Raw genomic sequence first — 224013 nt, forward strand, 5'->3', positions numbered from 1 at the left:
GTCAAGGGCGAGAACATCCCCGAGCCGGGCATTCCGGAGTCCTTCAAGGTCCTCATCAAGGAAATGCAGTCGCTGTGCCTCAACGTCGAGGTGCTCTCCAGCGACGGCATGTCCATCGAGATGCGCGACACCGACGAGGACGTCTTCCGCGCGGCGGAGGAACTCGGTATCGATCTGTCCCGGCGTGAGCCGAGCAGCGTGGAAGAAGTCTGAGGGGGAGATCGCACACAATGCTAGACGTCAACTTCTTCGACGAGCTCAGGATCGGTCTTGCGACCGCCGACGACATCCGTCAGTGGTCGCACGGCGAGGTCAAGAAGCCCGAGACCATCAACTACCGGACTCTCAAGCCGGAAAAGGACGGACTCTTCTGCGAGAAGATCTTCGGTCCGACCCGCGACTGGGAGTGCTACTGCGGCAAGTACAAGCGCGTCCGGTTCAAGGGCATCATCTGTGAGCGCTGCGGCGTCGAGGTGACCCGGGCCAAGGTGCGTCGTGAGCGGATGGGCCACATCGAGCTGGCCGCGCCCGTCACGCACATCTGGTACTTCAAGGGCGTGCCGTCGCGCCTCGGCTACCTGCTCGACCTGGCCCCGAAGGACCTGGAGAAGGTCATCTACTTCGCGGCCTACATGATCACGCACGTCGACACCGACATGCGTGAGCGTGACCTGCCCTCGCTGGAGGCGAAGATCTCCGTCGAGCGGCAGCACATCGAGCAGCGCCGTGACGCCGACGTCGAGTCCAGGCAGAAGAAGCTCGAGTCCGACCTGGCCGAGCTGGAGGCCGCCGGTGCCAAGGGCGACCAGCGGCGCAAGGTCCGCGAGGGCGCCGAGCGCGAGATGCGCCAGCTCCGCGACCGTGCCCAGCGCGAGCTGGACCGGCTCGACGAGGTCTGGAGCCGCTTCAAGAACCTCAAGGTCCAGGACCTTGAGGGCGACGAGCTGCTCTACCGCGAGATGCGCGACCGCTTCGGCCGCTACTTCAAGGGCGGCATGGGCGCGCAGGCGATCCAGGACCGCCTGATCAGCTTCGACCTCGACGCCGAGGCCGAGAACCTGCGCGAGACCATCCGCAGCGGCAAGGGCCAGAAGAAGGCCCGCGCCCTCAAGCGGCTCAAGGTCGTGTCGGCGTTCCTGAACACGACCAACTCGCCGCGCGGCATGGTGCTCGACTGCATCCCGGTCATCCCGCCGGACCTGCGCCCGATGGTGCAGCTCGACGGTGGCCGGTTCGCGACCTCCGACCTCAACGACCTGTACCGCCGGGTCATCAACCGGAACAACCGCCTCAAGCGTCTGCTCGACCTCGGCGCCCCCGAGATCATCGTGAACAACGAGAAGCGGATGCTCCAGGAGGCCGTCGACGCGCTGTTCGACAACGGCCGTCGCGGTCGCCCGGTGACCGGCCCCGGCAACCGGCCGCTGAAGTCCCTCAGCGACATGCTGAAGGGCAAGCAGGGTCGTTTCCGCCAGAACCTGCTGGGCAAGCGAGTCGACTACTCCGGCCGTTCGGTCATCGTCGTCGGCCCGCAGCTCAAGCTGCACCAGTGCGGTCTGCCCAAGCAGATGGCGCTGGAGCTGTTCAAGCCGTTCGTGATGAAGCGGCTCGTGGACCTCAACCACGCGCAGAACATCAAGTCGGCCAAGCGGATGGTCGAGCGCGCCCGCCCCGTCGTGTGGGACGTGCTCGAAGAGGTCATCACCGAGCACCCGGTGCTGCTCAACCGCGCTCCGACGCTCCACCGTCTGGGCATCCAGGCGTTCGAGCCGCAGCTGGTCGAGGGCAAGGCCATCCAGATCCACCCGCTCGTCTGCACCGCCTTCAACGCGGACTTCGACGGCGACCAGATGGCCGTGCACCTGCCGCTGTCGGCTGAGGCCCAGGCCGAGGCACGCATCCTGATGCTCTCGACCAACAACATCCTCAAGCCGGCCGACGGCAAGCCCGTGACGATGCCCACCCAGGACATGGTCATCGGCCTCTACTGGCTGACCACCCAGAAGGAAGGCGCAACCGGCGAGGGCCGCGTGTTCGGCTCGATCGCCGAGGCGCAGATGGCCTTCGACCGCCGCGAGCTGGAGATCCAGGCGAAGATCCAGATCCGGGTCAAGGACGTCCTGCCGCCGCGTGACTGGGTCGCGCCGGAGGGCTGGGAGCAGGGTGACCCGATCCGGCTGGAGACGACGTTCGGGCGGTGCCTGTTCAACCAGACGCTCCCCGAGAGCTACCCGTTCGTCAACTTCCAGGTGGGCAAGAAGCAGCTGTCCACGATCGTGAACGAGCTGGCCGACACCTACCCCAAGGTCGAGGTCGCCAACTCGCTCGACGCGCTCAAGGACGCGGGCTTCCGCTGGGCGACCCGCTCCGGCGTCACGATCTCGATCGAGGACGTCGTCGCGCCGCCGAACAAGACCGACATCATGGAGAACTACGAGCGCCGGGCCGACAAGGTCCAGCGCGAGTACGAGCGGGGTCTGATCACCGACGAGGAGCGCCGTCAGGAGCTCATCGAGATCTGGACCCACGCCACGGCCGACGTCGAGACCGACATGGTCAACGCCTTCCCGGCGACCAACCCGGTCTGGATGATGGTCAACTCGGGCGCCCGTGGTAACAAGATGCAGGTCCGGCAGATCGCCGGTATCCGTGGCCTGGTGTCCAACACCAAGGGTGAGACGATCCCGCGGCCGATCAAGGCCTCCTTCCGCGAGGGCCTGTCGGTGCTGGAGTACTTCATCTCCACCCACGGTCAGCGAAAGGGTCTGGCCGACACCGCCCTGCGGACCGCCGACTCGGGTTACCTGACCCGTCGTCTGGTGGACGTCGCCCAGGACGTCATCGTGCGTGAGATCGACTGCGGCACCGACCGCGCGGTCCCGCTGCACGTCGGCGAGCGTGACGCGTCGGGCAACCTGGTCAAGGCGGAGAACGCCGAGTCCAACGTGCACGGCCGCATCATGGCCGAGGACGTCGAGGTCGACGGCAAGGTCATCGTCCCGGCGGGTGTCGACATCAACGACATCCACGTGACGAAGCTGGTCGAGGCCGGCGTCGAGACCGTCCGCACCCGCAGCGCGCTCGTCTGCGAGGCCAAGATCGGTGTCTGCGCGACCTGCTACGGCCGCTCGCTGGCCACCGGCAAGCTCGTGGACGTCGGCGAGGCGGTCGGCATCATCGCCGCCCAGTCGATCGGTGAGCCCGGCACGCAGCTGACGATGCGTACGTTCCACACCGGTGGTGTGGCCGGCGCCGACATCACCCACGGTCTGCCCCGTGTCACGGAGCTGTTCGAGGCGCGCATCCCCAAGGGTGTCGCCCCGATCTCCGAGGCCGAGGGCCGGGCCCGGATCGACGAGACCGACAAGACCAGGAAGATCGTCATCACCCCCGACGACGGGTCGGAGGAGATCGCCTACCCGGTCTCGATGCGTTCGCGCCTGCTCGTCCAGGACGGTCAGCGCGTGACGGTCGGCCAGCAGCTGATCGCGGGTGCGGTCAACCCCAACGAGGTGCTGCGCATCCTCGGCCCGCGGGCCGTGCAGCTGCACCTGGTGGCCGAGGTCCAGCAGGTCTACCGGTCGCAGGGTGTGTCGATCCACGACAAGCACATCGAGATCATCGTGCGGCAGATGCTCAAGCGCGTGAACGTGCTGGAGTCCGGTGACACCGACCTGCTGCCCGGTGAGCTGGTGGAGCGTCCGCGCTTCGAGCAGATGAACCGCGAGACGGTGGCCGAGAGCGGCTCGCCGGCCGCGGGCCGTCCGGTGCTCATGGGCATCACAAAGGCGTCGCTGGCCACCGAGTCGTGGCTGTCGGCGGCCTCCTTCCAGGAGACGACCAGGGTCCTGACGGACGCGGCGATCCACGCCAAGTCCGACTCGCTCCTGGGCCTGAAGGAGAACGTCATCATCGGTAAGCTCATCCCGGCCGGTACGGGCATGCCCCAGTACCGCAACATCCGGGTCGAGCCGACCGAGGAGGCCAAGGCCGCCATGTACACCGTCGGCGGTTACGACGGTTCCGCGGCCGACTACACCTTCGGCACGGGCAGCGGCGAGGCCGTCCCGCTGGAGGAGTACGACTTCGGTCAGTACAACCGCTAGCAGTTTCGCAGGCGCCGCGCCCGGGTCTCTCTCCGAAGAGGCCCGGGCGCGGCGCTTTTCCGGCCGTATGCGCTGCCGTAGACGCTCCCAGACGCCCTGTGGGGGTGGGGCGGGCCCGGGGGAGACGGTCCGCCAGCCTGACGGTCTGTGGGCCGGTTGGGGGGCTCCCCGGCGAATCGGCACACGTCGGTCCCCAGGCCCGGTATCATTGCCGCGGCGCTTCGGATGGGCTGGATGAGACAGGCCCCGGTGGCACGGAGCGGCGAGGCCGACAGGCGTTGCCGTGCCGTTTTGACGTGTCGGCTGGGCCTGGGTAGTCTTGAGCATCGTGCCCGTCTCTAGCGGGCTTTCGGCTGTGCGCTCATATCCATAGGGAGAGCGTCGGCTGGACTCTCAGGCTCGCAAGTCTCCGTGGCTGTGTCTGTGTGAATAGCGCGACACGCCCGACCGCGGGGGCACCGGGACGAGGAAAACCAGCAGGTCATGACACCGGCAGAACCTGCGAAATGCAAGACCCAATGACGTAACACCGGCCAAGGCACGAAACGGAGTGGCAGTGCCCACTATTCAGCAGTTGGTCCGCAAGGGCCGGCAGGACAAGGTCTCCAAGACCAAGACTCCTGCCCTCAAGGGGAGTCCGCAGCGGCGCGGTGTGTGCCAGCGCGTTTACACCACGACCCCGAAGAAGCCCAACTCGGCACTGCGCAAGGTGGCCCGCGTTCGGCTCACGAACGGCATCGAGGTCACGGCTTACATCCCCGGTGTGGGCCACAACCTGCAGGAGCACTCCATCGTGCTCGTGCGTGGCGGTCGTGTGAAGGACCTGCCTGGTGTTCGCTACAAGATCATCCGCGGTTCGCTCGACACCCAGGGTGTCCGCAACCGCAAGCAGGCCCGCAGCCGCTACGGCGCGAAGAAGGAGAAGAGCTAACAATGCCTCGTAAGGGTTCTCCTGGCCGTCGTCAGCTCATGTCTGACCCGGTTTACAGCTCGCCGCTGGTGACCGCCCTGATCAACAAGGTGCTCCTTGACGGCAAGCGCTCCATCGCGCAGTCGATCGTCTACGGCGCCCTCGAAGGCTGCAGGGAGAAGACGGGCAACGACCCGGTCGTCACCCTCAAGCGCGCGCTTGACAACGTCAAGCCCACCCTCGAGGTCCGCAGCCGTCGTGTCGGTGGCGCGACCTACCAGGTGCCGGTCGAGGTGCGCGCCGCGCGCAGCACCACCCTGGCCCTGCGCTGGCTGGTGCAGTACTCCCGCGCCCGCCGCGAGAAGACCATGACCGAGCGCCTCATGAACGAGCTCCTCGACGCCAGCAACGGCCTCGGGGCGAGTGTCAAGAAGCGCGAGGACACCCACAAGATGGCCGAGTCCAACAAGGCCTTCGCCCACTACCGCTGGTAACCCGGCGGGTTCGACGAGACGACGAGGACGCGAGTTAAAGTGGCCGCTACGACCGCTCTTGACCTGGCCAAGGTCCGCAACATCGGGATCATGGCCCACATCGACGCGGGCAAGACCACCACGACCGAGCGCATCCTGTTCTACACCGGTATCAACTACAAGATCGGTGAAGTCCATGAGGGCGCTGCCACCATGGACTGGATGGAGCAGGAGCAGGAGCGCGGCATCACGATCACGTCTGCCGCGACGACCTGTGAGTGGATCGGTCACACCATCAACATCATCGACACTCCGGGTCACGTCGACTTCACCATCGAAGTGGAGCGCTCGCTCCGCGTCCTCGACGGTGCCGTCGCCGTGTTCGACGGTGTCGCCGGTGTCGAGCCGCAGTCGGAGACGGTGTGGCGGCAGGCTGACCGGTACGAGGTCCCGCGCATCTGCTTCGTGAACAAGATGGACCGTGTCGGCGCGGAGTTCCACCGCTGCGTCGAGATGATGGTCAGCCGCCTGGGCGCGACCCCCGCTGTGATCCAGCTTCCGTGGGGTGTCGAGGCCGACTTCAAGGGCGTCATCGACCTCATCAAGATGAAGGGGCTCATCTGGAGCGCCGACGCGGCCAAGGGCGAGATGTACGACACCGTCGACATCCCGGCCGACCACGCCGACGCCGCCCGCGAGTGGCGTGACCGCCTCATCGAGACGGTCGCCGAGAACGACGACGAGCTGATGGAGCTCTTCCTGGAGGGCACCGAGCCCACCGAGGAGCAGCTGGTCGCGGCCATCCGCCGCGCCACGCTGAGCAGCGCCATCAACCCGGTGCTGTGCGGCACCGCGTTCAAGAACAAGGGCGTTCAGCCCCTGCTCGACGCGATCGTCGCCTACCTCCCCGCCCCGACCGACATCCCGGCGTTCAAGGGTTACGCGGTCGGCAACGAGGAGAAGGTGATCGAGCGTCACGCGGACCCGGCCGAGCCGTTCTCCGCGCTGGCCTTCAAGATCGCCAGCGACCCGCACCTGGGCAAGCTCACCTACATCCGCATCTACTCCGGCACCCTCGACACCGGTTCGCAGGTCGTGAACTCGGTGAAGGGCAAGAAGGAGCGGATCGGCAAGATCTACCAGATGCACGCCAACAAGCGCGAAGAGCGCCCGCAGGCGATCGCCGGTCAGATCGTCGCCGTCATGGGTCTGAAGGACACCACGACCGGCGACACCCTTGCCGACCCGGCCAACCCGGTCGTGCTCGAGTCGATGACGTTCCCGGCTCCGGTCATCAACGTCGCCATCGAGCCCAAGACCAAGGGCGACCAGGAGAAGCTGTCCACCGCCATCCAGCGGCTGGCCGAGGAGGACCCGTCCTTCCAGGTCCGTCGTGACGAGGAGACCGGCCAGACGGTCATCTGGGGCATGGGCGAGCTTCACCTGGAGATCCTCGTCGACCGTATGCGTCGCGAGTTCAAGGTCGAGGCCAACGTGGGCCGCCCGCAGGTGGCCTACCGCGAGACCATCCGCCGCAAGGTGGAGAAGGTCGACTACACCCACAAGAAGCAGACCGGTGGTTCCGGTCAGTTCGCGCGGGTGATCATCGACCTGGAGCCGCTGGGCGAGGGCAACGACGGTTACGAGTTCCAGAACAAGGTCTCCGGTGGCCGCGTCCCGAGGGAGTACATCCCCTCGGTCGACGCCGGCGCCCAGGAGGCCGCCGAGTTCGGCGTGCTGGCCGGTTACCCGATGGTGGGCGTGAAGGTTACGCTGACCGACGGTGCCGCCCACGACGTCGACTCCTCGGAAATGGCGTTCAAGATCGCCGGCTCGATGGCCTTCAAGGAGGCCGCGCGCAAGGCGGACGCCGTTCTTCTCGAGCCGATGATGGCCGTCGAGGTCACCACGCCCGAGGACTACATGGGTGACGTCATCGGTGACCTCAACGGTCGCCGCGGGCAGATCCAGGCGATGGACGAGCGGGCCGGCGCCCGTGTCGTCCAGGCGCTCGTGCCGCTGTCTGAGATGTTCGGCTACGTGGGTGACCTGCGTAGCAAGACGCAGGGGCGCGCGAGCTACAGCATGCAGTTCGACTCCTACGCGGAGGTGCCTCCGGGCATCGCCAAGGAGATCGTCGCGAAGGCCCGGGGCGAATAACTTCCCGGTCCCTGGCGGGGTGGTGTGAGCCACCCCGCCGCCTAGGGGTCTGGGATCTCCCGGGCCCGAGTGTGTAGACAAGTCAGTCAGATTCTCAAGGAGAGAACCAGTGGGCAAGGCCAAGTTCGAGCGGACTAAGCCGCACATGAACATCGGCACCATTGGACACATCGACCACGGCAAGACCACGCTGACCGCGGCGATCACCAAGGTGCTTCACGACCGTTTCCCCGAGCTCAACAAGGCGACCCCGTTCGACAAGATCGACAAGGCGCCCGAGGAGAAGGCTCGCGGTATTACGATCTCCATCGCGCACGTCGAGTACCAGACCGAGAAGCGTCACTACGCTCACGTTGACTGCCCCGGTCACGCCGACTACGTGAAGAACATGATCACCGGTGCCGCTCAGATGGACGGCGCGATCCTCGTGGTCGCCGCCACCGACGGCCCGATGCCGCAGACGAAGGAGCACGTCCTCCTGGCCCGCCAGGTCGGCGTCCCCTACATCGTCGTGGCGCTGAACAAGGCCGACATGGTCGACGACGAGGAGATCCTCGAGCTCGTCGAGCTGGAGGTCCGTGAGCTCCTGTCCGCGCAGGAGTTCCCCGGCGACGACCTGCCCGTCGTCCGCGTCTCCGCCCTCAAGGCTCTCGAGGGTGACGAGAAGTGGGCCGACAGCATCATCGAGCTGATGAACGCGGTGGACGAGAACGTCCCCGAGCCTCCCCGTGACACGGAGAAGCCGTTCCTCATGCCCGTCGAGGACGTCTTCTCGATCACCGGTCGCGGCACCGTCGTCACCGGTCGTATCGAGCGCGGCATCGTCAAGGTCAACGAGCAGGTCGACATCATCGGCATCAAGCCGGAGAAGACGACGACCACCGTCACCAGCATCGAGATGTTCAACAAGATGCTCGACGAGGGTCACGCGGGCGACAACGCCGCCCTGCTGCTCCGCGGCATCAAGCGCGACGACGTCGAGCGCGGCCAGTGCATCATCAAGCCGGGCACGACGACCCCGCACACCGAGTTCACCGGCCAGGTCTACATCCTGTCCAAGGACGAGGGCGGCCGCCACACGCCGTTCTTCAACAACTACCGCCCGCAGTTCTACTTCCGTACGACTGACGTGACCGGCGTGGTGAACCTCCCCGAGGGCACCGAGATGGTCATGCCGGGCGACAACACCGAGATGCGCGTTGAGCTGATCCAGCCCATCGCCATGGAGGAAGGCCTCAAGTTCGCGATCCGTGAGGGTGGCCGCACCGTCGGCGCCGGCCGGGTTGTGAAGATCATCAAGTAGCTCGACCGTCGGGGCGGCGGTCGGCCCCACATTCAGGGCCGACCGCCGTACCGCGTCAAGGGCCTCGCGTAAAGCGCCGTGATCCAGCAGTCGCTTCGGCCATAGTGACCGAAGTAACTGCCGGATCACGGAAGAAAAGACAGATCAACAGTGTCTGTCTCGTGGGGTCACGCAGGGTCAGACCTGCAGCAACACAGCGGCACAAGGCCGCACGATACTTTTTCAGACGACAGCGAAGGACACCGAGGCCACTATGGCGGGACAGAAGATCCGCATCCGGCTTAAGGCCTATGACCACGAGGTCATCGACAGCTCGGCCAAGAAGATCGTCGAGACGGTGACGCGGACTGGCGCGAAGGTCGCGGGCCCGGTGCCGCTGCCGACCGAGAAGAACGTGTACTGCGTCATCCGCTCGCCGCACAAGTACAAGGACAGCCGCGAGCACTTCGAGATGCGCACGCACAAGCGGCTGATTGACATCATCGACCCGACCCCCAAGACGGTTGACTCGCTCATGCGGCTCGACCTCCCCGCGGGTGTCGACATTTCGATCAAGCTCTGAGGGAACGCACTGACATGGCTAAGACGATCAAGGGCGTCCTGGGCAAGAAGCTCGGCATGACCCAGGTCTTCGACGCGGACAACCGGATGGTTCCGGTGACCGTGGTCGAGGCCGGTCCGTGCGTGGTGACCCGGGTCCGCACCGCAGACAAGGACGGCTACTCCGCCGTTCAGCTCGGCTTCGGGCAGGTCGACCCCCGGAAGGTCAACAAGCCGCTCGGCGACTACCTGCGTAAGCACGACATCACCCCGCGCCGTTACTTCGCGGAGATCCGCACCGACGACGCGAGCGACTACACCCTGGGCCAGGAGCTGCTGGCCGACACCTTCGAGGCCGGCCAGTTCGTCGACGTGACGGGCAAGAGCAAGGGCAAGGGCTTCGCCGGTGTCATGAAGCGGCACGGCTTCGGTGGTCTGGGCGCGTCGCACGGTACGCAGCGCAAGCACCGCTCGCCGGGTTCCATCGGTGGCTGCGCCACCCCGGGCCGCGTATTCAAGGGCCTGCGCATGGCCGGTCGGATGGGTAACGTCCGCACCACTGTGCAGAGCCTCAAGGTTCACTCCGTCGACGCCGAGAACGGTCTCATCCTGATCAAGGGTGCGATCCCCGGCGCGAACGGCAGCCTGGTCCTCGTCCGCACCGCTGCCAAGAAGGGGGCTGCCAAGTGAGCACCACTATTGACGTCCTCGACGCCAGCGGCGCCAAGGCCGGCACCGTCGAACTGCCCGAAGACGTCTTCGGCACGACGGTCAACGTTCCGCTGATCCACCAGGTGGTCGTGGCCCAGCTCGCCGCTCGCCGGCAGGGCACCCACAAGGCCAAGACCCGTGGCGAGGTCAGCGGTGGCGGCAAGAAGCCGTACCGCCAGAAGGGCACCGGCCGCGCCCGTCAGGGCTCGACCCGCGCGCCGCAGTTCACCGGCGGTGGCACCGTCCACGGGCCCGTGCCGCGTGACTACTCGCAGCGCACGCCCAAGAAGATGAAGGCCGCCGCGCTCCGCGGCGCCCTGTCCGACAGGGCCGGTGGCGGTCGCGTCCACGTGGTCAGCACGCTGGTGACGGGGGAGACCCCCAAGACCAAGGCTGCCCTGGACGCCCTGCGCAAGATCACTCAGGCTCCCCGCGTGCTCGTCGTCGTCGACGAGGCCGACGAGCTGACCTGGATGAGCCTGCGTAACGCTCCCGAGGTCCACCTGCTGGACGCCGGGCAGCTCAACACCTACGACGTGCTCGTGCACGACGACGTGGTCTTCACCCAGGAGGCGTACGACCAGGTCGTCGCGCGGCTGAGCCAGGGCGGGAAGGAAGACGCCTGATGGAGAAGATCGCCGACCCGCGCGACATCATCATCAAGCCGGTCGTCTCTGAGAAGAGCTACGGCCTGATCGATGAGAACAACAAGTACACGTTCCTGGTGAAGAAGACCGCGAACAAGACCCAGGTCAAGATCGCCGTTGAGCAGATCTTCGGGGTCAAGGTCACCAGCGTGAACACCATCAACCGGACGGGCAAGCGCAAGCGCACCCGCACCGGTTTCGGCAAGCGTCCCGACACCAAGCGCGCGATCGTGAGCCTGGTCGAGGGCGATCGGATCGACATCTTCGGTCAGATCGGCTAGCAGCGCCATAGATAGGAAGCGGACCGAAAGGTCTGCGAGGGACGAGACCGTCGCATTTCGGTGCGGCGGGCTCGCCCATGTAACCGACGAAGGATGAACGAAAAAGATGGGCATCCGTAAGTACAAGCCGACGACTCCGGGTCGCCGCGGGTCGAGTGTCTCGGACTTCTCCGAGATCACCCGCAGCACTCCCGAGAAGTCGCTGCTTGCGCCCCTTCACAGCAAGGGCGGCCGGAACGTACACGGCCGGGTGACCGCGCGCCACCAGGGCGGCGGACACAAGCGCGCCTACCGGATCATCGACTTCCGTAGGCATGACAAGGACGGCATCCCGGCGAAGGTCGCTCACATCGAGTACGACCCCAACCGCACCGCCAACATCGCTCTGCTCCACTACGCCGACGGTGAGAAGCGCTACATCATCGCGCCGACCGGCCTCAAGCAGGGCGACCGAATCGAGAACGGCCCCGCTGCCGACATCAAGCCGGGCAACTGCCTGCCGCTGCGCAACATCCCGACCGGTACCTTCATCCACGCGGTGGAGCTCCGTCCGGGCGGCGGCGCGAAGCTCGGTCGTTCCGCGGGCGCCCAGATCCAGCTGCTCGCCAAGGAAGGCCAGTACGCCACCCTGCGTATGCCGTCCGGTGAAATGCGCATGGTCGACGTGCGCTGCCGGGCGTCGGTCGGCCAGGTCGGCAACGCCGAGCAGGCCAACATCAACTGGGGCAAGGCCGGCCGTATGCGGTGGAAGGGCAAGCGCCCGACCGTCCGTGGTGTCGCCATGAACCCCGTTGACCACCCGCACGGTGGTGGTGAGGGCAAGACGTCCGGCGGTCGCCACCCGGTGAACCCCAAGGGCAAGCCCGAGGGCCGCACCCGCCAGGCCAACAAGTCCAGCGACCGGCTGATCATCCGTCGTCGGAGCAAGAGGAAGAAGCGGTAGGAGCAGCCGAAATGCCACGTAGCCTTAAGAAGGGTCCCTTCGTGGACGACCACCTTCAGAAGAAGGTGGACGCCCAGAACGAGAAGGGCACCAAGAACGTCATCAAGACGTGGTCGCGGCGCTCCATGATCGTTCCCGACATGCTCGGGCACACGATCGCCGTGCACGACGGCCGCAAGCACGTCCCGGTGTTCGTCACCGAGTCGATGATCGGCCACAAGCTCGGAGAGTTCGCCCCCACGCGGACGTTCCGCAGCCACGTCAAGGAAGACCGGCGCAGCCGGCGATAGACGCCTTCAGAAGCATTTAGAGGAGTAAGCGATGGAAGCCAGGGCTCAGGCGCGGTTCGTCCGTGTCACGCCCCTCAAGGCCCGCCGCGTGGTGGACCTTATTCGCGGGCTGCCCGCTTCGGAGGCGCAGGCCGTGCTGCAGTTCGCTCCCCAGTCGGCGAGCGAGCCGATCTACAAGGTGCTCAGCAGCGCCATGGCGAACGCCGAGCACAACTTCAACCTCGACCCCAGCACGCTCGTCGTGAGCCGCGCCTGGGTCGACGAGGGCCCGACGCTGAAGCGGTTCCGCCCGCGTGCACAGGGTCGCGCCTATCGGATCAACAAGCGGACGAGCCACATCACCGTGATCGTGGAATCCCGCGAGCCGAAGGGAAGGACCCGATAGTGGGCCAGAAGGTTAACCCGCACGGGTTCCGCCTCGGCATCACGACCGACTTCAAGAGCCGGTGGTACGCCGACAAGCTGTACAAGTCGTACGTCGCCGAGGACGTGGCGATCCGCCGCATGCTGCAGAAGGGCATGGAGCGGGCCGGCATCTCCAAGGTCGAGATCGAGCGCACCACGGACCGTGTGCAGGTGGACATCCACACCGCGCGTCCGGGCATCGTGATCGGCCGCCGCGGCGCCGAGGCGGACCGCATCCGCGGTGACCTCGAGAAGCTGACCAAGAAGCAGGTCCAGCTCAACATCCTCGAGGTCAAGAACCCGGAGATCGACGCCCAGCTCGTCGCTCAGGGCGTCGCCGAGCAGCTGTCCAGCCGTGTCTCGTTCCGCCGCGCCATGCGCAAGGCGATGCAGTCGGCCATGAAGTCCGGCGCCAAGGGCATCCGTGTCCAGTGCGCCGGTCGTCTGGGCGGCGCCGAGATGTCGCGGTCGGAGTTCTACCGTGAGGGTCGCGTGCCGCTGCACACCCTCCGCGCGGACATCGACTACGGCTTCTACGAGGCCCGTACCACCTTCGGCCGCATCGGCGTGAAGGTCTGGATCTACAAGGGCGAGGCTCCGACCAGCCGCGCCGAGCGTGAGGCGGCTGCCGCCGGCGCTCGTGCCGGCCAGCGTCGCGAGCGTGACGACCGTCGTGGTGGCGGCGGCGACCGTCCGCGTCGTGGCGGCGGTGACCGTCCGCGTCGTGGCGGCGGCCGTGGCGACCGCGCCCCCCGTACCGAGGCAGCTTCGCAGGCTGCCCCTGAGACCGGCCCGGCTGCGCAGCCGGGTGCTGAAGGGAGCTGACCATGCTGATCCCGCGCAGGGTCAAGCACCGCAAGCAGCACCGGCCTGACCGCAGCGGAGCCGCCAAGGGCGGCACCAGGGTCGTGTTCGGCGAGTTCGGCATTCAGGCTGTTGAGCACTCCTACGTGACCAACCGCCAGATCGAGTCCGCTCGTATCGCCATGACCCGTCACATCCGCCGTGGCGGCAAGGTGTGGATCAACATCTACCCCGACCGTCCGCTCACCAAGAAGCCGGCCGAGACCCGCATGGGTTCCGGTAAGGGTTCGCCGGAGTGGTGGATCGCCAACGTCAAGCCCGGACGCGTGATGTTCGAGCTGTCCGGCGTGGCGGAGTCGGTCGCGCGTGAGGCGCTCACCAGGGCGATCCACAAGCTGCCGATGAAGTGCAAGATCGTTAAGCGTGAAGTGGGTGAGGCGTGATGGCTAAGGGCCTGACCGCCGGCGAGCTGCGAGTGGAGGACCAGGACACCCTGGTCCAGAAGCTCAAGGAAGCCAAGGAGGAGCTGTTCAACCTCCGCTTCCAGGCAGCGACCGGTCAGTTGGAGAGCCACGGGCGGCTGCGCGCCGTCCGCCGCGAGATCGCCCGTATCTACACCGTGATGCGCGAGCGTGAGCTCGGCATCGTCACGGTCGAGAAGGAGACGAGCGATGGCTGAGACCGAGACCACCGGAACCACCGAGGCGAACGACGCGCGGAACTTCCGCAAGGTCCGTGAGGGCCTGGTCGTCAGCGACAAGATGGACAAGACCGTCGTCGTCGCCGTCGAGGACCGCGTCAAGCACCGTCTGTACGGCAAGGTCATCCGCCGTACGACCAAGTACAAGGCACACGACGAGGCCAACGCCTGCGGCGTCGGCGACCGCGTGCTGCTCATGGAGACCCGCCCCCTCTCCGCCACCAAGCGGTGGAGGGTCGTGGAGATCCTCGAGAAGGCCAAGTAAGGCTCTTCTCGGATATACCGCGCCTCGTGGGGGCCTCAGGGCCCCCATGACGGCGTCCAAGGACGCGAGGTCCTCCGGGCCTCGCGTCGCCTGCGGTGCGGCCCCTTCGTGGACTGTGGCCGTGGGAACAAGACAACGACAGGTTCCGCCAGGCTCAGAGATGAGAACCGGCGCGACTAACAGGAGTTCAAGTGATCCAGCAGGAGTCGCGGCTCAAGGTCGCCGACAACACTGGTGCGAAGGAGATCCTTTGCATCCGTGTTCTCGGTGGCTCGGGCCGACGCTACGCCGGTATCGGCGACATCATCGTCGCCACTGTCAAGGACGCGCTGCCGGGCAGCACGGGCGTCAAGAAGGGCGACGTGGTCAAGGCCGTCGTCGTCCGCACGGTCAAGGAGCGCCGCCGGCCCGACGGCTCCTACATCCGCTTCGACGAGAACGCCGCCGTCATCATCAAGGACAGCGGTGACCCTCGTGGCACTCGTATCTTCGGCCCGGTCGGCCGCGAGCTGCGCGACAAGAAGTTCATGCGCATCATCTCGCTCGCCCCGGAGGTGCTGTAATGCCGAAGCTGCATGTGAAGAAGGGTGACCTGGTTCAGGTCATCGCCGGCAAGGACAAGGGTGCCAAGGGTCACGTCATCGCCACGTACCCGCGCGAGGACCGCGTGGTGATCGAGGGCGTCAACATGATCAAGAAGCACACCAAGGAGTCTCTCCAGGGTCCGCGTGGCGCCAAGACCGGCGGCGTGCAGACGATGGAGGGCCCCATCCACGTGTCCAACGTGAAGAAGCTCAAGGACGAGAAGCCCGCCGACAAGAAGGCCGACAAGGCCGAGGAGACGGGTGAGGACAGCTGATGACCGCCACGACCACTGAGACCGAGCGCCCGACGCCGCGACTCAAGACGAAGTACCGCGAGGAGATCGCGGCCCAGCTTCGCGAGCAGTTCGGCATCGAGAACGTCATGCAGATCCCGGCCCTGACCAAGATCAAGGTCAACATGGGTGTCGGTGAGGCGGCTCGCGACTCCAAGCTCATCGAAGGCGCCGTACGCGACCTCACCGCGATCACCGGCCAGAAGCCGGCCGTCGTCCGGGCGCGCAAGTCCATCGCGCAGTTCAAGCTGCGTGAGGGCATGCCGATCGGCGCGCACGTCACGCTGCGCGGCGACCGTATGTGGGAGTTCCTCGACCGCCTGCTGGCGCTGGCGCTGCCCCGTATCCGGGACTTCCGCGGCCTGTCGCCGAAGCAGTTCGACGGCAACGGCAACTACACGTTCGGTCTGACCGAGCAGGTCATGTTCCACGAGGTCGACCAGGACAAGGTCGACCGCCCGCGGGGCATGGACATCACGGTCGTGACCACCGCGACGAACGACGACCAGGGCCGGGCGCTGCTGAAGCTCCTCGGCTTCCCGTTCAAGGAGGCCTGATCCAATGGCGAAGAAGTCGCTGATCGCCAAGGCGGGGCGCAAGCAGAAGTTCGAGGTCCGGGCCTACACCCGGTGCTCGCGTTGCGGTCGTCCGCGCGCGGTGTACCGCAAGTTCGGTCTGTGCCGCGTGTGCTTCCGCGAGATGGCGCACCGGGGCGAGCTGCCCGGCATCACCAAGTCGAGCTGGTAGATACTCTGGGGGGCGGCTCCGCGTCGTCCCCCGGAGTCCATGTTCAGAAGAAGACAGGACGCTTCGCGTCCATGACCGCGCCGAAGGTCCACCGGCAGAGCGCTGCTTGGCCGACTGGAAACCGCGGCGAGGAAGGCCACTGGCCATGACGATGACCGACCCCATCGCAGACATGCTGACGCGTCTGCGCAATGCGAACTCGGCGTACCACGAGAGCGTGTCGATGCCGTATTCGAAGATCAAGGCGCACATCGCCGAGATCCTCCAGCAGGAGGGTTACATCCAGTCCTGGGCCGTCGAAGACGCCAAGGTCGGAAAGAACCTCGTGGTGGAGCTCAAGTTCGGGCCTACCCGTGAGCGTTCGCTCGCGGGCCTGCGCCGGGTTTCCAAGCCCGGTCTGCGGGTTTATGCGAAGAAGGACAACCTGCCTCGAGTTCTGGGCGGGCTGGGCGTCGCGATCATCTCGACGTCCGCCGGTCTCATGACTGACAAGCAGGCCGGCAAGCGTGGCGTGGGCGGCGAAGTCCTCGCCTACGTCTGGTAGAGGGGAGGAATCACAGCATGTCGAGAATCGGACGGCTGCCCATCCCTGTGCCCAGTGGCGTAGACATCACGATCACCGGCCAGGATGTCCAGGTCAAGGGCCCGAAGGGCACGCTTTCTCACACGGTCGCGGACCCGATTACGGTCGGTCGTGACGACGACGGCGCCATCGCCGTCTCCCGGCCCAACGACGAGAACAAGGTCCGTGCGCTGCACGGCCTGTCCCGGACGCTGATCGCCAACATGGTGCAGGGCGTCACCCAGGGGTACACGAAGTCCCTGGAGATCGTCGGCGTCGGTTACCGCGTCCAGGCCAAGGGCCCGACGCAGCTGGAGTTCTCGCTGGGCTTCAGCCACCCGGTCATCGTCGACGCCCCCGAGGGTGTCTCCTTCCGCGTCGAGAAGCCGACCCTGTTCCACGTGGACGGCATCGACAAGCAGAAGGTCGGCGAGGTCGCGGCCAACATCCGCAAGTTGCGCAAGCCTGACCCGTACAAGGGCAAGGGCGTGCGTTACCAGGGCGAACAGATCCGCCGCAAGGTCGGAAAGGCTGGTAAGTAGGCATGGCTCCGAAGACTGCGTTCAGCAAGCACACGGCTGCCCGCACCGTCTCGCGGGCTCGCCGTCACCGCCGCGTCCGCAAGTTCGTCGTCGGTACGGCCGAGCGTCCGCGCCTGGTCGTCAACCGTTCGACCCGTCACATGTTCGTCCAGATCGTGGACGACTCCGTCGGTCACACGCTGGTGAGCGCCTCCACCATGGACGCCTCGCTGCGCACCCTTGAGGCCGACAAGACGGAGAAGGCCAAGAAGGTCGGCGAGCTCCTCGCTCAGCGGGCCAAGGAAGCCGGGATCACCAAGGTCGTCTTCGACCGCGGTGGCAACCGCTACGCCGGTCGCATCGCGGCTCTGGCGGACAGCGCCCGCGAAGGCGGGCTGGAATTCTGATGGCAACTGAGAAGAGGAACCACTGATGGCTGCAGCTCCGCGTCGCGGTGGCGGCACCGGTGGCGAGCGGCGGGACCGTCGTGACGATCGCCGCGGTGGCGCCGCCGACAAGGGCGTCTCGTACATCGAGCGCGTAGTGAAGATCAACCGAGTGGCCAAGGTCGTGAAGGGTGGTCGTCGCTTCAGCTTCACCGCCCTCGTCGTCGTCGGTGACGGCAACGGCCTGGTCGGCGTCGGTTACGGCAAGGCCAAGGAAGTCCCCGCGGCCATCGCCAAGGGCGTCGAAGAGGCCAAGAAGCACTTCTTCAAGGTGCCCCGCATCCAGGGCACCATCCCGCACACCGTGCAGGGCGAGGAGGCGGCCGGTGTCGTCTTCCTGCGTCCGGCGTCGGCCGGTACCGGCGTCATCGCCGGTGGCCCGGTGCGCGCGGTCCTGGAGTGCGCCGGCATCCATGACGTGCTGTCCAAGTCGCTCGGCTCGGACAACCCGATCAACATCGTGCACGCCACCGTGGCGGCTCTGAAGGGCCTTTCCCGCCCCGAGGAGATCGCCGCCCGCCGTGGCCTGCCGATCGAGGACGTGGCTCCGGCCCGCATGCTCAAGGCTCAGCGCGAGGGCATCGCCGAGGCCGCGGCCGCGAAGGCGGTGAGCTAGTCATGGCACGCCTGAAGATCACTCAGGTTCGCTCGAAGATCGGTGGCAAGCAGAACCAGCGTGACTCGCTGCGTTCGCTTGGCCTGAAGCGAATCGGCGATGTCGTCGTCAAGGAGGACCGTCCCGAGATTCGCGGGATGGTGTCCGTGGTGACGCACCTCGTCGAGGTGGAAGAGGTCGACTAGTCATGACTGACAAGGCTCCGCTCAAGATTCACGACCTGCGTCCTGCTCCGGGTGCCAACAAGTCCAAGATCCGCAAGGGTCGGGGCGAGGCGTCCAAGGGCAAGACGGCCGGTCGCGGCACCAAGGGCAGCCACGCCCGTACCACGGTTCCCCTCGGCTTCGAGGGTGGCCAGGTGCCGCTGCAGAGGCGTCTGCCGAAGCTCAAGGGCTTCTCCAACGCCCTGTTCAAGACGACCTACCAGGTCGTCAACCTGGACAGGCTCGGCGAGCTGTTCCCCGAGGGTGGCGACGTCACCGTCGAGGCCCTGGTGGCCAAGGGCGCCGTTCGCAAGAACCAGCTCGTGAAGGTGCTCGGCACCGGCGAGATCTCCGTCGCTGTGAACGTTACGGCTCACGCCTTCTCGTCCGCCGCGAAGGAGAAGATCGCCGCCGCCGGTGGTTCCGTTACCGAGCTGTAGCTCCGCTATGACGAGGCGTGGGGGTTCCGACAATGGGCCCCCACGCCCTTAGTGCGTTAGAGTTCGGCGAGACGGCAGGATTCTGTCCGGCTCGTTTGACTTGAGACTTGACATGGCAGATCCCCGCACCACCGCATACTCACATCGCCATAAAGGCGCGCAGGAGGGACCGTGCTGACCGCGTTTACCCGGGCGTTCCGGACACCGGACCTGCGCAAGAAGTTGCTCTTCACCCTGGGCATCATCGCGCTGTTCCGTCTCGGCTCGGTTCTTCCGACTCCGGGAGTTCACGTCCAGAACCTCGCGGCCTGTTTCGATCAGGCCCGTAACGGAGCCACCGGCAACATCTATGGGATGGTGCAGCTGTTCAGTGGTGGTGCGCTCCTGAAGCTGTCGGTGTTCGCGCTGGGCATTATGCCGTATATCACCGCGAGCATCATTCTTCAGCTGCTCGTCGTGGTGATTCCACGTCTTGAGGCTCTCAAGAAGGAAGGCCAGGCGGGCCAGGCCAAGATCACGCAGTATACGCGTTATCTGACCATCGGCCTCGGCATCCTCCAGTCGACCGCCTTCATCGCGCTCGCGCGGTCCGGCCAGCTGTTCCCCAACTGCCAGCAGGACGTCCTGCTCGACCCCGACAACATCTTCGGCATCGTCACGATGGTCATCATCATGACGGCCGGCACGTCGGTGATCATGTGGCTCGGTGAGCTCATCACCGACCGCGGCGTCGGCAACGGCATGTCCATCCTGATCTTCACCCAGGTCGTCGCGGTCTTCCCGTCCGAGCTGACCAACATCTTCCAGGCGAACAAGTTCACCTTCGCGGTCGTCATGGTCGTCGGTGTCTTCATGATCGCGGCCGTGGTCTTCGTCGAGCAGGCGCAGCGCCGCATCCCGGTCCAGTACGCCAAGCGCATGGTGGGCCGCAGGATGTACGGCGGCACCTCGACGTACATCCCGCTCAAGGTCAACCAGGCCGGCATCATCCCGGTCATCTTCGCCTCGTCGCTGCTCTACCTGCCGCAGCTGCTGACCTCGCTCTTCCCGACCTCGAACAACGCGGTCGTGCAGTGGATCTCCCAGTACCTGGTCAGGGGCGACCACCCGGTCTACATGATCACGTTCTTCGTGCTGATCGTCTTCTTCACGTACTTCTACGTGTCGATTACGTTCAACCCCGCTGAAGTCGCCGACAACATGAAGAAGTACGGTGGGTTCATTCCGGGCATCCGTCCCGGCCGTCCGACGGCTGAATACCTGAACTTCGTGCTCACCCGTCTGACCGCGCCCGGCGCGCTCTATCTGGGTCTGATCTCCATGATCCCGATCGTCGCGCTGGCGGTGGCCGGGGCTAGCCAGAACTTTCCGTTCGGAGGGACGAGCATTCTGATCATGGTTGGTGTCGGCCTGGACACGGTGAAGCAGATCGAGAGCCAGCTCCAGCAGCGTAACTACGAAGGTTTCCTGCGGTAGTGCGTCTCGTTCTCGTCGGGCCCCCCGGAGCGGGTAAGGGGACACAGGCCCAGTACATCGCATCGAACCTGTCCATCCCGAAGATCTCGACAGGTGACATCTTCCGTGCCAACGTCTCGGGCGGCACGGACCTCGGCAAGCTGGCCAAAACCTACATGGACCGTGGCGATCTCGTGCCCGACGAGGTCACCATCGCCATGGTCCGCGACCGACTGTCCGAGGACGACGCGCAGGACGGGTTCCTGCTCGACGGCTTCCCGAGGAACGTCGCGCAGGCGGAGATCCTGCGCGACATGCTCAAGGACTGGGGTCTGGAGCTCGACCTGGTGCTGGAGCTGGTCGTGGACGACGACGAGGTCGTCCGGCGGCTGGCGGGGCGGCGCACGTGCAGCCAGTGCGGCCGTATCTGGCACGTGGAGTTCGACGACAAGAAGGACGACAAGTGCGACGCCTGCGGCGGCGCGCTGTTCCAGCGGGACGACGACAAGGAAGAGACCGTCAGGCACCGCCTGGAGGTCTACCAGGAGCAGACCGCGCCGCTGGTCTCGTACTACGTCGACGAGGGCATCCTCGTGGGCGTCGACGCGACCGGGCCGGTCGAAGAGGTGACGCAGCGGGCCATGGAGGCGATCCGCCCGTACCTGGGATGACGCCGGACACGATCTCCTGCGAAGGTGGCACGGATCTCCGTGCCACCTTGCTTTTTTGTGTGCGGCTATTGTGGGGGAATTAGGGCTCCCACGAGGCCCGTCAGAAACCCCGGGGGGTGCCGAACAATGTTCAAGAGAAACCGACACGGAATCCAGATCAAGTCGCCCGAGCAGCTGGAGAAGATGCGGGCCGCCGGCCTGGTGGTCGGGCGCACGCTCGATCTGCTGAAGCGCTCCGTCGAGCCGGGCATGACGCCGCTCGACCTCGACTCCATCGCTGAGAAGGCGATCAGGGACGAAGGCGCGATCCCGTCGTTCAAGGGATACCAGGGCTTCCCCGCGACGATCTGCGCATCCGTCAACGACGAAGTGGTGCACGGCATCCCCACGGACGCCCGCAAGCTGCGCGAGGGCGACGTCATCTCCATCGACTGCGGCGCGATCCTGGAGGGCTGGCACGGCGACTCCGCCGTCACGGTGCCGGTCGGCGAGGTCGACCCGAAGCTGACCGAGCTGATGCGGGTCACCGAGGAGGCCATGTGGCGCGGCATCGCCGCGCTGAAGGTCGGCCGCCATCTGTCCGACATCGGCTACGAGATCGAGCGCTACGTCAAGACTCAGGGCCGCTTCGGCATCCCCCCGGAGTACGGCGGCCACGGCATCGGCACCGAGATGCACATGGACCCGTGGATCGCCAACCACGGCAAGCCGGGCCGCGGCCCGCTGCTGGAGGAGGGCATGTGCCTGGCCATCGAGCCCATGGTGAACCTGGGCACCGAGCGCACCCGCGTGCTGTCCGACGACTGGACGGTCGTGACGATCGACGGGAAGGCCTCGGCGCACTTCGAACACAGCGTCGCGGTGACACATAATGGACCTTGGGTGCTTACCGCCCTGGACGGTGGCGAAGAGCGCCTGAGTCACCTTCAGCCCTGACCCCCGGGAGTGGTGGAATGGCGAACAGCCCCGAGATGCGTGCCTCGGACGTCGACCGCGATCGGGTGGCCGCCATCCTCCGGGAGCACACCGCGCAGGGCCGCATCACGATGGACGAGTTCAACGAGCGGCTCGAAGAGCTCTACAAGAGCAAGACCTACGGTGACCTGGCCAAGCTGACCGCCGACCTGCCCGACGTCGACCTGCGCCACCGGCCGGCGAAGCCCGAGGCGGCGCCCGCGACGCGCGGCAACCTGCATCCGGGCATGCGGGCGGCCTGGGGCGCCTGGGCCACGGCCAGCGCCATCAACTGGGTGATCTGGCTGATCGTGAGCGTCTCGTCCGATCACATGATCTATCCGTGGCCGCTGTGGGTCATGGGGCCCTGGGGCGCGATCCTGCTGATGAGCACGATCTTCGGGAACGGGCCGAAGCGCAGTTAGCCCGGAGCCGTGTGTGCCGTAATGCACTGTGTGTATTCCTCCGCAGTGCGGGGCGGCGCTGGTTCCTAGCGTGTGCCGTGTCGGGAACACGACTCACGGAGGAATCAGATGCGCAAGGTCCTCGCAGCCGCCGCCCTCGCCGGCTCGATCGCCGTCACCGGTCTCGCCGTCGCCCCCGCCGCCCAGGCGGCCTCGTCCGGGGGGTGGGGCACGTTCTACGCGGCCAACCACAAGGCGTACACGCACGGCAGCACGTACCGGTCGCACGGCAAGGTCTACACCCACTGGTACGGCAAGGAGGCCACGCCGAAGTTCGGCTACGTGTGGTTCCGGTACTACGCGAACGGCAGCTGGCACCAGTTCTCCCGGAAGTGGGACGGGAGCCACGACGAGACCTGGTCCGGCCGGGGGATCAGGAAGATCTACACCTGGACGTGCTGGGGCGGCTCGTCCACGTACTGCGGTGACCGGCACCGCATCTACTAGGAGCACTCCGCGAAGGGCTCGCCGGTCCGCCCGGCGGGTCCTTCGGTGGAGGGACGAAGGAGTGCGGGCCGTGGGGTAGACTCTTACATGGTTGTGTCAGGACACCTGGCACGCGTTTCGCGTTTTGGGCTCAGGTGTCGTACACTCCTTAGTCGGCTCACTATGACTATCACGCGTCGGCGGTCTTTGCCGATCGCCGCTCTCTTCGAAGCGTGAGGTCGCGGCTGCTTAGTGAACCGGAGCCTCAGACGACCGATCAGTGAAACGCGAGGGATTTTGGCCAAGAAAGACGGCGCCATCGAGATCGAGGGCACTGTGGTTGAGTCGCTCCCGAACGCCATGTTCCGGGTGCAGCTCGACAACGGCCATAAGGTCCTGGCCCACATCAGCGGACGGATGCGGATGCACTACATCCGAATTCTGCCGGACGACAGGGTAGTCGTTGAACTGAGCCCCTACGACCTGAGTCGCGGGCGGATCGTCTACCGATACAAGTAAGACGTCTGAGGAACACGAAGGACAATGAAGGTAAAGCCGAGCGTCAAGAAGATCTGCGACAAGTGCAAGGTGATTCGCCGGCACGGTCGCGTCATGGTGATCTGCGACAACCTGCGCCACAAGCAGCGTCAGGGTTAGTCGTACGCAAGGTTTCTCCGAGTCCGCCCCGATTTAGGGAGCGGGCTCGACGCATGAGGAGCCCGCGACAGTAATCGCGTCTCACACCTGGGCCGGCGGAGCGATCCGTACCACTCAGGAGACCCCCGGTCGGAGGCCGGGGCCCTCACCCCGGGCATGGGGAGGGGTAGTGCGGCGCAAGACCTCCGCCCAAAAGAAGGAGAATGCCCGACCATGGCTCGCCTGGTTGGCGTCGACCTCCCCCGCGAGAAGCGGCTGGAGATCGCTCTCACCTACATCTACGGAATCGGCCGCACCCGCGCCCAGGAGATCCTCCAGGCGACCGGTGTCAGCGGCGACCTCCGCGTGCACCAGCTCTCCGACACCGAGCTCGTCCCGATGCGTGACTACATCGAGGCGAACTTCAAGATCGAGGGTGACCTGCGCCGCGAGGTCCAGGCCGACATCCGTCGCAAGATCGAAATCGGTTGCTACCAGGGCATCCGGCACCGCAAGGGCCTTCCGGTCCACGGTCAGCGCACGCAGACCAACGCGCGTACCCGTAAGGGCAAGAAGAAGACCGTCGCCGGTAAGAAGAAGCCCGGTAAGAAGTAGTCCACAGCCGCGGACCGAAGATCTCAGGAGTAATGGCAAACAATGCCTCCTAAGAGCCGTCAGGGTGCCCCGAAGAAGGTGCGCCGCAAGGAAAAGAAGAACGTCGCTCACGGGCACGCCCACATCAAGAGCACGTTCAACAACACGATCGTCTCGATCACCGACCCGAACGGGAACGTGATCTCCTGGGCCAGCGCCGGCCACGTGGGTTTCAAGGGCTCCCGTAAGTCCACCCCGTTCGCCGCCCAGATGGCCGCCGAGAACGCCGCCCGCCGCGCCATGGAGCACGGCATGCGCAAGGTCGACGTGTTCGTCAAGGGTCCCGGCTCCGGCCGCGAGACCGCGATCCGCTCCCTCCAGGCCACCGGCCTCGAGGTGGGTTCGATCCAGGACGTCACGCCGGTCCCGCACAACGGCTGCCGTCCGCCGAAGCGCCGCCGCGTCTGAATTTCCCCAGGAGATATTGAGAAATGGCTCGTTACACGGGCGCGGACTGCAAGCTCTGCCGTCGCGAGAAGACCAAGCTCTTCCTCAAGGGCAGCAAGTGCGAGTCCGCCAAGTGCCCCATCGAGATCCGTCCTTACCCGCCGGGTGAGCACGGCCGCGGACGCCCCAAGGAGTCCGAGTACCAGCTTCAGCTTCGCGAGAAGCAGAAGACCCGTCGCATCTACGGCGTCCTCGAGAAGCAGTTCCGCAACTACTACGAGGAGGCCGCGGGCAAGAGCGGCAAGTCGGGTGAGGTGCTGCTCCAGATCCTGGAGAGCCGTCTCGACAACGTCGTCTACCGCGCCGGCTTCGCCCAGTCGCGTGACGCCGCCCGCCAGCAGGTGCGCCACGGCCACATCCTGGTGAACGGCAAGAAGGTCGACATCCCGTCGTACCGCGTTCGCGAGCACGACATCATCGAGGTCCGCGAGACCAAGCGCAACCTGCTGCCCTACGAGGTCGCTCGGGCGACCGCGGGCGAGCGCACGGTTCCCGCGTGGCTCGGCGTCGTGCCGGAGAAGCTCCGCGTCCTGGTCCACCAGCTGCCGGTTCGCCAGCAGATCGACACCCAGGTCCAAGAGCAGCTCATCGTCGAGTACTACTCCAAGTAGTCACTGACGTCCTAGTTCGGGTGCGGATTTCCGTACCCGAACTAGACTGTTTATCGGAGTGGCGTCATATAGCGGGCGCCACACGACAAGGGGAGAACCCACCATGCTGATCGCTCAGCGCCCGACTCTTCTCGAAGAGTCGATCGACGAGACCCGGTCCCGGTTCGTCATCGAGCCGCTGGAGCCGGGCTTCGGCTACACCATCGGCAACTCGCTGCGTCGCACGCTGCTGTCGTCCATCCCGGGCGCGGCCGTGACGAGCATCCGCATCGAGGGCGTGCTGCACGAGTTCTCGACCGTTCCCGGGGTCAAGGAAGACGTCACCGACATCATCCTGAACCTCAAGGAGCTGGTCGTCTCCTCCGAGCACGACGAGCCGGTCGTGATGTACCTGCGCAAGCAGGGCCCGGGTGAGGTCACCGCCGCCGACATCGCGCCTCCGGCCGGTGTCGAGGTGCACAACCCCGAGCTGCGCATCGCCACGCTCAACGGCAAGGCGAAGCTGGAGATGGAGCTGACCGTCGAGCGCGGTCGCGGCTACGTCTCCGCCGCCCAGAACAAGCAGCCGGGCCAGGAGATCGGGCGCATCCCGATCGACTCGATCTACTCCCCGGTGCTCAAGGTCACCTACAAGGTCGAGGCGACCCGAGTCGAGCAGCGCACCGACTTCGACCGTCTCATCCTCGACGTCGAGACCAAGCCCGCCATGAAGCCCCGCGACGCGGTGGCCTCGGCCGGCAAGACCCTCGTCGAGCTCTTCGGCCTGGCCCGTGAGCTCAACGTCGAGGCCGAGGGCATCGACATCGGCCCGTCGCCGACCGACGCCGCCCTGGCCGCCGACCTGGCGCTGCCGATCGAGGAGCTGAACCTGACCGTTCGCTCCTACAACTGCCTCAAGCGCGAGGGCATCCACACCGTGGGTGAGCTCGTTGCCCGCAGCGAGCAGGACCTTCTCGACATAAGGAACTTCGGGGCCAAGTCGATCGAAGAGGTCAAGCAGAAGCTGCACGAGATGTCGCTGGCGCTCAAGGACTCCCCGCCCGGGTTCGACCCGAGCGCGGTGGCCGGCGGCGGCTACGACGACGACGACAGCGCGTACGTCGAGACCGAGCAGTACTGAGCCTCGTGCGGAGACCCGTCTCCGCACGTGCCCCGCACGCGCCGAGTGGCCCAGCCGCTCGGCGCGTGACGAACGTAACGGCCCAGTCGTGGTGACTGCGGCCGGCCCGACTCCGGTACCTGGTACGGCCGGGGCGGGTTAACCCAAGAGGAGAAAGCAATGCCCAAGCCCACCAAGGGTGCACGTCTTGGCGGCAGCCCGGCGCACGAGCGGCTGATCCTGGCGAACCTCGCCACGGACCTGTTCCGCCACGGCAAGATCCGCACGACGGTCGCCAAGGCCAAGCGCCTTCGTCCGCTGGCGGAGCGCCTGATCACCAAGGCGAAGAAGGGCGACATCCACAACCGTCGCCAGGTCCTGACCGTGGTCAAGGACAAGGGCGTGGTTCACCACCTGTTCACCGAGATCGCGGTGACGTTCGCCGAGCGTCCGGGTGGTTACACCCGGATCACCAAGGTCGGCGCGCGTAAGGGCGACAACGCTCCGATGGCCGTCATCGAGCTGGTGTTCGAGCCGCTGAACGGTGTCACCACCCGCCGTACCGAGGCTCCGGCCGCCGCTGCCGCTCCGGCTCCGGCCGCCGAGGAGACCGAGGCCGCCGAGACCGAGGCGCCCGAGGCCGCCGCCGAGGAGACCCCGGCTGCCGCCGAGGAGGCTCCGGCCGCCGAGGCCGAGGCGAAGAAGGACGAGGCCTGATCTCTCAGGCTGGTTGAATCGGGCCCGGACCCCCTTCGCGGGGGTCCGGGCCCTTTTCCGTGAACGCGAAAGGGACGATCGTGCTACGGCTCCGGCTGGATCTGGCATACGACGGGACCGACTTCTCCGGATGGGCGAGGCAGCCCGGTCGCCGTACGGTCCAGGGTGAGATCGAGCTGGCGCTCACCAGGATCCTGCGCCTGGGCGAGCCCGCCGCGCTGACCGTGGCCGGGCGTACGGACGCGGGCGTGCACGCGCGCGGCCAGGTGGCGCACGTGGACGTGCCGGCCGCGTCGTTGGCCGAGCTCGACGGCAACCGCGGGCCCCTGGAGCTCGATGAGCGGCTCTCTGCGCTCGTCCGGCGGCTGGGTGGGATTCTGCCGCTGGATGTACGCGTTCATCGGGTCTCGGTGGCTTCTGAGGGCTTTGACGCCCGTTTCTCCGCGATGTTCCGGCGGTACGCGTACCGGGTGTGCGACACGGCGGGCGGGGTCGATCCGCTGCGGCGGCACGAGGTGGTCTGGCACAGCCGTCCGCTGGACCTCGACGCCATGAACGAGGCGGCCCGGCGGCTGGTGGGCGAGCACGACTTCGCGGCGTTCTGCAAGAAGCGCGAGGGCGCCACGACGATCAGGGAGCTGCAGCGCCTGGAGTGGACGCGCGAGGCGGACGGCGTGCTGGTGGCCGCCGTCGTGGCGGACGCGTTCTGCCACTCGATGGTCCGGGCGCTGGTGGGCTCACTGCTGGCCGCGGGCGACGGGCGGCGGCCGGTGGAGTGGCCCGGCCAGGTGCTGACCCGGGCCGTACGGGACTCCGGGGTGCACGTCGCGCCCGCGCACGGGCTGTGCCTGGAGGAGGTGGGCTACCCGGCGGCGGACGAACTCGCCGCGCGGGCCGCCGCCACCCGGCGGGTCCGCACGCTCTCAGCCCTTGGTGACGCGGCCTCAGCCCTTGGTGACGCGGCGCTCCAGGACGAGTGAGGTCTGGTCCCGGAACGCCCCGCTGACCTTGGCCAGCGTCTTGTCGCCGGCGTCCGGGGTGTGGCCGTCGGCGTGGGTGGCGTAGCTGAAGACGATGTACCTGCCCCACACCAGGCCGGCCGCGTAGCCGCCGGCGATGGACACCCGCTCGCCCCCGCTGCCCTTCGCACCCGGCAGCGCGCGGAACCAGACGTTGCGCGGGAGGTTCTTGGCCAGGTCGGTCTGGACGGCGTCCTCCTTGGTCGGCAGCACCGCGATGCCGGTGGTCACGGCGTAGCGGCGCTTGCTGTCGACGAAGGTGGCCCGGATGATCCGGCTGCACTTCCGCTCGCGCAGCGCGTCGGCGAACGCGCCGGTCGCCGCCTTGTCGCAGCTCGTCTCGGTGTCGGTCTTGACCCTGGTGAACGTCGTGCCGGCGGCGGAGACCTTCTTCTTCGGGAACGCCTCCGTCAGGGACATCTTCTTCGGGTCGGTCTCCTCCGAATTGAGCATGGACGCCCCCGGCACGTCGGCGGGCGGGCTGGTGGTCAGCTCCGAGGTGGGCAGCAGCGTGGGCGGGGCGGGGGTGGCGCCTGCGGTCGTGGCGGCCGGCGGGGCGGTGTTCAGCGCGCGGTAGGCGAAGAAGCCGCCGGTCGCGACGCCGGCCAGGGCCAGGGCGCCGAGGGTCACGAGCAGGGCTCGCTTGCTCTTGCCGCGGGCCGGGGGCGGTGGGGGCGGGATCTGGAACGGGGGCTGCCTGAACGCGCCGGGTGGGAAGGTGGGCGTGCCGTGGGGCGGGGTGGGGAGGTCCAGGGCGGTGCCGGGCCTCTTCGTCCACAGGTCCTGGTTGAAGGGCAGGTCGGGGAGTTTGTCCTGGGTGGGGGACGGGTCCTGACGCGGCTCTGGTGAAGGCTGGGGCTTGGCCTGCCTGTCGTCCTGGCTCTGTTCTGCTGGGTGGGTGTTCTGTGCGGGCGCGTCGGAAGAGTGGCCGGTTGCGCGGTGCGTCGCCTCGTCGGGGCTTTCGTCCGGGTGCCTGTCCTCCGGGCGCTTCTCCTCGGCGGGGGGCATGGGGGGCCATACGGGGACGTCGCCCGGCTCCGGGGGGCGGCCCGTCGGGTTGGTGGGGTGGGGTTCGACGTAGTGGGCCGTCCGCATGGGGCCGGTGGGCTCCTCGCGGGGGTCGGACGCGCGCATGCCCTGAGGCGGGGTGTCCAGGGCTGCCGGGTCGTGCTCCTCGTGGGGAGGGGGCGGGGTGGCGTGCTGCTGGACGGTGGCGGCGGCGTCGCGCTTGGCGGCCTCGGGGTCGAAGTAGTGGGCCGCCTTGGGGATGCCGCCCGGACGGGTGGCATCGGGGTCGTACGAACCGGCATCGGGCTCGTATGACCCGGCATCGGGCTCGTACGAACCGGCGTCCGGCTCGTATGAACCGGCCTCGGGGGCGAAGCGTCCGGCGTCGGGGCCGAACTGTGCGGGCTCGGAACCGAACCGTGCGGCGTCAGGGCCGTCGTGTGGTGCGGCGTCCGGGGTGTCGAGGGCGTCGGCGGGGTACGGCGGGTGGCTGGAGGCGTACGGGGCGGCGTCCTGGTCGTACGGCGTGGCGGGGTCGTACGGCGTGGCGGGGTCGTGGGGGAACGCCGGTGCGGTGGCGTTCGGGTCGGCGGGCACGCCGGAGGCGGCGGTGCCGGTCGCGGCGGTCGACGGGGTGACCGGCGGCTCTGTGGGGCGGCCGGCCTGGGTGGTCGGGAATCGGGCGGTGGGATCGCCAAGGGCCGGGTCGTCGGTGTCCGGCTCGGCTACGAGTTCGCCCGTGGCGGCGGGCCAGGGAGGCATGACGTGCGGGTCGGCGACCGGGGCGGGCCACACCTGAAGGCCCGCGGCGGCGGCCGTGAACGCGGGAGGCGGCTCCCACGGCGGCGCACCCGGTACGACCGGCCCTGGCTGCTCCCACGGCGGCGCACCCGGCGCGGCCGACTGGCCTCGCCAGGCGGGAGGGTCTTCCTCCGGGACGGCGGCCCACTGGCCAGGGGCAGGGGTCCAGGAGGCGTCGTCCTCCGGCTGCGGACCTCGGGTGGGGTTCTGCGCGGGCTGCGGACCTCGGGTGGGGTTCTGCGCGGGTTGCGGACCTCGGGTGGGGTTCTCCGCGGGTTGCGGGCCCCGGCTGGCGTCGTTCTGAGGTTGCCGACTCCAGGAGGCGTCGTCCTCTGGCTGCGAGCCCTGGGCGGGGTTGCCCCCTTGGTGCTGGTTCCAGCTGGCGTCGTTCACGGGCTGTGGGCCCCAGGTGGCTTCGGTGGCGTTTCTGGGGGTCCAGGCGGCTTGGTCGGGGGTTTGGGGAGCCCAGGCGGGTGTGTCGGTGGTGCCTGCGCTCGGCCCGGTCTCGCTGGACGGCCTGGGGCCCCAGCCGGCTTCGGTTGGGGTGCCGAGGGGGCGTCCGGGGTCGGTGACGGCTCTGGGCGGCGAGGCGGCCTGGTCGGGGGCTTGGGGGGCCCAGGCGGGCTGGGCGGACGACCGGGACGGCTCGCCGGCTGCGTCGGAGATCTGGGGGGCCCAGGCGGGCCTCGTCGGGGCGTCAACAGCCCACTCGGGGGCACCGGCAATCCCCGCGGGGTCGGAAGCCGAGACGGGCCTTCCGGGCATGTGGGACGTGGAGGCAGGCGTTCCCGAGGTGCCGGGGGCGGAGGTGGGGGCTCCCGGGTTGGGGCCGGGCAAGGGTGTGCCGGGGATGCCGGAACCGGAGGCCGCGGGGCCCGAGGCCGAGGCTGGGGTGGGGGGAGCGCCGGTGGGAGCTGGGGAAGCGCCGGTGGGGGTGTTCGGCGTGCCGGTTGGCCAGGGGCCGGTGTCTCTGCGGGGGACCCGTATGGCGGCGACGGTGTCTTCGTCGATACTCGGGCCCTGGGGGGCGCCGGCCTCGGGAGGCGCGAAGGGGGCGCCGGTGGTGGGGACGGGCGCTCCGTAGGGGGCGTGATGCCCAGGGACGTTGAAGGGGCCAGAAGCTTCGGAGGAGCCCCCCGCGCGGTGGCCGGAGGTCGCGGAAAGGGCACTGGGCCCTGAGGCGGCGTTTGGGGCCGCGGGCCCTGAGGCGGCGCTTGGCGAGCGAAGCCCGGAGGACGCGCCTGGGGCATGGGGTCCGGAGGAGGCGACTGGGGTGCCGAAGGGGGTGCTGATGGAGGGGTGGGGAGCGGAGGCGGGGGAGGTCGGGGATGGTGGAGCGGTGGTGTCGGGGGCGTCGTCGGCGAACCAGTCGTAGGGGGCCGAGTCGTCGTCGGCCACCTCCCACGGCTGTACGCCGGTGGACGTCTCCTCGGGCTCCGGTGGAGTGCCACCTGGAACCCGCGTCTCGTCGCCGGTCGGCTCACCTGACGGAGAGAACGCCGACGGGACGCCGCTGCCGATGCGGCCGAAACTCGGCGGTGGCATCGGTGATGCGGTCGTACGGTCGGCTTCCCTGCGATCGTGCTCAGACCCGGGTTCCTGGCCACGCATGAGGCGAGCCTAGCGAGAGTAGCGAGATCGTTATGTCGGTATGGGGGTTCCCCACGGGATCCGCTGCCCTCTTTGGGGGGTTATCGGGTGAGATGCCGGTTCAGCTGAGCGCGCTCCCCGTCATCGAACGGTTGTCCAGAGCCTTGAAGACGGTCGCGTCGCTGAGGTCCTTGATGGCTTCGAGGATGCGCTTCGATTCCTTCTTGTCCGGCTTGCTGCCGTCCTTGTTCTGGAACCACACCATGATCGCGTAGTGGCCGTGGGCCGAGATCTTGGCGCCGCCGCTGCCCGAGCCGAGCATCTTGGTGACGCTGTCCTTGCCGGCCAGCGGCTTGACGTAGTTGCTCGCGTCGCCGACCTTGGCCACCTTGCTGGCGGTGCCGCTCGTCTTGAGGTTGGCCACGCCGATCGTGCCGATCACCTTGCCGGACTTGTCGCGGAAGCTGGCCCGGAGGAGCTGGGTGCACTTGCCCGACTTGAGTGCCTTCTGGAGCTTGTCGCCCAGGGCGCCGTCGGTGCACTTCTTGTCCTTGCTGGTGACCGTCATCTCGTACGAGCGGCCCGAGACGTTGATCTTCTTGGTCGAGCCGAAGATCTCCTTGACCGTGATCGGGTCGGGGTCGGTCTTGCGCTCGGCGGCGAAGCCGTACTTGCCGGGCGGGGCAGAGGGGAGCGGCGCGGAGGTCCTGGTGGGGGCGCCGGCCTCGGCGGTGCTGGGGCCGTCCGCGTTCCACATCAGCGCCAGTCCGCCGCCGAGCAGGCCCAGCAGCAGGACGCCGCCGATCGCGAAGTACAGCGGGGCGCGCGAGCGCCGGCCCTCGTCGTAGGGGCTCCAGCCGACCCGGCTCTGCTGTGGCTGCGGCGGCTGCTCGGACTCCGCCGCCTGCCCTGACTGGCCCGCCTGTCCCGGCTGTCCCGACTGCGCCGACTGCTCGGACTGCGACGAATACGGCGGCTGACCGAACGACCCCGACTGGCCGAACGACCCGGACTGGCCGAACGATCCGGACTGACCGAACGGCCCCGGCTGGCCGGGCTGCTCGGGCGGCAGGAACTGGCCGGTGCGGGCGGACTGCGGCGGCTGCGAAGGCCCAGGGAAAGGGGACTGCGAGGACGGAGCCTGCGAGGACGGCGGCGGCGGGAACGGAGACTGCTGAGTGGTCTCGCTCTCGGCGGCGCGCTCCCTGCGCAAACGGCGGGGACCGCTGTCCATGCCACGTTCCTCATTGCCGTTGGAAACCATGCGGAGACATTACCGTGATGTTCGTCATTGAGTTCCGAAGTCCTGGGTCCACCATGGGCCGTCCGGTCCGGCGGCGACGCCGACGCCGATGGCCTTGAGGGTGCAGTCCAGGATGTTCCTGCGGTGGTCGCGGCTGTCCAGCCAGCCGCGTACGGCCTGCTCGGGCGTGCTGTAGCCGTTGCCGATGTTCTCGGCGGCGCCCCAGTGGTAGCCGGCGCGGTCCATGCGGTCCCAGGGGGAGGCGCCGTCGGGGGAGTTGTGGGCGAGCTGCCCGGTGCGCGCCATCTCCAGCGAGTGCTCGCGCGCCGAGCGTCCCAGCCTGCCGTCCACCCGCAGCGGCCCGCAGCCGTGCTCGGCGCGGGCGGCGTTGGTGAGCGTGACGACCCGGGCGGCCATGCCGGGGATCACCTTGGCCTGGTCGCCGCCGCCGGTGAACACCTGGGTGGGGTCGTCCGCGGCGTCGAAGCCGGCGATCTGCCCTTCGGGGGTCTTCGTGTGCCTCGGGGTGGACCTGCCGCGCGGCGTCCTGACCGTGCTGGCCTGTCGCGGGATGCGGTCCAGCTCGGGCCGGGCCTTCTGTCCGGCGGTGGGCGCGGGACGCGCGGTGGCCGCGGCCGGCGGGGCGGTCTCGTTGAGGTAGATGTGGGCGGTGGGCTCGACGTCGTCGGACAGCCGGCCGAGCAGCACGCCGGTGAACAGCGCGGCCATCAGGCAGGCCAGCACGCCCAGGCTGTTCCGGCGCCGCGCGCCCCGCTGGGTTTGCCGGGTGTGAGAGTTCCGCCACATACCGCAGCTAACGATAGAGATGTCGGGTACTGGGAAAGAAGGGATCCCAGGGAAACGAAATGGAACCGTTCTGCTGTCAGGTAGACTCGTGCAGGGTTACCGGTCTTTTGACCTGCGCGCCGATAGGCGGGTAACCTAATCGTTCGTTGTGTGCATAGGTCCAGCGTGACCGATGCGCGGCGCGTCCGGCGTCATCTCCCATCGTCAAGCCCATCGGGCTCGGGAGACGGAAGGTCCGGGCTGCCGTGTGCCCGCACCGACCGACCCATGTAGCTGTCGCATCCGACAGCGCCGAAGACGCGAGCAAAAGAAGGCTACGACCGTGCGCACGTACTCACCGAAGCCCGCCGACGTCCAGCGTCAGTGGTACGTCATCGACGCGACCGATGTCGTGCTGGGCCGGCTGGCCAGCCACGTCGCGAACCTGCTCCGCGGCAAGCACAAGCCGATCTTCGCCAACCACGTCGACACCGGTGACTTCGTCATCGTCATCAACGCCGACAAGATTGCGCTGAGCGGTAACAAGCGTGAGCAGAAGAAGGCGTACCGTCACTCGGGCTACCCGGGCGGTCTGCGTTCCGTCACCTATGGCGAGCTCATGGACAAGCGGCCGGAGAAGGCCGTCGAGAAGGCCGTCAAGGGCATGCTGCCGAAGAACTCCCTCGGCCGGAAGATGGCCAAGAAGCTGAAGGTCTACGCGGGTTCCGACCACCCGCACCAGGCCCAGCAGCCGGTGCAGTTCCAGATCACCCAGATCGCCCAGTAGTAGTTCGAAAGAGTTAGAGGAGAACCGTGGCTGAGCCCACCGGTGTCGAGACGGTCGTCGAGACCGAGCTGGAGGAATTCTCCGGCGAGGACTTCCCGTCCGAGTACACCACCGAGTCCGCTGCCAGCGCTGACGCGCCCGTGCGCAAGCCCGTCACCACGGGTAACTCGTACGGCACCGGTCGCCGCAAGGAGGCGATCGCCCGCGTGCGCATCGTCCCCGGCACCGGCAAGTGGACGATCAACGGTCGTTCGCTGGACGTCTACTTCCCGAACAAGGTCCACCAGCAGATCGTCAACGAGCCCTTCGTGGTCCTCGGCGCCGAAGAGGCGTTCGACGTCATCGCGCGCATCGACGGCGGCGGCGTCACCGGCCAGGCCGGCGCGCTGCGCATGGGCCTGTCCCGCGCCCTGGCGATCCTGGACGTCGACGTCAACCGCCCGCCGCTGAAGAAGGCCGGCTTCCTCACCCGTGACGCCCGCGCCACGGAGCGGAAGAAGTACGGCCTCAAGAAGGCCCGCAAGGCTCCGCAGTACAGCAAGCGCTAAATTGGCGCGCCTTTTCGGCACCGACGGGGTACGTGGGGTCGCTGGTCGCGACCTCACGGCCGAGCTCGCCATGGACCTGTCCGTGGCGGCCGCCCATGTACTCGGTGATGCGGGCGCGTTCGCGGCCACGGGACGTCGTCCCGTGGCCGTCGTGGGCCGGGACCCGCGAGCCTCCGGGGAGTTCCTGGAGGCCGCAGTGGTCGCCGGCCTCGCGGCGTCCGGAGTGGATGTGCTGCGCCTCGGCGTGCTGCCCACCCCGGCCGTCGCCCATCTCACCGCCGCGCTCGGCGCCGACCTCGGCGTCATGCTGTCCGCCTCGCACAACGCGGCGCCGGACAACGGCATCAAGTTCCTGGCCAGGGGCGGCTTCAAGCTGTCCGACGCGGTCGAGGACGAGATCGAGCGACGGCTCGGTGAGAGCTGGTCCTTCCCCGTCGGTTCGGGGGTCGGCCGCGTGCGCGACGCGTACGGCGAGGCCGACCGCTACATCTCGCACGTCCTGACCACGATGACCGCCGCGCTCGACGGCCTGCACGTCGTGGTCGACTGCGCGCACGGCGCCGCCCACATGGTCGCGCCCGAGGCGCTGGTGCGGGCGGGCGCCCGGGTCGAGGCCATCGGAGCCAGACCCGACGGGCTCAACATCAACGCCGGGCACGGCTCCACCCACCTGGACAAGCTCCAGCAGATAGTCGTGTCCAGGGGCGCCGATCTGGGCGTGGCCTACGACGGCGACGCCGACCGCTGCCTGGCGGTCGACCACACCGGCACGGTCGTCGACGGCGACCAGATCATGGCGGTGCTCGCCGCCGCCATGCACGGCGACGGCCTGCTGTCCAAGGACACCGTGGTCGCGACCGTCATGTCCAACCTGGGCTTCAAGCTGGCGATGCGCGAGAGCGGCATCACCGTGATCGAGACCGCGGTCGGCGACCGTTACGTCCTCGAACGCATGAAGTCCGACGGGTTCAACCTGGGCGGCGAGCAGTCCGGTCACGTCATCATGCTCGACCACGCCACCACGGGCGACGGCCTGCTCACCTCGCTCCACCTGCTGGGCGTGGTGGCCAAGTCGGGCGTCCCGCTGAAGGAGCTGGCCTCGGTGATGACCCCGCTGCCGCAGATCCTGATCAACGTCAAGGACGTCGACAAGGGCAAGGCGTCGGTGCCCGAACTCATCGCCGCCGTGGCCGAGGCCGAGGCGGAGCTGGGGGAGACCGGCCGGGTGCTGATCCGGCCGAGCGGCACCGAGCCGATGATCCGGGTGATGGTGGAGGCCGCCTCCGAGGAGCACGCCAACCAGGTGGCGGGCCGCCTGGCCGACGTGGTCCGTACGGCCTGCGCCTCCTGACGCGCCTGGGCGGGTACGGCCTCGTGCCGTACCCGCCGGGCCGCTACTCGTCGCCGGTGAGGGCGAACGCCCGCAGCCTGCGTCCGGCCCAGAAGACCGCGCCCACGGTCACGACGACCAGCGCCGGCACGGCGAAGCCCATCGTGACGTTCGACTGCAGGAACGGCGAGTCGGAGATCTGGTCGGCGATGGCCCTGGCCCACTCCTGGATGGAGAACTTGCGCGCCCCCTCGATGAAGCTGACCACGGTGACCTCCCAGACGAGGGCGTAGATGACGCCGATCGTGACCGCGTGCTTGGTCACGACCCCGAGGAGCAGGAAGAGCGCGGCGTAGGCGATGCCGGCGATCAGGGCGCCGAGGGCGAAGCCGGCCGCGATGCCGTCCTCGCCGCCCACCAGGATCCAGGCCGCCACGTACGTCGGCAGGGCCCCGAACACGGCCATGAGCGAGGCCGCCACCCCGAACTTGGTCAGGGCGATCACGGGCCTGGAGATGGGCTTGGACATCAGGTGGATGACGGTGCCGTCGTCGATCTCCGGCGCGATGACGCCGGTGCCCGCGATGACCCCCAGCAGCGGCAGCATCGCCTTGATGGCGAAGTCCTTCATCAGGTCCACGGCCAGCTTCTGGTCGGCGCCGGTCGCCACGCGCAGCAGCACGGCCAGGGCGATCAGGGCCAGCGGGAGCAGCAGGAGCAGGATGATGCGGCGACGCCCGAGCAGTGAGCGGTACGTGATGCCCGCGACCACGGTGTTCATTCAGGTGCTCCTGTTGATCAGGTAGGCGAAGACGCTCTCCAGGTCCTCGTCGGCGGGGGAGACCTGGTGCAGGCGCACACCCTCGTCGCGGGCGACGCGGGGGAGCAGCCGGGCGAAGCGCCGCAACTCGGTCGCCTGGACCTCCAGGCCGTCCGGGCGGAGCGTGATGCCGCCGGCCGACTCGTCGCGGATCAGGGCCGCGGCTAGCTTCCTGTCGTCGCTGGACCGGATGACGAACAGGTGGGGCCTGTCGGTCATCAGGCGCCTGATCTCGCGGAAGTTGCCCGAGGCGGCGTGCCGGCCGGACACCAGGACCTCGATGTGCTGGGCGACCCGCTCGACCTCCTCCAGGATGTGCGAGCTGAACAGGATCGTCTTGCCGGCGGTGCCCATGGCGCGGATGAGGTCCATCAGGTGGAGGCGCTGGCGCGGGTCCATGCCGTTGAACGGCTCGTCGAGCAGCAGCACGGCCGGGTCGTGGACGAGGGCGGCGGCCACCTTGACCCGCTGGCGCATGCCCTTGGAGTACGTCTCCACCCGGCGGTCCTTCGGCTCCTCCATCTCGACCGTGGCCAGGGCCTTGCGGGCGGCCTCGACGGGGTCGGGGAGGCCGTGCAGGCGGGCGGCGGACAGGACGAACTGCCAGCCGGTGAGGAAGCCGTACACACCCTCGCGTTCCGGGACCAGGCCGATATTTCGGTAGATGTGGTGGTTCTTCCAGACCTGGGTGCCGTCCAGCGTGACCGAGCCGCCGGACGGCGCCAGGAACCCGGCCATCATGTGCAGCAACGTCGACTTGCCCGCGCCGTTGGGCCCGAGCAGGCCGGTGACGCCGGGGCCGATCGTCATGGTCACGTCGTTGACCGCCACCACGTTGCCGTACCAGCGGGACACCTGGGAGAGCTCGATCTTCATCGCGAGGCCGCCTTCCTGTAGCGCAGCGCGAGAGCGGCCAGGCCGACGCCGATCAGCACCACCAGGATCGCCGCCGAGGCGGGACCGCTCGGGTACGGGCCGTCGGCGTGGGACGGGGTGCCGAACAGCCACGACTGCACCGAGTCGACCAGCCAGAACGGGTTCATCAACCAGGCCCAGGCGGCCCCCGACTCGTTCCCGGTGTTGAGCATCGTGCCGTAGAGCAGCGGCACCGACGCCGAGGACAGCAGGTAGACCGTGATCACCGAGGCCACCCCCAGCCCGCGCCGCGGCGTGAACGAGGCGAGGGCCAGGCCGAACGCCGACAGCAGCAGCGCCAGCACCAGCGCCATGAGCAGCGCGCCGAAGTACTCGCCGGTGGCGGGCGGCCCCGGCATGTCCACGACCAGCTCGCCGATCCACAGCAGCGTCAGGGGCCCGCCGACCAGCAGGAACAGCGCGGCGGTCATCGCGATCACCTTGGCGGTCACGTACTGGAAGACCGAGATCGGCCGCGACAGGTACAGGGGCAGCACGCGGTGGCGCAGGTCGGGGGCGACGACCGTGGGGGCCTGGGAGGCCAGGAAGATGGCCACCACGGCCTGCATGACGACGGCGAACCCGCTGTAGGGGATGCCGCGCTGCTTGGCCAGCGCCATGAACGCGATCGACACCACCATGGGCAGCAGCATGATGACGACCAGCGCGAACGGCACGATCTTGCTGCGCGCCGGACGGCCGAGGCCGAAGACGCCGCGCAGGCTGTGGACGGTGAGCGCGCGGGTGGCGTACGCGCCGCCCATACGGGGGCCGTCGTAGTGCCGGTAGCCGATGTCGTAGATCTCAGACATTGGCCGCCTCCTCCCTGAAGACGTCCTCGATGCGGTGGCGTCCCTGTTCGAGGCGGATCAGGCACAGGTCGAGGTCGACGGCGGCGTCGCGGACGGCGTCGTAGGTCTCGGGCCCGAGCACCTTGACCACCAGCAGGCGGCCCTGCTGGGAGACGGTCTGGCCGGTCTCGGTCAGGCGCCGGGCCAGGGGCTCCAGGCCGTCCTCGACCTCCACCGTGACGGTCTGGGTGGCCTGGGTGAACTCCGAGATCGCCGACGAGCGCAGCAGCCGGCCGCCGTCGATGACGATCACGTGATCGCAGATGCGTTCCAGCTCGCCCAGCAGGTGGGAGGTGACCAGCACGCTGATGCCGAACTCGGTGCCGATGCGCCTGATCAGCGTCAGCATCTCGTCGCGGCCGCGCGGGTCGAGCCCGTTGGTGGGCTCGTCCAGGAAGACGAGCTTGGGGTCGTGCACGAGAGCCTGGGCCAGCTTGACCCGCTGCTTCATGCCGGTGGAGTAGCCGCCGATCGGGCGGTAGCGCTCTTCGGCCAGGCCCACGTGGCGCAGCACGTCGGCGGCGCGCTCGCGGGCGGCCGTGCGCGGCAGCCCGGAGATCCTGGCGAGGTGGACGACCAGCTCGGTCGCGGAGACGTCGGGAGGGAGGCATTCGTGCTCGGGCATGTAGCCGACGAGCCGGCGGATCTCGGCGCCCTGCGCGGTCACGTCGAGGTCGAGCACCCGCGCGGCGCCCTGGCTGGGCGGCAGCAGGCCGAGCAGCATCTTGATCAGTGTCGACTTGCCCGCGCCGTTCGCCCCCACCAGCCCGGTGACGCCGGATCCCACGGTCACCGTGAGCCCGTCGACCGCGGTGACGGTGGGGAAACGTTTGGTCAGCCCCTCGGTGGCGAGGATGTGCATGTGGCGGACCCTACCGGGCGCGGGGTGGGCCTGGCCTCGTTCACACGGATGAACGCTGTCCTACTTGAGGCCAGAATTTCCGCTGGACCACGAGCGTGGCGGTGCCCGAGATGACCATGCCGAGGATGTTCACCGCGAGCTGCGAGACCGACCCCGCGACCTCCGCCCAGTCGCCGAGTCCCAGCGCGACGGCGAGGTAGCCGGCCGCCGGGACCGTGGTGACCGAGATGAACACGCCGATCAGCGCCGAGGACTTGCCCGCCGTCACCGACAGGACCCCCGCCGCCCCCGCCAGCAGCGCCACGATGAATGACCACTTGTCCGGCTTGACGATGAACTGCACCTCCGCGTTCACCTTCAGGTTGCCGATGTCGATCCAGCCCAGCCAGTTGGAGACCAGCGCGCAGGCGAAGGTGATGGCGATGGCGACGGTGAAGCCGATGACCAGGGTCCGCAGAGCGGTGGTGATCAGGCGTCCGCGCCGGCCCAGCAGGCCGAAGCAGATCGCGGCGATCGCGCCGAACTCCGGGCCGAGCACCATCGCGCCGACGATCAGGATGGGCGAGTTCTGCAGCACGCCGATGCCCGCGAGCTGCGTCGCGATGGCCAGGAAGGCCAGGTAGGCCCAGGTGATGCGGGACTCGCTGGAGACCTTGTGGGCCAGCTCCTCCCACACCACCGCGTCGTCGGGATCGCCGGGCGCCTCCTCGACCGCCGCCGTGGCGGCCCGGGACAACGACAGGTCCACCTGCTCGATGGCGATCGAGCCGATGTCCTCCACCCACTTGAGCCGGCTGATCACCTCGTTGGCCGCCTCGCGGGCGGCGTCGCAGAGGACGACGTCGCCCGCCGGCTCGCGGGCCGCCCCGGGCAGCACGATGACGTTGGTGACGCCCGTGCACTCCTGCAACAGCGCGACGGCCTCGTCGGTGCGGTCGGCAGGGATGATCAGTCGGAGATGCAGCACTCCGCCATTGTTGTCCATCGGACATTGACGTCGCGTTGACCGCCGTACGCGAGGCTGCCTCACATGACTCGCTTCAGATGCCACGATCATGGTGAGGACTGCTGGTTCGCCGACATCGACGACCAGGAGTGCGCGGGCCGGTTCGCCGCCTATGTCTTCGACGAGGTGTTCAGGTCCGGCGAAGCCGTACCCGCCTGACCGCGTGGTCGGCGCCCTTCTGCAGGACGAGGTCGGCGCGTCCCCTGGTGGGGGCGATGTTCTCGACCAGGTTGCGCTCGTTGATGTCGCGCCAGACGTTGACCGCGAAGTCCGTGGCCTGCTCGTAGGTGAGCTCGGCGATGTACTTGAAGTAGGACTTCGGGTCCTCGAAGGCCGTGCGGCGCAGCTTGTGGAACCGTTCGACGTACCAGGTGCGGATGTCCTCGACCTTGGCGTCCACGTAGATGGAGAAGTCGAAGTAGTCGTTGACGGCCAGGGACGTGGGAGGGGCGGGCTGGAGCACGTTCAGCCCCTCGATGATCAAGATGTCTGGATTTTTCACGACCTGGCGGGCGCCGGGGACGATGTCGTACTCCAGATGGCTGTAGACCGGCGCGTACACCTCGGGAGCGCCCGCCTTGACCTCCGCCACGAACCTGACCAGCGCGCGCCGGTCGTAGCTCTCCGGGAAGCCCTTGCGCTGCATGATGCCCTTGGCCTCCAGCACCGCGTTGGGGTAGAGGAAGCTGTCGGTGGTGATCAGCTCCACGTGCGGGTGCTCGGGCCAGCGGGCCAGCAGGGTGTGCAGCAGCCGCGCCGTGGTCGACTTGCCGACCGCGACGCTCCCGGCGATGCCCAGGATGTACGGCACGCGCGTCCCCGCGTCGCCGAGGAAGGCGCTCAGCACGCTGCTGCGCTGCTTGGACCCGGTGAAGTGCAGGTTGAGCAGCCGGGTCAGGGGGAGATAGATGTCGGTGACCTCGGTGAGGTCGATGGGGTCATCGACGCCGCGCAGGTCTTCCAGCTCGTCTGCGGTGAGAGTCAAGGGCGTGTTCTTGCGGAGCTCGCTCCACTGCTCCCTGCTCAGTTCCACGTAGCCGTTGTTCACCTAGGCAGCGTAGCGATGGGGGACAAATGCGATCATGGGCGGGTGGCGCGCGGCGGACATCCACAGCCTGTGGATAAAAACGTGGGATTACCAAAGCATGATTCCGGGAAGAAAGACCGGTCCTGACGATCCGGGCGTGCCGGAACCGGCGGGCGGCTACTGTTCCGGACGTAGCCTCCCGGGAGGTCTTGTGGATCGCCGTCGCTTCCTCGCCAACGTGCTGGCCGTGGCCGGGCCCTTCACCGGGGTCGCCTGCGCCGGGGCCAGGGGCGGCGTCCGGCCCGCCGTCGGCTACGGGCCGCTGCGACCGGTCGCCGACCTGCGTGACGGCAAGGTGCGCCTGCACCTTCCCGACGGTTTCCGGTACCGCTCGTTCAGCGCCGCGGGCGAGAAGTTCACCGACGGCTCCACCGTCCCTGGCCGGCACGACGGCATGGCGGCCTTCAGCGGCCCCAAAGGCAGCACGATCCTCGTGCGCAACCACGAGGTCACCGGCCCGGTCGGCGCGTTCGGCGACAAGGAGACCGCCTACGACCCGGCGGCCGGCGGCGGCACCTCGACCCTGCACGTCACCCGCCACGGCGAGGTGCTCAGCAGCGGCCCCTCGCTCAACGGCACCATGACCAACTGCTCCGGCGGCCCGATGCCCTGGCGGGCCTGGGTGAGCTGCGAGGAGACGGTCAACGGCCCCGACGTGGGCGACGACCCGTCCGGGAGCGACAACACCAAGCTCAAGCGCAGGCACGGCTACCTGTTCGAGGTGCCGGCCGGCGGGGTCGCGAGCGCGCGCCCGATCAGGTCGGCCGGCCGCTTCCCGCACGAGTCGGCCGCCTTCGACCCCGCCGCCGGAGCCGTCTACCTCACCGAGGACAACTTCTCCTTCCCCTCCGGCTTCTACCGCTACCTGCCGCCCAAGCACCCGATGCGGGAGGGCCGGCTGCTCGACGGCGGCCGGCTGCAGATGCTCGCCGTCGACGGCGTCGAGCGCGCCGACCTGTCGCGCGGGCAGCGGGCGGGGGCCTCCTACGCCACGCGCTGGGTGGACATCGACGAGCCCGACCCCCGCTTCACCGGCAGGCCGCCGTACGAGGAGGCCGTCCAGGCGGTCGGCCGGCAGGGGCGCGCGGGCGGCGCGGCGATCTTCGCCAGGCTGGAGGGCGCGGTCTTCCACCAGGGTGTGGTGTACTTCGTCTCCACCCAGGGCGGGGCCACCGCGCCGGGCGACCGGCCGCCTCCCGGCTTCGGCGACGGGCGGGGCCAGGTGTGGGCGTACGAGACGTGGAGCGGGCGGCTGCGGCTGGTCTACGAGTCGCCGCGCTCGTCGGCGCTCGACCTGCCCGACAACGTGACCGTCAGCCGGCGCGGCACGCTGGTGCTCTGCGAGGACGGCGACGGCGACAACTTCCTGCGCGGCCTCACCAGGACGGGCGAGATCTTCGACTTCTGCCGCCTGCAGCCGATCCCCGGCGATCCGGGCGCCGAGTTCGCCGGCTCGACGTTCGGGCCGGGCGGCCAGACGCTCTACGTCAACGTCCAGGCCGTCCAGGGGCGGTCGTTCGCCATCTGGGGGCCGTGGGAGCGCGGCCTGTTCTGAGTAGCCTGGGACGATGATCCTGGGTATCGGAGTGGACATCGTCGACATCGCCCGCTTCGAGGCGGCTCTCGAACGTACCCCGCAGCTGCGCGAGCGGCTGTTCACCGACCTCGAACGGCCGCTGCCGGCGCACTCGCTGGCCGCCAGGTTCGCCGCCAAGGAGGCCGTGGCCAAGGCGCTCGGCGCGCCCAGGGGGCTCGGGCACCTGGAGGCCGAGGTGCGCTGCGACGAGCTGGGCAAGCCCGAGCTGCACGTGTCGGGCAAGGTCGCCGAGGTGGCCTACGGCCTCGGGGTCAAGCGCTGGCACCTGTCGCTCAGCCATGACGGGGGCGTCGCCGTGGCCTATGTGATCGCGGAGGGATAGTTTCGGATCATGCGCGCCAGGGAGTGCCCTCGCGTGGAGCAGCGACCGGAGCGGGGGAAGGCGGCGGCATATGGCGACCGAGCAGCCGAACGGAGTGAGGCCATGAATACCGCCTACACCGCCGACCAGATCCGGGACGCCGAGCGCACGCTGATGGCGCGCCTGCCCGAGGGCGCCCTCATGCAGCGGGCCGCCCACGGTCTCGCCGCCGCCTGCGCCGACCTGCTGGGCCGGGTGTACGGCGCCCGCGTCGTGCTGCTGGTCGGCAGCGGCGACAACGGCGGCGACGCCCTCTACGCCGGCGAGCGCCTGGCCCGCCGGGGAGCCCGGGTCGAGGCGGTCCTGGCCGGCGCGAAGACGCACGAGGGCGGCCTGCGCGCCTTCCTGGACGCCGGAGGCCGCGTGGCCGGCCCGTCAGCGGTCCAGGAGGTCCAGGACGCCGACCTGATCGTGGACGGGCTGGTGGGCATCGGGGCCGCGGGCGCGCTGCGCGAGCCGTACGCCCGGCTGGCCGAGGAGGCGAACGCGGCCCACGGCACGATCGTCGCGGTCGACGTGCCGAGCGGCGTCGAGGCGAGCACCGGGCGGGTCGCGGGCGCGGCGGTGCGGGCGCGGGTGACGGTGACGATGGGGGCCTGCAAGACGGGGCTGCTGGTCGATCCGGGCGCCGCGCACACGGGCCGGGTCGAGCTGGTCGACATCGGGCTCGGCCCCTTCCTGCCCGACCCCGACGTCGCGGCGCTGACCCGCGCGGACGTGGAGGACCTGCTGCCCAGGCCCGGCAACGAGTCCGACAAATACCGCAGGGGCGTGCTCGGGGTGGCCGCGGGCAGCGACCTGTACACCGGCGCGGCCGTGCTGGCCGTGGGCGGCGCGCTGCGGGCGGGCGCGGGCCTGGTCCGCTACGCGGGCACCCACGAGCCGGTCCAGCAGGTGCGCGCCCACTGGCCGGAAGCGGTGATCACGCCGCTCGACCGGCCGTCCGTCGAGGACGTGGGCCGCGTCCAGGCGTGGCTGCTCGGGCCGGGGCTCGGCACCGGCGACTGGGCGCACGAGCTGGCCGCCCGCGTGCTGGCCTCGGACGTCCCGGTGCTGATCGACGCCGACGGGCTCACCCTGGTGGCCCGCGACCGGTCGTTGCTGCGCAGGCGGGCGCCCGTGCTGATCACGCCGCACGCGGGCGAACTGTCGCGGCTGATCGGCGTGAGCCGCGACGACATCGAGGCCGCCCGGCTGGAGCACGCCCGCCGGGCCGCGGCCGAGCTGGGCGTGACCGTGCTGCTCAAGGGCTCGACCACGGTGGTGGCCGAGGAGGCCAGGCCGGTCCGCGTCAACGAGACCGGCACGTCGTGGCTGGCCACCGGAGGCACCGGCGACGTGCTCTCGGGCGTGGCGGGCGCGCTGCTGGCCCAGGGGTTGTGCTGTTACGACGCGGGCTCGGTCGGCGCGTACGTGCACGGGCTGGCCGGCCGGCTGGCCGCCCGCGGCGCCCCGCTCACCGCGGCCGGGGTGGCGGCGGCCGTCCCTGAGGCCGTCCGGTCCGTCCACGGCGAATCCCGTCCCTGAGGCCGTCCGGTCCGTCCACGGCGAACGCCGTCGCTGAGCGGCGCGAACCGCGCTCGACCACCCGTCTGAGCTGCCACACTGGAGAGATGTACTCCTCGATGGCCACCCCCGCCGAGGCGCGGGTCGACCTGTCCGCGATCCGGCACAACGTGGCCCTGCTCAAGGAGCGGGCGGACGGCGCCGAGCTGATGGGGGCCGTCAAGGCCGACGCCTACGGCCACGGGCTGGTGCCCTCGGCCAGGGCCGTCCTAGAGGGCGGCGCGTCCAGGCTGGGCACGGCCTTCGTCGCCGAGGCGCTGGCGCTGCGCGAGGGCGGCGTCACCGCGCCCGTCCTGGCCTGGCTGATCACGCCCGGCGAGCCCCTCGACCGGGCCGTGGCCCAGGACGTCGAGCTGTCGGCCGCCCACGAGGGCCTGCTCGACGAGATCGCGGCCGCCGCCCGCCGCGTGGGCCGTCCGGCCAAGCTGCACCTGGAGGCCGACACCGGCATGAGCAGGGGCGGCGCGCCGCTGGCCGCCTGGCCGGGCCTGCTGAGCAGGGCGCTCGCGCTGCGGGCGGAGGGCGTCGTCGAGATCGTCGGCCTGTGGTCCCACTTCGCCTGCGCCGACCTGCCCGGCCATCCCTCGGTCGAGCAGCAGCTGGAGGCGTTCGAGAGCGCGCTGAAGCAGGCCGAGCAGGCGGGCGCCGCCGGGTCGTCGGTGATCAGGCACCTGGCCAACTCGGCCGCCGTCCTGACCCTGCCGGCCGCCCGCTTCGACCTGGTCAGGCCGGGCATCGCCATGTACGGCCTGAGCCCCGTCCCCGAGCTGGGCGACTTCGGGCTGCGTCCGGCCATGACCCTGACGGCCAGGATCGCGCTCGTCAAGCGGGTCCCTCAGGAGTCGGGCGTCTCCTACGGTCACCTCTACGTCACCGACCACGAGACCACCCTCGGCCTCGTGCCGCTCGGCTACGCCGACGGCATACTCCGGCACGCGTCGGGAAGAGCCGAGGTGCTGGCGGGCGGGCGCCGCCGGAAAGTGGCGGGCCGGGTGTGCATGGACCAGTTCGTGATCGACGTCGGCGACGACCCCTTGTCGCCGGGCGACGAGGTGGTGCTGTTCGGTCCCGGCGACGGGGGCGAGCCGACCGCCCAGGAATGGGCGGATACCCTCGGCACGATCACGCATGAGATCGTGACCAGGATCGGTTCCCGGGTGCCACGGGTCCACCAGCATGTGACGGCGGGCACTCCGGAGCGGCCATGAGCGGAGAAGGATCGGGGACATGACGACGACAACACGGCGGCGCAGGGTCGGAATCGCCGGCGCGATCGTCGGAGCGGCGTCGGCCGGTGTCGCGGCTGCGGCTCTGGCCAAGCGCTACGCGGTCGGCCGGATCAGGCTGCGGCACGACGAGGAGGCCAGCGAGCCGTTCGGCGAGCTGCGCGGCAGGGAGCGCACGCTCGTCACCTCCGACGGGGTGGCGCTCCACGTCGAGATCGACGGCCCCGAGGACGCGCCGCTGACGATCGTGATGTGCCACGGCTACTGCCTCAACCTCGAATCGTGGCACTACCAGCGCAAGGAGCTGCGCGAGAACCACCGCCTGGTGCTGTGGGACATCCGCTCCCACGGCCGCTCGCAGCGCGGCACGGCCGACGACAGCACGATCGACCGGCTGGGCCAGGACCTCGCCGAGGTGATCGAGGAGTTCGTGCCCGGCCCGTGCGTGGTGGTCGGCCACTCGATGGGCGGCATGACGATCATGGCGCTCGCCGACAGCCGTCCTGAGCTGTTCGGCGACAAGATCCGGGCGGTCGCCCTCATCGCGACCTCGGCGGGCAAGCTGGCCGAGCTGACGCTGGGGCTGCCGGCGATGGTGTCCAAGGCCGTGCACAAGGTGGCGCCGTCCACGGTGTCGCTGCTGGGCAGGAAGGGCGCGCTGGTCGACAGGACCCGGCACGCGGGCAGCGACATCGCGTTCCTGATCACCCGCTACATGGGCTTCGGCGACTCCGCGAACGTGAGCCCGACCGTGGTCGACTTCGCCGAGTCGATGATCAGGCAGACCCCCACCGAGGTGTTCGCCGCCTTCTACCCGGCCCTGATGAACCATGACAAGTTGTCCGCGCTGCACGTCCTCGACCCGGTCCCGACCGCCATCGTCTACGGCGAGCGCGACTGGCTGACCCCGCCCGACCACAGCAGGGCCATCGCGGCGGCGCTGCCCAAGGCGCAGGTCACCGAGATCCCCGACACCTCCCACCTGATCCAGCTGGAGCGCCCGGGGATCGTCAACGACGCGCTGCGCGACCTGATCAAGCGAGTGGAGTTGTAGTGCGACTGGCGACAGCGGAGGACATGCGGGCCTACGGCGCCCGCCTGGCGGCCCACCTGCGGCCCGGTGACCTGATCGTGCTGTCCGGGCCGCTCGGCGCGGGCAAGACCACGCTCGTCCAGGGCATCGCCGAAGGTCTCAAGGTACGCGGGCCGATCACCTCGCCCACCTTCGTAATCGCCAGGGTGCACCCGTCGCTGCAGCAGGGCCCGCCGCTGGTGCACGCCGACGCCTACCGCCTCGGCGGCGACCTGGAGGTCGACGACCTCGACCTCGACGCCTCGCTGGAGGAGTCGGTCACCGTGGTCGAGTGGGGCGAGGGCCTGGTCGAGGGGCTGGCCGAAGACCGGCTGGAGATCCACATCGACCGGGAGACCGGCGACGACGCCCGCCTGGTGACCCTGCGCGGAGTGGGCGACCGGTGGGCCGACACGCCGTCTGATCCGGCCTAAGGCTAAAACCTCCGTCAATTTCCGGCAAAGCTGTCACCCTTGACGTACCGGACCGATGACATAAATCATGATCGTTGGTCAGGGATTTGCCCAGAATTTCTGGGTATCAGGAGGGGCGACATCCACATTTTTGGTGGATGCTGGGTGCAAGACGGCAAAGTGGGGTGCGGCGGTGCTCAGGGTCAGGCGAGTCGCGTACGCGGGTGCCATCATGGTGGTCGGGCTGACCGGGTGTGCGGCCTCGGCCGAGACCACACCGACAGGCACACCGACGGCCACAGCCACGACGTCCACCACCGCCACCACGACGACCACCGCCACGACCACGGCCACCGCGACCGCCCCGCCCACCAAGAGGCCGAGCATCGCGGTCCAGGTCAACCCCGACCGGGTCACCGCGGGGGAGACGTCCAAGGTGTGGATCCTGGCCAACTGCCCGCTGCCGTCCGGCGGACCGGCCCACACCGGCACCGCGACCTCGCGGGCGTTCCTCAACGGCGTCCCGCTCAACCCCGTGCCGGCCGGCTCGGCCACGCCGACCGCGACCAGCAGCCCGGCGAACGGCTCGCCCTGGGTCCGCGGCGAGGCGACGGTCTCCGGCACGGTCAAGCGCGGCTCGTACACCGTCGACGTCAAGTGCGACGGCACCAACGACGTCGGCAAGGCCACGCTCAAGGTGGCCAGGGCCGAGGCCGACCCGACCGGCGTGCCCACCAAGGCGCCCAAGGCGGGCGGCGGCGGCACCTTCGGCCGTGACGTCGACGACGAGTCCTCGATCCCGCTCGGCCCGGCCGGCGCGCTGGTGGCCCTGGTCCTCGTCGGCGGCGCGGTCGTGATGGTCAAGCGGCGCAGCCGGGCCTGATCGATGGCACGTCCAGGACGGGTGGTGCTCGCGGGCGCCGTCACGGGCCTGCTGCTGGTCGCCTTCGGCAAGAGCATGCAGAACTCCTCCACCCCGGCGGCGAGCGTGGTGCCCAAGAGCATCGACATCCCGTCGCTCGACCTTGAGGCCCCGCTGATGAAGCTCGGGCTGAGCAAGGACGGCGAGGTCGAGCTGCCGCCGTACGAGAAGCCGAAGATGGCGGGCTGGTACAGCGGCAGCGCGGTGCCCGGCGAGAAGGGCGCCTCGGTGATCATCGGCCACGTCGACACCAAGACCGCCCCCGCCGTGTTCTACAAGCTCAGGCAGTTACGCAAGGGCGAGACCGTCAAGGTGGAGCGCAGCGACGGCAAGGTCGTCAGCTTCAAGGTGGACGCTATCGAGCAGGTCTCCAAGGACCACTTCCCCGCCCGGCGGGTGTACGTCGACGACGGACTGAAACTCGTCACCTGCGGCGGTAAGTTCGACTACGCCAGAGGCGAATATGTCGACAACATCATCGTCTACGCGTCCCGAGCCTGATCATGGAACGATGAGCACTGACCTCAACCCGCCGGCGTCCGGCGCCCGCGTGCCCTGGCAAGAGGTTCACCCGCTGGTGCGCGAGGCGGTCGAGGGCTTCCTCGGCGGCCGCGTCGTGGAGGCCGTCACCCAGGAGGGCGGCTTCTCCCCGGCGGCCGCGGTGCGCCTGCGGACCGATGACGGCCGGCGCGCGTTCGTCAAGGCCGTCGGCCCCGAGCCCAACCCCGACAGCGTGCGCATCTACCGCTCCGAGCTCAGGAACGCCGCCGCGCTCCCCGAGTCGGTCCCCGCGCCGAAGCTGCTGACGGCGTTCGAGCTGGAGGGCTGGGTCGCCCTGGTCTTCGAGGACGTCGAGGCCGCGCACCCCCAGATGCCGTGGCGGCGCGACGAGCTCGACCGGGTCTTCACGGCCCTGAAGGAGATGTCCGCCGCGCTCACCCCGTCGCCGATCGAGGCCCGCACGATCGGCGAGGTCATGGGCGACTCCTTCCAGGGGTGGCGCAGGCTGCTCGGCGAGGACACCGCCGGGCTCGACCCGTGGGCGCTGCGCCACCTGCCCGAGCTGGCCGAGCTGGAGTCCGGCTGGGAGGCGGCGGCGGCCGGCGACACCCTCGTCCACGCCGATCTGCGGGCCGACAACATCCTGCTCACGCCCGACCGTGTCTATGTGGTGGACTGGCCGTGGGCCTGCCTGGCCGCGCCCTGGTACGACCAGGTGGCCATGCTGCCGTCGGTCGGCATGCAGGGCGGCCCCGCGCCCCACGAGCTGTTCGACGATCCCGACCCGGCGGTCACCGCGGTCGTCGCGGCCCAGACCGGCTACTTCGTCCGGAACGGCCGGCTGCCCGATCCGCCCGGGCTGCCCACGCTCAGGGCGTTCCAGCGGGCGCAGGGAGTGGTCGCGCTGGAGTGGCTGAAACGGCGTACCGGCTGGGTGTGACCCGTCCGGCGGGTAGGCTAAACAGTCGTGCTGGTCCTGGCCTTTGATACCGCGACGCCCGCCGTCACCGCCGCCCTCCACGACGGTGAGCGGGTGCTCGCCGAGTCCACGACGATCGACGCCCGCCGCCACGGCGAGCTGCTCGTCCCCACCATCGAACGCGTGCTGACCGAGTCGGGCGCCGCCCTGCGCGACGTGACGGCCGTCGTCGCGGGCAGCGGCCCCGGGCCCTACACGGGCCTGCGCGTGGGGCTGATGACCGCCCAGGGGCTCGCGACGACGCTCGCCGTGCCCGCGTACGGCATCTGCACCCTCGACGCGGTCGCCTACGGCAGCGGGCTCGGCGAGCCGTTCCTGGTCGCCACCGACGCCCGGCGCAAGGAGGTGTTCTGGGCGCGCTACCAGGACATGCGCACCCGTGCCGGCGGCCCGTTCGTCGACCGGCCCGCCGACGTGCCCGTCGAGGGCCTGCCGGTCGTGGGCGCCGGCGCCGGGCTCTACCCCGACGTCCTGGGCCGCCACGACGCCCCGCCCTACCCCTACGCGGGCGCGCTGGCCGCGCTGGCCGCCGAGCGGCTGGCCGCGGGCGTCCCGCTCGACCCGCCGCGGCCCATCTACCTGCGCAGGCCCGACGCCGTGGTGCCGGGCGCGCCCAAGAGGGTGACGGCGTGAGACTGCGGCCGATGACCCAGGCCGACCTGCCCGCGGTCATGGCGATCGAGCAGGCCACGTTCCCGCTCGACGCGTGGAGCGAGGGCATGATGCGCGGCGAGCTGGCCGACATGCCGCGGTCGCGCCACTACGTGGTGGCCCTGGCCGACGACGAGATCGTCGGCTACAGCGGCATCGCGGTCGCGTCCGACCAGGCCGACGTGCAGACCATCGCCGTGCTGGAGAAGCACCAGGGCACCGGCATCGGCAGCGCGATGCTGACCGAGCTGCTGGCCGAGGCGCGGCGCAGGGGCGCGCGCGAGATCTTCCTGGAGGTACGCGCCGACAACCCGCGCGCCCAGGCGGTCTACCGGCATTTCGAGTTCGAGGAGATCGGCATCCGCCGCCGCTACTACGACGACGGCACCGACGCGATCATGATGAGAAGGAAGCTGGATGGCTGACGCACCCCTGGTCCTGGGCATCGAGACGTCGTGCGACGAGACCGGCATCGGCATCGTCAGAGGCCACACGCTCCTCGCCAACACCATCGCCTCCAGCATGGACGAGCACGCCCGATACGGCGGCGTGGTGCCCGAGGTCGCCTCCCGCGCCCACCTGGAGGCCATGACGCCCACGGTCGAGGCGGCGCTGGCCGAGGCGGGGCTCAAGTTCTCCGACATCGACGCCATCGCCGTCACCGCCGGGCCCGGCCTGGCCGGGGCGCTGCTGGTGGGCGTGGCCGCCGCCAAGTCGTACGCGCTGGGTCTCGGCGTGCCGCTCTACGGCGTCAACCACCTGGCCGCCCATGTGGCCGTCGACCAGCTCGAACACGGGCCGCTGCCCAAGCCGTGCATCGCCATGCTGGTCTCCGGCGGCCACTCCTCGCTGCTGCTGGTGCCCGACGTGGCCGAAGACGTCATCTCGCTCGGCTCGACCGTCGACGACGCGGCCGGCGAGGCGTTCGACAAGGTGGCCCGGGTGCTCGGGCTGCCCTTCCCCGGCGGCCCGCACATCGACCGGGCCGCCCGCGAGGGCTCCGGCACGGCCGTCGCCTTCCCCCGGGGCAAGATCGACGACGGCACGCTCGACTTCTCCTTCTCCGGGCTCAAGACGGCCGTCGCCCGCTGGGTCGAGGCGCGCGAGGCGTCCGGGCAGTCGATCCACGTGCCCGACGTGGCCGCCTCCTTCCAGGAGGCCGTGGTCGACGTGCTGACCCGCAAGGCGTTGCAGGCGTGCAAGAAGTACGACGTGCACGACCTGCTGATCGGCGGCGGCGTGGCGGCCAACTCGCGGCTGCGGGCGCTGGCCCAGGAGCGCTGCGACGCGGCGGGCGTGCGGCTGCGGGTGCCCCGGCCGGGGCTGTGCACCGACAACGGGGCCATGGTCGCGGCTCTGGGATCCGACCTGGTGGCGGCGGGGGTCACCCCCTCGACCCTGGAGATCCCGGCGGACTCGTCGCTGCCGATCACGACGGTCCACGTCTGAGCCCTGGCGGGGCCGGAGGCCGGCGGTGAGGCGCGGGAGGTGCCCCACCGCCGGGCGGGTCAGTCTTTGGTCCTGGTGGGCCGGAGCAGGGCCTCGGCCAGCGCCAGCATGGTCTCCTCCAGCGCGGCCAGCCGCTTGGTGAGGTCGTCGGTGGCCGGCTGCACGATGCCGCTGACCGTCTCGCTCAGCTCGTCGCGGTCGGGCCGGGAGCGCACCAGCTCGGTCAGCGCGTCGGCGGCGGCCGACAGGCGGTCGGCCTGCGCGCCGGCCTGCGACTCGATGAGCTCGCCGACCCGCTCGGGGATGGCCAGGGCCGCCGGGAGCTGGCTGACGTGCTGGTTCATGGCCTCGATGCGGTCGTCGACCGACTCCAGGTGCTCGCCGGCCTGATCGGCGCGGGCGGCCAGGCCGTTGAGGTGGGTGTCGAGGCCGTTGAAGCGGCTGTCGAGCCCGCTGAACTGGCCGTCGAGCGTGTCGAACCGGGTGATCAGGTGCTCCTCCGCCTCGACCAGCCGCTCGTCGATCGACTCCATCTGGTTGTCGAGCTTGTTGAAGCGGCCCTCGCTGCGCACGGCGGTCTCGGCCAGACGCTGGTCGGTGGCCGAGGCGCGGTCGTCGAGCGCGCTCAGGCGGCCGTCGAGGGCGTCGAAGCGGTCGTCGTGGCGGACGAGGTGGCCGTCGATGGCGCCCATGCGCTTGCCGAGGCCGCCGAGCTGGCCGTCGACCGAGGTGAGGCGCTTGTCGACGCCGCTGATGCGGCCGTCGACGCCGTCGAGCCTGGTATCGATGTCGGCCAGGCACTCGTCGGCCGACTCCAGCCGGCCGTCGAACCCGGTGAGCCGGGTGTCGAGCCCCATGAGCCGGCCCTCGACCCGGTCGAGCCGGGAGTCGACGCCGTCGAGCCGCCCGCTGAGCCGCAGCTCGCTCTCCCCGAGCTGGACGGCGAGGTGCTGGTCGGCCTCGTCGAGGCGGGCGGTGAGCCGCTGCTCGACGTCGGCCAGCCGGACCGTGAGCCGCTGGTCGCCCTCGTCGAGCTTGGCGGCCAGGCGCTCGTCGGCGCGGTCGAGCCGCTCGTTCAGGCGCTGGGTCAGCCGCTCGTCGGTCTCGTCGAGGCGGCCGGCCAGGCGTTTGTCGGCCTCGTCGAGGCGGGCGGCGATGTGCAGGTCGGTGTCGTCGAGGCGGCCGGTCAGGCGCTGCTCGGCCGCGTCGATCTTGACGGCGACCTGCTGCGACGTGGCCGCAACGCTCTCGGCCAGCTCGCCGACCACGCTCTCGACCCGCTCGGCGCGGCCCGACAGGTCGGCCACCGACTTGTCGAGCCGGGTGAAGCGGCTGGCCGCGGCCTCCATGCTGGAGTTGAGCTGCGTCAGCTTGGCGGCGAAGCCGGACATGTTCTGGGTGATGCCGTCGGTGGTGTCGAGCACCGACTGCAGGCGTTTGAGCGCCTCGTCGACGGCCTCGCCCACGGTGCCCAGGTCCGCCCACAGGCTCGGCAACTCGGCCACCGGCGCGACCCGGGCGTCGACGTGGCCGATCTTCTCCCCGACGGCGTCGACGTGGTCGCGCACGGCCTCGACGTGCTGGGCCAGGCCCTCCGCCCACATCGGCGGCTTGGCGGTGATGTCGTCGAGCCGCCCGCTCACCGCCTCGAGGGTGCCGCTCAGGCCGCCGAGCTCGCGTTCGCGCACCTCGCGCAGCAGCCACTCCATGCCTTCAAGACGCTGGCGGATCTCGTCGAGCACGGCTCCCTGGGTGCGCTGCTCGTAGACATGGTCCTGGGCGGCGCGCGCGAGGAGGTCTCGCATCCTCTCGGAGATGGCGGACTGGCCGCCTGCCTGAAGAAGGGTGGTGTGGTTGGAATGGTCCACCGAAAGGCTCCTTCGCTCGCCGACGGTCTGCCGCGCAGCGGTGGGATAGGTCCGGTTTGCAGATGAAAGGGCGAGTACGCGGGTTACCGCATAAGGGGGAGAACTCCCGCCCGTCCACCTTAGCCTTTCGATCAAGGTCAGGCGGCGTCGAAGTGAAAGATCGTATTTAGCGGAAGAATGACCGCTTTGGAGTGTTCAGGCAGGTGGGAGGGGGTTGCAGATGATAACTGAAGGCTTATCGAGAATGCGGGTCAGGATAATGACGACCGAGTTCTCGCCGGAAAGGCGGAGATCGGCGCGCAGGCGTTCGATGTCGATCGCCGACGCGCGTTTCTTGATGGTGACATTTCCGATCCGCCGTTCGCGGAGAGCCGCGCGGAGTTTTTTCAGCGAGAACGGCATGACCTCGTCCACCTCGTACCCGGAGGCCCAAGGGGTGTGGCTGGGCTCGTCGGCGGTGATGTAGGCGATCATGGGGTCGGGCAGGCGTCCGCCGACCATCTCGGCCACCTCGCCGACGAGGTGGGCCCGGATCGCGGCGCCGTCGGGCTCGTAGACGTAGCGGCCCATCGGGCCGACGGCGGCCTGGACGCCGGTGGCGGTCAGCGTGTGGCCGCCGGGCAGCAGGGTGGCGCGCCGGGCGGGGCCGACCTGGGGGCCGGTCCAGAGGGTGGCCTCCTTGACCTCGCCCTTGTAGGAGACCCATTCGGCCTCCGCGCCGTCGGGGATGAACTCGTACGGGATGCCGGGGGCGACCTTGAGGCAGGCCCGCGGCGCCCGTGCGACCAGGTCGAGCACGACCGGCCAGGGCGGCGAGTAGGCCATGGGGTCGAACGTGCGGCCCTTGCCGCTGCGCCGGGCCGGGTCGGCGAACAGCGCGTCGTACTCCTCGGGCCGGACCTGCGCCGCGTCGCCCACGCGCACCCGCACCCGGCCGGCCAGCCCGAGCGCGTCGGCGTTGGCGCTGGCCACGGCGACGGTCAGCGGGTCGAGGTCGACGGCGTCGACCTCGCAGCCGGCGCGGGCGAGCGCCAGGAGGTCGCCGCCGACCCCGCAGCAGGCGTCGATCACCCGCCCGGCGCCCATGCGCCGGGCGCGGTGGTCGGCGACCTCCCGGCGGGTGGACTGCTCCAGGCCGTGCGGGGTGAAGTACATGACCGCGGCGTCGGCGCCGAACTTCGCCGCGGCGCGCTCGCGCAGCGCCGCCTGCGTCAGCGCGGCCGAGGTGAGCGCCGCGTCGTAGGTGCGGCGCAGCCTGGTCGCCGCCGCGACCGGATCGGTCCCGGCCAGCTCCGCGGCCTCGGCGAGCGCCCGCTGCCCGCGCGGGGTCAGCAGCTCGCCGAAGGCGTCGAGATCCATGTACGCACTCCGCTCACAACTCGGGATCGCTCACAGGGAGGTGTCGCCCAGGGAGACCAGCAGGCTGCGCAGCAGCCCGGCCAGGGCCTCGCGCTCGCCCTCGGACAGCCCGGCGAGCAGCCGCTCCTCGTTGGCGGCGTGCAGGACGAGCATCTCGTCGGCGACCCTCCTGCCCTCGTCGGTGAGGGCGACCAGCGTCATGCGCCGGTTGTGCGGCGCCGGCCAGCGGTGGACCAGGCCGCGCCGGACCAGGTGGTCCATCCGGTTGGTGAGCGCGCCGGGGCTGACCATGGCCGAGGTGGACAGGTCCTTCATGCACATCGTGGCGTCGGCGCCGCTGCGCAGCAGCGTGGCCAGCATGTCGAACTCCCACGCCTCCAGCCCGTGCTCGGCCAGGAAGTCCTTCACGCCGCGCTCCAGCAGGCGCGAGGCGCGCGAGATCCGGCCGATCACGCCCATCGGGGACACGTCGACGTCGGGCCGTGTCCGCGCCCACTGTCCGAGAATCACGTCCACCGCGTCATCCACGGGGCTCACCCTACCAAAGCTTCGACGTTGAAATGTTCGGCGTCGTGCGGTACTGTCCACGACGTCGAAATGTTCAACGTAGAAATTTTCGAGGTAGGTTCATCATGAAGGTGCTGGTGCTGGGCGCGACGGGGTACATCGGCGGCGCGGTGGTCGAGCGGCTGGCCGAGCAGGGGCACGAGGTGGCCGTCCTGGTGCGGCCCGCCGCCGACGGCTCCCGGCGCGTGCCGGGCGTGGCGGACGAGCGTCACGGAGACCTGGCCGACGTCGCGGGGCTGGCCGCCGCGATCACCCCGGACATCGACGCCATCGTGGTCGCCGCCCAGCTCGGCGGCGACAAGGAGGCCGACCTGGCCGCGATCGGCGTGCTCGCCGCGTCGGGCCGGAAGGTGGTCTTCACCAGCGGCGTGTGGGTGCTGGGCGCCACCGCCGACGGGCACGAGGACAGCCCGGCCGACCCGATTCCGCTCGTGGCGTACCGGCACGAGATCGAGCAGCTGGTCATCGACGGCGGCGGCTCGGTGATCCGGCCCGGCGTCGTCCACGGGCGCGGCGGCGGCATCCCCGCCATGATGCGCGCGCAGGCCGCCGAGCGCGGCGCCGGGGTCTACGTCACCGCCGGCGGCGAGCCGCACACCTGGACGTTCGTGCACGTCGACGACCTGGCCGAGCTCGTCGTGGCCGTCCTGGAGAGGGGCGGCGCCCGCGTCTACCACGGCATCAGCGAGGAGGCCGTGCCGGTCGCCGAGGTGGCCGAGGCGGCGGCCCGGTCGGCGGGCGTCAAGCCGCAGGCCGAGCCCTGGCCGCAGGCCGAGGCGGCCCAGGTGCTGGGGGCGGGCTTCGCCGAGGCCCTGGCGCTCGGCCAGCGCATCAGCGCGACACGCACGCGCGCCGAACTCGGCTGGAACCCCTCCCGGCCCGGCGTCGTCGCCGATCTGACCGAGGGTTCCTACGTCTGATCGCTCTGAGCAGACGCGTTCGTGTTGACTGTCAAGGCCCTCTTGCATATGTTTCCTGTTGGCACTCTCACCTTGAGAGTGCCAACGTGCGACGAGGCAGGTCTGACACCCGCGACGGCAGGCCCCGCTGGTCGCCTCTTCTAGATCATTCAAATCTGAAGGGGAGGTCCGATCGTGACGACCGCCACCAAGGTTCCCGTTAAGCCGCTCGGCGACCGCATCGTGGTTCAGCCGCTTGAGGCAGAGCAGACCACCGCTTCCGGTCTGGTCATCCCGGACACCGCCAAGGAGAAGCCGCAGGAGGGCAAGGTCCTCGCGGTGGGCCCCGGCAACTGGGATGAGGACGGCGACAAGCGTATTCCGCTCGACGTCTCCGAGGGCGACGTCGTCCTCTACAGCAAGTACGGCGGCACCGAGGTCAAGTACGGCGGCGAGGAGTACCTCGTGCTCTCCGCCCGCGACGTTCTCGCGATCATCGAGAAGTAAGCCGGTTGTGTCGAGCCCCGGGCGCTCTTGAGGGCCCGGGGCTTTCGACGCCAGGAGAGGACTTTCAGCATGGCGAAGATCCTGCAGTTCGACGAGGACGCCCGTCGCGCGCTTGAGCGCGGTGTCAACGCCCTCGCGGACGCCGTGAAGGTAACCCTCGGCCCGCGTGGCCGTAACGTCGTCATCGACAAGAAGTTCGGTGCGCCGACGATCACGAACGACGGTGTGACCATCGCTCGTGAGATCGAGCTGGAGGAGCGCTACGAGAACCTCGGCGCCCAGCTCGCCAAGGAAGTTGCCACCAAGACCAACGACATCGCGGGCGACGGCACCACCACCGCCACCGTGCTGGCCCAGGCCATGGTCCGCGAGGGCCTGCGCAACGTGGCCGCCGGCGCCTCGCCGCTGTCGCTCAAGCGTGGCATCGACAAGGCCGCCAAGGAGATCAGCGACCGGCTGCTGGCCAGCGCGCGCGAGGTGGGCGACAAGAAGGAGATCGCCAACGTCGCCACCATCTCCGCCCAGGACGCCAAGATCGGCGAGCTGATCGCCGAGGCGTTCGACAAGGTGGGCAAGGACGGTGTCCTCACCGTCGAAGAGTCCAACGCCATGGGCATGGAGCTCGAGTTCACCGAGGGCATGCAGTTCGACAAGGGCTACCTGTCGGCCTACATGGTGACCGACCCCGAGCGCATGGAGTCCGTCCTGGAGGACGCGTACATCCTGCTCACCCAGGGCAAGATCTCCTCCATCGCCGACTTCCTGCCGCTGCTGGAGAAGGTCGCCCAGACCAAGAAGCCGCTGCTCGTGGTCGCCGAGGACGTCGAGGGCGAGGCCCTGGCCGTCCTGGTCACCAACAAGATCCGCGGCACCTTCACCTCCGTGGCCGTCAAGGCCCCGGGCTTCGGTGACCGCCGCAAGGCGATGCTCCAGGACATGGCGATCCTCACCGGCGGCCAGGTCGTCAGCGAAGAGGTCGGCCTCAAGCTGGAGCACGTCGGCCTCGAGGTGCTCGGCACGGCCCGCCGCGTCGTCGTCACCAAGGACGCCACGACCATCGTCGACGGCGCCGGCGACCAGCAGGCGATCGAGGACCGCGTCAAGGAGATCAAGATTGCCATCGAGCAGTCCGACTCCGACTGGGACCGCGAGAAGCTGCAGGAGCGTCTGGCCAAGCTCGCCGGCGGTGTGTGCGTGCTGCGCGTCGGCGCCGCCACCGAGGTGGAGCTGAAGGAGAAGAAGCACCGCCTCGAGGACGCGATCTCCGCGACCCGCGCCGCGATCGAGGAGGGCATCGTCTCCGGCGGTGGCTCGGCCCTCATCCACGTGGGCAAGGAGCTCGACGACCTCGGCCTGACCGGCGACGAGGCCACCGGTGTCGGCGTCGTGCGCCGCGCGCTGGTCGAGCCGGCCCGCTGGATCGCCGAGAACGCCGGCCTGGAGGGCTACGTGGTGACCCACAAGGTCGCCGAGCTGCCCGCCGGCCAGGGCCTCAACGCCGCCACCGGCGAGTACGTCGACCTGATCGCCCAGGGTGTCATCGACCCCGTCAAGGTGACCCGGTCCGCGGTGCAGAACGCGGCTTCGATCGCGGGCATGCTCCTGACGACCGAGGCGCTCGTGGTGGACAAGCCCGAGGAGGAGGCTCCGGCCGCCGGCCAGGGCCACGGCCACGGTCACGGCCACTGACCCGGCTGTTTCCCCCGCGCCCGTACGGCCCGCCCGGTTCCCTCCGGCGCGGGCCGTCGGCTTCCCACGGCCCGTTCCTGGTTTCGCTGGTGCGGGCTGTCGGCTTTCCACGGCCCGTTCCTGGTTTCGCTGGTGCGGGCTGTCGGCTTTCCACGGCCCGTTCCTGGTTTCGCTGGTGCGGGCTGTCGGCTTTCCCCGGCCCGTCCCCGGTCTCGCCGGTGCGGGCCGTCGGCTTTCAGTCAGACCGTCACGTCCCTGCCACGGCTGCTGCGATCTCTTGCCTAAGGCCAGGGATCAGAACTGGGCTCCCACGGCGTCTTCGCCCTACCGCCGCTGTCCCGCTCTACTTCTGCGACTCGGCCAGCCCCTGGCAGTGAAGCTCCGACGAGGACACCAACGGCCTGCTGCGTAGTACTTCCCCCGAGGGCACCGACTCGGTCCACACCCGCGAGGGCCTCGGTGCCGTCGCCGCAGAGTTGCCCGTCCGACCTCGCAAGACGCTGGGCTGGGACACCCGGCTGAGCGCCTCACGGAGCTCCTGGCGGCCTGCGCCTGAACCCCGAAGCGGCGGGGCCGGTGTGCGCCTGTCTCCGCAACCTTCGGTCACGGCGTCGTTTGCGCGAGTTGCTCAAGCTGCTGGACGACCCTGTCGATCGGCGCAGAAGCGTCGATCTCGAGCGTGGAGGTGGCCCTGAGCAGCGGCTCCACGTGGGTCAGGTCACGCAGGACGGCTTCACGTTCCTCAGGGCGCTTGCCGAAGGGGTTGTTGGTGCGCGTCGCGATGCGGGCAAGCATGACCTCAGCGGGCGCGCTGAGCAGGACGACGTGGTCGAACTGCGGGTAGAACCGGCCCTGATTGGACTTGCAGCCGGCCACGAAGAGTGCGCCCTCACCATGGTTGGTGAGTAGGTCGCTGATGGCCGGCTCACGCCACACCCAATCAGTGGATCCGTCCGGCAAGGTCACCCAGTGGCTCCACTGGTCGGTATCGGTATCGACGGCGTGATGGCCCCGGGCCGCCAGCATCTCCAACGCCGTGGACTTGCCGGTTCCCGACATCCCCGTGACCAAGATCTTCGCCATCGGACGAGACTACCGAACCGTCCCGACCTCGACCGGCTTCAGGTCACCCACGTCGGGATCTGGGGGCGTCCGGTCATGGGCTTCCGCAGTCCCTGCAACTCGGACTACGGAAGCCCGCTCGGCTCGCTTCGCCGGCCGCCGCCAGTAAGTGATCACCGCGTTGCGACGCTCCTTGAACACCCTCTTGGGCGGACCGGTGGCTTTCATGGGCCTTGGCGGCGTCGGTCGTCGCCGTGCGGCGGGCCCGGGGGCGGGTGCGGCGAGGGGCGGGTGGGTTTCGGGTGGTGGGGAAATGTGGCTGGGGCTTACGGGGTGGAAGGGGGTGGGGGCGGGGGAAAATGGGGGAAGAGGTGGATTATTGGAGTAAACCGGCAGTGCCGGTTAAGCGTCGGGGTCTGGCAATTGTCGTGCATTTCAGCTTATGGAGTGAAACATTATGTCAGCTCATCAGGCTTAGTGTGGTCGGCTGATTACTGCTAGTTATCGTCGCTTCAATGTGACCAATCCGTAGCCGTTCGCCATGGGGACAGGCCCGATCAGTGCGGGCATCATGCCTATCGTGAGCGAGGGAAGCGTCGCCGACGCCAAAATTGGGGTAAGGCTCGCGTCGAGACTTCCGGCACGGACGGATGACTCCGACCTTAGGGAACTGACGAGCCTCGCCGTGCAGGGAGATCGCAGTGCGATCGAATCCCTGCTCGGGGAGTTGCGTCCCATGGTGGTGCGGTATTGCCGCGCCAGGCTGGGCAGGGTTTCAGGGCAATATCACATTGCCGATGACGTAGCCCAGGAGGTGTGCATCGCGGTGTTGTCCGCGCTGCCGCGATACCGGGACATGGGGCGGCCTTTCGCGTCCTTCGTGTTCGGGATCGCCTCGCACAAGGTGGCCGACGCGCTGCGCAGTTCGGTGCGCTCGGCCGTGCCCACCCAGGATCTGCCCGACGGGCCCGACGACGGCCCGGGGCCCGAGGAGACGGTGGTCCGCTACATCGAGGTCGAGCATGCGCGCAGGCTGCTGGCCAGGCTGCCCGACAACCAGCGGGAGTTGCTGCTGTTGCGGGTGGTGTCGGGGCTGTCTGCCGAGGAGACCGGTAATGTACTCGGCATGTCACCAGGTGCGGTCCGCGTCGCCCAGCATCGGGCGCTGGCCAGGTTGCGGCAGATGGCCGAGCTGGAGTCGGCTTGACGCCGGAGGACGAGCTCCATGCGCTTCTCGAGGCCGACGACCTGCTCAAGACCGACGAGCTGCTCGACGCGGTCGCGCGGGGCCGGGCGCGGGACTCGTCCGACCCTGCGGTGCGGTTGCTGGGCGTGCTACTGGACGATGTCTCGGAGGAAGTCGATCAGCGGCGCTCCTCCGTGTCGATGACGCCGTCGACATAGCCTCGGGCGTACTCCCAGCTGACGTAGTCGGCGGGGTCGGGGTGGAAGGCCGGCTCGTGCACCTGGGGCTGGCCTTTCTCGATCATCTGGCGAAGGTTGCCGCGCAGCAGCTCCCAGTCGAAGAAGTGCTGCTCGCCGCACTCGGGGCAGTCGAGCACGAGGCCCAGCACCCCCTGCGGTTCGAGCAGGGAGCGAAAGACCTCGACGTCTGCCAGGTCGGTGATGGCCTCGTCGCGCTCGGCCGCGGTGAGTGGCTCGGCGTCGTCGAGAGCGCCCATCGCCGAGGACGGGTCGTTCGGGTCGTCCGCGAACGGGTCGCGGGGGACGTCTTCCAGCACCTTCCCACCATATGACCGAAGCGGCCCCGGCGGAGAGTATTAGCTGAGCCATCCCCGTCTGGCGGCCTCCACGCCGGCGTGGAAGCGCGACTGCGCGCCCAGCTCGGCCATGGCGTCGGCGAACCTCGCCCGCACCGTACGGACCGAGACGCCGAGCTGGCGGGCGATGGAGTCGTCGCACACGCCCTGCGCGGCCAGGCGGAGCACCTGGACCATCCCGTCGCCCCTGCGCCCCCAGGGCAGCGGCACGGCGCGGCCCCAGAGCTCATGGAACAGCGAGCGCAGCATGCCGACGACGATCGGCGTGCGCACCAGGTAGAAGTTGTAGGCGTGGTCGGGCAGGTTGCCGCCCCACAGCGCGGGCAGGCCGGCGACCTCGGGCCCGGCCGTCATGAACCAGCTCGGCACCCGGTCGAGCGTGCGCACCTTGCCGCCGGTGTCGAGGAGCCGGGTGAGCTGATCGCGTACGCCCGGCAGGCTCAGCGTGGAGACCGGAATGATCGCCTGAACGGTAAGAAGTTGCCGTTTTTGCGCATCAATCCATGGGTCCGCAAATTTACGAACAAAATCTGCCATTGTGCGCTCGTCCGGGATTGCGGTCAACAACTCCATGGGCGGCGATTGCACGGCTATGCCGACGACGCTCTCGTAGAGGACGTCCGCGCCGTTCACCATCTCCACCGGGAATGTGCCGCTCTGATAATCGCGGCCGGCGTCGTAGTCGTGGATCAGGCCGCGGATGGAGCCGAGCGCGGAGTCGATCCTGCGGCTCTCCTCGGCCAGCCGGTCGAGCCGCTCGGCGATGACCCGGCCGAGCGCCGCCGCCGGGTGCCTGGCCAGGTACTCGCCGGACTGCTCGTCGACCACCCCCAGCCTGACCAGGTCGTCGAGCTGGCGGCCGACCTTCTCGACGGGGCCGTCCATGGCCTGGGCGAGGTCGGTGCGCGTCGCCCTGTGCAGGCGTAGCAGCGCCGTGTAAAGGGCGGTCTGCGCCGGGTCGAGGCCCAGCGTCTCGAAGGGCTCTGCGACGCGCCTGGGCTGATTACGCATTATGGGCGGCTCCGTCGGGGGGACACGGGCGTGCCGCGAGGATAACCCCGTACCGCCTGCGTGTCCGGGGCTTGCCGCGGAATCGTCGGCGGAACGTGCAACTTCGTGCAATTGCACGTTTTCACATTGCGTCGTGCCGTTGAGTGACGCAGGCTTTACCTAGCGTCGGCACCCTGAAGCGGGGCCTTGCGGCAGCCGCCATCAGGACGCGGAGGGGGGTTCGGTGGCGTGAACACGCCGCCAGGCCTGGGTGTCGGTGGCCGGGGGATGGGACGGATCACCGACCGTCCCATCCCCCTGCACTTTGCGCGTTCCGGACGGCGAGGCCGGGCGCACGACGGGGCGTGGGGCCGTCGTGCTCCCGGCTTCGTTGCGTTTTGGAGGCAGGCCCTAGACTTAGGTCAATCAGCGCAGAGGTCAGGAGGGGGCCGAGGCATGTCCAAGTTCACCGAGATGGGTTTGACCTTCGACGACGTGCTGCTGGTGCCCGGCTACTCCGATCTCCAACCAGGTGAGGCCGACACCAGATCCCGTCTGTCACGGGACATCACGCTGTCCATCCCGCTCGTCTCCGCGGCCATGGACACCGTCACAGAGGCCCGCATGGCGGTCGCCATGGCGCGCCAGGGCGGCATCGGCATCCTCCACCGCAACCTGTCGGTCGAGGAGCAGGCCCAGCAGGTCGACCTGGTCAAGCGGTCCGAGGCCGGAATGGTGACCAACCCGGTGACCTGCAGCCCCGACGACACGCTGGCCGACGTCGAGCGGCTGTGCGCGACGTACCGGATCTCCGGCGTGCCGGTGACGGACGTGGCGGGCACGCTGGTCGGCATCGTGACCAACCGCGACATGCGCTTCGAGACCGACCAGAGCCGTCCGGTGCGCGAGGTCATGACGAAGATGCCGCTGGTCACCGCGCCGGTGGGGGTCTCGCGCGACGACGCGTTCGCGCTGCTGCGGCAGAACAAGATCGAGAAGCTGCCCCTCGTCGACCCCGACGGCAGGCTGCGCGGCCTGATCACGGTGAAGGACTTCACCAAGAGCGAGCAGTACCCGCTGTCCACCAAGGACGCCGACGGCCGCCTGCTGGTCGGCGCGGCCATCGGCGTCGGCGGCGACGCCGAGCTGCGGGCCAAGGCGCTGATCGAGGCCGGGGTCGACGTCGTCGTCGTCGACGTGGCCCACGGTCACTCCAAGGGCCTGGCCGACATGATCGCCAAGCTCAAGGCCAACAGCAAGGTCCAGGTCATCGGCGGCAACATCGCGACCAGGGCGGGCGCCCAGATGCTGGTCGACGCGGGCGCCGACGCGGTCAAGGTCGGCGTCGGCCCCGGCTCCATCTGCACCACCCGCGTGGTGGCCGGCGTAGGCGCGCCGCAGGTCACGGCCATCCACGAGGCGTCCAAGGCGTGCGCACCGGCCGGGGTGCCGGTGATCGGCGACGGCGGCCTCCAGTACTCCGGCGACATCGTCAAGGCCATCGCGGCCGGCGCCGACACGGTCATGCTGGGCTCGCTGCTCGCCGGCTGCGAGGAGTCGCCGGGCGAGCTGATCTTCATCAACGGCAAGCAGTTCAAGTCGTACCGGGGCATGGGGTCGCTCGGCGCGGTGCGCAACCGCGAGCGCGGCGGCACCTCCTTCAGCAAGGACCGCTACGCGCAGGCCGACGTCGGCGGCGACGACAAGTACATCCCCGAGGGCATCGAGGGGCAGGTGCCCTACCGCGGGCCGGTCGCGGCCGTCGCCCACCAGCTCATCGGCGGTCTGCGCCAGGGCATGTGGTACGCCGGCTGCCGCACGATCGAGCAGATGCACACCGACTGCGAGCTCATGCCGATCACGGCAGCGGGCCTCAAGGAGAGCCACCCCCACGACATCCAGATGACCGTGGAAGCTCCGAACTATCACAGAAGGTAAGTTCATGACTCAGCAGGTGGAGATCGGCCGGGGCAAGACCGGGCGGAGGGCGTACGCGCTCGACGAGATCGGGCTCGTGCCCTCGCGACGCACCCGTGACCCGGAAGAGGTGTCGATCGCCTGGCAGATCGACGCCTACCGGTTCGAGCTGCCCGTCGTCGTCGCCCCCATGGACAGCGTGGTCTCGCCCGCCACCGCGATCGAGATCGGCCGGCTCGGCGGCCTGGCCCCCCTCGACCTCGAAGGGCTCTGGACGCGCTACGAAGACCCGTCCCCGCTGCTGGAGGAGTGCGCCGCCCTCGACGCCGCGGCCGCGACCCGGCGGCTCCAGGAGATCTACGACGCGCCGATCAAGGAGGAGCTGATCGGGCGCCGGATCGAGGAGATCCGGGCGTCCGGGGTGACGACGGCCGTCCGGCTTTCGCCGCAGCGCACGGTCCAGTACCACAAGGCCGTGATCGACGCCGGCGTGGACATCTTCGTCATCCGCGGCACCACCGTCTCGGCCGAGCACGTCTCTGGCCGCGCCGAGCCGCTCAACCTCAAGCAGTTCATCTACGAGCTCGACGTGCCGGTCATCGTCGGCGGCTGCGCCACCTACACCGCGGCGCTGCACCTGATGCGCACGGGCGCGGCGGGCGTGCTGGTCGGCTTCGGCGGCGGCGCCTCGCACACCACCCGCAACGTGCTCGGCGTGGCCGTGCCGATGGCCACCGCGATCTCCGACGTGGCCGCGGCGCGCCGCGACTACATGGACGAGTCCGGCGGCCGGTACGTGCACGTGATCGCCGACGGCGGCATGGGCACCTCGGGCGACATCGCCAAGGCCATCGCCTGCGGGGCCGACGCCGTCATGGTGGGCTCGCCGCTGGCCAGGGCGTCCGAGGCCCCCGGCCACGGTTTCCACTGGGGCTCCGAGGCCCACCACCCCGACCTGCCGCGCGGCCGTCGCGTGGAGTTCGGCACGGTCGGGACGCTGGAGCAGATCCTGCACGGCCCCTCCAGCGTGGCCGACGGCTCGATGAACCTGATGGGCGCGCTCAAGCGCACGATGGCCTCCACCGGCTACTCCGACATCAAGGAGTTCCAGCGGGTCGAGGTCGTGGTCGCGCCGATCCAGCGCTGAGGCGGCGGCTGACCGACGTCTGCGACGGCTCCCGGGGGTTGCGACCTCCGGGAGCCGACTGCTTTCCGGGGTCCTCACCGGCCCGCCGGAACCGAGTGCTTCCGGGGTCCCCACCGGCCCGCCGTGTCGAATCGGGACACCGCCGTTCGTGTAGGACGTGCAAGGTGACGCGCGTGTCGGCGAGGTGGTTGCAGGATGTCCGATCAGGTCGAACAGGCCTTCCGGGAGGAGTACGGCCGGGCGGTGGCGGTGCTCGTCCGCGTGTTCGGTGACATCGACGTCGCCGAGGAGGCCGTGCAGGAGGCGTTCGCGATCGCGCTGCGGCAGTGGCCGCAGGCCGGCCCGCCGCCGAGCCCGGCCGGCTGGATCATCACGACCGCCAGGAACCGGGCCGTCGACCGGCTGCGCAGGGAGTCGGGCCGCCAGGACAAGTACGTGCAGGCGGCGCTGCTGCACGCCAGGGACGAGCCCGTCGAGGAGGGGCCCGTACGGGACGAGCGGCTGCGCCTGATCTTCACCTGCTGCCATCCGGCGCTCGCCCCGCACGCGCGGGTGGCGCTCACGCTGCGGCTGCTCGGCGGGCTGACCACGGCCGAGATCGCGCACGCGTTCCTGGTGCCGGAGGCGACCATGGCCCAGCGGCTGGTCAGGGCCAAGAGCAGGATCCGGCAGGCGGGGATCCCGTACCGGGTGCCGGCGGCGGCGGACCTGCCGGACCGGCTGCGCGCGGTGCTGGCGGTGATCTACCTGATCTTCAACGAGGGTTACACGGCCAGTTCGGGCGAGCGGCTGGTGCGCGAGGACCTGTGCGCGGAGGCCGTCCGGCTCGGCCGCCTGCTCGCCGAGCTGATGCCGGACGAGCCCGAGGTGTGGGGCCTGCTGGCGCTGATGCTGCTGGTCCAGGCACGCCGGGCGGCGCGCACCGCGGGCGGCGGCGAGCTGGTGCCGCTGCCCGAGCAGGACCGCGCCCTGTGGGACCGCGCGCTGGTCGAGGAGGGGCAGGCGATCGTACGGCGCTGCCTGCGGTGGGGGCGGCCGGGGCCCTACCAGGTGCAGGCCGCGATCAACGCCGTGCACGGCGACGCGGCGAGCGCGGGGGAGACCGACTGGCGGCAGATCGTCCAGCTCTACGACCTGCTGCTGGCGTTCACGCCGGGGCCGGTCGTGGCGTTGCACCGCGCGGTGGCGGTGGCCGAGGCGGAGGGCCCCGAGGCGGGGCTGGCGCTGGTGGAGGGGCTGGAGGTGACAGGCTATTACCTGTTCCACGCCGTACGGGCCGACCTGCTGCGGCGGCTGGGACGCGACGAGGAGGCGGCGCGGGCGTACGGCGAGGCCATCGCCCGTGCGGGCAACGAGGTCGAGCGGGAGTTCCTGCGGCGCAGACGCGCGACGTTGAGGGGGACGTGAGATGGACCGGGTGTGCGTGGTCACGGGGGCCAACCGGGGGATCGGGCTGGAGGTGGCCAGGCAGCTCGCGGCGGCGGGCGACACGGTGGTGCTGACCGCCAGGGACGAGCGCAAGGCCGTCGAGGCGGCGGCGGGGATCGGCGGCGACGTGCTGGCGCGGCGGCTCGACGTCGCCGACGAGCGGTCGGCGGCCGATCTGGCGCGGGAGCTGGAGAAGAGCCACGGGCGGGTCGACGTGCTGGTCAACAACGCCGCCATCCACTACGACACCTGGCAGCGGGCCTGCGACGCGGACCTGGGCGTGGTGTCGGAGGCGCTGGAGACGAACCTGCTGGGCGCCTGGCGGGTCACGCTCGCGCTGCTGCCGCTGTTGCGCGGCAGCGCGCACGGCCGGATCGTCAACGTCTCCAGCGAGATCGGCTCGCTGGCCTCGATGGGCGGCGGCACGCCCGCGTACACGGTGTCGAAGACGGCGCTGAACGCGCTGACCAGGATGCTCGCGGCCGAGCTGCGCGGGGACGGCATCCTGGTCAACGCCGTCTGCCCGGGGTGGGTGGCGACCGACATGGGCGGTCCCGGCGGGCGGCCGGTCGCCGAGGGCGCGCGGAGCGTGGTGTGGGCCGCGGACCTGCCCGACGACGGCCCGACCGGCGGCTTCTTCCGCGACGGCCTGCCGTTGCCGTGGTGACGGGCGTCGGCTCGTAGGGCAGGCCGTATCCTGCCGTAGCATGGCCGATCTTGTGCACACCCACGTCCTCGACATCGACGGCGACGTCGTCACCAAGCGCTACGTCGACGGCAAGGAGGGCGCGGCCGAGCGCGAGTGGCGGGCGCTCACCCTGCTGGCCGAGCACGCCCCGGGCCTGACCCCGCGGCCGATCGCCTTCGAGGGCGGCGTCGTCCGGATGACCAGGATCGACGGCGTGCCCCTGCGCGGCCTGGCGGCCGGGGAGGCGCCGCTGACCGCCATGGCCGAGGCGCTCACGCAGCTGTACGAGGCCGTCCCGCCCGGCGTGCTGGCGGCCGTCCCGGTACGCCCCTGGCAGGTCGAGGCGGTCACCGGCCAGGTCATGGAATGGCTGGCCGCCTGGCGGCCGCGCGGTCCGGAGGCCGACCGCGCGGCCGAGGAGGGCCTGCGCTGGCTGGCGGGCTGGCGGCCGGGGGAGTCGGGCGTACGTCCGGCGTTCGGGGCGGGCGACGGCAACCTGGCGAACTTCCTGTGGGACGGCGTCCGCGTGCGCATCGTCGACTTCGAGGACTCCGGGCGCAGCGACCTGGCCTTCGAGCTGGCCGAGCTGTCCGAGCACGTCTCCATGTGGGTGGACGGCGAGGTGGAGATCGCCGACCGGTTCGAGCTGAGCGGCCCGCAGGCGCGCCGGCTGCGCGACTGCCGCAGGCTGCAGAGCCTGGTCTGGCTGTTCCTGCTCTCGCACGACAGCCCGCGCAATCCGCCCGGCACCTTCGATCGTCAGGTCGACAGGGTGCTGCGATCATTGGGGGCATGAGACTGGCGCAGGAGGCCGACAGGGCCGCTGTCGAGCAACTCGTCCATGACGCCTACCAGCCATGGGCCGAGATCATCGGCACCCGGCCGCTGCCCATGGAGGCCGACTACGCGGCCCTCATCGCCGCGGGCCGGGTGCACGTCACCGACGGCCTCGAAGGGCTGGTCGTGCTCATCCCCGAGGAGGGCGCGCTGCTGGTGGACAACGTGGCGGTGCGGCCCGACCTGCACGGCAGGGGCATCGGCCGGGGCCTGCTGGCCTATGCCGAGCGGGAGGCCGCCCGGCTCGGCCTGCCCGCCCTGCGCCTCTACACCAACGTCAAGATGGCCTCGAACATCGCGCTGTACACCTCGCTCGGCTACGCCGAGATCGGCCGGGCCGACCTCGACGGCCGGTCGGCCGTGGTGATGCGCAAGGAGCTCAGCCGGTGAGCACGCCCAGCAGGTGACTCACCTCGCGGGCCACGGCGTCGCGGCCCGCGTTGAGGTATTTGCGGGAGTCGACCACCCGCTCGTCGTGGGCCAGGTAGTCGCGGACGGCCCGGGTGAACGCCTTGTTCAGGTGGGTGGCGATATTGATCTTCTTCATGCCGTTGGCCACCGCCTCGCGCAGCACGTCGTCGGGCACGCCGGACGAGCCGTGCAGCACCAGCGGCACCGGCACCGCCGCCCGCAGCTCGGCGATGAGCTCCAGGTCGAGCACGGCGTCCTTGGTGGTCATGGCGTGCGAGGTGCCGACGGCCACGGCGAGCGCGTCGACGCCGGTCCTGGCGACGTAGTCGACCGCCTCGTGGGGCTTGGTGCGGGCGCCGGGCGCGTGCACGCCGTCCTTGCCGCCGACCTCGCCGAGCTCGGCCTCCACCCAGACGCCGCGCTCGTGGCACCAGGCCGCCACCTCGGCCGTGGCCGCCACGTTCTCCTCGTCGGGCAGGGCGGAGGCGTCGTACATCACCGAGCCGAGGCCCAGCGTCACCGCCTCCTCCACCAGCGCGCGGTCGGTGGCGTGGTCGAGGTGGACCGCGACCGGCACGTCCGCGCGGCGCGCGACGGCCAGCGCGGCCAGCGCGACGGGTTCGAGCGCGCCGTGGTAGCGCACGCAGTTCTCGCTGATCTGCAGCACGACCGGCAGGCCGAGCGCCTCGGCGCCGGCCACGATCGCGGTGGCGTGCTCCAACTGGATCACGTTGAACGCGCCCACCCCTGCGGGGGACTGCCGGACGATGTCGCCGATTCCGGCGAGGGCCATGACGAGCTCCTTACGTGATGACGATCTGGGGGTGTATGTCGGCGTAGACCTCGCCGTCGAAGTCACCGGCGACCGGCGCGGCCACGGCGGCCGCGCCCAGCGCCGCCGCCCGCCGCAGCCGGTCGGGCCACGGGGAGCCCTCGACCAGGCCCAGCGCGAGCCCCGCGACCAGCGAGTCGCCGGCCCCGGTCGGGTTTCCCCGCACGGTGTAGGGCATCCGCGCCCGGAAGGTGCCCTCGCCCGTCACGGCGAGCAGCCCGTCGGCGCCCATGGAGACGACCACGGCCTCGGCCCCCCGCTCGCGCAGCGCCTGGGCGCCCTCCTCGGGGGTGCCGCCGGGAACCGCCCTGGCCAGCTCCTCGGCGTTGGGCTTGACGACGGCCGGACGGCCCTCCGGCGCGTGCCGCAGCGGGTCGCCGTCTGCGTCGACGATGGCCGGCACGCCCGCGCGGGCGGCGACGGCGGCCAGCGTCGCGTAGAAGTCGGCGGGGACGCCGCGCGGCAGGCTGCCGGAGACCACCACCGCGTCGGCCCCGGCCAGCAGCGACCTGTAGTGCTCCACGAACGCGGCCAGCTCGGCCGCGCTCACCTCGGGGCCGGGCTCGTTGAACAGCGTGGCCCCGCCCGGCTCGGAGACCACCAGCGTGGTGCGGGACTCGGCGGCGATGCCGGTCAGCGCGGCGGGCAGCCCCGCGGCTTGCAGGTCGTGCTCGATCGCGCGACCCGTGGGCCCGCCCGCCAGCCCCGTGACCAGGACCTCCTGGCCGAGGGCGGCCAGCACGCGGGCCACGTTGACGCCCTTGCCGCCGGCCCGCCGGTGGACGGCGCCGACCCGGTTGACGCCGTCCCAGGCGACGGACGGGACCTCGTAGGTCACGTCGAGCGCGGCGTTGAGCGTCACGGTGATGATCATCAGGGCTCCGTGATCCAGTCGCCGTTCTTCATCACGCCGTCGACCTCCAGCTCGCCGGAGAGCACCACCAGGTCGGCCGCCTTGCCGACGGCGATCGAACCGATCTCCTCGGCCAGGCCGAGCACCCTGGCGGGGGTCAGCGAGGCCACCTGGACCGCGTCGGGCAGCGACATGCCGAGCTCGCGCACGCCGCGGCGGAAGGCGGCGTCCATGGTGAGGGTGGAGCCCGCGATCGAGCCGCCCTCGACCAGCCTGGCCACGCCGTCGGTCACGCGCACCCGCATGGGGCCGAGCACGTAGTCGCCGTCGCCGAGGCCCGTGGCCGCCATCGCGTCGGTGATCAGCACCGTCCGGCCGGGCCCGGCCACCTCGTAGGCCAGGCGCAACATCGCCGCGTGCACGTGGACGCCGTCGTTGACCAGCTCGACCGTGACGCGCTCGTCCTCCAGCAGGGCCGCGATCGGGCCGGGCGCGCGGTGGCCGAGCTGCGGCATCGCGTTGTACAGGTGGGTGGCGACGGTGGCGCCCGCCTCGATGGCGGCGATCGCTTGGTCGTAGTCGGCGTCGCTGTGGCCGAGCGCCGCGATCAGGCCCTCGCCGACGGCCGTGCGGATCGTGTCGAGGCCGCCGGGCAGCTCGGCGGCGACGGTGACCATGCGCGCGTGCCCGCGCGCGGCCTTGACCAGCCCCGACAGCTCCTGCGGCGACGGCTCGCGCAGCAGGGCGGGGTTGTGCGCGCCGCAGCGGGCCTTGGCGATGTACGGCCCCTCGAAGTGGATGCCCGCCAGCAGCCCCTCCTCGCACAGCTCGGCCAGCGAGGAGGCGGCCCTGGACAGCTCGTCGAGCGCGTCGGTGACGAGGCTGGCCATCATCGTGGTCGTGCCGTGCCGCCGGTGCAGGGCCACGGCGTCGCGGGCCTTGTCCTGGTCGCCGGTGGGGAACGACCCGCCCGCGCCGCCGTGGTTGTGGATGTCGACGAAGCCGGGGACGACATGCCGCCCTGCGAGGCTCAGGCCGGGGCTGGGGGCCGATCCGTGGCCGACATGCGTGATGCGGCCGTCTTCGATGGTCAGCCACCCTTCGTGCACCCCTTCGGGGGTCACGATCCGGGCGTCGGCGAGAGTAAGGCTCATGAAGAAAGGATCACAGATCGCGTGAGGTGCATGGGCTCGTCGGGGTTCAGCCCACGGGCGAAGGCCCGCGCGACCGCCACCCGCTGGGCGCGCACCAGCTCGGCCATGGGGTCGAGGCCGCTCTCGAAGAACGTGCCGCCGGTCGCCTCGACCTGCTCGCGCAGGCCCTCGGGGGCGGTGCCGAGCATCCAGGTGACGCGGCCGGGGCCCGCGATGCTGATCGGGCCGTGCCGGTACTCCATCGCCGGGTACGCCTCCGTCCACGACCGGGACGCCTCGCGCATCTTGAGTGCGGCCTCCTGGGCCAGGCCGACCGACCAGCCGCTGCCGAGGAAGCTGAACTGCTCGGCCTCGACGAGCCCGGCGGGCAGCGGCTCGGCCAGGGCCCGCTCGGCGTCGGCGATCGCGCCGGTCAGGTCCTCGCCGAGGCTGGCGCGGAGCATGGCGAGCTGGGTGGTGGCGAAGCGGGTCTGCACGACGGAGCTCTCGTCGGCGTAGTCGAGCACGATGACCTCGTCGGCGGCCGTCATGACCGGCGTCTTCGGGTCGGCGGTGATGGCCGTCGTGCGGGCGCTCGTCCTGGACAGCAGCTCCAGCACCTCGGTCGTGGTGCCGGACCGGGTCAGCGCGAGCACCCTGTCGTAGGAGCGGCCGACCGGCGCCTCGGACGCGGCGAACGCGTCGGTCTCGCCCAGCCCGGCCCGCTCGCGCAGCGTGGCGTAGGCCATCGCGATGAACCAGGACGTGCCGCAGCCGACGACGGCCACCCGCTCGCCGGGCTCGGGCAGCGCGCCCGCGGGCACGTCGGCCACCGCGCGGCGCCAGCAGGACGGCTGGGACTCGATCTCGGCTTCGGTATGGGTGGTCACCGCGTTCCTCCCCGTTGGTGTTTGTTTCTGCCTTTTTTATACAGTAAAAGCGCAGCTTTGTGCAGTGGTCGCTCTCACCTGCCTGCCTGTGCCACGCTTGATCCCGTCCGGATCTCATTGGAGGCTTCGTGTCCCGCTACGATCGCTGGAACGCCATCCTGGAGCTGCTCGCCCAGGAGGGCAGGCTGTCGGTGGAGGAGGCCGCCCAGGCGCTCGACGTCTCGACCGCCACGATCCGGCGTGACTTCGACCAGCTCGCCCAGCAGCAGATGCTCATGCGCACGCGCGGCGGAGCCGTCGCCCAGAGCGTCAGCTACGACCTGCCGCTGCGCTACAAGACGGCCAGGCACGCCGACGAGAAGCACCGCATAGCGGCCGCGGCGGCCGACCTGGTGAGCGCGGGCGCCGTGGTCGGGCTCAACGGCGGCACCACCACCTCCGAGCTGGCCCGCACCCTCGCCACGCTGTCCACGCTGGAGAGCGGGTTCACGATCGTCACCAACGCCCTGAACATCGCCGCCGAGCTGACCGTGCGGCAGCACGTCAAGATCGTGGTCACCGGCGGGGTGGCCAGGCAGCAGTCGTATGAGCTGATCGGGCCGCTGGCCTCGGGCGTGCTCGAACAGGTCACCCTCGACGTGGCCTTCCTCGGCGTCGACGCGATCGACGTCGAGCTGGGCGCCTCGGCCCACCACGAGGGCGAGGCCAGCGTGAACAACCTGCTGATCAGCCGGGCCGCCCAGGTCGTGGTGGTGGCCGACTCCTCCAAGGTGGGCCGGCGGGCCTTCTCCCGCATCTGCCCGATCGAGCAGATCGACACGCTGGTCACCGACGAGCGGCTCTCCGACGAGCTCACCGGCCGGCTCACCGACGCGGGCGTCAAGGTCGTACGCGCCTGAGCCGTCCCTTGCGTTACATGGAACCGGGCGTACGGGTAGGTACTGACCGCAGTCGACGCAAGGGGAGACGATGACGGCGGGTAGGAGCGTGGCCCGGCTCGGGCCCACCGAGCGCGCGGCGGCGCTGGCGGAGATGTCCGCCCAGGAGTTCGACGTGGTCGTGGTCGGCGGCGGCGTGGTGGGGGCGGGCACCGCGCTCGACGCCGCCACCCGGGGCCTCGACGTGGCCCTGCTGGAGGCCCGCGACTTCGCCTCGGGCACCTCGTCGCGCTCGTCCAAGCTCATTCACGGCGGCCTGCGCTACCTGGAGCAGCTCAACTTCGACCTGGTGCGCGAGGCGCTGCAGGAGCGGGCGCTGCTGCTCCAGCGCCTGGCGCCGCACCTCGTCCGGCCGGTGCCGTTCCTGTTCCCGATGACCCATTTCGGGTGGGAACGCGGCTACGTGGGCGCCGGCGTGGCGCTCTACGACACGCTCGGCTTCGCCTCCGGCCTCACCCGCGGGGTGCCGGGGCATCGGCATCTGTCCAGGTCACGAGCGTTGCGGCTGGCCCCGGCGCTGAAGAAGAGCGCACTCACCGGCGCCGTCCAGTACTGGGACGCCCAGGTCGACGACGCCCGATACGTGATGACCATGCTGCGCACCGCCGCCACGTACGGCGCCCGGATCGCGCCGCGCGCCCAGGTGGTCGGGTTCCTGCGGGAGGGCGAGCGGGTCACCGGCGTGCGGGCGCGCGACCTGGAGACCGGCGCCGAGTTCGACGTACGCGCCCAGCAGGTCGTCAACGCCACGGGCGTGTGGACCGACGACATCCAGGAGCTGGTCGGCGGGCGCGGCCAGATCCACGTACGGGCCTCCAAGGGCATCCACCTGCTGGTGCCGCGCGACCGCATCCACTCCCGCACCGGCATCATCCTGCGCACGGAGAAGTCGGTGCTGTTCGTGATCCCGTGGGGCCGCCACTGGATCATCGGCACCACCGACACCGAGTGGACGCTCGACAAGGGCCATCCGGCCGCCTCCCGGGCCGACATCGACTACCTGCTCGACCACGTCAACGCCGTGTTGTCGGTGCCGCTGACCCGCGACGACGTCGAGGGCGTCTACGCCGGGCTGCGCCCGCTGCTGTCGGGGGAGTCCGACGAGACGTCGAAGTTGTCGCGCGAGCACGTCGTGGCGCATCCGGTGCCGGGGCTGGTGATGATCGCCGGCGGGAAGTACACGACGTACCGGGTCATGGCCCGCGACGCGGTGGACGCGGTGGCGCACGGGCTCGACCAGCGGGTGCCGCGCTCGTGCACCGACCGCATCCCGCTGGCCGGGGCCGAGGGCTACCAGGCGCTGTGGAACTCCCGCTACCGCCTCGCCCACACCTCGGGCCTGCACGTCGCCCGGATCGAGCACCTGCTCCAGCGCTACGGCTCGCTCATCGACGAGGTGCTCCAGCTGATCGAGGGCGATCCGTCGCTGGGCCGGCCGCTGGCCGGGGCCGACGACTACCTGCGGGCCGAGATCGTCTACGCCGCCACCCACGAGGGCGCCAGGCACCTCAACGACGTGCTGACCAGGCGCACGCACATCTCCATCGAGACCTTCCACCGCGGCCTGGCCGTGGCGCAGGAGGCCGCCGAGCTGCTGGCCGGGCCGCTCGGCTGGGACGCCGAGCAGGTGAAGCGCGAGGTGGAGTACTACACCAAGCGCGTCGAGGCCGAGCGGCGCTCCCAGGAGCAGGACTCCGACCAGGAGGCCGACGCCATCCGGCTGGGCGCCCCCGAGATCGTGCCCGTGGTCGCGCCGGAGCGCGGGTGACCGGCGGACCGGTCACCCGCCCTCAGGGGGGTCAGCGCAGCGGGATCCAGGCCTGACGGGCCAGCGTCGTGGCGTCGTTGACCTGGAGGCCGTCCCAGGACAGCGTCCAGAGGGCGTCGCCGATGACGATCGAGCGCTGGATGCCGGGCTGGTAGGTGTAGTCCTTGTCCTGGTGGGTGGGGTGCTTGATCATGCCGAGCCTCTTCACGGCCGAGTCGTCGATCTTCAGCACGAGCGCGCCCGACTCCTTGGGGGTCATCAGCGGGAGCACCGACAGGCCGGTCTTCGGCCAGTACAGGAACGCGTGCGGGTCCCACTCGGCCTCGGAGCCCGACTCCTTCTGGAAGAGCTGCGACAGCCTGCGCGGGGCGGCCGGGTCGCTGACGTCGAACAGCGAGACCTGCGTGCCGAGCGTCCTGCCCTTGTCGCTGGCCTCCTGGCCGATGCCGATCAGCCGGCCGTCCGCGCCGGGGTGCAGGTAGGCCGAGTAGCCGGTGATCTTCAGCTCGCCGGTCACCTTGGGGGCGGCCGGGTCGCGCAGGTCGAGCGTGTAGAGCGGGTCCACCTGCTTGAACGTCACGACGTAGCCCACCGGGCCGATGAACCGGACCGAGTAGATGCGCTCGCCCTTCCCGAGGCCGCCGACCTCGCCGGTCTTGGCCATGGTGGCGGCGTCGAGCACGTACACGCTGCTGGCGCTGTTGCCGCCGTCGGTGGCGGTGAGGGTGGTGGCGACGCGGAGGTGGCCCTCGTACTCCGACAGCGAGTACTGGTTCAGCAGGCGGCCGGGGACCTTGCCGGAGGCCACGTACGAGGGGGCGCCGGCGGCGCTGATGTCGAACCGGTGGACCTCGGTCTCCTCGGGCGGAGCCGTGGGGGTGGGCTCGGGCACGGGCTCGGAGGTGGCGGGCGTGGCCGGGGCGCTGCTCGTCACGGCCGGGTCGCTCGGGGTGGGCTCGACGGCCGGGGCGGCGCCGTCGGTGGCCGTCGGCACGGGCTCGACCGGCATCGGCTCGGTGACCACCGGGAACCACCAGCGGGGGTTGCTGGCGACGTACAGGCTCGTGCCGCTGCCGTAGACGGTGTCGCCGTCGGCGGCCAGGCTGATGGGCTCGGTGCCGGTCGCGGCGACGTCCTGGGTCAGGTCGATGCTGTGGACGGTGAGCAGCGAGGTGCCGGTGTAGTCGGCGGGGTGGCTGACCCGCTCGCACTTGACCGTGTCCTTCTTGACCGCGCCGGACCCGCCGGTGATCTCGACCGTGGGCAGCCAGGCGGACAGCGGCGCCCGCCGGACGACGTCCTGGTTGGCCTTCTTGCGGTCGGCCTCGGATGCGTCCGGGCTCTTGGGCTCGGGGAAGGTGATGTCGGGCTGGCTGCGGGTGACGAGCCGGACCGTGGAGCCGATCATCCTGGCGTCCACGTACGAGCCCTGCGCCCGGATCGTGCTGAGCACCTTCGGCTGCCCGGCCAGGTCGACCACGACGTAACGGGTCTCGCCGGGCGGCGCGAAGGACTTGACCATGATGTCGCCGCCGCGGAACAGCACCAGCGCACGGTCGCCGGAGAGCAGCAGGTCGGCGGGGGCGAAGGTCGGCTCGTCCTTCTTGGTGAGCTTGAGCGAGGCGGTGACCTTCTTGGTCGCGGTGTCGATGACCCGCAGGGTGCCGTCCACGACCGTGACGATCCGGTTGCCGTCGGTCTTGACCAGGTCGGGCTCGTCAACGCCCGCCTCGTGCACGTTCGTGGTGGAGTGCTCGGGGGTGTCGGAGGTGGTCTTCGCCCGCGCGGTGGCGGCGGTGTCCTCCATGTACATGATCTGCGGGCCGCCGAACCCCCACGGGCCGACGTTCTCCGCGGCGTGCTCCCGCAGGCCCGACAGCATGTCGTCGCAACTGTCGTAGGCGACCAGGCGGACGGCGTCGAGCGTGACCTTCGGCACGGGCGCCTGGCCGGTGGCCGCCGAGGTGCAGGCCGTCGTGGCCATGGCGAGGGCCGCGGCGGTCACGGCCGTACGGAACAGCGTCTTCATGACCTCCATGACGGCTGCGCGGGCCGGATGGTTCAGGAGCCCTTGGCCGGGTTGGCGGTGAAGACCGGGCTGAAGTCGACGTCTTCGGGCACGTCGAGGATCTTGCGGAGCAGGGTGCCCTTGAGGTCGACGACCTGGATCTCGTCCTTGGTGTTGTTGTCCTGCTCCCAGCAGTAGAGGTGGGTGTCGTCGTACCAGCCGAGCACCTTGTCGCAGTCGGAGGCGAACTTGTGCGTGCGGTCGCCCGACTTGACGTCCCACACGCAGGTGTCGCCGTCGCTGCCGTTGGGGCAGGTGGACAGGAACGACTCGCCCGAGGGGGAGAAGACGTCCTGGGTGCCGGCGGGCAGCGTGCCGATCGAGCGCAGGTCGCGGGTGGCCTTGCCGTCGGCGTCGAAGAAGCGCAGGCTGCGGTTCTTCTCCGGGCCGAAGATGTTGATCACGCCCGTGCCCTCGCCGTCCCAGCCGAAGGCGGTCTTGCGGACGGCGGAGTCGTCCACCATGACGGTCTTCGCCTTCTTCGTGGCGACGTCCACGATGACGAATCCGGGGTAGGTCCAGGTGTCGCCGCTCTTCCGCTCGATGTTGAGCAGGATCCTGGAGCCGTCCTCGGACCAGCCGCGGATGCTGGCGATCAGCGGGCCGCGGACGGTCTTGATCGTGGTGCGCTCGCCCGTCTGGCGGTCGCTGACGATGATGTAGTCGTAGTTGTCGTCGGTGTACTTGCGGCCGCGGGTGGCCAGGTAGCGGCCGCCGGGGGAGACGTTCGACTCCCAGTTGCCGGCGTACTTGCGGAACGGCCCGCGCAGCGAGTCCCTGGCGTGGTCGATCCAGTCCTCCTTCTTCTTGTCGTAGATCTCGTAGGAGGTCAGGACGATCGCGTCGGAGGTGTTCTCGTACAGGCCGATCGCGGCGCCGGGCAGCGCCTTGCGCGGACCCTCCTCGGGGACGGAGACCGGCGCGACCGACGCCGCGACCGACGGCGTGGCGGGCGGCACGCTGCGCCCGGACGGCCGGGCGGAGGCGGGCGTCGTGACGCCGCCGTCGGCGGCCAGGGTCGTCCTGTTGTTGGCGATGAGCACGGCGAGCCCGGCCAGCACGAGTAAGGCGACGGCCAGCGTGGCCCCGATGACCAGCGGCGCCCTGCTCTTGCCGGCCGGCCGCCCGGGGTGGACGCCCGGATGGGTGGGCTGCGCGTACGGGCCCGGCGGGTGCCACTGCTGCTGCGGGTACGGCTGCCGGCCCCCCGGCACCGGCCCGGTCATCGGCCCGTGCGGAGGCCCCTGTGCGGGCCCCTGTGCGGGCCCGTGCGGCGGTCCCTGCGGCGGTCCCTGCGGGTGCTGCTGCGGCGGCCCCGCCATCGGCCCCGCCATCGGCCCGGTCATGGGTGGCCCGGCGGGGCCGGCCTCGGCGGCGGCCGCGGCGAGGATGGGCGAGTTCGCCGGCATCGGGTGCTGGAGCAGGCGCATGATCACCTGCTCGGCCGTCGGCCGCTGCGCCGGGTCCTTGGCCAGGCACGCGGCCACGACGTCACGCAGCGCGCCGTCGAGCACGCCCAGGTCGGGCTGCTGGTTGAGGACCCGGTTGATCACCGCGGGCATGGTGTCGCTGCCGAACGGCGCCCGCCCGGACGCCGCGTAGACCATCGCGCTGGCCCACGAGAACATGTCGGCCGCCGGCCCGGCGGTGTGGCCCATGATCTGCTCGGGCGGCATGTACGACGGCGTGCCCACGACCATGCTGCTGATCGTCGAGGTCGCGTTGAGCGCCCGCGCGATGCCGAAGTCGATCACCCGCGGGCCGTCCGCGCCCAGGATGACGTTGGCGGGCTTGAAGTCGCGGTGGACGATGCCGGCCTGGTGGATGGCGGCCAGCGCGGTCGCGGTGCCGATGGCCAGCCGGTGCAGCGTGGACCCGGTGCGCGGCCCCTCCTCCTGCACCACCCGCTGCAGCGAGGGCCCCTCGATGAACTCGCTGACGATGAACGGCCGGTCCAGCTCGACGCCGGTGCCGAGGACGGCCGCGGTGCAGAACGGCGCCACCTGCTGGGCCACCTGGACCTCGCGCAGGAACCGCTCGACGCTCACGTCGTCGCCGGACAGGTCGGGGCGCAGCCATTTGACGGCGACGTGCGCGCCGGAATGATCTTTCGCGAGGTAGACGACGCCCTGGCCGCCCTCGCCAAGCCTGCCGAGGAGATCCATGCCGGCCAGACTCGCCGGATCTCCCGGGCGTAGCGGAGCGAACGATGGCATAAGAGGATTCTGACCCCACCCCGCGAATCCGCAAAAACTACCCGCCGGTAGCCAAGCGGAATATCCTTCGGGCATGCACGTCACGTCCAGCGGCAAGACCCGGGAGATCACCGCCCCCTTCACCGGCGAGCCGCTCGCCGAGCTGCCCATTTCCACGGCCGACGACGTACGCCTGGCCTACGAGCGCGCCAGGGCCGCCCAGGCCGAGTGGGCGGCCAGGCCCGCCGCGGCGCGGGCCAGACCGTTCCTGCTGCTGCACGACGCCATCCTCGACCGCAGGGACGAGATCCTCGACATCGTCCAGAACGAGACCGGCAAGGCCCGCAAGCACGCCTTCGAGGAGGTGCTCGACGTCGCCGGGTGCAGCCTCTACTACGCCCGGCGGGCGTCCGGCCTGCTCGCGCCGCGCACGCGCAAGGGCATCTTCCCCGGCGCCACCCGGGTGACCGAGCTGCGCCAGCCCAAGGGCGTGGTCGCGCTGATCTCCCCGTGGAACTACCCGCTCTCGCTCGGCGTCACCGACGCCGTGCCGGCGCTGCTGGCCGGGAACGCGCTGGTGCACAAGCCGGACACCCAGACCGCCATGTCCACCTTGTGGACCATCGACCTGCTGGCCGAGCTGGGCATGCCGCGCGAGATCTGGCAGGTCGTGCTGGGCGAGCCCGCCGAGATCGGCGACGCGCTGCTCGACGACGCCGACTACGTCGCGTTCACGGGTTCGACCAGGGGCGGCAGGAAGATCGCTGAGGAGGCGGCCAAGCGGCTCATCGGCTGCTCGCTGGAGCTCGGCGGCAAGAACCCGATGGTGGTGCTCGAAGACGCCGACGTGCCGCTCGCCGTCCAGGGGGCGATCCGGGCCTGCTTCACCAACGCCGGCCAGCTCTGCCTGTCCATCGAGCGGCTGTACGTGCACGCGTCGGTATTCGACGACTTCGCCGCGCGCCTGGTCAGGCAGGTCGGCAACCTCAAGCTCGGCGCGGGCCACGACTGGTCGGTCCAGATGGGCTCGCTCACCTCACAACGCCAGCTCGACGCGGTCAGCGCCCACGTGGACGACGCCGTGGCCAAGGGCGCGACCGTGCTGACCGGCGGCCGGGCCAGGCCCGACCTCGGCCCGCTGTTCTACGAGCCGACCGTGCTCACCGGCGTGCGCGACGACATGGACCTGTGCCGCAACGAGACGTTCGGGCCCGTGGTCGCCCTCTACCCCTTCGACTCGGAGGAGGAGGCGATCGAGCTGGCCAACGACACCATCTACGGCCTGAACGCCTCCATCTGGACCACCGACCCGGCCCGCGGCCGCGCCCTGGCCGCCCGCGTCAAGGCCGGCACGGTCAACATCAACGAGGGGTACGGCTCGGCCTACGCCTCCTACGACGCGCCCATGGGCGGCATGAAGGCGTCGGGCCTCGGCCGCCGGCACGGCGCGGAGGGCCTGCTGCGCTACACCGAGTCCAAGACCGTGGCCTCGCAGGCGTCCTGGCTGGGCTTCGAGCCGCCCTTCGACCTGACGTACGAGACGTGGGCCGACGTCCTGGCCGGCACCCTCAAGGCGATGCGGAAGCTGCGGATCAAGTGACGTTCGACGTTCTGGTCATCGGGTCGGGGTTCGGCGGCAGCGTCTCGGCGCTGCGGCTGAGCGAGAAGGGGTACAAGGTCGGCGTGCTGGAGGCGGGCCGCCGGTTCGACGACTCCGCGCTGCCGGCCACCTCGTGGAAGCTGCGCGACTTCCTGTGGGCGCCCTGGCTCGGCATGAAGGGCATCCAGCGCATCCACGTGCTGCGCGGCGAACCCGGCACCGGCGTGATGGTGCTGGCCGGAGCCGGGGTGGGCGGCGGGTCGCTGGTCTACGCCAACACCCTCTACGAGCCGCTCGACCCGTTCTTCCGCGACCCGCAGTGGGCCGGCATCACCGACTGGAAGGCGGAGCTGGCCCCCCACTACGACCAGGCCAGACGCATGCTCGGCGCGGTCACGAACCCCACCGTCACCCGCGCCGACGACGTCATGCGCCGGGTCGCCGAGAAGATGGGCGTGGGAGACACCTTCCACCTGGCCCCGGTCGGCGTCTATTTCGGCGAGGACGGCGTCGACCCGTACTTCGGCGGCGCCGGGCCTCGGCGGCGCGGCTGCATCGAGTGCGGGCAGTGCATGACCGGCTGCCGCCACGGCGCCAAGAACACGCTGGTCAAGAACTACCTCCACCTGGCCGAGCAGGCAGGCGCCCGGGTCTACGCCGAGTGCACGGTCACCTCGGTGCGCCCGCTGCCCTCCGGCGGCTACCGGGTCGTCGCCCGCCGGACGGGGTCGGCGCTGAGCCGCCGTTCGTTCACGGCCAAGCAGGTGATCTTCGCGGCCGGCACGTACGGCACCCAGCGCCTGCTGCACAAGCTGCGCGCCACCGGCGACCTGCCCGGCCTGTCGCCCACGCTCGGCACGCTGACCAGGACCAACTCCGAGGCCCTGCTCGGCTTCGAGCGCACGTCGGCGGGCGGCGAGAAGCTCAACAAGGGCGTGGCCATCACCTCCTCCATCCACCCCGACGCCGAGACCCACATCGAGCCCGTGCGTTACGGCGACGGCTCCAACGCCATGGGCCTGCTGCGCACCCTGCTCGTGGACGGCGGCCAGCCGAGGTGGCCGGCGCTGTTCCGGGAGATCGCCGCGCGGCCCCTGGAGGCGCTGCGGCTGCTCGACCTGCGCCGCTGGTCGGAACGGACCGTCATCGCGCTGGTCATGCAGGCCAAGGACAACTCGATCACCGTCCGGCGCACCCGCTGGGGTTTGCGGTCGGCCCGCGGTCACGGCGAGCCCAACCCGACCTGGATCCCGGCCGGGCACGAGGCCGTCCGGCACGCGGCGGCCGAGATCGGCGGGGTGCCCGGCGGCACCTGGCTCGACCTGTTCGACATCCCGACGACGGCCCACTTCCTGGGCGGCTGCGTGATCGGCGACTCGCCCGAGACCGGCGTGATCGACGCCTACCACCGCGTCTACGGCCACGAGGGGCTGCACGTCGTGGACGGCTCGGCGGTGTCGGCCAACCTCGGGGTCAACCCGTCGCTCACCATCACCGCGCAGGCCGAGCGGGCCATGTCCCTGTGGCCCAACGCCGGCGACCCCGATCCCAGGCCCGCCACGGGCTCGCCGTACGTCCGGCTGCCCCCGGTGGCGCCCCGCCGGCCCGCCGTGCCGGAGCGGGCGCCGGGAGCACTCCGTCTGTATACACTGTAAACGTGAGCGAACGAGGGACGGCGGCGCGCATCGAGGCCGTGGCCCGGCGGATCCTGCTGGAGGAGGGCGCCGACGCTGTCAGCATGCGGCGGGTCGGCGAGGCCGTGGGCGTCACCGCCATGGCCATCTACCGGCACTTCCCCAACAGGGAGGCGCTGCTGCGCGCCGTCGCCGACGCCGCCGCCCGCGAGCTGGCCGAGGCGTGGACCCGCAGGCCCGGCACGGGCGACGTGGAGGAGCGCATGATGGCGGCGCTCGACGACTTCCTCGACTTCGCGCTCGGCAGCCCCCACCTGTACAACTTCCTGACCTCCGACGCCTGGGCGCGGGCCCGTCGTTTCCCCGACGACTTCCGCGACGGGGAGGGCCCGCCGTTCAGCGTGGTGGTGGCGCTGGCCGAGGAGGGCATGCGCGCGGGCGTGCTGCGCGAGGACGACCCGCTGGAGACCGCGCTCGCGGTCACGGCGAGCACCCAGGGCCTGGTCCAGCAGTACCTGAGCGGCCGGATGAGCATGGCCGAGCCCGACTTCCGCGCCCTGTGCCACCGCACGGTGACCCGCGTGCTCAACGGCGTACGGAATAAACCTTATGTACCCCCGTGTCCTTGACGGACATGAAGATTCGTTACGCCGGTGGCCCGACCGCCGTCATCGAGCTGGGCGGCGTCCGGCTGCTGGTCGATCCCACCTTCGACGCGCCGGGCGACCACCCGGTCGGCGCCAGGGTGCTCAAGAAGACGGCCGGCCCCGCCTTCGGCCCCGACGAGGTGGGCCCGGTGGACGCCGTACTGCTCTCGCACGACCAGCACCCCGACAACCTCGACGACGCGGGCCGCGCGTTCCTCGCCGCGGCCCCGCTGGCGCTGTCCACCGCCTCGGCGGCCGAGCGCGTCGGCGAGCCGGTGCGCGCCCTGCCCAACTGGAGCGAGACCGAGGTCGGCCCGCTGCGGGTGACCGGCGTGCCCGCCCAGCACGGCCCCGACGGGACCGAGCACCTGACGGGCGAGGTCACCGGCTTCGTGCTCAGCGGCGAGGGCCTGCCCACCGTCTACGTGAGCGGCGACAACGCCTCGCTCGACGTCGTGCGGGCCGTGGCCGCCAGGTTCCCGCGGATCGACGTGGCGCTGCTGTTCGCGGGCGGCGCGCGCACCCCGCTGGTGGACGGTTTCCTGACGCTGACCAGCGAGGACGCCGTCACCGCCGCCGACATCCTAAGCGCGCGGCACGTCGTCCCGCTGCACTTCGAGCAGTGGGCGCACTTCACGCAGGGCCGCGACACGCTGGAGAAGGCGTTCGCGGGGCTCGGCGAGCGGTTCGTGCTGCTCGCCCCTGGCGAACAGGTCGAGCTTTCCTGAGCTCGTCCTGACAAGGTGGTCCGGTGAGCTGGAGCACGCGCGCGCTCGACGCGCTGGCCGCCGGGCCGCCGACCAGGCTGATCGACTTCCCCGTCCGGGTCCCCGGCGTGCGCCTGCTGCTGAAGGACGAGTCCGGTCAGCCCACGGGCAGCCTGCGGCACCGGCACGCCAGGGCGCTGTTCCGGCGGGCCGTGCTCGACGGCTCGATCACCGAGGGCACCACCGTGGTCGAGGCCACCGGCGGCAACGCGGCGGTCGCGCAGGCGTGGTTCGCCCGGCGGCTCGGCCTGCCCTACCTCGTGGTCATGCCGGGCGCGCCCGACCCGGCGCGGGCCCGCGCGGTCGAGGCGCTGGGCGGCGAGTGCAGGTTCGTGACGCCGCCCCTGGCCATCTACGACGCGGCCAGGGAGGCGGCCGGGCAGGTCGGGGGCCACTACCTCGACCAGTTCGGCCGGGCCGCGCCGCACGACCTGGCCGAAGAGCTGTTCGCCCAGGTCCGTCCCGACTGGGTGGTGACCGGCGCGGCCACCGGCGCGACCTCGGCCACGCTCGGCGCCGCGGCCGGGGAGCACGGCTGCCGGGTGGCGGTCGCCGATCCCGACAACTCCGCCTACTTCCCGGGCTGGACCCTCGACGTGCCCGACTACGCCACCGGCATGCCCTCGCGGATCGAGGGCGTCGGCCGTCCGCGCGTGGAGCCGGGGTTCCGGCCCGACCTGGTCGATCTGGTGGTGCCGGTGCCCGACGCGGCGGGCGTGGCGGCGGCCAGGCGCATCAGGGAGGTCACCGGGCTGCCGGTGGGCGGCTCGTCCGGCACCGCGCTGTGGGCCGCGCTCGAACTGGCCGGGCGCATGCGGGCCAGGGGCGAGAGCGGCACGATCGTCTCGCTGGTGGGCGACGCGGCCGAGCGGCACCTGGCGACGTACCACGACGACGCCTGGGCCGCCGGCAAGGGCCTCGACGTCGCCGGCCGCCTCACCGAGCTGCGGCAGCGGGTCTGATCCAGCCTTCCAGCCCCGCCAGGAAGTCCTCGAACAGGTGGCGGTGGATCGTGTGCTCGGCCCCCGTGACCACGCGCACCTCGAATCCCTTGCCCCGCAACTCCTCCTGGAACGCCGGCGGCACCAGGAAACTCGGGTCGGCCACCTGCACCAGCGACGGCACGACGGGAGCGGGCGTGAAGTCCATGCCCGACGCCTCGACGAGCGACAGCGCCGACCGCCGGTCCCAGCGCGCGAGCATCTCGACCTCGACCGCCACCTCCTCGGCCGAGAAGCCGGGGTGCAGGGCGGCGATCAGCTCGCCGGTCTCGTCGGTGAAGCCGGCCATCGACTCCAGGGCGCCGCTCTCCAGCGTCGGCAGGCGGAAGGCCGGGTCGGAGTAGATCGCCCGTCCGGGCATGAGCCGTTCGACGGCGAGGCCGAGCGTGAGGCCTCCCAGGGAGTGCCCGATGGCCAGCTCGGGGCGCGCGGGCACCGACTCCGCCAGCGACGAGGCGAACAGCTCGGGCGGGTAGGCGTCGGCGCGGGGGCTCTCGCCGTGGCCGGGGAGATCGACGGCGATGACCCGGTAGCCGCGCGCGGCCAGCTCGGGGCCCACCCGCCACCAGCATCGCGAGTCGGCCATGATGCCGTGGACGAGGACGGCCAGGCGGTCGCCCGAACCCCATTCACGAGTGTGCAGCTTCATGCGGCAGCCTCTCCTGCTTATACGTATAAGCAGTTGATACCATCCACCCCGTGAACACGACAAGGGGGGACCGTCCGCCGACCAGCGTCGACGTGGCCAGGGCCGCGGGAGTGTCCCAGGCCACGGTCTCCTACGTGCTCACCGACAACCCCCACGCCCGGGTGAGCGAGGAGACCCGCAGGCGGGTCCGCGACGCCGCCGCCCGGCTCGGCTACGTCCCCGACGCCGCCGCCCGCGCGCTGCGTACGGGCCGCAGCGGCATCGTGCTCATGCCGCTGTCGCGGGCCAGGACGGGCCGGCTGGCGCAGCAGGTGTCCGAAGAGCTGGAGGAGGAGTTCAGGGCCCGCGGCTACACCCTCGTCCAGTACGGCGAGCGCACCCTCAAGGGCGTGGCGGCGGCCAGGAGCTGGCTCGCCCTGCGGCCCTCGGCCGTCCTCGTCGAGGCCGCGCGGCTGACCAGGCCCGCCGTGGACCTGCTGCACGCCTCGGGCGTCCGGGCCGTCGTCGGCCTGTCCGACCAGCCCTCGCCGCTGGTGCCGGCCCTGGTGTTCGACCATCGGGCCCTCGGCGCCGTGGCCGCCCGCCACCTGGTCGCACGGGGGAGCAGGCGGCTGGCGGCCGTCGTGCCCCGGGAGGAGGGCGTCGACGCCATGGGGCGGGCCCGGCTGGCGGGGGTGCGGGAGGTCGTTCCCGGGGCCGCGCGCATCGACCTGGCCTTCTCGGAGGAGGAGGCGGGGCGGATCGTCCGCGCGGGTGACCTGCCCGACGGCGTCTTCGCCTACAACGACGAGTACGCGATGCTGCTGATCAGCGCGTTGCAGGACGCCGGTCTGCAGGTCCCCGGCGACGTCGCCGTGGTCGGCGCCGACGACCTGCCGATCTGCACGCTCATGCGGCCCCGGCTGACCAGCGTGCACTTCGACGCCACCGCCAGCCCGGCCGATCTGGCGGAGGAGATCGACGGGATCGTCCGCGGTGTGCGGCCGTCCGTGGCGGGCGAGGTCGTCGCCCGGTTCGAGCCCCGGCTGGTGGTCCGGTCCAGCGCCTGAGGCGCGTGACGAGGGGCCGGCGCCTGAGGCGCGTAACGAGTTGGACGCGCGTCTTGTCAGCCCTTCCCGCGCGACCTACAGTCCAGAGCAATCGTCGGTGATACGTATCACCATCGCTCGGAGAGGTCCCCCATGGCTGAAGTTCTGAGCGGCGCGCACCGGGACACCCGGCGCCTCGGGCCGCTCTACCTGACGCTTCCGCTGGCCAACGTCGCCGTCATGTTCCTGTGGTTGAGCGTGGGCGCGTTCGTCCTGCCGGTTCACGTGCAGCGCATCACCGGCGTCAACGACGTGGCCGCGCTGGGCCTGGCCAACTCGATCGGCCCGCTCATGGCCACGCTCGCCAACCCGGTCTTCGGCCAGATCTCCGACCGGACCAGGTCGCGCTTCGGCCGGCGTTCGCCGTGGATACTCGGCTGCGTCCTGCTCGGCGTGCTCGCCCTGTTCGCGCAGGCCAATGCGGGCAGCGTGCTCATGCTCGGCGTCAGCTGGGCGGGCGTGCAGACCATCATGAACGGCTACCAGGCCGCCATGACCGCGATCCTGCCCGACCGGGTCCCGCCGAGCCGGTACGGCACCTACTCCGGCCTGTTCGGGCTCGGCACGCCGCTGGCCACGATCGCGGCGGCGATCATGTTCATCGTGTTCCCGCAGTTGGCCGCCGGCGGGGCGTACTACGTGGTGATGGCGCTGCTGCTGGTCGCGGCGGTGCTGATCGTGGTCGCGACGCCGGACACGTCGTCGGCGGGGATGGCGCGCGAGCCGTTCGGGCTGGGCGCGTTCCTGGCCGGGTTCCTGCGGCCGCTGAAGACCCCGGACTTCGCCTGGGCCTTCGTGTCGCGTTTCGGCGTCATGCTCGGATATTTCGTCATCTTTACCTTCAACCTCTTCCTCCTTGAGGACTTCATCAAGATCCCCAAGGGCGAGGTGGTCGCCACGATGGGCCTGCTGATGCTCATCGGCCAGGCCGCCACGCTGCTCGCGGTGCTCGTGATCGGCCCGATCTCCGACCGCCTCGGCCGCTTCCGGCTGTTCGCGCTCGTCGCCGGGCTGTCCTCGGCGGTGTTCCTGGGCATCCCGCTGGCGATGCCGACGTTCGAGGGCATGATCGTCTACAACGTCGCGCACGGCATCGCGTTCGGCGTCTACCTGGCCGTGGACATGGCCCTGGTGACGAAGGTGCTGCCGGACCCCGGCGACGCCGGCAAGGACATGGGCGTCCTCAACATCGCCAACGCCGGGCCGCAGATCCTGGCGCCCGCCCTCGCCGCCGTCGTGGTGGGGACGGGCGGCTATCCGGCGCTGTTCGTCGTGGGCATCGTGATCTCGCTGGTCGGCTCCGTCGGGGTCCTCAGGATCAGGGGTGTGCGCTAGCGTCGGCGACATGACGGAACTTGACCCCAGATTGCGCGCGATCACCGATTTGATGGTGTCCGAGGCACGCGAGGGGGGCGGCAGGCACGAGTACGACGGCCAGATCCAGGACCTGTCGCCCGAGGGCGTACGGGACGGCCTGGCGCGCCTCGGCAAGGGCGACGCGCCGGCCGACCCGCACGACGCCGAGCATCTGCAGATCTTCGAGGAGGCCATGCGCGTCCAGTTCGGCGAGCTGGAGCTGCACCGCAAGAACCCGCTGATCCACCTGTCCAACCTCGACCTGGCCTGCTACGACCGCGACTACGGCCCCGAGGCCGAGCGCGCCGCCGCCAGAGCCGCCCACCTCGCGCAGTGGCCGGCCGCCGTGGACGCCGCGGTCGCCTCGCTCGACCAGGTCGCGGCCCCGGTCGCCACGTCCCTGCTGGGCGCGGTCAAGGGGCTGGCCGCGGGCATCACCGACGAGGCCGCGATCGAGGCCCACGGCAGGCTCGTGGCCCATGTGGCCCGCGCCGCCGCCGAGGGCGACCCCGACGCCGCGCTCGGCGGCGCGGCCCTGGTCAAGCTCATGAGCAGCGCCGAGGGCCTGCCGGTCGACCTGGGCCGGCTGGCCGAGCGCGCCGACGCCGAACGCGACCGGCTCATGGGCCTGCTCGCCGAGTCCTGCGCCAAGCTCGGACGTCCCGAGCGGCCCCTCGACGTCGTCCGCGAGCTGGTCAAGGACCACCCCGACGCCGACGGCGTGATCGAGGCGGCCCGGATCGGCACCGAACGGGCCATCGCCTTCACCCGTGAGAAGGACCTCGTGCCCTACCACGACGGCGAGTGCCAGGTCGGGCTGGCGCCGGAGTCGCGCCGCTGGGCCATGGCCATGATGGCGTGGAACTCGCCGGGCGAGCCCGAGGGGCCGTCCTGGTACCACATCACGCCGCCGGACGCGTCCTGGAGCCAGCAGGACCAGGAGGAGTGGCTGGAGGTCTTCAGCGCCACCACGCTGCCCGCGATCAACGTGCACGAGGTGGCCCCCGGCCACTTCTCGCACGGCCGCGCGCTCCGCCGGGCCCCCTCCGACGTGCGGCGGCTGCTGCAGTCGATGGCCTTCGTCGAGGGCTGGGCCCACTACGCCGAGGAGCTGTGCGTGGAGGAGGGCTACGCGCCCGACGACCCGCGGTTCGAGATCGGCGTCTGGGTGGAGGCCCTGATCCGGGTCACCCGGCTGGCCTGCGCGATCGGCGTGCACACCGGGCAGATGACGGTCGAGGAGGGCGCGCGGCGCTTCGAGTCCGACACCCACCTGGCCGGTCCCGCCGCGCTGTCGGAGGCCCGCCGCGCCTCCTTCGACCCGACGTACGGCCGCTACACCTGGGGCAAGCTGCTCATCCTCGACCTGCGCGAGCAGGCCCGCACGCAGTGGGGAGCGGGCTTCACGCTCCAGCGCTTCCACAAGGCGCTGTTCGACCTCGGCTCGCCGCCCCTGGGCCTGATCGGCGCGATCCTGTAGCGTCGGGGTAGCCGAGCGAGCGCTAGGGAGGTTCAGGCGGTGCGTGAACTGTCCGGCAAAGTCGCGGTGGTGACGGGCGCGGCCAGCGGCATCGGCAGGGCCCTGGCCGTCCGGTTCGCCGCCGAGGGCATGGCGTTGATGCTGGCCGACGTCGATCCCGGCGGGCTGGCCGAGACGGCCGCGCTCGCGGGGAAGGCGTCCGCCGGGCCGGGCGAGGTGCTCACGCAGGTCACCGACGTCTCGGACGCGGCGGCCGTGCAGCACCTGGCCGACCGGAGCTTCGGCGAGCTGGGCGCGGTGCACGTGTTGTGCAACAACGCCGGCGTCCACCAGGGCGGCCGCCTGTGGACCAGGACCGCCGAGGACTTCGCCTGGCTGCTCGGCGTGAACCTGTGGGGCGTGCTGCACGGCGTGCGCGCGTTCGTGCCGCGCATGATGGCACAGGACACCGAGGGGCACGTCGTCAACACCGTGTCCGTGGCGGGGCTGCTGGCCGCGCCGGGCGCGGGCGGTTACGCGGTCACCAAGTACGCCGCGCTGGCCGCCTCGCAGTCGCTGGGCCAGGACCTGGCCGCCGTGGGCTCCAAGCTCCGCGTGACCGCGCTGTGCCCCGGCGCGGTCAGGACGCGGATCGACGACTCGGCCCGGTCCCGCCCGGCCGACCTGGTCAGCACCCCGACGGACGACGAGACGGCCGCCCGCGAGGCCGTCGAGGCGGCCATGGCGCGCGGCGTCGAGCCCGCCGAGGTCGCCGCCCTGGTCGTGCGGGCCATCCACGAGGAACGGTTCCTCGTGCTGACCCACCCCGAGTTCGCCGACCGGCTGCGCAGGCAGACCGAGCTGCTGCTGGCCGGCGAACTGCCCGGCGCTACCAGCGGCGCTCGTGGGACAGCACGCTCACCACGCTCCCGCGCCGCGGATTGACCAGCAGCCGGACGAAGTCGCCCGGCAGCACGTCCTGGTAGACGCGCTCCTTGGCCCGGTACGCCGGCGCCCGCTCCGACGTGCCGTCGTGCACCGCCAGGTAACAGGTGCGCGAGGAGGACAGGTCGTCGCCGTGCTCGGTCACGATCCAGCGCTTGACCACCCGCCCCTCGACCTCCTGCCGCTTGGGCCCGCCGCCGTCGCGCGGAGCGGGCTCGACCAGGACGCCGCGCCACCCGTCGCCGGTGAAGATCCACTCCTGCCGCGGGTCCACCGGGGCCGGCTCGGGCCCGGCGACCTCGCGGCCGAGCGGCGTCAGCACGAACCCCCGCCCGCCCAGCAGCAGCGCGGCCCCGGCCACGAACGCCCCCGCCGTGGCGATCCAGCCGGGCCACGACACGCCCGCCTGCGAGATGGTGACGTACCAGGGCACGGCGAGCCCGGCGGCCAGCAGCAGCGGCACGAGCATGCTCTGCCAGCGCCGCCGGGCCAGCCCGAGGTCGATGGCGCTCTGCCGCACCAGGGGCACGAACTCGGCGTCGAGGTCGCCGCTGTCCGGCATCAGGGCGACGACCGGCGCCTGTGGCGCTCCGCCCATCCGCGCGGCCACCCGGTCGAGCACCCATCGCTCGTACGGCCACACCTGCCCCTCGCCCGTCGCGGAGAGCGTGAGCCGGTCGCCCCGGATCGTCAGGAACCCGCGCCTGGCCAGCTCGAAGACCGTGGCGTGGAAGACCTCACCGGCCCGCAGCCCGCGTAAGAGCTCGACGACGGCGGGCGGCGCCGGGGGAGCAGGGGCCGCCGGGGGCGCGGCGGCCCGGCGCGTCGTCAACCCGAACGCGGCGGCCAGCGCGGCGAACCACAGGGCCCACGCCGAGGCCGGCCAGACAAGATCCACCGTTCTGTGTTAGCACGAGTGACGGTGTGAGGCCAGGCGTAATACCCGAGGCCGATACAATGAAGGCACCGCATTTCGCCTTTGGGGGGTTCTCACGGTGTCTGAATTCGACACAGTGCTGGTGGTCGACTTCGGCGCACAGTACGCGCAGCTCATCGCGAGGCGGGTGCGCGAGTGCCACGTCTACTCCGAGATCGTGCCGTCGTCGATGTCCGTCGAGGAGATGATGGCCAAGAAGCCCAAGGCGATCATCCTGTCCGGCGGCCCGTCGTCGGTCTACGCCGAAGGCGCGCCGCCCGTGCCGCACGGCCTGTTCTCGACGGGCGTGCCCACGTTCGGCATCTGTTACGGCTTCCAGGCCATGGCCCAGGCGCTGGGCGGCGAGGTCGCCCGCACGGGCGTCGCCGAATACGGCGGCACCGCGCTGGAGGTGCTCGACGAGGGCGTCATCTTCCAGGGGCTGCCCGCCGCGCAGACCGTATGGATGTCCCACGGCGACAGCGTGGCCGCGGCCCCCGAGGGCTTCGCGGTCACCGCCTCCACGAGCGAGACGCCGGTCGCCGCCTTCGAGCACCCCGAGCGCGGCCTGTACGGCGTGCAGTTCCATCCCGAGGTGCTCCACTCCGAGCACGGTCAGGCCGTGCTCAAGCACTTCCTCGACGCGGCCGGCTGCCGTCCGTCGTGGACCATGCTCAACATCGTCGAAGACTCCGTCGAGGCCGTGCGCCGGCAGGTCGGCGACGGCCGCGCCATCTGCGCGCTGTCGGGCGGCGTCGACTCCGCGGTGGCCGCGGCGATCGTCCAGCGGGCCATCGGCGACCGGCTGACCTGCGTCTTCGTCGACCACGGGCTGCTGCGCAAGGGCGAGGCCGAGCAGGTCGAGCGCGACTTCGTGGCCGTCACGGGCGTCAAGCTGCGCGTCGTCGACGCCGCCGACCGCTTCCTGAAGGCGCTGGAGGGCGTCACCGACCCGGAGGAGAAGCGGAAGATCATCGGCCGCGAGTTCATCCGCGTCTTCGAGGACGAGCAGCGCGCCATCATGGCCGACGGCCCGGTCGACTTCCTGGTCCAGGGCACCCTCTACCCCGACGTCGTCGAGTCCGGCGGCGGCACGGGCACCGCCAACATCAAGTCCCACCACAACGTCGGCGGCCTGCCGGAAGACCTTCAGTTCAAGCTGGTCGAGCCGCTGCGCGCGCTGTTCAAGGACGAGGTCCGCCGGGCCGGCGAAGAGCTGGGCCTGCCGCCCGCCATGGTCTGGCGGCAGCCGTTCCCCGGCCCCGGGCTCGGCATCCGCATCGTCGGCGAGGTCACCCGCGACCGCCTGGCGCTGCTGCGCGAGGCCGACGCCATCGCCCGCGAAGAGCTCTCCCGCGCCGGCCTCGACCGGCAGATCTGGCAGTGCCCGGTGGTGCTGCTGGCCGACGTGCGCTCGGTGGGCGTGCAGGGCGACGGCCGCACCTACGGCCACCCGGTCGTGCTCCGGCCGGTGACGTCCGAGGACGCGATGACGGCCGACTGGGCCCGGGTGCCCTACGACGTCCTGTCGCGCATCTCCACCCGCATCACCAACGAGGTGCGCGAGGTCAACCGGGTGGTGGTCGACGTCACGAGCAAGCCCCCGGGCACCATCGAGTGGGAATAACGCCGTGTGCGAACGGCCCGGACCGCCTGACGGTTCCGGGCCGTTCGCATGTCCGGTCATGAGCGGTTAATGCAGGTCAGGGCGTTGGTTATGGTGGAAGGAGGTCGATTCGCCAGACCCCCTCGACCCCGGCCCGTGACGATTGCTCAGCTCGTGGACGCATACCGGAAAGTTTCTTGGGAAAAGTGTGTGAGTTTGGGCCACTTCTTGGCCGTAGTGGGCAGTGGGGCACCTGAGGCGTCGATTCGTTAGAGCTCGGTGCCGGTGACGAAGGGTGCAATTGCCAACATGGCCCATGCGAGTGAGGATGTCCGGCAGCCGTTGGTGTTGCTCGTGGAGGACGATCCGCAGGATGCGCTGATCGTCCAGGAGCTGCTGGAGGACAGCGGCCTTGCCGTCCGGCTGGAGTGGGCGCGTTCGGTGGACGAGGCCCGCAGGGCGCTGGCCCGGCTGCGCCCTCAGTGCGTACTGCTCGACCTCGGCCTGCCCGACGCCTACGAGTTCTCCGCCCTGTCGTCGGTGCTGGAGGAGGCCGGGGACGCCGCGGTCGTCGTGCTGACCGGCCTGGCCGAGGAGAGCGCGGGCCTCGCCGCGGTGACCGCCGGAGCCCAGGACTACCTGGTCAAGGGCCGGGTCGAGGCCGAATGGCTGGGCCGCACGCTGCGCTACGCCATGCAGCGCAAGCAGGCCGAGCAGGCGGCCGTGGCGCTGCACACCGCACGCATGCGCGCCAAGGAGAACGCCCGCCTGGAGCGCGGCCTGCTGCCGACGCCGCTGCTGCAGGAGATGCCCCTGGAAGTCGCCTCCCGCTACCGGGCCAGCCGCGGCTCGGCCACGCTCGGCGGCGACTTCTTCGACGTCGTCGAGACCGACGACAAGGTCGTGCACGCGGTGATCGGCGACGTCTGCGGCCACGGGCCCGACGAGGCGGCGCTCGGCGTCTGCCTGCGCATCGCCTGGCGGGCGCTGGTGCTCAACGGCATGACCGGCGTCCCGCTGCTGCGCCAGCTCGAACGCATTCTGCGGGCCGAGCGGGCCGGCTCGGAGATCTTCGTCACGATGTCCACGGTGGTCCTGGAGCCCGACCGGCACACGATGCGCGTCTGGCGCGCCGGACACCCCGGCCTGCTGGTGCACACGGCCGACTCCGTGCTCCTCGCCGACCCGCGGCAGGGGCCCGCGCTCGGCCTGCCCATCGAGGCCGACTGGGAGGAGGACCTCCTGGAGCTGCCCGAGGGCGGCGGCGTGACGCTCTACACCGACGGCCTCTTCGAGCGCCGGCTGCCGGGCGACACGCCGCGGTGGCTGGGCGAGGAGGGCCTGCTGGAGCTGTCCTCCCGGTGGACGGGCCTGGGCAGCGAGGAACTCCTCGACGCGATCCTCGCCGACGTCGAGGCGGCCTCCGTCCACGACGCGGCGGCCGACGACGTCGCCGTCGTGCACCTGCGCTGGAAAGACGAATCGTGAGCGAACAGGCGTCCGTGCTGGAGAGGCAGGCCGTGCAGAAGGTTTCCCGTACGCGTGGCGGCGAGCAGGGCTGGCGGCGGCTGACCGTCCACGGCTGGTTCGTGCTGATGATCGCGGCCGTGTCGGTCCTGGTGGTCACCTGCGTCGTCGTCGCCACCGTGATGCTCGACCGCACCGCGCGGCTGTCCGACCAGGTCATCCTGCGCATCTCGCCGGCCAGGATCGAGGCCGCCCAGCTGCGCAGCACCCTGATCGACCAGGAGACCGGCGTACGCGGTTTCCTGCTGACCGGCAACGAGGACTTCCTCCAGCCGTACACGGCCGGCGTGGCGGCCGAGCGGCACAGCCGCGAGCGCATCGCCGCGCTCATCGGCGACCGTCCGGAGCTGGTCAGTGAGCTGAACGCGGTCATGGACGCGGCGGCCACCTGGCGGCGCGACTACGCCGAGCCGCTCACCGCCGACAAGCGGGCCGACGGGGTCATCTCCGCCGCCCGCATCGAGAGCGGCAAGCACGCCTTCGACCAGATCAGGGCGCTGCTCGACCGGCAGGACGACCGGCTGGCCAAGGCCCGGCAGCGCGCCCAGGAGGAGCTGCGACAGGTCGAGCAGGTGCGCAACCTGGCCTTCGTCGTCATGCTGATCCTGTTCCTGGTGGCCGGCGTCGCGATGGCGGTGCTGCTGCGGCGGTCGATCGGGCGTCCGCTCGACGAGCTGCGCGAGGCCGCCCGCGACATCGCCGCCGGCGACTTCGACCGGGCGATCCCGGTCAGCGGGCCGGCCGACATCCGCGAGGTCGCACGGGACGTGGAGTCGATGCGGACGAAGATCGTCTTCGCCCTCGAAGAGTTCCGCAAGCAGCACGTCGTGCTGCGCGAGCAGGCGGCCGGCCTCGACGCCCAGGCCGAGGAGCTGCGGCGGTCGAACGCCGAGCTGGAGCAGTTCGCCTACGTCGCCTCCCACGACCTCCAGGAGCCGCTGCGCAAGATCGCCACGTTCTGCCAGCTCCTCCAGAAGCGCTACGGCGACGTGCTCGACGAGCGCGGCCTCCAGTACATCCACTTCGCCGTGGACGGCGCCACCCGCATGCAGGTCCTGATCAACGACCTGCTCACCTTCTCCCGCGTCGGCCGCCTGTACGACGACCGCAAGCCGGTCGACCTGGCGGAGTCGCTCGACAAGGCGCTGGTGGACCTGTCGGCGGTGATCGAGGAGACCGGCGCCGAGATCGAGCGGCCCGACCCGCTGCCCAACGTGATCGGCGACCCCACCATGCTCGGCATGCTCTGGCAGAACCTCGTCGGCAACGCGCTGAAGTTCCGCGCGCCCGACCGCGCCCCGCGCATCCGGATCGCCTGCGAGCAGCGGGAGAACGAGTGGCTGTTCTCGGTCACCGACAACGGCATCGGCGTGGAGGCCGAGTTCGCCGATAAGATCTTCATCATCTTCCAGCGCCTGCACAGCCGCGAGGCCTACAGCGGCACCGGCATCGGCCTGGCGATGTGCAAGAAGATCGTGGAGAACCACGGCGGTACGATCTGGCTCGACACCGGCCACACCGAGGGAGCCCGGATCAGCTTCACCCTGCCCGCCGTCACCGACGAAGGAGCAACCCCATGACCGTCCAGCCCATCGAAGTGCTCCTGGTCGAGGACGATCCCGGTGACGAGCTCATCACCCGCGAGGCGTTCGAGGACAACAAGATCCGCAACAACCTCCACGTCGTGCGCGACGGCCTGGAGGCGCTCGACTTCATCTACCAGCGCGGGGCGCACGTGGGCGCGCCGCGGCCCGACCTCGTCCTGCTCGACCTCAACCTGCCCAAGTACGACGGGCGGCAGGTGCTGGAGAAGATCAAGGGCGATCCGGAGCTGCGGGCGATCCCGGTCGTCGTCCTGACCACCTCCTCGGCCGAGGAGGACATCCTGCGCAGCTACAAGCTGTTCGCCAACGCGTACGTGACCAAGCCCGTCGACCTTGAGCAGTTCATGGCCGTCATCCGGCAGATCGACGAGTTCTTCGTCACCGTGGTGCGGCTGCCGGGCCGTACCCGGCTGCCCGACGGCCAGGGCCTGGCCTAGCCGTCCTGGTCGTCCGGCCCGGTCTCGGCGGCGGGCGGGGCCGGCCGGCGCAGCGCGCGCCACGCCGACCGGGCCGCGGCGAGCAGCAGCCGCCCGGCGCTCGCCAGCAGCAGCGGCACCAGCAGCAGCCCGACGAAGATCGGCGCGGCCATGTACCGGAAGTCCTGGGCCGAGATGTTGGCCAGCACGGCGAGCTGCTGCCCGGCCACGACCGCCGCCACCCCGACCACATAGCGGTTGCGCAGGGCCAGCGCCCCCAGCGCCACCGCCGCGTACGACAGGTAGGCCCACGAGGCCCCCCGCCACAACACCCAGTCCCACTGCGGGAGCAGCGCCCCCGACAGCCACGGCTCGGCCACCTGGTTCAGCTCGGCCGACAACGGCCGGAGCGAGAACACCCCCCGGCCGGCGAAGTCCGGCACCTTGCCGGGCCCCACGTAGGTGTCGGCGCTGGGCCGCCGCGAGAACCGGTACGTCATCCCGCCGACCACGTACGGGTCCTGCACCGGGCTCCACGCGATCGCCCCCCGGCACAGGCGGGTGCCGACGATCATCCCGGGGTCGCTGGTCAGCAGCCGCTCCCACAGGCCGAGCAGCTCGCCCGCGTGCGCGTCGGCGGCCGGCCAGCTGAAGTCGCGACGCCAGATCAGCAGGTTGACCGTGGCGCAGGTGCCGCCCTCCCACCACCTGCTGAGCGGCGCCACCGAGGTCATCAGCGCCTTGTCCTGCTCGGTGAACAGCTCCGGCCGCTCCCTGAACGCCACCGCCACGTCGGCGTAGGCCGTGTGGTAGACGTACGTGCTGGACGGCGGCGTGATGCCGAACCGGGGGAACAGCAGGTTCGTGAGCAGCAGCGGCACGGCGGCCGCCACCGTGCCGACGAGCGCGAGCCGGACCCGCCGCGTGGCGACGACCACCAGCAGGACGACGACGGCGATGCCCACCGCCAGGAAGCCGTTCGCGCGGAACAGCCCGAGCAGCGTCATGAGCACGCCGAGCCCGGCCAGGGAGACCCGCCGGCGCGCGGCCATGCGCGCGCAGACCCCCGCGATCATGATCGCGCAGATCGTGAACGGCACGTCCTTCCACAACGTGACCGTGAACGCCCCCACCGTCGGCGTCACCGGCGCCAGCACCGCCACCAGCGTCGTGGCCCACCGCGGCGCCCCCAGCGCGCAGAGCGACCGCGCCAGGTACGTCAGCGCCCCCGCCATCGCCGTGGTCTGCGCGAACGTGACCGCCCCGAGGTCACCCGTCTTGGTGAAGCTCAGCCACAACAACGCGTCGTAGGCCACCGAGTGATCGCTCACCCACGGGCCGACGATCGTGTGACTGAGATAGAGCACCGAGTCGCGGCTGAACAGCCCGGGGTAGAAGGCCGCCCACCAGCAGGCGAGCACCGCCTGAATGATCAGGAAGGTGACGAGGGCGACCCACGGCCTGGGACGTGCGGCGGCGGGGCTGACGCTCTCCATGGTTCCAGCACTCAGGAGGGGGACGTGCTCAGAAGTAGCTCAGTCCGGAGTCTGGCCCCTTGCCGCGCAGCAGCGTCGGGACGGTGACGAGGGTGTAGCCCTGCTTCTTGAGCTCCTTGAGGATCTCGGGCATCGCCTTGACGGTCTGCGGGACCGTGTCGTGCATGAGGATGACGCCGTCGCGCTTGGCCAGCTTGAGCACGGTCGCCTTGATCTTCTTGGCGTCGCGCAGCTTCCAGTCGAGGGTGGTGCCCGTCCACAGGATCTCGGCGAGGTCCTGCTGGTCGGCCATCCGCAGCACGCGTTCGTCGGTGTGCCCGTAGGGCGGGCGGTACATCGTCGGCCGCCGGCCCGTGGCGTCCTGGATGAGGGCCTGGGTGGTGCGCAGCTCCTCGATGATGTCGTCGTCGCGCAGCGTCGGCAGCGAGGGGTGGGAGTAGGTGTGGTCGCCGATCGCGTGCCCCTCCGCGGCCTGCTGCCGGGCCAGCGCCGGACGCTGTTCGACCTGCTTGCCGACGAGGAAGAAGGTGGCCTTGGCCCCCTCCTTCTTGAGCGCCTTGAGCAGCGTCGCCGTGTGCTCGCCGGGGCCGTCGTCGAAGGTCAGCGCCAGGCACTTGAGCCGGGCGCAGTCGATCTTCGGGGCGGCGGCCGCGGGCGTGGCGGTCAGGGCCAGGGTGGCCGCGAGGAGGGCGTGAATCACCACACGCGACAGCCTAGAACCATCCGGGCCCGTCCGCGTCACCGGACATCGACTTGAGACCTGACCCCGGCCTGTGGTCCGGAACCCGTCACCTGCCCAGTCTGGCCCGCAGGAACAGCGTCACGCCCTTCAGCGACCTGACCGGCAGGTAGCGTTCGGCGCGCACCACCATCGACAGGCCCGCGTTGACGACCGCGGGCGTGCGCTGCAGGTCGCTGCCCCTCGACCGCCGCCGGTGCCGGGCCACCAGCGGACGCAGCAGCACGTTCCAGCTCCACAGCCGGTCCACCCTCAGCCCGGCCTTCTCCACCACGACGGTCAGCGTGTCGCGGCCGTAGCGGCGGACGTGGCCCACGGCGTCGTCGTGCGCCGACCACAGCGCCATGTCGCACGGGACGGCGATCAGCGCGTGCCCGCCGGGCGCCAGCACCCGGGCGATCTCCTCGGTGACGAGATGGTCCTCGTGGATGTGTTCGAGCACGTCGAACGCGGTCACCAGGTCCATGCTCGACGACTCGAACGGCAGCGCCCGCGCGTCGGCGTGCACGGCCTTGAGTCCGCGTTCCCTGGCGACCTCGACCGCCGTCTCGCAGTAGTCCGTCGCGGTGGCGTCCCAGCCCGCCTCGACCAGCACCCGGGTGTTCCCGCCGCCGGCCGCGCCGACGTCGAGCGCCCGTCCGGGACGGCCCAGCTCGCGCAGCTCCCTGCGCAGGATCGCCCGGCGCTCGCGGTACCACCAGTGGGTGTCCTCAAGGTCGAGCAGCCGGCGGATCTCAGTGGTTTCCATGTGGTTGGTTCCTTGTGCGGGAGAAGACCCAGCGGTCCAGAGCGGTGAAGCGGATCAGGGTGAGCAGTCCGTACGTGGCGACCACCGCGCTCATCTCCATCAGCCGCCCGGCCCCCGGCGACACGCTGCGCAGGCCGAGCACGGCGGAGGTGGTCAGGAGGTAGTTCGCCAGGAAGAGCAGCGCCGCCCGGAAGTGCATCGCGGTACGCCGTCCGCCCAGCCGGTTGAACGTCCAGCGCCGGTTCGCCTCGGTGTTGACGAACCCGGTGAGCACCAGCGCGCCCAGGTTGGCCGGCGCGGGCGCCCAGACGCCGCGCAACGGCAGGTAGATGAGCGCGTACAGCAGGACGGAGAACACGCCGATCGCGGCGAACGAGGCGAACTTCGCCAGCGTCACCGCCCTCGGCCGGGCGACCACCGCGTCGGGATGCGTGGGCGTGAGCTCCGCACGCGCCACCTCGACGTCGGCCCGGCCCATGGACATCGACCAGGCGACCCTGGCCAGGCCCTTGAGGTCGTCGATCGCCGTCCTGACCACGCGGACGCGCGAGTCGGTGTCCTCGATCCAGTCGACCGGCACCTCGTGCACGCGCAGGCCGTTGTGCTCGGCCAGCAGCAGCAGCTCGGTGTCGAAGAACCAGGCGTCGTCCTCGATCTTGTCCATGAGCGGCCGGACCACGTCGGTCCTGGCCGCCTTGAACCCGCACTGGGCGTCGCTGAACCTGACCCCGAACCCGTACCTGAGCAGCGCGTTGTAGCTGCGCGAGACCACCTCGCGGCGGATCGAGCGCAGGGTGCGGGCGCTGTGCGCGAGCCGGGTGCCGATGGCGATCTCGGAATGCCCGCTCGCCACCGCCGCGACCAGCGGGAACAGCGCGCCGAGGTCGGTGGACAGATCGACGTCCATGTACGCGACGATGTCGGCCGGGCTCTCCCGCCAGGCCGCCTTGAGCGCGGCTCCGCGGCCCCGGATGTCCAGGCGGCGGGCATGCACCCGGTCGTGCTCGGCGGCCAGCCGGGTGGCGATGGGCCAGGTGTCGTCGGTGCTGCCGTTGTCCACGACCGTGATGCGCCACGGCAGCGGGAACCTGTCCTCCAGGAACGCGGCCAGCGTGCGCACGCAGCCCGGCAGCGCCCGCTCCTCGTTGAGCACCGGGATGACGATGTCGACGGTCGCCAGGCCGGCCGAGGTGTCCAGGACGTTGGGGCTCGGGTCCATGGCGGCACGCGTGTCCATAGAATTCCCTGATCGCTTGCGGCGGTAGGTTCACGGAAATGGTGCTGGGGGCGTCCAGCGGGGCGCGTGCCGTTTCTGCTCACCATTCCATGAACGGGGACAAGCTTTACCTGGTCGTGAGCTCGTACACGGAGACGTCGGCGTTGCGGAAGCGCAGTTCGGCGTATTTCTCCAACGCCGGATCATTGCTGGTGAACAGCCATCTCACGCCGTATTTCCACCGGAGCCTGCGGACGTTCGCGGCCGACGGCTCGCGGAAGGCCGCGTCGTTGTCCGCCAGCCTGGCCTGGTCGGCGAACGGCACCTGGAGGTAGGGGGTCACGAACATCTCGGCGCGCGACAGCGTGCTCTCGGCGTACGCCCAGCCCTCGACCAGCACCCGCCGCTCGGTGAACCCCGACACCCAGAAGTGCCTGCTGTCGCACGTACGGCGGGGCGCCGGGTTGCGGCAGTGGAGGTCGGTGGCCACCACGTCACCGGGCGCGGAATGGTCGCGCAGCCACCGTCCGGCCTCCAGCGCCCCGGCCGGGATCAGCCGCTCGCGCTCCCACGGCTCCGGCGCGACGTGCACGACCACCTCCCGCAGCGAGGTCGGCACCGCGTACCCCGCCAGCAGCGCCACCACCGCCAGCGAGAACCCCCTGCGCCGGAACGCCAGCACCACCACGGCCACCCCCGCGAGCACCAGGTACGGGACCAGCACCCGCACCAGCACCGCACCCGGCGGCACCAGCCGCGAGGCCGCGACGGCCACCGCCGCCCCCGCCCCGGCCAGGCCGGCGACCACCGCCCACGGCACCCGCCGCCGCTCCACGGCCGCCACCACCCCGCACACCGCGGCCACCGACAGGTACGGCCGCACCCCCTCCAGGAAGTAGAGCTGGGCGTCGGACGGATGACCGAGCACCATGATCGCGCCGATGCCCGCCAGCCCGACGCCCACCGGCAGCAGCACCCCCGGATCCAGCAGCCGGGCCTTCAGCGCCACCACGCCGCCCCACACGCAGAGCAGGCAGAACAGGTGCACACCGGCGAACACCAGCACCGGCCCCCACGGCTCGGCGGCCAGCGCGGGCGGCTGCACGTCCGCCACCACCCCCCACAACGTGCGCATCGTGGCGAACGGCGCCACCACCGTGCCCTGCGCCCCCCGCCCGAACACCACGAACTGCGCGATCAGCAGGCAGCCGGACGTGATCGCCGCCGGCACCAGCCACTCCCGCCGCAGCCGCCGCTCCACCGGCAACCGCACGACCAGCACGAACACCAGCCCGGCCAGCAGCAACGGCAGGAACGTCGCCTTCGCCCCGGTCAGCGCCAGCAGCAGCACGGCCACCGCCGCCCACCCCCGCGGCCGCATGGCGGTGAGCACCAGCATCACGGGCGCGAACAACAACGCGCCGAACGTCTGCGTCGGGCTGGCCCACGCGGTGAACATCGACCGCGAGGTGAACACCACGCCCTCCTGCAGCACCGGCGCGAACAGGAAGTACGTGACGCCGACCGCCGCGAGCCCCGCCCCCCACCGCCCGCCGAGCCGCCGCCCGAGCACCGCCACGAGCACGACCATCGCGAACGTCATCGGCAACGTGGACAGCCGGTAGACCAGCGTCACCGGCTCGATCCCGGTGACCCAGCTCGTGGCCGCCATCTCGGCGTAGACGAACCAGTGGTAGGACAGCCGCTCGCCCAGCACCGACGGCAGCGTGGGCGGCACGTGGTTCCTGACCTCGCCCAGCAGGGCCAGGTGGTAGGGCATGTCGACGTACGCGTCGGTGATCGGCACGCGGTAGAGCGACCGGGCGCAGAAGGCCAGCAGGTAACCGGCGACCCCCGCCAGCGACCAGGCGCACCACCAGGGCATCCGTTCGCGTTCGGCCCGGCCCCGCCAGTGACGCCGCAACCGCGGCACCGCGAGGAACAACGCGACGGCGGTGACCGGCCAGCCCAGGACGAGCAGCGGCAGGCCGGCCGCGCGGGCGGGGATGTAGACCAGGACCTCGACCGCGTACCCGAGGGCCAGCCCGGCGGCCACGTCCTCGGCGAACGACCGGCCGCCGCCGGTGAGTGCCCGCCACAGCAACGTCCCCGGCAGCGCCACCCCGAGCAGGGCGTACGCGCCGAAGGCCGCCAGCTCGCCCGCCGGAACCCCGCACCAGAGCAACACCCAGGCCGCCCCGCCCAGCACCGTCCCGGCCGGCAGCCACCCCGCGAGCAGCCGCCGCGCCCATCCCGGCGCCCGCCGTTCCCTGACCGCGGCCGCCGCCACCACAGCCGTCATCCCCAAGCCACCCCCTCATGCCCCCGAGCCCCGGCCAGGGATCGCGGGTCGTGTCCAGCCCGCATCGGCGCGACGACCACGAAGGAGAGCGCAAGGCGCCGGGGGCCGCCCGTCCCGGATGACGGGCCGGTCGCCACGGGGGGATCACCGCCCGGCGGCGCGATGGCCTGCGGTGGAACGGTCGTCATCGGTGCTCCGGCCCCGAGCGCGGCCGGTTCGTCCGATGAGGGCTCATCTGACCACGGTCACCAGTCGCGTGAACTCGCCCGGCAGGTCGACGCCGTCCCACACCCGGTGGAAGCTCAACGCGCTGCCCACCGGCACCATGCGATCGACCCCGCGCCCGGCGAGCTCCCGGGCCAGCTCCTCCAGCTCGCCCAGCGAGAAGCCGAAGTGGGTCAACGTCTGGTCCTTGCGCTCGACCATCGGGATCAGCTCCGCCAGGGTCCGCACCCGCGCGTGCGCGAACGTGCCCGCGCCCAGCCACCGCCGCGGCATGGCGGCCGCCGCCGCCAGCGTCACGTTGGCCAGCGCGTTGCCCCGGAACTCGATCAGATCGACCAGCCCGTCGGCGGCCAGCCCGTAGACCGAGACCCGCTTCTCCACCGCCATCGCGGCGTCGACGTCCCAGCCGCGCCCGGCCAGCACCCGCGACACCTGCTCGGTGAAGTCGGCCCGCGCCGCCTCGCAGTCGTCGTCGGCCCCCACCCAGAACACGGTGCGGGGGGAGGAGCAGGCGGCCTGGTCGAACCAGTAGCTGTCGTTGACGAACCCCTCGGCCGCCGCCACCCTGGCCGCGCGCGGCGCGCACAGCCAGGCCGCCGCGTTCACCACCGCGAAGGACGAGCGGTCGGGGAAGGTCAGGTCGCGGGCGTGCGGCGCGAGCGGGTGGCGGCGCACCTCGCGTACGGTGTCGTCGCCGCCCCAGATCACCCGCAGGTCGCAGGCCGCCGACAGGGCGGCGGTGACCGCCTCGGCACGCCGGTCGTAGGAGACGATGCGCTGCGTGGCCGTCACCACCGGATCGGCGTCGGCCAGCGCCTCCCGGAGCGTGTCGAGGACGACCGCGGCGACCGCCCCCGCCCGCGGCGACAGGCGGACCACGTTGCGGTTGCCCATCAGGGCCGACAGGGCCCAGGAGTAGACGAAGACCGTGTCGACGTTGGCCGGCGGGAGGTGGAAGACCAGGCCGCGCGGCACGCGTACGTGCGGGGTGCGCAGCTCTTCGAGGGTGCGGGCCAGCTCGCTGGGCCGCAGGAAGAACCCCAGCGAGCCCAGCTCGGGATGGCGGCGGGCCAGCGCGGGCCGCAGCAGCCGCTTGCCGAACGCCGCCAGGAACGCGCGCATCCGCTCGTCGCCCACCTCAAGGGGCGCGCCCCGCCGCACCTGCGCGACCAGCTCCTCGACGGGGACGGGCGAGCCGCCGGGCGGAAAACGCACCTCGACCCCGCCCGCGTCGCCCACTCGCGGGATCCGGGTGGTGATCGATCGATCGGTCATCAGCCGCCCTGCCCGAACGTGTCGCTGCAGCCGCGCGCCTCGGCCCGCGGCAACCTGCCCAGCACGGTGAACCGCTTGCCCGGCCAGTGGCCGTCGTCGACGCCGTGCACCATGCCGAGGTCTTCGGTCAGCAGCGCGTGGCCGGGATAGGAGGTGGGCAGGGTGCTGACCACCTCGATCAGCCCCGGCTCGCCGGGCGGGACCTCCCGCCAGGTGCCGGGGTCGCGGATGACGACGTCGGCGAAGTCGGGGCAGTAGAGCCCGTCGCCGTCGGGGCCCTCCAGGAAGACCGTGCCGATCTGCTCGACCATGCCGTAGAAGTTGTGGACCCTGGTCAGCCCGCACTCGGACGCCAGCCGCCGGCGGAAGGCGTCGTTGTCGACCGCCTGCTCGGCCAGCCGCTTCCAGCCGCCCGAGTGGATCAGCACCCCCTGGGACAGGTCGGCCCCCAGGCCGAGCAGATAGAGCCAGACCATGAACGTGAACCCGAAGACCAGGAACGGCTCGCCGCCGTGGCGGGCCAGGAACGCCTCGACGGCCGCCGCGTCGACCTCGCCCTGCTCGTCGAGGACGAAGGTGTGGTCTCTGCCGAAGTTCATCATCCCGAGCACCCCGGCCCCCCGGGCGCTCAGGGCCGGGCCGCGGACGACCGAGCGGCCGTCGACGATCAGCATCGGCAGCCGCCGCTCGCCCAGCACCGCCCGCAGGGTCGCGGCCAGCATGCGCGGCTGCGCGGCGGCCGCCTCCCGGTCGAGGTAGACCCGGCTCGGCCGCTGCCCGGTGGTGCCGCTGGAGGTCAGGACCCGGAACACCGCCTCGGACGGGACGCTGCGCAGCTCGTGGGTCTTGAACAGCCGCACCGGCAGCCACGGCAGGTCGGCCACCCGCTCGTAGGGCGGATGGGCGCCGATCGCGTCGAGGATCCGCCGGTAGGGCGGGCACGCCCGCCGGTGCCGCTCGGTCAGCGCCGCCAGTTTCCCGGCCAGCACCTCCTCCCGCGCGGCCGCGTCGAGCGTGAACACGCTCACCGCCCGGCCTCCGCGGCCGACTCCAGCGCCCGGTAGTCGATCTTGCCGGTGGGCAGCAGCGGCAGCCGTTCGACGGCGCGCACGTCGAAGCCGCTCCAGTGGAGCCGCAGCTCGGCGCCCAGCCGGCGGGCCAGGTTGCGGCACCCGGCCGCGTCGAGCCCTTCGGCCCACACCGTGACCCGGTCGTCGCCGCTGGTCGCCGCGACCGGCACGGTGTCGCGCAGCAGCTGCTCGACGTCGTCGAGGTTGACCCGTACGCCGAAGATCTTGGCGATGCGCCTGAGCCGGCCGGTGACGTAGAGGAAGCCCTCGTCGTCGAGGCGGCCGAGGTCGCCGGTGCGCAGCACCCCGCCCAGGTCGTCGGGCCTGGCCAGGTCGGCGGCGGTCTCGGCGTAGCCCATCATCACGTTGGGCCCCTGGTAGACGACCTCGCCGCCGTCGATCGTCAGCCGCCCGCCGGGGACGGCCTGCCCGGCCGAGCCCGGCTTGTCGGCGAGCCGGTCGGGCGGCAGGACGGCGATGCGGGCCGTGGCCTCCGTCTGCCCGTACATGACGAAGAAGCGGTCGGCCTGGGCGGCGAACAGGGACACCAGCTCGGGGCTGAGCCGGCCGCCGGCCTGGGTGAGCGTGCGGATCGTGGGATGCTCGGCGCGGTCGAAGCGCAGCCTGCGCAGCATCTCGTACTGGTAGGGGACGGCCGCGAGCGAGGTGCACTTGTGCTCGTCGAGGTGTGTCCAGAAGGACCGTTCGAGCAGCCCGGCCTCGGTCAGGACGACCGTCGCCCCCGCGTGCAGGTGGCTGTTGAGCACCGACAGGCCGTAGCTGTAGTGCAGCGGCAGGCTGGTGGGCGCGATCTCGCCGGGCATGATCGACAACGCCGAGGCGATGGCGGCGGCGTTGGCCGCGACCGCCTCCCGGGACAGCCGCACCAGCTTGGGGTTGCCCGTCGAGCCCGAGGTGGCCAGGAGCACGGCCAGGTCGGGATGCGGGTCGGGGGCCTGGCCGCGGGCGCCCGGCGGCCCGTCGGGCGCGTGGGTGAACCCCACCAGCGCCGCGGGCCGGAACCGGCCCACCAGGTCGGCCAGGGCCGCGGCCGACAGGTCGGGGTCGAGCAGCGCGATCGGCCTGCCGGTCTGCCAGGCGGCGAGATAGCGCAGCACGGACGCCAGGTTGTTGCGCATGCCGCAGAACAGCGGCCCCGGCCGCAGCCGGGACAGGGCCTCGGCCACGCGGGCGACGCGCCGGGCCAGCTCGTCGCCGGCCAGCCCCTCCTGCTCGCCGGCGACGACGAGCCCGGCCTGCCGGGATGGGAACATCACGGCACCAGCCCGCCGTCGACCCCGAGCACCTGGCCGGTGATGTACGACGCGGCGGGCGAGAGCAGGAACGCCACCGCCTGGGCGACGTCGTCGGGCCGGCCGATGCGCCGCAGCGGGGTCGCCGAGATCGCCGTCTCGCGGTCGTCGGGCCGCAGCGTCCTCAGCATGTCGGTCTCGACGTAGCCGGGGGCCACGGCGTTGACCCTGATGCCCGCCGGGCCCATCTCCCTGGCCGCGGACAGGGTGAGGCCGATGACGGACGCCTTGGTCGCGGAGTAGGCCGCCTGGTTGGCGCCGCCCGCCCGGCCCATGAGCGAGGAGACCAGCACGACGGCGGGCCCCTGCCCGCGCAGCAGCAGCCGGAACGCCAGCTGCAGCGTGTGGGCCGGGGCCAGCGCGTTGGTGCGGTAGAGCTCGTCGAGGGTCTCGGCGCGGGTCATGGCCAGCGGGCCGGAGGCGTAGACGCCGGCGTTGACCACCAGGGCGTCGAGCCGCTCGTGGCGCCGGCCGATCTCGCGCATGTGGCCGGCGACCACGGCCCGGTCGGCGACGTCGCCGTGGACGGACCACGTGCGGCCGCCGGTCGCCGCGGCCACCTCGGCGGCGGCCTTCTCGGCGCGCTCGGCGCCGCGGCCGTGCAGCACGACGGTGTGGCCGGTGGCGGCCAGGGTGGTGGCGATGGCGCGGCCGATGCCCCTCGTCGACCCCGTGACCAGGGCGACGCGGGCCTCAGACCGCGGCTGCGCCGATTCCATGCTTCTCCAGCAGCTCGCCCGCCTTGGCGAACGAGCTCATGTCGATCATGTCGTCGGTGTCGATCATGATGGAGAACTCGTCCTCCATCGCCGCGATCAACGCCATGTGGGCCAGGGAGTCCCACTGGGGGATGCCGCGGTATTCGAGACCGTCGACGTGTGCGTCGGCCGGCAGGTTGAGCGCCGTGCGGAAGACGGCCCGCAGGCGGTCGAGATGACTCATGATGTCTCACTCTCTGTCCTCAAGCCACGACGCAGTGTAGCGGGGATTGCGGTGGCAGGAGAAACCAAACCCCCGACGTGAGTAATGGAAGCGTATAACGGCGCGTGGCCGTCGTTCGGGGCTGGGAATGTCCCAAGGGGCGCGCCAACCGCTACAGGGGGAATGATGGACGAATCCAATCACTGGTACGGGCACTCGCGCATTCTGGGCAGGTACTGCGAGCTGCCGGACGAGACGCCGAAGCGAATTCAGGGCTTCCTTCAACACGGATGGAACTATCTCCACGGATTTCCCCCGAACGACCATTGGTGCAGCCCCGGATATCCCCGTTTCATCTGGTCTGACGTGCTTCGTCGCCGGGGCTGGTCGATGGGCAGACGCGGCCACTACCTCATCGGCGCGCCCTGGATCTACCTGCTTCACCTGGAGCCTGAGCTCGGCGTGGTCTCCGAACGCAAGGGTACGATCTGGTATCCCTTTCATGGGTGGGAGAAGTCGTCCGTGACCGGGGATCATGCCCTCCTCGCCGACGAAATCCGAAATGTCGAGACCGAACCGGTAACTGTCTGTCTTTACTGGCTGGAATATGCGAATCCGGACATTCGGCGGGCGTACGAATCGAGGGGATTCAAGGTCATCTGTCACGGCGAGCGCGGCTCCCGGTGGGAGAGCAAGGGGCGCGACTTCCTGCGCCGGCAGCTGATCCAGTTGCGGCGCCACCGCAGGGTGGCCTCCAACCGGCTCGGCAGCGCGCTGTTCTACGGCGCCTCCGTCGGCTGCGAGGTCGCCGTCTACGGAGACCCGATGCAGTACGAGGACGAGCGCCCCGAGTACGGCGGCACGGCGCGCCGCCTGCGGCTCTGGCCCGAGCTGCACGGCACGCACGTCGATCCCGAGCTGGCCGCCGAGGTGGCGCGGCAGGAGCTGGGATTCGAACATCAGGCGACACCGGAGGAGCTACGGCGAATGTTCGGATGGAAGCGGGTGCCCGGGGGAACGCCGCCAGGAGGAGGCGCGGCGGGAGCCGGACGTCCCGGGCCCTGGGTGAGGGCGACCGCCTCCGGGCGGCCGGGCGCGCTCCACGGGGTGACGTCATGAGCGAGCGCGTGAGCGAGGCGCCCGCGAACGTGCGCCTGATCGGCGGCGAGATGCTGCTGTGGTCGGACCTGTCCAACGTGGCCGGCGTCACCGACTGGCGCGGCGCGGCCCTGGAGCTGGTCAGCCGCGTGATCCCGGCGACCGGCCGGGTGCTGCTGGTCGGGCCGCACCCGCAGGTGCTGGTCGACGACGTGGTGGACCGGGCCGGCGAGACGGCCGTGCTGCTGCGCTCCTATCCCGACGCCTGCGCACTCGGCGAACGCCACCCGCGGCTCGCCGTCCACTGCGGGCGGCTCGACCTGTTCGACGCGGACGAGCCGTACGAGCTGGTGCTGGCGCTCGACGGGCTGCTGCGCACGCACTCGGCCGAGGCGCCGGCGGCGGCGTGGATCGAGTCGCTGCACGCGCTGTCGGCCCTCGTCGCGCCCGGCGGGCGGCTGGTGCTGGGCGTGCGCAACGACCTGGGCGTCGACCGGTTCATCGAGGCCAGGCCCGCCGACCGGGAGGGCGGCGACGACCAGTGGGCCCCGCACGGGTTCGACCCCAGCCACCCGAGCGGGCCCGGCGCGCTCGACGGCGCCATTGAGGGGGCGGGGCTGAGCGTCGAGCGCTGCTACGCGGCCTATCCGGGGCGGCAGGCCCCCCGGGCGTTGCTGGCGCGCGAGGCGCTCGCCTTCGACCTGCCGGAGGCGATCACGTTCCCGCTGAGCGCCAAGGGCGGCGACCGCCTGCTGGTGGCCGACCCGCTGCGGCTGACCCGGCTGGTGTTCCGCCACCGGCTGGGGGAGGAGCTGGCCCCGCTGTGGCTCGCCGTGGCCACCCGGCCGCCGTCGCCCCCGCACACGCCAGGCGCGGAGGAGGCGGAGGGCGCGGTCGAGCTGCCGCTCGGCCTGATCGAGGAGGGGGCCGTCGTCCACGAGCTGACCAGGGGCGGCATGCGGCGGTTGCCCGACGGCGCCGAGCGTCCGGTCCCGGCCGGCCGGGTGGTCGAGGAGATCCTGGTCGAGGCGTGCGCCCGCGAGGACACCAGGGCCGTGCGCGAGCTGCTGTCGGCGCTGGCCGACTGGCTGGAGACCGACGGCGGCCCGTGCGTGACCGCCGACGGCCTGGTCCACGACGGCGAGCGGTTCGCCGCCATCGTCCAGACCGCCGCGCCGGCCGTGCCGCCCGAGCCGCGCGTGGTGCTGTGCAGGGTCCTGTGGCGGTTCGCCGTACGGCTGCTTGCGGCGGGCCACCACCACCCGTGGCCGTGGCCGCTGGAGGCCGACCAGCTCACGCTGACCCTCTGCGGCATGGCCGGACGTCCCTGCGACCAGGGTGACCTCGACCTGGCCCGCAAGTTCGACGCCGAGCTGGGCCATCCGGCCGAGCACGCCGACCCGCCCACCTACCGTGACCTGCTCGGCGGCCGCGACCGCCTGGCCGACCAGCTCACCGCCGCCCTGGCCAGGATCTCCCGGCTGGAGACCAAGCTCTCCTACCGCGAGCGCGAGCTGGTGCGGGCCAGGTCCAAGCTGAGAAGGACCCAGCGCAAGACCGCCGCCTACCGGCGCACGCTCGGGTACCGCCTCTCCCGCCGTCTGGCCCGCCCGCGCAAGGTCGCCCGCCGGGTCTTCCGACTGCTGTCCGGCTGACGAGCCGACGACAACGCTGAGGAGTGCATGTGCCGGTTCTTTCGGTGATCGTCCCGTTCCACAACGTCGAGAAGTACATCGGCCCCTGCCTGGACTCCATCTCCGGCCAGACGATGTCCGACCTGGAGGTCATCTGCGTCGACGACGGCAGCCGCGACGACGGGTGCGCCGAGGTCGAGTCCAGGCAGGCGGCCGATCCCCGGATCCGTCTCATCAGGCAGCCCAACCAGGGCGTCGGAAAGGCCCGCAACGTCGGCCTGACCCAGGCCACCGGCCGCTACCTGGCCTTCGTCGACGGCGACGACACCGTGCCGCGGGAGGCGTTCAAGCGGCTGGTGACCTCGCTGGAGTCCACGGGCTCCGACCTGGCCTGCGGGAACGTCATGCGGCTCTACCGCAACCTGCTCATCCCCTCCTGGGCCCATCGGGAGGCGTTCGCGACGCCGATGCGGCGTACCCACATCACCCGCCACCCGCTGCTGATCCGCGACCGCATGTTGTGGAACAAGGTCTACCGCCGGTCCTTCTGGGACCGGCTGGGCCTGAGCTTCCCCGAGCGCATGTACGAGGACCAGCCCGTCGCCATGGCCGCCCACGTGGGCGCCCGCTCGGTGGACGTGCTGTCCAAGGTCGTCTACCACTGGCGGCAGCGTGACGAGCCCGGCTCCTCGATCACCCAGCGCCGCCTGGAGCCGGGCAACCTGCGCGACCGGATGTTGTCGGTGCTGCAGACCGCCGACCTGCTGGCCCGCGACGCGCCGGGGCTCAAGCCCGACTTCGACCGCGACACGCTCGACATCGACATGACGGTGGCGGTCGAGGCGGCCGCCACGACGGGGATGCGCCCCGAGCTGCTCGACCTGATGGTCCGCTACCTCGACGGCGTGTCCCGCGAGTCCTGGCTGAGCGTCCCGTTCGAGCACCGGATCCAGGTGCACCTGCTGCACCGGCGGCGGCTGCAGGAGCTGGCCGGGGTGCACGAGCAGGCCCGCGAGGGCCGGCTGCAACCGCGCGTCAGACCGGCGGGCCTGTTGCGCAGGCGCTGGTACGGCCGCCACCCGGCGATCCCGGCGCACCTGTCGGAGGTCTCCGAGGAGCTGGCCCTGACCGCCCGCCTGGTGTCGCTGGAGTGGCGCGACGGCGTGCTGACCGGCGCGGGCCGGGCCGCGCTGGGCCGCTTCGACGCCGGCGCGCTGCGCCGGGTGCGCCTGCGCGCCTGGCTGGCCGAGCGCGCGACCGGCGAGATCATCCGCCTGTCGGACGAGCAGAGCGCCCCGGTCTGGGAGACCGTCGAGCTGGAGGAGGGCGTCGAGGCGCCCGAGCACGCCTTCCCGTTCGCGTTCGCGGTCGATCCCGCGGTGTTCACGCCTGTCCAGCTCGCCCGTCGCGGCCACTGGGACCTGCGCGTGCAGCTCAGGGGCCACGGATTGAGGCTCGACGCCAGGGTGGCCGGGCCGCGCTGGCTGCCGCCGCAGGTGCCCGCGCCGCGCCGCAGGTCGGGCGTGTGGCTGGTGCCGGCGCGCGGTTCCAAGGGCGGGTGGGGGCTGCGGCTGCGCAACGCCCAGGCGCTCATCGGCGAGTGCCGCGTGGACGACGGCGACCTGGTGTTCTCGGGCCGGATCAACGACCTCGGCGACGGCGAGCCGGTGGTGCGGCTGCGGCGCAAGAGCGACGGCGAGGAGATGTACTTCCCCGTCGCGCTGGCCGGCCAGGACTTCTCGGCGCGGGTGCCGCTGGCCGGCATCGACGAGAGCGTCGGCCGCGAGTCGTGGTGGGAGGTGGTCATCGACCAGGGCCGGCCCATCCGCCCGCTGGTGCGGCGGGCCGGGCGCCAGGTCGCCACCGTGGACGACCGGCGCTTCCTCATCGACCGCAGCGAGGACGGCTGCCTGCTGCTGGCCGAACGCTGAGGGCCGGGCTCATCCGGCGAGGATCGAGGTGAGGGTCTCGACGACGAGGTCCTGCTCGCCGTCGGTCAGGTCGGCGAACAGCGGCAGCGACAGCTCCTCGGCGTAGTACGCCTCCGCGCGCGGGCACAGCCCACGCCGGTAGCCGAGGTCCTCGAACACCGGGTGCCAGTACGCCGGGATGTAGTTGACCTGCACGCCGATGCCCGCGGCCCGCATGCGGTCGTAGACCTCCCGGCGGCGGCCGTCGCGCACCCGGACGGGGTAGAGGTGCCAGCTCGGCGTGACGTAGGCCCGCCGGCCGGGCAGCGTGAGGCCGGGCACGTCGCGCAGCAGCGTGTCGTACCGGGCGACCAGCTCGGCGCGGCGGGCGCGGAACCGTTCGAGGCGGCGCAGCTGGCTGACGCCCAGCGCGCAGAGCACGTCGGGCAGCCGGTAGTTGAGGCCGAACTCGTGCACCTCCTGGTGCCAGCCGCCGTGGCCGGGGTCGCGCTGCCCGGCCGGGTCGCGGACCAGGCCGTGGTTGCGGAACCGGGCGGCCCGTTCGAGACGGCCGGGGTCGGCCACCGCCACCGCGCCGCCCTCGGCGGTCGTGACGGTCTTGGTCGGGAAGAACGAGAACGTCGTCAGGTCGGCCACCGACCCCACCGGCCGGTCCTTGTAGGACGCGCCGATCGAGTGGGCCGCGTCGGCCACCAGCACCGCGCCGGCCCGCTCGGCGACCGTGCGCAGCTCGTCGTAGTCGGCGGGATGGCCCGCGTAGTCGACGCCGGTGACGGCCTTCGTGCGGTGGGTGACCAGCGCGGCGACCGCGTCGGGATCGATGTTGCCGGTGTCGGGCTGGACGTCGGCGAAGGCCACCCGCGCGCCGCGCAGCACGGCCGTGGCCGCCGTGGCGACGAACGTGAGCGGCGAGGTGATCACCTCGTCGCCCTGGCCGACGCCGGCCGCCACGTAGGCGACGTGCAGCGCGGCCGTGCCGGACGTGACCGACACGCAGGGCACGCCGCCGGTCCAGCGGGCCAGCTCGTCCTCGAACAGCCGGACCGCGGGGCCCGTGGTCAGCCAGTCGCCGCGCAGCACCTCAGCCACCGCCTCGATGTCGGACTCGATGATGGACTGCCGTCCGTAGGGCAGCATCAGCCGGCCACCATGTCACGCAGGTCGCGCACGGACAACCACCGGTCGTTGGTGTCGGAACGGTAGGAGAAGCCCTCGGGCAGCAGCTCGCCGGTCTGCGGCGCCTGGTAGCCCCAGGTCGCGATCGTGGGCTGGACGACGTAGCGGTCGGCCAGGCGGAGGGTGCGGCGGCCGTCGTCGGGGCCGATCATCTCCTCGTGCAGCTTCTCGCCCGGCCTGATGCCGATCTCGTAGACCGGGCTGTCGGGGGCCAGCGCCTCGGCCAGGTCGGTGATGCGCATGCTGGGGATGCGCGGCACGTAGAGCTCGCCGCCCTGCATGAGGTCGAAGGAGTCGACCACGAACCGCACGGCCTGGTCGAGGGTGATCCAGAACCGGGTCATGCGCTTGTCGGTGATCGGCAGGCTGCCGCCCTGCTCGGCCAGGCGCAGGAAGAACGGCACCACCGAGCCCCTGCTGCCCACGACGTTGCCGTAGCGGACGACGGCGAAGCGGGTCTCGTGGGCGGCGGCGTAGTGGTTGGCCGAGACGAACAGCTTGTCGGCGACCAGCTTGGTGGCGCCGTAGAGGTTGATCGGGCTGGACGCCTTGTCGGTGGACAGGGCGACGACCTTGCGCACGCCGCAGTCGATGGCCGCCTCGACCACGTTCTGGGACCCGGCGACGTTGGTGCGGACGTACTCGAACGGGTTGTACTCGGCGGTGTCGACCTGCTTGAGCGCGGCGGCGTGGACGACGTGGTCGACGCCGTGCATGGCGCGGGTGAGGCGGTCGCGGTCGCGGACGTCGCCGATGAACCAGCGCAGGCGGTCGTCGTCGCGGAAGAGCTGCTTGAGCTCGTACTGCTTGAGCTCGTCGCGGGAGAAGACCACCAGGCGGCGCACCCCGAGCGAGTCGAGCGCGTGGCGGATGAACGCCTTCCCGAACGACCCCGTGCCTCCGGTGATCAGAATGGACGATCCACTGAGAATGCTCACGCGGCCCCCTGAAAATCGCGCTGACGAACTGTGGTCGTTGGAGCAGGCCGGTAGCATAGCGCGATCGATCAACCACGTATGGTCACACGGGGGAATGTGGTTTTGATGCGTATTGTCGGAATCATCCAGGCTCGGATGGGCTCCACTCGGCTGCCCGGGAAGGTGCTGCGCGACCTCGGGGGGCGGTCCGTCCTGGGCTGGGTCGTGCGCGCCGCGCGCGAGTCGCGGGCGCTCGACGACCTCGTGGTGGCCACGACGACGCAGGCCGCCGACGACGCGGTGGCGGCCGAGTGCGACCGGCTCGGCGTGGCCTGCCATCGCGGGCCCGTCGACGACGTGCTCACCCGGTTCATGCAGGCGCTGGCCGGCCGGGAGGCGGAGGCGGTGATGCGGTTCACGGCCGACTGCCCGCTGCTCGACCCCGTCGTGATCAGGGAGGCGGCGCTGGTCTTCCGCGCGGTCCCGGGCCTCGACTACCTCAGCACGAGCCTGGCCAGGACGCTGCCGCGCGGGCTCGACGTGGAGATCGTCGGCCGGGCGGCCCTGGAGCGCGCCGACGCCGAGGCCACCGGCTTCCACCGCACCCACGTGACCTCTCACGTCTACGCGCACCCGGGCGAGTCGCGGCTGCTCGGCCTCGCCCACCAGCCCGCGGCCGACGACCTGCGGGTCACCCTCGACACCGAGGACGACTGGCGGCTCATCGCCCGCGTGGTCGAGGAGCTGGGCGACGCCTGCGTCCCGGTGCGCACGCTGGTGAGCTGGCTGCGGGCCCGGCCCGAGGTCTGCGAGCTCAACGCCCACGTGCGCCAGAAGGAGCTGCAGGACGCATGAGCGGGCGGGTGGGCGTGCGCTGCGACGCCGCGGCGGGGAGTGGGGCCGGACATCTGGTGCGGTGCGTGGCGCTGGCCGAGGAGCTGTGCGCGCGGGGCGTCGAGGTGGTCTTCCTCGGCGCGGTCTCCGGTTCGGAATGGGCCATGGACCAGCTCAGGAGCCGTGGCCTGCCGCTGATGGCGGCCCCCGGGCGGCCCGACCGGCTCGCCGCGCTGGCGTGCGAGCTGCGGCTCGACGCCGTGGTGCTGGACTCCTACGAGCTGCCCGAGGGCACCGGCGGGGCGCTGCGGGCGGCGGGCTTCCCGGTGCTGGCGATCGTCGACGGCGACCCGCTGGGCCAGGAGGCCGACCTCTACCTCGACCAGAACCTGGGCGCCGAGGACCGGCCCTTCCCGCTGCCGCGCGACTCCTGGCGGCTCGCCGGCACCCGGTACGCGCTGCTGCGCGACAGCGTCCGGGGGCGGCGCAGGGTGCGGCAGCCGGGGCCGGTGCCGCGGGTGTTGTGCTTCTTCGGCGGCACCGACAGCGCGGGCGTGGCCCCCGCCTGGGCGGAGGCGCTGGCCTGCACGGGCGTGCCGTTCCAGGCCACGCTGGTCAGCCCGGAGCCGTTCGAGGCGGGCGAGGGCATCACCGTCATCCCGCCCACCGACCGCCTGCCCGAGCTGATGGCGGCCGCCGACCTCGTGGTCACCGCCGCCGGGTCGGCCATCTGGGAGCTGCTGCACCTCGGCGTGCCCACGGCGCTGAGCTGGGTGGCCGACAACCAGCTCGCGGGCTACCGGGCGCTGGTGGGCCGGGGGGTGGCCGCCGGGCTGGGCCGGGCGGCCGACGCCGAGGCCGTCGGCGTGCTCGCCCGGCTGCTCGCCGACCCCGCGCTGCGCGAGGAGCACGGCAGGCGGGGCGGCGGGCTGGTCGACGGCAAGGGCAGGGAACGCGTCGCCGACGCCTTCCTCGACCTGTGGGTCAGATGAGGTCCCAGGTCAGCGGCGTGCCGAGGGGCGCGTCGCGGGTGAAGCGGCGGCCGGTCACCTCGTCGATGGCGTCGGGGGGCAGGCCGCCGGCGGGGCGGATCGACCGGACGTTCTCCCTGGTCACCGCCTCGCCCGCGCGTACGTCGCGCACCACGTAGAGCGAGCGGCGGAAACGCAGGCCCTCGCGCTCGGACTCGCGCGGCCCGAGCACCGGCCGGCCCAGCGACTGCCACGCGCGCTCGCTCTCCTCCACCAGCGCCGCCAGCTCGGGCGGCTCCAGCGAGAAGGCCGCGTCGACGCCGCCGTCGGCCCGCGACAACGTCACGTGCTTCTCGATCAGGCACGCGCCCAGCGCGACCGCCGCCAGGGCGGCCCCGATGCCGGGGGTGTGGTCGGAGACGCCGACCTCGGCGCCGGTGAGCGCGGCCAGCAGCGGCAGCGAGCGCAGGTTGCTCTCGGCGGGGGAGGCGGGATAGGAGGCGGTGCAGGACAGCACGGCGAGTTGCGTGCAGCCCGCCTCGCGGGCCGCCGTCACCGCCGCCTCGATCTCGCCCGCCGTGGCCATGCCGGTGGAGATGACCAGCGGCTTGCCGGTGGAGGCGGCCAGCCTGATCAGCGGCAGGTCGACGATCTCCGACGACGCGATCTTGTACGCCGGCGTGTCGAGCTTCTCCAGCAGCTCCACGGCCGTGGGGTCGAAGGGCGCGGAGAAGGCCAGGAGGCCGTGCTCGCGGGCCCGCTCGAAGATCGGCTCGTGCCACTCCCAGGGGGTGTGGGCGCGTTCGTACAGCCGGTAGAGGTTCTCGCCGCCCCACAGCGCGTGCCCGTCGCCCACCCGGAAGGCGGGGCCGTCGGCGTCGACGGTGATCGTGTCGGGCCGGTAGGTCTGCAGTTTCAGCGCGTGCGCCCCGCCGGCCGCCGCCGCGTCGACGATGGCGAGGGCCCGCTCCAGGCTGCCGTTGTGGTTGCCGGACATCTCGGCGATCACGAACGGCGGCCGGTCGGCCCCGATCGTCCGCCCTCCGATGGACATCATCCTTGCTCCTCCTTGGTCAGCTGGACGGCGACGACCTCGCGCGGCACCCCGTCGACCGGCATCCGGTAGGTCGCGACCTCGGCGAACCCGAAGCGCCTGTGCAGCCGCCGTACCGACTCGTTGTCGGCCAGCACCTCGCCGCGCAGGGTCGTCAGCCCGAGCGGGCCGAACGCGTGGTCGATGGCGGCCCGCTCCAGGCCCACCCACGCCCGCAGCACCGCGCCGGACCGTTCGAGGCCGTCGAGGTCGAGGTAGAAGCCCCAGTAGGCGCTGTCGCCGCCGAGCTCCGAGTACGTCACCACCCCGGCGCGGGCCCCGGCGTGGTCGTAGATCAGCACCTGCCTGGTCGCGTCCGCGCGGACGGCGGCCCACCAGCGGGCGTGCTCGTCCTCGGAGATCTCGTGGCCGGTGAAGCTGGCGGCGCGCACTTTCGGATGGTTGCGCCAGTGGCGCATAACGGGCAGATCATCGTCCCGGACGCGTCTCAGCACCGCTCCCCCTACCATTCGTGCTCGACTCATTGCACAACGTAGCGGATTCGATGCCGGGTAAAGAGCTCATCAGGGACGGGCATCGAACGCGGAACAGGCGAGGCGGCCACGGCATGCTGCCCTCGACCGCCTTCCACGAAAGCCAAGGAGCGTCATGATCCCCCTGCTCAGTGTCGTCGTCCCGGTCCACAACGTGGAGCCGTACCTGACGGAGTGCCTGAAATCGCTGGCCGCCCAGACCATGGAGGACTTCGAGGTCATCATGGTCGACGACGGCTCGGTCGACGGCAGCCGGCGGCTGGCCGACGACTTCGTGGCCCGAGATCCCCGCTTCACGCTGATCGAGCAGCAGAACCTGGGGCCGGGGCCGGCCCGGAACGAGGGCGTCAGGCGGGCCAGGGGCACCTATCTGGCCTTCGCCGACAGCGACGACGTCGTGCCGCCGCACGCGTACGAGGTGCTGATCGCCAAGCTCGGGGAGACCGGCTCCGACCTGGCGTGCGGCGCGGTCAGGCGCATGGTGGACGGCGTGCTGGAGGAGTCGATCCTGCACGAGCGCGTCTTCCGGCGGCCCGTGCTGTGCACCCACATCACCGACAAGAAGGTGCTGGTCAGGGACCGTACGGTGTGGAACAAGGTCTACCGCGCCGACTTCTGGCGGCGGCACGGCCTGCGCTTCCCCGCCGGCATCTACGAGGACGTGCCGGTCGCCATGCAGGCCCACGTCCTGGCCACCAGCGTGGACATGGTGGACGACGTCGTCTACCACTGGCGCCGGCGCGACGAGGGGGAGACCTCGATCACGCAACGCCGCTCGCAGCTGCCCAACCTGCACGAGCGCCTGACCGCCATCCGCGCGGTGCGCGCCTTCCTGGACGACGGCGCGCCGGAGCTGCTGCCCGAGTTCGACGCCCTGGTGCTGGAGAAGGACATCGTCTTCCTGTTCCAGGCGCTGGAGTCGGCGCGGGAGGCGGGCGAGGACCTGGTGCCGCTGCTGGGGCTGGCCGACGCCTGGCTGGACGAGCTGAGCCCGCGCGCGCTGGCCGGCGCGCCCTCGCTGCGCCGCCTGGAGCTGCACCTGGTCCGGCGCGGCATGATCGACGAGCTGCGCGCGGTCCGCGACTTCCGGCGCAGCCGCCTGGACGGCACCCGGGTGCGCCCCCGCGGCTTCCGCACCGTCAACTGGTACGGCGACTACCCCTACTTCCGGCGGCGACGGCGGCTCGGCATCCCCGACGACGTCTACGACGCCCGCGACGAGCTCAAGCTGATCGCCAGGGTGGACGACTGCTCCTGGACGGGCGCCGCGTACCGCCTGCGCGGCGAGGTGGCCATCCACCGGGTCGAGCGCAAGGTGGGCAAGGTCAACGTGTGGCTGAGCGACGGCCGCCGCCGGGTGCCCCTGGAGGTTCGGCGCGCCGGCCGCCACGGCGTGGTGGCCGACATCGACCCCAGGGCGCTCGAAGGTGGCGGCCCGACCTGGCGGCTCCTGGTCAAGGCGGAGACCCGCGGGCTCGTGCTCAAGGGCTCGTTCCGGGACGGAGACGCGCACGGTGCGTGGCGGTTTTCCCTGCAGGGTTGGTCAAGAAGCGGCATGGACATGCCCCAGTAGTTCCAGACAGTAATCGTCAGACGGCGGTCCGTAGCCATGCTGGGATCCATGAGGACCTATTCGCTGGATGACGTCTACGAGACACGCAAGCGGAGAGACTCCTGGTGGACCGTGTATTTCGTGGATCCGGTCGCCTGCCGGGTCGCCCTTCCCGTCGCCAACCGCACCCGGATCACGCCCAACGGGCTCACGGTGTTCTCGCTGGTCCTCGGCATGGTGTCAGCGGCCTGCTTCGCGCTGGACCAGCTCGTCGCCGGCGCCCTGATGTTCTACCTGAGCTTCACCATCGACTGCGTGGACGGCAAGATAGCCCGGCTCAAGGGCACGGGGACGCCCTTCGGCCTCTGGCTGGACTACGTGGGGGACCGGGTCAGGGTCGTCCTGTGCGCCGGGGGGCTGGCGTACGGGCAGTACGTCCTGACGGACGATGTCCGCTACGTGGTGCTCGGCGCGGCGGTGGCCGTGCTCGACCTGTTCAGGTACGTCAACGCCCCGCAGATGAAGCGGGTGCGCGAGGCGGTCAGGGAGGAGCGGGGCGAGCCGGAGCTGCCCGGCGAGGACACCGCCCCGCTGGAGTGTGCGCCCGCGGACCTCGACCTGCACCTGCTCGTGGAGCGCGGTCCGCGCCCCGGCGGCCGCAGGCGGCGGCTGCCTTCCTTCTTCAGGCGCCTCAACAGGTTCCTGGCCAGGCACCGGGTGCGGTCGCACCTGATCAGCGGCATCGAGTTCCACGCCGCGGTCTTCGTGGTGGCGCCGCTCGCGGGGGCGTGGGCGCTGATCCCGCTCGCCATGGCCGCCGGCGTCCTGCTCCTGGCCAACGAGATCTTCCTTGTCTACCGGATGTGGCTCTTCACGCGCAGGCACAGCGTGCCCTCCCAGGAGAGCCGAGAGCACGTTCTCGTCTAAGTTTTCGGGGGTTAGTACGAAATGTCCGACCGGCCAGTCTTCGTCATTGGATGCCCGCGGTCCGGCACCACGATGCTCCAGCTCATGCTCCACTCGCACCCGCGCATGGCGGTGCCGCCGGAGACGCGCTTCCTCGTTCCCGCTTATTACCGGCGCCGCACATGGGGCGACCTGCGGGTCCCCCAGCGGCGCAAGGCACTGGCACAGTGGATCGCGACCGACCGCAGCACGAAGTTCCGCGAGCTCAAGATCGACAAGGACGAGTTCATCCGGCAGGCTGTGGAGGGGCCGGGCTCGCTCGGCTCGGTCATCGGCACCGCCTTCCGCATGTACGCCGACCGCTTCGACAAGGCCCGCTGGGGCGACAAGAGGCCCAGCTACGTCAAGCAGACCGACCTGCTGCTGCGCCTCTTCCCCGACGCCCAGTTCATCCACCTGATCAGGGACGGCCGCGACTGCGTGGCCTCGCTGAAGGAGATGCCCTGGTACACGCTGGACTCCTTCCACGCGATCTCCACCTGGGCCGAGGCCATCGACGCCGGCGAGCGGCTGCGGCGCACGCTGCCCGACGACACCTACTACGAGCTGCGCTACGAAGACCTCACCGACGACCCGATGACCGAGATGAAGAAGCTCTGCCACTTCCTGGAGGAGGACTTCGCGCCGTCGATGATCTCCCCCCGCGAGGCCGCCGTCCAGGCCGTCCCGCAGCACAAGGTCTGGCACAGCAACACCCACCGCGAGGTCACCCGCAGCCGGGTCGGGAGCTGGGCCAACCGCCTGGACGACTGGGAGATCGCGCTCTGCGAGCAGGTCCTCGGCGAGCGCCTCCAGGCCAACGGCTACGAGCTGACCGGCGCGCCCAGGCCGGCCAAGGAGCACCTGACGGCCTGCCAGAAGACCATGCAGAAGCGCAAGGCCAGCCGGTCGCGCAAGGCCATGCGCGACCGCTTCAACCGGCTGCGCGAGCCCAGCCCGGTCGGCGCGCTGCTCACCTCCACGCAGAAGTCGCTGGCCGGCATCCCGCAGCAGCGTCCCGAGGTGACCGTCTAGCGCTGGATGTGCGCGAACAGCCGCTCCCAGCGGTCCAGCACGTGGTCGAGGCGGAACGCCTCGGCCCGTGCCCGGGCGGCGGCCCCCAGCCGCCGCCGCTCCGGCGCCGATCCCATCAGCGCGGCCAGCTCGGCGGCGAACGCGTCCACGTCCCCCGGCGGCACCCGTACCGGGCCCGCCGAGCGCACGCCGCCCGACACGTCGAAGGCCACCGACGGCACCCCGTGGGCGCACGCCTCCAGCAGCACGACCGGCAGGCCCTCGTGCTCGCTGGTCAGCGCCACCAGCGAGGCGTTCAGGTACTCCTCCCGCATCCGGTCAGCGGGCACCAGGCCGCGGAAGACCACCCGGTCCGCGACGCCCTCCCAGGCCGCGTGCGCCCGCAGCCGCTCGCGTTCCGCGCCGTCGCCGATCAGATGCAGCTCCCAGGACGGCGGCGGCTCGGCGCGGGCGAACGCGCTGATCAGCCGGTCGAACCGCTTGACGCCCTCCAGGCGCCCCACGCCCAGCACCCGCGGCACGTCCAGCGCCGACGTCTCCCGTGGCCAGGCGCCCAGCGGGTTGGGCAGCGTCCAGGCGTTGGGCAGCAGGGCGTGCTCGGAGAAGGCCCAGGCGTCGTCGTCGCTGAGGAAGAGCGCCTGGTCGAGGTCGGGGTAGTGCTTCTTGATCGAGGCCAGGTGCCAGCAGTCGCGGGCGTGGTCGTAGGAGCCGTGGTACTGGCCGATCGAGCGGAACCCGGCGGGCAGCAGCCCCGACAGCCTGGTCACCACCGACGGCGACGTCAGCACCGCGTACCCGGGGCGCACGCCGCGCAGCAGCTCCTTCACCCTGCGGTCGGCCAGCCGCCTGGCCAGCGGGCCCTGCTCGCCGAGCGGGCCGCCCACGACGTGCTGCCGGTAGAGCGGCCGGTCCACGTACCGGAAGGGCGCGGCGGCGCGGTGCAGGCCGACGACGTGCACCTCGTGGCCGCGTTCGGCCAGGCCCTGGGCCAGGGTGTGGGTGACCCGCTGGACGCCGCCGAGCGTGTCGGCGTCCAGGCAGGCGAAGACGACGGTCATCGCGTGCGTCCCTCGAAGAAGTCGTCCACGATGCGGGCGGAGGCGTCGCCGTGCTCGTCGGCGCACCACAGGGCGCGGAAGGCGGCGTACTTGGCGGCGAAGGCGGCGTGCACCTCGGGCAGGTTGCGCAGCACGTCCACCAGCTCGGCCGTGGTCGTCACGCACGGGCCAGGGGCGATGGCGGGCAGGTCGTGGTAGACGCCGCGCTCGGAGAGCCGGTAGTCGTCCCAGTCGTCGATGAGGAACACCATCGGCCGGCCGGTCAGCGCGTAGTCGCACATCACGGACGAGTAGTCGGTCAGCAGCGCGTCGGAGGCCAGCATCAGGTCGTTGATCTCCGGATAGGACGCGGCCGGCCGCACGAAGTGCCTGAGCCGCTCGGGCGGGTCGTACTTCTCGACCGGATGCGTGCGCAGCACCACCACCCACTCGCCGGCCAGCTCCGCGGCCATGAGGTCCAGGTCGGCGCGTACCGAACGGCCGCTCGTCCTGTCCCGGTCGCGGTAGGTGGGCGCGTAGAGCAGGACCTTGCGCCCCGGCGGGATCTCCAGCCGGGCCCGCACGTCGCCGGCCGCCTCCGCCCGCACCAGCGCGTCGCAGCGCGGGGTGCCGCACCGGTAGACCTTGCCGTCGTAGCCGTTGGAGGGCAGGAACACCCGCGAGAACTCGGCGCTCGGCGAGACCAGCGCGTCCCACCTGGCGACGGCGGCCCGCCACTGCTCGCGCGGCCGGTCGAAGTCGCCGCGCAGGTCGGGCGCGTCGAAGCCGATCGATTTGATGCCCTGCCCGTGCCAGGTCTGCAGGTAGCGGGTGCCGGGCGGCTTGGGGTAGTCCAGCGGGAAGCCGTGGCTGTCCACCCAGATCCCGGCGCGGGCCATCGTCCACAGGTAGCGCCAGCTTCCCCGGCGGACCAGCCGCACGTCGGCGGGGAAGTTCTTGCGGCCCTTGGCGACCGACCAGACCGCCTCGATCGGCAGGCCGCGCCGCCGCACCTCCTCGTAGATGGCGCGGGGGCTGCCGTTGTAGCCCTTGCCGACGTCCGACTCGAACAGGGCGAGGTCGTCGCGCCGCGGCACCACCCTGATCAGCAGCTTGTACGCGCGCAGCTTGGCGCGCGGCGTGTTGAGCTTCCTGAGCAGCAGCCGTCGCGCCCGCCGCAGCGCCGAGCGGGTGCGCGAGTGCGTGCGCACGCACAGGTAGGCGGCGTAGCCCTCGGCCTTCACCGTGCAGCCGGGCAGCTCGATCGGCTCCAGGTTGGGGTCCACGATCAGCCGGTCGGTGGTGACGTGGCCGTCGGAGCGGCGCCGGAAGCCGATGCGCGGGTCGCTCCTGCCGCAGGGCGCGAAGACGACCTGGCTGACGTAGCCGCCGTCGCCCGAGGGGACCGGCCGGATCGGCACCCGTTCCCGGCCCGCCTCCAGGAAGGCGTCCCACTCGGCCGGCAGCACGCCGAACGGGTCGTAGGTGCGCACGGTCATCCGCACCCGCTCGCCGTTCGTGGCCAGGCCGGTCACCTCGTGCCGCAGCCGGGAGTCGGTGTAGGGCAGCTCGGCCAGGCGCAGCGCGGTGATGTCCAGCCCCGGCGCGGCCGTGGTGCCCCAGTACGTGCGCCCGTCCACCTGCACGGCCGCCCGCGGCGCGGCCCGGGGGCCGGTCAGCGAGCCGGCCGCCACGCGCAGGTCCTCGATCCGGTCGTCCAGGATGAGCCGGCAGCAGACCCGGTCCATCGGCTCGATCCGGTCGAACACCGCGTCGGGGATCTCCTCCAGGTACGGCCGCACGACCGAGGCGAACTCCTTGACCCACACCAGGTCGCGCGCGGGCAGCGGGTTGAGGTAGACCCGCAGGTCCTGCCGCAGGAACCGGTACTGCCGGTGCGGCACCAGGTCGTGCGCGCCGTAGCCGCGCAGGATGTCGTCGCTCAGCCGGGCCGCGATCACCCGCTGCCGCACGTTGTCCATCTCGTCGATGCTCAGGGAGATCGACTCGTTCGAGCTCGCCCGGTGCCAGTGGTAGACCACCCACGGCACGATCGCGAACCGGCGGGCCACCGCGTACAGCTCGGTGGCGAAGACGTGGTCCTCGTAGTGGATGTCCTCGGGAAAGCGCAGCACGTTGTCGCGCAGCCAGGCGACGTTGTAGAGCTTGTTGGTGCTGAAGGAGTCGAGGAAGAGCTCGGGCTCCGCGCGGATGCCCTCGACCACCCGCCGCCGGGCGAACAACGACGGATAGTACGGGCGCAGCCGTCCGTCCCGCTCGAACAGCCGGGAGATCTGCCCCGACACGAAGTCGGCGCCGGTGCGCTCGATCTCGGTGAGCAGGCTCTTGCACGCGTGCCTGGGCAGCTCGTCGTCGCTGTCGAGGAACATGGCGTACGGCGCCCTGGCCGCGTCGATGCCGTCGTTGCGCGGGGCTCCGCAGCCGCCGCTGTTGCTCTGCCTGCGCAGGTAGCGCACCCGCGGGTCCTCGGCCATGAGCCGCGCGGCCACCTCGGGCGTGCCGTCGGTGCTCGCGTCGTCGGAGATGATCACTTCCAGGTCGCGCAACGTCTGCCGCAACACCGAGCGCACGGCCCTGGGCAGGCGGGCCGCGTCGTTGTACGAGATCACGACGACGCTGCAGTCCGGCATGCCCATGTCCCCCCAGAAATGACCTGCGGGAATGGCACTTCCCCCTGATAGCGGGAAGTGACCGGACTTTATGTGGTTTTTGCTGAAAATCAGCGCATAAGGCGACGAACCACCCAGATGAGGATCGTGAGCGCCAGCAGGCCGCCCGCGATCGGCGCGAGCCGCCTGAGCAGCGGCTGTCCGGCGATCTCCATCAGGTCGAGCGCCTCCTCGTCGGGCGTGCGCGAGGTCCGCAGCGTGCCCGCGGGCCGCACGTCCGGCTCGGGGACGGTCACCGCGCTCAGGTGCCGCTCCTCCTCCTGAGGCTGCTCCTGGGGTGCGACCGGCTCCACCATGGGCTCGGAGAGGAGCTGGGCCAGGTTGCCGGCGAACCTGTCGATCAGCTTGGCCCCGACCTCTGCCATGACCCCGCGCCCGAACTGCGCCGGCCGCCCGGTCACGTTGAACGTCGTCTCCACGGCCACCGACGTGCCTCCGTCGGCCGGCGTCATGCGCGCCCTGACCGTGGCCGACGCCGTGCCGGAGCCCCTGGCCTCCTTGCCGGACGCCTGGATGGTCAGCGTGTGGGCGTCCTTGTCGACGTCCTCGAACCTGGCCGAGCCCCGGTAGGTGACGGTGATCGGGCCTACCTTGACCTTCATCCGGCCGGTGAACTCGTCGCCCTCGAAGATGTCGAGCGTCGCCCCGGGCAGGCACGGCGCGACCCGTTCGACGTCGAGCAGCACCGCCCACGCCTGCTCGACCGGAACCGGGACAGTGAACTCGTGCTCGAACCGCATCGCCATCGATCCGCTCCTTCCGAGGTTGGTTGCGACACTACGTCGGGGCGGGGGCGCCCGGAAGAGGCGCCCCCGCCTCACTCAGGGGGTCCCGGCGGCCGTGCGCACTGCCCGATGGGTCAGCACCCGGGCCAGGTGACGGCGGTAGTCGGGCTGGGCGTGCAGGTCGGCGGGGGGCGAGGTGCCCTCCGCCGCCTCCTCGCACGCCTGCCGCACCCGGTCGCCGAGCTCGACGCCGCGCAACGCGGTCTCGGTCGCGCGGGCGCGCACCGGGGTCGGGCCCATGTTCGTCAGCGCGACCCTGGCCTCGGCGATCGAGCCGTTGGCACGCCTGACCGCGGCCGCCACGCCGACGATCGCCCACGACTGCGCGGTCCGGTGGAACTTCTCGTAGTGGAAGCCCCAGCCCTCGCCCAGCTTCGGCACCTTCACGCCGACCAGGATCTCCCCGGCGCGCAGCGACGTCTCCAGGTAGTCGACGAAGAACTCGGCGGCCGGGATCTCCCGTTCGCCCCGCGCCGACGCGGCCACGATCACGCCGTCCAGCGCCAGTACCACGGCCGGCAGGTCACCGGCCGGGTCGGCGTGCGCCAGCGAGCCGCCGAACGTGCCCCGGTGCCTGATCGCGGGGTCGGCCACCCTGGCCGTGGCCAGCGCCACCAGCGGGGCGCCGGCGTTCACCACCGGGGACCGCATGACCTCGTCGTGCGTGGCCAGCGCGCCGATGAAGACGTGGTCGCCCCGGTCGTGCACGCCGTTCAGGCCGGGCAGCCGCCCGATGTCCACCAGCTTGGACGGATACGCCAGCCGCAACCGCAACAACGGCAGCAACGACTGCCCACCGGCCAGCGCCTTGGCGTCCTCGTCGGCGGCGAGCTCCGCGCAGGCCGCCGAGAGCGAGCCGGGACGCACGTAGTCGAACGGTGCGGGGATCATCGCCGCGCTCCTTCCAGCGCTCGCCAGACACGCTCGGGCGTGCACGGCATCCGGATGTCGCCGACGCCGTAGGGCCGCAGCGCGTCCACGATCGCGTTCACCACCGCCGGGGTGGAGGCGATCGTGCCCGCCTCGCCGACGCCCTTGACGCCCAGCGGGTTGCCGGTCGCGGGGGTCTCGGTGCGGTCCGTCGTGAACGACGGCAGGTCCGCCGCCGACGGCAGCAGGTAGTCGGCCATGGTCGTGGTCAGCAGGTTGCCCTCGGAGTCGTAGACGGCCTCCTCGAACAGCGCCTGCGCCACGCCCTGCGCGATGCCGCCGTGCACCTGGCCCTCGACGATCAGCGGGTTGACCACCTTGCCGACGTCGTCCACGGCCACGTACGAGCGGATCCTGGTCATGCCCGTCTCGGTGTCCACCTCCATCGCGCACAGGTGCGTGCCGTGCGGGAAGGAGTAGTTGTCCGGGTCGAAGGTGGCGTCGGAGTCCAGCCGCGCCTCCACGCCGTCGGGCAGGTCGTGCGCCTGGAACGCGGCGTAGGCCAGCTCCTGGATCGTCCGGCCCGACCCCGTGCCGCGCACCTTGAACGCGCCGCCGTCGAACTCCAGGTCGTCGGGTGAGCACTCCAGCATGTGGGCGGCCAGCTTCCTGGCCTTCTCCCTGACCTTCTCGCACGCCTGGAGCACGGCGATGCCGCCCACGACCAGCGAGCGCGAGCCGTAGGTGTCCATGCCCTTGTGCGCGACGGCCGTGTCGCCGTGCAGCACCCGCACGTCCTCGAACGGCACGCCCAGCGCGTCGGCCACGATCTGGCTCCACGCCGTCACGTGCCCCTGGCCGTGCGGGGACGTGCCGGTGATGACCTCGACCTTGCCGGTCGGCAGCATGCGCACCGAGCCGTGCTCCCAGCCGCCCGCCCCGAACCTGGCCGCCCCGAGCAGCCTCGACGGCGCCAGCCCGCACATCTCCGTGTACGTGCTGACCCCGATCCCGAGCTGCACCGGATCGCCCCGGTCCCGCCGGTCGGCCTGCTCGGCCCGCAGCTTGTCGTAGCCGAACAGCGACAGCGCCCGCTCCGTGGCCGCCTCGTAGTTGCCCGAGTCGTAGGTCAGCCCCGAGATCGTCGTGTACGGGAACTCCTCGTGCCTGATCCAGTTGCGCCGGCGCACCTCCAGCGGGTCCAGGCCCCGCTCGGCGGCGAGCTCGTCCATCGTCCGCTCGATGCCGAAGGTCGCCTCGGGACGGCCCGCGCCCCGGTAGGCGTCCGTCGGCATCTTGGTGGTGAACACGCCCCGGCAGCCGAACTCGTAGGCGTCCATCTTGTAGATCGCGTTGAACATGGACGCCCCGAGCAGCGGCACCCCCGGCGTCACCAGCATCAGGTACGCGCCCATGTCGGCCAGCAGGTCGACCTGGAGCCCCCGGATGCGCCCGTCGGCGTCGGCCGCGAGGCGGATGTGCTGGAGCTGGTCGCGGCCGTGGTGCACGGTCAGGTTGCCCTCGGAGCGGGACTCCGTCCACTTGACCGGCCGGCCCAGCCGGCGCGCCATCAGCAGGCAGAGCACCTCCTCGGCGGTGACCTGCAACTTCGAGCCGAACCCGCCGCCCACGTCGGGGGCGATCACCCGCAGGTCGTGCTCGGGGATGCCGGTCACCACCGCGAGCATGACGCGCAGGATGTGCGGGATCTGGGTGGAGGTCCACATCGTGAACGAGTCGCCGTCGGTGTCCACCAGCACCGCCCGCGGCTCCATGGCCGTCGGGATGAGCCGCTGCTGCACGTACGTCCGGTCGATGACGACGGCGGCGCCCTCGAACGCCGCGTCGACGTCACCAGAGGTGATCTTCATGGAGAACGCCTGGTTGCCCGCCTCGTGCACCTTCGGGCTGTCCGGCGACAGCGCCTCGGTCATGTCGAGCACCGCGGGCAGCGGCTCGTAGTCGATCTCGATGGCCTCCAGCGCGTCGGCCGCCCGGTACCGGTCGGTCGCGACCACGCAGGCCACGGCCTCGCCGACGTACCGGACCTCGGAGGTGGCCATCGGCGGGTGGTCGGGGATGACGACGTCGTCGGTCACCGGCCACGCGCACGGCAGGCTGCCCTGCTCGGCGGCGAAGTCCTGGCCGCTGAAGGCGGCCACCACGCCGGGCAGGCCGCGGGCCGCCGACACGTCCACCCGGGTGATCCGGGCGTGGGCCATCGGGCTGCGCAGGAACATCACGTGCAGCGTGCCGGGCCTGGAGAGGTTGTCCGTCCAGCGCGTACGCCCCGTCAGCAGCCTGGCGTCCTCCTTGCGCCGGCGCGGCCGGCCCACCTCGTGCACGCCGGCCGGCTCGTTGATCTGGCCGCTGCCGGCGATCTGCCCGGCGACGGCCTCGGGGCTCAGCTCGCTCACTGCGTCCTCACCGCCTGCCCCATCTCCTGCGCGCCGCGCTTGACCGCGCGCACGATGTTGCAGTAGCCCGTGCAGCGGCACAGGTTGCCCTCCAGCCCGTGCCTGATCGACTCCTCCGACGGCTCCGGGTCCTCCCGGACCAGGTCGATCGCGGCCATGACCATGCCGGGGGTGCAGTAGCCGCACTGCAGGGCGTGCTCTTCGTGGAAGGCCCGCTGCATCGGGTGCATCGACCCGTTCGCGCCCAGGCCCTCGACGGTGACGACGTCGCCGCCGTCGGCCTGCACGGCGAGCACGGAGCAGCTCTTCACGCTCTTGCCGTCGAGCAGCACCGTGCAGGCGCCGCAGTTGCTGGTGTCGCAGCCGACCGGGGTGCCGGTCCTGCCGAGCCGCTCACGAAGTAGATGAACGAGGAGGAGCCGCGGCTCGACGTCCTCCTCGTACTTGATCCCGTCGACGGTGACGGTGATTCGGGGCATACGTCCTCCCTCAGGAGCAGGGGGAAAGGCGGACACACCCGAAACTACGCCGGTGTTTTTCCCGGTCAAGGGTTACTTGCCGCGGACCACCCGAGCGATGATCGCCACCACCCCCGCGAAGGCCAGCCCCACCACGGTCAGCCCGACCAGAATCAGCGCGTCCGTGAGCACGCGGGTCACCACGAGGATGCCGAGCACCACGAACAACGTGCCGCTCAGCAGGGCCATCCAGTCGGTCCGGTGCACGCGCCGGACCCGCTCGACGTCACGCGCCACGCCGCACCTCCATGTCGCCCAGGCCGCCCCGCAGGTTCAGCACGATCGTGAACTCCTCGTCCTCGGACCTGACCTCGGGCTCCAGCACCTTGTCGAACTTGACGTCCACGCCGCCCCTGATCGACTGGTCGACCTTGATGTCGCCGACCTTGTTCATCGCGTGCACCTCGACCCTGGCCGTCGGCGGCACGATCACCGTCAGCTCGCCCACGGAGACCCGGGCGTCGAACGTCAGGCTCGTCCCCGGCAGCGCCTTCAGCTCCGTCAGGTCCAGCCGGCCGTCACCGACGCCGACGTCGTAGACCTTGCCCGCCTCAGAGGGCTTGGTCAGGTACCAGGTGGAGTCGCCGAAGTTGCGCGGCAGGCCGCCCAGCATCAGCCCCACGCCGATCAGCAGCGCGACCGTGGTGCCCGCCGCGACGAGACCGGCGCCGCGGCCCCACCAGGCGGCGATGAGCAGTCCGGCGCCGATGGTGATGAGCACGGCGCCGCCGACGATGGTCGGGCTCACGCCCGCGGCCGACCTGGCCTGGACCGCCACGACGATCCCTCCCACTATGATCGCGAGCAAGATGGTGATGACCCCGATGAACGACTTGGGGCGCCGGGCCCGGGGGGCCGGGGCGGGGGCCGGGCGGCCGTACAGGGCGGGGTCGTAGGGCGACTGGCCGGGCCGCCTGGCCGGGTCGAGCGGGCGGTAGGGGCCCTTCGGGGCGAAGGGCTCGCCGTAGCCGCTGTAGTCGATCGCGGTCCTGGGCTGCGGGCGGTAGGCGGGCGGCTCCTGCCGCGACGCCGCCTGAGCCTCGGCCTGCGGCCGCGGCTGCGGGGCCTCGGCCCGCGTCTTCGGGGCCTCAGGGGCCTCAGGGGCTTCTGCGCCGGGCGTCTGTGCCTGGCGGGTCGCGTCGCGGGGGAGCTGGTGCTCCGCCGTCACGGCGCCGGCGTCCTCCATCGCCTGTGCGGCCTCGATCTTCGACATCTCGGCCCGGCCGGCCTCCGCCTGTCCCGCTTCAGGGGTCTCGGGCCGGTCCGTACGAGGTGTCGCGGCCTGCCGGCCGGCGGACATCGCCCGCAGCCGCGCGGCCACGGCCTCGGCGTGCGCGGCGGCCGTCGGCCGGGGAGCCGGAGCCGGGGACTCGGGGTGGGCCGTCACGGTGTCGCCGAGGCCGGACCAGCCGGGCTCGGCGGGACGTACCCGAGGTGCGGACGCGGGCGGCGCGTAGGACGGCGCGGGCGGCTCCGCGTCGGGGGAGCGCCGGCGACCGAGCCGCTCGGGCATCGAGCGGGCCAGGCCCAGCAGGTCGACGCCTCTGGAGTGGGCCGCGAGCAGCGAGACGGCCAGCAGCACGCCGACCACCAGCGTGCCGGTGTCGAGCCAGACGGTCGCGAGGTTGAGCGCGAGGCCGAACCCGAGCACCGCCGTGAGCAGCGCCATCACGGCCTCGGCGTCGAGGTCGCGGCGGGTCCACTGCTCGATGATCCCCGGCCCGCCGTTGGGCTCCTTCATCAGCAGGTAGGCCGCGATGTACAGGAAGATCCCGATGCCCGAACCGAGCAGGAGCACGGCGAACGCCACGCGGAACACCACGGGGTCGATGCCGGTGTGCCGCCCGAGACCGGCGCAGACGCCCATGAGGAAGCGCCCCTCGCTGCTGCGTCGCAGCTCCCGGGGCGGGGCGGCGGGTTGCCTGGGCGGAGCTTCTGTCATGGAACCATCGTGGACCGTCGGGCGGGGTGGCCGCATCCGGGAGACCCCTGACTCGACCCTGGGGGTTGTTCCCTGATGCCCGAAGTGCCCGCGACATGTGACGATGGCGATGTTATGGCAGACCAGAAGACACTTGCCGAGCCCACCGGCGATCGACCCTATCGCCGGATGCTCCGCCCCATGGAGGGCCGCCTGCTCGGCGGCGTGGCCCAGGGGCTGGCGGCGCAGCTCTCCCTCGATCCCGTCGTGATCAGGCTGATGTTCGTGCTGCTCAGCGTCGTGGACGGGGTCGGCATGGTGGCGTACGCCGTGCTGTGGATGATCACTCCGCGTGAGCCGTACGAGGGGCAGCCGCCGCAGCGCGACTGGAGCCAGCTCGCCGCGTTCAGCGCGATCGGCGTGGCGCTGGCCGCGTTCGGCTGGCTGACCGGGGCCTCGAAGGGCGGGATCGGCATGTTGCCGTTCGCCGTCGGCGGCATCGGCGCGCTCATCCTGTGGCAGCAGGCCGACCCCGAACGCCGCAAGAACTGGGTCAGCGGGGCCACCAAGAGCATCCGGACCAACCGGGTGCGCACGCTGCTCGGCGTGACGCTGGTCGTCATCGGCGCGGCCGGCTTCCTGTACGCCCAGGGCGAGCTGGCCCAGGCCAGGCCCGGTCTGCTGTTCACCGTCGTCGTGGTCGGCGGCATCGCGGTCATCGCCGCGCCCTGGCTGGCCGGCCTGTGGAAGGAGCTGCAGCTCGAACGGCGCGAGCGCATCCGCCAGGAGGAACGCGCCGAGGTGGCCGCCATGGTGCACGACTCGGTGCTGCACACGCTCACCCTCATCCAGCGCGTCTCCCACGACCCCCGCGAGGTCACCAGGCTGGCCCGCTCCCAGGAGCGCGAGCTGCGCAACTGGCTCTACCAGCCCGCCCAGGACGCCGACGCCACCGTGGCCGCCGCCGTACGCCGGATCGCGGCCGAGGAGGAGGACTCGCACGGCGTGCCCATCGAGGTCGTCTGCGTCGGCGACATCGACCTCGACCCGCAGGGCAAGCTGGCGGCGATGCTCAAGGCGTCCAGGCAGGCGATGGTCAACGCGGCGAAATATTCTGAGAGCCCGGCCATCTCCGTCTACGCGGAGGTGGAGGGCTTGGAGGTGACCATCTTCGTGAAGGACCGCGGCAAGGGCTTCGACCTTGAGGCGGTGCCCCTCGACAGAATGGGCATCAGGGAGTCCATCATCGGGAGAATGGAACGTCACGGCGGCACGGCCAGGGTCCGCACCGAGCCCGGCGAGGGCACGGAAGTGATGCTGACGATGAAGGTGGACAAGCAATGACACGCGTGTTGATCGTCGACGACCACCGGCTGTTCAGATCCGGCGTACGCGCGGAGCTGGGCGACTCGATCGAGGTCGTGGGCGAGGCGGAGGACGTCGAGACGGCGGTCAAGGCCATCGCCGAGCACCAGCCCGACGTGGTCCTGCTCGACGTGCACATGCCCGGCGGCGGCGGCCAGGAGGTGCTGCGCCGCGTCCTCAGCACCGGCTCGCAGGTGCGCTTCCTCGCGCTGTCGGTCTCCGACGCCGCCGAGGACGTCATCGGCGTCATCAGGGGCGGCGCGCGCGGCTACGTCACCAAGAACATCAGCGGCAAGGAGCTCACCGACGCCATCCGCCGGGTGGCCGACGGCGACGCGGTCTTCTCGCCGCGGCTGGCCGGGTTCGTCCTCGACGCCTTCGCCTCCTCCGAGGCGCCCTCGATCGATCCCGAGCTCGACTCGCTGACCCAGCGCGAGCGCGAGGTGCTGCGGCTGATCGCCCGCGGCTACGCGTACAAGGAGATCGCCAAGGAGCTGTTCATCTCGGTCAAGACCGTGGAGACGCACGTGTCGTCCGTGCTGCGCAAGCTCCAGCTCTCCAACCGGCACGAGCTGTCCCGCTGGGCCACCGCGCGCCGCCTGGTCTGATCCTGCTTTCTGGACCGTTACAAGGTCGTTACGGCGATTCGTAGACGAATCAGGCGTCTCAGTAGTCACACATGGAAGGAGAAGCACATAATCCAGGAGTAACCCCCTTGAATCGCGTCCCCCGGTTGCTTGCCATGGTCGCACTGGCCTCGGCTGCGGCCTGTTCGGCAGAAGGCGTGCCAGCCTCGCAGGTCCCGGCGGTCCGGACGACCGCCTCCGTGGGCCTCGCCGCGGCTGCCCACGTCGCGGCTCCGGCCAAGAAGGTCAAGCTCGACATCGCCGACATCACGCCCATGGCGGAGACGGCGGAGAAAGTCGGTGTCGGTTTCCCGATCATCGTCACGTTCGACCGGGATGTGAAGGACAAGGCCGCCGTGGAGGCGCTGCTGGAGGTCCAGGCCGACAAACCGGTCGAGGGCGCCTGGCGCTGGGTGTCGGCCCGCAAGGTCATCTACCGGACGAAGACGTACTGGAAGCCGCATCAGAAGGTGCTGTTCACCGCGCGCCTCAGCCAGCTGCCCGGCAACAAGGCCGAGGACGTCACCCGCCGCTTCGCCGTCGGCACCGCGAACATCTCGGTCGTCGACACCCGCCGGCACCAGATGAAGGTCTACCGGGACGGCAAGATCGCCAAGAAGATCGCGATCAGCGCCGGCCGGGGCGGCCTCATGCGCAACGGCGTGGACGTCTACCTCACCACCAGCGGCGTGCACCTCACCATGGGCAAGAAGTCCGTCGAGACGATGACGTCGTCCTGGATGGGGGTGACCGACCCCAAGGACCCGCGCTACTACAAGGAGGAGATCCCTTGGGCGGTGCGCATCTCCGACAGCGGCGAGTACGTGCACCAGAGCGCCGGCTACTACCAGTACCTCGGCCGCTCCAACCAGAGCCACGGCTGCGTGCGGGCCACCCCGCAGGGCGCCAAGTGGTTCTACGGCATCGCCCAGCGCGGTGACGTCGTCAAGATCACCGGAACCAAGCGTAAGCTCGACTGGCGCAACGGCTGGAGCTACTGGCAGCTCAACTGGACCCAGTGGAAGCAGGGCAGCGCCCTCAAGCCCTGACCCGGAAGCTGAGCGGCAGGGCCGCCTCCAAGCGCCCTGCCCTCACCACCGCGAACCAGACGCCTCACACCCCCGGCCCGCCGCCGGGACCCGGCTCCTCAGAGCCTGGCCCCCGCTGTCGAGGGTCGGTGCCTCAGAGCCTCATCCCCCGCTGTCGAGGGGCCGGTGCCTCAGAGCCTCGCCCCCCGCTATCGAGGGTCGGTGCCTCAGAGCACCGATCCGCCCTACGCCATCAGGCGCCCGGCCCCCGGCGAGGGGTGGGCGCCCGTCGACCCCCAGGGGTCAGAGCTTCTCCAGGGGTGCGTACGCCAGCAGCAGCGTCTTCTCCCCGTCGGCGCCGAAGTCGATCTTGACCTTGGTCTTCTCCGCCACTCCGTCCACGGCCACCACCGTGCCGAGCCCCCACTTGTCGTGCGTCACCCGATCGCCGGGCGTCAGCGACAACATCTGCCGCGACCCGCCGCCCCCGCTCCTGGGCGCCGGCCGCGCAGCCGGTTCCCGCCGCGTCGCCGCGCTCCAGGCCGACTTCTCGGGGTCGGTACGCCAGTCGATGAGCTGCCCCGGCACCTCGTTGACGAACCGCGAGGCCGGGTTGAACGACGGCGACCCCCACGAGCTGCGCACCGCCGCCCGCGTGAGGTAGAGCCGCTTCTGCGCCCGGGTGATGCCGACGTAGGCCAGCCGCCGCTCCTCCTCCAGCTCCTTCGGCTCGCCCAGCGACCGGACGTGCGGGAACACGCCGTCCTCCATCGCGGTCAGGAAGACGACCGGGAACTCCAGCCCCTTGGCCGTGTGCAGCGTCATCAGCGTGACGACGCCCTGCCCGCCGTCGGCGTCGGGGATCTGGTCGGCGTCGGCGACCAGCGACACCTGCTCAAGGAACTCCACCAGCGTGCCCTCGGGGTTGGCCTCCTCGAACTCCGAGGCCACCGAGACGAGCTCGTTGAGGTTCTCCAGGCGGGACTCGTCCTGGGGGTCTTCGGAGGCCTCCAGCTCGGCGCGGTAGCCGGTGGCCACCAGGATCTCCTCGGCCAGCGTCGACGGCGGCACGCCCTCGGCCTTGGCGATCAGCTCCTCCAGCATCGCCACGAACTCGCGCACCGCGTTGAGCGAGCGCGTCGCCATGCCGTACGCCTCGTCGGCCCGGCGCAGCGCGTCCCAGAACGAGATGCGCTCGCGCGAGGACAGCGCCTCGATCATGGCCTCGGCCCGCTCGCCGATGCCGCGCTTGGGCACATTGAGGATGCGCCGCATCGACACGACGTCGGCCGGGTTGGCCAGCACCCGCAGGTAGGCCAGCAGGTCTTTGACCTCCTTGCGCTCGTAGAAGCGCACGCCCCCGACCACCTTGTACGGCAGCCCGGTGCGGATGAAGATCTCCTCGAACACGCGCGAGGCGGCGTTGGTCCGGTAGAACACCGCGACCTCGCTCGGCTTGACGCCCTCCTCGTCGCTGAGCCGGTCGACCTCCTGGGCCACGAACATGGCCTCGTCGTGCTCGTTGTCGGCGACGTAGCCCACGATCTTGGGGCCGTCGCCCTGGTCGGACCAGAGGTTCTTCGGCTTGCGGCCCTCGTTGCGCGCGATCACCGCGTTGGCCGCGGCCAGGATGTTCTGGGTGGAGCGGTAGTTCTGCTCCAGCAGGATCGTGCGGGCGTCGGGGTAGTCGCGCTCGAACTCCAGGATGTTGCGGATCGTCGCGCCGCGGAAGGCGTAGATCGACTGGTCGGCGTCGCCCACCACGCACAGCTCGGACATGTCGGCGCCCGGACGCACGACGTCGCCGTCGGCGGTGCGCAGCTCGGGATGGCCCACCAGCTCGCGGATCAGGATGTACTGGGCGTGGTTGGTGTCCTGGTACTCGTCGACCAGCACGTGCCTGAACCGCATCCGGTAGTGCTCGGCCACTTCGGGGAAGAGCTGGAACAACGTCACCGTGTTCATGATGATGTCGTCGAAGTCCATCGCGCCGGCCTCGGTCAGCTTGAGCTGATAGGCCTTGTACGCCTGCGCGAGCGTCTTCTCCAGGTGCGAGCCCGCCCTGTCGAGCGCGGTCTCGTAGTCGACCAGCTCGTTCTTGAAGTTGCTGACCTGCGCCGAGAACGAACGCGGCGGGTAGCGCTTCGGGTCGAGCTCCATCTCCCTGCAGACCATCGCCATCAGCCGCTGGGAGTCGGCCTGGTCGTAGATCGAGAAGCTGGACGGGAAGCCCAGCCGCTTGGCCTCGCGCCGCAGGATGCGCATGCAGGCGCTGTGGAACGTCATCACCCACATCGCCTTGGAACGCGGCCCGACGAGCTTGTCGATGCGCTCCTTCATCTCCCGGGCGGCCTTGTTGGTGAAGGTGATGGCCAGGATCTCGCCCGGATGCGCGTTGCGCTCGGCCAGCAGGTAGGCGATGCGGTGGGTGAGCACCCGCGTCTTCCCCGACCCCGCCCCCGCCACGATGAGCAGGGGGCTGCCATGATGGATCACGGCCTCGCGCTGCTGGGGGTTGAGGCCGTCGAGCAAGGGGTGGTCAACAGAGACTTGGGTCGGCACCCACCTAGGTTAAGACGCGCCACCGACAAACGGCGCCCGGAATGCCTTCGACGGGGTGCCGTTTGTCCTCCGTACAGGGTCCAGGAAGGGAAGCCATGCTGGCGGAAGCCGAGATCAACCGGGTACTTGTCGTGACCGCGCATCCCGACGACGTCGACTTCGCGGCGGCGGGAAGCGTGGCGCTGTTCGTGGAGCGGGGCGTGGAGGTCACGTACCTGCTCGTCACCGACGGTGACGCCGGCGGCAACGAGCGCACCCTCGACAACTCCGGCATGGCCGAGCTCCGCAGGACCGAGCAGCTCGCCGCGGCCAAGGCCGTCGGCGTGACGGACGTGCGCTTCCTCGGCTACTCCGACGGCCGGGTGGTGTCCTCGCTCGACCTCCGGCGCGACATCGCCCGGGTGATCCGCCAGGTACGCCCCGACCTGGTCATCACCCACCACCCCGACCGCAACTACCAGTTCGTCGCCCCCAGCCACCCCGACCACCGGGCCGTGGGCGGGGCCGCGCTCGACGCGGTCTACCCCGACGCCCGCAACCCCTACGCCTTCCCCGAGCTGCTGCGCGAGGAGGGCCTGGAGGCGTGGACGGTCAGGGAGGTCTGGCTGAACGGCGGCTCCACCCCCAACCACTGGGTGGACGTCACCGCGGTCATGGACCGCAAGCTCGCGGCCTTGCAGTCGCACGTCAGCCAGGTCGCCCACGTCGAGGGCTTCGTCGACTTCGTCCGTGGCCGCTTCGCCGCCTGGGCCGAGCAGGCCGGCTTCGGCGAGGGCCACTACGCGGAGGGCTTCCAGGTCGTGCCCACGGCCTGACCCGGTCGTTCCGCTCCCGGCTCAGGGGATCGAGCCCGGCGGCACCACCCAGAGCGCGGGCTGCCCGGTGACCTCGGAGATGATGTCGAAGGCCCGGTCGTAGTGCAGGATCGTCGCCTGATGCACCTCGGCGCAGGCGGCGATCAGCAGGTCGCTCGGCCCGATGCCACGGTGGTGAGAGATCCCGACCAGTTGCCTCTGCACCTCGACGGCCCGCGACTGCACCTCCTGGTTCAGCGGCAGGCTGACGCACTGGCGCTGCGCACGCAGGATGCGCCGGTAATGGACGAGATCAGGGGCGCTGCGGAGCACCTCCAGATCGATGACGGCGCAGGTCGCGACGACCTGCGCCACATAGAGCGGGTGAAGGGCCTTGGCGACGACGTCGCTCGTCCGGATGCGGGTGAGGGCGCTCTTGTCGAGGAGGTACGTCAGTCCTGTGGTTGCCACACATGCCGCGTGATCTCCTGGTCCAGGAGATCCGGGCTTCCCTCGGTACGCCAGAACTCGAATGCCTCGATTGCGCCGGCCCTCTCCTGCTCCCTGTCGACGTCGATCAGCGTACGCATGCAGCACCACCTCCGTACCTCCACCGCATATCAGGACTTCTGATCTTGATAGCCGCATTCAGGGAGTCAGTGAGAGCTCCCGCGATGCGTGTCTCGGGTGAAGGTAAAGGCATCGAGGGGAACTTCCTGGACCGTTCCAAGGAGGTGAGGAAGGATTCTCATCTTCCGAGGTGGAAAACTCATCCTCGGCCGGAGGAAGTCTTCCCCCGGCCGTCGCGCCCAGCCTTCGCCGAGATCCTCGCGAAGAGGTAGCCGAGCGAGTTGGTCGCCAGGTGCAGCATCGACGGCGCCAGCAGCCCGCCGCGCCGCCGGAGCTCGCAGAAGAGCACCCCCGCCGCCGCCGTGGACACCACGCTGCCCGCCACCACCCGCGCGACGTCGAGACGGGCGGGCGACTCGCCCGCGGTCAGCGCGCCGAGCGCCGGGTTCGCGCGGGCCATGTCGATCGCCGGGAGGATGTGCCAGAGGCCGAACAGGGCCGAGGAGACCGCCGTGGCGGCGGCCGGGCCGTGCCGGCGGGCCAGCATGCCGTGCAGCGCGCCGCGGAACCCGACCTCCTCCAGCAGGACGGTCCCCAGGGGGACCTGGAGCAGGGACTCCTCCAGGACGCGGGCGCGCGAGAGCGACAGGGCGCGCTCGTCGTGGAAGAGCGGCCTGGTGCGGGGCACGGAGATGCCCACGGTGTAGACGGCGGCCACCGCCGTCGCCAGCGCGCCGCCGACGGCCGCTCCGCGGGACGCCTTCTCGAACCCCAGCTCACGCCACGACACCCCGTGCCCGCGTGCCATGGCCACGAGCGCGGCGGTGGCGGCGGCGGAGGTCAGGGGGGCGAGCCTGGGGGCGATCTTGTTGTTGAGGACGTTGGCGGCGGTGAGGACGGCGATCGAGCGCAACAGCACCCTTGCAGGCTACGTCGCATCACAGAACGCCGGCGTCCGGTGGGGGCGGGGTGGTCGGTGGGTGGGTCAGGACGCGGCGGAGTTGCGCCAGCCGGCGGGGAAGCGGGTGCGGCGGCGTTCCTGGGGGGTGAGGCCGCCCCAGATGCCTTCCGTCTCGCCCTCGCGTAAGGCGTAGGAGCGGCACTCGTCGATGACCGGGCAACGGGCGCAGACCGCCTTCGCGCGGGCCTCCTGCAACGGTGAGGGCGCGAGCGGGAAGAAGAGGTCAGGGTCGCTGGACCTGCACGCGCCTCTGCGCAGCCAGCCGATCTCCTCCAGTGGCATGCCTCCACCGTAGAGGCAGGTCATGATCAGACACATCATCCTCTGGGTTGACCCGCGCGTACACCCTCAGCAGGCGCCCACGCCGTCCTCGTAGCCGCCGGCGAAGGAGGACTGGCGTTGCTCGGCGGTGCCGTGGGCGGCGGGGTCCAGCCAGTCGTCCGTGGGGTCGCCGGCGGCCTCCAGGCTGGTCATGAGCTCGTCCTCGTCACCGGGCTGGGCGCGCAGGGAGCCTGAGCCGACCAGGGCCGCCAGCGTCCCGCCGGCGTAGCAGTCGGCCTGCAGCTCGGCCTGGACGTTCAGCTCGAAACCGGTCCTGAGCTGGGCCTGGACGGCGTGCCCGAACTCGTGGGGGATGATCACGTACACCGAGCCGTCGCCCATGTCGTTCCACAGGGACTCCATCCAGGCCTGGTCGTAGGCGATGAAGTGGCCCTCGGGGCAGTAGAAGGCGTTGTTCGGCACGGACGGCTCGCCCCCGCAGGAAGGCCCCGAACTCCCGGAGTAAGGGATGAAGTCGGCGATAGGCCGATAAGTCATCCCCTGCTGGTCGAAGAACTCCGTCCAGAACGACTCGGTGAGCGTGCGCGCGGCCCGGATGTCGTCCTCGAACGTGTCGGCCCCCTGGGCGTCCCTGGAGGCGGGCCGGGTGAGGCCGCAGCCTGCCAGCAGCAGGACGAGGGCCAGGACGAGGAGGCGGGATCGCACGAGGTTCACACGTCCCAAGTGTGCACCGGATCGTTGCCGTGCATGCGGTCGATGTAGTCCAACGTCATGGCGCGTAACGCCTCGTGGCGGTCGCCGCCCTGCGCGCGCACCCGTTCGACCTGCCACGTCGCGCCCGTGCGGCCGGTCAGGCAGCGTCCCTCGATGATGCCGAGCAGCCGGTCGGCGACCGGCGTGTGCACCCCCCACGCGGCCAGGCCCTCGCGCGCCATGGGCAGCAGCCGGCGCAGGATCAGCTCGGCCGCCGGCACCTCGCCCAGCCCCGGCCAGTACAGCCGGGCGTCCAGGCCGTGCCGGGCCGCGGCGGCGAGGTTGTCCTCGGCGGTGCGGAAGGACATCTGGCTCCAGATCGGCCGCTCGGCCGACGGGAGCACGCGCATCAGGCCGTAGTAGAACGCGGCGTTCGCGGCGATGTCGGCGACCGTGGGCCCGGCGGGCAGGACGCGGTTCTCCACGCGCAGGTGCGGCACGCCGTCCACGACCGCGTAGACGGGCCGGTTCCAGCGGTAGATGGTGCCGTTGTGCAGGGTCAGCTCGTGCAGCTGGGGGATGCGTCCCTGGTCCAGCTCGGCCCGCGGGTCCTCCTCCTCGCACAGAGGCAGCAGCGCCGGGTAATAGCTGACGTTCTCCTCGAACAGGTCGAAGACGCTGGTGATCCAGCGTTCCCCGAACCACACCCGCGGCCGCACGCCCTGTGTCTTCAGCTCGGCCGGACGCGTGTCGGTGGCCTGCTCGAACAGCGCGATCCTGGTCTCGCGGTGCAGCTCCTTGCCGAACAGGTAGGGGGAGTTGGCCGCGACGGCGACCTGGGGCCCCGCGATGACCTGGGCGGCGTTCCAGTGCGGCGCGAACGCCTCCGGGCTCACCTGGAGGTGGAGCTGGACGCTGGTGCACGCGGCCTCGGGCGCGACGCTGTCGGCGTGGGTGTCGAGGCGTTCCACGCCCTCGATGCACAGGTGCAGGTCCTCGCCGCGGGCGGCGAAGATCTGCTCGTTGAGCAGGCGGTAGCGGGGGTTGGCCGACAGGGTGCCCTCGCTGATGTCCTGCTCGCGCAGCGTGGGCAGGATGCCGACCAGCACCAGGTGCCCGTCCTGGGAGCGGGCGCGCTCCTCGGCGTGGTTGAGCCGCCTTCGTACGTCCGCCTCCAGGTGGAGCGGGCCGTCGCCGGTCAGCTCCCGGGGCTCGACGTTGATCTCGATGTTGAACTGGCCCAGCTCGGTGGCCCAGTCCGGCTGCTCGATCGCGGCCAGCACCTGGGCGTTGCGCATGGCGGCCTCGCCACGGGCGTCCACGATGTTGAGCTCGATCTCCAGGCCGGCCTGGGGGCGGTCGAACTCGAAGCGGGACTCGCGCAACATCTGGGCGAAGACGTCGAGACATCGACGCACCTTTTCCCGATATTTCCGGCGATCGTCCCGGCTGAACACGACGACTGGCACGTCCCTGCCCATACCAGGAAATGTCGCACGGCTGGGCCGTCATGACCAGCCGGAGATCGACACGATGTCTCCGGCGGGCCGGACCACACGAAGATCATCGAGACGGCGCGCGCCCCCCTGGCATCCCCGTAGGGTTCGGGCATGCGTGTATTGATTACCGGTGGGGCGGGCTATATCGGCAGCACGATCGGGTCGGCGTGCCTCGACGCCGGCATCGAGCCCGTGATCCTCGACAGCCTCGTGACGGGCCGCAGGGAGTTCGCCGACGGACGGGTCTTCTACGAGGGCGACATCGGCGACGGCGCCCTCGTCGACAAGATCTTCGCCGAGCACCCCGACATCGAGGCCGTCGTCCACTGCGCGGCACTGATCGTCGTGCCCGACTCCGTCGCGGACCCGGTCGGCTACTACCGCGCGAACGTCGCCAAGAGCCTGGAGTTCACCGACCACCTGCTGCGCAACGGCTGCGAGCGGATGATCTTCAGCTCGTCCGCGTCGATCTACCAGGCCGGCGCGGACCACACTGTGGACGAGAGCTCGCCGCTCGCCCCGCAGAGCCCGTACGCGCGGACCAAGGCGGTCTGCGAGGCCATGTTCGCCGACATCGCCGCCACCCGGCCGATCCGCATCCTGTCGCTGCGCTACTTCAACCCGATCGGCGCCGACCCGGCGATGCGCACGGGCCTGCAACTGCGCCGTCCCAGCCACGCCCTGGGCAAGATGATCGAGGCGTACGAGGACGGCGTGCCGTTCGCGATCACCGGCACCGACTACCCGACGAGCGACGGCACGGGCATCCGCGACTACGTCCACGTCTGGGACCTGGCCGCCGCGCACGTGGCGGCGCTGCGCCGGTTCGACTCCCTGGACGCCGACGTGATCAACCTCGGCACCGGCGCCGGCACGACGGTCCGCGAGCTGGCCGAGGCGTTCAACCGGGTCGTCGACCGGCCGATCGACGTGGTCGAGGCGCCCGCCCGGCCCGGTGACGTGGCGGGGGCGTACACGCGCAGCGACCGGGCGCGGCGGCTGCTCGGCTGGGAGACCGAGTTCACCGTCGAGGAGGGCATCAGGCACTCGCTGGAGTGGGCCGCCCTGCGCGACTCCCGCCTCGCCTGACCCGCGCCCGGCGTGCCGGGCGCCGCGCCCGTCCCGCCAAGCGGCGACGGGACAGGCGCGGGCCTCGGCACGGGCGGGTGCTACTTGGCGACGCTCACGCCGAACGGCAGGTCGAGGGAGGAGATGTCGTCCTTGCCGTTCTCGAACTCGCTGGAGACGTCCTCAGCCGTCGGAGCCTTGATCGACACGGCGCCGCCCCAGCCGGTGAAGCGGGTGTCGACCCGCACGCCGTCCTTCTTGGAGCCCGAGCCGGTGATCGCGGTCTGCGGGAACGTGGCCACCAGGCGCACCGGCAGGCCGGCCGCGTCAAGGGTGAGCTTCCAGCTGATGACGCTCTTCAGCGCCTTGGCCGTGGGCCGCGGGTCGATCGCGGTCGCCCGGTACCAGGGCGAGACCTTCCGCAGGTCGCGGACGGTGATCGTGCCGGCGTAGCCGCCGCTCACCGGCTTGGCGGTCTTGAGCAGGGTCTTGAGCGTGGCCTGCTCGGCGACGTTCACCGGCTGGCCGAACACGCCGGTGATGCCGCCCGTCGGGCCGTTCTTGGCCTTGAACCAGGTCTCGCCCTCGGGCAGGACCGTGGTCCACATGCCGCCGGACAGGTACGACGTCGTGCCGATCCGGATCGTGCGCTCGGGCGTGGCGAGGGCCTTGGCCTCCTCCGAGGGCTCGTCGCCCAGGTCGGACATGTTGAGGGCGAACTTGCCCGTGATGTCCGAGGCGGCGACGCCCGACTTGCTGAACTGGAAGGTTCCCGTGCGCCGGATGAAGACCTCGCTGCGCGTGCCGTCGGTGATGCTGATGCGCTCGCTGAACTGCACCCCCTTGCCGGGGACGAGCTGCTTCTTCACGGCGGTCACGGGGTTCTTGGGCGCGGCCGCCTGGGCCGGCGCCGCGAGCAGCGCGGGGGTGGCGGCCACCAGGGCGGCGGCCGTCGCCAGCGCGACGCCGGTGAGGGTTCGCTTCATGTGCGGTTGTGTCCTTGTTTCGAGGGGGAGTTGTCGACAGCTCGGCGGCTCAGTCGAACAGGCCGAGCGAGCTGGTGGAACCGTCGGGGATGGCCTGGCGGAGCTTCTCGGCTCTCGCCCGCTTCTCGGCCATCAGGTCCTTGTAGGTGATGACCTCGTCCACCGGAGGGGCCTTGACGCTGACCTTCGCGCCCCAGCCCGAGAGCCGGGTCTCGACGACGCTCCGCGAGCCCGGGGTGAGGCTCTGGCCGGTGACGACGCGGTCGGGCAACGCCTGGGCGTTCAGGCCCAGCTGGTAGCGGAACCCCTCGTACGCGCCGGCCCCGCGCGCCTGCGCGAGCGTCAGCGTGCCCTGGCGGAGGCCGTCCTTGGGGCCGGCGGCGTGCGAGACCAGGGCCTTGACCGTCCTGGGCGCCAGCACGTCGACCGGCTGGGCCGAGGTGATGACCTTGCCCTTGAGGTGCTCCATGAGCACCCACGTCCTGCCCATGGGCAGGTCGTCGGCCAGGTCGGCCGCCTGCACGTAGACCTTGCCGCCGACGCTGATCCAGCGTTGCCGGCTGTCGTCCGCGCCGATCGTCCTGAACACGACGTCGGCCGCGACGGGCCCGGACGCGCCGAACTCCACGGAGCCGGCCATGCGGGTGACCTGGCCGTCGCGCGGACGCTTCGACTCGGTCCGCGCGGTCTCGGAGATCGTCACCCCGTGGCCGGGGACGAACTGCCGCTTCAGGGCGGTGACCGGGTCCACGGCCGCCTGTGCGGGGACGGCCGGGATGAGTGCCGCGGCCGTCACCGCGGCCGCGAGCAATCGCTTCATGAGTGTCCTTAGGAGGGGGGCTACCTGATGGTGCCCAGGGAGTTGAGGGAGCCGTCCGGGATGTCCTGCGGAACGGCGCTGTCGTCGCCGAGGTCGGTGATGTCGGCCACCTGGTCGGCCGGCGGGGCCTTGACCTTGACCTTGGCGCCCCAGCCGGTGAAGCGGGTCTCGGTCGTGCTGTGGCTGGCGCCGAGGATGCCGAAGTCGAGGGTCCAGTCGCTGACGACCCTGGTGACCAGGCCCTTGGAGTTCACGGCGAGCAGGTACGAGACCTTGACCTTGGCGATCTTCTTCTCGACGCTCTGGCCGTAGATCTTGCCGAGTTCCTTCACCGTGACCGAGCCGCGGTAGATCCCGCCCTTGGTGCTCGCGGCGTGGGAGACGAGCATCTTCAGCACCTTGGGCTCGAAGACGTCCAGCATCTGGTTGGAGGTGCTCATCCGCAGGCCGGTGTCGGGGTAGCGGACCCACTTCTTGCCCTCGGGCAGGCCCTCGCTGTAAAGGCCGCCCTGCGCATATACGTGCTTGCCCACGGTGATGGTCCGCGACGGCAGCAGCGACGCGTACAGGTCGGCGTTCTTGCCGGTGCTGCGATTGCGTACGTCCGAGGCGACGATTCCGGACCTGCCGAACTCCAGAACGCCGGACGTCTTCATGGTTCCGGTGCTCTTGCCGTCCATCGAGGAGCGGGACGTCTCGGTGAACCGTACGCCGTGTCCGGCGACGTACTGCTTCTTCAGCGCCTTCGCCGGATCCGCGGGCGCGGCCTGGGCCGGGGTCGCGGTCACGAGCGCCGCCGCGCTGGCCAGGGCCAGGCCCGCGATAATTCGCTTCATCCGATTCCTTCAGATCAAGAATGAGGGGAGCAGAAATCCTGCCAATTGAAGATCACGACCATATATCGACAGACACCGCATAAGGCAGCGAATTGGTGCACTTTCGGTGCAGAGGAGGACATGGTGAAGTGAGATCACCGTCACATAGCGGAAGAACCGTGCCCCGATGACCTGTGCAGGTCAAGCTTGGGGCTAGGCTTCACTGGCGGAAACGCCCGGCACGCACCCCTGAGCGTAGGAGCTCGCCGTGAGAGAGCGAGGCACGAAGCCGACACGAGCGGCGAGCGGACGCGACCGTCAGCGCAGTTGCCCGGGCCGTCGAACATCAGTCGGATAAGCAAGGACGGACCCTCGTGGACCTGTTCGAACATCAGGCGAAGGAGCTCTTCGCTGACTACGGCATCCCGGTGCCACGCGGCATCGTCGCCAACACCGTGGAGGAGGTGCGGGCGGCGGCTGAGGAGCTGACCGGCCGCGTTGTCGTCAAGGCCCAGGTCAAGACCGGCGGTCGCGGCAAGGCCGGCGGCGTGAAGGTGGCCGACGACGCCGCCGACGCCGTCGAGAAGGCCACCGCCATCCTCGGCATGGACATCAAGGGCCACACGGTCCACAAGGTGCTCGTGGAGGAGGCCAGCGCGATCGCGGAGGAGTACTACTTCTCCTTCCTGCTCGACCGCGCCAACCGTACCTTCCTCGCGATCTGCTCCGCCGCCGGCGGCATGGACATCGAAGAGGTCGCCCACAGCACGCCCGAGAAGGTCGCCAAGGTGCCGGTCTCGGCACTCGACGGCATCGACCGCGCCAAGGCCCGCGAGATCGCGGTGGCCGGCGGGCTGCCCGAGAAGTCGCTCGACGGCGCCGCCGAGCTCATCGAGAAGCTGTGGCACTGCTTCGTCGACGAGGACGCCACGCTGGTCGAGGTCAACCCGATGATCCTGTCGGCCGACGGCCAGGTGAAGGCCCTCGACGGCAAGGTCACCCTCGACGAGAACGCCGGCTTCCGCCAGGCCGACCACGAGGCGCTGGCCGACAAGGCCGCCGAGGACCCTCTGGAGGCCAAGGCCAAGGAGAAGGACCTCAACTACGTCAAGCTCGACGGCAACGTCGGCATCATCGGCAACGGCGCGGGCCTGGTCATGTCCACCCTCGACGTGGTGGCCTACGCGGGCGAGGCGTTCCCCGGCAAGCCGTCCCCGGCGAACTTCCTGGACATCGGCGGCGGCGCCTCGGCCGAGGTCATGGCCGCGGGCCTGGAGATCATCCTCTCCGACCCGAGCGTCAAGTCGATCTTCGTGAACGTCTTCGGCGGCATCACCGCCTGCGACGCCGTGGCCAACGGCATCGTCTCGGCGTTCAAGCTGCTGGAGAGCCGCGGCGAGGCCGTGACGCACCCGCTGGTGGTCCGCCTCGACGGCAACAACGCCCAGCTCGGGCGGCAGATCCTGGCCGACGCCGCGCTCCCGCGGGTCGAGCTGGTTGACACGATGGACGACGCGGCCAAGCGGGCCGCCGAGCTCGCTGCGGTAGGTGCGTGAGTCATGGCTATCTGGCTGACCGAGAACAGCAAGATCATTGTTCAGGGCATGACCGGCGGTGAGGGCACCAAGCACACCCGCCGCATGCTCGCCTCCGGCGCGAAGGTCGTCGGCGGCGTCAACGCCCGCAAGGCGGGCATCACGCACGAGGGCCTGCCCGTGTTCGGCACGGTGAAGGAGGCCATGGAGCAGACCGGCGCCGACGTGTCGGTCGTCTTCGTGCCGCCGGCCCACACCAAGGCCGCCGTCAAGGAGGCCGTCGACGCCGAGATCCCGCTCTGCGTCGTGATCACCGAGGGCATCCCCGTCCACGACTCGACCGAGTTCTGGGCGTACGCGGTGGCCAAGGGCAACAAGACCCGCATCATCGGGCCCAACTGCCCCGGCATCGCCTCGCCCGGCGCGTCCAACGCCGGCATCATCCCCGCCGACATCACCACCGCCGGCCGCATCGGCCTGGTCTCGAAGTCCGGCACGCTGACCTACCAGCTCATGTACGAGCTGCGCGACTTCGGTTTCTCGACCGCGGTCGGCATCGGCGGCGACCCGGTCATCGGCACCACGCACATCGACGCGCTCCAGGCCTTCCAGGACGACCCCGACACCGACGCGATCGTGATGATCGGTGAGATCGGCGGCGACGCCGAGGAGCGTGCCGCGGCCTACATCGAGCAGCACGTCACCAAGCCGGTCGTGGCCTACGTCGCGGGCTTCACCGCCCCCGAGGGCAAGACGATGGGCCACGCCGGCGCCATCGTCTCCGGCTCGGCCGGCACCGCCCAGGCCAAGAAGGAGGCCCTGGAGAAGGTCGGCGTCCGCGTCGGCAAGACCCCCTCCGAGACGGCCCGCCTGATGCGCGAGATCATGCAGTCCCGCTAGTCACGCTGGAAAAGCCCCGCCTGGCCGCCGCCATGCGGGGCTTTTCCATGCCGCCGGGCGTCCCAGGGCCCGCCGGGCGGCGCGTAAAGGGCGGGGAAAGGGCGCGAGGCGCGTTCGCGGGGGTCTCACGGCGACAAAGTGGACCCGCTGCGGCGCGTCAACCAAGCGATGGTTGGGAAAGATTGAGAAAATCACATCTGTGACGGCCATTCTCGACCAGTTGCGTACCGCCCCCAAGTCGGTGCTCGGCAAGCTCCCCGGGGTCTCGACCGACGACGACGAGACGAGGCGGCCGCTACCCGTGTCGGGCATGCTCGCCGCCGCCTGCACGCTCGGCGTCGGCCTGGCCGTGCTCACCACGCTCACCCTCGTCGGCTGGATCGCCGCGCCGCGCGGCACGCTCGGCGCGGGCCTGCCCGGCGTGTTCCGCGCCGCGGCGCAGCTCTGGCTGGCCGCGCACCACGCGGGGTTCGCGATGCCCGGCGGCCGGGTCGGGCTGCTGCCCCTCGGGCTGATGGTGCTGCCCGCCTTCCTGCTCTACCGCGCCGGCCGGTGGATGGCCCGCGACGCCGACCTGCGGCTGCGCCTGCCCGCCCGGCTGCCCAAGAACAGCCCGCGCGAGCAGGCCAACGCCCGCCGCCGCGCGCAGCTCGTGCTGGTCGGACAGGCCGGCGTCTCGCTGGCGGCCCCCTACGCGCTGCTGGCCGGGCTGATCGCGCTGGTGGCGAGCAACGAGATCACGCAGCCGTTCATCGGCGAGGCGCTGCTCAGCCACTTCGTGCTGGCCTTCCTGGCGGGCTCGCTGGCCACCGCGCGCATGATCGGCCCGTGGCGGATCATGCTCAAGCTGCTGCCCGAGCGGCTGCGGGCCGTCACGGTCGGCACGGCGGTCGCCACCACCGCCCTGCTGGCGTCCGGGCTGGGGCTGGTGCTGGTCGCGGTCGTGCTGAACTTCGGCCAGGTCAGGGACCTGTCGAACGTGCTCGCGCCCGGCTTCGTCGGCGGCGTGCTGCTGTTGCTGCTCCAGCTCCTCTACCTGCTCAACGCCGTGATCTGGGCCTCCTCCTACATCGCCGGCCCCGGCTTCGCCATCGGCGCGGACACGCTGGTCGCCCCGACCGGCGTCGAGCTCGGCACGGTGCCGAGCCTGCCGCTGCTGGGCGCGCTGCCCGAGAGCGGGCCCGTGCCCGCGTGGATGATGGCGGTGATCGCGCTGCCGTTCGCGGCGGGCGCGGTGGCGGGCGTGTTCGTGGCCCGGATCTCGCCCTCGCATTCGTACGAGGCCGCCCCCCTGTGGGGCTTCCTGACCGGCGTCTCCACCGGCCTGGTCGCCGGCCTGCTGGCCGCGCTGTCCGGCGGGCCCATCGGCGGCGGCCGGCTGTCGGCGATCGGCCCGTCCCCCTGGGAGGTGGCCCTGTCGGTGGCCCTGGAGGTGGGCGTGGCGGCCGGCATCTCGGCGGGCGTGGCCAACCTGCTGCTGCTCAACAAGAAGGCCCGCGCGCCGCTCGACAAGGCCGCCGCCCCGGTCCGCAAGGCGGGGGCGGCCATCGCCAAGGCGGCCAGCAAGGTCGGCCTGGCCGAGTCCGACCCGCGCCCCCTACCCGGCCACTGGATGGACGCCACCGAGGCCGACACCCAGGAGATCCCGGTCATCAGGGACGACTGGCAGGACGAGCACGCCTCCGCCGAGGCCGAGACCCTGGCCCAGGCCCGCCCACGCCCGGCCGAGCCCTCGGACGGCCCGGCCCGCCCGCCGCGCAAGGACATCGTGGACGAGTCCGACGACCGCGGCGGCCACGTCATCTACGTCGACCCCTACGCCTGGGACCGCGACTAGCCGGGGCGCGGGGCTAGGACTGCATCGCCCCGAGCAGCTGGAGGACGTCGGGCGGCAGCTTGCGCTGCGCGGCGTCCCTGAACTGGGTGAAGCACTCGCCCTGGGCCGAGACCGTGCCCGCGCCCTTCATGCACTCCTGGTAGGCGGAGTATTCGTCCATCAGGTAGAGCTGCATCCCCGTGGCCATCGCCGACAGGGCCAGCGCGATGGAGGAGATCGTGATGCCGCCGACGGCCGTGCCGGTGGGCTTGTGGGCGCCGCGCAGCCGCGGCAGCGCGCGGATGCCCGACATGAGCGCGAACAGGGCCATGACCAGGCCGGCGAGCGGCAGCATGAACGTCATGGCCAGCGCCGCGATGGACAACCAGATCGCACGGCGACCCGCTGAATCGGCGGGCTGCTGACCCGCCGGTGCCTGCACCGGTGTCGACACCTGACCTCCTCTGCGTCGCCGGGCGAGGAACAGATACCCTGTCAGCCCCACCCTGTTTCCATTCTTTGGAGTGTGCGTGTCAAAGGCTGGGCGGCTCGTCGTCCTCGTCTCCGGCTCTGGAACCAACCTACAGGCCCTGCTGGACGCTTCCGCCGACCCGTCGTACGGTGCGCGCGTGGTGGCGGTGGGCGCGGATCGGGACGGCATAGAGGGCCTGGCCAGGGCCACCAGGGCAAATGTCCCGACGTTTGTTGAAAAACTGGGCGATCATGCGACTCGGGCGGACTGGGATGCCGCTCTCGCCGCCAGGATCGCATCGTACGAGCCCGACCTGGTGGTGTCGGCGGGCTTCATGAAGATTTTGGGCGCGCCCACGCTCGACGCGTTCCCCGTGCTCAACACCCATCCGGCGCTGCTGCCGTCCTTCCCCGGCGCCCACGGCGTGCGCGACGCGCTGGCCCACGGGGTGAAGGTGACCGGCTGCACCGTGATGCTGGCCGACGCGGGGATCGACACGGGCCCGATCGTCGCCCAGGAGGCGGTGCCCGTGCTGCCGGACGACGACGAGCCGGTCCTGCACGAGCGCATCAAGACCGTCGAGCGCCGCCTGCTCGTCGACATCGTCGGCCGGATGGCCCGCGAGGGCTGGACGGTCAGCGGACGCACCGTCCGCATCGGCAACCAATCAGGAGGGGAAAGCACGTGACTCGCATCGCCATCCGGCGCGCGCTGATCGCTGTCTACGACAAGTCCGGGCTCGAAGAGCTGGCCAGGGCACTCGACGGCGCCGGCGTGGAGATCGTGTCGACAGGCGGCACGGCCGCCGCGATCGCGTCCCACGGGATCCCGGTGACCAAGGTGGAGCAGCTCACCGGCTTCCCCGAGTGCCTCGACGGCCGGGTCAAGACGCTGCACCCGCGCGTGCACGCCGGCCTGCTGGCCGACCTCACCAAGCCCAGCCACGTGGCCCAGCTCGACGAGCTGGAGATCGACCCGTTCCAGCTCGTGGTGGTCAACCTCTACCCGTTCCAGCAGACGGTGGCCTCCGGCGCCTCCGACGAGGAGTGCGTCGAGCAGATCGACATCGGCGGGCCCGCGATGATCAGGGGCGCCGCCAAGAACCACGCCACCTGCGCGGTCGTGGTCGACCCCGCCGCCTACGGCGACGTGCTCACCGCCCTGGACGAGGGCGGCTTCACGCTGCACGAGCGCCGCCGCCTGGCCGGTGTCGCCTACGCCCACACCGCCGCCTACGACGTGGCCGTGGCCAACTGGTTCGCCGGGCCGTACGCGGGCGGGGAGGAGGAGTTCCCCGAGTTCACCGGCGTCGCGTACGAGCGCAAGGCGACCCTGCGCTACGGCGAGAACCCGCACCAGCGCGCCGCCCTCTACACCGCCGGCTCCGGCGGCCTGGCCAACGCCGAGCAGCTGCACGGCAAGGAGATGTCCTACAACAACTACCTCGACTCCGACGCCGCCTGGCGGGCGGCCTGGGACTTCGCCGAGCCGTGCGTGGCCATCATCAAGCACCAGAACCCGTGCGGCATCGCCGTCGGCGCCGACGTGGCCGAGGCCCACCGCAAGGCCCACGCCTGCGACCCCGTCTCGGCCTACGGCGGCGTGATCGCGGTCAACCGCGAGGTCACCGTCGAGCTGGCCCGGCAGATCGCCGACGTGTTCACCGAGGTCGTCGTGGCTCCCGGCTTCAGCGCGGAGGCGCTGGAGGTGCTGCGGGCCAAGAAGAGCCTGCGCCTGCTGCGCTGCCCGGAGGGGCCGTCCCAGCCGCTGGAGTTCCGCCGCGTCGACGGCGGCCTGCTGCTGCAGGCGGTCGACCGGGTCGACGCCGCCGGCGACGACCCGTCGGCGTGGGAGCTCAAGACCGGCGCGGCCGCCTCGCCCGAGCTGCTGGCCGACCTGGCCTTCGCCTGGCGCGCCTCGCGCTCGGTGAAGTCCAACGCGATCCTGCTGGCCGCCGGCGGCGCCACGGTGGGCGTGGGCATGGGCCAGGTCAACCGGGTCGACTCCTGCCGCCTCGCGGTGAGCCGGGCGGGGGAGCGGGCGGCCGGCTCGGTCGCCGCCTCCGACGCGTTCTTCCCGTTCCCCGACGGGCCGCAGGTGCTGATCGAGGCCGGGGTCAAGGCGATCGTGGAGCCGGGCGGCTCGATCCGGGACCAGGAGGTGATCGACGCCTGTGAGCAGGCGGGCGTCACCCTCTACTTCACCGGCACCCGCCACTTCTTCCACTGATCACCGGTTCATCGGATAAAGGGCAACAAGAGATCGCTTGTTGCCCTTTATCCGTTTTGGCGGCGAGCATTGGCACTCCCCGGTTACCCTGATTGCCGCCCTGCTGTGCTGATTCCCCCGGAGTTTCCATGCTCGACGCGACCCTGCATGCCTTCGTGACCATGAACGGCTTCTCGACCAGCCCGTTCGTCCTGCTGGTCCTCGCCTTCATCGGTGCCTACCTCGGCAGCCGGGTCGTCGAGCTCATCCCGTACACCCGCCGGATCATCGAGCGCCGCGAGGCCCGCTTCGCCGAGCGCGACTAGCCGCCGGTTCTCGCATCTGCTGACGGACGCCGACGCCGTCGAGGTAGGTCTCGATCGCGCCGAGTTCGGCGGTGCCGACCACGGCCGCGACGTATCCGTCCGGCCGGATGAGCGCCCACTGCTCGGGCGACAGCCCGTACGCGCTCCGGACATGGCCTCCGGTGTCGAGGATGTCGTCGCCGATGACGTGGATGCGCAGGCCCCCGCGCGGTTCCGGGACCGCGGCGTCGCCGGGCTCGTAGCCGAGCAGGGTCCAGTGCGGTCCCTGGAACAGGCTGAACAACCGCGTGGCCGGCCCGCCCGCGCCGGTGACGGGGGCGTCGGGCGCGCGGTCGCCGGCCGCCACGCCCTTGTGGGGCTCCAGGCCGGTCAGCGACAGCGACGAGTCCGGGTAGCCGACATCGAGCTGGGTCACCTCGCGGCCCCGGCGCATCTCCCGGTTCCTGGCCGCTTCGAGCAGCTTCTCGGACAGGCCGAGGACCGCCTCGGCGACCGGCCGGCGCTCCTCCTCGTAGGTCGCCAGCAGTGACTCCGGCGCGCCGTCGAGCACGGCGGCGAGCTTCCAGCCGAGGTTGTAGGCGTCCTGGATGCTCGTGTTCAGGCCCTGCCCGCCGGTCGGCGGATGGCAGTGCGCGGCGTCCCCGGCCAGGAGCACGCGCCCACGCCGGTAGGCGTCGGCCAGCCGGGCCTGCATCGTGAACACCGATGCCCAGGACACCTCGCGGATCACGATGTCGTCCTGGCCGCCGCGCTCGTGGAGCAGGGCGGTGAGCCCTTCGGCCGAGAGGTCGACGTCCATGTCGAGGGGGACCGGGGCCATGTACTGGAACATGCCGGTGCCGTGGAGCGGGCACAGCGAGACGCTGCGCTCGGGCTGCTCGTCGCCCCAGCGGTGCCAGACGCGCGACGAGGCGCCGTCGGCCCGCACGTCGGCCACGAGCGCCCGCACGCCGAGGGCCTTCCCGCGGAACTCGATGCCGAGGGCCTTGCGGACGAAGCTCGATCCGCCGTCGGCGCCGACCAGGTAGGCGGCTCGCACGGTCCGCTCCCCGCCGGAGGTGGCCATCCGCGCGGTCACGCCGTCGGGGTCCTGGTCGAAGCCGACGAGTTCGCAGCCGTACTCCGGGGCGTGGCCGAGTTCGGCCAGCCGCTCCCGCAACCGGCGCTCGGTGCGGAACTGCGGAACGAGCAGCGGGATCTGGTACGGCTCGGCGGGCGTCGGCTCCGGCAGGATCCCGGCGTGCTTGTCGACCGGTCCGTCGGGGGTGTAGGTGCGCAGGGGAGGATATTCGCCTCCCGAGGCGACGATCCGGTCGACCACGCCGAGGTCCTCGAACACCTCCTCGGTGCGCGGCTGGATGCCCTTGCCGCGTGAGCCGATGAACGGATGCGGCGCCTTGTCGATCAACCGGAACGCGATGTTCCTGCGGGCGAGATCGATGGCGAGGGTCAATCCCGCCGCGCCGGAACCACAGATGATCACATCAAGGTCTTCGTTGCGTGCCACGGTTCACTCTCCGTCGGTGGCGGCCGGGCAGGTCGGCCCGTCCGGTGCAAATTTATGTGTATTAAGCACGGAGTATGATCCGCGGCCGGAGTGGCCGTCAAGCCGCCGTCCATGGCTGACGCGGCTTCCTGATCACCAAATTCACCATCTTGACCTGCTCTTTCGTGTCCAGCTATGCATGGAGAAAAACCTGATCCGGGTGTTGTGATCAGGCTGTCCCGATGCCGGAAAATTATGTGTATTCTGAGCGCGTCTTCGCGTCCTCGCCATGCGAAGGAGGCGTCTCCGCAGGTCTGCCGGAGGCTGCCGGTATTCTTGGCACCTCCCCGTCCGCAAGGGCACGTAAGGCATCGGTGGCGAGCATGGCTTCCCAACACCGCCGGCACATCACGTTCCGGCGCCTGCATGAGTCGCTCGTCGACCTGATCGCGCTCATGAACCTGCCGCAACGCGACGAGGTCCTCATGGCCGAAGCGGGCATCGATCTCGACCGCGCGTTGTTCAAACTGATCGTCGGAATCCGGCGGTTCGGGCCCATCGGCGTGGTCGAACTCGCCGAACGGGCCGGACGCGACCACACCACCGTCAGCCGGCAGGTGGCCAAACTCGCCGAGCTCGGCCTGATCGAGCGGCGTCCGAACCCGGCGGACCGACGGGTCAAGGAAGCCGTGATCACCAGCGCGGGCCGTCGCGTGACGGACGCGCTTGAGGAGGCCCGGCAGCGGCTCGTCGACTCCGCGTTCGCCGAATGGAGCGATAGGGACCTCGTTCAGTTCGAGCAACTGATGCGCAGGTGCGTCGACGACATGCTCGCCATGTCCGCGGCCGACAAGGAAGAGAGCGGCTAGGGCGTCGAAGCCGGCGGGCCGCCCCCGGCCATCGCCTGCTGCGCCAGGTTGTCGACCGGCTCGGCGGCGTCGAGCTCGCTGATCCGCTTCTCACCGCCATCCCGGGTGAGGTGGCCAGCGTGCCCAGCAGGGTCAGGGCATGGGCCGAGCATGAGTCCGGCTCGGCGAACCAGCGCTCAACCTGGTCGAGTCCGCGGCCGGCTCACTGGCCGGACAGGCGCCAGGCCAGCCGGGCGGCCCCGGCCAGGCCCGCGCGCACGCCCAGCGTGGTCGGCCGCACCCGGACCGCCCGGACGAACGCCAGCCCCGCCACGTCGTCGAGCGCCCGCTCCAGCGGGCCGAACAACACCGCGCCGGCCGCCGACACGCCGCCGCCGATGACCACGGTGTCGAGCTCGACCGCGGCCGCCGTGGAGGCGATCAGGCCGGCCAGCGCCCTGGCGCCGCGCTCGAAGGCCGAAAGCGCCACCGGATGCCCGGCGGACGCGTCGGCGGCCAGCGCCCTGGCGTCGCGGTCGCCGGTGGGCGCCCAGCCGTTCTCCAGGGCCCAGCGGGCCAGGTTGGGGCCGCTGGAGTAGCGCTCGACGCAGCCCCGGCCGCCGCACTCGCAGCGCTCGCCGCCGGGATCGACGCTCATGTGGCCGACGTGCCCCGCGTTGCCCGCCGGGCCGAGCAGCGGCGCGCCGTCGATCACCAGGCCGCCGCCGATGCCGGTGGACACGACGACGCCGAGCAGCGACGTGCTGCCCTGCCCGGCCCCCAGCCAGTGTTCGCCGAGCGCCATGCACTGGGCGTCGCCGGCCAGCACCACGGGCAGGCCGGTCAGCCGCCGCAGCTCGTCGCGCAGCGGGAAGCCGCGCCAGCTCGGCATGTTCACCGGGCTCACCGTGCCCGTGGTGAGGTCGAGCGGGCCCGCGCAGCCGACGCCGACGGCGTGCGGTGCCGGGCCCCCGCCGGTCACCTCCGCGACGAGGGCCGCCAGCGCGGACATGACGTCGGCGCGCGGCGTGGGCCGCGCGGCGGAGCGCAGCAGGGAGCCGGCCTCGTCGACCAGCGCGGCGGCGAGCTTGGTGCCGCCGATGTCGACGGCGAGTACGCAGGTCATCCGGGTATGGGGTGGCCGGGCCGGCGGAGGCCGCCGAGGCGTGGCAGGGGGAAGCGGGCGCGCAAGGGGAACCTCCGTGGGACAGGGTGCCGGCGCCCGACACGATATGCCCTTCCTTGATCGATGACAACGATGTCATCGTTTCCCTGTGGACAACGGACGCCGCCTGCCTCCCATCTGTGGAAAAACTGTGGACGGACGCGCGGCCGGTGCAGGGAAGCCGACCAGTCATGGAAGGATTGACGGCATGAGCGCAGTGAAACTCGACGGCAAGGCGACAGCCGCCAGGATCAAGGCAGACCTCGCGACCCGGGTGGCCGCGCTCAAGGACCGCGGCATCACGCCCGGCCTGGGCACCGTCCTGGTGGGCGACGACCCGGGCAGCCAGATCTACGTCGCGGGCAAGCACCGCGACTGCGCCGAGGTCGGCATCGCCTCCATCCGCGTCGACCTCCCGGCCACCGCCACCCAGAAGGACGTCGAGGCGGCCGTCGACGAGCTCAACGCGTCCCCGGCCTGCACCGGCTACATCGTCCAGCTCCCGCTGCCCAAGCAGATCGACACGATGGCGCTGCTGGAGCGCATGGACCCGGCCAAAGACGCCGACGGCCTCCACCCGGTCAACCTCGGCCGCCTCGTCCACATGGTCGACGCGCCCCTGCCCTGCACGCCCCACGGCATCGTGCTGCTGCTCCAGGAGTACGACGTGCCGATCAAGGGCGCCGACGTCGTCGTGGTGGGCCGCGGCATCACCGTCGGCCGCTCGCTCGGCCTGCTGCTGACCCGCCGCAGCGAGAACGCCACGGTGACCCTCTGCCACACCGGCACCCACGACCTGGCCGCCCACGTGCGCCGCGCCGACATCGTCGTGGCCGCGGCCGGCGTGCCCGAGCTCATCACGCGGGACATGGTCAAGCCCGGCGCGGCCGTCCTCGACGTGGGCGTGTCCCGGGTCCACGGCAAGATCGCCGGTGACGTGGCCCCCGACGTCGAGGAGGTCGCCGGTTTCCTCACCCCCAACCCGGGCGGGGTCGGGCCGATGACCCGCGCGCTGCTGCTGTCCAACGTCGTGGAGGCGGCCGAGCGTTCCTGAGTGATCGGGGGATGAAGCCCTGATGGGGGGAATGGGAAGAAGAGCCAGCCCTACCCCCATCACGGAAGGCCGATTCATGGACACCCCGCTCATCGCTGTCGAGGGCACCTACGAGGAGATGGGGGCCGAGGTCGGCCACCGTACCGCCGACCTGGTCGCGCGGAGCGTCGAGACCTACCTGCGGCGGTTCCGCGACAAGTCCGGGCTCTCCTCGGCCGACGTGCTGCGCTGGGGCCAGACCTTCCTCGACGTGGCCAGGGCGTACGACCCGAGCATCGCCGCCATGCTGGCGGGCCTGGCGGCGGGCGCGGCGCAGCCGGTCGAGCACATCGCCGCGCTCAACGCCCGTACCGAGCTGCTCGACGGCACCGGCTACCACGACGACGGCTGCACCGCGCTGGCCGTCCTGCCCAAGTACACCCGCGACGGCCACACCCTGCTCGCCCAGAACTGGGACTGGCATCCCGAGCAGGGCGCGGTCACCTTCCTGCTGGCCACCCGCGACACCGAGGGGTTCGCGGTGCTCACGCTGGCCGAGGCGGGCATGCTCGCCAAGTCGGGGCTCAACTCGGCGGGGCTCGGCGTGTGCGCCAACCGCCTGCAGTCCGACCGCGACCAGGCCGGGGCGGGGGTCCCGTACCACTTCCTGCTGCGCGGGGTGCTGCAGTCCGACCGCATGAGCCGGGCCCACCGCAAGGTGCTCGACGTGCCGCGCGTCTCCTCGGGCAACCTGCTGATCGCCGACGCCGGAGGCGAGGCCATCGACCTGGAGGTGGCTCCGGGCGCGTTCGGCGCGCTGCTGCCGCGCGACGGCCTGCTCACCCACGCCAACCACTTCGAGGCCGAGCTGCCGCTGGAGGACATGAAGGCGGCCAGGTCCGGCCTGACCCTGCTGCGCCCCGAACGCGTGCGCCACCTGCTGGAGGACACCGCCGCCGAGCGCGCGGTCGGCCTCGAACACGTCGTCGCGGCCCTGCGCGACCACTACTCCTTCCCCGACGGCGTCTGCCGCCACCTCGACCCCGACGCCGGCCCGGCCGAGGAGTGCCACACGGTCTACTCCGTCGTCATGGACCTCGACGCCCGCGAGCTGGCGATCGCCGGCGCGCCGCCGTGCGCCCGCCCGTACGAGCGGTGGGCCCTGGACGAGGTGTTCAAGCCGGACGCCGCCCCCGAGCTCTGCTTCGACCCGGCAGCCGACGACGGTCGCCGCCCTCCGGCCTGGTGACCCGGCTCACGGCCGGAAGTCCCGGTCCACGGCCACGGTGACGTCCAGCAGCAGGGGCTCCTCGCGGGCGGCCAGCGACGGGATCACCTCGTCGAGCACGGCCCCCAGCTCGGCGGGGCCGTCCACCCGCCGAGCTGGGCAGCCCAGCGACCTGGCCAGCGCGGCCATGTCCACCTCCGCGAACGGCGGCCAGGGGGCCTTGCCGCCCTGCCGGTCGGCCAGCCGGTCCATGACCGCGTAGCGGCCGTTGGCGAGCACGACGAACAGCGCGCCCACCCGGTAGTGGGCGGCGCTCCACAGGGCGTGCACGCCGTACAGCGCCGAGCCGTCGCCCACGACCGCGACCACCGGGCGTCCGGGCAGCGCCATGCGCAGGCCGACCGCGGCCGGCACGGCGAACCCGAGCCCGCCCATGGCCGCCGAGACGAAGCCCAGCGGGTTCCTGGCCGGGACCAGCCGGTGCAGGTCGGGACGGGACGACGGGGTCTCCTCCAGCAGCACGACGTCGCGGGGCAGCCGCCGGGCCAGCTCGCGCAGCACGTACGCGGGCCGCAACGGCTCCCCGCCGGGCACCTCAGGAGCCGGGGCCGGTGGAACGGCCGCCGCGGCGGCGGGACGGGCCGGCAGCAGGGCCGCCAGCCGCTCGCAGACGGCCCCCGGCGGGGCCAGGACGGCCAGGTCGGCGGGGCTCCGGTGCGCCTCGGCCGGGTCGTCGGTGACCACGGCGACCGCCGTCCCCGGCTCGACCAGCGGCCCCGGCGCGTACGGGTACTGCCGGAACACCGGCGCCCCCACGGCCAGCACGACGTCGTGCGGCGCGAGCACGGCCCGCAGCCGCTCCCGGTCGGCCGGCAGCACCCCCGCGTACTGCGGATGGTCCTGCGGGAACCCCGCCAGTGCCCCGAACGACTCCTGGAACACCGGGCACGCCAGCCGCTCGGCCAACCGCACCAGCGGCCCCCAAGCCGCTCCCGCCCCCGCCACGATCGCCGGTGACCGCGCCCCGGCCAGCAGCTCGACCAGCGGCGCCAGGCCGGCGTCGGGCACGGCGGCGGGCCGCAGCACCCGGGCCGGGGCCGCCGGGGTCTCGCCGGCGAAGGGCGCGTCCCAGTCGTCCATCGGCACCACGACCAGGGCGGGGCCCCGGTGCGTGACCGCCTCGTGAAAGGCCCTGGCCAGCGCGCCGGGCACGTCCTGCGCCCGCACCGGCTGGTCGGTCCACACCGGGTAGTCGCCGGCCAGCCCGGCCAGCCGTCCGGCGAGGAACGGCTCCAGCGCCAGGTGCCGCCGGTCCTGCTGCCCCACCAGGACGACCAGGGGCGCCCGGTTCACCCGGGCCGTGGCGAGGGCGCCCACCGCGTTGCCCAGCCCGGCCGTGGTGTGCAGCACGGCCAGCGCGGGCTCGGCGTGCCCGATGGCCCAGCCGGTGGCCATGCCGACGACCGAGCCCTCGTGCAGCGCGAGCACGAAGCGGAGGTCGTCCGGCAGGCCGGTCAGCAGCGACACCTCGGTCGAGCCGGGGTTGCCGAAGATCGTCGTCAGGCCGTACCGCCGCAGCACCTCGAACGCCGCTGCCCGCACTGTGCTCATCGTGCCCCTCTCGCCTGCTGGATCCGCCGGTGGACCTGCCCGCGCAGCTCGCCGAAACGCGGCAGCGACCGGGTGGTGAGCTGGTCCCGGTCGCGCGGCAGGTCGATGGCCAGGTCCTCCAGGTCGGCCCTGGTCTGCGCGTCCGCGGCGGCGAACGGCTCGTGGCGGAAACTACGCCCTTGTCGGCTTCTGTCAAGGGATCACCATGGTCGATCATGTGCAGTCGCTGGCCAGAGGGCTGGCGGTGATCCGCGCGTTCAGCGCCGCGGCGCCCGAGCTGACGCTCAGCCAGGTGGCGCGGGCGACCGGCCTCAGCCGCGCCGCCGCCAGGCGCTTCCTCATCACGCTGGCCGACCTCGGCTACGTGCGCAACGACGGCCGGCTGTTCGCGCTCACCCCGCGCGTCCTGGAGCTCGGGTACGCCTACCTGTCCGGCCTGTCGCTGCCCGAGGTCGCCGGCCCCCACGTCGTGCGGCCCGACGCGCTGCGGGCCGCGCTGGAGCAGGTGCGCCTGCGCGGCTGGGCGATGGTGGACCAGGAGCTGGAGGAGGGCCTGCGGTCCGTCGCCGCGCCCGTACGCGACCACGCCGGCCGCACGGTCGCCGCCGTGAACGTCTCCACGCACGCCGGCCGCACCAGCCTGCACCAGGTCAGGACGGGGCTGCTGCCGGAGCTCCTGGCCACGGCGGCGCGCATCGAGGCCGACCTGGCGAAGGTCTCGGTGACCCGCGCCTGACGCCCTCCTGTCGGTCGCCTGCCGTCCGTCACCGGTTGCGGTAGCGGTCGGTCGCGTCGCGGGTGGCCCGGATCGCCGCCTCGGCCCGGTCGTAGGTGCGCTGGGCCAGGCCGACGAAGATGCAGTCGACGATCAGCAGCTGGCTGATCCGGCTGGCCAGCGCGCCGGGCCGGAAGGCGGTCTCCCGGCCGGCCGACACCAGCGTGTGGCTGGCCAGGTCGGCCAGCGACGAGCGCGGGTTGTTGGTGATGGCCACGATCAGCGCCCCCGCCTCGGCCGCCGTACGGGCCGGGACCAGCACGTCGGGCGTCTCGCCGCTGCAGCTGATGGCCACCGCGACGTCGCCGTCCCGCAGCAGCGCCGCGCTGGTCAGGGCCAGGTGGGCGTCGCTGAACGGGTGGCTGGACAGGCCGATGCGCAGCAGCTTCTGCGACATGTCGGCGGCCACCAGCCCGGAAGCCGCCACGCCGTAGACGTCCACCCGCCGGGCCACCGCGATGGCCTGGACGACCTCGCCGAGCTGGTCGGGGTCGAGCTGCGCCGCCGTGTCCGCCAGCGCGTCGGACTCCGCCCGCGCCACCTTGGCGATCACGTCGGTCAGCGGGTCGTCGGGGGCCAGGTCGCCGGGCACCAGACGTTCGGGCTGCTTGGCCACGGCGGCGGCCAGCGCGAAGCGCATCTGCGAGTAACCGGCGAAGCCGAGCGCCCGCGCGGTGCGCACGATCGTCGCCTCGCTGGTGCCCGACACCGCGCTGAACTCGGTGATCGTGCTCCGCACGACCAGCCCCGGGTCGTCCAGGATGATGCGCCCGATGGCCTGCGCCGCCGGGGTCAGCGACGGCAGCACCGCCCGCACGGTGGCGACCGGGTTCGCGGGCTCGGTGTTCAACGGGTCAGCCATTCGGCCGCCGCCTGCGCGGAGACGCGGGAGATGCCGTGCGTGGCGAGATGGGCGGCCCCGACGGGCGCGTCGCTGATGCCGGTGTCCACCACGATCGCGTCGGGCCGGACGGCCAGCGCCCGCGCCAGCGCCTCGCGCACCCACGGATGCCGGGCCGCGTCGTGCACCACGAGCACCACGGGACGGTCGTCGAAGGCGGGCAGCTCGCCGTCGCGGTCGAGGCGCACCCTGGCGGTGTTCGGCAGCCGGGCGGCCAGCGCCGCCGCGATGCCGGTCGGCGTGGCGGGATCGACCGCCTGGTTGAGCCGGGTGTTGACCTCCACGACCAGCGGCCCCCGGTCGAGCACGGCGGTGCCGGTGGTGGTCAGCGCGGCCCTGGCGGCCTCCAGGCCGACGCCCTCGTCGATGTCGGCGCGGGCCTTCTCGCGCAGCTCGGACCGCTCGGCGTACCAGGTGGACAGGGCGAGCACCCGGCCGGCCGCCTCGGCCAGCCGCTCCTCCGCCAGCCGGCCCGTGCGCACCGCCTCGACGACGGCGTCGCGCATCTCGTGCAGGCTCCGCTCGTCGGCCCGGCCGGCGCAGATGGTGTCGACGCCGGCGGCCAGCGCGCGCACCGCGATCTCGCCGGGGCCGAACATGGCGGCCACGGCCTGCATCTCGATCGCGTCGGTGACCACCACGCCGTCGAAGCCGAGCTCGCCCCTGAGCAGGTCGGTCAGGGCGCTGTGGCTGAGCGTGGCCGGCATCGACGGGTCGAGCGCGGGCACGAGCAGGTGGCCGGACATGATCGAGCGCACCCCGTGCGCGATGGCGGCCCGGAACGGCGGCAGGTCGCGCTCGTCGAGCACCGCCCGCGAGGCGTGCACGGTGGGCAGCGCCAGGTGGGAGTCGGTGGTGGTGTCGCCGTGCCCCGGGAAGTGCTTGGCGCAGGCGGCCACGCCCGCGCCCTGCACCCCGGCCACGTACGCGACGGTGTGCCGGGCGACCAGCTCGGGGTCGGGCCCGAAGGAGCGCACGCCGATGACCGGGTTCTCCGGGTTGGCGTTCACGTCGGCGGAGGGGGCGTAGTCGAGGGAGATGTCGAGTTCGGCGAGCATCCGGCCGATCTGCCGGCCGACCCGCTCGGTCAGCTCGACGTCGTCGGCCACGCCCAGCGCCCGGTTGCCGGGGAAGGAGCTGCCGGCGAGCACTTCGAGCCGGGTGACCGCGCCGCCCTCCTCGTCGATCGCGACGATCGCGCCGGGGTTCTCGGCGCGCACCGAACGGACGAGCTGCTCGCCGATGGAGTTGCGGGCGAACAGGATGACGCCGCCCAGGCCCTCGCCCAGCGCGCGGCGCAGCCAGTCGGGAGGCGACGTCCCTTCGAACCCCGGCTGGAGCACCGTCATCGCAAGTCGGACCAGCTCTGCGCTCATGCGGCATTTTCCTTCACGGTTGTTGATCTGAAGGTAATTTTCTGTCATCGTCGCCCTCGACACAACCATTGTCGAGAGGCCACCCCCCATGCCCAGCAGAAGGACTCTCCTGAAGGGTCTCGCTCTCGCCGCCGCCGCGTCAGCCGTGCCGCTGCCGGCCTTCGCCCAGGCAGACTACGTCCCCCCGCTGCGTCAGATGCGCGGCATGTGGATCGCTTCCGTCGTCAACATCAACTGGCCCTCGAAGCCGGGGCTGAGCGCCGACGAGCAGAAGGCCGAATACCTCGCCTGGCTCGACGTGGCCGTGCAGCGCAAGCTCAACTCCGTGTTCGTGCAGATCAGGCCGACCGCCGACGCGTTCTGGCCGTCGCCGTTCGAGCCCTGGTCGCAGTACCTGACCGGCACCCAGGGCCAGGACCCCGGCTACGACCCGCTCGGGTTCGCCGTGGAGGAGACCCACAAGCGCGGCCTGGCCTTCCACGCCTGGTTCAACCCCTACCGCGTGTCGATGCAGCCCGACCCGAGCAAGCTGCACCCCGATCACCCCGGCCGCAAGAACCCCGACTGGATCCTGCCGTTCGGCGGCAAGCTCTACTACAACCCGGGCATGCCCGAGGTCCGCAAGTTCTGCCAGGACGCGATGATGGACGCGATCACCCGCTACGACATCGACGGCCTGCACTTCGACGACTACTTCTACCCGACCAACACCACTGCTTTCGACGACAGCGCCGCCTTCGCCAAGTACGGCGCCGGCTTCCCCGACCTGGCCTCCTGGCGACGCAACAACGTCGACCTCATGGTCAGCGAGATGCAGCAGCGCGTCCTGCAGGCCAAGCCGGAGATCGCCTGGGGCATCAGCCCGTCGGGCATCTGGCGCAACAAGGGCACCGACCCGCTCGGCTCCGAGACCAACGGCGGCCAGTCCTACGACAACCTGCACGCCGACACCCGCGGCTGGGTCAAGAAGGGCTGGCTGGACTACATCGCGCCGCAGCTCTACTGGTACATCGGGCAGCCGCCGGCCGACTACTCCAAGCTCGTCCCGTGGTGGTCGGACGTGGCCGCGGGCACGAACACGCTGCTGTGGATCGGGCAGGCGGCGTACAAGGCGGGCGACCCGGCCCAGGCCGCCGAGTGGCAGAAGCCGGACGAGCTGTCCAGGCACCTGACGCTCAACCGCGCCCACCCCGAGGTCGGCGGCGACATCTGGTACAACGCCAACGACGTCAAGGTGGACCGGCTCGCCTCCATCACGACCGCCGTCAACGACCACTACCAGCGCCCCGCGCTCGCGCCCGTGCTGCCCCGCCTGGCCAACGGCGAGCCGCCGCGCCGCCCGGTGGTGGCGTACGCGCTGCGCCGCACCGGCGGCGTCGAGGTGCGCGTGGTCGCCACCGGCCGGGACGAGCCGTTCCAGTTCGCCATCTTCCGCTTCCCGGACGAGGCCGGCCAGAACGCCTTCGCCGACGCGCGCAACCTGGTCGCGGTCGTGCCCGCCGACCGCCAGATCCGCTGGACGGACCCCGACGGCAAGCGCGGCGACCACTACTACGCGGTCGCCGTCGACCGGGCCAACAGGACCAGCAAGCCCAGCCACGGTTTCCGGGTGATCTGAAGGACGCCGGTGAAGGAACGCTGACCTCCGGCGTCGCGCGCATGGCTCGCCAGCGCGCGTCGCCGGCACGTTCCCTGACCGGCGTCGAGCACGGCGCGCGCCACCGGCCTGTCGGCCCGCGGTCGCCCGCCGTCGCCCGTTCCGCGCCCAGCAGGGGTGAGCGCAGTGATCTCTCGATGGTTCCGACGCTGCCGGAACCCCTCGCCGAAGCCCCGGTCGCGATCTGGCTCCCTCTAGGAAGCCCTCCTACCGGCCGCCGACGGCTGCTGCTCAGCCGCGGCGCCCGCCGACCGCTGTGGTGGCACCACAGGGGTCGGGCGCACCAGCCCGAGCGCGACGACCTCGTTGGCGAGGCGCGTGCGGCGGTTGGTGCCCTCAGGAATCCTGAACTTCTGGTACAGCCGCAGCAGGTGTTGCTTGACCGCGGCTTCGGTCACGACCAGGTCGTCGGCGATCTCGCGCGCCGTCGCCGGAGCGACGAACGCCTCGTCGGACAGCGCCGGCCTGCAGAGCGAGGTCAGCACATCGACCTCGCGCCTGGTCAGCTCGGGCGCCGCCGCCCTGCGCAGCTCGACCTCGGGGGTGAAGTCCTCACGAGGGACTCCACCGATGCGACCCCGCGCCGCGCCGAACGAGACGACGTCTCCGTCGTCAAGGACCCTCCGGGCGATCGGCCTGCCGTTCACCCGTGTGCCGTTGCGGGACAGGCCCAGGTCAACGACGTACAGGTAGGGTCCTCGTCTGACGAACTCGGCATGGAGTCGAGACACACTGGGGTCGGTGAGCCGGATGTCCACACCCCGGCCTCTCCCGACCGTCGTGATCTCGGGGCGCAACGGGACCACGTCGCCGGTGTCCTCGATGCGTATGAACGGCCCCTCCACGGCAGTTCCTCCCCAGGTAGCCCGCCGTAACTATTACTACAGCTCCGGCTTACCCAACCGAGGGGATGCGGAATCTCCTTTGCCGAAAGGAGAATCCCCCGTGAAATTGGTCTGGACCTCTGCGAACGGTTTTACCTGCTCACGGGTAGACTTCGGAGGAAGATAAGCGGAGGAAACACTCATGGCGGACAAGCCCACGAAAGGCCTGGCCGATGTCGTCGCCGCGTCCACAGCGCTGAGTGACATCGACGGCAAGGCCGGTCGCCTGTTCTACCGTGGATACGACATCCACGATCTGGCCGGCCGAGCGACGTTCGAGGAGACCGCGTACCTGCTGCAGCGCGGCAGGCTGCCCGACCGGGCCCAGCTGGAGGCGTACGGCGCCGACCTGGCCCAGGGCAGGGAGCTCGGCGCGCTGGTCGCCGCCAACGTGGCGGAGATCGCCGAGAAGCAGAAACCCATGGAGGCGCTCCGCTCCCTCGTCTCACTCTCCGGCGCCGACGACCCCGACAAGGACTCCACCGCCCCCGACGCGAACCTGCGCAAGGCGGCCCGCCTGACCGCGCAGCAGCCCGTGCTGGTCGCCCGCTACCACGCCGCGCGCACCGGCGGCGCGGTCCCCGAGGCCGACCCCGAGCTCAGCATCGCCGGCAACTTCCTGCTCCAGGTCACCGGACGCGCCCCCGAGCGGCGTGCGGTCGAGATCTTCGACGAGTGCCTGGTGCTGCACGCCGACCACACGATGAACGCCTCGACGTTCGCCGCCCGCGTCTGCGCCGCGACCCTGTCGGACATGCACTCGGCCATCGTCGCGGCCATCGGCACGCTCAAGGGCCCGCTGCACGGCGGCGCGAACGAGCAGGTCATGAAGACCCTGGAGTCGATCCCGCCGGGCGGGGTGGCCCAGGCCGTGCGCGACAAGCTCGCCGCGGGCGAGAAGATCATGGGCTTCGGCCACCGCGTCTACAAGACCGAGGACCCGCGCGCGACGCACCTGCGCCGCATGTCCGCCGAGCTGGCCGAGGCCGCCGGCGACGACACCTACTACCGGATGTCGAAGGAGATGGAGGAGGTCGTCTTCGAGACGAAGGGCCTCTATCCGAACGTCGATTTCTACGCGGCGTCGGTCTACCACTACCTTGGCATTCCGACGGACCTGTTCACCCCCGTCTTCTCGATCAGCCGCATGTCCGGCTGGACCGCGCACGTGATCGAGCAGCATGCCGACAACAGGCTGATCCGGCCCGACAGTGAATACATTGGCGAGCGCGATCAGAAGTGGAAGCCAATAGAAGAGCGTTGAGCCGAGAGAACGAACGTGAACGCTGGGGACCGTTCCCGCTGATCGTGGCGGGAGCGGTCGCCGCCGTGCTCGTGATCCTGTTGGTGGACCCGCGCTGGGGCGGGTTCGCGCTGGGCGGTGTGCTGATGGTCGCCGCCGCGCTCCGGTTCGCCGGGTTCGACGGGCAACTGGCCGTCCGCGACAAGAAGACGGACGTCATCACGCTGATCGCGTTCGGCTTCCTCATGGCCCTGACCTCGCTCGCGCTGTACAACAACGGGTTCAAGGCCTGGCTCCTGTCCCTTTTGGCCGGTTGACGGGACGGTCCGATAGCCTCAACGCATCCATTCATTGAAGGGGAACCATTCGCATGCCCAAGATCAAGGTGGAGGGTCCGGTCGTCGAGCTCGACGGCGACGAGATGACCAGGATCATCTGGCAGTTCATCAAGGACCAGCTGATCCTTCCCTACCTCGACGTCGACCTGAAGTACTACGACCTGGGGATCGAGTACCGGGACTCGACGGACGACCAGGTCACCATCGACGCCGCCAACGCCATCAAGAAGTACGGCGTCGGTGTGAAGTGCGCCACCATCACCCCCGACGAGGCGCGGGTCGAGGAGTTCGGGCTCAAGAAGATGTGGAAGTCCCCCAACGGGACCATCCGCAACATCCTCGGCGGCGTGATCTTCCGTGAGCCGATCATCATGTCGAACGTGCCGCGGCTCGTGCCCGGCTGGACCAAGCCGATCGTCGTCGGCCGTCACGCCTTCGGCGACCAGTACCGCGCCACCGACCTGGTCATCCCCGGCGAGGGCACCCTGACCCTCACGTACACGCCGAAGGACGGCTCCGAGCCGATCGAGCTCGACGTGTACGACTTCCCGGGCGGCGGCGTCGCCATGGCGATGTATAACCTCGACGAGTCGATCCGCGACTTCGCCCGCGCCTCCATGCGCTACGGCCTGGCCCGCAACTACCCGGTCTACCTGTCGACGAAGAACACCATCCTCAAGGCGTACGACGGCCGCTTCAAGGACATCTTCGCCGAGGTCTTCGAGACCGAGTTCAAGGCCGACTTCGACAAGGCCGGGCTCACCTACGAGCACCGCCTCATCGACGACATGGTCGCCGCGGCGCTCAAGTGGGAGGGCGGCTACGTCTGGGCCGCCAAGAACTACGACGGCGACGTGCAGTCCGACACCGTCGCCCAGGGCTTCGGCTCGCTCGGCCTGATGACCTCCGTCCTCATGACCCCCGACGGCCAGACCGTCGAGGCCGAGGCCGCCCACGGCACCGTGACCCGCCACTACCGCGAGCACCAGAAGGGCAACCCCACCTCCACGAACCCGATCGCCTCGATCTTCGCGTGGACGCGTGGCCTGGCCCACCGCGGCAAGCTGGACAACACCCCCGCCGTGACCGACTTCGCCAACAAGCTGGAGCAGGTCTGCATCGAGACCGTCGAGAGCGGTCAGATGACCAAGGACCTCGCCATGCTGGTCGGCGGCGACGCCAAGTGGCTCACCACCCAGGACTTCCTGGCCGCCCTGGACGAGAACCTCAAGAAGAAGATGTCTGCTTGAGAAAAAGCGGCCTCTACCTGCGACTTCGTCGTACGGTAGAGGCCGTTTCGCATGCCCGGGCCGTCTCTGGGCCGTCAAAGCTTCGGGCCGGACGCGAACACGGCGGCCACGGCGTTCCGCGTCCGGTCCTGGCTGCTCGGCATGAGGTTGGTGTAGATCCGCAGGGTGAAACCCGGATCGTGGTGCCCGAGGTACTCGCTGAGGGCCTTGATGTTCTCGCCGGCGTCCAGGAGCACTGAGGCGTAGAAGTGCCGCAGGGCGTGCATGCCGTGTTCGCGTGCGGCCTGGTGCGGCTCGTCGCGCTGGAGGCCATCGACCTCGCCGGGCCGCTCAAGTCGGAGCGCTATCTCCGGTACATCCGAGACCTGCAAGCAGACCTGAAGGCGTACGCGGACGATGGTTTGGTGGCGGAGTTCAACGCCGTCGTCGCTCGGAAGTATTCGTCGGAGAGCGACTAGGGCCGGCCTGCCGCGACGGCGATCGTTCCCGCCGTTCGACCGCCTGCCGGAGGAACACGACGCCACCGAGGTGTCGTGCGTGTCGCCCGCTCAGTCTGCGGCTTCGCAGGCGAGGCGGGAGGCGGGGCGCCGGGCATGAGCGGGGAGCGTGCCGATGCTGAGCCGGCAGGTGAGCAGCAACGCCAGGGCTGCGGGGATCAGCGCCCATGCGGGCAGATCGCCCGGATCGACGCCGTTGGCGAGCAGACCGCTGCCCGCGGCGGCTCCCGCGGCGGAACCGAGATACATCGCCGCCATCTGGAACGCGACGATCGGCATCGCCCGCTCGGGCCGGGTCCCGGTCAGGGCTTGTTGCAGGGTCGGAACGCTCGCCCACCCCGCCGCCCCCCACAACGCCGCCGCGACGAGCCAGGCCGCCGGTGTGGCGGAGATCCAGAAGACGGCGAAGCCCCCCAGGAGCACTGCCGGCAGGACGATGAGCAGCGTACGGGGCCCGAAGGCGTCCAGCGGCCTGCCGACCAGGGCGGAGCCGGCGACTCCGCCGATGCCCCAGGCCCACACCAGCGCGAATCCCCAGTCCTGGAGCCCTCGCGCCTCGGCCATGGGCAGCAGATAGGTGTAGAGCCCGAGACTGGCCACACCGAGGAGGAACGCGGCGGCGACCCCGACGAGCGTCCTCGCCGAACGCAGCACCGCGAAGGCGGGACCACGCGAAGCGGGCAACGACGGGATCGTTCGCGCCTTGACGGCCAGGGCCACCATGCTGAGCAGGCCGACCGCGACGACCAGGGCCATGGTCCATCGCCAGCTCAACCGGTCGCCGATGAGCATCCCGACCGGCACTCCGGCGACCGTCCCGGTGGACAGGCCGAAGGTCACCATGGCCATGGCGCGCCCCCGTTCGTGGTCGGCGACCATGGCGGCGGCGGCTGCGGTCGCCACAGCGGTGAGCACGCCGGCGCCGGCGCCCGCGATCACCCGCGAGGCGAGGAACACCTCGGTCCCCGGCGAGACCACGGTGACGAGGTTGCCGAGATTGAACACGCCCAACGCGATCAGCAGCGCCCTCGCGGTGCTCCCGCGGATCAGCGATCCGGACAACAACGGTCCCGCCAGGGCGTACGCGGCGGTGAAGGCCGTCACCCCCAGGCCGACCGCCGCGACCGTCGTGGCGAGCGAATCGGCGATCGAGGGCAGCACCCCGGCGAGAACGTAGGCGTCTATCCCCAGCGCGATCGCGGCGGCGACAAGCGGCCAGACGCGGCGGATCACGCGTCCTCCTGCGTGGGAGCGGCTTCCTGGTAGCCGTTGAGCACGGTGTCGATCAATCCGGGGAACCGCGCCTCCAGGTCGTCGTCGCGAAGTCGGATCAGGCACTTGCGTCCCTCGGCACGGACGAACACCACCCCGGACTCGCGCAGGAGGCTGGTGTGATGCGTGAGCGTCGAGCGCGGCAGGTCCGGGCCCAGCTCGATGCTGTCCACCTCGCCGCGTTCCGCGAGCATCCGCACCATCGACAACCGCAGCGGCTCACTCAACGCGAACAGCACGCGCGGGATCGCGATCTCATCAACCTCGGGATGCTGGTACACCCGTGCCGGCGCCAACGGAACCACCTTCAATCGTTCGACAATTTTCGCACGATGATAGTGCGAGAATTCTCGAACGATCAAATCGATCTGCAGGCGGTGCGCCGGATCCGAAAGCAGGCCAGGTCAGCACGGAGAGCCGGTTCGACAAGACGCCTGACAGCCGCCTGGCCGGGCTGGAGATCCGAACTCCGTGCAGACCCCAGTACTCCAGCCGTAGATCGTGATCTTGTTGCTGGAGTGCGGTGGAGAGGGGGCAGCGGTCAGTCGTCGACGAGATCGGGCTGGGCAGCCAGGCGTCCGCTACTCACTTCCTTCGAGACGGCGGGCATCTTTGATCTCGCTGAACCTGGCAGCCGTCATCGGGGTCCACTCCCTCCTCTCTCCAGCGGCACGGACGGCTTCTCCAACCTCGCTGAGCTTCACGGAGGACAACGCGCCCGCCCGTTCGATCAGGTCGTCCCGTGCCACGGTGGTCAGCCATGTGCACGGAGTAAAGCCTGGACGCGGGAACGCGAACCGCAGCACGCCTTCGAAGGGCAGCCCTTCCGGGGCTCCTACAGCCACTTCAACGCCCAGGCCGCTCATCTCGACGCCCGCTGGCGCAACGACCTGCATCGCCTGAAACCCGGATGACTCCTCGTCCGAGAGCAGCACGACAGGGCGTCGCTCATCGAAGTCGACCCACCAGACTTCACCGCGTTGCATGTGTCCTCCTGGTGCGAGGCGGCGGGCGAACGCTGCGTGCCCCGTGCGGGACACGGAAGGGATGCGGGCGCGGCCATTGCTGATCATCGGTGTGTGAAGAATGAAGATCATGCGGTGGCCGCGAGGCACAGCGTAGACCCTGCCCGCCGGCAGGAGGCGTTCGAGGTCCTGTTGGGTGTAGGTCCGCAGGGTGAAACCCGGATCGTGGTGCCCGAGGTACTCGCTGAGGGCCTTGATGTTCTCGCCGGCGTCCGGGAGCACTGAGGCGTAGAAGTGCCGCAGGGCATGCATGCCGTGCTCGCGCGCGGCCTGGTGCGGCTCGCCGCGCTTGCGCTTCGGGATGACACCGGCCCGTACGAGAGCCGTCGTCCAGTGGACGTACCGGCCGCCCGGTCACCGTCACCGTTCCCGCCTGCGGCGACCAGGGGAGGTGGGAGCCGGCCTCCGCCGTGGTCTTCTACGGCCAGCACCAGGAGCAGGCCTGCTGTGAGGGCGCCGCCGGGGAGGTGCGCTGCGGCCACGTCAGCTTCTTCGCCGACAGCGCGGCGGCACAGGCGTGGAGCCAGGCGCACCCGCAGGCGGCAGGACGGCTGCTCGCCCAGCGCCAAGCCTGGGAGATGGGCGTGGACATCTTCGGCCCACTCATGCGCCCATAGCCGGAAATTGGACAGTGAATGGCCTGGGAACTGGTCAGGTGAAATGCCGACACTCGGCGGGCAGGTCCTGCGACCGTCCCACCGAGGAAGGCTGATCGATAGTGACAGAACGCGTACGCGTGGCGGTGCTGGCCGGCGGGCCGTCCGCCGAGCACGAGGTGTCGCTGCTGTCGGCACACGCCGTGCTCGACGCCCTGCCGAAGGAGCTGTACGAGCCCGTGCCCGTCATCATCGACCGCCAGGGCAGGTGGCCGGTGGAGCTGCGACGCGATCAGGTGGACGTGGTCTTCCCGGTGCTGCACGGACCGTTCGGCGAGGACGGCGTCGTCCAGGGGCACCTGGAGACGCTGGGCATCCCGTACGTGGGTTGCGGCGTCCTGGCCTCCGCCGTGGCGATGGACAAGGTCGCGATGCGGCGCGCGTTCCTGGCGGAGGGCATCCCCGTCACCCCGGGTGTGTGGTTCACCGAGCACGAATGGCGCGCCACCATCGACTCCTGGGGGCTGGTGAAGTCGCTCGACTGGCCGATGTACGTGAAACCGTCCGGTCTGGGCTCCTCCATCGGCATCTCGCGTGTCACCACGATGGAGGAGCTGCGCGCGGGTGTGGAGCTGGCGCTGACACACGACCGGTTGGTCATCGTCGAGCAGGAGGTAGCCGCGCGCGAGCTCATCTGCAGCGTGCTCGGCGGTCATGACTTCCCGGAGGCGTCGCTGCCCGGCGAGCTCCTCGTGCCAGGCGACTGGCTCGACTACGAGGCCAAGTACCTCAGCAATGCCGAGATCGCCACGATCCCCGCCGTCCTGCCCGAACGCGTGGCCGAGGATGTGCGCGAGATGTCGCTGCGCGCCTTCCGGGCGATCGGCGGTTACGGCCTGGCCAGGGTCGACTTCCTCTACGAGGAGGAGTCGGGACGCCTGTACGTGCTGGAGATCAACACCATGCCCGGCTTCACGGCCCGTTCCGTCTATGCCAGGGCCTGGGCCGAGAGCGGTGTCCCGTACCCGGAGCTGCTGCGCCGCCTCATCGACCTCGCGTTCGCCAGAAGCAGGCAAGTGACCGTCAGGAGCGGCAAGTGATCGCCACGACGCTGGAGAGGATCGCGCAGGTCGTCGGCGCGAGCCTGCACGACGTGCGCGATCCGCGGGCGCTGGTGACGGCGCCCGCGGCAGTCGATTCGCGCGAGGTGGTGCCCGGCGGCCTGTTCGCCGCGACGGTCGGCGCCCGCGTAGACGGCCACGACTACGCGGGCCGTGCCGTCGCGGGCGGCGCCGTCGCCGTGCTGGCCTCGCGGCCCGTCGGCGTGCCCGCCCTCGTGGTCGACGACGTGCAGCTCGCGCTCGGCGTGCTGGCCAAGCACCTGCTCGGACGCATCAGCCCGACCGTGATCGGCCTGACCGGCTCCGTGGGCAAGACCACCACCAAGGACCTGCTGGCGCAGGTGCTCGAACGGCACGCCGAGACGGTCGCCACGGACAGGTCGTTCAACAACGAGCTCGGACTGCCGCTCACCGTGCTGCGCGCCGATGCCGCCACCCGGTACCTGGTGCTGGAGATGGGAGCGAGCAGGAAGGGCGACCTGACGTACCTGACCGGACTCGCGCCACCGCAGCTTGGGCTGGTGCTCAATGTCGGCAGCGCGCACGTGGAGCGCATGGGATCCGGGCCGGCCGACATAGCCGAGGCCAAGGGCGAGCTGGTCGAGGCGCTTCCGGCGGACGGGTTCGCGCTGCTCAACGCCGACGACCCGTACGTCGTCGGGATGGCCGGCCGTACCAGGGCCGAGGTCCTGCTGTACGGCGCGGCGGCGGGGGCACAGGTGCGGGCGGAAGGCGTGCGGCTGGACGACCGCGCGCGGCCCGCGTTCGAGCTGGTGACGCCGGGCGGCAGCGCCCCGGTCACGCTCGACCTCATGGGCGAGCATCAGGTGGGCAACGCGCTGGCCGCCGCCGCCGTGGCCACCGCGCTCGGCCTGGGCGCCGCCGAGATCGCCGAGGGACTGAACGCCGCCCGGCGGCGCTCCGCGGGCCGGTTGGAGATCGTCGAACGACGTGACGGCATCACCATCGTCGACGACGCCTACAACGCCAGCCCCGAGTCCATGAAGGCCGGGCTGCGGGCGGTGCGGGCGATGGCGGGCGCCCGCCGTACCGTCGCCGTGCTGGGCGCGATGGGGCAGCAGGCGGACACCTCGCGCGCCCGGCACGCCGAGATCGGCCGGCTCGTCGCCGACCTCCGCTTCGACGTGCTGATCGCGGTAGGGGAGGGGGATCCGCTCGCGATGGCGTGGGCGGCGGAGTCCGCGAACCGGGGCGTGGCCGTCCACACGGTCGAGGACGTGTCCGGCGCCACCGAGCTGGCCGGCTCGCTGCTCGAACCGGGCGACGTGGTGTTCGTCAAGGCCTCAAGCGAGATCGGGCTCGGCGCCTGCGCCCGCGCGCTGGCCGACGCCTGAACAGCTTCTGCTCTGCAGAATGACCGGCCACCCTGTCAAGCCTTCCGGCGACGAGCCGGCGAAACGGAGTTCCATGCGCACCATCGGTCTTATCGGCGGGTTGAGCTGGGAATCGACGGTGATCTACTACCAGATCATCAACCAGCGCACCCGCGAGCACCTCGGCGGCAGCCATTCCGCCAACAGCCTCATCTGGTCGGTCGACTACACGACGGTCGAGGACCTCATCTTCGCCGACCGCTGGGACGAGGTGAGCACGTTGCTGACCGGTGCGGGCAGGCGACTGGAGGATTCCGGCGCCGACGTCCTGCTCGTCTGCAGCAACACCTTCAGCCGGGTGAGCGACGACGTGGAGCGGGCCGTGGGCGTGCCGGTGCTGCACATCGCCGACGCCGTGGGCGTCGAGATCCGCGCCAGGGGCATGCGCAAGGTCGGCCTGCTCGGCACCAGATTCACCATGGAGGAGCCCTTCTACCTGGATCGGCTGGCCGCCCACGGCGTCGAGGTGGTCGTCCCGCGTCGCGAACAGCGGAAGCTGGTCCACGACGTGATCTTCGACGAGCTGGTGCGCGGGGTGATCAGGGAAGCGTCCAGGGACGCCTACGCGCGGATCATCCAGGACCTCGCCGACGACGGCGCGGAGGGCGTCGTCCTCGGCTGCACGGAGATCGAGCTGCTGATCAGTGAGAAGCACAGCCCGATCCCTGTGCTGCCGAGCGCCCGGCTGCACGCCGAGGCGGCGGTCGGTTTCGCCCTCGCCGAGTGATTCACGTACGGCTGGTGCCGTACAGCTCGCGGTGCCACAGGTCGGCGCAGACCCGTTCGATGCCGGCCGCCAGGTGGCGGCGATAGGTGGTGAAGGGGATGCCGAGCCGTTCCGCGGCCAGCTCCTGCGTGGGCGTACCGCAGAGGAACGTGACGGACAGCGCCCGGTGGAACTTGACCGAGCGCGGGTCCTCGCTCAGGTCGCCGATCGCCTGGCGCAGCAGGTCACCCAGTGCCGTGGCGGGATTCTGCTCCTCGGCGACCAGCCTGGTGCGCGCCAGGGGGGAGGCGGCCAGCTCGTCCGGCCGCGGCAACCTGCGCAACGCTCCGCGGACCGCGTCGGCGAACTCCTCCCTGGACAGCACCGCCAGTCTCGCCGTCGCGGCGCCAGGGCCGCTGGCGGGCCTCTTGACCATCTGCTCCAGCCACGCCCGCGCGGGCACCGCCCGCCAGTCATGGACGAACAGGCCGCCGGCGATGTCACGCATCCCGTGGTACCGCTCCGTGCGTGCTTCGATGTACGACCAGGCCAGCCGTTCGGCCCGTAGACAGTTGCCGAGCGCTCGCCACTGGATCAGTTCCAGCAACAGCGCGTTACCGCGGTACGGCGGAAGCACCCACTGCCTGCTGACCGCCAGGTGCTCACCGGCGCGCAGCGGGGTGGTGGCGCGCGCGTGCGCCCACGCCGCGGCCACGACGGGATCGGCCGCCAGCTCCTCCTCATCGAGCTCCGTCAACCGCAGCCACGCGGAGAGAGCCACCGGCTCGCCCGTCTCGGCGCTTCGATAGAGGCGGAACGCTTCCGGCTGACGCTCCACCCAGAATGCCGCCTCCTGTACCAGGATGCCGGCCTCCGCCTCCGCCTGCGGCAAGGACTCTTCCTGGAACTCGCCGTCGCCGGTAGGCGGCCCGTGGTGGAGATGGAGCAGTGCCGCCACCGCGCCGGGCACGTCCGCGTCGCTCGCCGTGCGAACCCTGTCCGCCACGCGCGCATGCACGCGCTCGTGCATCACCGTGTACGCCTCGGGGTCCCGCCAGCGCAGGTCCGCCTCCAGCAGCCGCCGGACCACGCCGTGCGGGAACAGCCCGAGACCGCTCGATTCGACGAACGGCAACCGCCGCAGCCAGCGGAACAGCGTCCCCGCGTCCTCGGGGAAGGCCGCCCGCAGCAGGTCCTCCGTCGTCGTGTACGCGTGCGCGCAGATCTCCAGGGCACGCCGGTGCGCGGCCGAGGGCAGCTCGCCCACCAGCTGATCCAGCAACTCGGCCACCAGGTCCTGATCAGGTTTCCATCGCCCGCCGTCCTTCGCCGCCACGGCCGCCCCCAGGAGCAGCGCCAGCGGGTGACCGCCGGCGAAGGCGAGCAGCGGCTCGCGCACCTCGGCCGGCACGCCGGCGGCGTCCAGCAGGGTGTGCGCGTCCGCGGCCCGCAGATCGCGCAGCGGCAGCACCTCCAGCGACCCCGCCCATGCCGGGTCCGCCTGCCAGCGCACATCCGGCGGGTTCCGTCCCGCGATCACCGCCAGCGCCCCCGCGGGCACCCGCGGCAGGAACCGTTCGCGCAGCCACCCCTCCAGGTTCTGCACGCGGTCGAAACCGTCGAACAGCAGCACCGCGTCGTCCTGGCAGGCCGCCGGGTCCATCAGGCGCTCGTCCAGCATGGACACGGGCCGCCCCGCCGTCTCGGCCTCGTCGGCGAAGCGCCGCAGCAGGGCCGACTTCCCGATGCCGCCCGGACCGTGCACGTACAGGACGCTGCGGGCGCCGCTGTACAGCGCCGTGGTGAAGACCGCGAGCTCCTCCTCCCGCCCCACGAACGTCATCTCGCGCGCCGCGCGCAGCCGCCGCTCCAGAGAACCGGACATGGATCGCTACCCCTTCTCGAAGAGGTGGTGCACGCCGGGGTGGGGGAGCCGTCGCGGCGGTATGCCCCGCCTGTCCGGGCGGTGCTCGAAATGCCACCACTCGTTGTCGTACAGGCGGTAGAGGTCGTAGCGGGCGCCGTGCTCCTCCAGCCAGCGAGCGCCTTCGTGCGGGCGCACGTCCAGGGCGATGCCCTTGACGTGGCTGGACTCGGCCGGTGGCAGCACGAGCATGCGGGCCAGGGACGGAGAGCCGGAGCGGCGCACCTCGTCGTCGAACATCCGCTGCTGGACGACGGGGTCGCGGTATCCGGAGGTGACGCCGATGAGCTGGCCGTGACGCCACAGCGCCTCGGTGCGCGCCGCGGTGAACGCGGCCATCGCGCCGTCGGTGAGCCCGGCGAGGTTCTCGGCGGGGAATCGCATCCGCAACGCCCAGCGGCAGGCCAGTTCGCGGGCGCGGCCTGGATGGCGAACGAAGGCCGGCGGCAGCAGCAGTACGGCGAGCACCAGCGTGGCCGCGGCGTACAGCCTGTCTCGGGGCCGGGGAGGGATGGTGCGTGGTTCGTCCATGACGAACCACCCTTGGCGCCAAATATGAGCGCATCGTCCGCCGAATGTCACCGTTTGTCGACGGCCCCAGGCTGTGCGCCTCGGGCGAACTGCCAGGACGGCCGGACGGCATCCTCCAGTGCCGGGACCGGAGCCTTCGCTTACGCGATCAGGAGGCTGGCCAGCGCCGGACCGAAGGCGCCGCCGAGTTGGTAGCACAGGGTGAACAGGGCGAGCGCGGTGGCTCGATGCTCGCCTGGGACGGCCTTGCCGGCGCGATCGGAGTGCCAGGCCATCGCCGCCGTGGCGGCGAACACTGCGAACGCGTTGGCCGCTACGAGGGCCGTCGGCCAGGGCGCGGTCAGCGGCAGGGCCACGGCCACGGCGCCGGCGGTCAGGAGGACCGTCCGGGTGAGGGCGGGGGCGTACCGGGAGGTCCAGCGGGTGAACAGCAGCGAGGCGATTGAGCCGGCGGCCAGCATGACGAGCGTCGCCAGCCCGATCCGTTCGGCCGGCCAGTGGCGTTCCAGCATTCTGGGAACGGTGTAGAGCAGGGCGAAGTAGGAGGTGGACAGCGCGCACGCGGTCGCCGAGGCGATGACGAACACGCGGGAGCTCACCACCGCCCGGGGGACGAACCCGGCGTTGCTCCTGCGGATGTGCAGGGTCAGGAGCGCGGTCGCGACGGCGGCTGCGGCCAGTGTGGCCGGGCCCAGGCGCGGGGTCAGGATGAACGCGCTGATCAACGTCATCACCAGCAGGATGCCGACGATGTCGGTGGGCGCGGAGGCGTCGGTGGGTCCGGCGTCATGATCGTGGGGGTGTGCTGGAGCGTGGCGCAGGATGGCGGGGACGGCCAGCAGTGCGGGCAGGGACAGCAGCAGCGGCGTCCGCCAGGAGATCGCTGACAGGGTAGAGCCGACCAGCGGGCCGAACGCGCCGACGAGGCCGACTCCGGCGGTGATCACGCCTGTCCGGGAGGTCGTCCCGGCCAGGGTGATGGCGAGGGTCACCAGACCGCCCCCGCCGGCGGCCTGAGCGGCGCGTCCGGCCAGGAGCATCGGCAGCGCCGGCGCGAGTGCCACCAGGAGCGTGCCGAGCAGCACCAGGGCGGCGTTGGCGAGTGTGGCGACGCGGCTGCCGCGGGTGCGCAGCAGCGCGGCGGTGAGTGGGGCGCCCAGCACGCCACCCCAGCCGAAGGCGGTGGCGGCCCAGGTGGCGTCGGCGGTCGAGACGTCGAGCGCGTGGGCCAGGGCGGGGATGACGGTGGTGATGCTGTTGGCGCTGAGTGAGGTCGGGGTCGCCAGCAAGGCGAGGGAGAGGACGGAGATCCGTCCGTTGTGTGCGGTCGCGTGGATCACTCGCTCAAAGTACACCAGCTAGTGTAAAACATGCACTCGATGGTGTAGTTTGATGTTCGTCCACCGAAGGAGAGACATGAACGAGCTGACCATCCTGGCCCTGTCCGGCAGCCTGCGCGCGCAGTCCCACAACACCGCACTGCTGCACGCGGCACGCACGCTGAGCCTCGGGGGGCCGGCCATCGCCATCGAGGACGACCTGGGCCGATTGCCGCTCTACAACCAGGACCTGGACAGCGGTACGCCACCCGTGACGGTCGCCGAATTCCGGGCCCGCATCGCCGCCGCCGACGCCCTGCTGATCGCCACCCCGGAACACAACGCCTCGGTCCCGGCCGCACTGAAGAACGCCATCGACTGGGCGAGCACCCCACCCGAAGGGTTGTTGCGCGGCAAGCCAGTGGCCATCGCAGGCGCCTCACCGGGACCGTTCGGTTCGGTACGCGCGCAACTCGCCCTCCGCCAGATCCTGGCCGCGGTGGGGGCCGAAGTCGTGGTCAAACCGGAGGTCACGGTGTTCCACTGTGACACCCGCTTCACCAGCGAACGCGAGCTGAGCGACCCCTGCACCGCCGACCTGCTGCGAGAACTGCTCAACGCCCTGTCACGCAAGGTCCGCCCGTACACTGCGGCCAAGTAGCCCCAGCCCGAAAGGACACCGATGACCCTGAGCCGGCCCGAGCCGTACGGCAGAGCGGACAAGCGGCAGGCGATCACCCAAGCCGCTCGCCGGGTGTTCGGCCGCGACGGCTACACCCGCGCCAGCATGGACTCGATCGCCGCCGCGGCCGGGGTGTCCAAGCGGACGGTCTACAACCACTTCACCGACAAGGAACAGCTGTTCCTGACCGTCGCGCTGGAAGGCGCCGAGGACGTCACCGCCGCGATCGCACAGATCATGGACCGGCACCTGCGCAAAATCGTGGACCTGGAGCAGGATCTGATCGACTTCTCCCTCGACCGGGTCGCCGCAGTGACCTCTTTCCCCGATCACTTCGCTCTGGTGCGGGCCATCGAGGCCGAGGCCGCCCACATCCCCCCGCCGATCCTGAAGTCCTGGATCGCAGCCGGACCACAGACCGCGCACCTGCGCCTGGCGCCGTACCTGCGCCGGATCGCCGACCGCGGCCTGCTGGACATCCATGACGCCGACAGCGCCGCCGCCCACCTCACCCTGTTGACCGTCACCGATGTCAACCAGCAGACGTTCTACGGCGCCGTCCCGCTGCCCCAGGAGGAGATCACTCAGCTCGTCACCATCGGCGTGCGGGTCTTCCTGCGCAGTTACGCCCCCACCGTCCCTTAGCGTGATGCGCCAGAAGTTCGCGCCGAAGCGGCTGATGTGGGCCCGCAGGTAGGGCGCGATCCGACCGAGCTGGTCGGCGGTGATCTCCCGTTCCTCTGCGACGAGCCGGCGCACGATGTCCTACGCCGCCTACTCGCCCAGGGCGAAGACGGCCAAGGAGCAGGTGTACCAGAGGTTCGCCGTGGACTTCGCGCTCTGACCGGGGCGCGCCTGGGCGCCTGGTCGCTCGGGGTGAGCGAGCGACGTTCGAGGTGATGGAGGGGGCCGTGGAGCCCTTCCGACCGGGCCACGGCGGACCGTACGCACGAGGTCGAGACGCGCATCACCCTGGCCCGGGCACCCCCGAGCAGTTGCGGACCGTACGCGAGTGCATGCCGAAGGGAGGTCCGGTGCACAACATGGACGGCAGCCGGCGCCTCCCCGAGCAGGGCGCGGTCGAGTACTTCCGGCTGCTGGCGGACTTCCGGGACAGGTGGGGGACGACCGCTCTGGTGGGCAGCCGGGCCGGCTTCGTCCTGTGCACGCCGGCGTCTCCCCGCACCGCGTACGGCCCGCAGGACCAGGTCCTGGGGCAGGAGAAGGACGTGGCGTTCGGCCCCCTGGGCCGGGGCGGCGACTGAGCCCCCGCCGGGGCCGTCTCACCCGCTCACGCGCTCCGCGCGCCCGTTCGCGCGGCGCCAGTCGCTCGCGGTGAGGCGGTACAGGACGTGGCGGCGCAGCCGGTGGCCGGGCGGCAGGACGGGATGGTCGAAGTCCCCCTCGGGGTCGTGGACCATCCCGAGGCGGCGCATGACGGCGCTGGAGCGGGTGTTGACCGTGGCCGTGAAGGAGACCACCTCCGCCAGGCCGAGCCGGTCGAAGGCGAAGCCGAGCGCGGCGGTGGCCGCCTCGCTCGCGTAGCCGTGCCCCCACGACCTGCGGTCGAGCCGCCAGGCGATCTCCGTCGCGGGCATGAAGGGGGCCTCGAACGTCGGCCGGTGCAGGCCGGTGAAGCCGATGAACTCGCCGGTGTCCAGCCGTTCCAGCGCCCAGCGTCCCCAGCCCTGCCGGGTGATCAGGTCGTCGCTGGCGTCGGCGAGCGCGTCGCTCTGCTCGCGGCTGAGCGTGGCGGGGAAGTGTTCCATGACCTCGGGATCGGCGTTGAGCTCCGCGAAGGGCTCGCGGTCGGAGGGGCGCCAGGGCCGCAGCAGCAGGCGCTCGGTACGCAGCTCGACCGGCGGCAGGTGGGTGGAGTCGATCACCGGTCACATCTTATGCGCGGGGCGAGGTGGGGGAGCTCGTACTCTTGGTCCCGTGTTGAGTAGTAACCGGCTGCGTGTCCTGCTTGAGGTGTTCAGGACGGGCAGTATCGCCGGTGCGGCCAGGGTGCTGAAGTTGTCGCCGTCCGCGGTGTCCCATCAGTTGTCCCGGCTGGAGCAGGAGGCGGGGGTCGGGCTGGTCGAGCGCAACGCCCAGAGCCTGCGGCTGACCGAGGCGGGACGCCGCCTGGCCATCCGCGCCCAGGAGGTCGTCGACATCATCGAGGCGGCCGAGAAGGACCTGCTCGCCCAGGCCAGGGTGGACGCCGGCGAGCTGCGCATCGGCTTCTTCGCCTCCGCCGGGTACCGGCTGCTGCCGCTGGCGTTGTCGCGGTTCGCCTCCCGGTATCCCAAGGTGGCGCTCGACCTGGTGGAGGGCCAGCCGTACGAGCTGCTGCCCGATCTGGAGCGCGGCGCGCTCGACGTGCTGGTGGTCTTCGAGCACGCGCTGGACCCGTGGCAGTGCCCGGAAGGGGTGGAGGTCGTCCACCTGTTCGACGAGCCGCAGCTGCTGGTCCTGCCGACCGGCCACGCCGCCGCCCAGCGGCCCAAGGTACGGCTGGCGGACCTGGCCGAGGAGCCGTGGATCACCACGTTCGGCGCCGAGCACCCGGTGTCGATCTTGGAACGGGCCAGCACGCTGGAGGGCTTCTCGCCGCGGATCCGCTGCCGCAGCGACCACTACGAGGTGACGATCGGCCTGGTACGGGCCGGGCTCGGCGTCGCGCTGGTGCCGAGCCTCGGCCTGCAGGGCGCGACCGGGCTGCACACCTGCCGGCTGACCACGCCGAACCTGTTCCGCAGGATCGGCGTGGCCAGGCGGCCGACCAATCCCAACCCGGCCGCCCGGTCGTTCCTGGCCTACCTGCGTACGGCCTCGGCCCAGCTCAGGAACTCGCTGGAGCCGTCGCTGCGCTGAGGCGGGCGGCGACGTCCAGGCCGGCCCGCCGTACGGCGGAGGTCAGGTCGTGCTCGCTGCCCGCGGGGCCGTGGGCCAGGACGGCGTAGGCGATGCGGCCGTCCATGATGCCGACGTCGGACCGGACGCCCTCGTCGGTGCCGGTCTTGTTGGCCAGCCAGTCGCCCTCGGGATCGTGCCTGACCAGGGCGGGGACGAGCCCGTGGTCGGTGTTCTGCCGCATCCAGCCGCGCATGAGCGCCTGCCAGCCGCCCGGGCCTGCGAGCAGCGCGGCCAGGCCGGACAGCTCGGCCGCGGTGCCGATCGCGAACGTCGGCGGGTCCTGCGGGGTGCGCGGTTCCCTGATGCGGTCGAGCAGCCTGGTCCGCGACAGCCCGAGGGCCGCGGCGGCGGCGTTGACCCGGTCCAGGCCGATCGTGCGCAGCAGCGCGTTCGTGGCGGTGTTGTCGCTGACGGCGGCGGTCAGCAGGGCGAGGTCGCCGATCGTCCAGGCGCGCGCGGACAGCGACGTGAGCAGCCCGGAGCCGCCGCAGTAGTCGTCGTCGTGCAGCGTCACGGGCGTGTCGGGGGCCAGGATGCCGCCCTCGACGCTCATCGCCACCTCGGCCAGCAGCAGCAGCTTGCCGACGCTGGCCAGCGGCAGCTCGGCGTCCTCGTTGACGCCGTGGAACTCGCCCGTCACCAGATCCCGCGTCGCGACGGCGAGCGTGATGTCGTTCACCGCCCGATGATCCTTCCTGGTCTGTCCTCGGTGAGCCTGTTGTCCTCCACGGCGAGCCGTCCGGCCACCACGACGGCCCTGATGCCGACGGGAGGCAGCAGCGGGTCGGCGTAGGTCGCGCCGTCGGCCACCGTCGCGGGGTCGAAGAGCACCAGGTCGGCGTGCGCTCCGTCGCGCACGACGCCCCGGTCCGCCAGCCCGAACCGGTCGGCGGCCATGCCGGTCATCTTGTGGACGGCGGTCTCCACCGGGAACAGCCCCTGGTCGCGGGAGTAGCGGCCGAGCACCCTGGGGAAGGTGCCGGCCAGCCGGGGGTGCGGATGGCCCGGCTTGGGCACGCCGTCCGAGCCGATCATGACGTACTCGCTCGCCAGGACCCGCTGGACGTCGTCCTCGCGCATGGAGTGGCTGATGATCGTCACCTCGCCGTCCTCGGCGAGCAGCAGCTCGGCCGCCGCGTCCACCGGGTCGCCGCCCAGCTCGGCGATCGTGCGGCCCTCGGCCTCGGGATGACGGGTGGCGCAGGCGACCGAGATGCGGTCCCAGCCGCCGTTGCCGACCGTGTTCTCCCAGCCCGGCACGCCGTCCTCGATGGCCGCGCGCATGCGGTCGCGCTGGCCGGGGTCGCGCAGCCGGTCGAGCAGCGCCTCGGTGCCGCCGTCGTTGGCCCACGGGGGGAACATCGCCGACAGCGACGTGCTGCCCTCGGTGTAGGGGTAGACGTCGCAGGTGAGGTCCATGCCCTGGGCGCGCAGCGCGGCGATGCGGGGGAGCGTGCGCAGGGTCTTGCCCCAGGCGTGCTTGCCGGCCGTCTTGTGGTGGCTGACGTGCAGCGCGGCCCCGCTGCTGCGGGCGATCTCGACGGCCTCCTCCAGCGCCTCCTCCACGCGCGACATCTCGTCCCGCAGGTGGGTGACGTACGGCTTGCCGTGCCGGGCCGCGACGCGGGCCAGCGCGACCACCTCGGCGGTGTCGCCGTACGTGCCGGGGGTGTAGATGAGGCCGGTGGACAGCCCGGCGGCGCCGGCGGCCAGCGCCTCGTCGAGCAGCGCGCACATGGTGGCGAGCTCGGCGGGGGTGGCCGGGCGGTCCTCGTAGCCGAGCACGCCGGCCCGCAGGGTGCCGTGGCCGACGAGGGAGGTCAGGTGGTTCGACCGGGGGGCCCGCTCGTGCGCCGCGACGAACCCGTCGTAGTCCTCAAAAATCGGGATGTCGCCGCCGAAGCCGGCCCTGCTCGACCGGCGCAGCGCCGGCACCCGCTCGGGCAGCGCCGGGAACAGGCTCGACCCGCAGTTGCCGCAGATCTCCACCGTGACGCCCATGAGCACGGGCGCGGCGGCCAGCTCCCGGCCCGCCTCCCCGAGCAGGGTGACCGCGTCGGAGTGGGTGTGGACGTCGATGAACCCGGGCGCGACCACCAGCCCGGCGGCGTCGATCACCCGCCCCCCGCCGCCGTCGGACGGGCCGCCCCCGGGCAGCAGGACGAGGCGGTCACCGCGGACGCCGACGTCGGCCCGGCGCAGCGGCGCGCCCGTCCCGTCGGCCACGAGGCCACCGCTGATCAGCATGTCGAGGCTCACGTGGCCGAACCCTCCCTGAGAAGCGAGCCGTTCACAGCACCTGCCCGAGGAAGGCGCGGGTGCGCTCGTGACGCGGCGCGGACAGCACCTCGCGCGGCGGCCCCTCCTCCACGATCACGCCGTCGTCGATGAACACCAGGTGGTCGCCCGCCTCTCTGGCGAAGCCCATCTCGTGGGTCACCACGATCATCGTCATCCCGCTGGCCGCCAGGTCGCGCATGACCTGCAGCACCTCCTGCACCAGCTCGGGGTCGAGCGCGCTGGTCGGCTCGTCGAACAGCATGAGCTTGGGGTCCATGGCCAGGCTGCGCGCGATCGCGACCCGCTGCTGCTGGCCGCCCGACAGCTGCCTGGGGTAGTGGCCGGCCCGGTCGGCCAGCCCCACCCGGTCGAGCAGCGTCATCGCGCGCTCGGCCGCCTTCGCCTTCGGCAGGCGCTTGACCGTGCACGGGCCCTCCATGACGTTCTCCAGCGCGGTCATGTGCGGGAACAGGTGGAAGCGCTGGAAGACCATGCCGATCTCCTGGCGCTGGCGGCACAGCTCACCGGGCCGCAGCAGGTGCAGCTTGCCGCCCTGCTCGCTGAAGCCCATGAGCTCGCCGTCGACCCACACCCGGCCCGCGTCGATCGTCTCCAGCCGGTTGACGCAGCGCAACAGCGTCGACTTGCCGGACCCGGACGGGCCCACCACGCAGACCACCGCGCCGGCCGGCACGTCGAGGCTGACGCCCTTCAGCACCTCCAGCTGGCCGAAGCGCTTCCGGACCGATTCGATCTTCACCATGCTAGTGGCCACGGCTGAACCTCCTCTCCAGGGAGCGCTGGCCGAAGGTGGCCACGGTGGTGAGCAGCAGGTACCAGGTGGAGGCGACCACCAGCAGCGCGATCACCTCGAAGTTGTCCAGGTAGATGCGCTGGGAGACGGTCAGCAGCTCCGCGCCGGAGATGACCGAGACCATCGAGGTGGTCTTCAGCATGGAGATGAACTGGTTGCCGGTCGGCGGGATGATCACCCGCATCGCCTGCGGCAGCACGACCCTGCGCAGGATCTGCCGGTGCGTCATGCCCAGCGACTCGGCCGCCTCCCGCTGCCCGGGATCCACCGAACGGATGCCCGCGCGGACGATCTCGGCCATGTACGCGCCCTCGTTGATGGTCAGCCCGAGCAGCGCCGCCGTGAACGGCGTGATCAGCTCGTTGGCCGGCCACTGGAGGAACATCGGGCCGCCGAACGGCACGCCGAGCCCGATCTCGGGGAAGACCAGGCCGATGTTGAACCAGAAGATGAGCTGCACCAGCAGCGGCGTGCCCCGGAAGAACCAGGTGTAGAGGCCGGCCGCGCCGCGCAGCACCGGGCTGTCCGACAACTGCATGACGGCGGCGACCACGCCGAGGGCGACGCCGATGACCATGGACAGCGCGGTGAGCGCGATCGTGATCCACAGGCCGCCGAGCACGCGGCCGTCCAGTAGGAACTCGGCGATGACGTCCCAGTGGAGGTTGGGGTTGACGATGACGGTGTAGGCCAGCCACGCCATCACCAGCGCCGCGACCACCGCCGCGACGAGCCGCCCGGGCCTGGGCGGCTTCACCGCCTCGATCGGGAGTTCCATCATGCGCCGGTGTTGATCGTGACCTTGGGCACGGCGTTGGCCGTCGTGCCGTACTTCTCCAGGATCCTGCCGTACTCGCCGCTGTCGATCAGCTCCTGCAGCGCCTTGGCGACGGCGTCGCGCAGGCCGGTCTGCTTCTTGTCGATCGCGATGCCCCAGGGGCCGGCGTCGTACTGCTCGGCCAGGACCTCGTACTTGCCGGTCTCCTTGGCGTACATGGCGGCCACGGGGGAGTCGACGATCGTGGCGACGGTACGGCCGGAGTCGATGGTGAGCAGGCCGGTGGGGGCGTCCTCGCTCTGCATGATCTCCATCTTCTGGGCGCACTTCTCGTTCTGGCGCTTGCCGATCTCCAGGTTGGAGCTGCCCTTGGCCAGGACGACCTTCTTGCCGCACAGGTCCTCAAGGGTCTTGATGCCCTCGGGGTTGCCCTTCTTGACCATGATCGAGCCGCCGGCGTTGAAGTAGTCGACGAAGTCGACGGCCTTGCGGCGCTGTTCGAGGTCGCTGAGCGCGGCCATGGCGATGTCCCACCGGCCGCCCTGCAGGCCGGGGATGAGACCGTCGAAGGAGGCGTTGATGATCCGGGTCTTCAGCCCGAGCCGCTCGCCGACCGCCACGGCCAGGTCGGCGTCGACGCCGGTCATCTCCTGGGTGCCCGGCTTGTACATCTCCATCGGGGGATAGCCTTCCGAGGTCGCCATGCGGAGCTCGCCGGACTTCCGTACGGAATCCGGGACGAGGTCCTTGGCGCTCTTGCCGGTCGAGGAGGGCGGCGTGGGGGCCGCCGCCGTACCCGAGGTGGACCTCCCGCATCCCGCGCCGAGCGCGCAGGCCGCCACCAGGGCGATGACCAGGTGTGTTCGCATGGCATGTCATCGTGGCCAGGCCGTCAGGCGGCACCAAGCCTCGTGAAGGCATGCGACCCTCAGCAACGAATCCGTCGATGCTCGACCCTTCATGCCCTCGCGGTTGTTTACGCTCGCCCCTCATGAGTTTGGACATCTGGCCCCAGACCACCACATGGCACGACGGGGAGCTGCGGCTCGGCGGGATCGGCGCGGTCGAACTGGCCCGGGAGCACGGCACGCCCGCGTACGTGCTGGACGAGGCCGACTTCACCGCCCGCGCCCGCGCCTGGCTGGACGCGCTGCCCGACGGCGACGTGCACTACGGCGGCAAGGCGTTCCTCTGCCCTGAGGTGGTGCGCTGGCTGGACCGGCTGGGCCTGTCCCTGGACGTCTGCACGGGCGGCGAGCTGGCCGTGGCCATGGCCGGCGGGATGCCGCCGGAGCGGGTCGTCTTCCACGGCAACAACAAGTCGGCCGACGAGCTGCGCAGGGCCGTGGCCTGGGGCATCGGCTGCGTGGTCGTCGACTCCTTCGCCGAGATCGCCAGGCTCGCCGAGATCGCCGCCTCCCTGGGCGTCCGGCAGCGGGTGATGATCAGGGTGACGCCGGGCGTGGACCCGCACACCCACGCCTTCATCGCCACCGGCGGCGAGGACTCCAAGTTCGGCTTCTCGCTGAGCGCCGGCGCCGCCGCGCTCGCGGTGGCGCAGGTGACCGCCGAGCCCGCGCTGGAGCTGTACGGCCTGCACTCCCACATCGGCTCGCAGATCTTCGAGCTGGACGGCTTCGGCACCGCCGCCGCCAGGATGGCCGCCTTCGCCGCCGAGACCGGCGTCACCAGGCTCGACCTGGGCGGCGGCCTCGGCATCGGCTACACGCCGGACGACCCCACCCCGCCCACGCCCGCCGAGCTGCTCGCCGTGCTCAGGAAGGAGACCGCGGGCCTGCACCTGGCCGTCGAGCCCGGCAGGTCGATCGCCGGGCCGTCCACGGTCGCCCTGTACGAGATCGGCACGATCAAGGGCCGGTACGTGAGCGTGAACGGCGGCATGAGCGACAACCCCCGCCCCGGCATGTACGGCGCCGCCTACACCGCCGCCCTGGCCAACCGCGCCTCCGACGCCCCCACGAGCGCGTTCACCGTGGTCGGCAAGCACTGCGAGAGCGGGGACGTGCTGGTCAGGGACATCGCGCTGCCCGGCGACGTGCGACCCGGCGACCTGCTCGCCGTCCCGGTGTCAGGCGCCTACCAGCGCTCGATGGCCAGTAACTACAACCACGTGCCCAGGCCGCCGGTGGTCGCGGTGCGCGACGGGCAGGCGCGGGTCATCGTCCGCCGCGAGAGCGAGGAGGACCTGCTGCGGCTCTACGTGTGACGCGGCCGCGAAGCCGCGCCGGCGCTCAGAGCGTGAGCTTGGCCAGGTCGGGGGCGTAGGCGGTCATCCAGCTCGGGTGCAGCCGGTAGTAGACCACGTCGTTCTCCCAGTCGAAGGCGTCCGCGCCGTAGAAGTCCTTGAAGTAGTCCAGGATGGCCGGCCAGTCGGCGGCCGGCTCGCCGTCCTGCGGGTTGAGGATCTCCACCCTGCCGTGGGTGAACACGCCCAGGTCCTCCCCGCGCATGTGGGCGATGCTGGCCGCCGGGCGGGCGGCGAGGTGGCGCGCCTTGGCGGCGCCGCGGGCCGTGCCGAAGTGCCATTTGCCGTGCAGGAAGTGGCCGTCGGCGCCGCTGATCCGCGGCTCGCCCTTCGCCGTCACGGTGGACACGGCGAGGACGCGCATGCCGGTCAGGAGCCCGGTGAGCTGCTCGGCGTTCAGGGTGCGCTCGGTGACGATCGAGCGCAGGTGCGAGGTGGAGCGGGAGAGCGAGGCGTCCAGGAGCGCCTGGAGCTCTTCGAGCTCCTGCGGGGTTTCGCGCATTGAGGTCCTTGTCTGTACGTACGTACCGGCCCGCGGTCGGCGCCGGCCGGTGGGACCATGCTCGACCGGAAACCCGACACCCTGTGTCGTGTTTTCCGGAACTCAGGACGAATCTCTGACGCGGGCCGCCTGTTCCTCCTGGACCCTGCGGGCGGTGCGCAGGAAGCCGAGGATCACCGCCAGCTCGTCCGGCCCGTAGCCCTCCAGCGCCCGCGCGCCCGCCTGGCCGACCGGGACGAAGATCTCGGCCTCGGCGGCGCGGGCGGCGTCGGTGGCGGCGACCAGGACGCGGCGGCGGTTGCCCGGATCGGGCGCGCGGGCCACCATGCCCGCGCGTTCCAGCCGGTCGATGACGGTGGTGACGGCCGCCGGGCTGAGCTTCAGCGCGAGGCTGAGCGCGCCCGCGGCGACCGGGCCCTCGGCCAGGACGACGTCGAGGCAGCGCAGGTCGGTGCGGTTGAGGCGGAGCCGGGCCGCGGCGGCCTCGTCGAAGGCGTCGAAGCTCTGCTGCAGCTGCCGGAGCTCCATGGCGATCTCTCCGATGACGGCACGATCGCCCGCGGCCGCCGCGCGCACGAGCTCAACCACGACAAGCTCTTCCGCGGCGTCCTGGCCGGCTCGGCGCTCGTCGGCGACCTGGAGTCGGTGCGCTTCCTCACCCCCGACGTGGCGGTCGCGCACGGCACGGCCTCCGTCCTGATGCCCTGGCGGTCCACGCTGCCCAGGCGGCGGCTGTCCCGGCAGACCGTCGTCGTGGTGCGGACGGGCCAGGGCTGGCGCATCGGCGCGATCCACAACGGCCGGGTCCGGCCGGTCACCGTCCCGGAGCCGGACGCGTTCCCGTCCCGGATGTCGCAGCTGATGGCCTGGGTCGCCCGCCGGCTCGGCCTCGGCGGGAGATGACGCTTTTCGCAATCCCTGACCCTTCTTTGACGAGGTCGCGGCGTGGCGCAGTTGATCATCTGGGTAAGGCCCAACCTGTAACAGTCGTACGCGTCTCGGGGGGTTCGGATGCGACTGGGTATTTTGACAGGAGCGGGGCTCCTTGCGGCCGCCGTCGTCCTGACCGGGTGCGACTCGCCGCCCGACACTGCCAAGATCACCGACAGCAAGGCCGAGGCCGCGGCCAAGCTGAAGCAGAGCAAAGCGGCCAAGATCGCGCTGGCGCGCAAGGTCAAGGCGAACGAGCTGGGCCAGATCCCGGTGCTGATGTTCCACCGGGTCATCAAGAACCCGGCCACCACCGACGACAGGACGCCGCAGCAGTTCCGCTCGGACCTGGAACGGCTGGTCAAGGAGGACTACGTCCCGATCAGCGCGTCGGAGATGGTGACCGGGAAGATCAACGTCCCGGCGGGCAAGCATCCCGTGGTCCTGACGTTCGACGACTCCTCGCCCTCGCAGCTCACGCTGAACGAGATGGGCGTCCCGCAGCCGGACACCGCCGTGGCCATCCTGCGCGAGGTGGCCGCCAAGCACCCGGGTTTCCGGCCGGCCGCCACCTTCTACGTCACCCGCGACATGTTCGGCAAGACCGTGCGCGAGGAGCAGGCCCAGACGCTGGGCTGGCTCAAGGACAACGGCTTCGACATCGGCAACCACACGCGCGACCACGTCAACCTGCACGGACGCTCGGAGAAGGAGGTGGAGGACCAGATCGGCGGCATCGCCAAGCAGATCGACGACCTGACCAAGGTCAAGCCCAACTCCATCGCCCTGCCGTACGGCAACCAGCCGCGCAACAAGAATTGGGCGCTGCACGGCAAGCTCTACAACCACGCCGGCGCGTTCCTGGCCGGATACACGCCCGCGCCGTCGCCGTTCAGCAAGGCGTTCGACCCGGGCGGCATCCCGCGCATCCGGGTCATGGAGAAGAAGGGCGACTGCGCGCAGTTCTGCTCGGCGGCCTGGCTCGACTGGCTCAAGAACAACCCGGACATGCGCTACACCTCGGACGGCGACGTCAGCACGGTCGCGTACCCGAAGTTCAAGAACCCGTACCTGCGCAAGTCCTTCACCACCTGGAGCCTGCCCTACTGACGGACGCGCCCCAGCACCACGCTCAGCTCGGCGGGTTGCAGCATGAAGTCGGCCACCTCGCCGGTGACGTCGATCGGGCGGACGGCCCCGGTGCGCAGGTCCAGCACCAGGTAGGCGGTCTCGCCCAGCGGGCCGTTCGCCCTGACCGTGAGGGTGTCCTCGTCCTCCCAGCGCAGCAGGGCGGCGAGCCACCAGCCGGTGGCCAGCCGCGGCGTGACCGTGCGCACGTGTTCGCCGGTCTTCGTGTCGAACAGGGCGACGCCCTGCTGGAGCACGCCGCCGGGGGTGAGCTCCCGGTGCCGTGAGGCGATCAGGCGGCCGGAGGGGGACGGCTCGATGGCCCACTCCACGTTGCCCGGCATGGTGTAGCTGCGCAGCAGGTCGCCCTTGGGCGAGTAGACGGCGAACCACACCGACCTGAGGTGGCCCGGGGAGCGGCGGGCGGGCTCGACGCTCTTCATGACGAGACCTTCCGACGTCCATCCGGCGACCTGCCCGCGGTCCGGGAGGCGGGTGGCGGTGCCGCGCGCGACGTCCACGATCATGGGCGGCTCCAGCACCACGTCGGTGTCCTTGGTCAGATGGTCGGGCTGGAGGAGCACGTGCCGGCCGTCCAGGGAGAACAGCGGCGGCTGAGCGCCGAACAACGCCGTGACGGTCCCGCGCGGCTGCCTGACGGGGAGCCGTTCGACGGCTCCCGTCCGCAGGTCGGCCACGACGTAGGTGTTGTCGCTGTCCCTCAGGAAGGCGGCACGCCGGCCGTCCCGGCTGAGGGCGAACATCGTCTGGTCGAAGCTGTACGGCAGGCGGCCGCGCTCCGCGCCGTCCCCGACGAGGATCATGTGCGCGCACTCCTCGCAGCTCGGGACGTACGCGTAGCGGATCGGGGAGGCGTACTTCGTGCGCTTCGCAGGCTTCGCCGGCTCTTTGGCCGTCCTGCCGGGCGTGACCGGCTGGGAGCGGACGAACCGCACGCCGGGCTCCGCCGGCAGGGGCGCGGCGACCCACGCGGCGGCCAGAACCACGCTCAGGGCGGCGGCCCCCGCCCGCCAGGGACGCCTCCGGCGGCGCGTCACGCCAGCCTGCCGACGACGACCTCGCCAAGGCGGGAGGGGACGTTCTTCACCTGGCGGCTCTTCCCCGTCTCCAGGTCCACGAGGTACAGGACGGGATCGTCCCAGCCGAGCATGACGAGCAGGCGCCCGTCCTCCGTCCACCGCACCAGCTCCGCCTCGGCGCCCGGCCCGCCCAGCGTCGCGCGCCCCCGCACCCGGCCGCCGGTGCGCGGATCCATGGTCAGCACCTCGTTGTCCGAGACGAGGACCAGGCGGTCGCCGCCGGGCGTGAGCAGCGCCTGCAACGCCGGGTCGAAGGGCGTCCTGGTGCGTACGGCCCCCCGCGCGTCGAGCGTGACCAGCTCGGTGTCGGGGGCGCCCTCCAGGGCCCGTCGGCCGGTGGTCGCCACCACCTTGCCGGGCACGACGCCGATCACGCGGCCGATGCCGGGCAGCCGCCTCCGGGCCCCGGTGGCGGCGTCCACCAGGTCCACTCCGTCGGGCCAGGTCAGGATGACGTGCCGGTCGTCCTGGCCGAAGGCCGCGTCGGGCACGCCTTCGCCGGGCCCGGTCAGCGGGCGCGCGGCTTTCTCGGCGGACAGGTCGTGCAGCACGAGACGGCCGGTCGCCGCGTCCAGGTAGATGAGGCGGTAGCCGTCGCCGCTGATCACGAGCGGCGCCCGCCGATTGCTGATCGGCAGCACCGCGCGGGCCTGGGGAAGGGCGACCGTCTGCCATGAGCCGGAGCGTCTCAGGTGCAACCGCCACCGGTGGTCGCTCGCGTCGGCGAAGCCGATGGGCGCGGGGAGCGGCCCGGTGAGCGCCGCGGGAGGAGGGGGAGAGCTGTAGCGCCAGACCACGAGGCCGTTCCAGGCCGTGATCAGGCAGACGGTGACCAGCGCCGACAGTATGGCCCGCCACCGGCCCGGCACACCGGGCCGGAAACGTCCGGAGAGGATCCAGGCGAGCAGGGGCAGTCCCCAAACCGCCACGTGGCTGAGGAGAAGCAGGTCGTCGCGGAGATCGGGCAGCTCGGAGAGCGGCGCCGCCCACAGCGCTGCCGCGCTCCCGCCCGCCATCAGCGCCCGGGCCGTGTCCGACCTCATGGCCGCCTCGGCGGCGACCAGATCGGCGGGCCCCCGCGCGAGGGGCCGGCCCAGATCGTGCAGCACGGCCTGGACGATCACCACGACCGCGAGCGTCCACGCGGCGGCGGCGCGTCCGGCGGATCCGACGTCACCCAGGAAGGAGCGTGCCACCACGTAGAGCGCGACGCCGCAGGAGAGGGCGGCGCAGATGCGCCAGACGATGACGAGCGGCCGTGACCCGAGGTCCAGCCGCGGCGCGCGGACCGTCCGTGGCCTCGGCCCGCTGCCCTTGGACAGCTCGCCGGCCAGCACTCCGAGGGTCCAGCCGCCCACCGGCAGGAACAGGCGGAGGCCGACGTCGCCCGAGACCAGCGGCAGAGCCATGAGAACCGTTCCCGCACTCGCCCCCGCCCACCGCAACCGCCGGGTGACCTGCATGTGGCGCAGCATCAGCGGGCCGTTGAACGCGGTGAAGGCCACCTGCTGCCGGGCCGAGAACCGGTCCGCGGCGGCACGGCTCATCGGCCTGTTCGCCACGAGCGCCGCTGTCGCCGCCGACAGCACCGCGACGGCGACGACGATCGCGATCACCATGAAGAGGCGTCTTTCGGCCTGCCCGGGAAGGGTGCACAATACGCCTTTCCGGGACGGAAGGGGCTGGCGTGGTTTCTCCGGAGATCTGGGAACGGCTCGACCACCGGGCCGGCATGCTCACCCGCCGGCAGGCGTGGCGCTGGCGCGCGGTCGCCGCCGCCGGCGTGGCGACGGTGCTCCTCGTCCTGGCCGGCTGGTCCAGTGGTGCCCTGTTCCCGCGCGTCGAGGAGTCGGGGCTGGGCAACTCCTCCGTCAGGATGTACCAGGACGAGCTCGGCCGGCCGACCGGTCTCCAGGGCACGGTGAGCCGCTACTTCCACAACCAGGGCCACTTCCCCGTGACGGTCACCGGGGTGGGCGTGGAGGGAGCGGGACTGACGGTGACGTCGGCGGGAGGCGAGGACGGCCGCGCCCTGCCCCTGACGATCCCCGCCGGGCAGGGGGTGTCGCTGAGCCTCGGCCTGGTCGTCACGGACTGCGATGCCGCCACCTCCTCGGGTCCCCGTGTGGTGCTGGAGGTCGATCGCTGGTGGGGGAGCGTCGCCGTGCGACCGGAGACCGTCGGCGACTCGTTCCACGCGGCGGACCTCAGCTGCCGGTGACCGGCTCATGTTGATCAACCGTAGCGACCGGCAGAGCTGGGACGCCAGGTTGGAAGGAGGATTTCCTGATTGCCCCCTGATGTCCGCGGCGTGCGAGGAGGTCGTCGAAGACCCGATCCGTGATCTGCGACCAACCAGTCAAGACCGCTGTTACAGGGCCCGAATGGACGCTGTGTACGGGCTTTGTGCAAAAACCGGTGAGTCACGAACGGTTAACGGATCCCTGGGAAGTTGCTGAGCGTCGTAAAGTTTGCGTGGTTGGGGTTCAGTGAACGTGGGGAAAGACGAATGCCGCAGATCGCGCCGCTGGTGGCCGGCGATCCAGCGCTGCTGGGATCGTTCCGGCTGTCCGGACGGATCGGCGAGGGCGGCCAGGGGATCGTCTACCTGGGCGTCAACGAGCAGGGCGAGCGGGCCGCGATCAAGCTGCTGCACGTGAAGTTCAGCGGTGACACGATCGCCAGGTCGCGCTTCGCCAGGGAGCTGAAGGCGGCCCAGCGGGTGGCCTCCTTCTGCACCGCGCGGGTGATGGAGGCCGACCTCGACGGCGACACGCCGTACATCGCCAGCGAGTACATCGACGGGCGGGCGCTGCGCGACATCGTCGAGACCGACGGCCCGCTCAGCGGCACGGTGCTCGACCGGCTGGCCATCGGCACGGCCACCGCGCTCACCGCCATCCACCACGCCTCGATCGTCCACCGGGACTTCAAGCCAGACAACGTGCTCATCGCCGCCGACGGGCCGCGCGTGGTCGACTTCGGCATCGCCCGCATCATCGACTCGACCGGCACGATCACCAGCCGCGCGATCGGCACGCCCGCCTACATGGCGCCCGAGCAGATCGCCGGCGACGACATCGGGCCCTTCACGGACGTGTTCGCCTGGGGCGCGACCATGGCCTTCGCGGCCACCGGGAAGGCGGCCTTCGAGGGCAAGTCGATCGCCGTGGTGCTCAACCGCATCCTGAACCACGAGGTCGACGTGGAGATGATGCACGAGCCGCTGCGGGGCGTGGTGCGTTCGGCGCTGGCCAAGTCGCCCGACGAGCGTCCCTCGGCCGACCAGCTCCTGCTGCGCCTGCTCGGGCAGACCGGCACGGCGGCCGGGGCCTCGACGGCGGTGCTCACCAGGGGCGTGCAGGTGGCCGGCGACGACACGACGCCGTTCACCCGGGTGTCGGCCACGTCCATCACCGACCGGCCCGCCACGCAGGCCACCGGCCACCCGTCCGGCACGGCCGCTGGCGCCGCCCCCGCCCACCCGGCCACGACCGGCACCGGCTCCGCGCACCCGACCGGCGCCAGGTCCGCACACCCGACCGGCACCGGCACCCCGCACTCGACCGGGACCGGCCCCGGCACTCCGCATACGACCGGCACCCCGCACACGACCGGCACCGGGACCGGTGTCTCCGGGCGTGTGGAGACCGTGCAGTCCGGCCAGGGCCAGGGCCAGGGCCCGGCGGCGAGGCCCCTCGACGAGCCGGTGCCGTCCGGCGGCCGGCGGCGGCTCAAGGTGTGGCTCGCGCTGGCCGCCGCGCTCGTCATGCTGGCGGTAGTGGCCGTCGCGGCGATGGCGAACGGCTGGTCGCCGCTGGCGTTCAAGGGCGAGGTCGTGACCCCCGTGCCGACGGGAAAGAAGAACTCGCGGCCCCCCACGTTCGCCTCGGTGGTGGACAAGGTGGCCCAGACCGGAAAGATCATCGTCGGCGTCAAGGGCGACCTGCCGGGCGTCGGCCTGCAGAACGGCGACGACTTCAGCGGGTTCGACGTCGAGGTGGCCAAGCTCGTGGCCGCCGCGCTCGGGGCCGAGGAGACGGTGTTCACCCGGGTCGGCCGGAACGACCGGGCGGCCGCGCTGGCCGAGGGCAGGGTCGACCTGGTCGTCGCCACGTACTCGGTGGACAAGAGCGAGACCAGGTTCGCCGGGCCGTACTACGTGGCCCACCGCGACGTGCTGGTCCGCGCCGGCACCGGCATCGACTCGCTGGACGACCTCAAGGGCAAGAAGATCTGCGCGCTCGACACCCCGACGGTCGGCGAGGTGCAGGACCGGGTGAAGGTCGAGCCCGTGACCGCCGGCAACTACGCGGCCTGCATGGACCTGCTCAGGAACGGCAAGGTCGACGCGGTGCCCGGCGAGGACCTGATCCTGGCCGGGTTCGCCAGCCGGGAGAACATGCGCTACAAGATCATCGGCGCCAAGCTCGACAACGAGCGGTACGCGGTCGGCATCCGCGACGGCGACGCCAAGACCTGCACCGCGGTCAAGGGCGTCATCGCCGACCTCTACCGCACGGGCGCCATCAAGAAGCTCCTGAGCAGCCACTTCGACAAGGTCGACTTCCAGCCCGAGCTGAAGGTGCCCGCGATGGAGCCCTGCGGATGACGAGCGGTAACATCCGAAAGTCCAACGAATTCATCCAGCGAGTTAGGGGAAGGCCATGGCCACGCCCGTCAAGGTAACCGTCACCGGGGCCGCCGGTCAGATCGGCTACGCACTGCTGTTCCGCATCGCGTCGGGACAGCTGCTCGGCGCTGACGTCCCGGTCAAGCTGAGCCTGCTGGAGATCCCGCAGGCGGTGAAGGCGGCCGAGGGCACCGCCATGGAGCTCGACGACTGCGCGTTCCCGCTGCTGTCCGGCATCGAGATCACCGACGACGCCAACGTGGCCTTCGCCGGCGCCAACGTCGCCCTGCTGGTCGGCGCCATGCCGCGCAAGGCCGGCATGGAGCGCGGCGACCTGCTCGGCGCCAACGGCGGCATCTTCGGCCCCCAGGGCAAGGCGATCAACGAGCACGCCGCCGACGACATCCGCGTCCTGGTCGTGGGCAACCCGGCCAACACCAACGCGCTCATCGCCCAGCAGCACGCGCCCGACGTCCCGGCCGAGCGGTTCACCGCGATGACCCGCCTCGACCACAACCGCGCGCTGTCCCAGCTCGCCGCCAAGCTCCAGGTCCCGGTCACCGAGATCAAGAAGATGACCATCTGGGGCAACCACTCCGCCACCCAGTACCCCGACCTGTTCCACGCCGAGGTCGGCGGCAAGATCGCGGCCGAGCAGGTCGAGGGCGAGTGGCTGCGCGAGACGTTCATCCCGACGGTCGCCAAGCGCGGCGCCGCCATCATCGAGGCCCGTGGCGCCTCCTCGGCCGCCTCGGCCGCCAACGCCGCGATCGACCACGTCCACGACTGGGTCAACGGCACCGAGTGGACCTCGGCCGCCGTCGTCTCCGACGGTTCGTACGGCGTGCCCGAGGGGCTCATCTCGTCCTTCCCGGTGCGTTCGGTCAACGGCCGGTACGAGATCATCCAGGGCCTGGAGATCGACTCCTTCTCCCGCGAGCGCATCGACGCCAGCGTGCGCGAGCTGACCGAGGAGCGCGACGCCGTCCGCGAGCTCGGCCTCATCTGAACCCGGCGCGACACCTCGGACGCGCGTCCCCGGCTCAGCGGGGGCGCGCGTCCGCCGTCGTGAGGGGGAGCGCGGCCCCGCGGGTGCGCTCGGCCCAGCGCGTCACCGGCGGCACGGCCAGCCCGGCGGCCAGGAAGACCCCGCCGAACAGCAGCCAGCCCGGCAGCCCCCAGCCCACGATGACCGTGGTCATGACGGCGGGCACGACGATGTTGGACACCTGCTGGCCCATGCCGTACAGGCCCTGGTACTGGCCGATGGCGTGCGGCGGGGCCAGCTCGTACGACAACCCCCACGAGCCGGCGGCCTGCAGCAGCTCCCCGAAGACGTGCAGCAGCGCGCCGCCGAACAGGGCGACCACCGCCACCCAGGCCGGCTGTCCGGCGGCCAGGGCCAGCAGCACGCAGGCCAGCAGCAGGAACACGCCCGAGCGGCGCTGGGCGCGGGCCGCGCCGGCCGCGTCGTCGGTGCCGCGGCTGAGCCGCACCTGCAGGACCGTGACGGTGACGGTGTTGATCATGGCGACGGCCGCCACCGTCCACGTGGGCGCCGAGGTCCGGCCGGCCACCCAGAGCGGGATCGCGATGGTGAGCAGCCCGTTCTGCATGAACAGCACCGCGTTGAGCACCGCCAGCACCGCGTACGGCCGGTCGCGCAGCACGATCCAGACCGGCTCGCCCGCCTTGCGCGGCACGGGCGCGACGGCCGGCACCCGGAACCCCAGCAGCGCGCTCCCGAGGTAGCAGAGCGCGCACCCGAAGATCATCCCCAGGTACACGGGACGGCTGTCGAAGTGCAGCGCCGCGCCCGCCCCGAGCCCGCCGACCGACCAGCCGACGTTGGTCACGGCCCGCAGGTACGCGCGCACCCGCACCCGGTCGGCCGCCGGCACCGCGCCCCCCACCAGCGCCGCCCGCGCGGTGCCCTCGCCGGCCTCGGCGAACGTCACCAGCGTGGCCACCACGACGAACCCGGCGAACCCCGACACCAGCGCGTACACCGGCACCAGCAACCCGCCCGCGGCGGAGAAGGCGATCTGCACCCCGCGCGGGCCGACCAGGTCGGACAGCCGCCCGGCGGGCAGCCCGGCGGCGAGCCCGACGGCCGCGGCGATCGTCATCCCCAGCCCGATCTCGCCGTCCGACAGGCCGACCGACAGTTTGAAGAACAGCACGCTCACCGTGACGAACAGGCCGCGGCCGAGGGAACGCAGGAGTGTGGCGTACGTGAGCGCGCGCACGGGCCCGCTCTCGGGGAGGAGTGACACGGCGGAACAGGTTACTTGTGTGGGGAAACGTCCTTCTCGTCCGCCCCAGGACAGGAGGGGACGGGCTGGGCGGCCGGCGCGGGCTGGGAGGTCGCGTAGAGCACCCCGGCCGCCGCGGCGAGGCTGCCCAGCAGGATGAGGGCACCAAAGAGCAGCTTCGTGACCCTTGGTGAAAAGCTCCTCACATTTCGGTATCACAGCATATAAACGCCGTCCAGATCAGGCGTTCCCGGAAAGTGCCGTCCACGCGTCGGAGACGATGTCGCGCAGCGCCGCCCGCTCCGCCTTCCACCCCAGGTCGCGCTGGATCCGCGCGGACGAGGCCACCAGGACTGCCGGGTCGCCGGGCCGCCGGTCGCCGACGACGACCGGGATCTCGTGGCCGGTGACCTCGCGGCAGACCGAGATCACCTCCTGCACGCTGAACCCGGTGCCGCTGCCCAGGTTGTAGATCTTGTGCTCGCCCTCGGCGACCGCCTCCAGCGCCAGCAGGTGCGCCCGCGCCAGGTCGCCGACGTGGACGTAGTCGCGCACGCAGGTGCCGTCGGCCGTGGGGTAGTCGGTGCCGAAGACGCTCACCGAGTCGCGCTCGCCGGTGGCCACCTTGAGCACGTTCGGGATGAGGTGGGTCTCGACCGTGTGGCGCTCGCGGAAGCGGCCGTAGGCGCCGGCCACGTTGAAGTAGCGCAGGCTCACCGCGCCGAGCCCGCGGATGCCCGCGTAGGCGCTCAGGGCGGTGTCCACGGCCAGCTTCGAGGCGCCGTAGGGGTTGGTCGGGCGCGTCGGGTCGTCCTCCTCGATGGGGGAGCGCTCGGGCTCGCCGTACGTGGCCGCCGTGGAGGAGAAGACGATCCGGCGCACGCCCTTGTCGCGCATCGCGTCGAGCAGGGCCAGCGTGCCGCCGAGGTTGCTCGCCCAGTAAAGGCCCGGCTTCTCCACCGACTCGCCCACCAGGGACTTGGCCGCGAAGTGCAGCACGGCGTCCATGCCGTCGAGCGCGTCGTGGGCGTTCGTGATCGACTCACGCACGAACCGGGCGCCCTCGGGCACCGCGTCCTCGTGGCCCGTGGACAGGTCGTCGAGCACGGTCACCTCGTGCCCCGCCTCGACAAGCTGCGCGGCGACGACGCTGCCGACGTACCCGGCGCCTCCGGTGACCAACAGCCTCATGTGTACTCCTGTTTACATATGTTTGATTTTGTACGGCTTGCCGTTCAGCATACGCGGGAAACCCGCCGAGTACGCTGCCAACCACCATGTTTGACACCCTCGCGGCGAACATCGCCCTGGTCCTGCTCTTCATCCTGGTCGGCGGGTTCTTCGCGGGCGCGGAGATCGCGATGGTCTCCCTGCGCGAGAGCCAGGTCCGCAAGCTCGCCGAGCGCGGCCGGAGGGGCGAGCGGGTGGCCAAGCTGGCCCGCGACCCCAACCGCTTCCTGTCGGCGGTGCAGATCGGGGTGACCGTCGCCACGATGCTCTCGGCCGCCTTCGGCGCCGACCGGCTCGGGATGGAGCTCGTCCCGGTGCTCGAACGCTGGGGGGTGCCGCACGCGGTCGCGCCCGTGCTCGGGCTCGTGCTGGTGACGCTGGCCATCTCGTACGTCTCGCTGGTGCTCGGCGAGCTGGCCCCCAAGCGGCTGGCCCTCCAGCGCACCGAGGGGCTGTCGCTGTTCGTCGCGCCCTTCCTCGACCGGATCGCCGCCCTGTCGCGCCCGATCATCTGGATGTTGTCGAAGTCGACCGACCTGGTCGTCCGGCTGCTCGGCGGCAACCCGGAGGCCGACCGCGAGGAGGTCACCACCGAGGAGCTGCGCGACATGGTCGTCGGGCACGCCGAGCTCACCGCCGACGAGCGCAAGCTCATCGCCGAGGTGTTCGCCGCCGGCAAGCGCCAGCTCCGCGAGGTCATGCTGCCCCGCACCGAGGTCGAGTTCATGGACGCCGAGACGCCGCTGGCCGAGGCCGCGAACCTGGCCGCCGCGCTCCCGCACTCCCGCTTCCCCGTCTACCGCGACTCATACGACGAGGTCATCGGTTTCGTGCACGTGCGCGACCTGCTCGACCCCCAGCTGATCGGGCGTACCGAGCCCATCAGCGCGGTCGTGCCGATCCGGCCCGCCAAGTTCGTGCCCGCCTCCAAGCGCCTGCTGAGCACCCTGAACGAGATGCGCGACGAGGGCCAGCACCTGGCCATCGTGGTCGACGAGTACGGCGGCACCGCCGGCATCGTCACCATGGAGGACCTGGTCGAGGAGCTGATCGGCGACATCAGGGACGAGTACGACGTCGAGGAGGACGTCGTCGTCCTGCCCGCCGGCGAGATCGAGATCGACGGCCTGACCAACCTCAACGACTTCGCCACCGAGACCGGCGTACGGCTGCCCGACGGCCCGTACGAGACGCTGGGCGGGTTCGTGATGGCGATGCTGGGGCACGTTCCCGGCGTCGGCGAGCAGGTGGAGATCCAGGGCTTCGAGCTGACCGTCACCGAGCTGGACGGGCGCCGGATCGCGCGGGTGCGGGTGAAACGCCGGGCCGCCGCCGAGTCGCCGCCCGACCAGGATTCCTGACACAATTGCCTGCTATGGCCAGACCTCGTGTTCTCTCCGGCATCCAGCCCACCGCGGACTCCTTCCACCTGGGCAACTACCTGGGTGCGGTCCGTCAGTGGGTCACCATGCAGGAGACCCACGACGCCTTCTACTGCGTGGTCGATCTGCACGCGATCACCGTGCCGACCGAGCCCGCCGCCCTGCGCAGGCGCAGCCGGGTGGCCGCCGCGCAGCTCTTCGCCGCCGGCCTCGACGCCGAGCGCTCGACCGTCTTCGTGCAGTCGCACGTGCGCGAGCACACCGAGCTCGCCTGGATCCTGATCTGCCTCACCGGCATGGGCGAGGCTGCCCGGATGACGCAGTTCAAGGACAAGTCGGCCAAGTTCGGCGAGAGCGCGGCCAGCGTCGGGCTGTTCACCTACCCGATCCTGCAGGCCGCCGACATCCTGCTCTACCAGGCCAACGCCGTCCCGGTGGGGGCCGACCAGAAGCAGCACCTGGAGCTCACCCGCGACCTGGGCCAGCGCTTCAACCACCGCTTCGGCGACACCTTCACGCTGCCCGACCCGTACATCCTCAAGGAGGTCGAGAAGATCACCGACCTCCAGGACCCGACGGCGAAGATGTCGAAGTCGTCCTCCAGCCCGGCGGGCATCCTCGACGTGCTGGAGCAGCCGGGGCCGCTGCGCAAGAAGGTCATGCGCGCGGTGACCGACACGGGCTCGGAGGTGCTGTTCGACGAGGAGAACAAGCCGGGCATCTCCAACCTGCTGCGCATCCAGTCGGCGCTGACCGGCACGCCCATCCCCGACCTGGTCGCCCGCTACGCGGGCCAGGGCTACGGCACGTTCAAGAAGGACGTCGCCGAGGCCGTCGTGGAGACGTTCACGCCGATCCGCGAGCGCACGGAGAAGCTGCTGGCCGACGAGGTCGAGCTCGACCGCCTGCTGGCCGTCGGCGCCGAGCGCGCCGCCGCCGTGGCCCGGCGGACGATGGCCGAGGTCCGCGACCGGGTGGGCTTCCTGCCCAAGGTGTGAGGCGGGAAGGGCGGCGGGCCTGCCGCCCTTCCTCCGGTCGTCACAGGCGTGCGCGTTGGTCGAGGGGGCGTACGCGCAGGCGGGCGCGGAGCGCGGCCAGGCTGCGGCCGGTCAGCCGCACACCGCCCGACACGGCGGTCCATCCCGACCGTCCCCGGCTGAACGCCCAGCCGGGGAACTCGCGCATGGCCTCCTCCAGCAGGCGTTCCATGACGACGTCAGCACTCGGCGTTGTGGTCATGGACGCACAGTGCCACCCCGGACCCGCTCCGTGACGAACCGCGGCGACAGATCTCCCCGTTCGGCCGGAGCGAACTCAGAGTTCGGTGGACGGCCTCACACGTCGATGTTGTGGCGCTCGGCGAGGAAACGCACCTCCGGCGCCCACGACGGCCGCGCGCGGCGCACCAGCGAGCGCACCATCTCCCGCAGCAGCAGCTTGTGGTCGAGCTCCTCGGGGCTCTCGCGCTCGATCCGCAGCAGGTAGACCAGGCTCGCGGCGTCGTCGCCCAGGTCTTCGCAGGCGCGGGCGACCTGGCACAGATGTGTGGTGCGCCGCTCGATGGACGGGGTCCTGCGGATGTCGATGTCGTCGGCCAGCCGCAGCACGGCCTCGGGGCGGCCGGTGTCGTGCTCGATGCTGGCCATGTGGATGGCGACGTTGGTGGGGCCGAAGAAGGCCAGGTCGTAGGCGTCGGAGTGGTCGTCGGCGCGGTCGGCGAGCCGGGCGGCGGCGCCGCGCACGGTCTCCCTGGCCTGCTCGTCGTCGCCGCCCCTGGCCGCGCTGATGGCGGCCAGCAGGTGCAGCGCGCCGAGCGCCTTGATGTGCCGCACGTCGCCGTCGGCCACGTGGGGTTCGAGGATCTCGATGCCGCGCCGGGCCACGTCGTGGGCGATCTGGTGCATGTCGTCGGAGAGCATCGACTGGCCGAGGTTCCAGTGGGCCCAGGCGAGCATCAGCGGGTCGGCCGACTCCTCGGCGTAACGCATGGCCCGGTCGGCGGCCAGGTGCGCGAGGTCCACCCGTTGCAGGTGCTTGAGCACCCCTCTGGCCAGCATGTACGCGTCCGTCGCGGTCCGGTAGGCCGCGGGGGTGCGCTCGGCCGCCAGGCTCTCGGCGTCGGAGACCAGCGAGGGCAGCGCGGCCATCAGGATCGAGTACCGGCGGGCCGAGGTGAACCAGGCGTTGCGCGCCGCCGCCACGCGTTCGGTCAGCTGCTCGGCGTCGGGCGGTTCGAGGTCGGGCTCGCCGGCGCGGCAGGCGAACAGGGCGCGCTCGATGTCGCGGATCTGCGGCCTGCTGGGCTCGTGGGAGTCGCGGGGGGTCTCGCCCAGGAGCACGGCGGTCCGTACGCCGAGGACCTTGGCGATCTCGCGGAGAAGGGGCAGCGAGGGGGTGCGTTTTCCGTGTTCGATCAGTTCGATGTGCCGGGTGGTGCAGCCGGACTGGGTCGCCAGCGCGGTCGTGCTCATGCCCCTTCGTTCGCGCTGGAGTCGCACCATCTGCCCGGTGCTGATGTCGGTCATGGGGGTGACGCCTCCTGGCTTGGTCCCAACACAGCACAGGCTAGGGTCACCGGAGCGGCCCTGCCATGCGTTCCCCCTGGTCAGGAGGTATGTCGGCAAGCTCCCACGCCTCGGCTTTCACCAGGGTTTGCCCGCTATTGGGCTGATCGGGAGTGGTGGTCGCGCAGCCGTCCGAGCAGCCCGACGAGCTGGTCGCGCTCGGGGCCGGTCAGGGGCGCCAGCAGCTCGTCCTGGACGTCGTCCACCAGCCCGTCGAGCCGGGTGAGCCGGTCGCGGCCGCGCTCGGTCATGGAGATGACGTTGCGCCGGCGGTCGGCGGGATCGGGCGCGCGCTCGACGAGGCCGCGCTCGGCCAGCTCGTTGAGCAGCGCGACCATGTCGCTGCGGTAGATGCCGGTGAGCCGGCTCAGCTCGGCCTGGCTGGCCGGGCCGGACTCGCGCAGCGCGACGAGCACCGCGTAGTGCCACTTGCGCGCGTCGGCGCCCGCGAGCCGGTCGCTGACCAGCCGGTCGGCCTGCACCGCGACGTGGGCCAGCAGCCGGCTCGGCAGGCCGCGCAGGCGGTCGGGGGCGGCCCGGTCGGCGGCGTCGGACATGTCGTGGCTCATGCCGGTGATCCTATCCCGTTGCGTTAGTCGCACTAACGATGTACATTCGTTAGTGTCATAAACGTTAGTGTGACGAACGAAAGAGGCGCGTCATGCCTGTTGCCGAGGTGCTGGACTCGACCATGTACTACGAGGACCGGGGGGAGGGCGTGCCGATCGTCTTCCTGCACGGCAACCCCAACTCCTCCCACCTGTGGCGCAACGTGCTGCCCGGGGTGGGATCCGGCCGGTTGCTCGCGCCCGACCTGATCGGCATGGGCCGCTCGGGGCGGCCCGACCTGGCCTACCGCTTCACCGACCACGCCCGCTACCTCGACGCCTGGTTCGACGAGCTCGGCCTGGAGGAGGTCGTGCTGGTCGGCCACGACTGGGGCGGCGCGCTGGCCTTCGACTGGGCGGCGCGGCATCCGGGCCGGGTGCGCGGGGTGGCCTTCTTCGAGACCATCGTGCGGCCGATGAGCTGGAGCGAGCTGGGCGAGGGGCCGCGCGCCCGCGGCGAGCTGATCAGGAGCGAGGCGGGGGAGCGCCTGGTGCTCGACGACGACTTCCTGGTGCGGACGGCGTACACGGGCGGGGTGCTGAACCCGCTGAGCGAGGAGGAACTGCGGCCGTACCTGGAGGCGTACGCGACCAGGGAGAGCCGCCGGCCGCTGCTGCAGTGGGCGCGCTCGATCCCGCTCGACGGCGACCCGGCCGACGTGGCCGAGGCCGTCGAGCGCTACGACAAGTGGCTGGCGAACAGCGACGAGGTGCCCAAGCTGCTGCTCACCTTCGACTCCTCGCCGACCCTGCTGATCCAGGGCGAGGTGCTCGACTGGTGCGCCCGTACCATCTCGGCCCTGGAGATCGAGCACCTGGGCCCGGCGGGTCACCACGCCCCGGAGGACCGGCCGGAGGCCATCGCGGCGGCGATCGGCTCCTGGGCCGACCGCCACGCCCTGCGTGCGAGCTAGCGGGCGCGTCCGGCGGCCTGGCGGGCGGATCCGCGCGCGGGCCGGCGCAAGCGGCGGGCTAGCGGAAGCGGCGGCGGCCGACGAGGGCGAGCACCTCGCGCAGGGCGTCGGCGGCGGCTCTGACGTCCTGCTCCGGCACTCCGGCCAGCACCTCCTCGTGCGCCCGCGAGGAGGCGTCGAGGGCCGCCAGGGCCACCCGGCGCCCCTCGGCCGTGAGCTGCACCCACCGGCTGCGCGCGTCGCCCGCGTTGGCCTCCCGCTCGACGTAACCCGCGGCCGTCAGGCGCTGGAGCACGTTGCTGGTGCCTCCCGAGGTGAGCAGCAGCGCCTTGGACAGCTCGCTCGGCTTCATCCGGTGCGGCGCGGGTGTGCGGGCGAGCGCGGCCAGCACGTCGAACTCGGCGTAGGTCAGCCCCAGCTCGGCCAGCTCCGCCTTGATCGCCTGCTCGAAGACCAGGTGCAGCCGGGACAGGCGCTTGCTCAGCTCCAGACCGGCGATCAGCGACGACGACAGCCCGGACTCCACCCAGCGCGGCACCATCGCGTCGATCTCATCCGGTTTCACGCCAACGAGGATACCCATCGCCAGATTGCTTTCTTAAAAGCTTAATGAGAAGCTTTTCGCCATGACAAAGACTCTGCTGATCAAGAACGGCACCGTGATCGACACCGAGCCCGAGCCCGTGGTGCTCGGCCAGGTCGACGTGCGCGTCGAGGACGGCGTGCTCGCCGAGGTGGGCCCCGGCCTGCCCGACGTCCCCGGCGCCGAGGTGATCGACGCGACCGGGCGGATCGTGCTGCCCGGGTTCGTCGACACCCACCGGCACACCTGGCAGGCCGGCATCAGGGCGGTCGCCCCCGACGTCGCCTTCGACGGCTACCTGAGCCGCGTGCTCGGCGAGCTGGCCCCCGCCCACCGCCCGGCCGACGTCTACGCGGGCAACCTCGCCGGCGCGCTGGAATGCCTCGACACCGGCATCACCACGCTGCTCGACTGGTCCCACATCCAGCTCTCGCCCGCCCACACCGAGGCCACCGTGCGGGCGCTGCGCGAGTCGGGGATCAGGGCCGTGCTCGGCTGGTGCCACGGGGGTGAGCCGGGCGGGCTCGTCCGCGAGGGGCTGCGGGTGCACGAGGAGCACTTCGGCACGGGCGGCGGCCTGGTCACCATGGTCGTCGCCGCGCTCGGGCCGGAGATCGTGGATGAAGAGCACGCGCTGGCCGAATGGCGGCTGGCCCGCGAGCTCGACCTGCCGGTCACCGTGCACATGGGCGTGGGCGGCCCGGACAGCGCCGCCCGCGGCCTGGCGTTCCTGGAGGCGAACGGCCTGCTCGGGCCGCGGACCACGTACGTGCACGCCAACAGCTACACCGACGACGACCTCAAGCGCGTCGCGGCCAGTGGCGGCAACGTGTCGGTCTCGCCGGTGGACGAGATGACGCTCGGCCTCGGCTACCCGGTCAGCGGGCGGGCCAGGGCGGCGGGCGCCCCGACCGGCCTCGGCATCGACACGGTGAGCTGCGCGCCGGGCGACATGTTCAGCCTGATGCGGGCGGCGTACCTGCTGGAGCGCGGCCGGCCGGACGGCGGCGGCATGGGCTTCACCACCCGCGACGTGCTGCGCATGGCAACCGTCGAGGGCGCCGAGGTGGTGGGCCTGGGCGACGTCGTCGGCTCGCTGCGGCCGGGCAAGCAGGCCGACCTGCAACTGCTGCGCACGGACACCCTCGGCATGGCGGCGGCGCACGACCCGATCGGCGCCGTCGTGCTCAACGCCGACCCCGGTGTCGTGGAAACCGTGCTGGTCGGCGGGCGTGTCGTCAAGCGAGATGGGCAGATGCTCCACCAGGATCTGGCGGCGGTCCTCGCGTCACTGACAGAATCGGCCGACGCCGTGACGAGGTGATCGTTCGCCTCCGGCGGGCGGGGGTGAGGGCGTGATGGCGAGTCTGAACGAGCGGATCGCGTCGCTGCGCGCCCGGGGCCGGACGACGCTCGACCACTGGCGGGTCCGCAGGCTGTGGATCGACCACCTGGTCAGGGCCGTGCGCCGCTACCAGCTCCAGGGAGGCGACCGGCTGGCCGGCTCGGTCACCTACTTCTCGTTCCTGTCCTTCTTCCCGCTGCTCGCGCTCGGGTACGCGGTGCTCGGCTACACCCTCGACGCCAGCAGCGCCACCAGGGAGGCGCTGGAGACCGCCATCAACGAACGGCTCCCCGGCATGGCGACCGACCTCAACCTGGAGCAGATCGCCGGCGCCAGGACGACGGCGGGCATCATCGGCCTCCTCGGCCTCCTGTACGCCGGGCTCGGCGCGATGGACGCGCTGCGCGCGGCGCTGCGCGAGATGTCGATGACCACCGTGCCGCCCCCGAACTACTTCCTGGGCAAGCTGCGCGACCTGATCTCGGTCATCCTGCTCGGGGCGACGCTGGTCGTGTCCACGCTGGTGTCCGGGGCCGCGACCACGGTCACGGACAAGGTGCTCGACCACGTCTTCGGCGACAACTCGCCGCTCAGCACCGAGGCGTTCCGCATCTTCGTGGTGGTGGCGAGCGTCGTGGCCGACTGGGTGCTGTTCGTGATCCTGCTCGGCTGGGTCGCCAAGCCGGCCGAGCCGTTCAAGGTCATCGTCAGGGGCGCGCTGCTCGGCGCCATCGGGTTCGGGCTGCTCAAGCAGGTGGCGAGCCTGCTGCTCAGCACCACGCTCAGCAACCCCGTCTACGGCGCGTTCGCCGCCATCGTGGGGTTGCTGGTGTGGATGAACTTCTCGGCCAGGCTCGTGCTGCTGGCCGCCGCGTGGACGTCCACCACGGGGTTGTGCCCGCCGCCGTCCCCGTCGCCGATCCCGTCGATCGGCGATCCGCTGGAGGTGCCGGCGGCCGATCCGCGCCAGGCGGCCGGCCCCGAGTGCAGGGGCACGACCCCGCACCCGACCGGGGAGCCCTGACCCGGCCCTGACCCGGCCCTGACGCGCCCTCTGGCGTCAGAGGCGGGACCTGTTGCGCTTGCGGCGGATGCCGAAGCCGAGCCAGACCAGCCCGAACAGCAGGCCGCCGCCGATGACGGCCGAGCCGACCGTCCGGGTGGAGTCGGTCTGCTTGGAGGCCGCCGTGTCCAGCAGCGGCGGCTGGGCGGCCGGCGTCACCCGCGACATGGGCGCCGACGCCTGCGGCGCGGCCCGCACCTGCTCGGGCACCGGTTCGACGAGCCGCCCGACGGGGGTCGCCTTCCCCCTGACCGTGAAGCCCCAGTCGAGCAGCTTGGCCACCTCGTCCCAGAAGTAGCCCTCGTGCCGCATGATCGTGACGAGGATCGTGTGGCCGCCGCGGGTGGCCGCGCCGACGAAGCTGCCCTGCGCCTTGGACGTCCAGCCGTTCTTGACGCCGATCATGCCCTGGTAGCGCCAGAGCAGCTTGTTGTGGTTGCTGATCTCGTAGTAGTCCTTGGGCGCCGGAAACTTGGCAACCTTTGTACTGATATATCGCCGAAAATCGGGGTTTGCGAGGCCGGCGCGGGCGATGAGCGCCAAGTCGTACGCCGAGCTGCTCTGTCCGGGTTTGTCCAGGCCGCTCGGGGTCTTGGCCACCGTGTCGAACGCCTGCAGCCGCCTGGCCTCGGCGTTCATGTCCCGCATGGTCTGGGCCACGCCGCCGTTCGTCTCGGCCAGGGCCATGGCCGCGTCGTTGCCGGAGGACATCATCAGCGCCCGGAACAGGTCGTCGACCTTGTACGTCATCTTGGGCGTCAGCCCGACCGCCGTGCCCTCCTGGTTGCAGGCGTTCTGGCTGGGCCGGACCCTGCGGTTCTTGTCGAGCTTCGGCAGCAGCGTCAGCGCCGTGAGCGTCTTGAGCGTGCTCGCCGGCAGGTAGCGGCCGTGCGCGTCCTTCGCGGCGAGCACCTGACCCGTCTCCACGTCCGCGATGACGTAGGAAGTAGCCTTGCTCTCGGGGGGCGCCTTGACACCCTTGGGTTGCACCAGCCCACGGCTTCCCAGCGCGTCACCGCCGACGGGTGTCGCCGGGGCGGCGGATGCGGTCCCGCTCGTGAGCGTGACCGCGGCGAGAAGTGCCGTAACCGGCACAAATTTCGTCCACATGGCGGTCTCAGCGTAGCTCCGTGTGAATGCCCATGTGGCGACACATTCCCCGGATGATCCGCCTTCGATACTGGAGAGATGACCATGTCACCAAAGATCGCCGGTTTCCTCGTCATCCTCGGCGTGTTCATGATCGTCGAGTGGATCAACCTCGGGTTTAACTTGGCCGACGGACATCCCACCGGCTTCTACGTCGTGCACGGGATCCTGATCGGGGTCAACGTGATCCTCGGTGCGGTGCTGGCCGTGATCGGGTGGCGCGGACTGCGGGAGGCGGGGATCAGGCGTCGCAGAGAAGGCGGCGGGTGAGCGCGTGCAGCTCGTCGGCCTCCTCGCGCGAGTCGCCGATGGAGGTGAAGCCCAGCTTGCCGTACTCGGGGATGGCGCCGAGCAGGTGGAAGACGTTGCCCGTGCGCCGGTCGGCGTCGAAGCCGATCCCGAGCCGCCGGGCGGTGCGCATGACCTCGCCCGGCGTGCGGCCGCGCAGGCAGGAGGAGGAGCAGTTGTCGGTCGCGGTGTAGTACTTCGGCTGGTCCCCGGCCATCAGGAGGCCGGTGGCCGGGTCGTACCTGGCCCCGGTCGTCAGCACCACCGCGCCGTACGGGTGCGTCGTGCCGCCGATCCGCAGGTTGATCTCGCACAGCAGCGCGGCGTACCCGGCGTCGGCCTTGAGGGCGAAGAAGTCCATGCCGAACAGGCCCACCACGCCCCGCTCGGCCAGGATGGCGGCGATGCGCTCGGCCGACTCGCCCACCTCGTGCCGGTACTCGGGGGCGGCGGGGAACGTGCAGCCCTGGTAGACGTCGTTGTTGGGGCCGCCGAGCACCTGGTCGTGCGTGGCCAGCACGGCCGCGTGCCCGCCGGGCGTGATTCGGGCCAGGGCGCTCGGGTAGTAGAGCGGGCGATGTTCGATGAACTCCTCCACCACCGCGCCGCGTTCCCTGATCTTCGTCGTGAAGCTCGTCCAGGTCTCCCCGGCCGCCGAAAATCGGGTCAGCGAGCGGTCGGCCTTGTCGACGATGGCGTTGCCGAGGCCCGAGTAGCCGTCGTTGAGCTTGACGATCACCCGTTCGCCGGGGAGCGAGTCGATGGCCTCGTCGATCGCGATGATGCTGTGCACGTCGCCGAAACCGCGCGCCATGGGCACGCCGGCCTCGTGCCCGACCTCACGGGCGCCGCTCTTGGAGCCGTAGTAGGCCAGCGCGGTGGCGGGGCCGTAGATGGGGACGTTGAGTGACGCGGCCAGCTCCTCCTCGGTCTCGCTGAGGACGAACGGCACCAGCCAGGTGTCGGCGTCGATCGCCGACCGTAACCGGTCGAGGACGTCGGGTCGGCGCAGCAGCGTCCGGGTGAGGGGTTGCGACCAGGGCTCGTCGAGACTGATGAGCTCCAGGCGCTTGGCGGCGTCGTCCGGGTCGGGCAGGAAGCCGAGGTAGTAGTCGATGATGTCGGGATCGATCGGCGCGGAGGAGAGGTAGATCACCTTGACCCCGGGTTCCCGGAGCGTCAGGAGGAGGAAGAGCAGGCGCTCCTCGTACGACCGGGCTGCCGTGATGCGGCGCAGCTCGTCCTGCGGCAGGGAGAGCGAGGGTACGACCACCAGGGTCCCCTCGCTCGGCTCGAAGATGCTCAACCCGGCATACTTCTCCCCGAACGGGATATTAGTGATCATATAGCGAGTGAAACACGCATTCTTCACAAATGCAGCAAGCGCCAAAGTGTCATGACCATGACAGAAGGTGACAGGATTCGAAATCGGTGAGCACGTTTGGAAGTGGCGACATCGGGTCACCATCTAATGATCCCTTGTGACTATTTTCCGGATCAGGTAGGCATGTGCGGAACGTGACCACCTGCGGTTACGGGCATGCCGTCGGCCAACTTTTGGTGTATCTGTCGGCGCGAAGGCGCACGGGAGCGATAAAGTCAGAAGCATCGCCACCGGGCTCACGGCTTACCGCTGTGCACCCGGGCTGCTGCGACCGATGAACGCGAAGCCCGTGCTGACGATCTCGCACCGAAACCTACGGGTGTGGCTTTTGATTCGCCGAACGGCCGCCTCAACCAGGTGGCTGCCGCAGGATGGACTTTTTCGAGAGCGTTATGAGCCGACGTCCGTGCGTGGGACGCGCGGCCTCGACGGGATGGATGGTGACATATGCGGGGACGTGAGCTGCGGGGAGAGCTGGACGCGTTCCTGGCGGAGATCGAGCAGGAGCTGGTGGCGTTCCGTCGCGACCTTCACATGCATCCTGAGCTCGCCTTCGCCGAATACCGCACGACCCAGCGCATCGCCGACCGGCTGACCGCCGCGGGGCTGACGCCGTCGGTGCTGCCGCGCGGCACCGGTCTGATCTGCGACGTGGGCAGCGGCGACGGGCCGACCATCGCGCTGCGGGCCGACATCGACGCGCTGCCGCTCCAGGACGAGAAGGACGTGCCCTACCGCTCCACCGTCCCCGGCGCGTGCCACGCCTGCGGGCACGACGTGCACACCACCGTTCTGCTCGGCACCTCGCTCTTCCTGGCCCAGCAGGCCGCCGCCGGGCTGCTGCCCGGCCGGGTCCGGCTGATCTTCCAGCCCGCCGAGGAGCTGCCCGGCGGCGCCCTTGAGGTCATGGCCCACGGCGGCATCAGCGGCGTCGACCGCATCTTCGGCCTCCACTGCGACCCGCGCGTCGACGTCGGCCAGCTCGGCCTCCGGAGCGGCCCGATCACCTCGGCCTGCGACAAGATCGTGGTCAGGGTCTCCGGCCCCGGCGGCCACACCGCCCGTCCCCATCTGACGGCCGACCTGGTCTTCGCCCTGGCCAAGATCCTCACCGAGCTGCCCGCCGCGCTCTCCCGCCGGATCGACCCGCGCTCCTCGCTCAGCCTCGTCTGGGGCCGGGTCGAGGCGGGCTCGGCGGCCAACGCCATCCCCGACGACGGCATCGCCGAGGGCACGATCCGCTGCCTCGACGAGAACGCCTGGCACGCCGCCCCCGACCTGATCAAGGCCCTGCTGGAGTCCGTCGCCGGCGCGTACGGCGTCGAGGCCGTCATGGACTACACGCGCGGCGTGCCGCCGGTCGTCAACGACGAGGTCAGCGTCGAGATGCTGGCCGAGGCGGCCGAGCGGGCCCTCGGCGCGGGCGCGGTGGTGCCCACCCAGCAGTCGCTCGGCGGCGAGGACTTCGCCTGGTACCTGGAGTCGATCCCCGGGGCCTTCGCCCGGCTCGGCACGCGCTCGCCCGACGGCGTCACGTACGACATCCACCAGGGCACCTTCGACGTCGACGAGAAGGCGATCGCGATGGGCGTGCGGGTGATGGCCGCCACCGCGCTGACCGCGCTGTGGGACGTCGGCCCGATCGACTCCATCAGCAACGCCATGGCCTGAGCGCCGCTCCGACGGCCCGCCGCGTCGCGCGGCGGGCCGTCGGCATGTCAGCCGAGCCTGCCGAACACCACCGGCAGCCGCAGGGACGAGTGCCCCGGCGACACGGTGACCCGGGTGCCCGCCGGATAACGCAGGGTGTAGTCGCGGTCGGTCGAGATGATCACCAGGCCCAGCCGGTGGCCCTTCTTGAACAGGTAGTCCTTGGGCTGGAAGTCCCAGGTGAAGGTGTACTCCTTGCCGGGGCGCAGCGGCTGCGTGCGGTCGGCGCGGTGGCGGTTGCGCACGTCGAGCCACCCTCTGGAGACGATCTTGTACGCGGTCGTCGCCGTGCCGAGCCGCCTGAGCGTCGTGCAGCCCGTGTCACCCGGGACGCCCTCGCCGTAGCAGTAGGTCTGGCCGGTCGACAGCAGGGTGCCGTCCGGGCGCACGTCGGTGCCGTAGTCCACCAGCAACGCCGTCAGGTACGGCGAGGCGCCGTCCTTGAACGAGGCCCGCACCGAGACCGTCGGCGTGCCGGAGATGCGCACGTCGGCGGGCAGCTCGCCGGTCCGGTACGCCAGCCGGTTCGGGTCCGGCCCGGCCGCCTCCACCAGTTGCTCGGCCGACCGCGCGCTCTGGTCCACGAAGGACTCCGCGGGCGACAGCGGCCGGGGCAGCAGACCGAGCCGTTCGCCGGCGGCCGGGTGCAGCGCGACCGTGGTGGCCCCGGGCAGCGGCCAGGAGGCGTGCTGCTGCCACTCGCCGACGCCGATCTCCACGTCGGCCTGCGGCTCGCGCATGATGCCCGAGTCGATGCCCTGCAGCCAGTAGTCGAACCAGCCGTGCAACTGGCGCAGCCACTCGACGGTGCGCAGGTTGAAGGGGTTCATGTGGGTGCCCTGGTGCAGCCAGATCTTGCGCGGCACGTGCCGCTCGGCCAGGGCGTACCACCATTGGGCGAACTGCTTGGTCTTGACGTTCCAGTCGTTGAGCCCGTGCACGAGGAAGACGCTGGCCTTCACCTTGTCCACGTCGTTGAGGTAGTTGCGGGCGTCCCAGAGGGGGCCGTAGTCGCCGGTGATCCGGTCCTGGCTCGCGGTCAGCGCGTCCATCTTGGCGCCGCAGACCTCGAAGCCCCGGTCCCTGGTCAGCACGAACTTGGCCAGGACGTCCAGGTCCTCGCCCTGGTAGCCGCCGGGGGCCAGGACGCCGCCGTTGGCCCGGTAGTAGTCGTACCAGCTGGAGATGGCGGCGATCGGCACGATGGTCTTCAGGCCCTCGACGCCGGTCGAGGCGACGGCGTTGGGCAGGGTGCCGTTGTAGGAGACGCCGATCATGCCGACCTTGCCGGTGGACCAGCTGGCGCTGACCTCGTTGCCGTCGGCGTCGAAGCCGCGGGCGCGGCCGTTCAGCCAGTCGATGGCGGCCTTCGGGCCGGCGGTCTCGTTCCGGTCGCCGGTGGACGGGCAGCCGGTGGCCCGGGCGCTGCCGACGTTCTCGACCAGGGCGATGGCGTAGCCGCGGGGCACGAAGTAGTTGTCGTAGTAGCCGTCGAAGGGCTCGCCGGCGAGCTTGTTCGACAGGGACTTCAGGGTGGGCAGCGGGTTGCCGTTCGCGTCGACGTCCACCGGGTGGTTGGGCACGTCGTTGCCGGGGGCGTAGTAGGGGCTGGCCTCCATGATCACCGGGACCTTGAGGCCCTGGTCGGTCTCCTTGGGGCGCAGGATGTCCATGGCGACGCGGTCGGGCTGCCCGTCGTCGTCGCTGTCGGTCCCGGCCACCTCGACGAAGACCGTCTGCTTGACGGCGTCGGCGCGGGAGAAGGCGGGCTGGGTGGCGTTGTTCTCGATCTTGAGGGTGGGGGTGGCGGCCGTCGCCGGGGCGGGCCCGCCCAAGGTCACGGCGAGGATCGCGACCAGCGGTACGGCCAGTGTCTTCCAAGGCTGCATACGGGGCTCCGATACGAAATTTCCACCGTTGATCGGAATCTCTGCCATGATCGACCGCTCGGCAAGGGCCCCTCCCATACCAAACTTGGGCAAAACTTTGCGGGAGCCGTCCCAAGTGCCTGAACCCAGATTCAGGTCACGGACGCGCTTGATGTCGATAACGGAGAGGTTGCGACCCTGTGTGCCGGTTTGGTCTGCCCTGGTCAAGCAACTATCTTCCGTGCAGGTGCCGTACGTTTCTTCGCGCCTGCGATGAAGTTCGACGGCGAGGAAATGGAAGGGAGTCGCCTTGCTCGGCAAGCGATTCAGCAGGATTGCCGTCGGCTCGGTAGCCGGCGTCATGCTCATGGCAGTCGCGGCCTGTGGCGGCGAGGGCGGAGGCACCTCGGCGAGCACGCAGCCGAGCTCCGGCGCCAGCAGCGAGGCCCCCAAGGGCGGCCTGAAGGTCGGCCTGGCGTTCGACGTCGGCGGCCGTGGCGACAAGTCGTTCAACGACGCCGCCTACGCCGGCCTGGAGAAGGCCAAGACGGAGCTGAACGCCGACATCAAGGAGCTCAGCCCCGCCGCTGACGGCTCCAACCGCGGCGACCTGCTGCGCCAGCTCGCGGACGCGGGCTACAACCCCATCATCGGTGTCGGCTTCGCCTACGGCGACGACATCAAGAAGACCGCCGCCGAGTACCCCGACGTGCAGTTCGCCGTCGTCGACTCGGCCTCCAACGGCCCGAACGTGACCGGCCTGCTGTTCGCCGAGGAGCAGGGCTCCTACCTGGCGGGCGTCGCCGCGGCGACCAAGTCGGAGGCCGGCCACGTCGGCTTCGTGGGCGGCGTCGAGAACGACCTGATCAAGAAGTTCCAGGCGGGCTTCGTGATGGGCGCCAAGTCCGTCAAGTCGGACATCAAGATCGACATCAAGTACCTCACCCCCGACGGTGACTTCTCCGGCTTCAAGGCCCCCGACAAGGGCAAGGTCGCGGCCGAGAAGATGTACCAGGACGGCGCGGACATCGTCTACCACGCCGCCGGCGACTCCGGCCTCGGCGTGTTCCAGGCGGCGGCCGCGGCCAAGAAGAAGGCCATCGGCGTCGACTCCGACCAGCGTCAGACGGTCAAGGAGGCCGACCTGCAGTCGGTCATCATGACGTCGATGATCAAGCGCGTGGACGTCGGCGTGTTCGAGTTCGTCAAGGCTGTCCAGGGCGGCACCAAGGGCGGCAGCAACACCGTCTACGACCTCAAGGTCGACGGTGTGGGCCTGTCCACCACCGGTGGCGAGATCGACGACATCAAGGACAAGCTCGACGCTGCCAAGAAGGACATCGTCGACGGCAAAATCACGGTTCCGTCCAAGCCGTAATCTGGGTAGGAACGGACGACCGAGGGCCCGGAGTCCCCACTTCGGGCCTTCTGGCTATCCGCCCCGTCCGCCCCCCATGCTCTAGGAGAGGCGAAATGAGCTCGGACACCCTCGCCGCGGTGCAACCCGCCGTAGAGCTGGAGGGCATCACCAAGCGTTTCCCCGGCGTCGTCGCCAACCACGACATCCGCATCACCGTCGAACCCGGCACGGTCCACGCGATCGTCGGGGAGAACGGCGCGGGCAAGTCGACCCTGATGAAGATCCTCTACGGCATGCAGAAGCCGGACGAGGGCACGATCAGGGTCGACGGCCGGGAGGTCAGCTTCCGCACCCCCAGCGACGCCATCGACGTCGGCATCGGCATGGTCCACCAGCACTTCATGCTGGCCGACAACTTCACCGTGCTGGAGAACATCGTCCTCGGCGCCGAGCCCACCAGGGCCGGCGTGCTCGACACCGGCAGGGCGCGGGCCCGCATCGCCGAGCTGGCCAGCAGCCACGGCCTGCGCGTCGACCCCGACGCGCTGGTGGAGGACCTCGGCGTCGGCGACCGCCAGCGGGTGGAGATCCTCAAGGTCCTCTACCGCGGCGCCCGCATCCTCATCCTCGACGAGCCGACGGCGGTCCTCGTGCCGCAGGAGGTCGAGGAGCTGTTCCAGAACCTGCGCGAGCTCAAGGCCGAGGGCCTGACCGTCATCTTCATCTCGCACAAGCTCGACGAGGTGCTGAACATCGCCGACGCGATCACCGTGATCCGCCGCGGCACCACCGTCGCCAGCGTCAACCCCGCCGAGGTGACCGCCCGCCGGCTCGCCGAGCTGATGGTCGGCAGCGAGCTGCCCACGCCGGAGACCCGCGAGTCCACCGTGCGCGAGAGCGTCACGCTGAGCGTGTCGCGGCTGACGATGGAGGCCGACGGCTTCCGTCCCGTCCCCAGGGGCGCCTCCGTCGACCTGTACGTCGACAAGCTGCGCGAAGAGGGCAAGCGCCTGATCCTCGACGACGTCTCCTTCGACATCCACGCGGGCCAGATCCTGGGCATCGCCGGCGTCGAGGGCAACGGGCAGTCCGAGCTGATCGAGGCGATCATGGGCATGCGTCCCGCCCACGGCACGATCACCCTCGGCGGCGTGGACATCAGCGCCTGGTCCACGCTGAAGCGCAGGGAGGCCGGCATCGGCTACATCCCCGAGGACCGCCACCGGCAGGGCCTGCTGCTGGAGGCGTCCCTGTGGGAGAACCGGGTGCTCGGCCACCAGACCAGGCCCCCGGCGCGCAGCGGCATCTGGGTCGACCGCCGCGCCTCCAAGGCCGACACCGAGCGCATCGTCAAGGAGTACGACGTGCGCACCCCCAGCGTGGAGACCCTGGCCCTGGCCCTGTCCGGCGGCAACCAGCAGAAGCTGATCGTCGGACGCGAGATGAGCGGCGAGCCCTCGTTCCTCATCGCCGCCCACCCCACCCGCGGCGTGGACGTCGGCGCCCAGGCCGCCATCTGGGACCACCTGCGCAACGCGCGGGCCGCCGGCCTGGCCGTGCTGCTGATCTCGGCCGACCTCGACGAGCTGATCGGCCTGTCCGACACGATCAGGGTCATCCTGCGCGGCCGGCTCGTGGCCGAACTCGATCCTTCCGACGTCACGCCCGAGCGGCTTGGCGGTTACATGACCGGCGCCATCGCCGGCACTGAGGAGACGTGATGCCCGCCGGGCTCAACCGGGCGCTGCTCACCGTCGCAGGCGCCGTCGTCGCCATCATCCTGGCGATCGCGATCTCCAGCGTGGCGATCATCGCGGCGGGCGCCAGCCCGATCGACGCGTTCGCCGCCTTCTTCGACTTCGGCGAGACCGCGCGCTCGGTGTCCAACGGCATCGCGGCGTTCCTCAACCGGGCGGTGCCGCTGTTCATCGCGGGGCTGGCGGTGGCCGTCGGCTTCCGCATGAACCTGTTCAACATCGGCGTCGAGGGCCAGTACCGCATCGCGGCCATCTGCGCGGCCTACGTCGGCTCGACGTTCACCGCGCCGAAGCCGATCCAGATCCTCGTGATCATCGTGGTCGCGGCCGTCGTGGGCGGCGCGTACGCGCTGATCCCCGCGGTGATGAAGGTGACCCGCGGCGTGAACGAGGTGATCTCCACGATCATGCTCAACTACATCGCCATCGCCCTGGCCTCCTACCTGGTCCGCGGCCCGTTCGCGGGCCAGCGGGCGGCCGGCCAGCTCACCACGACCACGCCGCAGCTGCCCGAGTCGGCCATGTTCCCCAACCTGAACTTCGTCTTCGACTGGTTCGGGCTGCTGGCGCCCACCCGCGGCGGCGGCGTGTGGGGCTTCCTGCTCGTGGCCGTCGTGCTCGGCCTGGTGGTCTGGGTCGTGCTGGAGCGCACCCGCTTCGGCTTCAACGTCAAGGCCAGCGGGCTGAACGGCCCGGCCGCCTTCGCCTCGGGCGTCAACCCGAAGAAGATGGTCATCGCGGCCATGGTGCTGTCCGGCGCGATCGCGGGGCTCATCGGCCTGCCCGAGATCCTCGGCGACAAGGGCGCCTTCAACTCCAACTTCACCGCCGGCCTCGGCTTCCTCGGCATCGCGGTGGCGCTGCTGGGCAGGAACAAGCCCGTCGGCATCGCGATCGCCGCGCTGCTGTTCGCCTTCCTCGACCGGGCGCAGGGCGCGCTGCAGATCGCGGACGTGCCGTCGTCGGTCATCACGATCATCCAGGGCGTCATCGTCCTGCTGGTGGTCATCGCGAACGAGGTGACCAACCGCATCGCCATGCGGCTTGAGGAGCAGCGGGCCGCCCGGCAGCTCGACACGAACAGACCGGTTGAGGTGGCAGCATGAGCAGGGTCGGCAAATACCATCTGGCGCTGCTCGGCGTCGCCGCGCTCATCCTGCTGCTGTCGCTGGTGCGGATCATCTCCGGCCAGGACGACCTGACCTCCTCAGGCACGTTCAACGCGGCGCTGCTGCTCGCGGTGCCGATCGGCCTGGCCGGTCTCGGCGGCCTGTGGGCCGAGCGGGCCGGCGTGGTCAACATCGGCCTCGAAGGCATGATGGTGCTCGGCACCTGGTTCGCCGGCTGGGCCGGATACCAGTGGGGCGCCGTGGCCGCGCTGGTCGCCGGGCTGCTCGGCGGCGCGCTCGGCGGGCTCATCCACGCGATCGCGACCGTCACGTTCGGCGTCGACCACATCATCAGCGGCGTCGCCATCAACCTGCTCGGCCCCGGCATCACCCGCTTCCTGTCCGAGGTCCTCTACGGCGAGGGCACCTCGGCCAGCGCGAAGGGCGCCGGCATCACCACCTCGCCGGCGATCAGCTCGGGTGCGCCCGAGGTGAGCCTGCCCGTCCTGTCCGACGGCCCCGACCTGCTCGGCAAGCTGGAGAGCACCCACTGGTTCCTGCTCTCCGACCTGGCCGGCATCCTGCGCGGGCTCACCCACGACGTGAACGCGCTGATCATCCTGGCCGTGCTGCTGCTGCCGGTGACGTACCTGGTGCTCTGGCGCACGTCGTTCGGGCTGCGGCTGCGGTCGGCGGGGGAGAACCCGTGGGCGGCCGAGTCGCTGGGCGTGAACGTCTACCGGATCAAGTACCTCGCGGTCGTCGTCTCCGGCGCGTTCGCCGGGCTCGGCGGCGTGTTCCTGGTCTTCGTCTCCAACAAGTACGTCGAGGGCCAGACGCAGGGACGCGGCTTCATCGGCCTGGCCGCCATGATCTTCGGCAACTGGCGGCCCGGCGGGCTCGCGGCCGGCTCGTCCCTGTTCGGCTACGCCAGCGGCCTGCAACTGCGCAGCTCCGGCGAGGCCAACGCGGTCACCACGTTCTTCCTGTTCGGCGCGCTGCTGCTGGTGGTCTACCTCGCGCTGCAGATCCGCAGGCTGGTCGTGCCGAGCCAGCCGGCCGAGATCGTGGCCAGGGGCGTCAAGGACTACACCGTGATCGCCGCCGCGGCGGTCGGCGCGCTCCTGCTGTTCTGGCTCTGGCGGACCGTGGAGACGCTGCCGGGCGAGTTCGTCTTCATCACGCCACACGTGCTCACGCTGCTCGTGCTCCTGGTCGCCTCGCAGCGTCTGCGGATGCCCAAGGCCGACGGCGTACGCTTCCGTCGGGGGGATCAACATTGAACATCGATTGGGACGGCCTGCGCGCCGAGGCCGCCACGGCCATGCGCAACGCCTACGCGCCGTACTCCAAGTTCCCGGTGGGGGCGGCGGCGGTCGTCGACGACGGCCGGATCGTCACCGGCTGCAACGTCGAGAACGCCTCGTACGGGCTCGGCCTGTGCGCCGAGTGCGGCCTGGTGTCGGCGCTGCAGATGTCGGGCGGCGGCCGGCTGGTGGCCTTCACCTGCGTGGACGGCCACGGCGAGCTGCTCATGCCGTGCGGGCGCTGCCGTCAGCTGCTCTACGAGTTCGGCGGTGAGAACCTGCTGGTCGAGACCGTCGACGGCCCCAAGCGCATGGCGCAGATCCTGCCGTACGCGTTCGGCCCCGACGACCTCAGCAGGAGTACGTGACCATGGACGCCATCGAGGTCATCCGCGCCAAGCGCGACGGCGGCGAGCTCACCACCGCCCAGATCGACTGGGTGATCGCCGCCTACACCCGCGGTGACGTGGCCGACGAGCAGATGTCCGCCCTGGCCATGGCCATCCTGCTCAACGGCATGAACCGGCGCGAGATCGCCGACTGGACGCAGGCCATGATCCGGTCGGGCGAGCGCATGGACTGGTCGATGCTCGACCGGCCCACGGCCGACAAGCACTCCACGGGCGGCGTCGGCGACAAGATCACGCTGCCGCTGGCGCCGCTGGTGGCGGCGTGCGGGGCGTACGTGCCGCAGCTGTCCGGGCGCGGGCTCGGGCACACCGGCGGCACCCTGGACAAGCTGGAGTCCATCCCGGGCTGGCTGGCCTCGCTCTCCAACGACCAGATGCTGCACGTCCTGCGCACGGCCGGGGCGGTGGTCTGCGCGGCGGGCTCCGGGCTGGCCCCGGCCGACAAGAAGCTCTACGCGCTGCGCGACGTCACCGGCACCGTCGAGTCGATCCCGCTGATCGCGTCGTCGATCATGTCGAAGAAGATCGCCGAGGGCACCGGCTCGCTGGTGCTCGACGTGAAGGTGGGCTCCGGGGCGTTCATGAAGACGACCGAGAGCGCCCGCGAGCTGGCCGAGACCATGGTCGCGCTCGGGAGCGACGCGGGCGTGCGCACGGTCGCCCTGCTGACGGCCATGGACCGGCCGCTCGGCCGGGCGGTGGGCAACGCGCTGGAGGTCGAGGAGTCGATCGAGGTGCTGGCCGGGGGCGGGCCGTCCGACGTGGTCGAGCTGACCGTACGGCTGGCGCGCGAGATGCTGGCGGCGGCCGGGGTCTCCGGCAAGGACCCGGCCGACGCGCTGCGCGACGGCTCGGCCATGGACGCGTGGCGGCGGATGATCTCCGCCCAGGGCGGCAACCCCGACGCGGTCCTGCCGCGGGCGGCCGAGAGCATGACGGTGGCGGCGCCGTCGTCCGGCGTGCTGGCCCACCTCGACGCGTACGCCGTGGGGCTGGCCGCCTGGCGGCTCGGCGCCGGGCGGGCGCGCAAGGAGGACCCGGTGTCGTTCGGGGCCGGGATCGTGCTGCACGCCAAGCCCGGCGACCTGGTGCGCGAGGGCCAGCCGCTGCTGACGCTGCACGCGGACGAGACGGCCAGGTTCGAGCGGGCGCTGGACGCGCTGGACGGCGGCTACGAGGTCGCCGAGTCGGGGCGCGAGCTGCTGCCCCTGGTCATCGACCGCATCGGCTGACCACCGCAAGCACGCGTGCGCGGCGGCCGGACCCTCTGCCCGGGGACGGCCGCCGCCTTCAGGTGGTGACGGCGGGGACTTCGGGCACGTCGGTGAAGACGCCCGCGAGCACCGCGCGCTGCGTGGGCAGCGCCTCGGTGTACCGGGCGCGCCCCTCGTCGGTGATGCAGACGAACACGCCCCGGCGGTCGGAGTCGCACGTGCCGCGGGTGACGAACCCGCTCTTCTCCAGC

Annotated in this window: 225 protein-coding genes and 2 pseudogenes (1 of these 227 only partly in view); 137 read left to right on the plus strand and 90 right to left on the minus strand. The window is 71.0% G+C overall.

All coding sequences use genetic code 11. The features are described from left to right. The 40 genes from ACIBK9_RS44510 to truA form a co-directional block, all read left to right on the plus strand. Window positions 1–213 (plus strand): hypothetical protein (locus tag ACIBK9_RS44510; RefSeq protein ID WP_175600297.1); only part of this gene is annotated, 213 nt, incomplete at its 5' end. A gap of 17 nt (window positions 214–230) precedes the next feature. Next, window positions 231–4106: a DNA-directed RNA polymerase subunit beta' gene (locus ACIBK9_RS44515; RefSeq protein ID WP_357982792.1), complete on the plus strand. Its 3876-nt coding sequence runs from the start codon at window positions 231–233 to the stop codon at window positions 4104–4106. Between the two features lie 556 nt (window positions 4107–4662). Further along, window positions 4663–5037 (plus strand): 30S ribosomal protein S12, encoded by a 375-nt coding sequence (rpsL, locus tag ACIBK9_RS44520; RefSeq protein WP_020542315.1) that lies wholly within the window; start codon window positions 4663–4665, stop codon window positions 5035–5037. Window positions 5038–5039: 2 nt separating this feature from the next. Further along, entirely contained in the window at window positions 5040–5510 is a 471-nt protein-coding gene (rpsG, locus tag ACIBK9_RS44525; protein ID WP_043623423.1) for a 30S ribosomal protein S7, read from the plus strand. Window positions 5511–5600: 90 nt separating this feature from the next. Beyond that, window positions 5601–7649: an elongation factor G gene (gene fusA, locus ACIBK9_RS44530; protein ID WP_387669283.1), complete on the plus strand. Its 2049-nt coding sequence runs from the start codon at window positions 5601–5603 to the stop codon at window positions 7647–7649. A 109-nt stretch (window positions 7650–7758) separates the two neighbouring features. Next, window positions 7759–8952, plus strand: a complete 1194-nt coding sequence (tuf, locus tag ACIBK9_RS44535) for an elongation factor Tu (protein ID WP_352327252.1) — start codon at window positions 7759–7761, stop codon at window positions 8950–8952. Between the two features lie 253 nt (window positions 8953–9205). Further along, the gene (rpsJ, locus tag ACIBK9_RS44540; protein WP_012887830.1) at window positions 9206–9514 is read left to right on the plus strand and encodes a 30S ribosomal protein S10; all 309 of its coding nucleotides are present in this window, start codon (window positions 9206–9208) and stop codon (window positions 9512–9514) included. 14 nt (window positions 9515–9528) lie between these two features. Continuing rightward, the gene (gene rplC, locus ACIBK9_RS44545) at window positions 9529–10182 is read left to right on the plus strand and encodes a 50S ribosomal protein L3 (protein WP_358282128.1); all 654 of its coding nucleotides are present in this window, start codon (window positions 9529–9531) and stop codon (window positions 10180–10182) included. Then, window positions 10179–10829 (plus strand): 50S ribosomal protein L4, encoded by a 651-nt coding sequence (gene rplD / locus ACIBK9_RS44550; protein ID WP_352362901.1) that lies wholly within the window; start codon window positions 10179–10181, stop codon window positions 10827–10829. Before rplC ends, rplD begins: the two co-directional genes overlap by 4 nt. After that, complete coding sequence (rplW, locus tag ACIBK9_RS44555; protein WP_352327250.1) at window positions 10829–11131, plus strand: 50S ribosomal protein L23; 303 nt, start codon at window positions 10829–10831, stop codon at window positions 11129–11131. The genes rplD and rplW overlap by 1 nt, the downstream gene beginning before the upstream one ends. A 106-nt stretch (window positions 11132–11237) precedes the next feature. Further along, a complete protein-coding gene (gene rplB / locus ACIBK9_RS44560) occupies window positions 11238–12074 on the plus strand; it encodes a 50S ribosomal protein L2 (protein ID WP_125644676.1) in 837 nt (278 codons plus the stop codon). A gap of 11 nt (window positions 12075–12085) precedes the next feature. Next, window positions 12086–12364 carry a 30S ribosomal protein S19 gene (gene rpsS / locus ACIBK9_RS44565; protein ID WP_030451498.1) on the plus strand — a complete coding sequence of 93 codons (279 nt, stop codon included), beginning with the start codon at window positions 12086–12088 and terminating at the stop codon, window positions 12362–12364. A 31-nt stretch (window positions 12365–12395) separates the two neighbouring features. After that, window positions 12396–12749, plus strand: coding sequence for a 50S ribosomal protein L22 (gene rplV / locus ACIBK9_RS44570; protein ID WP_080043235.1), 354 nt, complete (start codon window positions 12396–12398; stop codon window positions 12747–12749). Next, on the plus strand, window positions 12749–13594 hold the full coding sequence (rpsC, locus tag ACIBK9_RS44575; protein WP_352362898.1) for a 30S ribosomal protein S3: 846 nt from the start codon (window positions 12749–12751) through the stop codon (window positions 13592–13594). The genes rplV and rpsC overlap by 1 nt, the downstream gene beginning before the upstream one ends. A gap of 2 nt (window positions 13595–13596) precedes the next feature. Continuing rightward, window positions 13597–14016, plus strand: a complete 420-nt coding sequence (gene rplP, locus ACIBK9_RS44580) for a 50S ribosomal protein L16 (RefSeq protein WP_125644673.1) — start codon at window positions 13597–13599, stop codon at window positions 14014–14016. Beyond that, the gene (gene rpmC / locus ACIBK9_RS44585) at window positions 14016–14252 is read left to right on the plus strand and encodes a 50S ribosomal protein L29 (RefSeq protein WP_080047279.1); all 237 of its coding nucleotides are present in this window, start codon (window positions 14016–14018) and stop codon (window positions 14250–14252) included. The genes rplP and rpmC overlap by 1 nt, the downstream gene beginning before the upstream one ends. Continuing rightward, complete coding sequence (rpsQ, locus tag ACIBK9_RS44590) at window positions 14245–14538, plus strand: 30S ribosomal protein S17 (protein ID WP_357982781.1); 294 nt, start codon at window positions 14245–14247, stop codon at window positions 14536–14538. The genes rpmC and rpsQ overlap by 8 nt, the downstream gene beginning before the upstream one ends. Window positions 14539–14729: 191 nt before the next feature. Then, window positions 14730–15101 (plus strand): 50S ribosomal protein L14, encoded by a 372-nt coding sequence (gene rplN, locus ACIBK9_RS44595; RefSeq protein WP_090769698.1) that lies wholly within the window; start codon window positions 14730–14732, stop codon window positions 15099–15101. Window positions 15102–15109: 8 nt separating this feature from the next. Next, window positions 15110–15397, plus strand: coding sequence for a 50S ribosomal protein L24 (rplX, locus tag ACIBK9_RS44600; RefSeq protein ID WP_352327499.1), 288 nt, complete (start codon window positions 15110–15112; stop codon window positions 15395–15397). Next, window positions 15397–15972 carry a 50S ribosomal protein L5 gene (rplE, locus tag ACIBK9_RS44605; protein ID WP_352327490.1) on the plus strand — a complete coding sequence of 192 codons (576 nt, stop codon included), beginning with the start codon at window positions 15397–15399 and terminating at the stop codon, window positions 15970–15972. The genes rplX and rplE overlap by 1 nt, the downstream gene beginning before the upstream one ends. Before the next feature lie 4 nt (window positions 15973–15976). Beyond that, a complete protein-coding gene (locus ACIBK9_RS44610; RefSeq protein WP_020542298.1) occupies window positions 15977–16162 on the plus strand; it encodes a type Z 30S ribosomal protein S14 in 186 nt (61 codons plus the stop codon). A gap of 145 nt (window positions 16163–16307) precedes the next feature. Further along, entirely contained in the window at window positions 16308–16706 is a 399-nt protein-coding gene (rpsH, locus tag ACIBK9_RS44615; protein ID WP_125644666.1) for a 30S ribosomal protein S8, read from the plus strand. Between the two features lie 17 nt (window positions 16707–16723). Then, window positions 16724–17266 (plus strand): 50S ribosomal protein L6, encoded by a 543-nt coding sequence (gene rplF, locus ACIBK9_RS44620; protein ID WP_352327491.1) that lies wholly within the window; start codon window positions 16724–16726, stop codon window positions 17264–17266. A 2-nt stretch (window positions 17267–17268) separates the two neighbouring features. Next, the gene (gene rplR / locus ACIBK9_RS44625; protein WP_125644663.1) at window positions 17269–17652 is read left to right on the plus strand and encodes a 50S ribosomal protein L18; all 384 of its coding nucleotides are present in this window, start codon (window positions 17269–17271) and stop codon (window positions 17650–17652) included. Window positions 17653–17677: 25 nt separating this feature from the next. Next, window positions 17678–18307: a 30S ribosomal protein S5 gene (rpsE, locus tag ACIBK9_RS44630; protein WP_049572667.1), complete on the plus strand. Its 630-nt coding sequence runs from the start codon at window positions 17678–17680 to the stop codon at window positions 18305–18307. 2 nt (window positions 18308–18309) lie between these two features. Continuing rightward, the gene (gene rpmD / locus ACIBK9_RS44635; RefSeq protein WP_080043226.1) at window positions 18310–18492 is read left to right on the plus strand and encodes a 50S ribosomal protein L30; all 183 of its coding nucleotides are present in this window, start codon (window positions 18310–18312) and stop codon (window positions 18490–18492) included. A gap of 2 nt (window positions 18493–18494) precedes the next feature. Beyond that, window positions 18495–18950 (plus strand): 50S ribosomal protein L15, encoded by a 456-nt coding sequence (gene rplO / locus ACIBK9_RS44640; RefSeq protein WP_352327492.1) that lies wholly within the window; start codon window positions 18495–18497, stop codon window positions 18948–18950. A gap of 171 nt (window positions 18951–19121) precedes the next feature. Further along, complete coding sequence (gene secY / locus ACIBK9_RS44645; RefSeq protein WP_387669260.1) at window positions 19122–20426, plus strand: preprotein translocase subunit SecY; 1305 nt, start codon at window positions 19122–19124, stop codon at window positions 20424–20426. Further along, complete coding sequence (locus tag ACIBK9_RS44650; RefSeq protein WP_352327494.1) at window positions 20426–21076, plus strand: adenylate kinase; 651 nt, start codon at window positions 20426–20428, stop codon at window positions 21074–21076. The genes secY and ACIBK9_RS44650 overlap by 1 nt, the downstream gene beginning before the upstream one ends. Before the next feature lie 126 nt (window positions 21077–21202). After that, a complete protein-coding gene (gene map / locus ACIBK9_RS44655; RefSeq protein ID WP_352362891.1) occupies window positions 21203–22012 on the plus strand; it encodes a type I methionyl aminopeptidase in 810 nt (269 codons plus the stop codon). Window positions 22013–22029: 17 nt separating this feature from the next. Further along, a complete protein-coding gene (locus ACIBK9_RS44660; RefSeq protein WP_397165062.1) occupies window positions 22030–22455 on the plus strand; it encodes a DUF1707 domain-containing protein in 426 nt (141 codons plus the stop codon). Between the two features lie 108 nt (window positions 22456–22563). After that, window positions 22564–22941: a hypothetical protein gene (locus tag ACIBK9_RS44665; protein WP_397165063.1), complete on the plus strand. Its 378-nt coding sequence runs from the start codon at window positions 22564–22566 to the stop codon at window positions 22939–22941. A gap of 276 nt (window positions 22942–23217) precedes the next feature. Next, window positions 23218–23439, plus strand: coding sequence for a translation initiation factor IF-1 (gene infA, locus ACIBK9_RS44670; protein ID WP_012887858.1), 222 nt, complete (start codon window positions 23218–23220; stop codon window positions 23437–23439). A gap of 24 nt (window positions 23440–23463) precedes the next feature. Continuing rightward, window positions 23464–23577, plus strand: coding sequence for a 50S ribosomal protein L36 (gene rpmJ / locus ACIBK9_RS44675; RefSeq protein WP_003956441.1), 114 nt, complete (start codon window positions 23464–23466; stop codon window positions 23575–23577). Window positions 23578–23790: 213 nt separating this feature from the next. After that, window positions 23791–24171, plus strand: coding sequence for a 30S ribosomal protein S13 (gene rpsM, locus ACIBK9_RS44680; protein WP_125644650.1), 381 nt, complete (start codon window positions 23791–23793; stop codon window positions 24169–24171). A gap of 42 nt (window positions 24172–24213) precedes the next feature. Further along, window positions 24214–24618: a 30S ribosomal protein S11 gene (rpsK, locus tag ACIBK9_RS44685; protein WP_020542285.1), complete on the plus strand. Its 405-nt coding sequence runs from the start codon at window positions 24214–24216 to the stop codon at window positions 24616–24618. A gap of 23 nt (window positions 24619–24641) precedes the next feature. Next, window positions 24642–25268 carry a 30S ribosomal protein S4 gene (gene rpsD, locus ACIBK9_RS44690; protein WP_352327498.1) on the plus strand — a complete coding sequence of 209 codons (627 nt, stop codon included), beginning with the start codon at window positions 24642–24644 and terminating at the stop codon, window positions 25266–25268. A 103-nt stretch (window positions 25269–25371) separates the two neighbouring features. Continuing rightward, the gene (locus ACIBK9_RS44695) at window positions 25372–26388 is read left to right on the plus strand and encodes a DNA-directed RNA polymerase subunit alpha (protein WP_043623495.1); all 1017 of its coding nucleotides are present in this window, start codon (window positions 25372–25374) and stop codon (window positions 26386–26388) included. A gap of 159 nt (window positions 26389–26547) precedes the next feature. Then, window positions 26548–27084 carry a 50S ribosomal protein L17 gene (rplQ, locus tag ACIBK9_RS44700; protein ID WP_397165065.1) on the plus strand — a complete coding sequence of 179 codons (537 nt, stop codon included), beginning with the start codon at window positions 26548–26550 and terminating at the stop codon, window positions 27082–27084. 80 nt (window positions 27085–27164) lie between these two features. Beyond that, window positions 27165–28064 (plus strand): tRNA pseudouridine(38-40) synthase TruA, encoded by a 900-nt coding sequence (gene truA / locus ACIBK9_RS44705; RefSeq protein ID WP_387669252.1) that lies wholly within the window; start codon window positions 27165–27167, stop codon window positions 28062–28064. Here truA and ACIBK9_RS44710 read toward each other — a convergent pair. The 3 genes from ACIBK9_RS44710 to ACIBK9_RS44720 all read right to left on the minus strand — a co-directional run bounded on the left by ACIBK9_RS44710 (window position 28029) and on the right by ACIBK9_RS44720 (window position 33552). Beyond that, window positions 28029–29873 (minus strand): hypothetical protein, encoded by a 1845-nt coding sequence (locus ACIBK9_RS44710; protein WP_397165067.1) that lies wholly within the window; start codon window positions 29871–29873, stop codon window positions 28029–28031. The genes truA and ACIBK9_RS44710 overlap by 36 nt on opposite strands. 1750 nt (window positions 29874–31623) lie before the next feature. After that, window positions 31624–32736 (minus strand): hypothetical protein, encoded by a 1113-nt coding sequence (locus ACIBK9_RS44715; protein WP_397165069.1) that lies wholly within the window; start codon window positions 32734–32736, stop codon window positions 31624–31626. A 54-nt stretch (window positions 32737–32790) separates the two neighbouring features. Beyond that, a complete protein-coding gene (locus ACIBK9_RS44720) occupies window positions 32791–33552 on the minus strand; it encodes a CAP domain-containing protein (RefSeq protein ID WP_397165070.1) in 762 nt (253 codons plus the stop codon). Window positions 33553–33874: 322 nt separating this feature from the next. Here ACIBK9_RS44720 and rplM point away from each other — a divergent pair, with 322 nt between their 5' ends. Genes rplM through glmM form a run of 3 tightly spaced genes read left to right on the plus strand, consistent with a single transcriptional unit; the run spans window position 33875 to window position 36217 of the window. Then, window positions 33875–34318: a 50S ribosomal protein L13 gene (rplM, locus tag ACIBK9_RS44725; RefSeq protein ID WP_352328322.1), complete on the plus strand. Its 444-nt coding sequence runs from the start codon at window positions 33875–33877 to the stop codon at window positions 34316–34318. Between the two features lie 26 nt (window positions 34319–34344). Continuing rightward, entirely contained in the window at window positions 34345–34866 is a 522-nt protein-coding gene (gene rpsI, locus ACIBK9_RS44730) for a 30S ribosomal protein S9 (protein WP_125644639.1), read from the plus strand. Window position 34867: 1 nt separating this feature from the next. Next, window positions 34868–36217 carry a phosphoglucosamine mutase gene (glmM, locus tag ACIBK9_RS44735; protein WP_358282147.1) on the plus strand — a complete coding sequence of 450 codons (1350 nt, stop codon included), beginning with the start codon at window positions 34868–34870 and terminating at the stop codon, window positions 36215–36217. A 43-nt stretch (window positions 36218–36260) separates the two neighbouring features. Here the strand turns inward: glmM and ACIBK9_RS44740 are convergent, their stop codons facing one another. The 5 genes from ACIBK9_RS44740 to ACIBK9_RS44760 are packed head-to-tail and all read right to left on the minus strand — an operon-like array spanning window position 36261 to window position 40611. Next, window positions 36261–36977, minus strand: coding sequence for an ABC transporter permease subunit (locus tag ACIBK9_RS44740; RefSeq protein WP_397165073.1), 717 nt, complete (start codon window positions 36975–36977; stop codon window positions 36261–36263). Beyond that, on the minus strand, window positions 36978–37892 hold the full coding sequence (locus tag ACIBK9_RS44745) for an ABC transporter ATP-binding protein (RefSeq protein WP_352362865.1): 915 nt from the start codon (window positions 37890–37892) through the stop codon (window positions 36978–36980). It abuts the gene before it with no gap. Continuing rightward, window positions 37889–38743, minus strand: a complete 855-nt coding sequence (locus ACIBK9_RS44750; protein ID WP_397165075.1) for an ABC transporter permease — start codon at window positions 38741–38743, stop codon at window positions 37889–37891. The genes ACIBK9_RS44745 and ACIBK9_RS44750 overlap by 4 nt, the downstream gene beginning before the upstream one ends. After that, window positions 38736–39644, minus strand: coding sequence for an ABC transporter ATP-binding protein (locus tag ACIBK9_RS44755; protein ID WP_352362861.1), 909 nt, complete (start codon window positions 39642–39644; stop codon window positions 38736–38738). Before ACIBK9_RS44755 ends, ACIBK9_RS44750 begins: the two co-directional genes overlap by 8 nt. 40 nt (window positions 39645–39684) lie before the next feature. Next, window positions 39685–40611, minus strand: a complete 927-nt coding sequence (locus ACIBK9_RS44760) for a DUF389 domain-containing protein (protein ID WP_397165077.1) — start codon at window positions 40609–40611, stop codon at window positions 39685–39687. Window positions 40612–40674: 63 nt separating this feature from the next. On the opposite strand from ACIBK9_RS44760, the gene ACIBK9_RS44765 reads away from it, so the two are divergent. Then, window positions 40675–40809: a hypothetical protein gene (locus tag ACIBK9_RS44765; protein ID WP_352318657.1), complete on the plus strand. Its 135-nt coding sequence runs from the start codon at window positions 40675–40677 to the stop codon at window positions 40807–40809. Here the strand turns inward: ACIBK9_RS44765 and coaA are convergent. Further along, a complete protein-coding gene (gene coaA, locus ACIBK9_RS44770; protein WP_352362923.1) occupies window positions 40781–41683 on the minus strand; it encodes a type I pantothenate kinase in 903 nt (300 codons plus the stop codon). The genes ACIBK9_RS44765 and coaA overlap by 29 nt on opposite strands. A gap of 205 nt (window positions 41684–41888) precedes the next feature. On the opposite strand from coaA, the gene ACIBK9_RS44775 reads away from it, so the two are divergent. The 12 genes from ACIBK9_RS44775 (at window position 41889) to tsaD (ending at window position 52474) form a co-directional block, all read left to right on the plus strand. Next, on the plus strand, window positions 41889–43292 hold the full coding sequence (locus ACIBK9_RS44775; protein ID WP_397165079.1) for a PhoX family protein: 1404 nt from the start codon (window positions 41889–41891) through the stop codon (window positions 43290–43292). Window positions 43293–43305: 13 nt separating this feature from the next. Then, complete coding sequence (locus tag ACIBK9_RS44780) at window positions 43306–43656, plus strand: holo-ACP synthase (protein ID WP_352318661.1); 351 nt, start codon at window positions 43306–43308, stop codon at window positions 43654–43656. Between the two features lie 102 nt (window positions 43657–43758). Further along, on the plus strand, window positions 43759–45222 hold the full coding sequence (locus ACIBK9_RS44785) for an NAD(P)H-hydrate dehydratase (protein WP_397165081.1): 1464 nt from the start codon (window positions 43759–43761) through the stop codon (window positions 45220–45222). A 98-nt stretch (window positions 45223–45320) separates the two neighbouring features. Continuing rightward, on the plus strand, window positions 45321–46469 hold the full coding sequence (gene alr / locus ACIBK9_RS44790) for an alanine racemase (RefSeq protein ID WP_397165376.1): 1149 nt from the start codon (window positions 45321–45323) through the stop codon (window positions 46467–46469). A 19-nt stretch (window positions 46470–46488) separates the two neighbouring features. Next, window positions 46489–47541, plus strand: a complete 1053-nt coding sequence (locus ACIBK9_RS44795) for an alpha/beta fold hydrolase (RefSeq protein WP_387669239.1) — start codon at window positions 46489–46491, stop codon at window positions 47539–47541. After that, window positions 47541–47993: a tRNA (adenosine(37)-N6)-threonylcarbamoyltransferase complex ATPase subunit type 1 TsaE gene (gene tsaE, locus ACIBK9_RS44800; RefSeq protein ID WP_397165083.1), complete on the plus strand. Its 453-nt coding sequence runs from the start codon at window positions 47541–47543 to the stop codon at window positions 47991–47993. Before ACIBK9_RS44795 ends, tsaE begins: the two co-directional genes overlap by 1 nt. Window positions 47994–48204: 211 nt before the next feature. After that, window positions 48205–48855, plus strand: a complete 651-nt coding sequence (locus tag ACIBK9_RS44805) for a hypothetical protein (protein ID WP_397165084.1) — start codon at window positions 48205–48207, stop codon at window positions 48853–48855. 3 nt (window positions 48856–48858) lie between these two features. Further along, entirely contained in the window at window positions 48859–49395 is a 537-nt protein-coding gene (locus tag ACIBK9_RS44810) for a class F sortase (RefSeq protein ID WP_352318670.1), read from the plus strand. 10 nt (window positions 49396–49405) lie between these two features. Further along, window positions 49406–50335: an aminoglycoside phosphotransferase family protein gene (locus tag ACIBK9_RS44815; RefSeq protein WP_387669235.1), complete on the plus strand. Its 930-nt coding sequence runs from the start codon at window positions 49406–49408 to the stop codon at window positions 50333–50335. Window positions 50336–50362: 27 nt separating this feature from the next. Further along, entirely contained in the window at window positions 50363–51007 is a 645-nt protein-coding gene (gene tsaB, locus ACIBK9_RS44820; protein WP_387669233.1) for a tRNA (adenosine(37)-N6)-threonylcarbamoyltransferase complex dimerization subunit type 1 TsaB, read from the plus strand. An 11-nt stretch (window positions 51008–51018) separates the two neighbouring features. Beyond that, on the plus strand, window positions 51019–51450 hold the full coding sequence (gene rimI, locus ACIBK9_RS44825) for a ribosomal protein S18-alanine N-acetyltransferase (protein ID WP_358283889.1): 432 nt from the start codon (window positions 51019–51021) through the stop codon (window positions 51448–51450). Beyond that, a complete protein-coding gene (gene tsaD / locus ACIBK9_RS44830) occupies window positions 51443–52474 on the plus strand; it encodes a tRNA (adenosine(37)-N6)-threonylcarbamoyltransferase complex transferase subunit TsaD (protein WP_397165086.1) in 1032 nt (343 codons plus the stop codon). The genes rimI and tsaD overlap by 8 nt, the downstream gene beginning before the upstream one ends. A 59-nt stretch (window positions 52475–52533) precedes the next feature. Here the strand turns inward: tsaD and ACIBK9_RS44835 are convergent, their stop codons facing one another. The 3 genes from ACIBK9_RS44835 to ACIBK9_RS44845 form a co-directional block, all read right to left on the minus strand. After that, complete coding sequence (locus tag ACIBK9_RS44835) at window positions 52534–54342, minus strand: hypothetical protein (RefSeq protein WP_352362844.1); 1809 nt, start codon at window positions 54340–54342, stop codon at window positions 52534–52536. A 195-nt stretch (window positions 54343–54537) separates the two neighbouring features. Further along, window positions 54538–55701, minus strand: a complete 1164-nt coding sequence (locus tag ACIBK9_RS44840) for a methyltransferase domain-containing protein (protein WP_397165088.1) — start codon at window positions 55699–55701, stop codon at window positions 54538–54540. 30 nt (window positions 55702–55731) lie between these two features. Next, window positions 55732–56229, minus strand: coding sequence for a MarR family winged helix-turn-helix transcriptional regulator (locus tag ACIBK9_RS44845; protein WP_397165090.1), 498 nt, complete (start codon window positions 56227–56229; stop codon window positions 55732–55734). A gap of 104 nt (window positions 56230–56333) precedes the next feature. Here ACIBK9_RS44845 and ACIBK9_RS44850 point away from each other — a divergent pair, with 104 nt between their 5' ends. The 3 genes from ACIBK9_RS44850 (at window position 56334) to groL (ending at window position 59363) form a co-directional block, all read left to right on the plus strand. Next, window positions 56334–57188: an NAD-dependent epimerase/dehydratase family protein gene (locus ACIBK9_RS44850; RefSeq protein ID WP_397165092.1), complete on the plus strand. Its 855-nt coding sequence runs from the start codon at window positions 56334–56336 to the stop codon at window positions 57186–57188. A gap of 171 nt (window positions 57189–57359) precedes the next feature. Then, complete coding sequence (groES, locus tag ACIBK9_RS44855; RefSeq protein WP_226899011.1) at window positions 57360–57674, plus strand: co-chaperone GroES; 315 nt, start codon at window positions 57360–57362, stop codon at window positions 57672–57674. Between the two features lie 69 nt (window positions 57675–57743). Then, window positions 57744–59363 (plus strand): chaperonin GroEL, encoded by a 1620-nt coding sequence (gene groL, locus ACIBK9_RS44860; protein WP_352318685.1) that lies wholly within the window; start codon window positions 57744–57746, stop codon window positions 59361–59363. Window positions 59364–59966: 603 nt separating this feature from the next. Here the strand turns inward: groL and ACIBK9_RS44865 are convergent. Beyond that, window positions 59967–60446 carry an AAA family ATPase gene (locus ACIBK9_RS44865; protein ID WP_397165094.1) on the minus strand — a complete coding sequence of 160 codons (480 nt, stop codon included), beginning with the start codon at window positions 60444–60446 and terminating at the stop codon, window positions 59967–59969. Between the two features lie 550 nt (window positions 60447–60996). Between ACIBK9_RS44865 and ACIBK9_RS44870 the strand changes: the two genes are divergently transcribed. Together ACIBK9_RS44870 and ACIBK9_RS44875 are read left to right on the plus strand one after the other, a co-directional pair. Then, window positions 60997–61632 carry a sigma-70 family RNA polymerase sigma factor gene (locus ACIBK9_RS44870; protein ID WP_090930520.1) on the plus strand — a complete coding sequence of 212 codons (636 nt, stop codon included), beginning with the start codon at window positions 60997–60999 and terminating at the stop codon, window positions 61630–61632. After that, window positions 61629–61829, plus strand: coding sequence for a hypothetical protein (locus tag ACIBK9_RS44875; RefSeq protein ID WP_397165096.1), 201 nt, complete (start codon window positions 61629–61631; stop codon window positions 61827–61829). Before ACIBK9_RS44870 ends, ACIBK9_RS44875 begins: the two co-directional genes overlap by 4 nt. Here ACIBK9_RS44875 and ACIBK9_RS44880 read toward each other — a convergent pair. Together ACIBK9_RS44880 and ACIBK9_RS44885 are read right to left on the minus strand one after the other, a co-directional pair. Beyond that, complete coding sequence (locus tag ACIBK9_RS44880) at window positions 61790–62167, minus strand: DUF5319 domain-containing protein (protein ID WP_090930411.1); 378 nt, start codon at window positions 62165–62167, stop codon at window positions 61790–61792. The two genes, ACIBK9_RS44875 and ACIBK9_RS44880, sit on opposite strands and share 40 nt — an antisense overlap. Window positions 62168–62206: 39 nt before the next feature. Continuing rightward, the gene (locus tag ACIBK9_RS44885) at window positions 62207–63217 is read right to left on the minus strand and encodes a LuxR C-terminal-related transcriptional regulator (RefSeq protein ID WP_397165097.1); all 1011 of its coding nucleotides are present in this window, start codon (window positions 63215–63217) and stop codon (window positions 62207–62209) included. A gap of 435 nt (window positions 63218–63652) precedes the next feature. On the opposite strand from ACIBK9_RS44885, the gene guaB reads away from it, so the two are divergent. The 6 genes from guaB to ACIBK9_RS44915 all read left to right on the plus strand — a co-directional run bounded on the left by guaB (window position 63653) and on the right by ACIBK9_RS44915 (window position 69603). Beyond that, window positions 63653–65134: an IMP dehydrogenase gene (gene guaB / locus ACIBK9_RS44890; RefSeq protein ID WP_387669222.1), complete on the plus strand. Its 1482-nt coding sequence runs from the start codon at window positions 63653–63655 to the stop codon at window positions 65132–65134. A gap of 4 nt (window positions 65135–65138) precedes the next feature. Then, a complete protein-coding gene (locus ACIBK9_RS44895) occupies window positions 65139–66260 on the plus strand; it encodes a GuaB3 family IMP dehydrogenase-related protein (RefSeq protein ID WP_352362831.1) in 1122 nt (373 codons plus the stop codon). A 195-nt stretch (window positions 66261–66455) separates the two neighbouring features. Continuing rightward, window positions 66456–67667, plus strand: coding sequence for an RNA polymerase sigma factor (locus ACIBK9_RS44900; protein WP_397165099.1), 1212 nt, complete (start codon window positions 66456–66458; stop codon window positions 67665–67667). A 1-nt stretch (window position 67668) separates the two neighbouring features. After that, the gene (locus tag ACIBK9_RS44905) at window positions 67669–68355 is read left to right on the plus strand and encodes an SDR family oxidoreductase (RefSeq protein WP_397165101.1); all 687 of its coding nucleotides are present in this window, start codon (window positions 67669–67671) and stop codon (window positions 68353–68355) included. 40 nt (window positions 68356–68395) lie between these two features. Continuing rightward, on the plus strand, window positions 68396–69172 hold the full coding sequence (locus ACIBK9_RS44910; protein ID WP_397165103.1) for a phosphotransferase family protein: 777 nt from the start codon (window positions 68396–68398) through the stop codon (window positions 69170–69172). After that, window positions 69169–69603 (plus strand): GNAT family N-acetyltransferase, encoded by a 435-nt coding sequence (locus ACIBK9_RS44915; RefSeq protein WP_358282190.1) that lies wholly within the window; start codon window positions 69169–69171, stop codon window positions 69601–69603. The genes ACIBK9_RS44910 and ACIBK9_RS44915 overlap by 4 nt, the downstream gene beginning before the upstream one ends. Here the strand turns inward: ACIBK9_RS44915 and ACIBK9_RS44920 are convergent. Genes ACIBK9_RS44920 through ACIBK9_RS44935 form a run of 4 tightly spaced genes read right to left on the minus strand, consistent with a single transcriptional unit; the run spans window position 69593 to window position 73332 of the window. Then, window positions 69593–70417 (minus strand): ketose-bisphosphate aldolase, encoded by an 825-nt coding sequence (locus ACIBK9_RS44920; protein ID WP_397165104.1) that lies wholly within the window; start codon window positions 70415–70417, stop codon window positions 69593–69595. The two genes, ACIBK9_RS44915 and ACIBK9_RS44920, sit on opposite strands and share 11 nt — an antisense overlap. 10 nt (window positions 70418–70427) lie before the next feature. After that, window positions 70428–71330, minus strand: coding sequence for a 1-phosphofructokinase family hexose kinase (locus tag ACIBK9_RS44925; protein WP_397165106.1), 903 nt, complete (start codon window positions 71328–71330; stop codon window positions 70428–70430). After that, window positions 71330–72463 (minus strand): N-acetylglucosamine-6-phosphate deacetylase, encoded by a 1134-nt coding sequence (gene nagA, locus ACIBK9_RS44930; RefSeq protein ID WP_397165108.1) that lies wholly within the window; start codon window positions 72461–72463, stop codon window positions 71330–71332. Before nagA ends, ACIBK9_RS44925 begins: the two co-directional genes overlap by 1 nt. Then, the gene (locus ACIBK9_RS44935) at window positions 72460–73332 is read right to left on the minus strand and encodes an SIS domain-containing protein (RefSeq protein WP_397165110.1); all 873 of its coding nucleotides are present in this window, start codon (window positions 73330–73332) and stop codon (window positions 72460–72462) included. Before ACIBK9_RS44935 ends, nagA begins: the two co-directional genes overlap by 4 nt. A gap of 128 nt (window positions 73333–73460) precedes the next feature. Here ACIBK9_RS44935 and ACIBK9_RS44940 point away from each other — a divergent pair, with 128 nt between their 5' ends. Beyond that, entirely contained in the window at window positions 73461–74231 is a 771-nt protein-coding gene (locus ACIBK9_RS44940) for a DeoR/GlpR family DNA-binding transcription regulator (protein ID WP_358282199.1), read from the plus strand. A gap of 70 nt (window positions 74232–74301) precedes the next feature. Beyond that, complete coding sequence (locus ACIBK9_RS44945) at window positions 74302–76038, plus strand: glycerol-3-phosphate dehydrogenase/oxidase (RefSeq protein WP_397165112.1); 1737 nt, start codon at window positions 74302–74304, stop codon at window positions 76036–76038. A gap of 31 nt (window positions 76039–76069) precedes the next feature. Here the strand turns inward: ACIBK9_RS44945 and ACIBK9_RS44950 are convergent, their stop codons facing one another. Together ACIBK9_RS44950 and ACIBK9_RS44955 are read right to left on the minus strand one after the other, a co-directional pair. Beyond that, window positions 76070–78067 (minus strand): beta-propeller domain-containing protein, encoded by a 1998-nt coding sequence (locus ACIBK9_RS44950; RefSeq protein WP_397165114.1) that lies wholly within the window; start codon window positions 78065–78067, stop codon window positions 76070–76072. A gap of 32 nt (window positions 78068–78099) precedes the next feature. After that, on the minus strand, window positions 78100–80271 hold the full coding sequence (locus ACIBK9_RS44955; RefSeq protein ID WP_397165115.1) for a protein kinase: 2172 nt from the start codon (window positions 80269–80271) through the stop codon (window positions 78100–78102). A gap of 124 nt (window positions 80272–80395) precedes the next feature. On the opposite strand from ACIBK9_RS44955, the gene ACIBK9_RS44960 reads away from it, so the two are divergent. From ACIBK9_RS44960 to ACIBK9_RS44980, 5 genes are read left to right on the plus strand one after another with little or no spacing between them, the layout of a single operon-like run. After that, window positions 80396–81901, plus strand: a complete 1506-nt coding sequence (locus ACIBK9_RS44960) for a succinic semialdehyde dehydrogenase (RefSeq protein ID WP_397165117.1) — start codon at window positions 80396–80398, stop codon at window positions 81899–81901. Continuing rightward, a complete protein-coding gene (locus ACIBK9_RS44965) occupies window positions 81898–83556 on the plus strand; it encodes an FAD-dependent oxidoreductase (RefSeq protein ID WP_397165119.1) in 1659 nt (552 codons plus the stop codon). Before ACIBK9_RS44960 ends, ACIBK9_RS44965 begins: the two co-directional genes overlap by 4 nt. A 2-nt stretch (window positions 83557–83558) precedes the next feature. Then, a complete protein-coding gene (locus ACIBK9_RS44970) occupies window positions 83559–84164 on the plus strand; it encodes a TetR/AcrR family transcriptional regulator (RefSeq protein ID WP_397165120.1) in 606 nt (201 codons plus the stop codon). A gap of 5 nt (window positions 84165–84169) precedes the next feature. After that, window positions 84170–84910 (plus strand): MBL fold metallo-hydrolase, encoded by a 741-nt coding sequence (locus ACIBK9_RS44975; RefSeq protein WP_397165121.1) that lies wholly within the window; start codon window positions 84170–84172, stop codon window positions 84908–84910. A 23-nt stretch (window positions 84911–84933) separates the two neighbouring features. Next, a complete protein-coding gene (locus tag ACIBK9_RS44980) occupies window positions 84934–85911 on the plus strand; it encodes a PLP-dependent cysteine synthase family protein (protein ID WP_397165123.1) in 978 nt (325 codons plus the stop codon). On the opposite strand, the gene ACIBK9_RS44985 is transcribed toward ACIBK9_RS44980, so the two are convergent. Next, a complete protein-coding gene (locus ACIBK9_RS44985) occupies window positions 85886–86599 on the minus strand; it encodes an alpha/beta fold hydrolase (RefSeq protein WP_397165125.1) in 714 nt (237 codons plus the stop codon). The two genes, ACIBK9_RS44980 and ACIBK9_RS44985, sit on opposite strands and share 26 nt — an antisense overlap. A gap of 50 nt (window positions 86600–86649) precedes the next feature. Between ACIBK9_RS44985 and ACIBK9_RS44990 the strand changes: the two genes are divergently transcribed. From ACIBK9_RS44990 to ACIBK9_RS45005, 4 genes are all read left to right on the plus strand, one after another. Beyond that, window positions 86650–87648, plus strand: a complete 999-nt coding sequence (locus ACIBK9_RS44990) for a LacI family DNA-binding transcriptional regulator (RefSeq protein WP_397165126.1) — start codon at window positions 86650–86652, stop codon at window positions 87646–87648. 132 nt (window positions 87649–87780) lie between these two features. Beyond that, window positions 87781–89022 carry an MFS transporter gene (locus ACIBK9_RS44995; protein ID WP_397165128.1) on the plus strand — a complete coding sequence of 414 codons (1242 nt, stop codon included), beginning with the start codon at window positions 87781–87783 and terminating at the stop codon, window positions 89020–89022. 10 nt (window positions 89023–89032) lie between these two features. Beyond that, window positions 89033–90523 carry a DUF885 family protein gene (locus tag ACIBK9_RS45000; protein WP_397165129.1) on the plus strand — a complete coding sequence of 497 codons (1491 nt, stop codon included), beginning with the start codon at window positions 89033–89035 and terminating at the stop codon, window positions 90521–90523. A gap of 39 nt (window positions 90524–90562) precedes the next feature. Then, the gene (locus ACIBK9_RS45005; protein WP_397165131.1) at window positions 90563–91447 is read left to right on the plus strand and encodes an SDR family NAD(P)-dependent oxidoreductase; all 885 of its coding nucleotides are present in this window, start codon (window positions 90563–90565) and stop codon (window positions 91445–91447) included. On the opposite strand, the gene ACIBK9_RS45010 is transcribed toward ACIBK9_RS45005, so the two are convergent. Then, the gene (locus ACIBK9_RS45010) at window positions 91392–92345 is read right to left on the minus strand and encodes a hypothetical protein (protein WP_387669196.1); all 954 of its coding nucleotides are present in this window, start codon (window positions 92343–92345) and stop codon (window positions 91392–91394) included. The genes ACIBK9_RS45005 and ACIBK9_RS45010 overlap by 56 nt on opposite strands. A gap of 97 nt (window positions 92346–92442) precedes the next feature. On the opposite strand from ACIBK9_RS45010, the gene guaA reads away from it, so the two are divergent. From guaA to ACIBK9_RS45030, 4 genes are all read left to right on the plus strand, one after another. Beyond that, a complete protein-coding gene (guaA, locus tag ACIBK9_RS45015) occupies window positions 92443–93990 on the plus strand; it encodes a glutamine-hydrolyzing GMP synthase (protein WP_364338178.1) in 1548 nt (515 codons plus the stop codon). 288 nt (window positions 93991–94278) lie between these two features. Next, window positions 94279–95457, plus strand: a complete 1179-nt coding sequence (locus ACIBK9_RS45020) for a fused response regulator/phosphatase (protein WP_358282222.1) — start codon at window positions 94279–94281, stop codon at window positions 95455–95457. Further along, the gene (locus ACIBK9_RS45025) at window positions 95454–97076 is read left to right on the plus strand and encodes a CHASE3 domain-containing protein (RefSeq protein ID WP_397165134.1); all 1623 of its coding nucleotides are present in this window, start codon (window positions 95454–95456) and stop codon (window positions 97074–97076) included. Before ACIBK9_RS45020 ends, ACIBK9_RS45025 begins: the two co-directional genes overlap by 4 nt. Beyond that, window positions 97073–97537: a response regulator gene (locus ACIBK9_RS45030; protein ID WP_352318742.1), complete on the plus strand. Its 465-nt coding sequence runs from the start codon at window positions 97073–97075 to the stop codon at window positions 97535–97537. The genes ACIBK9_RS45025 and ACIBK9_RS45030 overlap by 4 nt, the downstream gene beginning before the upstream one ends. Here ACIBK9_RS45030 and ACIBK9_RS45035 read toward each other — a convergent pair. From ACIBK9_RS45035 to ACIBK9_RS45080, 10 genes are all read right to left on the minus strand, one after another. Beyond that, window positions 97534–99012 carry a hypothetical protein gene (locus ACIBK9_RS45035; protein WP_397165136.1) on the minus strand — a complete coding sequence of 493 codons (1479 nt, stop codon included), beginning with the start codon at window positions 99010–99012 and terminating at the stop codon, window positions 97534–97536. The genes ACIBK9_RS45030 and ACIBK9_RS45035 overlap by 4 nt on opposite strands. A gap of 28 nt (window positions 99013–99040) precedes the next feature. Continuing rightward, on the minus strand, window positions 99041–99715 hold the full coding sequence (locus ACIBK9_RS45040; RefSeq protein ID WP_397165138.1) for a polysaccharide deacetylase family protein: 675 nt from the start codon (window positions 99713–99715) through the stop codon (window positions 99041–99043). 85 nt (window positions 99716–99800) lie between these two features. Continuing rightward, window positions 99801–100499: a class I SAM-dependent methyltransferase gene (locus tag ACIBK9_RS45045; RefSeq protein ID WP_364338183.1), complete on the minus strand. Its 699-nt coding sequence runs from the start codon at window positions 100497–100499 to the stop codon at window positions 99801–99803. Beyond that, entirely contained in the window at window positions 100486–101736 is a 1251-nt protein-coding gene (locus ACIBK9_RS45050; protein ID WP_397165140.1) for a glycosyltransferase, read from the minus strand. Before ACIBK9_RS45050 ends, ACIBK9_RS45045 begins: the two co-directional genes overlap by 14 nt. Window positions 101737–101842: 106 nt before the next feature. Beyond that, window positions 101843–104017 carry a hypothetical protein gene (locus ACIBK9_RS45055; protein WP_397165142.1) on the minus strand — a complete coding sequence of 725 codons (2175 nt, stop codon included), beginning with the start codon at window positions 104015–104017 and terminating at the stop codon, window positions 101843–101845. Between the two features lie 231 nt (window positions 104018–104248). After that, window positions 104249–105517, minus strand: a complete 1269-nt coding sequence (locus ACIBK9_RS45060; RefSeq protein ID WP_358282232.1) for an acyl-CoA reductase — start codon at window positions 105515–105517, stop codon at window positions 104249–104251. Continuing rightward, window positions 105517–106545, minus strand: coding sequence for an acyl-protein synthetase (locus tag ACIBK9_RS45065; RefSeq protein WP_397165144.1), 1029 nt, complete (start codon window positions 106543–106545; stop codon window positions 105517–105519). Before ACIBK9_RS45065 ends, ACIBK9_RS45060 begins: the two co-directional genes overlap by 1 nt. Next, window positions 106542–107861: an AMP-binding protein gene (locus ACIBK9_RS45070; RefSeq protein WP_397165145.1), complete on the minus strand. Its 1320-nt coding sequence runs from the start codon at window positions 107859–107861 to the stop codon at window positions 106542–106544. Before ACIBK9_RS45070 ends, ACIBK9_RS45065 begins: the two co-directional genes overlap by 4 nt. Continuing rightward, complete coding sequence (locus tag ACIBK9_RS45075; RefSeq protein WP_397165146.1) at window positions 107861–108619, minus strand: SDR family NAD(P)-dependent oxidoreductase; 759 nt, start codon at window positions 108617–108619, stop codon at window positions 107861–107863. Before ACIBK9_RS45075 ends, ACIBK9_RS45070 begins: the two co-directional genes overlap by 1 nt. Continuing rightward, window positions 108594–108842, minus strand: a complete 249-nt coding sequence (locus ACIBK9_RS45080; RefSeq protein WP_352362763.1) for an acyl carrier protein — start codon at window positions 108840–108842, stop codon at window positions 108594–108596. Before ACIBK9_RS45080 ends, ACIBK9_RS45075 begins: the two co-directional genes overlap by 26 nt. A 162-nt stretch (window positions 108843–109004) precedes the next feature. On the opposite strand from ACIBK9_RS45080, the gene ACIBK9_RS45085 reads away from it, so the two are divergent. Genes ACIBK9_RS45085 through ACIBK9_RS45095 form a run of 3 tightly spaced genes read left to right on the plus strand, consistent with a single transcriptional unit; the run spans window position 109005 to window position 113484 of the window. Further along, window positions 109005–109940 carry a hypothetical protein gene (locus tag ACIBK9_RS45085; RefSeq protein WP_397165148.1) on the plus strand — a complete coding sequence of 312 codons (936 nt, stop codon included), beginning with the start codon at window positions 109005–109007 and terminating at the stop codon, window positions 109938–109940. Continuing rightward, window positions 109937–111574, plus strand: a complete 1638-nt coding sequence (locus ACIBK9_RS45090; protein ID WP_397165149.1) for a hypothetical protein — start codon at window positions 109937–109939, stop codon at window positions 111572–111574. The genes ACIBK9_RS45085 and ACIBK9_RS45090 overlap by 4 nt, the downstream gene beginning before the upstream one ends. 29 nt (window positions 111575–111603) lie before the next feature. Next, window positions 111604–113484 carry a glycosyltransferase gene (locus tag ACIBK9_RS45095; protein ID WP_397165151.1) on the plus strand — a complete coding sequence of 627 codons (1881 nt, stop codon included), beginning with the start codon at window positions 111604–111606 and terminating at the stop codon, window positions 113482–113484. A 9-nt stretch (window positions 113485–113493) separates the two neighbouring features. Here ACIBK9_RS45095 and ACIBK9_RS45100 read toward each other — a convergent pair whose 3' ends face one another. Both ACIBK9_RS45100 and pseB read right to left on the minus strand, forming a co-directional pair. After that, the gene (locus ACIBK9_RS45100) at window positions 113494–114621 is read right to left on the minus strand and encodes a DegT/DnrJ/EryC1/StrS family aminotransferase (RefSeq protein WP_397165152.1); all 1128 of its coding nucleotides are present in this window, start codon (window positions 114619–114621) and stop codon (window positions 113494–113496) included. Further along, window positions 114621–115598: a UDP-N-acetylglucosamine 4,6-dehydratase (inverting) gene (pseB, locus tag ACIBK9_RS45105; protein ID WP_352362753.1), complete on the minus strand. Its 978-nt coding sequence runs from the start codon at window positions 115596–115598 to the stop codon at window positions 114621–114623. Before pseB ends, ACIBK9_RS45100 begins: the two co-directional genes overlap by 1 nt. Window positions 115599–115703: 105 nt before the next feature. Here pseB and ACIBK9_RS45110 point away from each other — a divergent pair, with 105 nt between their 5' ends. Together ACIBK9_RS45110 and ACIBK9_RS45115 are read left to right on the plus strand one after the other, a co-directional pair. Further along, the gene (locus ACIBK9_RS45110) at window positions 115704–116432 is read left to right on the plus strand and encodes a glycosyltransferase family protein (protein ID WP_364338195.1); all 729 of its coding nucleotides are present in this window, start codon (window positions 115704–115706) and stop codon (window positions 116430–116432) included. Continuing rightward, on the plus strand, window positions 116429–117403 hold the full coding sequence (locus ACIBK9_RS45115; RefSeq protein WP_397165155.1) for a PseG/SpsG family protein: 975 nt from the start codon (window positions 116429–116431) through the stop codon (window positions 117401–117403). Before ACIBK9_RS45110 ends, ACIBK9_RS45115 begins: the two co-directional genes overlap by 4 nt. Here the strand turns inward: ACIBK9_RS45115 and pseI are convergent. Both pseI and ACIBK9_RS45125 read right to left on the minus strand, forming a co-directional pair. Next, complete coding sequence (gene pseI / locus ACIBK9_RS45120; RefSeq protein ID WP_397165157.1) at window positions 117396–118439, minus strand: pseudaminic acid synthase; 1044 nt, start codon at window positions 118437–118439, stop codon at window positions 117396–117398. The genes ACIBK9_RS45115 and pseI overlap by 8 nt on opposite strands. Beyond that, on the minus strand, window positions 118436–118960 hold the full coding sequence (locus ACIBK9_RS45125; RefSeq protein WP_397165158.1) for a GNAT family N-acetyltransferase: 525 nt from the start codon (window positions 118958–118960) through the stop codon (window positions 118436–118438). The genes pseI and ACIBK9_RS45125 overlap by 4 nt, the downstream gene beginning before the upstream one ends. Window positions 118961–119084: 124 nt before the next feature. Here ACIBK9_RS45125 and ACIBK9_RS45130 point away from each other — a divergent pair, with 124 nt between their 5' ends. The 3 genes from ACIBK9_RS45130 to ACIBK9_RS45140 are packed head-to-tail and all read left to right on the plus strand — an operon-like array spanning window position 119085 to window position 122501. Further along, a complete protein-coding gene (locus ACIBK9_RS45130; RefSeq protein ID WP_397165159.1) occupies window positions 119085–120542 on the plus strand; it encodes a glycosyltransferase family 2 protein in 1458 nt (485 codons plus the stop codon). 48 nt (window positions 120543–120590) lie between these two features. Further along, entirely contained in the window at window positions 120591–121448 is an 858-nt protein-coding gene (locus ACIBK9_RS45135) for a CDP-alcohol phosphatidyltransferase family protein (protein WP_397165161.1), read from the plus strand. 21 nt (window positions 121449–121469) lie between these two features. After that, window positions 121470–122501, plus strand: coding sequence for a sulfotransferase (locus tag ACIBK9_RS45140; RefSeq protein ID WP_358282256.1), 1032 nt, complete (start codon window positions 121470–121472; stop codon window positions 122499–122501). Here ACIBK9_RS45140 and ACIBK9_RS45145 read toward each other — a convergent pair. The 8 genes from ACIBK9_RS45145 to ACIBK9_RS45180 all read right to left on the minus strand — a co-directional run bounded on the left by ACIBK9_RS45145 (window position 122498) and on the right by ACIBK9_RS45180 (window position 132760). Further along, complete coding sequence (locus ACIBK9_RS45145) at window positions 122498–123559, minus strand: glycosyltransferase (RefSeq protein WP_397165163.1); 1062 nt, start codon at window positions 123557–123559, stop codon at window positions 122498–122500. The two genes, ACIBK9_RS45140 and ACIBK9_RS45145, sit on opposite strands and share 4 nt — an antisense overlap. Further along, window positions 123556–126189, minus strand: a complete 2634-nt coding sequence (locus ACIBK9_RS45150) for a CDP-glycerol glycerophosphotransferase family protein (protein WP_397165165.1) — start codon at window positions 126187–126189, stop codon at window positions 123556–123558. Before ACIBK9_RS45150 ends, ACIBK9_RS45145 begins: the two co-directional genes overlap by 4 nt. 89 nt (window positions 126190–126278) lie before the next feature. Beyond that, window positions 126279–126974, minus strand: a complete 696-nt coding sequence (locus ACIBK9_RS45155; RefSeq protein WP_397165167.1) for an SRPBCC family protein — start codon at window positions 126972–126974, stop codon at window positions 126279–126281. Between the two features lie 75 nt (window positions 126975–127049). Beyond that, complete coding sequence (locus ACIBK9_RS45160; protein WP_397165168.1) at window positions 127050–127904, minus strand: FAD binding domain-containing protein; 855 nt, start codon at window positions 127902–127904, stop codon at window positions 127050–127052. Further along, window positions 127901–130246: a xanthine dehydrogenase family protein molybdopterin-binding subunit gene (locus ACIBK9_RS45165; RefSeq protein ID WP_397165378.1), complete on the minus strand. Its 2346-nt coding sequence runs from the start codon at window positions 130244–130246 to the stop codon at window positions 127901–127903. Before ACIBK9_RS45165 ends, ACIBK9_RS45160 begins: the two co-directional genes overlap by 4 nt. Window positions 130247–130296: 50 nt before the next feature. Continuing rightward, window positions 130297–130779, minus strand: coding sequence for a (2Fe-2S)-binding protein (locus ACIBK9_RS45170; protein WP_352362730.1), 483 nt, complete (start codon window positions 130777–130779; stop codon window positions 130297–130299). A gap of 72 nt (window positions 130780–130851) precedes the next feature. Continuing rightward, window positions 130852–131055 (minus strand): hypothetical protein, encoded by a 204-nt coding sequence (locus ACIBK9_RS45175; protein ID WP_397165170.1) that lies wholly within the window; start codon window positions 131053–131055, stop codon window positions 130852–130854. Beyond that, complete coding sequence (locus ACIBK9_RS45180) at window positions 131045–132760, minus strand: PspC domain-containing protein (RefSeq protein ID WP_397165172.1); 1716 nt, start codon at window positions 132758–132760, stop codon at window positions 131045–131047. Before ACIBK9_RS45180 ends, ACIBK9_RS45175 begins: the two co-directional genes overlap by 11 nt. Before the next feature lie 114 nt (window positions 132761–132874). Between ACIBK9_RS45180 and ACIBK9_RS45185 the strand changes: the two genes are divergently transcribed. From ACIBK9_RS45185 to ACIBK9_RS45195, 3 genes are all read left to right on the plus strand, one after another. Continuing rightward, window positions 132875–134083: a PspC domain-containing protein gene (locus tag ACIBK9_RS45185; protein ID WP_358282268.1), complete on the plus strand. Its 1209-nt coding sequence runs from the start codon at window positions 132875–132877 to the stop codon at window positions 134081–134083. After that, the gene (locus tag ACIBK9_RS45190; protein ID WP_352323887.1) at window positions 134080–134712 is read left to right on the plus strand and encodes a response regulator transcription factor; all 633 of its coding nucleotides are present in this window, start codon (window positions 134080–134082) and stop codon (window positions 134710–134712) included. The genes ACIBK9_RS45185 and ACIBK9_RS45190 overlap by 4 nt, the downstream gene beginning before the upstream one ends. Window positions 134713–134888: 176 nt before the next feature. Continuing rightward, window positions 134889–135779: a L,D-transpeptidase gene (locus tag ACIBK9_RS45195; RefSeq protein ID WP_397165174.1), complete on the plus strand. Its 891-nt coding sequence runs from the start codon at window positions 134889–134891 to the stop codon at window positions 135777–135779. Window positions 135780–136061: 282 nt separating this feature from the next. On the opposite strand, the gene pcrA is transcribed toward ACIBK9_RS45195, so the two are convergent. After that, window positions 136062–138290 carry a DNA helicase PcrA gene (pcrA, locus tag ACIBK9_RS45200; protein ID WP_397165380.1) on the minus strand — a complete coding sequence of 743 codons (2229 nt, stop codon included), beginning with the start codon at window positions 138288–138290 and terminating at the stop codon, window positions 136062–136064. A 125-nt stretch (window positions 138291–138415) separates the two neighbouring features. Here pcrA and ACIBK9_RS45205 point away from each other — a divergent pair, with 125 nt between their 5' ends. Further along, entirely contained in the window at window positions 138416–139135 is a 720-nt protein-coding gene (locus tag ACIBK9_RS45205; protein WP_397165176.1) for a PIG-L deacetylase family protein, read from the plus strand. 21 nt (window positions 139136–139156) lie between these two features. On the opposite strand, the gene ACIBK9_RS45210 is transcribed toward ACIBK9_RS45205, so the two are convergent. The 6 genes from ACIBK9_RS45210 to ACIBK9_RS45235 form a co-directional block, all read right to left on the minus strand. Beyond that, entirely contained in the window at window positions 139157–139585 is a 429-nt protein-coding gene (locus tag ACIBK9_RS45210) for a PIN domain-containing protein (RefSeq protein ID WP_397165178.1), read from the minus strand. Continuing rightward, the gene (locus tag ACIBK9_RS45215; protein ID WP_397165179.1) at window positions 139567–139704 is read right to left on the minus strand and encodes a hypothetical protein; all 138 of its coding nucleotides are present in this window, start codon (window positions 139702–139704) and stop codon (window positions 139567–139569) included. The genes ACIBK9_RS45210 and ACIBK9_RS45215 overlap by 19 nt, the downstream gene beginning before the upstream one ends. Window positions 139705–139883: 179 nt before the next feature. Then, entirely contained in the window at window positions 139884–140603 is a 720-nt protein-coding gene (locus ACIBK9_RS45220; protein ID WP_397165181.1) for a lysostaphin resistance A-like protein, read from the minus strand. Between the two features lie 66 nt (window positions 140604–140669). Further along, window positions 140670–140927 (minus strand): WhiB family transcriptional regulator, encoded by a 258-nt coding sequence (locus tag ACIBK9_RS45225; RefSeq protein WP_352323895.1) that lies wholly within the window; start codon window positions 140925–140927, stop codon window positions 140670–140672. 66 nt (window positions 140928–140993) lie between these two features. Beyond that, on the minus strand, window positions 140994–141641 hold the full coding sequence (locus ACIBK9_RS45230; protein WP_397165182.1) for a neutral zinc metallopeptidase: 648 nt from the start codon (window positions 141639–141641) through the stop codon (window positions 140994–140996). Further along, a complete protein-coding gene (locus ACIBK9_RS45235; protein ID WP_352323897.1) occupies window positions 141638–143038 on the minus strand; it encodes a glutamate--cysteine ligase in 1401 nt (466 codons plus the stop codon). Before ACIBK9_RS45235 ends, ACIBK9_RS45230 begins: the two co-directional genes overlap by 4 nt. Before the next feature lie 192 nt (window positions 143039–143230). On the opposite strand from ACIBK9_RS45235, the gene galE (ACIBK9_RS45240) reads away from it, so the two are divergent. Next, window positions 143231–144208 carry a UDP-glucose 4-epimerase GalE gene (gene galE / locus ACIBK9_RS45240; protein WP_397165184.1) on the plus strand — a complete coding sequence of 326 codons (978 nt, stop codon included), beginning with the start codon at window positions 143231–143233 and terminating at the stop codon, window positions 144206–144208. Between the two features lie 80 nt (window positions 144209–144288). Here the strand turns inward: galE (ACIBK9_RS45240) and ACIBK9_RS45245 are convergent, their stop codons facing one another. From ACIBK9_RS45245 to ACIBK9_RS45255, 3 genes are read right to left on the minus strand one after another with little or no spacing between them, the layout of a single operon-like run. After that, window positions 144289–145173: a hypothetical protein gene (locus tag ACIBK9_RS45245; protein WP_397165185.1), complete on the minus strand. Its 885-nt coding sequence runs from the start codon at window positions 145171–145173 to the stop codon at window positions 144289–144291. 49 nt (window positions 145174–145222) lie between these two features. Beyond that, window positions 145223–145993, minus strand: coding sequence for a hypothetical protein (locus ACIBK9_RS45250; RefSeq protein WP_397165187.1), 771 nt, complete (start codon window positions 145991–145993; stop codon window positions 145223–145225). Window positions 145994–146013: 20 nt separating this feature from the next. Beyond that, window positions 146014–146829: a hypothetical protein gene (locus ACIBK9_RS45255; protein ID WP_397165189.1), complete on the minus strand. Its 816-nt coding sequence runs from the start codon at window positions 146827–146829 to the stop codon at window positions 146014–146016. Window positions 146830–147182: 353 nt separating this feature from the next. Between ACIBK9_RS45255 and sucC the strand changes: the two genes are divergently transcribed. The 3 genes from sucC (at window position 147183) to ACIBK9_RS45270 (ending at window position 151080) form a co-directional block, all read left to right on the plus strand. Continuing rightward, window positions 147183–148364 carry an ADP-forming succinate--CoA ligase subunit beta gene (gene sucC, locus ACIBK9_RS45260; protein WP_352323902.1) on the plus strand — a complete coding sequence of 394 codons (1182 nt, stop codon included), beginning with the start codon at window positions 147183–147185 and terminating at the stop codon, window positions 148362–148364. A 3-nt stretch (window positions 148365–148367) separates the two neighbouring features. Then, entirely contained in the window at window positions 148368–149243 is an 876-nt protein-coding gene (gene sucD, locus ACIBK9_RS45265; RefSeq protein ID WP_125644468.1) for a succinate--CoA ligase subunit alpha, read from the plus strand. Between the two features lie 199 nt (window positions 149244–149442). Beyond that, complete coding sequence (locus ACIBK9_RS45270; RefSeq protein WP_358282292.1) at window positions 149443–151080, plus strand: DUF6350 family protein; 1638 nt, start codon at window positions 149443–149445, stop codon at window positions 151078–151080. Between the two features lie 13 nt (window positions 151081–151093). On the opposite strand, the gene ACIBK9_RS45275 is transcribed toward ACIBK9_RS45270, so the two are convergent. Further along, complete coding sequence (locus ACIBK9_RS45275) at window positions 151094–151513, minus strand: hypothetical protein (RefSeq protein WP_397165191.1); 420 nt, start codon at window positions 151511–151513, stop codon at window positions 151094–151096. Between the two features lie 76 nt (window positions 151514–151589). Here ACIBK9_RS45275 and purN point away from each other — a divergent pair, with 76 nt between their 5' ends. From purN to ACIBK9_RS45290, 3 genes are all read left to right on the plus strand, one after another. Beyond that, window positions 151590–152219, plus strand: coding sequence for a phosphoribosylglycinamide formyltransferase (purN, locus tag ACIBK9_RS45280; protein ID WP_352366616.1), 630 nt, complete (start codon window positions 151590–151592; stop codon window positions 152217–152219). Then, window positions 152216–153760 carry a bifunctional phosphoribosylaminoimidazolecarboxamide formyltransferase/IMP cyclohydrolase gene (gene purH, locus ACIBK9_RS45285; protein WP_397165193.1) on the plus strand — a complete coding sequence of 515 codons (1545 nt, stop codon included), beginning with the start codon at window positions 152216–152218 and terminating at the stop codon, window positions 153758–153760. Before purN ends, purH begins: the two co-directional genes overlap by 4 nt. Before the next feature lie 128 nt (window positions 153761–153888). Then, window positions 153889–154065, plus strand: coding sequence for a hypothetical protein (locus ACIBK9_RS45290; RefSeq protein ID WP_352323910.1), 177 nt, complete (start codon window positions 153889–153891; stop codon window positions 154063–154065). Here the strand turns inward: ACIBK9_RS45290 and ACIBK9_RS45295 are convergent. Continuing rightward, the gene (locus tag ACIBK9_RS45295) at window positions 154025–155572 is read right to left on the minus strand and encodes an FAD-dependent oxidoreductase (RefSeq protein ID WP_397165195.1); all 1548 of its coding nucleotides are present in this window, start codon (window positions 155570–155572) and stop codon (window positions 154025–154027) included. The two genes, ACIBK9_RS45290 and ACIBK9_RS45295, sit on opposite strands and share 41 nt — an antisense overlap. 362 nt (window positions 155573–155934) lie before the next feature. On the opposite strand from ACIBK9_RS45295, the gene ACIBK9_RS45300 reads away from it, so the two are divergent. Then, window positions 155935–156420 (plus strand): MarR family transcriptional regulator, encoded by a 486-nt coding sequence (locus ACIBK9_RS45300; RefSeq protein WP_358282299.1) that lies wholly within the window; start codon window positions 155935–155937, stop codon window positions 156418–156420. Window positions 156421–156622: 202 nt separating this feature from the next. On the opposite strand, the gene ACIBK9_RS45305 is transcribed toward ACIBK9_RS45300, so the two are convergent. Continuing rightward, window positions 156623–157525 (minus strand): ROK family protein, encoded by a 903-nt coding sequence (locus ACIBK9_RS45305; RefSeq protein ID WP_397165197.1) that lies wholly within the window; start codon window positions 157523–157525, stop codon window positions 156623–156625. Between the two features lie 247 nt (window positions 157526–157772). Between ACIBK9_RS45305 and ACIBK9_RS45310 the strand changes: the two genes are divergently transcribed. Together ACIBK9_RS45310 and ACIBK9_RS45315 are read left to right on the plus strand one after the other, a co-directional pair. Beyond that, window positions 157773–158618, plus strand: a complete 846-nt coding sequence (locus ACIBK9_RS45310; RefSeq protein ID WP_358282305.1) for a bifunctional methylenetetrahydrofolate dehydrogenase/methenyltetrahydrofolate cyclohydrolase — start codon at window positions 157773–157775, stop codon at window positions 158616–158618. Between the two features lie 76 nt (window positions 158619–158694). Continuing rightward, complete coding sequence (locus ACIBK9_RS45315) at window positions 158695–159846, plus strand: C45 family autoproteolytic acyltransferase/hydolase (RefSeq protein WP_397165198.1); 1152 nt, start codon at window positions 158695–158697, stop codon at window positions 159844–159846. Between the two features lie 6 nt (window positions 159847–159852). On the opposite strand, the gene ACIBK9_RS45320 is transcribed toward ACIBK9_RS45315, so the two are convergent. Together ACIBK9_RS45320 and ACIBK9_RS45325 are read right to left on the minus strand one after the other, a co-directional pair. Then, window positions 159853–161436 (minus strand): thiamine pyrophosphate-dependent enzyme, encoded by a 1584-nt coding sequence (locus ACIBK9_RS45320; protein ID WP_358282310.1) that lies wholly within the window; start codon window positions 161434–161436, stop codon window positions 159853–159855. Next, window positions 161433–161597: pseudogene (locus ACIBK9_RS45325) on the minus strand (ABC transporter ATP-binding protein); the annotation flags it as partial. The pseudogene ACIBK9_RS45325 and the gene ACIBK9_RS45320, both read right to left, overlap by 4 nt. 44 nt (window positions 161598–161641) lie before the next feature. Here ACIBK9_RS45325 and ACIBK9_RS45330 point away from each other — a divergent pair. Continuing rightward, window positions 161642–162172, plus strand: coding sequence for an IclR family transcriptional regulator C-terminal domain-containing protein (locus tag ACIBK9_RS45330; RefSeq protein WP_397165200.1), 531 nt, complete (start codon window positions 161642–161644; stop codon window positions 162170–162172). Window positions 162173–162200: 28 nt separating this feature from the next. On the opposite strand, the gene ACIBK9_RS45335 is transcribed toward ACIBK9_RS45330, so the two are convergent. Both ACIBK9_RS45335 and ACIBK9_RS45340 read right to left on the minus strand, forming a co-directional pair. Beyond that, complete coding sequence (locus ACIBK9_RS45335) at window positions 162201–163073, minus strand: MurR/RpiR family transcriptional regulator (protein ID WP_352328557.1); 873 nt, start codon at window positions 163071–163073, stop codon at window positions 162201–162203. Beyond that, on the minus strand, window positions 163058–164488 hold the full coding sequence (locus tag ACIBK9_RS45340; protein ID WP_397165201.1) for a glycoside hydrolase family 3 protein: 1431 nt from the start codon (window positions 164486–164488) through the stop codon (window positions 163058–163060). Before ACIBK9_RS45340 ends, ACIBK9_RS45335 begins: the two co-directional genes overlap by 16 nt. A gap of 205 nt (window positions 164489–164693) precedes the next feature. Here ACIBK9_RS45340 and ACIBK9_RS45345 point away from each other — a divergent pair, with 205 nt between their 5' ends. Then, complete coding sequence (locus tag ACIBK9_RS45345; RefSeq protein ID WP_397165203.1) at window positions 164694–166106, plus strand: glycoside hydrolase family 10 protein; 1413 nt, start codon at window positions 164694–164696, stop codon at window positions 166104–166106. 233 nt (window positions 166107–166339) lie between these two features. On the opposite strand, the gene ACIBK9_RS45350 is transcribed toward ACIBK9_RS45345, so the two are convergent. Next, the gene (locus ACIBK9_RS45350) at window positions 166340–166990 is read right to left on the minus strand and encodes an FHA domain-containing protein (RefSeq protein ID WP_352362084.1); all 651 of its coding nucleotides are present in this window, start codon (window positions 166988–166990) and stop codon (window positions 166340–166342) included. Between the two features lie 181 nt (window positions 166991–167171). Here ACIBK9_RS45350 and ACIBK9_RS45355 point away from each other — a divergent pair, with 181 nt between their 5' ends. Genes ACIBK9_RS45355 through ACIBK9_RS45365 form a run of 3 tightly spaced genes read left to right on the plus strand, consistent with a single transcriptional unit; the run spans window position 167172 to window position 169860 of the window. Continuing rightward, window positions 167172–168293 (plus strand): citrate/2-methylcitrate synthase, encoded by a 1122-nt coding sequence (locus tag ACIBK9_RS45355; RefSeq protein WP_397165204.1) that lies wholly within the window; start codon window positions 167172–167174, stop codon window positions 168291–168293. Beyond that, on the plus strand, window positions 168290–168589 hold the full coding sequence (locus ACIBK9_RS45360; protein ID WP_358282322.1) for a DUF3017 domain-containing protein: 300 nt from the start codon (window positions 168290–168292) through the stop codon (window positions 168587–168589). Before ACIBK9_RS45355 ends, ACIBK9_RS45360 begins: the two co-directional genes overlap by 4 nt. Before the next feature lie 53 nt (window positions 168590–168642). Further along, window positions 168643–169860, plus strand: a complete 1218-nt coding sequence (locus ACIBK9_RS45365; protein WP_357969726.1) for an NADP-dependent isocitrate dehydrogenase — start codon at window positions 168643–168645, stop codon at window positions 169858–169860. 74 nt (window positions 169861–169934) lie between these two features. Here the strand turns inward: ACIBK9_RS45365 and ACIBK9_RS45370 are convergent, their stop codons facing one another. Then, window positions 169935–170126, minus strand: coding sequence for a tyrosine-type recombinase/integrase (locus ACIBK9_RS45370; protein ID WP_397165206.1), 192 nt, complete (start codon window positions 170124–170126; stop codon window positions 169935–169937). Between ACIBK9_RS45370 and ACIBK9_RS45375 the strand changes: the two genes are divergently transcribed. Beyond that, a complete protein-coding gene (locus tag ACIBK9_RS45375) occupies window positions 170121–170318 on the plus strand; it encodes a hypothetical protein (protein WP_397165208.1) in 198 nt (65 codons plus the stop codon). The two genes, ACIBK9_RS45370 and ACIBK9_RS45375, sit on opposite strands and share 6 nt — an antisense overlap. A gap of 90 nt (window positions 170319–170408) precedes the next feature. On the opposite strand, the gene ACIBK9_RS45380 is transcribed toward ACIBK9_RS45375, so the two are convergent. The 3 genes from ACIBK9_RS45380 to ACIBK9_RS45390 form a co-directional block, all read right to left on the minus strand. Further along, entirely contained in the window at window positions 170409–171590 is a 1182-nt protein-coding gene (locus ACIBK9_RS45380; protein WP_397165209.1) for an MFS transporter, read from the minus strand. After that, window positions 171587–171934: a helix-turn-helix transcriptional regulator gene (locus tag ACIBK9_RS45385; RefSeq protein ID WP_364086743.1), complete on the minus strand. Its 348-nt coding sequence runs from the start codon at window positions 171932–171934 to the stop codon at window positions 171587–171589. Before ACIBK9_RS45385 ends, ACIBK9_RS45380 begins: the two co-directional genes overlap by 4 nt. Window positions 171935–172210: 276 nt before the next feature. Further along, a complete protein-coding gene (locus ACIBK9_RS45390) occupies window positions 172211–172906 on the minus strand; it encodes a hypothetical protein (RefSeq protein ID WP_397165210.1) in 696 nt (231 codons plus the stop codon). A gap of 122 nt (window positions 172907–173028) precedes the next feature. Here ACIBK9_RS45390 and merB point away from each other — a divergent pair. From merB to ACIBK9_RS45410, 4 genes and pseudogenes are all read left to right on the plus strand, one after another. Beyond that, window positions 173029–173271: pseudogene (gene merB / locus ACIBK9_RS45395) on the plus strand (organomercurial lyase); the annotation flags it as partial. Window positions 173272–173372: 101 nt separating this feature from the next. Further along, window positions 173373–174350, plus strand: coding sequence for a D-alanine--D-alanine ligase family protein (locus ACIBK9_RS45400; RefSeq protein WP_397165212.1), 978 nt, complete (start codon window positions 173373–173375; stop codon window positions 174348–174350). Further along, window positions 174347–175726: a UDP-N-acetylmuramoyl-tripeptide--D-alanyl-D-alanine ligase gene (gene murF / locus ACIBK9_RS45405; protein ID WP_397165213.1), complete on the plus strand. Its 1380-nt coding sequence runs from the start codon at window positions 174347–174349 to the stop codon at window positions 175724–175726. Before ACIBK9_RS45400 ends, murF begins: the two co-directional genes overlap by 4 nt. Before the next feature lie 73 nt (window positions 175727–175799). Continuing rightward, window positions 175800–176492: an aspartate/glutamate racemase family protein gene (locus ACIBK9_RS45410; RefSeq protein WP_397165215.1), complete on the plus strand. Its 693-nt coding sequence runs from the start codon at window positions 175800–175802 to the stop codon at window positions 176490–176492. Between the two features lies 1 nt (window position 176493). On the opposite strand, the gene ACIBK9_RS45415 is transcribed toward ACIBK9_RS45410, so the two are convergent. From ACIBK9_RS45415 to ACIBK9_RS45425, 3 genes are all read right to left on the minus strand, one after another. Continuing rightward, complete coding sequence (locus ACIBK9_RS45415) at window positions 176494–178356, minus strand: ATP-binding protein (protein WP_397165217.1); 1863 nt, start codon at window positions 178354–178356, stop codon at window positions 176494–176496. A 6-nt stretch (window positions 178357–178362) separates the two neighbouring features. After that, window positions 178363–178926: a D,D-peptidase/D,D-carboxypeptidase VanY-N gene (vanY-N, locus tag ACIBK9_RS45420; protein ID WP_397165219.1), complete on the minus strand. Its 564-nt coding sequence runs from the start codon at window positions 178924–178926 to the stop codon at window positions 178363–178365. A gap of 140 nt (window positions 178927–179066) precedes the next feature. Further along, on the minus strand, window positions 179067–180266 hold the full coding sequence (locus ACIBK9_RS45425) for an MFS transporter (RefSeq protein ID WP_397165220.1): 1200 nt from the start codon (window positions 180264–180266) through the stop codon (window positions 179067–179069). A gap of 76 nt (window positions 180267–180342) precedes the next feature. Between ACIBK9_RS45425 and ACIBK9_RS45430 the strand changes: the two genes are divergently transcribed. The 3 genes from ACIBK9_RS45430 (at window position 180343) to ACIBK9_RS45440 (ending at window position 182192) form a co-directional block, all read left to right on the plus strand. Further along, the gene (locus ACIBK9_RS45430; protein ID WP_397165222.1) at window positions 180343–180906 is read left to right on the plus strand and encodes an NADPH-dependent FMN reductase; all 564 of its coding nucleotides are present in this window, start codon (window positions 180343–180345) and stop codon (window positions 180904–180906) included. A gap of 21 nt (window positions 180907–180927) precedes the next feature. After that, the gene (locus ACIBK9_RS45435; RefSeq protein ID WP_397165224.1) at window positions 180928–181572 is read left to right on the plus strand and encodes a TetR/AcrR family transcriptional regulator; all 645 of its coding nucleotides are present in this window, start codon (window positions 180928–180930) and stop codon (window positions 181570–181572) included. A 389-nt stretch (window positions 181573–181961) separates the two neighbouring features. Next, window positions 181962–182192, plus strand: a complete 231-nt coding sequence (locus tag ACIBK9_RS45440) for a hypothetical protein (RefSeq protein ID WP_397165226.1) — start codon at window positions 181962–181964, stop codon at window positions 182190–182192. A gap of 18 nt (window positions 182193–182210) precedes the next feature. Here the strand turns inward: ACIBK9_RS45440 and ACIBK9_RS45445 are convergent, their stop codons facing one another. Next, window positions 182211–182813 (minus strand): GNAT family N-acetyltransferase, encoded by a 603-nt coding sequence (locus ACIBK9_RS45445; protein WP_397165227.1) that lies wholly within the window; start codon window positions 182811–182813, stop codon window positions 182211–182213. A gap of 52 nt (window positions 182814–182865) precedes the next feature. On the opposite strand from ACIBK9_RS45445, the gene ACIBK9_RS45450 reads away from it, so the two are divergent. Further along, window positions 182866–183789 carry a LysR substrate-binding domain-containing protein gene (locus ACIBK9_RS45450; RefSeq protein ID WP_357969738.1) on the plus strand — a complete coding sequence of 308 codons (924 nt, stop codon included), beginning with the start codon at window positions 182866–182868 and terminating at the stop codon, window positions 183787–183789. Here the strand turns inward: ACIBK9_RS45450 and ACIBK9_RS45455 are convergent. The 5 genes from ACIBK9_RS45455 to ACIBK9_RS45475 are packed head-to-tail and all read right to left on the minus strand — an operon-like array spanning window position 183758 to window position 188572. Then, complete coding sequence (locus tag ACIBK9_RS45455) at window positions 183758–184510, minus strand: serine hydrolase (RefSeq protein WP_387669120.1); 753 nt, start codon at window positions 184508–184510, stop codon at window positions 183758–183760. The two genes, ACIBK9_RS45450 and ACIBK9_RS45455, sit on opposite strands and share 32 nt — an antisense overlap. Further along, window positions 184507–186090: an amidohydrolase family protein gene (locus ACIBK9_RS45460; RefSeq protein WP_397165229.1), complete on the minus strand. Its 1584-nt coding sequence runs from the start codon at window positions 186088–186090 to the stop codon at window positions 184507–184509. Before ACIBK9_RS45460 ends, ACIBK9_RS45455 begins: the two co-directional genes overlap by 4 nt. A 31-nt stretch (window positions 186091–186121) precedes the next feature. Next, window positions 186122–186874: an amino acid ABC transporter ATP-binding protein gene (locus ACIBK9_RS45465; protein ID WP_387669274.1), complete on the minus strand. Its 753-nt coding sequence runs from the start codon at window positions 186872–186874 to the stop codon at window positions 186122–186124. Window position 186875: 1 nt separating this feature from the next. Further along, complete coding sequence (locus ACIBK9_RS45470; RefSeq protein WP_358282334.1) at window positions 186876–187706, minus strand: amino acid ABC transporter permease; 831 nt, start codon at window positions 187704–187706, stop codon at window positions 186876–186878. Further along, window positions 187703–188572: an ABC transporter substrate-binding protein gene (locus ACIBK9_RS45475; protein WP_397165230.1), complete on the minus strand. Its 870-nt coding sequence runs from the start codon at window positions 188570–188572 to the stop codon at window positions 187703–187705. Before ACIBK9_RS45475 ends, ACIBK9_RS45470 begins: the two co-directional genes overlap by 4 nt. 122 nt (window positions 188573–188694) lie before the next feature. Between ACIBK9_RS45475 and lysA the strand changes: the two genes are divergently transcribed. Beyond that, window positions 188695–189930 (plus strand): diaminopimelate decarboxylase, encoded by a 1236-nt coding sequence (lysA, locus tag ACIBK9_RS45480; protein ID WP_397165232.1) that lies wholly within the window; start codon window positions 188695–188697, stop codon window positions 189928–189930. A gap of 25 nt (window positions 189931–189955) precedes the next feature. Here the strand turns inward: lysA and ACIBK9_RS45485 are convergent, their stop codons facing one another. Continuing rightward, on the minus strand, window positions 189956–190471 hold the full coding sequence (locus tag ACIBK9_RS45485; RefSeq protein ID WP_397165234.1) for a pyridoxamine 5'-phosphate oxidase family protein: 516 nt from the start codon (window positions 190469–190471) through the stop codon (window positions 189956–189958). A 102-nt stretch (window positions 190472–190573) separates the two neighbouring features. Next, the gene (locus tag ACIBK9_RS45490) at window positions 190574–191059 is read right to left on the minus strand and encodes a MarR family winged helix-turn-helix transcriptional regulator (RefSeq protein WP_397165236.1); all 486 of its coding nucleotides are present in this window, start codon (window positions 191057–191059) and stop codon (window positions 190574–190576) included. On the opposite strand from ACIBK9_RS45490, the gene ACIBK9_RS45495 reads away from it, so the two are divergent. Together ACIBK9_RS45495 and ACIBK9_RS45500 are read left to right on the plus strand one after the other, a co-directional pair. Next, window positions 191024–191374: an SgcJ/EcaC family oxidoreductase gene (locus ACIBK9_RS45495; protein WP_397165382.1), complete on the plus strand. Its 351-nt coding sequence runs from the start codon at window positions 191024–191026 to the stop codon at window positions 191372–191374. The genes ACIBK9_RS45490 and ACIBK9_RS45495 overlap by 36 nt on opposite strands. Before the next feature lie 108 nt (window positions 191375–191482). Further along, a complete protein-coding gene (locus tag ACIBK9_RS45500; protein WP_397165237.1) occupies window positions 191483–192511 on the plus strand; it encodes a polysaccharide deacetylase family protein in 1029 nt (342 codons plus the stop codon). Here the strand turns inward: ACIBK9_RS45500 and ACIBK9_RS45505 are convergent. Together ACIBK9_RS45505 and ACIBK9_RS45510 are read right to left on the minus strand one after the other, a co-directional pair. After that, the gene (locus tag ACIBK9_RS45505) at window positions 192505–193587 is read right to left on the minus strand and encodes a hypothetical protein (protein ID WP_397165239.1); all 1083 of its coding nucleotides are present in this window, start codon (window positions 193585–193587) and stop codon (window positions 192505–192507) included. The genes ACIBK9_RS45500 and ACIBK9_RS45505 overlap by 7 nt on opposite strands. Continuing rightward, a complete protein-coding gene (locus ACIBK9_RS45510; protein WP_397165241.1) occupies window positions 193584–195248 on the minus strand; it encodes a hypothetical protein in 1665 nt (554 codons plus the stop codon). Before ACIBK9_RS45510 ends, ACIBK9_RS45505 begins: the two co-directional genes overlap by 4 nt. Before the next feature lie 68 nt (window positions 195249–195316). On the opposite strand from ACIBK9_RS45510, the gene ACIBK9_RS45515 reads away from it, so the two are divergent. The 3 genes from ACIBK9_RS45515 to ACIBK9_RS45525 all read left to right on the plus strand — a co-directional run bounded on the left by ACIBK9_RS45515 (window position 195317) and on the right by ACIBK9_RS45525 (window position 199271). Next, the gene (locus ACIBK9_RS45515) at window positions 195317–195850 is read left to right on the plus strand and encodes a hypothetical protein (protein WP_397165243.1); all 534 of its coding nucleotides are present in this window, start codon (window positions 195317–195319) and stop codon (window positions 195848–195850) included. 288 nt (window positions 195851–196138) lie between these two features. After that, window positions 196139–198241 carry a serine/threonine-protein kinase gene (locus ACIBK9_RS45520; protein ID WP_397165244.1) on the plus strand — a complete coding sequence of 701 codons (2103 nt, stop codon included), beginning with the start codon at window positions 196139–196141 and terminating at the stop codon, window positions 198239–198241. A gap of 55 nt (window positions 198242–198296) precedes the next feature. Beyond that, complete coding sequence (locus ACIBK9_RS45525) at window positions 198297–199271, plus strand: malate dehydrogenase (protein WP_358282356.1); 975 nt, start codon at window positions 198297–198299, stop codon at window positions 199269–199271. Between the two features lie 34 nt (window positions 199272–199305). Here the strand turns inward: ACIBK9_RS45525 and ACIBK9_RS45530 are convergent, their stop codons facing one another. Both ACIBK9_RS45530 and galE (ACIBK9_RS45535) read right to left on the minus strand, forming a co-directional pair. Further along, window positions 199306–200538: an MFS transporter gene (locus tag ACIBK9_RS45530; protein WP_397165245.1), complete on the minus strand. Its 1233-nt coding sequence runs from the start codon at window positions 200536–200538 to the stop codon at window positions 199306–199308. A 219-nt stretch (window positions 200539–200757) separates the two neighbouring features. Beyond that, complete coding sequence (gene galE, locus ACIBK9_RS45535; protein ID WP_357969772.1) at window positions 200758–201708, minus strand: UDP-glucose 4-epimerase GalE; 951 nt, start codon at window positions 201706–201708, stop codon at window positions 200758–200760. 86 nt (window positions 201709–201794) lie between these two features. On the opposite strand from galE (ACIBK9_RS45535), the gene ACIBK9_RS45540 reads away from it, so the two are divergent. Both ACIBK9_RS45540 and trpS read left to right on the plus strand, forming a co-directional pair. Then, window positions 201795–203108 (plus strand): hemolysin family protein, encoded by a 1314-nt coding sequence (locus ACIBK9_RS45540; protein ID WP_397165247.1) that lies wholly within the window; start codon window positions 201795–201797, stop codon window positions 203106–203108. Between the two features lie 14 nt (window positions 203109–203122). Continuing rightward, window positions 203123–204127 (plus strand): tryptophan--tRNA ligase, encoded by a 1005-nt coding sequence (gene trpS, locus ACIBK9_RS45545; RefSeq protein WP_364338250.1) that lies wholly within the window; start codon window positions 203123–203125, stop codon window positions 204125–204127. A gap of 40 nt (window positions 204128–204167) precedes the next feature. Here trpS and ACIBK9_RS45550 read toward each other — a convergent pair whose 3' ends face one another. From ACIBK9_RS45550 to ACIBK9_RS45560, 3 genes are all read right to left on the minus strand, one after another. After that, window positions 204168–204368 (minus strand): hypothetical protein, encoded by a 201-nt coding sequence (locus tag ACIBK9_RS45550; protein WP_358282364.1) that lies wholly within the window; start codon window positions 204366–204368, stop codon window positions 204168–204170. A 95-nt stretch (window positions 204369–204463) separates the two neighbouring features. Continuing rightward, window positions 204464–205654: a helix-turn-helix domain-containing protein gene (locus ACIBK9_RS45555; RefSeq protein ID WP_387669099.1), complete on the minus strand. Its 1191-nt coding sequence runs from the start codon at window positions 205652–205654 to the stop codon at window positions 204464–204466. Between the two features lie 134 nt (window positions 205655–205788). Next, on the minus strand, window positions 205789–206262 hold the full coding sequence (locus ACIBK9_RS45560; RefSeq protein WP_397165249.1) for a MarR family winged helix-turn-helix transcriptional regulator: 474 nt from the start codon (window positions 206260–206262) through the stop codon (window positions 205789–205791). 92 nt (window positions 206263–206354) lie between these two features. Here ACIBK9_RS45560 and ACIBK9_RS45565 point away from each other — a divergent pair, with 92 nt between their 5' ends. Beyond that, on the plus strand, window positions 206355–207215 hold the full coding sequence (locus ACIBK9_RS45565; protein WP_397165250.1) for a haloalkane dehalogenase: 861 nt from the start codon (window positions 206355–206357) through the stop codon (window positions 207213–207215). A 58-nt stretch (window positions 207216–207273) separates the two neighbouring features. Here the strand turns inward: ACIBK9_RS45565 and ACIBK9_RS45570 are convergent, their stop codons facing one another. After that, window positions 207274–207780, minus strand: coding sequence for a MarR family transcriptional regulator (locus ACIBK9_RS45570; protein ID WP_352362035.1), 507 nt, complete (start codon window positions 207778–207780; stop codon window positions 207274–207276). A 61-nt stretch (window positions 207781–207841) separates the two neighbouring features. Here ACIBK9_RS45570 and ACIBK9_RS45575 point away from each other — a divergent pair, with 61 nt between their 5' ends. Together ACIBK9_RS45575 and ACIBK9_RS45580 are read left to right on the plus strand one after the other, a co-directional pair. Next, a complete protein-coding gene (locus ACIBK9_RS45575; RefSeq protein WP_397165251.1) occupies window positions 207842–209122 on the plus strand; it encodes an amidohydrolase family protein in 1281 nt (426 codons plus the stop codon). A gap of 34 nt (window positions 209123–209156) precedes the next feature. Further along, the gene (locus tag ACIBK9_RS45580) at window positions 209157–210167 is read left to right on the plus strand and encodes a YihY/virulence factor BrkB family protein (protein ID WP_397165253.1); all 1011 of its coding nucleotides are present in this window, start codon (window positions 209157–209159) and stop codon (window positions 210165–210167) included. A gap of 36 nt (window positions 210168–210203) precedes the next feature. On the opposite strand, the gene ACIBK9_RS45585 is transcribed toward ACIBK9_RS45580, so the two are convergent. After that, the gene (locus tag ACIBK9_RS45585) at window positions 210204–211196 is read right to left on the minus strand and encodes a D-alanyl-D-alanine carboxypeptidase family protein (protein ID WP_397165254.1); all 993 of its coding nucleotides are present in this window, start codon (window positions 211194–211196) and stop codon (window positions 210204–210206) included. 198 nt (window positions 211197–211394) lie between these two features. Here ACIBK9_RS45585 and ACIBK9_RS45590 point away from each other — a divergent pair, with 198 nt between their 5' ends. Then, window positions 211395–211625 carry an SCO4848 family membrane protein gene (locus ACIBK9_RS45590; RefSeq protein ID WP_352326812.1) on the plus strand — a complete coding sequence of 77 codons (231 nt, stop codon included), beginning with the start codon at window positions 211395–211397 and terminating at the stop codon, window positions 211623–211625. Here the strand turns inward: ACIBK9_RS45590 and ACIBK9_RS45595 are convergent. After that, a complete protein-coding gene (locus tag ACIBK9_RS45595) occupies window positions 211597–212988 on the minus strand; it encodes a peptide ligase PGM1-related protein (RefSeq protein ID WP_364338258.1) in 1392 nt (463 codons plus the stop codon). The genes ACIBK9_RS45590 and ACIBK9_RS45595 overlap by 29 nt on opposite strands. A gap of 486 nt (window positions 212989–213474) precedes the next feature. Here ACIBK9_RS45595 and ACIBK9_RS45600 point away from each other — a divergent pair, with 486 nt between their 5' ends. Beyond that, window positions 213475–214698, plus strand: a complete 1224-nt coding sequence (locus ACIBK9_RS45600; RefSeq protein ID WP_364389280.1) for a M20 family metallopeptidase — start codon at window positions 213475–213477, stop codon at window positions 214696–214698. A gap of 47 nt (window positions 214699–214745) precedes the next feature. Here ACIBK9_RS45600 and ACIBK9_RS45605 read toward each other — a convergent pair whose 3' ends face one another. Then, on the minus strand, window positions 214746–216626 hold the full coding sequence (locus ACIBK9_RS45605) for a Xaa-Pro dipeptidyl-peptidase (protein ID WP_397165256.1): 1881 nt from the start codon (window positions 216624–216626) through the stop codon (window positions 214746–214748). A 289-nt stretch (window positions 216627–216915) separates the two neighbouring features. On the opposite strand from ACIBK9_RS45605, the gene ACIBK9_RS45610 reads away from it, so the two are divergent. The 6 genes from ACIBK9_RS45610 (at window position 216916) to ACIBK9_RS45635 (ending at window position 223780) form a co-directional block, all read left to right on the plus strand. Continuing rightward, on the plus strand, window positions 216916–217983 hold the full coding sequence (locus tag ACIBK9_RS45610; RefSeq protein WP_397165258.1) for a BMP family protein: 1068 nt from the start codon (window positions 216916–216918) through the stop codon (window positions 217981–217983). A gap of 95 nt (window positions 217984–218078) precedes the next feature. Next, window positions 218079–219686, plus strand: a complete 1608-nt coding sequence (locus tag ACIBK9_RS45615; protein ID WP_397165259.1) for an ABC transporter ATP-binding protein — start codon at window positions 218079–218081, stop codon at window positions 219684–219686. Then, the gene (locus ACIBK9_RS45620) at window positions 219686–220828 is read left to right on the plus strand and encodes an ABC transporter permease (RefSeq protein ID WP_352362017.1); all 1143 of its coding nucleotides are present in this window, start codon (window positions 219686–219688) and stop codon (window positions 220826–220828) included. Before ACIBK9_RS45615 ends, ACIBK9_RS45620 begins: the two co-directional genes overlap by 1 nt. Then, complete coding sequence (locus ACIBK9_RS45625; RefSeq protein ID WP_358282385.1) at window positions 220825–222114, plus strand: ABC transporter permease; 1290 nt, start codon at window positions 220825–220827, stop codon at window positions 222112–222114. Before ACIBK9_RS45620 ends, ACIBK9_RS45625 begins: the two co-directional genes overlap by 4 nt. Then, window positions 222111–222506, plus strand: coding sequence for a cytidine deaminase (locus ACIBK9_RS45630; RefSeq protein ID WP_387669077.1), 396 nt, complete (start codon window positions 222111–222113; stop codon window positions 222504–222506). The genes ACIBK9_RS45625 and ACIBK9_RS45630 overlap by 4 nt, the downstream gene beginning before the upstream one ends. 2 nt (window positions 222507–222508) lie before the next feature. After that, window positions 222509–223780, plus strand: a complete 1272-nt coding sequence (locus ACIBK9_RS45635) for a thymidine phosphorylase (RefSeq protein WP_364338263.1) — start codon at window positions 222509–222511, stop codon at window positions 223778–223780. Window positions 223781–223838: 58 nt separating this feature from the next. Here the strand turns inward: ACIBK9_RS45635 and ACIBK9_RS45640 are convergent, their stop codons facing one another. Next, window positions 223839–224013: the end of a MarR family transcriptional regulator gene (locus ACIBK9_RS45640; RefSeq protein ID WP_358282389.1), read on the minus strand. It continues 221 nt past the right edge of the window; only the last 175 of its 396 coding nucleotides appear in the window; its start codon lies off the right edge, out of view; its stop codon occupies window positions 223839–223841.

The organism is Nonomuraea sp. NPDC050227 (assembly GCF_044459705.1).
GTDB lineage: Bacteria > Actinomycetota > Actinomycetes > Streptosporangiales > Streptosporangiaceae > Nonomuraea.

Coding starts and splice junctions, on each gene's coding strand:
- ACIBK9_RS44515 (WP_357982792.1), top strand. CDS start 231: ATGCTAGACGTCAACTTCTTCGACGAGCTCAGGATCGGTCTTGCGACC.
- rpsG (WP_043623423.1), top strand. CDS start 5,040: ATGCCTCGTAAGGGTTCTCCTGGCCGTCGTCAGCTCATGTCTGACCCG.
- fusA (WP_387669283.1), top strand. CDS start 5,601: ATGGCCCACATCGACGCGGGCAAGACCACCACGACCGAGCGCATCCTG.
- rpsJ (WP_012887830.1), top strand. CDS start 9,206: ATGGCGGGACAGAAGATCCGCATCCGGCTTAAGGCCTATGACCACGAG.
- rplC (WP_358282128.1), top strand. CDS start 9,529: ATGGCTAAGACGATCAAGGGCGTCCTGGGCAAGAAGCTCGGCATGACC.
- rplW (WP_352327250.1), top strand. CDS start 10,829: ATGGAGAAGATCGCCGACCCGCGCGACATCATCATCAAGCCGGTCGTC.
- rplB (WP_125644676.1), top strand. CDS start 11,238: ATGGGCATCCGTAAGTACAAGCCGACGACTCCGGGTCGCCGCGGGTCG.
- rpsS (WP_030451498.1), top strand. CDS start 12,086: ATGCCACGTAGCCTTAAGAAGGGTCCCTTCGTGGACGACCACCTTCAG.
- rplV (WP_080043235.1), top strand. CDS start 12,396: ATGGAAGCCAGGGCTCAGGCGCGGTTCGTCCGTGTCACGCCCCTCAAG.
- rplP (WP_125644673.1), top strand. CDS start 13,597: ATGCTGATCCCGCGCAGGGTCAAGCACCGCAAGCAGCACCGGCCTGAC.
- rpmC (WP_080047279.1), top strand. CDS start 14,016: ATGGCTAAGGGCCTGACCGCCGGCGAGCTGCGAGTGGAGGACCAGGAC.
- rpsQ (WP_357982781.1), top strand. CDS start 14,245: ATGGCTGAGACCGAGACCACCGGAACCACCGAGGCGAACGACGCGCGG.
- rplE (WP_352327490.1), top strand. CDS start 15,397: ATGACCGCCACGACCACTGAGACCGAGCGCCCGACGCCGCGACTCAAG.
- ACIBK9_RS44610 (WP_020542298.1), top strand. CDS start 15,977: ATGGCGAAGAAGTCGCTGATCGCCAAGGCGGGGCGCAAGCAGAAGTTC.
- rpsH (WP_125644666.1), top strand. CDS start 16,308: ATGACGATGACCGACCCCATCGCAGACATGCTGACGCGTCTGCGCAAT.
- rplF (WP_352327491.1), top strand. CDS start 16,724: ATGTCGAGAATCGGACGGCTGCCCATCCCTGTGCCCAGTGGCGTAGAC.
- rplR (WP_125644663.1), top strand. CDS start 17,269: ATGGCTCCGAAGACTGCGTTCAGCAAGCACACGGCTGCCCGCACCGTC.
- rpsE (WP_049572667.1), top strand. CDS start 17,678: ATGGCTGCAGCTCCGCGTCGCGGTGGCGGCACCGGTGGCGAGCGGCGG.
- rpmD (WP_080043226.1), top strand. CDS start 18,310: ATGGCACGCCTGAAGATCACTCAGGTTCGCTCGAAGATCGGTGGCAAG.
- rplO (WP_352327492.1), top strand. CDS start 18,495: ATGACTGACAAGGCTCCGCTCAAGATTCACGACCTGCGTCCTGCTCCG.
- map (WP_352362891.1), top strand. CDS start 21,203: ATGTTCAAGAGAAACCGACACGGAATCCAGATCAAGTCGCCCGAGCAG.
- ACIBK9_RS44660 (WP_397165062.1), top strand. CDS start 22,030: ATGGCGAACAGCCCCGAGATGCGTGCCTCGGACGTCGACCGCGATCGG.
- ACIBK9_RS44665 (WP_397165063.1), top strand. CDS start 22,564: ATGCGCAAGGTCCTCGCAGCCGCCGCCCTCGCCGGCTCGATCGCCGTC.
- rpmJ (WP_003956441.1), top strand. CDS start 23,464: ATGAAGGTAAAGCCGAGCGTCAAGAAGATCTGCGACAAGTGCAAGGTG.
- rpsM (WP_125644650.1), top strand. CDS start 23,791: ATGGCTCGCCTGGTTGGCGTCGACCTCCCCCGCGAGAAGCGGCTGGAG.
- rpsK (WP_020542285.1), top strand. CDS start 24,214: ATGCCTCCTAAGAGCCGTCAGGGTGCCCCGAAGAAGGTGCGCCGCAAG.
- rpsD (WP_352327498.1), top strand. CDS start 24,642: ATGGCTCGTTACACGGGCGCGGACTGCAAGCTCTGCCGTCGCGAGAAG.
- ACIBK9_RS44695 (WP_043623495.1), top strand. CDS start 25,372: ATGCTGATCGCTCAGCGCCCGACTCTTCTCGAAGAGTCGATCGACGAG.
- rplQ (WP_397165065.1), top strand. CDS start 26,548: ATGCCCAAGCCCACCAAGGGTGCACGTCTTGGCGGCAGCCCGGCGCAC.
- ACIBK9_RS44710 (WP_397165067.1), bottom strand. CDS start 29,873: ATGCCTCCCTGGCCCGCCGCCACGGGCGAACTCGTAGCCGAGCCGGAC.
- ACIBK9_RS44715 (WP_397165069.1), bottom strand. CDS start 32,736: ATGGACAGCGGTCCCCGCCGTTTGCGCAGGGAGCGCGCCGCCGAGAGC.
- ACIBK9_RS44720 (WP_397165070.1), bottom strand. CDS start 33,552: ATGTGGCGGAACTCTCACACCCGGCAAACCCAGCGGGGCGCGCGGCGC.
- ACIBK9_RS44740 (WP_397165073.1), bottom strand. CDS start 36,977: ATGAACACCGTGGTCGCGGGCATCACGTACCGCTCACTGCTCGGGCGT.
- ACIBK9_RS44745 (WP_352362865.1), bottom strand. CDS start 37,892: ATGAAGATCGAGCTCTCCCAGGTGTCCCGCTGGTACGGCAACGTGGTG.
- ACIBK9_RS44750 (WP_397165075.1), bottom strand. CDS start 38,743: ATGTCTGAGATCTACGACATCGGCTACCGGCACTACGACGGCCCCCGT.
- ACIBK9_RS44755 (WP_352362861.1), bottom strand. CDS start 39,644: ATGCACATCCTCGCCACCGAGGGGCTGACCAAACGTTTCCCCACCGTC.
- ACIBK9_RS44765 (WP_352318657.1), top strand. CDS start 40,675: ATGACTCGCTTCAGATGCCACGATCATGGTGAGGACTGCTGGTTCGCC.
- ACIBK9_RS44780 (WP_352318661.1), top strand. CDS start 43,306: ATGATCCTGGGTATCGGAGTGGACATCGTCGACATCGCCCGCTTCGAG.
- ACIBK9_RS44785 (WP_397165081.1), top strand. CDS start 43,759: ATGAATACCGCCTACACCGCCGACCAGATCCGGGACGCCGAGCGCACG.
- alr (WP_397165376.1), top strand. CDS start 45,321: ATGGCCACCCCCGCCGAGGCGCGGGTCGACCTGTCCGCGATCCGGCAC.
- ACIBK9_RS44795 (WP_387669239.1), top strand. CDS start 46,489: ATGACGACGACAACACGGCGGCGCAGGGTCGGAATCGCCGGCGCGATC.
- ACIBK9_RS44805 (WP_397165084.1), top strand. CDS start 48,205: ATGGTGGTCGGGCTGACCGGGTGTGCGGCCTCGGCCGAGACCACACCG.
- ACIBK9_RS44810 (WP_352318670.1), top strand. CDS start 48,859: ATGGCACGTCCAGGACGGGTGGTGCTCGCGGGCGCCGTCACGGGCCTG.
- ACIBK9_RS44815 (WP_387669235.1), top strand. CDS start 49,406: ATGAGCACTGACCTCAACCCGCCGGCGTCCGGCGCCCGCGTGCCCTGG.
- rimI (WP_358283889.1), top strand. CDS start 51,019: ATGACCCAGGCCGACCTGCCCGCGGTCATGGCGATCGAGCAGGCCACG.
- tsaD (WP_397165086.1), top strand. CDS start 51,443: ATGGCTGACGCACCCCTGGTCCTGGGCATCGAGACGTCGTGCGACGAG.
- ACIBK9_RS44840 (WP_397165088.1), bottom strand. CDS start 55,701: ATGGATCTCGACGCCTTCGGCGAGCTGCTGACCCCGCGCGGGCAGCGG.
- ACIBK9_RS44850 (WP_397165092.1), top strand. CDS start 56,334: ATGAAGGTGCTGGTGCTGGGCGCGACGGGGTACATCGGCGGCGCGGTG.
- groL (WP_352318685.1), top strand. CDS start 57,744: ATGGCGAAGATCCTGCAGTTCGACGAGGACGCCCGTCGCGCGCTTGAG.
- ACIBK9_RS44865 (WP_397165094.1), bottom strand. CDS start 60,446: ATGGCGAAGATCTTGGTCACGGGGATGTCGGGAACCGGCAAGTCCACG.
- ACIBK9_RS44870 (WP_090930520.1), top strand. CDS start 60,997: ATGCCTATCGTGAGCGAGGGAAGCGTCGCCGACGCCAAAATTGGGGTA.
- ACIBK9_RS44885 (WP_397165097.1), bottom strand. CDS start 63,217: ATGCGTAATCAGCCCAGGCGCGTCGCAGAGCCCTTCGAGACGCTGGGC.
- guaB (WP_387669222.1), top strand. CDS start 63,653: ATGTCCAAGTTCACCGAGATGGGTTTGACCTTCGACGACGTGCTGCTG.
- ACIBK9_RS44895 (WP_352362831.1), top strand. CDS start 65,139: ATGACTCAGCAGGTGGAGATCGGCCGGGGCAAGACCGGGCGGAGGGCG.
- ACIBK9_RS44900 (WP_397165099.1), top strand. CDS start 66,456: ATGTCCGATCAGGTCGAACAGGCCTTCCGGGAGGAGTACGGCCGGGCG.
- ACIBK9_RS44905 (WP_397165101.1), top strand. CDS start 67,669: ATGGACCGGGTGTGCGTGGTCACGGGGGCCAACCGGGGGATCGGGCTG.
- ACIBK9_RS44910 (WP_397165103.1), top strand. CDS start 68,396: ATGGCCGATCTTGTGCACACCCACGTCCTCGACATCGACGGCGACGTC.
- ACIBK9_RS44915 (WP_358282190.1), top strand. CDS start 69,169: ATGAGACTGGCGCAGGAGGCCGACAGGGCCGCTGTCGAGCAACTCGTC.
- ACIBK9_RS44920 (WP_397165104.1), bottom strand. CDS start 70,417: ATGGCCCTCGCCGGAATCGGCGACATCGTCCGGCAGTCCCCCGCAGGG.
- ACIBK9_RS44925 (WP_397165106.1), bottom strand. CDS start 71,330: ATGATCATCACCGTGACGCTCAACGCCGCGCTCGACGTGACCTACGAG.
- nagA (WP_397165108.1), bottom strand. CDS start 72,463: ATGAGCCTTACTCTCGCCGACGCCCGGATCGTGACCCCCGAAGGGGTG.
- ACIBK9_RS44945 (WP_397165112.1), top strand. CDS start 74,302: ATGACGGCGGGTAGGAGCGTGGCCCGGCTCGGGCCCACCGAGCGCGCG.
- ACIBK9_RS44950 (WP_397165114.1), bottom strand. CDS start 78,067: ATGAAGACGCTGTTCCGTACGGCCGTGACCGCCGCGGCCCTCGCCATG.
- ACIBK9_RS44955 (WP_397165115.1), bottom strand. CDS start 80,271: ATGGATCTCCTCGGCAGGCTTGGCGAGGGCGGCCAGGGCGTCGTCTAC.
- ACIBK9_RS44960 (WP_397165117.1), top strand. CDS start 80,396: ATGCACGTCACGTCCAGCGGCAAGACCCGGGAGATCACCGCCCCCTTC.
- ACIBK9_RS44975 (WP_397165121.1), top strand. CDS start 84,170: ATGAAGATTCGTTACGCCGGTGGCCCGACCGCCGTCATCGAGCTGGGC.
- ACIBK9_RS44985 (WP_397165125.1), bottom strand. CDS start 86,599: ATGAAGCTGCACACTCGTGAATGGGGTTCGGGCGACCGCCTGGCCGTC.
- ACIBK9_RS44995 (WP_397165128.1), top strand. CDS start 87,781: ATGGCTGAAGTTCTGAGCGGCGCGCACCGGGACACCCGGCGCCTCGGG.
- ACIBK9_RS45000 (WP_397165129.1), top strand. CDS start 89,033: ATGACGGAACTTGACCCCAGATTGCGCGCGATCACCGATTTGATGGTG.
- ACIBK9_RS45020 (WP_358282222.1), top strand. CDS start 94,279: ATGGCCCATGCGAGTGAGGATGTCCGGCAGCCGTTGGTGTTGCTCGTG.
- ACIBK9_RS45030 (WP_352318742.1), top strand. CDS start 97,073: ATGACCGTCCAGCCCATCGAAGTGCTCCTGGTCGAGGACGATCCCGGT.
- ACIBK9_RS45035 (WP_397165136.1), bottom strand. CDS start 99,012: ATGGAGAGCGTCAGCCCCGCCGCCGCACGTCCCAGGCCGTGGGTCGCC.
- ACIBK9_RS45045 (WP_364338183.1), bottom strand. CDS start 100,499: ATGGAAACCACTGAGATCCGCCGGCTGCTCGACCTTGAGGACACCCAC.
- ACIBK9_RS45050 (WP_397165140.1), bottom strand. CDS start 101,736: ATGGACACGCGTGCCGCCATGGACCCGAGCCCCAACGTCCTGGACACC.
- ACIBK9_RS45055 (WP_397165142.1), bottom strand. CDS start 104,017: ATGACGGCTGTGGTGGCGGCGGCCGCGGTCAGGGAACGGCGGGCGCCG.
- ACIBK9_RS45060 (WP_358282232.1), bottom strand. CDS start 105,517: ATGACCGATCGATCGATCACCACCCGGATCCCGCGAGTGGGCGACGCG.
- ACIBK9_RS45070 (WP_397165145.1), bottom strand. CDS start 107,861: ATGTTCCCATCCCGGCAGGCCGGGCTCGTCGTCGCCGGCGAGCAGGAG.
- ACIBK9_RS45075 (WP_397165146.1), bottom strand. CDS start 108,619: ATGGAATCGGCGCAGCCGCGGTCTGAGGCCCGCGTCGCCCTGGTCACG.
- ACIBK9_RS45080 (WP_352362763.1), bottom strand. CDS start 108,842: ATGAGTCATCTCGACCGCCTGCGGGCCGTCTTCCGCACGGCGCTCAAC.
- ACIBK9_RS45085 (WP_397165148.1), top strand. CDS start 109,005: ATGATGGACGAATCCAATCACTGGTACGGGCACTCGCGCATTCTGGGC.
- ACIBK9_RS45090 (WP_397165149.1), top strand. CDS start 109,937: ATGAGCGAGCGCGTGAGCGAGGCGCCCGCGAACGTGCGCCTGATCGGC.
- ACIBK9_RS45100 (WP_397165152.1), bottom strand. CDS start 114,621: ATGCTGCCCTACGGACGGCAGTCCATCATCGAGTCCGACATCGAGGCG.
- ACIBK9_RS45110 (WP_364338195.1), top strand. CDS start 115,704: ATGCGTATTGTCGGAATCATCCAGGCTCGGATGGGCTCCACTCGGCTG.
- ACIBK9_RS45115 (WP_397165155.1), top strand. CDS start 116,429: ATGAGCGGGCGGGTGGGCGTGCGCTGCGACGCCGCGGCGGGGAGTGGG.
- pseI (WP_397165157.1), bottom strand. CDS start 118,439: ATGATGTCCATCGGAGGGCGGACGATCGGGGCCGACCGGCCGCCGTTC.
- ACIBK9_RS45125 (WP_397165158.1), bottom strand. CDS start 118,960: ATGAGTCGAGCACGAATGGTAGGGGGAGCGGTGCTGAGACGCGTCCGG.
- ACIBK9_RS45130 (WP_397165159.1), top strand. CDS start 119,085: ATGATCCCCCTGCTCAGTGTCGTCGTCCCGGTCCACAACGTGGAGCCG.
- ACIBK9_RS45135 (WP_397165161.1), top strand. CDS start 120,591: ATGAGGACCTATTCGCTGGATGACGTCTACGAGACACGCAAGCGGAGA.
- ACIBK9_RS45140 (WP_358282256.1), top strand. CDS start 121,470: ATGTCCGACCGGCCAGTCTTCGTCATTGGATGCCCGCGGTCCGGCACC.
- ACIBK9_RS45145 (WP_397165163.1), bottom strand. CDS start 123,559: ATGACCGTCGTCTTCGCCTGCCTGGACGCCGACACGCTCGGCGGCGTC.
- ACIBK9_RS45150 (WP_397165165.1), bottom strand. CDS start 126,189: ATGCCGGACTGCAGCGTCGTCGTGATCTCGTACAACGACGCGGCCCGC.
- ACIBK9_RS45155 (WP_397165167.1), bottom strand. CDS start 126,974: ATGGCGATGCGGTTCGAGCACGAGTTCACTGTCCCGGTTCCGGTCGAG.
- ACIBK9_RS45160 (WP_397165168.1), bottom strand. CDS start 127,904: ATGATCCCCGCACCGTTCGACTACGTGCGTCCCGGCTCGCTCTCGGCG.
- ACIBK9_RS45170 (WP_352362730.1), bottom strand. CDS start 130,779: ATGCCCCGAATCACCGTCACCGTCGACGGGATCAAGTACGAGGAGGAC.
- ACIBK9_RS45180 (WP_397165172.1), bottom strand. CDS start 132,760: ATGACAGAAGCTCCGCCCAGGCAACCCGCCGCCCCGCCCCGGGAGCTG.
- ACIBK9_RS45185 (WP_358282268.1), top strand. CDS start 132,875: ATGGCAGACCAGAAGACACTTGCCGAGCCCACCGGCGATCGACCCTAT.
- ACIBK9_RS45190 (WP_352323887.1), top strand. CDS start 134,080: ATGACACGCGTGTTGATCGTCGACGACCACCGGCTGTTCAGATCCGGC.
- ACIBK9_RS45205 (WP_397165176.1), top strand. CDS start 138,416: ATGCTGGCGGAAGCCGAGATCAACCGGGTACTTGTCGTGACCGCGCAT.
- ACIBK9_RS45215 (WP_397165179.1), bottom strand. CDS start 139,704: ATGCGTACGCTGATCGACGTCGACAGGGAGCAGGAGAGGGCCGGCGCA.
- ACIBK9_RS45225 (WP_352323895.1), bottom strand. CDS start 140,927: ATGCCACTGGAGGAGATCGGCTGGCTGCGCAGAGGCGCGTGCAGGTCC.
- galE (WP_397165184.1), top strand. CDS start 143,231: ATGCGTGTATTGATTACCGGTGGGGCGGGCTATATCGGCAGCACGATC.
- ACIBK9_RS45245 (WP_397165185.1), bottom strand. CDS start 145,173: ATGAAGCGAACCCTCACCGGCGTCGCGCTGGCGACGGCCGCCGCCCTG.
- ACIBK9_RS45250 (WP_397165187.1), bottom strand. CDS start 145,993: ATGAAGCGATTGCTCGCGGCCGCGGTGACGGCCGCGGCACTCATCCCG.
- ACIBK9_RS45255 (WP_397165189.1), bottom strand. CDS start 146,829: ATGAAGCGAATTATCGCGGGCCTGGCCCTGGCCAGCGCGGCGGCGCTC.
- sucD (WP_125644468.1), top strand. CDS start 148,368: ATGGCTATCTGGCTGACCGAGAACAGCAAGATCATTGTTCAGGGCATG.
- ACIBK9_RS45290 (WP_352323910.1), top strand. CDS start 153,889: ATGCTCGACGCGACCCTGCATGCCTTCGTGACCATGAACGGCTTCTCG.
- ACIBK9_RS45300 (WP_358282299.1), top strand. CDS start 155,935: ATGGCTTCCCAACACCGCCGGCACATCACGTTCCGGCGCCTGCATGAG.
- ACIBK9_RS45305 (WP_397165197.1), bottom strand. CDS start 157,525: ATGACCTGCGTACTCGCCGTCGACATCGGCGGCACCAAGCTCGCCGCC.
- ACIBK9_RS45310 (WP_358282305.1), top strand. CDS start 157,773: ATGAGCGCAGTGAAACTCGACGGCAAGGCGACAGCCGCCAGGATCAAG.
- ACIBK9_RS45315 (WP_397165198.1), top strand. CDS start 158,695: ATGGACACCCCGCTCATCGCTGTCGAGGGCACCTACGAGGAGATGGGG.
- ACIBK9_RS45320 (WP_358282310.1), bottom strand. CDS start 161,436: ATGAGCACAGTGCGGGCAGCGGCGTTCGAGGTGCTGCGGCGGTACGGC.
- ACIBK9_RS45330 (WP_397165200.1), top strand. CDS start 161,642: ATGGTCGATCATGTGCAGTCGCTGGCCAGAGGGCTGGCGGTGATCCGC.
- ACIBK9_RS45335 (WP_352328557.1), bottom strand. CDS start 163,073: ATGGCTGACCCGTTGAACACCGAGCCCGCGAACCCGGTCGCCACCGTG.
- ACIBK9_RS45340 (WP_397165201.1), bottom strand. CDS start 164,488: ATGAGCGCAGAGCTGGTCCGACTTGCGATGACGGTGCTCCAGCCGGGG.
- ACIBK9_RS45345 (WP_397165203.1), top strand. CDS start 164,694: ATGTGGATCGCTTCCGTCGTCAACATCAACTGGCCCTCGAAGCCGGGG.
- ACIBK9_RS45355 (WP_397165204.1), top strand. CDS start 167,172: ATGGCGGACAAGCCCACGAAAGGCCTGGCCGATGTCGTCGCCGCGTCC.
- ACIBK9_RS45365 (WP_357969726.1), top strand. CDS start 168,643: ATGCCCAAGATCAAGGTGGAGGGTCCGGTCGTCGAGCTCGACGGCGAC.
- ACIBK9_RS45370 (WP_397165206.1), bottom strand. CDS start 170,126: ATGCACGCCCTGCGGCACTTCTACGCCTCAGTGCTCCTGGACGCCGGC.
- ACIBK9_RS45390 (WP_397165210.1), bottom strand. CDS start 172,906: ATGCATGCCCTGCGGCACTTCTACGCCTCAGTGCTCCCGGACGCCGGC.
- ACIBK9_RS45410 (WP_397165215.1), top strand. CDS start 175,800: ATGCGCACCATCGGTCTTATCGGCGGGTTGAGCTGGGAATCGACGGTG.
- ACIBK9_RS45415 (WP_397165217.1), bottom strand. CDS start 178,356: ATGTCCGGTTCTCTGGAGCGGCGGCTGCGCGCGGCGCGCGAGATGACG.
- vanY-N (WP_397165219.1), bottom strand. CDS start 178,926: ATGGACGAACCACGCACCATCCCTCCCCGGCCCCGAGACAGGCTGTAC.
- ACIBK9_RS45430 (WP_397165222.1), top strand. CDS start 180,343: ATGAACGAGCTGACCATCCTGGCCCTGTCCGGCAGCCTGCGCGCGCAG.
- ACIBK9_RS45435 (WP_397165224.1), top strand. CDS start 180,928: ATGACCCTGAGCCGGCCCGAGCCGTACGGCAGAGCGGACAAGCGGCAG.
- ACIBK9_RS45465 (WP_387669274.1), bottom strand. CDS start 186,874: ATGGTGAAGATCGAATCGGTCCGGAAGCGCTTCGGCCAGCTGGAGGTG.
- ACIBK9_RS45470 (WP_358282334.1), bottom strand. CDS start 187,706: ATGATGGAACTCCCGATCGAGGCGGTGAAGCCGCCCAGGCCCGGGCGG.
- ACIBK9_RS45475 (WP_397165230.1), bottom strand. CDS start 188,572: ATGCGAACACACCTGGTCATCGCCCTGGTGGCGGCCTGCGCGCTCGGC.
- lysA (WP_397165232.1), top strand. CDS start 188,695: ATGAGTTTGGACATCTGGCCCCAGACCACCACATGGCACGACGGGGAG.
- ACIBK9_RS45485 (WP_397165234.1), bottom strand. CDS start 190,471: ATGCGCGAAACCCCGCAGGAGCTCGAAGAGCTCCAGGCGCTCCTGGAC.
- ACIBK9_RS45500 (WP_397165237.1), top strand. CDS start 191,483: ATGCGACTGGGTATTTTGACAGGAGCGGGGCTCCTTGCGGCCGCCGTC.
- ACIBK9_RS45510 (WP_397165241.1), bottom strand. CDS start 195,248: ATGGTGATCGCGATCGTCGTCGCCGTCGCGGTGCTGTCGGCGGCGACA.
- ACIBK9_RS45520 (WP_397165244.1), top strand. CDS start 196,139: ATGCCGCAGATCGCGCCGCTGGTGGCCGGCGATCCAGCGCTGCTGGGA.
- ACIBK9_RS45525 (WP_358282356.1), top strand. CDS start 198,297: ATGGCCACGCCCGTCAAGGTAACCGTCACCGGGGCCGCCGGTCAGATC.
- galE (WP_357969772.1), bottom strand. CDS start 201,708: ATGAGGCTGTTGGTCACCGGAGGCGCCGGGTACGTCGGCAGCGTCGTC.
- ACIBK9_RS45540 (WP_397165247.1), top strand. CDS start 201,795: ATGTTTGACACCCTCGCGGCGAACATCGCCCTGGTCCTGCTCTTCATC.
- trpS (WP_364338250.1), top strand. CDS start 203,123: ATGGCCAGACCTCGTGTTCTCTCCGGCATCCAGCCCACCGCGGACTCC.
- ACIBK9_RS45550 (WP_358282364.1), bottom strand. CDS start 204,368: ATGACCACAACGCCGAGTGCTGACGTCGTCATGGAACGCCTGCTGGAG.
- ACIBK9_RS45555 (WP_387669099.1), bottom strand. CDS start 205,654: ATGACCGACATCAGCACCGGGCAGATGGTGCGACTCCAGCGCGAACGA.
- ACIBK9_RS45560 (WP_397165249.1), bottom strand. CDS start 206,262: ATGAGCCACGACATGTCCGACGCCGCCGACCGGGCCGCCCCCGACCGC.
- ACIBK9_RS45565 (WP_397165250.1), top strand. CDS start 206,355: ATGCCTGTTGCCGAGGTGCTGGACTCGACCATGTACTACGAGGACCGG.
- ACIBK9_RS45575 (WP_397165251.1), top strand. CDS start 207,842: ATGACAAAGACTCTGCTGATCAAGAACGGCACCGTGATCGACACCGAG.
- ACIBK9_RS45580 (WP_397165253.1), top strand. CDS start 209,157: ATGGCGAGTCTGAACGAGCGGATCGCGTCGCTGCGCGCCCGGGGCCGG.
- ACIBK9_RS45590 (WP_352326812.1), top strand. CDS start 211,395: ATGACCATGTCACCAAAGATCGCCGGTTTCCTCGTCATCCTCGGCGTG.
- ACIBK9_RS45595 (WP_364338258.1), bottom strand. CDS start 212,988: ATGATCACTAATATCCCGTTCGGGGAGAAGTATGCCGGGTTGAGCATC.
- ACIBK9_RS45600 (WP_364389280.1), top strand. CDS start 213,475: ATGCGGGGACGTGAGCTGCGGGGAGAGCTGGACGCGTTCCTGGCGGAG.
- ACIBK9_RS45605 (WP_397165256.1), bottom strand. CDS start 216,626: ATGCAGCCTTGGAAGACACTGGCCGTACCGCTGGTCGCGATCCTCGCC.
- ACIBK9_RS45615 (WP_397165259.1), top strand. CDS start 218,079: ATGAGCTCGGACACCCTCGCCGCGGTGCAACCCGCCGTAGAGCTGGAG.
- ACIBK9_RS45620 (WP_352362017.1), top strand. CDS start 219,686: ATGCCCGCCGGGCTCAACCGGGCGCTGCTCACCGTCGCAGGCGCCGTC.
- ACIBK9_RS45625 (WP_358282385.1), top strand. CDS start 220,825: ATGAGCAGGGTCGGCAAATACCATCTGGCGCTGCTCGGCGTCGCCGCG.
- ACIBK9_RS45635 (WP_364338263.1), top strand. CDS start 222,509: ATGGACGCCATCGAGGTCATCCGCGCCAAGCGCGACGGCGGCGAGCTC.